Annotated in this window: 189 protein-coding genes, 2 tRNA genes and 6 pseudogenes; 102 read left to right on the forward strand and 95 right to left on the reverse strand. The window is 61.4% G+C overall.

Annotation, left to right across the window (positions count from 1 at the left end):
* Positions 1-139 precede the first annotated feature (139 nt).
* The 5 genes from urtB (at position 140) to NKJ90_RS12360 (ending at position 5,038) form a co-directional block, all read left to right on the forward strand.
* Positions 140-1,753, forward strand: coding sequence for an urea ABC transporter permease subunit UrtB (gene urtB, locus NKJ90_RS12340; protein WP_023759339.1), 1,614 nt, complete (start codon positions 140-142; stop codon positions 1,751-1,753).
* Positions 1,750-2,982: an urea ABC transporter permease subunit UrtC gene (urtC, locus tag NKJ90_RS12345; protein ID WP_023759338.1), complete on the forward strand. Its 1,233-nt coding sequence runs from the start codon at positions 1,750-1,752 to the stop codon at positions 2,980-2,982. The genes urtB and urtC overlap by 4 nt, the downstream gene beginning before the upstream one ends.
* 6 nt (positions 2,983-2,988) lie before the next feature.
* The gene (urtD, locus tag NKJ90_RS12350) at positions 2,989-3,735 is read left to right on the forward strand and encodes an urea ABC transporter ATP-binding protein UrtD (protein ID WP_023759337.1); all 747 of its coding nucleotides are present in this window, start codon (positions 2,989-2,991) and stop codon (positions 3,733-3,735) included.
* 69 nt (positions 3,736-3,804) lie between these two features.
* Complete coding sequence (urtE, locus tag NKJ90_RS12355) at positions 3,805-4,500, forward strand: urea ABC transporter ATP-binding subunit UrtE (RefSeq protein WP_023759336.1); 696 nt, start codon at positions 3,805-3,807, stop codon at positions 4,498-4,500.
* 361 nt (positions 4,501-4,861) lie between these two features.
* Entirely contained in the window at positions 4,862-5,038 is a 177-nt protein-coding gene (locus tag NKJ90_RS12360) for a hypothetical protein (protein ID WP_023759335.1), read from the forward strand.
* Positions 5,039-5,085: 47 nt separating this feature from the next.
* On the opposite strand, the gene NKJ90_RS12365 is transcribed toward NKJ90_RS12360, so the two are convergent.
* The 10 genes from NKJ90_RS12365 to NKJ90_RS12410 all read right to left on the reverse strand — a co-directional run bounded on the left by NKJ90_RS12365 (position 5,086) and on the right by NKJ90_RS12410 (position 14,118).
* A complete protein-coding gene (locus tag NKJ90_RS12365; protein WP_023759334.1) occupies positions 5,086-6,237 on the reverse strand; it encodes a GGDEF domain-containing protein in 1,152 nt (383 codons plus the stop codon).
* Between the two features lie 111 nt (positions 6,238-6,348).
* Positions 6,349-6,489, reverse strand: coding sequence for a hypothetical protein (locus NKJ90_RS12370; RefSeq protein WP_245266605.1), 141 nt, complete (start codon positions 6,487-6,489; stop codon positions 6,349-6,351).
* A gap of 282 nt (positions 6,490-6,771) precedes the next feature.
* On the reverse strand, positions 6,772-7,575 hold the full coding sequence (locus NKJ90_RS12375) for a DUF72 domain-containing protein (protein ID WP_023759332.1): 804 nt from the start codon (positions 7,573-7,575) through the stop codon (positions 6,772-6,774).
* 41 nt (positions 7,576-7,616) lie between these two features.
* Positions 7,617-8,081 carry a GNAT family N-acetyltransferase gene (locus NKJ90_RS12380; RefSeq protein WP_023759331.1) on the reverse strand — a complete coding sequence of 155 codons (465 nt, stop codon included), beginning with the start codon at positions 8,079-8,081 and terminating at the stop codon, positions 7,617-7,619.
* Positions 8,082-8,115: 34 nt separating this feature from the next.
* On the reverse strand, positions 8,116-11,037 hold the full coding sequence (gene uvrA, locus NKJ90_RS12385; protein WP_352486127.1) for an excinuclease ABC subunit UvrA: 2,922 nt from the start codon (positions 11,035-11,037) through the stop codon (positions 8,116-8,118).
* Between the two features lie 713 nt (positions 11,038-11,750).
* Complete coding sequence (locus NKJ90_RS33495) at positions 11,751-11,918, reverse strand: hypothetical protein (RefSeq protein ID WP_502904905.1); 168 nt, start codon at positions 11,916-11,918, stop codon at positions 11,751-11,753.
* Between the two features lie 319 nt (positions 11,919-12,237).
* Positions 12,238-12,843, reverse strand: coding sequence for an ATP-dependent Clp protease proteolytic subunit (locus tag NKJ90_RS12395; RefSeq protein ID WP_023759329.1), 606 nt, complete (start codon positions 12,841-12,843; stop codon positions 12,238-12,240).
* A 22-nt stretch (positions 12,844-12,865) separates the two neighbouring features.
* Positions 12,866-13,372 carry an SRPBCC family protein gene (locus NKJ90_RS12400; RefSeq protein ID WP_031260201.1) on the reverse strand — a complete coding sequence of 169 codons (507 nt, stop codon included), beginning with the start codon at positions 13,370-13,372 and terminating at the stop codon, positions 12,866-12,868.
* A complete protein-coding gene (locus NKJ90_RS12405) occupies positions 13,369-13,683 on the reverse strand; it encodes an ArsR/SmtB family transcription factor (RefSeq protein ID WP_023759327.1) in 315 nt (104 codons plus the stop codon). The genes NKJ90_RS12400 and NKJ90_RS12405 overlap by 4 nt, the downstream gene beginning before the upstream one ends.
* A gap of 45 nt (positions 13,684-13,728) precedes the next feature.
* Positions 13,729-14,118, reverse strand: coding sequence for a cupin domain-containing protein (locus NKJ90_RS12410; protein WP_023759326.1), 390 nt, complete (start codon positions 14,116-14,118; stop codon positions 13,729-13,731).
* A 210-nt stretch (positions 14,119-14,328) separates the two neighbouring features.
* On the opposite strand from NKJ90_RS12410, the gene NKJ90_RS12415 reads away from it, so the two are divergent.
* From NKJ90_RS12415 to NKJ90_RS12425, 3 genes are all read left to right on the forward strand, one after another.
* Positions 14,329-14,850, forward strand: a complete 522-nt coding sequence (locus tag NKJ90_RS12415) for a single-stranded DNA-binding protein (protein ID WP_023759325.1) — start codon at positions 14,329-14,331, stop codon at positions 14,848-14,850.
* Between the two features lie 42 nt (positions 14,851-14,892).
* Positions 14,893-15,162 (forward strand): DUF2306 domain-containing protein, encoded by a 270-nt coding sequence (locus NKJ90_RS12420; RefSeq protein ID WP_348626161.1) that lies wholly within the window; start codon positions 14,893-14,895, stop codon positions 15,160-15,162.
* Between the two features lie 185 nt (positions 15,163-15,347).
* Positions 15,348-15,779 (forward strand): OsmC family protein, encoded by a 432-nt coding sequence (locus NKJ90_RS12425; protein WP_023759324.1) that lies wholly within the window; start codon positions 15,348-15,350, stop codon positions 15,777-15,779.
* Positions 15,780-15,796: 17 nt separating this feature from the next.
* Here NKJ90_RS12425 and NKJ90_RS12430 read toward each other — a convergent pair whose 3' ends face one another.
* Together NKJ90_RS12430 and NKJ90_RS12435 are read right to left on the reverse strand one after the other, a co-directional pair.
* Entirely contained in the window at positions 15,797-16,426 is a 630-nt protein-coding gene (locus NKJ90_RS12430) for a MarC family protein (protein ID WP_023759323.1), read from the reverse strand.
* Positions 16,427-16,573: 147 nt separating this feature from the next.
* Positions 16,574-17,104, reverse strand: a complete 531-nt coding sequence (locus NKJ90_RS12435) for a hypothetical protein (protein WP_023759322.1) — start codon at positions 17,102-17,104, stop codon at positions 16,574-16,576.
* An 84-nt stretch (positions 17,105-17,188) separates the two neighbouring features.
* Between NKJ90_RS12435 and NKJ90_RS12440 the strand changes: the two genes are divergently transcribed.
* Both NKJ90_RS12440 and gyrA read left to right on the forward strand, forming a co-directional pair.
* Positions 17,189-18,043: a helix-turn-helix transcriptional regulator gene (locus NKJ90_RS12440; protein WP_023759321.1), complete on the forward strand. Its 855-nt coding sequence runs from the start codon at positions 17,189-17,191 to the stop codon at positions 18,041-18,043.
* Between the two features lie 263 nt (positions 18,044-18,306).
* Positions 18,307-21,105 (forward strand): DNA gyrase subunit A, encoded by a 2,799-nt coding sequence (gene gyrA / locus NKJ90_RS12445; RefSeq protein WP_023759320.1) that lies wholly within the window; start codon positions 18,307-18,309, stop codon positions 21,103-21,105.
* A 75-nt stretch (positions 21,106-21,180) separates the two neighbouring features.
* On the opposite strand, the gene NKJ90_RS12450 is transcribed toward gyrA, so the two are convergent.
* Positions 21,181-21,333: a hypothetical protein gene (locus NKJ90_RS12450; RefSeq protein ID WP_023759319.1), complete on the reverse strand. Its 153-nt coding sequence runs from the start codon at positions 21,331-21,333 to the stop codon at positions 21,181-21,183.
* Between the two features lie 298 nt (positions 21,334-21,631).
* On the opposite strand from NKJ90_RS12450, the gene coaD reads away from it, so the two are divergent.
* The 7 genes from coaD to tgt are packed head-to-tail and all read left to right on the forward strand — an operon-like array spanning position 21,632 to position 26,209.
* Complete coding sequence (gene coaD / locus NKJ90_RS12455; protein WP_023759318.1) at positions 21,632-22,132, forward strand: pantetheine-phosphate adenylyltransferase; 501 nt, start codon at positions 21,632-21,634, stop codon at positions 22,130-22,132.
* 17 nt (positions 22,133-22,149) lie between these two features.
* Entirely contained in the window at positions 22,150-22,737 is a 588-nt protein-coding gene (locus NKJ90_RS12460) for a peptidylprolyl isomerase (protein ID WP_023759317.1), read from the forward strand.
* A 27-nt stretch (positions 22,738-22,764) separates the two neighbouring features.
* Entirely contained in the window at positions 22,765-23,277 is a 513-nt protein-coding gene (locus NKJ90_RS12465; protein WP_023759316.1) for a peptidylprolyl isomerase, read from the forward strand.
* 12 nt (positions 23,278-23,289) lie between these two features.
* Complete coding sequence (locus NKJ90_RS12470) at positions 23,290-23,739, forward strand: DMT family transporter (RefSeq protein WP_023759315.1); 450 nt, start codon at positions 23,290-23,292, stop codon at positions 23,737-23,739.
* On the forward strand, positions 23,739-24,827 hold the full coding sequence (gene queA, locus NKJ90_RS12475) for a tRNA preQ1(34) S-adenosylmethionine ribosyltransferase-isomerase QueA (protein ID WP_023759314.1): 1,089 nt from the start codon (positions 23,739-23,741) through the stop codon (positions 24,825-24,827). Before NKJ90_RS12470 ends, queA begins: the two co-directional genes overlap by 1 nt.
* Entirely contained in the window at positions 24,817-25,086 is a 270-nt protein-coding gene (locus NKJ90_RS12480) for a hypothetical protein (RefSeq protein WP_023759313.1), read from the forward strand. The genes queA and NKJ90_RS12480 overlap by 11 nt, the downstream gene beginning before the upstream one ends.
* The gene (gene tgt / locus NKJ90_RS12485) at positions 25,079-26,209 is read left to right on the forward strand and encodes a tRNA guanosine(34) transglycosylase Tgt (RefSeq protein WP_023759312.1); all 1,131 of its coding nucleotides are present in this window, start codon (positions 25,079-25,081) and stop codon (positions 26,207-26,209) included. The genes NKJ90_RS12480 and tgt overlap by 8 nt, the downstream gene beginning before the upstream one ends.
* A 4-nt stretch (positions 26,210-26,213) precedes the next feature.
* Here tgt and NKJ90_RS12490 read toward each other — a convergent pair whose 3' ends face one another.
* Complete coding sequence (locus tag NKJ90_RS12490; protein WP_023759311.1) at positions 26,214-26,633, reverse strand: DUF4864 domain-containing protein; 420 nt, start codon at positions 26,631-26,633, stop codon at positions 26,214-26,216.
* A 264-nt stretch (positions 26,634-26,897) separates the two neighbouring features.
* Between NKJ90_RS12490 and NKJ90_RS12495 the strand changes: the two genes are divergently transcribed.
* From NKJ90_RS12495 to NKJ90_RS12520, 6 genes are all read left to right on the forward strand, one after another.
* Entirely contained in the window at positions 26,898-27,134 is a 237-nt protein-coding gene (locus tag NKJ90_RS12495; protein WP_010909609.1) for an Lrp/AsnC family transcriptional regulator, read from the forward strand.
* A 170-nt stretch (positions 27,135-27,304) separates the two neighbouring features.
* Entirely contained in the window at positions 27,305-28,717 is a 1,413-nt protein-coding gene (locus NKJ90_RS12500) for a circularly permuted type 2 ATP-grasp protein (RefSeq protein ID WP_023759310.1), read from the forward strand.
* Positions 28,718-28,771: 54 nt separating this feature from the next.
* Positions 28,772-29,131 carry a four helix bundle protein gene (locus NKJ90_RS12505; protein ID WP_084025415.1) on the forward strand — a complete coding sequence of 120 codons (360 nt, stop codon included), beginning with the start codon at positions 28,772-28,774 and terminating at the stop codon, positions 29,129-29,131.
* Between the two features lie 63 nt (positions 29,132-29,194).
* The gene (locus NKJ90_RS12510; RefSeq protein ID WP_023759308.1) at positions 29,195-30,136 is read left to right on the forward strand and encodes an alpha-E domain-containing protein; all 942 of its coding nucleotides are present in this window, start codon (positions 29,195-29,197) and stop codon (positions 30,134-30,136) included.
* A 52-nt stretch (positions 30,137-30,188) separates the two neighbouring features.
* Entirely contained in the window at positions 30,189-30,983 is a 795-nt protein-coding gene (locus tag NKJ90_RS12515) for a transglutaminase family protein (protein WP_023759307.1), read from the forward strand.
* Positions 30,984-31,116: 133 nt separating this feature from the next.
* A complete protein-coding gene (locus tag NKJ90_RS12520; RefSeq protein ID WP_023759306.1) occupies positions 31,117-31,848 on the forward strand; it encodes a proteasome-type protease in 732 nt (243 codons plus the stop codon).
* A gap of 232 nt (positions 31,849-32,080) precedes the next feature.
* Here the strand turns inward: NKJ90_RS12520 and NKJ90_RS12525 are convergent, their stop codons facing one another.
* Positions 32,081-33,115: a CPBP family intramembrane glutamic endopeptidase gene (locus NKJ90_RS12525; protein WP_352486128.1), complete on the reverse strand. Its 1,035-nt coding sequence runs from the start codon at positions 33,113-33,115 to the stop codon at positions 32,081-32,083.
* A 454-nt stretch (positions 33,116-33,569) separates the two neighbouring features.
* Between NKJ90_RS12525 and NKJ90_RS12530 the strand changes: the two genes are divergently transcribed.
* From NKJ90_RS12530 to NKJ90_RS12580, 11 genes are all read left to right on the forward strand, one after another.
* On the forward strand, positions 33,570-34,982 hold the full coding sequence (locus NKJ90_RS12530) for a pyridoxal phosphate-dependent decarboxylase family protein (RefSeq protein ID WP_023759303.1): 1,413 nt from the start codon (positions 33,570-33,572) through the stop codon (positions 34,980-34,982).
* Between the two features lie 128 nt (positions 34,983-35,110).
* Positions 35,111-35,878 carry a DeoR/GlpR family DNA-binding transcription regulator gene (locus tag NKJ90_RS12535; protein ID WP_023759302.1) on the forward strand — a complete coding sequence of 256 codons (768 nt, stop codon included), beginning with the start codon at positions 35,111-35,113 and terminating at the stop codon, positions 35,876-35,878.
* Between the two features lie 126 nt (positions 35,879-36,004).
* Complete coding sequence (gene glpD / locus NKJ90_RS12540; protein WP_023759301.1) at positions 36,005-37,531, forward strand: glycerol-3-phosphate dehydrogenase; 1,527 nt, start codon at positions 36,005-36,007, stop codon at positions 37,529-37,531.
* A gap of 41 nt (positions 37,532-37,572) precedes the next feature.
* A complete protein-coding gene (locus NKJ90_RS12545) occupies positions 37,573-38,652 on the forward strand; it encodes an ABC transporter ATP-binding protein (protein WP_352486129.1) in 1,080 nt (359 codons plus the stop codon).
* Positions 38,653-38,661: 9 nt separating this feature from the next.
* The gene (locus NKJ90_RS12550) at positions 38,662-39,729 is read left to right on the forward strand and encodes an ABC transporter ATP-binding protein (protein WP_023759299.1); all 1,068 of its coding nucleotides are present in this window, start codon (positions 38,662-38,664) and stop codon (positions 39,727-39,729) included.
* The gene (locus tag NKJ90_RS12555; protein WP_023759298.1) at positions 39,730-40,596 is read left to right on the forward strand and encodes a carbohydrate ABC transporter permease; all 867 of its coding nucleotides are present in this window, start codon (positions 39,730-39,732) and stop codon (positions 40,594-40,596) included.
* Position 40,597: 1 nt separating this feature from the next.
* Complete coding sequence (locus NKJ90_RS12560) at positions 40,598-41,521, forward strand: carbohydrate ABC transporter permease (RefSeq protein WP_023759297.1); 924 nt, start codon at positions 40,598-40,600, stop codon at positions 41,519-41,521.
* Positions 41,522-41,588: 67 nt separating this feature from the next.
* Positions 41,589-41,876 carry a DUF2160 domain-containing protein gene (locus NKJ90_RS12565; protein ID WP_023759296.1) on the forward strand — a complete coding sequence of 96 codons (288 nt, stop codon included), beginning with the start codon at positions 41,589-41,591 and terminating at the stop codon, positions 41,874-41,876.
* Between the two features lie 81 nt (positions 41,877-41,957).
* The gene (locus tag NKJ90_RS12570) at positions 41,958-43,685 is read left to right on the forward strand and encodes an ABC transporter substrate-binding protein (protein WP_023759295.1); all 1,728 of its coding nucleotides are present in this window, start codon (positions 41,958-41,960) and stop codon (positions 43,683-43,685) included.
* Positions 43,686-43,779: 94 nt separating this feature from the next.
* Positions 43,780-45,273, forward strand: coding sequence for a glycerol kinase GlpK (gene glpK / locus NKJ90_RS12575; protein WP_023759294.1), 1,494 nt, complete (start codon positions 43,780-43,782; stop codon positions 45,271-45,273).
* Positions 45,274-45,307: 34 nt separating this feature from the next.
* Positions 45,308-45,784 (forward strand): DUF6882 domain-containing protein, encoded by a 477-nt coding sequence (locus NKJ90_RS12580; protein WP_023759293.1) that lies wholly within the window; start codon positions 45,308-45,310, stop codon positions 45,782-45,784.
* 70 nt (positions 45,785-45,854) lie between these two features.
* Here NKJ90_RS12580 and NKJ90_RS12585 read toward each other — a convergent pair whose 3' ends face one another.
* Positions 45,855-46,322, reverse strand: coding sequence for a BA14K family protein (locus NKJ90_RS12585; RefSeq protein WP_023759292.1), 468 nt, complete (start codon positions 46,320-46,322; stop codon positions 45,855-45,857).
* A 249-nt stretch (positions 46,323-46,571) separates the two neighbouring features.
* Between NKJ90_RS12585 and NKJ90_RS12590 the strand changes: the two genes are divergently transcribed.
* Positions 46,572-46,647 (forward strand) — tRNA-Lys (locus NKJ90_RS12590).
* 120 nt (positions 46,648-46,767) lie between these two features.
* Here the strand turns inward: NKJ90_RS12590 and NKJ90_RS12595 are convergent.
* The 8 genes and pseudogenes from NKJ90_RS12595 to NKJ90_RS12630 all read right to left on the reverse strand — a co-directional run bounded on the left by NKJ90_RS12595 (position 46,768) and on the right by NKJ90_RS12630 (position 54,090).
* The gene (locus NKJ90_RS12595) at positions 46,768-47,238 is read right to left on the reverse strand and encodes a nucleoside deaminase (RefSeq protein ID WP_023759291.1); all 471 of its coding nucleotides are present in this window, start codon (positions 47,236-47,238) and stop codon (positions 46,768-46,770) included.
* A gap of 129 nt (positions 47,239-47,367) precedes the next feature.
* On the reverse strand, positions 47,368-48,426 hold the full coding sequence (locus NKJ90_RS12600; protein WP_352486130.1) for an ABC transporter ATP-binding protein: 1,059 nt from the start codon (positions 48,424-48,426) through the stop codon (positions 47,368-47,370).
* A 37-nt stretch (positions 48,427-48,463) separates the two neighbouring features.
* The gene (locus tag NKJ90_RS12605) at positions 48,464-49,285 is read right to left on the reverse strand and encodes a carbohydrate ABC transporter permease (protein ID WP_023759290.1); all 822 of its coding nucleotides are present in this window, start codon (positions 49,283-49,285) and stop codon (positions 48,464-48,466) included.
* The gene (locus NKJ90_RS12610) at positions 49,286-50,416 is read right to left on the reverse strand and encodes a carbohydrate ABC transporter permease (protein ID WP_502904906.1); all 1,131 of its coding nucleotides are present in this window, start codon (positions 50,414-50,416) and stop codon (positions 49,286-49,288) included.
* A gap of 14 nt (positions 50,417-50,430) precedes the next feature.
* Positions 50,431-51,561: pseudogene (locus NKJ90_RS12615) on the reverse strand (ABC transporter substrate-binding protein); the annotation flags it as partial.
* 62 nt (positions 51,562-51,623) lie between these two features.
* The gene (locus tag NKJ90_RS12620) at positions 51,624-52,283 is read right to left on the reverse strand and encodes a GntR family transcriptional regulator (protein WP_023759287.1); all 660 of its coding nucleotides are present in this window, start codon (positions 52,281-52,283) and stop codon (positions 51,624-51,626) included.
* Between the two features lie 23 nt (positions 52,284-52,306).
* Positions 52,307-53,191, reverse strand: a complete 885-nt coding sequence (locus NKJ90_RS12625) for a dihydrodipicolinate synthase family protein (protein ID WP_023759286.1) — start codon at positions 53,189-53,191, stop codon at positions 52,307-52,309.
* Between the two features lie 149 nt (positions 53,192-53,340).
* A complete protein-coding gene (locus NKJ90_RS12630; RefSeq protein WP_245266604.1) occupies positions 53,341-54,090 on the reverse strand; it encodes a hypothetical protein in 750 nt (249 codons plus the stop codon).
* A 203-nt stretch (positions 54,091-54,293) separates the two neighbouring features.
* Between NKJ90_RS12630 and NKJ90_RS12635 the strand changes: the two genes are divergently transcribed.
* Together NKJ90_RS12635 and NKJ90_RS12640 are read left to right on the forward strand one after the other, a co-directional pair.
* A complete protein-coding gene (locus NKJ90_RS12635) occupies positions 54,294-55,640 on the forward strand; it encodes a glycosyltransferase (protein WP_023759284.1) in 1,347 nt (448 codons plus the stop codon).
* 3 nt (positions 55,641-55,643) lie between these two features.
* Complete coding sequence (locus tag NKJ90_RS12640; RefSeq protein ID WP_084025411.1) at positions 55,644-56,342, forward strand: Stf0 family sulfotransferase; 699 nt, start codon at positions 55,644-55,646, stop codon at positions 56,340-56,342.
* A 56-nt stretch (positions 56,343-56,398) separates the two neighbouring features.
* Here the strand turns inward: NKJ90_RS12640 and dprA are convergent, their stop codons facing one another.
* The 4 genes from dprA to NKJ90_RS12660 are packed head-to-tail and all read right to left on the reverse strand — an operon-like array spanning position 56,399 to position 60,453.
* Positions 56,399-57,532 (reverse strand): DNA-processing protein DprA, encoded by a 1,134-nt coding sequence (gene dprA / locus NKJ90_RS12645; protein WP_023759282.1) that lies wholly within the window; start codon positions 57,530-57,532, stop codon positions 56,399-56,401.
* Entirely contained in the window at positions 57,529-58,116 is a 588-nt protein-coding gene (gene plsY, locus NKJ90_RS12650) for a glycerol-3-phosphate 1-O-acyltransferase PlsY (protein WP_023759281.1), read from the reverse strand. The genes dprA and plsY overlap by 4 nt, the downstream gene beginning before the upstream one ends.
* Positions 58,117-58,174: 58 nt before the next feature.
* Complete coding sequence (locus NKJ90_RS12655; RefSeq protein ID WP_023759280.1) at positions 58,175-59,461, reverse strand: dihydroorotase; 1,287 nt, start codon at positions 59,459-59,461, stop codon at positions 58,175-58,177.
* Positions 59,458-60,453: an aspartate carbamoyltransferase catalytic subunit gene (locus NKJ90_RS12660; protein ID WP_023759279.1), complete on the reverse strand. Its 996-nt coding sequence runs from the start codon at positions 60,451-60,453 to the stop codon at positions 59,458-59,460. The genes NKJ90_RS12655 and NKJ90_RS12660 overlap by 4 nt, the downstream gene beginning before the upstream one ends.
* A 212-nt stretch (positions 60,454-60,665) precedes the next feature.
* Between NKJ90_RS12660 and NKJ90_RS12665 the strand changes: the two genes are divergently transcribed.
* From NKJ90_RS12665 to NKJ90_RS12675, 3 genes are all read left to right on the forward strand, one after another.
* Positions 60,666-62,294: a DNA alkylation response protein gene (locus tag NKJ90_RS12665; RefSeq protein ID WP_023759278.1), complete on the forward strand. Its 1,629-nt coding sequence runs from the start codon at positions 60,666-60,668 to the stop codon at positions 62,292-62,294.
* Between the two features lie 184 nt (positions 62,295-62,478).
* Positions 62,479-63,036: a hypothetical protein gene (locus NKJ90_RS12670; protein ID WP_023759277.1), complete on the forward strand. Its 558-nt coding sequence runs from the start codon at positions 62,479-62,481 to the stop codon at positions 63,034-63,036.
* Positions 63,036-63,377, forward strand: coding sequence for a DUF6105 family protein (locus NKJ90_RS12675; protein WP_084025409.1), 342 nt, complete (start codon positions 63,036-63,038; stop codon positions 63,375-63,377). Before NKJ90_RS12670 ends, NKJ90_RS12675 begins: the two co-directional genes overlap by 1 nt.
* Here NKJ90_RS12675 and ruvX read toward each other — a convergent pair.
* Positions 63,295-63,801 (reverse strand): Holliday junction resolvase RuvX, encoded by a 507-nt coding sequence (gene ruvX / locus NKJ90_RS12680; RefSeq protein WP_023759276.1) that lies wholly within the window; start codon positions 63,799-63,801, stop codon positions 63,295-63,297. The two genes, NKJ90_RS12675 and ruvX, sit on opposite strands and share 83 nt — an antisense overlap.
* A 122-nt stretch (positions 63,802-63,923) precedes the next feature.
* Between ruvX and NKJ90_RS12685 the strand changes: the two genes are divergently transcribed.
* The 6 genes from NKJ90_RS12685 (at position 63,924) to NKJ90_RS12710 (ending at position 68,436) form a co-directional block, all read left to right on the forward strand.
* On the forward strand, positions 63,924-64,631 hold the full coding sequence (locus NKJ90_RS12685; protein WP_023759275.1) for a metal-dependent hydrolase: 708 nt from the start codon (positions 63,924-63,926) through the stop codon (positions 64,629-64,631).
* A gap of 51 nt (positions 64,632-64,682) precedes the next feature.
* Complete coding sequence (locus tag NKJ90_RS12690; protein WP_031260186.1) at positions 64,683-65,069, forward strand: hypothetical protein; 387 nt, start codon at positions 64,683-64,685, stop codon at positions 65,067-65,069.
* Between the two features lie 130 nt (positions 65,070-65,199).
* Positions 65,200-65,487 carry an Asp-tRNA(Asn)/Glu-tRNA(Gln) amidotransferase subunit GatC gene (gene gatC / locus NKJ90_RS12695; protein WP_023759273.1) on the forward strand — a complete coding sequence of 96 codons (288 nt, stop codon included), beginning with the start codon at positions 65,200-65,202 and terminating at the stop codon, positions 65,485-65,487.
* Between the two features lie 7 nt (positions 65,488-65,494).
* Positions 65,495-65,950, forward strand: coding sequence for a GNAT family N-acetyltransferase (locus NKJ90_RS12700; protein ID WP_023759272.1), 456 nt, complete (start codon positions 65,495-65,497; stop codon positions 65,948-65,950).
* Entirely contained in the window at positions 65,950-67,515 is a 1,566-nt protein-coding gene (locus NKJ90_RS12705) for an amidase (RefSeq protein ID WP_023759271.1), read from the forward strand. Before NKJ90_RS12700 ends, NKJ90_RS12705 begins: the two co-directional genes overlap by 1 nt.
* A 129-nt stretch (positions 67,516-67,644) precedes the next feature.
* Positions 67,645-68,436: a YdcF family protein gene (locus NKJ90_RS12710; protein ID WP_023759270.1), complete on the forward strand. Its 792-nt coding sequence runs from the start codon at positions 67,645-67,647 to the stop codon at positions 68,434-68,436.
* Here the strand turns inward: NKJ90_RS12710 and NKJ90_RS12715 are convergent.
* On the reverse strand, positions 68,391-69,128 hold the full coding sequence (locus tag NKJ90_RS12715; RefSeq protein ID WP_023759269.1) for a DUF599 domain-containing protein: 738 nt from the start codon (positions 69,126-69,128) through the stop codon (positions 68,391-68,393). The two genes, NKJ90_RS12710 and NKJ90_RS12715, sit on opposite strands and share 46 nt — an antisense overlap.
* Positions 69,129-69,564: 436 nt before the next feature.
* On the opposite strand from NKJ90_RS12715, the gene NKJ90_RS12720 reads away from it, so the two are divergent.
* The 4 genes from NKJ90_RS12720 (at position 69,565) to NKJ90_RS12735 (ending at position 72,996) form a co-directional block, all read left to right on the forward strand.
* The gene (locus tag NKJ90_RS12720) at positions 69,565-70,968 is read left to right on the forward strand and encodes an L-serine ammonia-lyase (RefSeq protein WP_023759268.1); all 1,404 of its coding nucleotides are present in this window, start codon (positions 69,565-69,567) and stop codon (positions 70,966-70,968) included.
* 77 nt (positions 70,969-71,045) lie between these two features.
* A complete protein-coding gene (locus tag NKJ90_RS12725) occupies positions 71,046-71,483 on the forward strand; it encodes a DUF1489 family protein (protein ID WP_023759267.1) in 438 nt (145 codons plus the stop codon).
* A gap of 83 nt (positions 71,484-71,566) precedes the next feature.
* Positions 71,567-72,298 (forward strand): vWA domain-containing protein, encoded by a 732-nt coding sequence (locus NKJ90_RS12730; RefSeq protein ID WP_023759266.1) that lies wholly within the window; start codon positions 71,567-71,569, stop codon positions 72,296-72,298.
* Positions 72,298-72,996: a DnaJ domain-containing protein gene (locus NKJ90_RS12735; RefSeq protein WP_023759265.1), complete on the forward strand. Its 699-nt coding sequence runs from the start codon at positions 72,298-72,300 to the stop codon at positions 72,994-72,996. Before NKJ90_RS12730 ends, NKJ90_RS12735 begins: the two co-directional genes overlap by 1 nt.
* Positions 72,997-73,042: 46 nt before the next feature.
* Here NKJ90_RS12735 and NKJ90_RS12740 read toward each other — a convergent pair whose 3' ends face one another.
* The gene (locus NKJ90_RS12740) at positions 73,043-74,467 is read right to left on the reverse strand and encodes a D-alanyl-D-alanine carboxypeptidase (protein ID WP_023759264.1); all 1,425 of its coding nucleotides are present in this window, start codon (positions 74,465-74,467) and stop codon (positions 73,043-73,045) included.
* Positions 74,468-74,750: 283 nt separating this feature from the next.
* Between NKJ90_RS12740 and NKJ90_RS12745 the strand changes: the two genes are divergently transcribed.
* The 3 genes from NKJ90_RS12745 (at position 74,751) to clpA (ending at position 78,183) form a co-directional block, all read left to right on the forward strand.
* The gene (locus NKJ90_RS12745; RefSeq protein WP_023759263.1) at positions 74,751-75,080 is read left to right on the forward strand and encodes a phasin family protein; all 330 of its coding nucleotides are present in this window, start codon (positions 74,751-74,753) and stop codon (positions 75,078-75,080) included.
* Between the two features lie 298 nt (positions 75,081-75,378).
* Positions 75,379-75,708: an ATP-dependent Clp protease adapter ClpS gene (clpS, locus tag NKJ90_RS12750; protein WP_010909565.1), complete on the forward strand. Its 330-nt coding sequence runs from the start codon at positions 75,379-75,381 to the stop codon at positions 75,706-75,708.
* Between the two features lie 6 nt (positions 75,709-75,714).
* The gene (gene clpA / locus NKJ90_RS12755) at positions 75,715-78,183 is read left to right on the forward strand and encodes an ATP-dependent Clp protease ATP-binding subunit ClpA (RefSeq protein WP_023759262.1); all 2,469 of its coding nucleotides are present in this window, start codon (positions 75,715-75,717) and stop codon (positions 78,181-78,183) included.
* A 212-nt stretch (positions 78,184-78,395) separates the two neighbouring features.
* Here clpA and NKJ90_RS12760 read toward each other — a convergent pair whose 3' ends face one another.
* The 4 genes from NKJ90_RS12760 to NKJ90_RS12775 form a co-directional block, all read right to left on the reverse strand.
* A complete protein-coding gene (locus NKJ90_RS12760) occupies positions 78,396-78,827 on the reverse strand; it encodes an HIT family protein (protein ID WP_023759261.1) in 432 nt (143 codons plus the stop codon).
* 91 nt (positions 78,828-78,918) lie between these two features.
* Positions 78,919-80,133: a GNAT family N-acetyltransferase gene (locus tag NKJ90_RS12765; protein ID WP_023759260.1), complete on the reverse strand. Its 1,215-nt coding sequence runs from the start codon at positions 80,131-80,133 to the stop codon at positions 78,919-78,921.
* Between the two features lie 50 nt (positions 80,134-80,183).
* The gene (locus tag NKJ90_RS12770) at positions 80,184-80,912 is read right to left on the reverse strand and encodes a glycerophosphodiester phosphodiesterase (protein ID WP_023759259.1); all 729 of its coding nucleotides are present in this window, start codon (positions 80,910-80,912) and stop codon (positions 80,184-80,186) included.
* A 14-nt stretch (positions 80,913-80,926) separates the two neighbouring features.
* A complete protein-coding gene (locus NKJ90_RS12775; protein WP_023759258.1) occupies positions 80,927-81,391 on the reverse strand; it encodes a RidA family protein in 465 nt (154 codons plus the stop codon).
* 138 nt (positions 81,392-81,529) lie between these two features.
* Here NKJ90_RS12775 and NKJ90_RS12780 point away from each other — a divergent pair, with 138 nt between their 5' ends.
* The 6 genes from NKJ90_RS12780 (at position 81,530) to tsf (ending at position 86,699) form a co-directional block, all read left to right on the forward strand.
* Complete coding sequence (locus NKJ90_RS12780; RefSeq protein ID WP_023759257.1) at positions 81,530-82,357, forward strand: cell envelope integrity EipB family protein; 828 nt, start codon at positions 81,530-81,532, stop codon at positions 82,355-82,357.
* 165 nt (positions 82,358-82,522) lie between these two features.
* Complete coding sequence (locus NKJ90_RS12785) at positions 82,523-83,761, forward strand: lysophospholipid acyltransferase family protein (protein WP_352486131.1); 1,239 nt, start codon at positions 82,523-82,525, stop codon at positions 83,759-83,761.
* Between the two features lie 59 nt (positions 83,762-83,820).
* Entirely contained in the window at positions 83,821-84,099 is a 279-nt protein-coding gene (locus tag NKJ90_RS12790) for a DUF4031 domain-containing protein (RefSeq protein WP_023759255.1), read from the forward strand.
* Positions 84,096-84,704: a LysE family translocator gene (locus tag NKJ90_RS12795; RefSeq protein ID WP_023759254.1), complete on the forward strand. Its 609-nt coding sequence runs from the start codon at positions 84,096-84,098 to the stop codon at positions 84,702-84,704. The genes NKJ90_RS12790 and NKJ90_RS12795 overlap by 4 nt, the downstream gene beginning before the upstream one ends.
* Before the next feature lie 175 nt (positions 84,705-84,879).
* Positions 84,880-85,668 (forward strand): 30S ribosomal protein S2, encoded by a 789-nt coding sequence (gene rpsB / locus NKJ90_RS12800; protein WP_023759253.1) that lies wholly within the window; start codon positions 84,880-84,882, stop codon positions 85,666-85,668.
* 110 nt (positions 85,669-85,778) lie between these two features.
* Positions 85,779-86,699 carry a translation elongation factor Ts gene (gene tsf, locus NKJ90_RS12805; RefSeq protein WP_023759252.1) on the forward strand — a complete coding sequence of 307 codons (921 nt, stop codon included), beginning with the start codon at positions 85,779-85,781 and terminating at the stop codon, positions 86,697-86,699.
* Positions 86,700-86,711: 12 nt separating this feature from the next.
* Here tsf and NKJ90_RS12810 read toward each other — a convergent pair whose 3' ends face one another.
* Positions 86,712-87,647: a LysR family transcriptional regulator gene (locus NKJ90_RS12810; RefSeq protein WP_023759251.1), complete on the reverse strand. Its 936-nt coding sequence runs from the start codon at positions 87,645-87,647 to the stop codon at positions 86,712-86,714.
* A 129-nt stretch (positions 87,648-87,776) separates the two neighbouring features.
* Here NKJ90_RS12810 and NKJ90_RS12815 point away from each other — a divergent pair, with 129 nt between their 5' ends.
* From NKJ90_RS12815 to lpxB, 13 genes are all read left to right on the forward strand, one after another.
* Positions 87,777-88,319 carry a nuclear transport factor 2 family protein gene (locus NKJ90_RS12815; protein ID WP_023759250.1) on the forward strand — a complete coding sequence of 181 codons (543 nt, stop codon included), beginning with the start codon at positions 87,777-87,779 and terminating at the stop codon, positions 88,317-88,319.
* Between the two features lie 37 nt (positions 88,320-88,356).
* On the forward strand, positions 88,357-89,466 hold the full coding sequence (locus NKJ90_RS12820; protein ID WP_023759249.1) for an aldo/keto reductase: 1,110 nt from the start codon (positions 88,357-88,359) through the stop codon (positions 89,464-89,466).
* Between the two features lie 201 nt (positions 89,467-89,667).
* Entirely contained in the window at positions 89,668-90,390 is a 723-nt protein-coding gene (pyrH, locus tag NKJ90_RS12825; RefSeq protein WP_023759248.1) for a UMP kinase, read from the forward strand.
* Positions 90,391-90,477: 87 nt separating this feature from the next.
* Complete coding sequence (frr, locus tag NKJ90_RS12830) at positions 90,478-91,032, forward strand: ribosome recycling factor (RefSeq protein WP_352486132.1); 555 nt, start codon at positions 90,478-90,480, stop codon at positions 91,030-91,032.
* Positions 91,033-91,066: 34 nt separating this feature from the next.
* Positions 91,067-91,801 carry an isoprenyl transferase gene (locus NKJ90_RS12835; protein WP_023759246.1) on the forward strand — a complete coding sequence of 245 codons (735 nt, stop codon included), beginning with the start codon at positions 91,067-91,069 and terminating at the stop codon, positions 91,799-91,801.
* Positions 91,798-92,613, forward strand: coding sequence for a phosphatidate cytidylyltransferase (locus tag NKJ90_RS12840; RefSeq protein WP_023759245.1), 816 nt, complete (start codon positions 91,798-91,800; stop codon positions 92,611-92,613). The genes NKJ90_RS12835 and NKJ90_RS12840 overlap by 4 nt, the downstream gene beginning before the upstream one ends.
* Before the next feature lie 103 nt (positions 92,614-92,716).
* Complete coding sequence (gene rseP / locus NKJ90_RS12845; RefSeq protein ID WP_023759244.1) at positions 92,717-93,859, forward strand: RIP metalloprotease RseP; 1,143 nt, start codon at positions 92,717-92,719, stop codon at positions 93,857-93,859.
* 217 nt (positions 93,860-94,076) lie between these two features.
* On the forward strand, positions 94,077-96,428 hold the full coding sequence (bamA, locus tag NKJ90_RS12850; RefSeq protein ID WP_023759242.1) for an outer membrane protein assembly factor BamA: 2,352 nt from the start codon (positions 94,077-94,079) through the stop codon (positions 96,426-96,428).
* Between the two features lie 76 nt (positions 96,429-96,504).
* Positions 96,505-97,563: a UDP-3-O-(3-hydroxymyristoyl)glucosamine N-acyltransferase gene (gene lpxD, locus NKJ90_RS12855; RefSeq protein ID WP_023759241.1), complete on the forward strand. Its 1,059-nt coding sequence runs from the start codon at positions 96,505-96,507 to the stop codon at positions 97,561-97,563.
* Positions 97,556-98,023 (forward strand): 3-hydroxyacyl-ACP dehydratase FabZ, encoded by a 468-nt coding sequence (gene fabZ / locus NKJ90_RS12860; protein ID WP_023759240.1) that lies wholly within the window; start codon positions 97,556-97,558, stop codon positions 98,021-98,023. Before lpxD ends, fabZ begins: the two co-directional genes overlap by 8 nt.
* Before the next feature lie 13 nt (positions 98,024-98,036).
* Positions 98,037-98,870, forward strand: coding sequence for an acyl-ACP--UDP-N-acetylglucosamine O-acyltransferase (lpxA, locus tag NKJ90_RS12865; protein WP_023759239.1), 834 nt, complete (start codon positions 98,037-98,039; stop codon positions 98,868-98,870).
* On the forward strand, positions 98,842-99,759 hold the full coding sequence (locus NKJ90_RS12870; protein WP_023759238.1) for an LpxI family protein: 918 nt from the start codon (positions 98,842-98,844) through the stop codon (positions 99,757-99,759). Before lpxA ends, NKJ90_RS12870 begins: the two co-directional genes overlap by 29 nt.
* Complete coding sequence (lpxB, locus tag NKJ90_RS12875; RefSeq protein ID WP_352486133.1) at positions 99,752-100,930, forward strand: lipid-A-disaccharide synthase; 1,179 nt, start codon at positions 99,752-99,754, stop codon at positions 100,928-100,930. The genes NKJ90_RS12870 and lpxB overlap by 8 nt, the downstream gene beginning before the upstream one ends.
* Positions 100,931-101,183: 253 nt before the next feature.
* On the opposite strand, the gene NKJ90_RS12880 is transcribed toward lpxB, so the two are convergent.
* The 3 genes from NKJ90_RS12880 to gltX all read right to left on the reverse strand — a co-directional run bounded on the left by NKJ90_RS12880 (position 101,184) and on the right by gltX (position 106,777).
* The gene (locus NKJ90_RS12880) at positions 101,184-103,421 is read right to left on the reverse strand and encodes an adenylate/guanylate cyclase domain-containing protein (protein WP_023759236.1); all 2,238 of its coding nucleotides are present in this window, start codon (positions 103,419-103,421) and stop codon (positions 101,184-101,186) included.
* A gap of 417 nt (positions 103,422-103,838) precedes the next feature.
* Positions 103,839-105,167: a citrate synthase gene (gene gltA, locus NKJ90_RS12885; RefSeq protein ID WP_031260182.1), complete on the reverse strand. Its 1,329-nt coding sequence runs from the start codon at positions 105,165-105,167 to the stop codon at positions 103,839-103,841.
* Between the two features lie 185 nt (positions 105,168-105,352).
* A complete protein-coding gene (gene gltX / locus NKJ90_RS12890) occupies positions 105,353-106,777 on the reverse strand; it encodes a glutamate--tRNA ligase (RefSeq protein WP_023759234.1) in 1,425 nt (474 codons plus the stop codon).
* A gap of 100 nt (positions 106,778-106,877) precedes the next feature.
* Between gltX and NKJ90_RS12895 the strand changes: the two are divergent.
* Positions 106,878-109,342: pseudogene (locus NKJ90_RS12895) on the forward strand (ComEC/Rec2 family competence protein).
* Here NKJ90_RS12895 and lexA read toward each other — a convergent pair.
* The 4 genes from lexA to NKJ90_RS12915 form a co-directional block, all read right to left on the reverse strand.
* A complete protein-coding gene (lexA, locus tag NKJ90_RS12900) occupies positions 109,336-110,088 on the reverse strand; it encodes a transcriptional repressor LexA (protein WP_023759233.1) in 753 nt (250 codons plus the stop codon). The pseudogene NKJ90_RS12895 and the gene lexA overlap by 7 nt on opposite strands.
* 442 nt (positions 110,089-110,530) lie before the next feature.
* Entirely contained in the window at positions 110,531-111,778 is a 1,248-nt protein-coding gene (kynU, locus tag NKJ90_RS12905) for a kynureninase (RefSeq protein ID WP_352486134.1), read from the reverse strand.
* Positions 111,779-111,858: 80 nt separating this feature from the next.
* Positions 111,859-112,695, reverse strand: coding sequence for a tryptophan 2,3-dioxygenase (gene kynA / locus NKJ90_RS12910; RefSeq protein WP_031260180.1), 837 nt, complete (start codon positions 112,693-112,695; stop codon positions 111,859-111,861).
* Positions 112,692-114,317, reverse strand: coding sequence for an AMP-binding protein (locus NKJ90_RS12915; RefSeq protein WP_023759230.1), 1,626 nt, complete (start codon positions 114,315-114,317; stop codon positions 112,692-112,694). Before NKJ90_RS12915 ends, kynA begins: the two co-directional genes overlap by 4 nt.
* A 318-nt stretch (positions 114,318-114,635) precedes the next feature.
* On the opposite strand from NKJ90_RS12915, the gene NKJ90_RS12920 reads away from it, so the two are divergent.
* A complete protein-coding gene (locus NKJ90_RS12920) occupies positions 114,636-115,466 on the forward strand; it encodes a hormone-sensitive lipase (protein ID WP_023759229.1) in 831 nt (276 codons plus the stop codon).
* A 46-nt stretch (positions 115,467-115,512) separates the two neighbouring features.
* On the opposite strand, the gene NKJ90_RS12925 is transcribed toward NKJ90_RS12920, so the two are convergent.
* From NKJ90_RS12925 to NKJ90_RS12945, 5 genes are all read right to left on the reverse strand, one after another.
* On the reverse strand, positions 115,513-116,718 hold the full coding sequence (locus NKJ90_RS12925) for a molybdopterin molybdotransferase MoeA (RefSeq protein ID WP_023759228.1): 1,206 nt from the start codon (positions 116,716-116,718) through the stop codon (positions 115,513-115,515).
* Positions 116,718-117,200: a cyclic pyranopterin monophosphate synthase MoaC gene (gene moaC, locus NKJ90_RS12930; protein WP_023759227.1), complete on the reverse strand. Its 483-nt coding sequence runs from the start codon at positions 117,198-117,200 to the stop codon at positions 116,718-116,720. The genes NKJ90_RS12925 and moaC overlap by 1 nt, the downstream gene beginning before the upstream one ends.
* 66 nt (positions 117,201-117,266) lie before the next feature.
* On the reverse strand, positions 117,267-118,115 hold the full coding sequence (trpC, locus tag NKJ90_RS12935) for an indole-3-glycerol phosphate synthase TrpC (RefSeq protein WP_023759226.1): 849 nt from the start codon (positions 118,113-118,115) through the stop codon (positions 117,267-117,269).
* Positions 118,116-118,118: 3 nt separating this feature from the next.
* Positions 118,119-119,129: an anthranilate phosphoribosyltransferase gene (gene trpD, locus NKJ90_RS12940; RefSeq protein ID WP_023759225.1), complete on the reverse strand. Its 1,011-nt coding sequence runs from the start codon at positions 119,127-119,129 to the stop codon at positions 118,119-118,121.
* Positions 119,126-121,018 carry a SurA N-terminal domain-containing protein gene (locus NKJ90_RS12945; RefSeq protein ID WP_023759224.1) on the reverse strand — a complete coding sequence of 631 codons (1,893 nt, stop codon included), beginning with the start codon at positions 121,016-121,018 and terminating at the stop codon, positions 119,126-119,128. The genes trpD and NKJ90_RS12945 overlap by 4 nt, the downstream gene beginning before the upstream one ends.
* Positions 121,019-121,161: 143 nt before the next feature.
* On the opposite strand from NKJ90_RS12945, the gene tpiA reads away from it, so the two are divergent.
* The 5 genes from tpiA to NKJ90_RS12970 all read left to right on the forward strand — a co-directional run bounded on the left by tpiA (position 121,162) and on the right by NKJ90_RS12970 (position 126,216).
* On the forward strand, positions 121,162-121,929 hold the full coding sequence (tpiA, locus tag NKJ90_RS12950) for a triose-phosphate isomerase (protein ID WP_023759223.1): 768 nt from the start codon (positions 121,162-121,164) through the stop codon (positions 121,927-121,929).
* Positions 121,930-122,099: 170 nt separating this feature from the next.
* Positions 122,100-122,552: a preprotein translocase subunit SecG gene (gene secG / locus NKJ90_RS12955; protein WP_023759222.1), complete on the forward strand. Its 453-nt coding sequence runs from the start codon at positions 122,100-122,102 to the stop codon at positions 122,550-122,552.
* Between the two features lie 209 nt (positions 122,553-122,761).
* On the forward strand, positions 122,762-123,877 hold the full coding sequence (locus NKJ90_RS12960; RefSeq protein WP_023759221.1) for a L,D-transpeptidase: 1,116 nt from the start codon (positions 122,762-122,764) through the stop codon (positions 123,875-123,877).
* Positions 123,878-124,013: 136 nt separating this feature from the next.
* Positions 124,014-125,651, forward strand: a complete 1,638-nt coding sequence (pyrG, locus tag NKJ90_RS12965; RefSeq protein ID WP_084025403.1) for a CTP synthase — start codon at positions 124,014-124,016, stop codon at positions 125,649-125,651.
* Positions 125,652-125,670: 19 nt separating this feature from the next.
* Complete coding sequence (locus NKJ90_RS12970; RefSeq protein ID WP_023759219.1) at positions 125,671-126,216, forward strand: DUF1697 domain-containing protein; 546 nt, start codon at positions 125,671-125,673, stop codon at positions 126,214-126,216.
* 54 nt (positions 126,217-126,270) lie between these two features.
* Here the strand turns inward: NKJ90_RS12970 and NKJ90_RS12975 are convergent, their stop codons facing one another.
* Entirely contained in the window at positions 126,271-127,728 is a 1,458-nt protein-coding gene (locus NKJ90_RS12975; protein ID WP_023759218.1) for an NCS1 family nucleobase:cation symporter-1, read from the reverse strand.
* 289 nt (positions 127,729-128,017) lie between these two features.
* On the opposite strand from NKJ90_RS12975, the gene NKJ90_RS12980 reads away from it, so the two are divergent.
* Complete coding sequence (locus NKJ90_RS12980; RefSeq protein WP_023759217.1) at positions 128,018-128,320, forward strand: DUF982 domain-containing protein; 303 nt, start codon at positions 128,018-128,020, stop codon at positions 128,318-128,320.
* Between the two features lie 92 nt (positions 128,321-128,412).
* Here the strand turns inward: NKJ90_RS12980 and NKJ90_RS12985 are convergent, their stop codons facing one another.
* On the reverse strand, positions 128,413-128,859 hold the full coding sequence (locus NKJ90_RS12985; RefSeq protein ID WP_023759216.1) for a pyridoxamine 5'-phosphate oxidase family protein: 447 nt from the start codon (positions 128,857-128,859) through the stop codon (positions 128,413-128,415).
* 179 nt (positions 128,860-129,038) lie between these two features.
* Between NKJ90_RS12985 and NKJ90_RS12990 the strand changes: the two genes are divergently transcribed.
* On the forward strand, positions 129,039-129,263 hold the full coding sequence (locus tag NKJ90_RS12990) for a hypothetical protein (RefSeq protein WP_023759215.1): 225 nt from the start codon (positions 129,039-129,041) through the stop codon (positions 129,261-129,263).
* Here the strand turns inward: NKJ90_RS12990 and fixJ are convergent.
* Both fixJ and NKJ90_RS13000 read right to left on the reverse strand, forming a co-directional pair.
* On the reverse strand, positions 129,260-129,874 hold the full coding sequence (gene fixJ, locus NKJ90_RS12995; protein ID WP_023759214.1) for a response regulator FixJ: 615 nt from the start codon (positions 129,872-129,874) through the stop codon (positions 129,260-129,262). The genes NKJ90_RS12990 and fixJ overlap by 4 nt on opposite strands.
* Positions 129,864-131,417 carry a PAS domain-containing sensor histidine kinase gene (locus tag NKJ90_RS13000; RefSeq protein ID WP_023759213.1) on the reverse strand — a complete coding sequence of 518 codons (1,554 nt, stop codon included), beginning with the start codon at positions 131,415-131,417 and terminating at the stop codon, positions 129,864-129,866. The genes fixJ and NKJ90_RS13000 overlap by 11 nt, the downstream gene beginning before the upstream one ends.
* Before the next feature lie 169 nt (positions 131,418-131,586).
* On the opposite strand from NKJ90_RS13000, the gene NKJ90_RS13005 reads away from it, so the two are divergent.
* Positions 131,587-131,856 carry a DUF6455 family protein gene (locus tag NKJ90_RS13005; RefSeq protein ID WP_023759211.1) on the forward strand — a complete coding sequence of 90 codons (270 nt, stop codon included), beginning with the start codon at positions 131,587-131,589 and terminating at the stop codon, positions 131,854-131,856.
* 67 nt (positions 131,857-131,923) lie between these two features.
* Here the strand turns inward: NKJ90_RS13005 and NKJ90_RS33500 are convergent.
* The 9 genes and pseudogenes from NKJ90_RS33500 to ccoN all read right to left on the reverse strand — a co-directional run bounded on the left by NKJ90_RS33500 (position 131,924) and on the right by ccoN (position 140,796).
* Positions 131,924-132,597, reverse strand: a pseudogene (locus tag NKJ90_RS33500) (CBS domain-containing protein).
* Between the two features lie 105 nt (positions 132,598-132,702).
* Positions 132,703-132,858, reverse strand: coding sequence for a cbb3-type cytochrome oxidase assembly protein CcoS (gene ccoS, locus NKJ90_RS13020; protein WP_023759210.1), 156 nt, complete (start codon positions 132,856-132,858; stop codon positions 132,703-132,705).
* On the reverse strand, positions 132,855-135,146 hold the full coding sequence (locus tag NKJ90_RS13025) for a cation-translocating P-type ATPase (protein ID WP_023759209.1): 2,292 nt from the start codon (positions 135,144-135,146) through the stop codon (positions 132,855-132,857). The genes ccoS and NKJ90_RS13025 overlap by 4 nt, the downstream gene beginning before the upstream one ends.
* Entirely contained in the window at positions 135,143-135,640 is a 498-nt protein-coding gene (locus NKJ90_RS13030; RefSeq protein ID WP_023759208.1) for a FixH family protein, read from the reverse strand. Before NKJ90_RS13030 ends, NKJ90_RS13025 begins: the two co-directional genes overlap by 4 nt.
* A complete protein-coding gene (ccoG, locus tag NKJ90_RS13035; protein WP_352486135.1) occupies positions 135,637-137,196 on the reverse strand; it encodes a cytochrome c oxidase accessory protein CcoG in 1,560 nt (519 codons plus the stop codon). Before ccoG ends, NKJ90_RS13030 begins: the two co-directional genes overlap by 4 nt.
* 218 nt (positions 137,197-137,414) lie before the next feature.
* On the reverse strand, positions 137,415-138,278 hold the full coding sequence (gene ccoP, locus NKJ90_RS13040) for a cytochrome-c oxidase, cbb3-type subunit III (protein ID WP_023759206.1): 864 nt from the start codon (positions 138,276-138,278) through the stop codon (positions 137,415-137,417).
* Between the two features lie 2 nt (positions 138,279-138,280).
* Positions 138,281-138,430: a CcoQ/FixQ family Cbb3-type cytochrome c oxidase assembly chaperone gene (locus NKJ90_RS13045; protein WP_023759205.1), complete on the reverse strand. Its 150-nt coding sequence runs from the start codon at positions 138,428-138,430 to the stop codon at positions 138,281-138,283.
* A 12-nt stretch (positions 138,431-138,442) separates the two neighbouring features.
* Positions 138,443-139,174 (reverse strand): cytochrome-c oxidase, cbb3-type subunit II, encoded by a 732-nt coding sequence (ccoO, locus tag NKJ90_RS13050; RefSeq protein ID WP_352486136.1) that lies wholly within the window; start codon positions 139,172-139,174, stop codon positions 138,443-138,445.
* A gap of 11 nt (positions 139,175-139,185) precedes the next feature.
* On the reverse strand, positions 139,186-140,796 hold the full coding sequence (gene ccoN, locus NKJ90_RS13055) for a cytochrome-c oxidase, cbb3-type subunit I (protein WP_023759204.1): 1,611 nt from the start codon (positions 140,794-140,796) through the stop codon (positions 139,186-139,188).
* 252 nt (positions 140,797-141,048) lie between these two features.
* On the opposite strand from ccoN, the gene NKJ90_RS13060 reads away from it, so the two are divergent.
* Positions 141,049-141,465: a hemerythrin domain-containing protein gene (locus NKJ90_RS13060; RefSeq protein WP_023759203.1), complete on the forward strand. Its 417-nt coding sequence runs from the start codon at positions 141,049-141,051 to the stop codon at positions 141,463-141,465.
* Here NKJ90_RS13060 and NKJ90_RS13065 read toward each other — a convergent pair.
* The gene (locus NKJ90_RS13065; RefSeq protein WP_023759202.1) at positions 141,462-142,190 is read right to left on the reverse strand and encodes a Crp/Fnr family transcriptional regulator; all 729 of its coding nucleotides are present in this window, start codon (positions 142,188-142,190) and stop codon (positions 141,462-141,464) included. The two genes, NKJ90_RS13060 and NKJ90_RS13065, sit on opposite strands and share 4 nt — an antisense overlap.
* A 153-nt stretch (positions 142,191-142,343) precedes the next feature.
* Here NKJ90_RS13065 and hemN point away from each other — a divergent pair, with 153 nt between their 5' ends.
* The gene (gene hemN, locus NKJ90_RS13070; protein ID WP_023759201.1) at positions 142,344-143,693 is read left to right on the forward strand and encodes an oxygen-independent coproporphyrinogen III oxidase; all 1,350 of its coding nucleotides are present in this window, start codon (positions 142,344-142,346) and stop codon (positions 143,691-143,693) included.
* A gap of 14 nt (positions 143,694-143,707) precedes the next feature.
* Here hemN and NKJ90_RS13075 read toward each other — a convergent pair whose 3' ends face one another.
* The 5 genes from NKJ90_RS13075 to NKJ90_RS13095 all read right to left on the reverse strand — a co-directional run bounded on the left by NKJ90_RS13075 (position 143,708) and on the right by NKJ90_RS13095 (position 147,430).
* Positions 143,708-144,139 (reverse strand): potassium channel family protein, encoded by a 432-nt coding sequence (locus NKJ90_RS13075; protein WP_023759200.1) that lies wholly within the window; start codon positions 144,137-144,139, stop codon positions 143,708-143,710.
* Between the two features lie 95 nt (positions 144,140-144,234).
* Complete coding sequence (locus NKJ90_RS13080) at positions 144,235-144,684, reverse strand: group III truncated hemoglobin (RefSeq protein WP_023759199.1); 450 nt, start codon at positions 144,682-144,684, stop codon at positions 144,235-144,237.
* Positions 144,685-144,704: 20 nt separating this feature from the next.
* A complete protein-coding gene (locus NKJ90_RS13085) occupies positions 144,705-145,574 on the reverse strand; it encodes an SUMF1/EgtB/PvdO family nonheme iron enzyme (protein ID WP_023759198.1) in 870 nt (289 codons plus the stop codon).
* Positions 145,575-145,642: 68 nt separating this feature from the next.
* A complete protein-coding gene (gene nirK / locus NKJ90_RS13090; RefSeq protein WP_023759197.1) occupies positions 145,643-146,746 on the reverse strand; it encodes a copper-containing nitrite reductase in 1,104 nt (367 codons plus the stop codon).
* Positions 146,747-146,983: 237 nt separating this feature from the next.
* A complete protein-coding gene (locus NKJ90_RS13095; protein WP_023759196.1) occupies positions 146,984-147,430 on the reverse strand; it encodes a pseudoazurin in 447 nt (148 codons plus the stop codon).
* Positions 147,431-147,672: 242 nt separating this feature from the next.
* Between NKJ90_RS13095 and NKJ90_RS13100 the strand changes: the two genes are divergently transcribed.
* On the forward strand, positions 147,673-148,377 hold the full coding sequence (locus NKJ90_RS13100; protein WP_023759195.1) for a Crp/Fnr family transcriptional regulator: 705 nt from the start codon (positions 147,673-147,675) through the stop codon (positions 148,375-148,377).
* Between the two features lie 2 nt (positions 148,378-148,379).
* Here the strand turns inward: NKJ90_RS13100 and NKJ90_RS13105 are convergent, their stop codons facing one another.
* The 4 genes and pseudogenes from NKJ90_RS13105 to NKJ90_RS13120 form a co-directional block, all read right to left on the reverse strand.
* The gene (locus NKJ90_RS13105) at positions 148,380-148,589 is read right to left on the reverse strand and encodes a DUF1858 domain-containing protein (RefSeq protein WP_023759194.1); all 210 of its coding nucleotides are present in this window, start codon (positions 148,587-148,589) and stop codon (positions 148,380-148,382) included.
* 93 nt (positions 148,590-148,682) lie between these two features.
* Positions 148,683-149,001 (reverse strand): annotated as a pseudogene (locus NKJ90_RS13110) (DUF779 domain-containing protein).
* 29 nt (positions 149,002-149,030) lie between these two features.
* On the reverse strand, positions 149,031-150,548 hold the full coding sequence (gene adh, locus NKJ90_RS13115) for an aldehyde dehydrogenase (RefSeq protein WP_023759193.1): 1,518 nt from the start codon (positions 150,546-150,548) through the stop codon (positions 149,031-149,033).
* Between the two features lie 145 nt (positions 150,549-150,693).
* Positions 150,694-151,662: a helix-turn-helix domain-containing protein gene (locus NKJ90_RS13120; protein WP_023759192.1), complete on the reverse strand. Its 969-nt coding sequence runs from the start codon at positions 151,660-151,662 to the stop codon at positions 150,694-150,696.
* A gap of 557 nt (positions 151,663-152,219) precedes the next feature.
* Here NKJ90_RS13120 and dusA point away from each other — a divergent pair.
* Positions 152,220-153,209: a tRNA dihydrouridine(20/20a) synthase DusA gene (gene dusA / locus NKJ90_RS13125; protein WP_031260175.1), complete on the forward strand. Its 990-nt coding sequence runs from the start codon at positions 152,220-152,222 to the stop codon at positions 153,207-153,209.
* 16 nt (positions 153,210-153,225) lie between these two features.
* On the opposite strand, the gene NKJ90_RS13130 is transcribed toward dusA, so the two are convergent.
* Both NKJ90_RS13130 and NKJ90_RS13135 read right to left on the reverse strand, forming a co-directional pair.
* Positions 153,226-153,930 (reverse strand): TIGR02281 family clan AA aspartic protease, encoded by a 705-nt coding sequence (locus NKJ90_RS13130; protein WP_023759190.1) that lies wholly within the window; start codon positions 153,928-153,930, stop codon positions 153,226-153,228.
* 7 nt (positions 153,931-153,937) lie between these two features.
* Positions 153,938-154,171 carry a DUF1289 domain-containing protein gene (locus NKJ90_RS13135; RefSeq protein WP_031260174.1) on the reverse strand — a complete coding sequence of 78 codons (234 nt, stop codon included), beginning with the start codon at positions 154,169-154,171 and terminating at the stop codon, positions 153,938-153,940.
* A 197-nt stretch (positions 154,172-154,368) separates the two neighbouring features.
* Here NKJ90_RS13135 and NKJ90_RS13140 point away from each other — a divergent pair, with 197 nt between their 5' ends.
* Positions 154,369-155,367: a nicotinate-nucleotide--dimethylbenzimidazole phosphoribosyltransferase gene (locus NKJ90_RS13140; protein WP_023759188.1), complete on the forward strand. Its 999-nt coding sequence runs from the start codon at positions 154,369-154,371 to the stop codon at positions 155,365-155,367.
* Positions 155,368-155,379: 12 nt separating this feature from the next.
* On the opposite strand, the gene NKJ90_RS13145 is transcribed toward NKJ90_RS13140, so the two are convergent.
* Together NKJ90_RS13145 and NKJ90_RS13150 are read right to left on the reverse strand one after the other, a co-directional pair.
* Positions 155,380-155,910, reverse strand: coding sequence for a GNAT family N-acetyltransferase (locus NKJ90_RS13145; RefSeq protein ID WP_031260173.1), 531 nt, complete (start codon positions 155,908-155,910; stop codon positions 155,380-155,382).
* Between the two features lie 48 nt (positions 155,911-155,958).
* Positions 155,959-157,479: a sensor histidine kinase gene (locus NKJ90_RS13150; RefSeq protein ID WP_023759186.1), complete on the reverse strand. Its 1,521-nt coding sequence runs from the start codon at positions 157,477-157,479 to the stop codon at positions 155,959-155,961.
* A gap of 74 nt (positions 157,480-157,553) precedes the next feature.
* Between NKJ90_RS13150 and NKJ90_RS13155 the strand changes: the two genes are divergently transcribed.
* Genes NKJ90_RS13155 through NKJ90_RS13165 form a run of 3 tightly spaced genes read left to right on the forward strand, consistent with a single transcriptional unit; the run spans position 157,554 to position 159,449 of the window.
* On the forward strand, positions 157,554-158,174 hold the full coding sequence (locus tag NKJ90_RS13155; protein ID WP_023759185.1) for a thermonuclease family protein: 621 nt from the start codon (positions 157,554-157,556) through the stop codon (positions 158,172-158,174).
* 43 nt (positions 158,175-158,217) lie between these two features.
* Entirely contained in the window at positions 158,218-158,829 is a 612-nt protein-coding gene (locus NKJ90_RS13160) for a glutathione S-transferase (RefSeq protein ID WP_023759184.1), read from the forward strand.
* Positions 158,769-159,449, forward strand: coding sequence for a uracil-DNA glycosylase family protein (locus NKJ90_RS13165; RefSeq protein WP_032907430.1), 681 nt, complete (start codon positions 158,769-158,771; stop codon positions 159,447-159,449). Before NKJ90_RS13160 ends, NKJ90_RS13165 begins: the two co-directional genes overlap by 61 nt.
* Here NKJ90_RS13165 and NKJ90_RS13170 read toward each other — a convergent pair.
* Positions 159,434-159,598 carry a hypothetical protein gene (locus NKJ90_RS13170; RefSeq protein ID WP_156938537.1) on the reverse strand — a complete coding sequence of 55 codons (165 nt, stop codon included), beginning with the start codon at positions 159,596-159,598 and terminating at the stop codon, positions 159,434-159,436. The genes NKJ90_RS13165 and NKJ90_RS13170 overlap by 16 nt on opposite strands.
* 53 nt (positions 159,599-159,651) lie before the next feature.
* Between NKJ90_RS13170 and NKJ90_RS13175 the strand changes: the two genes are divergently transcribed.
* Positions 159,652-160,143 carry an Lrp/AsnC family transcriptional regulator gene (locus NKJ90_RS13175; protein ID WP_023759182.1) on the forward strand — a complete coding sequence of 164 codons (492 nt, stop codon included), beginning with the start codon at positions 159,652-159,654 and terminating at the stop codon, positions 160,141-160,143.
* A gap of 26 nt (positions 160,144-160,169) precedes the next feature.
* Here the strand turns inward: NKJ90_RS13175 and NKJ90_RS13180 are convergent, their stop codons facing one another.
* The gene (locus tag NKJ90_RS13180; RefSeq protein ID WP_023759181.1) at positions 160,170-160,736 is read right to left on the reverse strand and encodes a DUF3299 domain-containing protein; all 567 of its coding nucleotides are present in this window, start codon (positions 160,734-160,736) and stop codon (positions 160,170-160,172) included.
* Between the two features lie 311 nt (positions 160,737-161,047).
* Here NKJ90_RS13180 and NKJ90_RS13185 point away from each other — a divergent pair, with 311 nt between their 5' ends.
* A complete protein-coding gene (locus tag NKJ90_RS13185) occupies positions 161,048-162,403 on the forward strand; it encodes a DUF7986 domain-containing protein (RefSeq protein WP_023759180.1) in 1,356 nt (451 codons plus the stop codon).
* A gap of 59 nt (positions 162,404-162,462) precedes the next feature.
* On the opposite strand, the gene NKJ90_RS13190 is transcribed toward NKJ90_RS13185, so the two are convergent.
* The 12 genes and pseudogenes from NKJ90_RS13190 to moaA form a co-directional block, all read right to left on the reverse strand.
* Positions 162,463-163,164, reverse strand: coding sequence for a DNA alkylation repair protein (locus NKJ90_RS13190; protein WP_023759179.1), 702 nt, complete (start codon positions 163,162-163,164; stop codon positions 162,463-162,465).
* Between the two features lie 9 nt (positions 163,165-163,173).
* Positions 163,174-164,043, reverse strand: a complete 870-nt coding sequence (locus tag NKJ90_RS13195) for an NAD(P)-dependent oxidoreductase (RefSeq protein ID WP_023759178.1) — start codon at positions 164,041-164,043, stop codon at positions 163,174-163,176.
* Between the two features lie 112 nt (positions 164,044-164,155).
* Positions 164,156-164,977, reverse strand: coding sequence for an ABC transporter permease (locus NKJ90_RS13200; RefSeq protein WP_023759177.1), 822 nt, complete (start codon positions 164,975-164,977; stop codon positions 164,156-164,158).
* Positions 164,974-165,693, reverse strand: a complete 720-nt coding sequence (locus NKJ90_RS13205) for an ABC transporter permease (RefSeq protein ID WP_023759176.1) — start codon at positions 165,691-165,693, stop codon at positions 164,974-164,976. The genes NKJ90_RS13200 and NKJ90_RS13205 overlap by 4 nt, the downstream gene beginning before the upstream one ends.
* Positions 165,694-165,773: 80 nt before the next feature.
* Positions 165,774-166,559 carry an ABC transporter substrate-binding protein gene (locus NKJ90_RS13210; RefSeq protein ID WP_352486137.1) on the reverse strand — a complete coding sequence of 262 codons (786 nt, stop codon included), beginning with the start codon at positions 166,557-166,559 and terminating at the stop codon, positions 165,774-165,776.
* 157 nt (positions 166,560-166,716) lie between these two features.
* Positions 166,717-167,226 (reverse strand): molybdopterin-guanine dinucleotide biosynthesis protein B, encoded by a 510-nt coding sequence (gene mobB / locus NKJ90_RS13215; RefSeq protein ID WP_023759344.1) that lies wholly within the window; start codon positions 167,224-167,226, stop codon positions 166,717-166,719.
* Positions 167,227-167,235: 9 nt separating this feature from the next.
* Positions 167,236-167,853, reverse strand: a pseudogene (gene mobA / locus NKJ90_RS13220) (molybdenum cofactor guanylyltransferase MobA); the annotation flags it as partial.
* A gap of 56 nt (positions 167,854-167,909) precedes the next feature.
* Positions 167,910-168,830 carry a DMT family transporter gene (locus tag NKJ90_RS13225; RefSeq protein ID WP_023759174.1) on the reverse strand — a complete coding sequence of 307 codons (921 nt, stop codon included), beginning with the start codon at positions 168,828-168,830 and terminating at the stop codon, positions 167,910-167,912.
* 121 nt (positions 168,831-168,951) lie between these two features.
* Positions 168,952-169,311, reverse strand: a complete 360-nt coding sequence (locus tag NKJ90_RS13230) for a hypothetical protein (protein ID WP_023759173.1) — start codon at positions 169,309-169,311, stop codon at positions 168,952-168,954.
* 131 nt (positions 169,312-169,442) lie between these two features.
* Positions 169,443-169,673 (reverse strand): hypothetical protein, encoded by a 231-nt coding sequence (locus NKJ90_RS13235; protein ID WP_352486138.1) that lies wholly within the window; start codon positions 169,671-169,673, stop codon positions 169,443-169,445.
* A gap of 68 nt (positions 169,674-169,741) precedes the next feature.
* The gene (locus tag NKJ90_RS13240; RefSeq protein ID WP_352486139.1) at positions 169,742-169,909 is read right to left on the reverse strand and encodes a hypothetical protein; all 168 of its coding nucleotides are present in this window, start codon (positions 169,907-169,909) and stop codon (positions 169,742-169,744) included.
* A gap of 58 nt (positions 169,910-169,967) precedes the next feature.
* Entirely contained in the window at positions 169,968-170,963 is a 996-nt protein-coding gene (moaA, locus tag NKJ90_RS13245; RefSeq protein WP_031260171.1) for a GTP 3',8-cyclase MoaA, read from the reverse strand.
* A gap of 198 nt (positions 170,964-171,161) precedes the next feature.
* Here moaA and NKJ90_RS13250 point away from each other — a divergent pair, with 198 nt between their 5' ends.
* Entirely contained in the window at positions 171,162-171,515 is a 354-nt protein-coding gene (locus NKJ90_RS13250; protein ID WP_023759171.1) for a gamma-butyrobetaine hydroxylase family protein, read from the forward strand.
* Positions 171,516-171,641: 126 nt separating this feature from the next.
* Positions 171,642-172,253, forward strand: a complete 612-nt coding sequence (locus tag NKJ90_RS13255; RefSeq protein WP_352486140.1) for a pyridoxamine 5'-phosphate oxidase family protein — start codon at positions 171,642-171,644, stop codon at positions 172,251-172,253.
* An 18-nt stretch (positions 172,254-172,271) separates the two neighbouring features.
* On the opposite strand, the gene NKJ90_RS13260 is transcribed toward NKJ90_RS13255, so the two are convergent.
* The gene (locus NKJ90_RS13260) at positions 172,272-172,724 is read right to left on the reverse strand and encodes a MarR family winged helix-turn-helix transcriptional regulator (protein ID WP_023759169.1); all 453 of its coding nucleotides are present in this window, start codon (positions 172,722-172,724) and stop codon (positions 172,272-172,274) included.
* A 47-nt stretch (positions 172,725-172,771) separates the two neighbouring features.
* On the opposite strand from NKJ90_RS13260, the gene NKJ90_RS13265 reads away from it, so the two are divergent.
* Complete coding sequence (locus NKJ90_RS13265) at positions 172,772-173,680, forward strand: alpha/beta hydrolase (protein WP_023759168.1); 909 nt, start codon at positions 172,772-172,774, stop codon at positions 173,678-173,680.
* A 13-nt stretch (positions 173,681-173,693) separates the two neighbouring features.
* On the opposite strand, the gene NKJ90_RS13270 is transcribed toward NKJ90_RS13265, so the two are convergent.
* Entirely contained in the window at positions 173,694-174,089 is a 396-nt protein-coding gene (locus NKJ90_RS13270; RefSeq protein WP_023759167.1) for a rhodanese-like domain-containing protein, read from the reverse strand.
* A gap of 195 nt (positions 174,090-174,284) precedes the next feature.
* On the opposite strand from NKJ90_RS13270, the pseudogene NKJ90_RS13275 reads away from it, so the two are divergent.
* Together NKJ90_RS13275 and NKJ90_RS13280 are read left to right on the forward strand one after the other, a co-directional pair.
* A pseudogene (locus NKJ90_RS13275) lies at positions 174,285-174,464 on the forward strand (SDR family oxidoreductase); the annotation flags it as partial.
* A gap of 208 nt (positions 174,465-174,672) precedes the next feature.
* Positions 174,673-176,550, forward strand: coding sequence for a L,D-transpeptidase family protein (locus NKJ90_RS13280; protein ID WP_352486141.1), 1,878 nt, complete (start codon positions 174,673-174,675; stop codon positions 176,548-176,550).
* 3 nt (positions 176,551-176,553) lie between these two features.
* Here NKJ90_RS13280 and NKJ90_RS13285 read toward each other — a convergent pair whose 3' ends face one another.
* Both NKJ90_RS13285 and NKJ90_RS13290 read right to left on the reverse strand, forming a co-directional pair.
* Complete coding sequence (locus NKJ90_RS13285) at positions 176,554-177,036, reverse strand: hypothetical protein (protein WP_031260170.1); 483 nt, start codon at positions 177,034-177,036, stop codon at positions 176,554-176,556.
* A gap of 356 nt (positions 177,037-177,392) precedes the next feature.
* Positions 177,393-177,650: a PepSY domain-containing protein gene (locus NKJ90_RS13290; RefSeq protein ID WP_023759162.1), complete on the reverse strand. Its 258-nt coding sequence runs from the start codon at positions 177,648-177,650 to the stop codon at positions 177,393-177,395.
* 912 nt (positions 177,651-178,562) lie between these two features.
* On the opposite strand from NKJ90_RS13290, the gene NKJ90_RS13300 reads away from it, so the two are divergent.
* A complete protein-coding gene (locus tag NKJ90_RS13300; protein ID WP_023759161.1) occupies positions 178,563-178,916 on the forward strand; it encodes a hypothetical protein in 354 nt (117 codons plus the stop codon).
* A 774-nt stretch (positions 178,917-179,690) separates the two neighbouring features.
* Here the strand turns inward: NKJ90_RS13300 and NKJ90_RS13305 are convergent.
* A complete protein-coding gene (locus tag NKJ90_RS13305; protein ID WP_023759157.1) occupies positions 179,691-181,367 on the reverse strand; it encodes a winged helix-turn-helix domain-containing tetratricopeptide repeat protein in 1,677 nt (558 codons plus the stop codon).
* Between the two features lie 90 nt (positions 181,368-181,457).
* Here NKJ90_RS13305 and NKJ90_RS13310 point away from each other — a divergent pair, with 90 nt between their 5' ends.
* From NKJ90_RS13310 to NKJ90_RS13325, 4 genes are all read left to right on the forward strand, one after another.
* A complete protein-coding gene (locus NKJ90_RS13310; protein WP_023759156.1) occupies positions 181,458-181,880 on the forward strand; it encodes a hypothetical protein in 423 nt (140 codons plus the stop codon).
* Entirely contained in the window at positions 181,877-182,023 is a 147-nt protein-coding gene (locus NKJ90_RS13315) for a hypothetical protein (protein ID WP_156938535.1), read from the forward strand. Before NKJ90_RS13310 ends, NKJ90_RS13315 begins: the two co-directional genes overlap by 4 nt.
* Positions 182,020-182,247 (forward strand): hypothetical protein, encoded by a 228-nt coding sequence (locus NKJ90_RS13320; protein ID WP_031260169.1) that lies wholly within the window; start codon positions 182,020-182,022, stop codon positions 182,245-182,247. The genes NKJ90_RS13315 and NKJ90_RS13320 overlap by 4 nt, the downstream gene beginning before the upstream one ends.
* A gap of 399 nt (positions 182,248-182,646) precedes the next feature.
* Positions 182,647-183,156, forward strand: coding sequence for a cupin domain-containing protein (locus tag NKJ90_RS13325; RefSeq protein WP_023759154.1), 510 nt, complete (start codon positions 182,647-182,649; stop codon positions 183,154-183,156).
* A 116-nt stretch (positions 183,157-183,272) separates the two neighbouring features.
* Here the strand turns inward: NKJ90_RS13325 and NKJ90_RS13330 are convergent.
* Positions 183,273-183,347 (reverse strand) — tRNA-Val (locus NKJ90_RS13330).
* Positions 183,348-183,627: the final 280 nt, after the last annotated feature.

A 183,627-nucleotide genomic window follows, 5' to 3' on the forward strand; every position in this document is an offset into this window, starting at 1 on the left:
AACATCCCCCATCCCACCCCCCGCGGGCGGCCCCGCCGGCCCCCGCCGGGGCCTCATCACGCCCCCGCGCGCGCGCCCGGTGCGCGCCCCCGCCCGGCCGCACGCCCAATTCAAACCTCCAAGGGGCTAACAGAAGCCGATGACCTTGATCCGCGCGGGCCTGACGCTGTTGTTCCTGCTGGCGATGCTGTCGTCATCGGGCGCAGGTGAGGCCGATCTGCGCGGCATCATCGCCAAATTCGCGACGGCCAAGGGCTTTTCGGAGACAGGAGTCGTCGTCCACGAACTGGCGGCTACCGGCGATCCGGCGGTGGAGCGGCCGCTTGCGGCACTCGCCGACGGCAACCTTTATATCCGCAAGAGCGATGCCCTGGTGTTTGCCGGCAAGGAAGCAGGCGAGAGCGTCCAGCTTTTCGATCCGCTGAGCGGCGAAGCGTCGGGCGAAGCGGCCAAGGACGAAATCACCAAGATCAAGGTCAACAACACGCTGCGCCGCGTCATCCGCGATGCGCTGGGCACGCTGACGCTTGGCGCCAATGATCCGACTGTCCGCATTGCCGCCGCCGACACCATGTTCAAGACACCCGATGCCGCAAACATCGAGCCGCTCGACACCGCGATCGCCAGTGAGACCGTGGCCAGCGTCAAGGCTCTGCTCGAACAGGCTCGTGCCGCCTCCATCCTGGTCTCCGACCGGCCAGACGCGGACAAGCTCGCCGCAATTGCACTCATCGGTGCACGGGGCGACCGTGATGCGGTTTCATTGCTGACTTCGGTCGAGGCGAATTCCCCGGATGCGATCAAGCAAGCGGCGACAGCCGCGATCGCCACCATCAACTCGACGCTGGCCTTCTGGGATGCGGGCCAGAACATCTGGTACGGCATTTCGCTTGGCTCGGTGCTGCTGCTGGCGGCAATCGGGCTTGCCATCACCTTTGGCGTCATGGGCGTTATCAACATGGCGCATGGCGAGATGGTCATGCTGGGCGCCTACACGACCTTCGTCGTCCAGCAGTTGATCCGTACGTCTTTTCCGGACCTGTTCGACTGGTCGCTGGTCATTGCACTGCCGCTCGCCTTCCTCGTCTCGGCTCTGGTTGGTCTGATCATCGAGCGCGGCATCATCCGTTTCCTTTATGGGCGGCCGTTGGAGACACTGCTGGCGACTTGGGGCGTCTCGCTGATCCTGCAGCAGGCGGTACGCTCGATCTTCGGGCCGACAAACCAGGAGGTCGGTAGCCCCTCCTGGATGTCGGGCTCGGTCAATCTCGGCCAGCTTGCGATCACCTGGAACCGCCTGTGGATCCTGGTTTTCGCGCTCACCGTTTTCGCGGTGCTGCTCTATGTCATGAAGCGCACGCCCTGGGGCCTGCAGATGCGCGCGGTCACCGCCAACCGGCGCATGGCCGCCTCGATGGGCATCAGGACACCGTGGGTCGACGCGCTGACTTTTGCCTTGGGGTCAGGCATTGCCGGCATCGCCGGTGTGGCGCTCAGCCAGATCGACAATGTCTCGCCCAATCTTGGCCGTGGCTACATCATTGACAGCTTCATGGTCGTCGTCTTCGGCGGCGTCGGCAATCTGTGGGGCACGCTGGTCGGCGCGTTCTCGCTCGGCATCGTCAACAAATTCCTTGAGCCCTATGCCGGCGCCGTGCTCGGCAAGATCGTCGTGCTGGTCCTCATCATCCTGTTCATCCAGAAGCGCCCGCGCGGCCTGTTCGCGCTCAAGGGCAGGGCGGTGGAGGCATGATCTCAGGACGCTTCTTCGCCGCCGGCGCGGATCGCCGCATTGCCATCACGATTCTCATCCTGCTGGCGGTGGCTGTCATCGTGCCGCTGCTTAATCTGGCGGTCTCGCCGACGAGCGCGTTCTACATCCCGTCCTATATCGTGGCGCTGACCGGCAAATATCTCTGCTACGCGCTGCTCGCCTTGGCGCTCGACCTTGTCTGGGGCTATTGCGGCATCCTTTCGCTCGGTCACGGCGCCTTCTTCGCGCTCGGCGGCTACGCGATGGGCATGTATCTGATGCGCCAGATCGGCTCGCGCGGCGTCTATGGCAACCCGATCCTGCCCGATTTCATGGTGTTCCTGAACTACAAGGAATTGCCGTGGTTCTGGACTGGGTTCGATCATTTCTGGTTCGCCGGCCTCATGGTGCTGGCGGTGCCGGGCCTGCTCGCCTTCGTCTTCGGCTGGTTTGCCTTTCGCAGCCGTGTCACCGGCGTCTATCTCTCCATTATCACCCAGGCGATGACCTATGCGCTGCTGCTCGCGTTTTTCCGCAACGACATGGGTTTCGGCGGCAACAACGGGCTGACCGATTTCAAGGATATTCTGGGCTTCAACGTGCAAGCCGACGCGACGCGTTCGGCGCTATTCGCGGCCAGCGCGGTGACGCTCGCACTCGCCGTTTTCGTCACCTGGACGATCGTCGGCTCCAAATACGGCAAGCTCTTGATGGCGGTGCGCGACGCCGAGAGCCGCACGCGCTTCCTCGGCTGGCGGGCGGAGAACGTTAAGCTGTTCGCCTTCACCGTGTCGGCTGTCATGGCCGGCATTGCGGGTGCGCTCTACGTGCCGCAGGTCGGCATCATCAATCCGGGGGAATTCGAGCCGGCCAATTCGATCGAGGTCGTCGTTTGGGCCGCTGTCGGCGGGCGCGGCACCATTGTCGGACCGATCATCGGGGCTTTGCTGGTCAATGCCGGAAAATCCTGGTTCACCGGCGTGCTGCCGGAGTTCTGGCTGTTTGCCTTGGGCGGGCTGTTCGTCGCCGTCACGCTTTTGCTGCCCAAGGGCATCATCGGCATGTGGGATTCCTGGCGTGGCAACGCCAAGGCGCTGCGGGCAGCCTCGATTGCCGAGGAAGCCGGCACCGATGCCGACGTCCCGCTGCCGGCAAAGATTGTTCGTAGCGAAGCGAGAAAGCCCGGTGACTGGTCCGCGACCAGCCCCGAACCGCAGCCGGCGGAGTGAGCGATCATGTCAAAGTCGAACACGATCCTCTATCTCGACGGCGTCTCGGTTTCGTTCGACGGTTTCCGTGCCATCAACAACCTGTCGCTGGTGCTCGACAAGGGCGAGATGCGGGCCATCATCGGCCCCAACGGGGCCGGCAAGACGACGATGATGGACATCGTCACCGGCAAGACGCGGCCCGACGAGGGCGAGGTGTTCTTCGACGGAGAGGTGGATCTCACCAAGCATGACGAGGCCGAGATCGCCATGATGGGCATCGGTCGCAAATTCCAGAAGCCGACTGTCTTCGAAAGCCACACGATCGAGGAAAACCTTATGCTGGCGCTGAAGGGTCCGCGCTCGATCTTCCCGGCGCTGTTCCATCGCCGCTCGGCAGCCGAGACGCGGCAGATCGACGATATCCTCGGCATCGTCCGGCTTGGCGACAAGCGGAACGACCTGGCAGCCAATCTCAGCCATGGACAGAAGCAGTGGCTCGAGATCGGCATGCTGCTGGCGCAGGATCCGAAGCTGCTTTTGGTCGATGAGCCGGTCGCCGGCATGACCGATGCAGAGACCGAGGAGACCGCACGCCTGCTCAAGGATATTGCGCGCGATCATTCGGTCATCGTCGTCGAGCACGACATGCATTTCGTGCGCGAACTCGGCGTCAAGGTCACCTGCCTGCACGAGGGCTCGGTGCTGTCGGAAGGCACTCTCGATTTCGTGTCGGCCGACGAGCGAGTCGTCGAAGTCTATCTGGGGAGATGAGCATGGTTTGGCGGGTTCAATTCCATCGCTTCGATCTGTCGTTTCTCAGGTTCTGGAGAAGGCGCTGACATGCTCGAAGTTTCCAATGCCACGTTGCACTACGGCGCTGCCCAGGCGCTGCGCGGCGTGTCGCTGAAGGCGCGCGCAGGCAAGATCACCTGCGTGCTCGGCCGCAACGGCGTCGGCAAGACCAGTTTGATGAGATCGATCGTCGGCCACCACCGGCTGACGAGCGGAAGCGTTGCCTTCGAGGGGAAGGCGCTCGACCGGAGCGCGGCGTATGACCGCGCCCGGTCGGGCATCGCATTCGTGCCGCAGGGCAGGGAGATCTTTCCGCTGCTCACCGTGCGGGAAAATCTCGAATCGGGCTTCGCGCCCCTGAAGCGGGCCGACCGCAACATTCCCGCGCATGTCTTCGAATTGTTCCCGGTGCTCAAGCAGATGCTCGGCCGGCGTGGCGGCGACCTTTCCGGCGGCCAGCAGCAGCAACTCGCCATCGGCAGGGCGCTGGTGATGCGGCCGAAACTGCTGGTGCTCGATGAGCCGACCGAAGGCATACAGCCGTCGATCATCAAGGATATCGGCCGTGCCATCCGCTATCTGCGCGACCAGGCCGGCATCGCCGTGCTTTTGGTCGAACAATATCTCGATTTCTGCCGCGAACTCGCCGACGAGGTCAACATCATGGACCGTGGCCTGATCGTCCATACCGGCCCGGCGGAAGATTTAGACCGTGCTGATGTACGCAAGTTCCTGACGGTCTAATGCATGTCGCTCAAAAGTGGCCCTCGTTTTGAGACAACGACATGAATGGAAGCGCGGCGCATGAATCCGTTTCGACGCGACGCGCTCTAGAATCGTCGCTGGACTTCAGTTGACGATCCGAAGTCCTTGGCAAGTCCAATATTTCTCCGATCCAGCCATCTGCGTCACTGGTGCACCATATACCGCGTGCTAGTCTTTCACAGGGCTTTTGTGAGTCGGCCGCTTCCGTATCAGTCTGGTTCATCGCAGATCGAGGGCGTGGCTAGCACAGGGCCAGTTTCACGCAAGCAAAGCTTCCTAGCTTCTCTCCTGCGATCTCTGTCGTTCAAACGCGTTTGGGCACACAGGCCAAGGGACAGCCATGGAACGTTATGTCGAGGACTACCAGAAGCGGCGGCTTACCGAGCGCGTCGATATCATCACCGCCATCAACATCTTGAAGTCCCAAGGCTACGGCCATGACGACCTGATCGAGGAGATCACCAAGGTCTTCTATGTCGACCTGGACGCTTTCAATGAAATCGTCATGGCGGCATAAGAGCCGCAATCTCTCCGGGCCGTTGCCATGGCATCGATACGCGTGGTCTAACCCACGCGCCGTAATGCCGAGGCGGTGACGCGGTTGCGGCCGCCGCGCTTAGCGGCGTAGAGCGCCTTGTCGGCGGCGCTGAGCACCTTGTCGAAGCTGACGCCCTCTTTGGTGCCGAAAGCAAATCCGGCACTGACCGTGCATATCAGCGAGCCTGCCTCGGTTTCTATACGACGCGCGGCGAAAGCTGCCCGGATGGTTTCGGCGGTGGCTTCCACCGTTTCGGGCAAGGTCCGCTTCAGCACCAGCGCGAATTCCTCGCCGCCCATGCGCGCAGCGACATCGGCCGGGCGAAGATTGCCGGCGAGATCCCTGGCGAACACCCTCAGCACTTCATCGCCGGCGGCATGGCCGAATTCGTCGTTGATGGCCTTGAAGCCGTCGAGGTCGAACACCACCACGGCCGTGAAGGCGCCGACGGGCGCATCGCCGTGCATGTCGAAAAGGGCTCGGCGATTGAGAAGGCCGGTCAGCGGATCGGTCAGCGCGTTGCGGCGGTGATACTGTGCCAGGCGCCCCTGGTTGAGTGCCAGCGAAAGGGAGCCGATACCGGTCATGCAGGCGATGACGATGACCAGGCTGAGGTCCTCGACCCAGTTGCTCGGCGCATGGCCGAGCACAAGCTTGCCGTCCGATGCCAGAACCATGGCGCACAGCACGAAGGATACGGCGGTGATCGAATAGAGCGCGGTGACCCCGATGATCGGGGCAGGGGATTCGGCACGGCCCTTCCAGTATTCGAGAGCGGTGGCGAAGAGCAGCAGCGCGGCAAAGAAATTCTCCAGCATGAATCCCAGTCCGTCATAGCCGAGCACCATCGGCGGCAGGGCTACGGCCAGCGAGATGTTGGCGCCGAGCGCGATGCGCGGCAGCGGAGAGCGGCCCGTGGTGAACTGGTGGGCGGCGCCGAGCATGGTCGAGAAGCCGAGCAGCAGCAGCGTAAACGAGGCGACGCCGAGCATCGGTCCGGGCTTGTCGATATAGGCTTTGTAGGTGAAGACGTCGCCGACAACCAGCAGCACGCTGGCCGCCCAGGTCAGCAAGAATTTCTCCGAACGCGCTGTAAGCCAGATGCCGAACAACGTCAGGCTGAGGCAGGCGGCGGAAAAGCCGACAGCGAGCAGCAGTGAGTTGTAGTCGAGTGACATGCCCTCTTCCTTGCCCGCGCTGGAGCAACTCTGCGCCCAACTGGATTCATGCAGCAAGGAAGTATCGATAAGGTTACGATATCAGTGAAGATGTCGAGATTCCGCAGAGTATCAGAAGAGCGCCGACAACAACAGCAGCGCCAGGCCAATGCCCATCATCAACAGGCCTGGCCAATTCTGCGACAGGCCGAGGAAACTGAGCCCCCGCCGGCGTGGCTCGAGCGTCGGTCCTGGTGTTGCGAGGTGTGGCATCGGGCGATCCGGAACGACAGGCGCAGGATCGCTAAGCCTCCCGCGCCAAAGGACGGCGCCTGCCATGTACACAACGCCAGCGACAGTAAGCAATGCACCGAGGAGGATGATAGCCATTTGTCGTTGCCCTTTTTCAAGTCCCTGCATCCGATGCAGGAACTTGCGGGATCGTTGCCTAAGCGTTCGCGATGTCGCACGCGTCGCCATCTGCCAGGATAGAACGATCAATGCGCCGGGCAGGTTCCAACAACAATCTAAGGTGCCGGCTGGAGATCCGCCGCTCTAATTCACTCGCTTCATCAATGCCATGGCGCCGAACGGCGCGCGCACTTTGCCCTCGGTGATGAAGTAGACGAACACGTCGCGCGGCTGGACTGGTGCATCGGTACCGGGATCGGCACGGCGAAGGTCGGCCGGCTGCTTGCCCTCCGCCCAGGTCTTTGCCCGCGCGGCCCATTCATCGAGACCCTTCGGCGTGTAGCAATCGGGATTGTCGTCGCTGCCGGTCTGCAGCCGTGCATAGACGAAATCGGCTGTAACGTCGGCGATGTCGGGATACTTGGCATGATCGGCATAAACGATCGCCGCCTTGTGTCTGCGCGCCAGCGCCACGAATTCCGGCACGATGAAGCTATCGTTGCGTACTTCAAGCGCGTGGCGCAGCGCGACGCCATCCTGTTTTTCCGGCAGCAGTTTCAGGAAGGCTTCGAAGTCATCCGGATCGAATTTCTTGGTCGGCGCGAACTGCCACAGGATCGGCCCAAGCTTTTCACCGAGCGCGGTCACGCCTGAGCCGAGGAAGCGCATTATCGATTCGCCGGCCTCGCCGAGCACGCGGCGGTTGGTGACGAAGCGATTGCCCTTCAGCGCATAGACGAAACCGTCGGGCGCCTCGCTGGCCCATTTCACGAAGGTCGGTTCCTTGAAGCTGGAATAGTAGGTGCCATTGACCTCGATGGTCGGCACCTGCCGGCTGGCGTAGTTCAGCTGCTTGGCCTTGGAAAGCTTGTCGGGATAAAAGGACGTATCCCAGGGCTCGAAAGTCCAGCCGCCCATGCCGGCGCGGATTGTTCCCGATGTGCTCATTGTCATCCTCCCAGTGAAGAAATCTGGCCAGTGAAGAAAAATCAGGCCGCTTCATCGACTGGCTTTGCCATGTCGACGAGCACCCAGCCTGGCCGATAGGGATTGGGCCTGCGACCCGTTTCATGGAAACCATAGGCCAGATAGAGCGCGATGTTCCGCTCCATCCTGGCGTTGGTGTAGAGCCGCACCTCGGGCAAGCCCCAGAGGCGCGTCTGTTCGTCGGCGTGTTTGAGCAGGGCGACGCCGAGGCCCTTGCCTTGGAAGGCCGGGGCCACGGCGACGGAAAAGATCATCGCGTGATCGTCATGCCACTCCAGCGTGAGCACTCCGGCAAACTCGCCGCCGCTCTCCAGCAGCCAGACCTCGCCGCGCTCGATGCGCGGAGCGTAGTCCTCGGTGACCGGGATCGGCGGCGCGCCGAACAAGGCGGTGTAGGGGGCATAGGCTGCTTCCGTCAGCGAGACGACTGTCTGGAGATTACCGGCCCGAGCCCTTCTGATTGTCATTCAAAAGCTCCCCCAGGTGCCGCCGGTCCGATCATCACTCCGCGGCTTCGCGCTTGCCTCCGGGGCGTCGCTCCAGCAGCTCCTTGAGGAACTGGCCGGTGTAGCTGCGCTTCTCGCGCACGATTGCTTCCGGCGTGCCGGAGGCGACCAGTTCGCCGCCGCCATCGCCACCTTCGGGGCCGAGGTCGAGCACCCAGTCGGCGGTCTTGATCACCTCGAGATTGTGCTCGATGACGACCACCGTGTTGCCCTGGTCGACCAGTTCGTGCAGCACTTCCAACAGTTTGGCGACGTCGTGGAAGTGCAGGCCGGTGGTCGGTTCGTCAAGGATGTAGAGCGTCTTGCCTGTCGCCTTGCGCGACAGTTCCTTGGCGAGCTTGATTCGCTGCGCCTCGCCGCCGGACAGCGTCGTCGCCTGCTGGCCGATATGGATATAGCCGAGGCCGACCTGCTTCAACGTATCGAGCTTGTCGCGCACGCCCGGCACCGCGGCGAAGAAATCGACGCCTTCCTCGACGGTCATGTCAAGCACGTCGGCGATCGACTTGCCCTTGAACAGGACATCGAGCGTCTCTCTGTTGTAGCGCTTGCCGTGGCAGACGTCGCAGGTGACGTAGACGTCGGGCAGGAAGTGCATCTCGATCTTGATGACGCCGTCGCCCTGGCAGGCTTCGCAGCGCCCGCCCTTGACGTTGAACGAGAAGCGTCCCGGCTGATAGCCGCGCGCCTTGGCTTCTGGAAGGCCGGCGAACCAGTCGCGGATCGGTGTGAAGGCGCCGGTGTAGGTGGCCGGATTGCTGCGCGGGGTCCTGCCAATGGGCGACTGGTCGATGTCGATGACCTTGTCGAGGAATTCCAGGCCCTCAATGCGGTCATGATCGGCCGGGTGTTCGCGCGAGCCCATGATGCGGCGCGAGGCGGCCTTGAACAGCGTCTCGATCAGGAAGGTCGACTTGCCGCCGCCCGAGACGCCGGTGACGGCGGTGAACGTGCCGAGCGGGATTTCGGCGGTGACGTTCTTCAGATTGTTGCCGCGAGCGCCCACGATCTTGAGGCGCCGGTTCTTCTTCGCTTCGCGGCGCACGCCAGGCGTCGCCACTTCGAGCGCGCCCGACAGATATTTGCCGGTGATCGAATTGGGGTTGGCCATGACTTGCTGCGGCGTGCCCTGGGCGATGATCTCGCCGCCATGGATGCCGGCGGCCGGGCCCATATCGACGACGTAGTCGGCATGCAGGATGGCGTCCTCGTCATGCTCGACGACGATCACCGTGTTGCCGATGTCGCGCAGGTGCTTGAGCGTATCGAGCAGGCGGGCATTGTCGCGCTGATGCAGGCCGATCGACGGCTCGTCCAGCACGTAAAGCACGCCGGTGAGGCCGGAGCCGATCTGCGACGCCAGCCGGATGCGCTGGCTCTCGCCGCCCGACAGCGTGCCGGAATTGCGCGACAGGGTCAGATAGTCGAGCCCGACATCGTTGAGGAAACGCAGCCGCTCGCGGATTTCCTTGAGCACACGCACCGCGATCTCGTTCTGCTTGTCGTTCAGCGAGGCGGGCAGGTCGGTGAACCACCGGTCGGCCTTGCGGATGGAAAGCTCGGTGACTTCGCCGATGTGCTTGCCGGCGATCTTCACCGCCAGCGACTCGGGCTTCAGCCGATAGCCTTTGCAAGCCGGGCAGGGTGTGGCCGACATGAAGCGCTCGATCTCCTCGCGCATCCAGGCGGATTCGGTCTCTTTCCAGCGCCGCTCGAGATTGGGAATGACGCCTTCGAAAGTTTTCGTGGTCTTGTAGGAGCGCAGACCGTCGTCGTACTGGAAGGTGATCTCGCGCTCGCCGGTGCCGCGCAGGATGGCTTCCTTTGCCTCTTCGGTCAGGTCTTTGAACTTGTCGCCGAGCTTGAAGCCATAGGCCTTGCCGAGCGCTTCCAGCGTCTGCGCGTAATAGGGCGAGGTCGACTTCGCCCATGGGCTGACGGCGCCGTCGCGCAGCGAGATGTTTTCGTCCGGCACAATCAAATTGCCGTCGATGGCGCGCTGGCTACCGAGACCGTCGCAGGTCGGGCAGGCGCCGAACGGATTGTTGAACGAGAACAGGCGCGGTTCGATTTCCGGGATGGTGAAGCCGGACACGGGACAAGCAAATTTTTCCGAGAACAGGATGCGCTCATGCGTCTCGTTCTTCGACTTGTTGACCGAATCCTCGCCGGTCTGGCTGGCGTCGAGCGGCTTGTCGGCGAATTCGGCGACAGCCAACCCATCGGCCAGCTTCAAAGCGGTTTCGATGGAGTCGGCGAGCCGTGTCGCCAGATCGCCGCGCACGACGATGCGGTCGACGACGACGTCGAGGTCATGCTTGTACTTCTTGTCCAGTGCCGGCACGTCGGCGATTTCATAGAAGACGCCGTCGACCTTGACGCGCTGAAAGCCCTTCTTCTGCAACTCCAGCAATTCCTTGCGGTATTCGCCTTTGCGGCCGCGCACCATCGGCGCCAGGATGAACAGGCGGGTGCCTTCCTCGACCGCCAGCACGCGGTCGACCATCTGCGAAACCGTCTGGCTCTCGATCGGCAGGCCGGTGGCCGGCGAATAGGGGATGCCGACGCGCGCAAACAACAGGCGCATGTAGTCGTAGATCTCGGTGACGGTACCGACCGTCGAACGCGGGTTCTTCGAGGTGGTCTTCTGCTCGATCGAGATGGCAGGCGACAGGCCGTCGATCTGGTCGACGTCCGGCTTCTGCATCATTTCGAGGAATTGCCGGGCATAGGCCGACAGGCTCTCGACATAGCGGCGCTGCCCTTCGGCATAGATGGTGTCGAAAGCAAGCGAGGATTTGCCGGAACCCGACAGGCCGGTCATGACAATCAGGCTGTCACGCGGCAGGTCGAGATCGACATTCTTCAGATTGTGTTCGCGCGCCCCGCGAATGGAAAGATATTTATGGTCGGCCATCGCCGGTCGCCGCCTCAGAATCTGGAATTTCCTGGAATGGCGAGTTTCCCAGCCATCCCCTATGTAGGTAGTTTTGCCGCCGCGTCGAGAGACGCCACAATTCCCAACAAAAGCGTTTAACCGTCTTTCGCGTAAACGGGCAAGCGGAAAGAACAAAGACCGAACACGCTCCTGACAAAGCTGTTCAAAAACTGACCTGTACGTAATCTCCGGGCGATCACATTTTTCGGTATCTGTCTATTGCCGGTTGACGTCCCCGACACACGGGGGCAGAGTCTGGCAGTCAACGAAGCCGGCCGTCTTTCGATGGTCTCGCCGCCCGGAGGCGGCCTGCGAGACGCCGCAGGCATTAGCGATTTGTGCTTCGAGACGAAAACGTTGGAATGGACATAGGAGCGGAGCTATGACGCCACCGGATCGTCCCCCAGGGTTCCAGTTGTTACTGGAGCCGCGGCAGGCATAAGTGCCAGGGTCTAGCGTTTTCGCCACCCGACAAACCGTGACCTGCCATACTCCGTAAAAATCAGAGACTGCAGTCGGATCGTCGGCTGACGCCGCGTTGCATCCGAAATCAAATGCCGGCAGTACGCCCCCGGTAGAAGTTGGATTTGAGATCCAAAAAGGCCCCGTCCGTTTGCGCAAAGCACGGCGGGGCCATTTATGTGCGGATTGTCTTGTTGGCGATATGCCTGCGCGGCACGCCGGCACCACTATCAGTGGCGCGGCTGCCGGATTGAGCCGGCTCCGACATCGACGGTGATGCTGCCTGAAATCCTGACATCCGTGTCACCGATCTTGAACTGGCCGTTGCCGTTGCCGGGAAATGCGTCGTCGGGTTCGGGCTCGGGAGCCGGTTTGGCGATGCGATAATCGCCGGCCACGCCGGGCAGGGCCCTTTTTTGCCCCTGCGCCGAACTATCGTCTGCGAACGCCGACCCGCTCGAGAGACACGCGAGCGCTACAATGGCGATCACACGGTGCAATGTTCTGGGCGGATGAGTGTCGATCATCCCAGGATGATAGTGGCATGCCGTCGACGGGACCAGACCGACATCGTCAATCTTCCAAAGCGTGTCGTGTTTCGAGAACGGATTCAGGCGACGCGTTTTAGCCCTTTGTCTTTATGCATGTCATTCTCCCAAAACCGGGCCACTTTGGGCGACAACTTGAGCGCCGGCGGGAATGCGATCCGGCCCACTTTTATGCCGCCTTTTTTCGCGTGTCGAAGACATGGTCGACGATGCCCCAGGCCCGGGCCTCGCGGGCGGTCATGAAGTGGTCGCGGTCCAGCGTGCGTTCGACCTCTTCATAGGTGCGGCCGCAATGCTGCGCATAGAGTTCGGCCATGTGCCGTTTCGTCTGGACGATGCGCTCGGCATGGCGCTGGATGTCGGAGGCCTGACCCTGGAAGCCGCCAAGCGGCTGATGCAGCAGGATGGTGGCGTTCGGCAGTGAGATACGACGCCCGGCCGTTCCTGCCATCAGCAGGAACGAGGCCATCGAGGCGGCAAAGCCCATGCACACGGTCGAGACCGGGCAACTGATGTATTGCATCGTGTCGTAGATGGCGAAGCCGCTGGTCACCACGCCGCCCGGCGAGTTGATATAGAGCGAGATCTCCTTGTCGGGATTGTCCGATTCCAGCGACAGCAACTGTGCGCAGACCAGCGCAGAGATGTCGTCGTTGATCTCGCCATTGATGAAGACAATGCGTTCGCGCAACAGCCGCGAAAAGATGTCGAAGGCGCGTTCGCCGCGGCTCGATTGCTCGATGACCATCGGCACCAGACTGGCAACACCGCTCATGATCTTCTCTCCATTGTCCTGTTCAGGCTGCACGCAACAAGAGGCGAGGCGTGTTTGCGGCGATTGGCTTGCGTGAATCGGTTGCGTCGAGTGAAAGCCGGCAGTTGGCGCCCGCCATGGCGACCGCGGGCATTGCCTTGCGGGCGAAGCCGTCATGGACAATGCGCAGATGGGTGCCGCCGGAAACTGTAGGGGCAAGTGTGAAGGTGACAATGCTGTCCAATGCGCTGTCGAGGCTATCCTGTCGCGCGGCGTCGCCTGGCTGCTCCCGCCAGGAATAGCGCAGCAGCTTCTCCGGCTCGGCGTCGAGAATATCGCATTCGATCGCTGCGTCCGGCCCGGCGAAGGCAAAACGATTGCCGGTCTGCGGCCTGATGTCGTTCGGCATCATCCAGGCGGCGAGCAACTCCGGCACGGTCAGAGCCCGCCATACCTTTTCCGGCGGCTCGGCAAGGTCATACTCGAATTCGATCGCATCGGGAGAGATCTCGCGATGGCTATCGGCCTTCATCGATCGAACGTTTTTCATTGGTCCATGTCCTTCAAAACCGCCTTCAGTCTTTCGATGCGTTCCGGCCAGAAGGTCCGGTAGCGTTCGATCCAGGAGAGCAAGGGGGCGAGCCCTTGCGGGTCGGCGCGGTAATAGGCGTTGCGGCCGGCGCGGCGCTCGACCACCAGGCCGGCGCCGCGCAGCACCGCCAGATGCTGCGATACCGCCGGTTGCGACACCGTCATGCCGGTGCGCAATTCCGATACCGTCATTTCGCCAGAGGCGAGCCGCTCAAAGACGGCTCGGCGCGTCGGGTCGGCCAGGGCCCGGAAAATCTCTGCTTCGATCATGGCCAAAGCATAAGTCTACACTTATTGATTTGGCAAGTGCTGTTTTCACGAGACCGCCGGAAGCCAGCGCCTCACTGCCCCAACAGGCCCATCAAACGTCGCCTCGAAGATCGGCGATGCGAGCACGGCGTGAATATGAAGCGTTCCGGTGCCGACGTTCTTGAACCCATGTTTCCTGTTTGCGGGAACAACCAAAGACTGGCCCGGTGTCAGGACGCGGTGCTCATCGTCGATCCACATCTCGGCCCTGCCGGCGATGACGGTCAGCACTTCCTCCACGGGATGCCAGTGCGTTGGGGCACCGACCGTGGGTTCGACCCATTGTTCGGATATGCAAAGTTGCGATGCACCGTTGCTGGCTGAGACATGCATACGCGATTCCACACCTGCTCGCCATTGCTCGCGCTGCTGGTCCTCATGTGCCACGAATTTCATTTGATCGTCCCGATCCATTCCCGATTTCGTGGAAAATCTCGGACCGGGACATTACGTCTTGCTGACAAACATTGACAGAACGTCGTACGTACCATAGAACGAAAAGAGAACAAAAACGTTGTGGGAAAAGCCAGCCTTAGCAGGCGGCTGACGTCGGCAGCCTGTAAGGTGCTGCGACAAAAATTGGTTTCGGATGAGCGGAGAAATATCATGGCGGGTAGCGTCAATAAGGTCATTCTGGTCGGCAATCTCGGTGCTGACCCTGAAATCCGCCGGCTGAATTCTGGCGAACCGGTCGTCAACATCCGCATCGCGACGTCGGAAAGCTGGCGCGACAAGAATTCCGGCGAGCGCAAGGAAAAAACCGAGTGGCACAACGTCGTCATCTTCAATGAGGGCATCGCCAAGGTGGCGGAGCAGTATCTGAAGAAGGGCATGAAGGTTTACGTCGAGGGCCAGCTGCAGACGCGCAAATGGCAGGACCAGACCGGCGCCGACAAGTACACGACGGAAGTCGTGCTACAGAAGTTCCGTGGTGAGCTGCAGATGCTCGACGCACGCGGGCAGGGTGAGGGCGGACAGGTCAGCGGCTATGCCGGTGGTGGCAGCAGCCGTGGTTCCGATTTCGGCCAGTCCAGCCCGAGCGAAGGCTTCAATCGCGGCGGCGGCGGTGCCAAGAGCGGCGGCGGTGGCGGTTCGTCGCGCGAACTGGATGACGAAATCCCGTTCTGACGACAAATCGATCGTAAAGAGAGCAACCAACGGAGAGAGGCAATGTCGCTGGACCCGCTGCTTGCCGCGCCATCTCCTATACCCTGGCATGCCTTTGCGGCCTTCGCCGCATTGGCGATAGGGGCCACGCAGCTGATGCTGCCGAAGGGAACCCCGCGCCACCGCATCGCGGGCTATGTCTGGGCCGCGCTGATGCTGGTCATCGCGGTCTCGAGTTTCTGGATTCATCAGATCCGCCTCATCGGCCCTTTCGGTCCTATCCATTTCCTGTCGATCCTGGTGCTGGTCACCGTGCCGCTGGCCGTGCCATAATCAGCGCGTCGCCAAGCATCGCAAGGTCATGATTTCGCTTTACGTCTTCGCGTTGATTGGCGCCGGCATCTTCACCCAGTTGCCGGGCAGGGTCATGCACGACGTCGTCTTTGGCGTCGCGCGAGCCGGCCCGTGATCCGATTTAATTCTTGAGGCGGACGAACTCGAGTGGAAGGAAATGTCAGGTGAAAGCACGCGTAAAATGGGTCGAGGAGCGTACCTTCGTCGGCGAGTCCGGTAGCGGCCACAAGGTCGTACTCGGAACCGCGCCCGGGCCGGAAGGCAGGACGCCGGGCCCGAGCCCGATGGAACTGGTGCTGATCGGGACCGGCGGCTGTTCGGCCTATGATGTCGTCCATATTCTCGAGAAGGGCCGGGAAGCGGTCGAGGATTGCATCGTGGAACTTGACGCCGACCGAGCCGAAACCGAGCCCAGGGTTTTCACCCGCATCCATATGCATTTCGTGGTCAAGGGTCGGGCTCTTTCCACCGACAAGGTCAAGCGGGCGATCGATCTTTCGATCGAGAAATACTGCTCGGCCTCCGCTATGTTGGCCAAGACCGCTACGATCACACACGACTTCGAAGTGATCGATACGGGCGTGAGTAGGCAGTAGGGAAGCAGGGACGCCGCTCAGCCAGCCATCAACGCCTTGATGCCGTCGGCGACGAACTGGACGGCAAGCGCCGCCAGGATGACGCCAAGCAGGCGGGTGAGGATCGAACGCCCGGTCTGGCCGAGGATGCGGTCGATGCGCTCCGACAGCACGAACACAAGGTAGGTGATGGCGAGGCAGACGAAGATTATGCCGACCAGGGCAGCCTGCGCGGCAAATCCCTGAAAGGAACCGGAGAGCAGCACGGTCGCTGAAATCGCGCCTGGGCCGGCGATCAACGGGATCGCCAGCGGGAAGGCGGCGATGTTGTGGATCATGTCCTTGGTGATGGCGACGTCGCCGATCTTCTCCTTGCGGTCCTGCCGTCGCTCGAACACCATTTCGAAAGCGATGAAGAACAGCAGAAAACCGCCGGCGACCCGGAAGGCCGGCAGCGTGATGCCGAACACCGACAGGATGGAGGCGCCGGCAACCGCAAACAGCGCCATCACCAAGAAGCCGATGATCGAGGCGCGGACGGAAACCTGCTGGCGCTCCTCGCGGTTCATGCCGCGTGTCACGGCGAGGAACAGCGGTGCCAGTCCAGGCGGATCGATGGTCACGAGAATGGTCACGAAGGCGTTGAACAGACTGTCGAAATTCGGCATTTCTGACCCCTCCCGCCGGGCCATGCCCGCACCATGACAGTGGTAGAGCAAAGCCCGGTCGGTGGGAACCGTCAGCGAAAAGGTCGTTCGCGTATCAAGAACTTCGATGCCGGCGGGACAGAGGGGGCGTGAACGATCGCGACGCTTTCATTCCATTCGGTGCGCCAGGAACTCGACTTCCAGCCGCCATGTCGCGCCATTGTCGTGCGAGCGCTCGCCAAGCCAGCGGAAGCTGTCTTCGGTGATCCGCGAAAAGCTCCAGCGCACAGAGGATCCGGTGCCATCATCGCCCACTTGCACGATCGTATCGCCCTCGGCGTGGCCGAGCTGGCGGCTATAATACTGGTTGCGCGGGTCGCTCCAGAAAATGTGCCAGGCGTCGGCAGTCGGGTCGTACAGGCGCAACGTCGTGCCATAGAACGTCCATTTGCCGAGCGACGGCGAGGGACCGGCATCACGCGCGGGCAGGATCCAGACATCCTGAATCGCGCGGCCTTCCAGGACCCAGCCGAAGTGCACCTCGCCGCGCCCGGTCAGCACCGTGCCGTCATCAAGATGGCGCGAGGCATCGAACATCCAGGCGCCGACGAAGCGGCCGTAAAGGTTCAGTTTTTCGGCAAGCCCTTCTGCTGGTCCGGGACTGTGCAAGGCTTCGGCAAACGAGGATTGGTCGAACATGGCTCCGGTCTCTTCTTGTCAGGAGACCGCAGGAGTAGGCGGTGACGGGGTTCTGGGCTTGGGAAAAATTGCTATATTTCGGTCATGACAGCGACCACACGCTCACTCGCATCCGGACCTAGCTGGCAGGTATCGGATGTGATTTGCACGGCCAGCGCTGGTGATAGGCCGTTCGAGGAAGCACATCGGGATTTCTGTGTCGCCGCGGTCACCAGCGGCACGTTTCGCTATCGCGCCCAACAAGGCACGGCGATGCTGGCGCCCGGCGCGCTCCTGCTCGGCAATCCCGGCACGTGCTACGAATGCGGGCACGAGCTCGGCAGCGGCGATCGTTGCCTCTCGTTCCATTTCGGACCGGTCTATATGGAACGGATCGTGGCCGGCGTGCCGGGCGCCAGGAAGCTGGCCTTCGAGGCGCCCCGCCTGCCACCTTTGCCGATCTTGGCGCCCTTGCTCGCCGAGGCGGAAACCGCACGCGAGATGGCCGACATCGACGCCTTCGAGGAACTCGGGCTGCGCATTGCCGGTGCCGCCGTGGCAAAAGTCTATGGGCCGACGCCTGTCAGGCGCACGCCAAGTCGCCGCGATCAGAAACGGGTTGCCGAGGCGGTGCGGCGGATCGAACTCGATGCCGACGGGCCGGTCTCGCTTGCAGCGCTTGCCGATGAGACCGCGACCAGCCCCTATCATTTCCTGCGTGTCTTCCGGCAGGTCGCGGGCATGACGCCCTATCAGTTCCTGCTCAAGACCCGGCTGCACAGAGCAGCGATGCGGCTGCGCATGTCGGATGATGCGGTCTCGGCGATCGCCTTCGAGGCCGGCTTCAACGATCTGTCGACGTTCAACCGCCGGTTTCGGCGTATCATGGGCGAAACGCCCGGTCAGTATCGCGCCTGCCGTGGTGCATTTCGCGACATCCGGGTCGCTCCGGTCTCGTGAAATCCGCGCCCACCCGCTCAGTGCTCGCAAAGGCAGCCACGGGTCCAATTCATCGCGCTCGTGGCTTTCGCTCAGGGAAAACGGTCGATTGCGGGCTTTTGCCTCGGTGGTGGAGAAACCGCCTTGGCCATATCGTCGCAATCAGTGGTATCCTTTTGAAATTACCACCAAAAATGACACTGGAAAAGTGCCTGACATGTTGGAGTTTCGGCCTTGCTTCCTATATAAGCACCGAGTGATTCCTGATTAGATTGTGATCCGATTTGACCGACCAGAAGACACCGCGCGGCGCCGACGGCGGCCCCACCGGCATCGAGCCGATATCCATCGTCGAGGAGATGCAGCGCTCCTATCTCGATTACGCCATGAGCGTGATCGTCAGCCGTGCGCTGCCCGACGTGCGCGACGGCCTGAAGCCGGTGCATCGCCGCATTCTCTTCGCCGCCCATGAGAGCGGCTACCACTGGAACCGCAAATATGTGAAGTCGGCGCGTCCCGTCGCCGACGTGATGGGTAAATACCATCCGCATGGCGACGCTTCCATCTACGACGCCTTGGTGCGCATGGCGCAGGACTGGTCGTTGCGCGTGCCGCTGATCGACGGACAGGGCAATTTCGGCTCCATCGACGGCGATCCGCCGGCGGCGATGCGCTACACGGAAGCGCGGCTGACCAAGGTTGCGCACGAGCTCTTGGAGGATATCGACAAGGACACCGTCGATTTCCAGGACACGTACGATGCGTCGGGCAGCGAACCGAAGGTTCTGCCTGCACGGTTTCCCAATCTTCTCGTCAACGGCTCGGGCGGCATAGCCGTCGGCATGGCGACCAACATCCCGCCGCACAACCTCGGCGAGGTCTGCAACGGCGCGATTGCCATCATCGACAATCCGGCGATCGATCTGCCGGCGCTGATGGAGATCATTCCGGGACCGGATTTCCCGACCGGCGGCATCGTGCTTGGCCGTTCCGGCATCTACAGCGCTTATGCGACCGGCCGCGGCTCAATCGTCATGCGTGGCAAGGTCAACATCGAACAGCGCGGCAATGACCGCGAGTCGATCATCATCACCGAAGTTCCCTACCAGGTGAACAAGTCGTCGATGATCGAGAAGATGGCCGAACTGGTGCGCGACAAGCGCATCGAAGGCATTTCCGACATTCGCGACGAGAGCGACCGCCAGGGCTACCGGGTCGTCATTGAGCTGAAGCGCGACGCCGTTGCCGACGTCATCCTCAACCAGCTCTATCGCTTCACGCCGCTGCAGACCTCCTTCGGCGCCAATATGGTGGCGCTGAACGGCGGCAAGCCGGAAGTGATGAACCTGACCGATATGCTGAAGGCGTTCGTCGCCTTCCGCGAGGAGGTGATCACAAGGCGGACGAAATTCCTGCTGCGCAAGGCGCGCGACCGCGCCCATGTGCTGGTCGGTCTCGCCATCGCCGTCGCCAACATCGACGAGGTCATCAAGCTGATCCGCACCGCGCCGGATCCGCAGACGGCGCGCGAGCAGTTGATGGAACGGCGCTGGCCGTCCGGCGACGTCGAATCGCTGATCCTCCTGATCGACGATCCGCGCCATCGCATCAACGAAGACGGCACTTATAATTTGTCCGAGGAGCAGGCGCGCGCCATCCTCGAACTGCGCTTGCAGCGCCTGACGGCGCTCGGCCGCGACGAAATCGCCGACGAGTTGAACACGATCGGCGCCGAAATCATTGATTATCTGGACATTTTGTCTTCCCGAGCGCGTGTCCAGCAGATCGTCAAGGACGAGCTTGCCGCCGTGCGCGACGAGTTCGGCACGCCGCGGCGCACCGAGCTCTCCGAAGGCGGTTCGGACATGGAAGACGAGGACCTGATCCAGCGTGAGGACATGGTCGTGACGGTGAGCCATTCCGGCTATATCAAGCGCGTGCCGCTGTCGCTCTACCGGGCTCAACGCCGCGGCGGCAAGGGCCGCTCCGGCATGTCGACCAAGGAAGAGGATTTCGTCACCCGGCTGTTCGTCGCCAACACCCATACGCCAGTGCTGTTCTTCTCCTCGCGCGGCATCGTCTACAAGGAAAAAGTCTGGCGGCTGCCGATCGGCAACCCGCAGTCGCGTGGCAAGGCGCTGATCAACATGCTGCCCCTGGAGCAGGGGGAACGCATCACAACCATCATGCCGCTGCCCGAGGACGAGACCAGCTGGGGTGAGCTCGACGTGATGTTCGCCACCACGCGCGGCACTGTGCGCCGCAACAAGCTTTCCGACTTCGTCCAGGTCAACCGCAACGGCAAGATCGCCATGAAGCTGGAGGAGGAGGGCGACGAAATCCTCGGCGTCGAGACCTGCACCGACAATGACGACGTGCTTTTGACCGCCAGTTCCGGCCAGTGCATCCGCTTCTCGGTCGGCGACGTGCGCGTCTTCCAGAGCCGCAATTCGGTCGGCGTGCGTGGTATCGCGATGGCTAAAACCGACAGGGTGATTTCCATGGCGGTGATCGAGAACGTCGATGCGCCGCCAGCCGAGCGCGCCGCCTATCTGAAGCGGGCGGCGGCCGAACGGCGGCTTGCCGCCGGCATCGCTGCCGGCGAAGAGGAAGAGATCGCGCTGACCAACGAAGAGGTCGGCGAGGAGACCGAGCTTTCCGACGAGCGCTACGAATTCCTCAAGGCACATGAGAAGTACGTGCTGACGGTGACGGAATATGGCTACGGCAAGCGCTCTTCGTCCTACGATTTCCGGCTGACCGGACGCGGCGGCAAGGGCATTCGCGCCACCGATGTTTCCAAGGTAGCCGAGATCGGCCGGCTGGTGGCGACCTTCCCGGTCGGCAATGACGATCAGATCATGCTGGTATCAGACGGCGGCACCGTCATCCGGGTGCCGGTCAACGGCATCCGTTTCGCCAGCCGCGCCACCAAGGGCGTGACCATCTTCAATACGGCCGAAGGTGAAAGGGTGGTTTCGGTCGAGCGGATCTCTGAGCCGCAATCGGACGAGGAAGAGATCGTTGAAGTCGGTACCGAGGCCACTCCTGCGCCTGATGCCGGTCCCGAAGGTGCGGAGTAAGCACGGCATCCAGAGTTCGATTTTGACATAGCAACGCCGGCCCATCGGCCGGCGTGGCAGCAAGTCTGGACCGACTTAGTGGTGACGATACGGCTTGCGGGGGCCGAAGCCTTCGAAGCGTTTGGTGTTAGCCTTGACGCGGACGCGTTGTGCCTCATGATGCAGCCCAAGTAGGGTGGCGATCAGCATGGCGACGGTCATTGCGATGGCGAGCATGTAGATCAGCATGTGCGTGTTCTCCTGCGCCTTACAACGGATAGGTGGGATTTTGGTTTCATCTTATTAAGGCGCAACCTAGTGAACGCTGCGTGAAGGCTCCGTGATCAGCGTGTTCATCTGTCGTCCATGTGCCGGAAAAGGTTCACGGCCGGCGCGCCAATCGGATTTGCCTTTGCGAGAGAGGCTCGCTAGAGCCTGTTCCATCTTGATGGACGGAAGATGGAACAGGCTCTAGCTTTCATTTGAGCATGATCTTTTCCAAAAACCGGTTTCCACTTTTTGGGATCATGCATTAGAAGCACCAGCCATGACTGAACGCATCGCCCTCTATGCCGGCTCTTTCGACCCGCTGACCAATGGCCATCTCGACGTGCTGAAGGCGTCGCTGGCCGTGGCCGATGTCGTTTATGCGGCGATCGGCATTCATCCGGGCAAGCAGCCGCTGTTTTCCTTCGAGGAACGGGTGAAGCTGATCGAGACGGCGACGAAAGCGGAATTCGGCCGCGACAGCACCCGCATCAAGGTCGTCGCCTTCGACGGTCTGGTCATCGACGCTGCCAGGAAGCAGGGCGCGTCGATCATGATCCGCGGCCTTCGCGACGGTACCGACCTCGACTACGAGATGCAGATGGCCGGCATGAACGAGACCATGGCGCCTCAACTGCAGACGGTTTTTCTGCCCGCCAGCCCCTCCGTGCGCACCATTACCGCCACACTTGTCCGCCAGATTGCCTCGATGGGAGGCGACATTCGCCCCTTCGTGCCGGCGGCGGTTGCCGGTGCGCTCACCGCCAAATTCGCAAAATAAGTTTCTCGGAGAAAACCATGCAGCTGAAGAAGCTCGCCTCGTTCCTCGTCGTGTTTGCCGGCCTCGTGACCGCATCGGTCTCGGCTTTCGCCGCCGACCCGGAAAACACCATGATCATCACGCTGAAGGACGGCGATGTGACCGTTGCTCTTCGGCCCGACCTCGCACCCAAGAACGTTGCCCAAATCAAGACGCTGGTGCGCCAGGGCGCCTATGACAACGTCGCCTTCCACCGCGTCATCGATGGTTTCATGGCGCAGACCGGCGACGTCAAGTTCGGCAACATGACGAAGGGTTTCAGCGCCGAGGCCGTCGGCACCGGCGGTTCCGATCTGGCCGATCTGCCGGCTGAATTCTCGCAGACCGAACGCTTCAAACGCGGCGTGGTCGGCATGGCCCGCTCGCAGGACCCCAACTCCGCCAATTCGCAGTTCTTCATCATGTTCGCACCGGCGCCGCCACTTGATGGCCAGTACACCATCGTCGGCAATGTCGTCAGCGGCATGGAGCTGGTGGACAACATCAAGAAGGGCGACGAAGCGGACAATGGCACGGTCACCGATCCTGACCGGATGATCAAAGTGCGCATCGCCGCCGACAAATAACTATGTTTTTTCAAAAGGATATCTGACATGGCCGAAATCAAAGATCGCGAGAACGCGCTCATCATGGAAACGACGAAGGGCAATGTGGTCATTGAACTTTTCCCCGACCTGGCGCCCGGCCATGTCGCCCGCATCAAAGAACTGGCCCGCGAAGGCGCTTATGATGGGGTGGTCTTCCACCGCGTCATCGAGGGCTTCATGGCGCAGACCGGCGACGTCAAGTTCGGCAATTCGACCAAACCGACATTTGCTCCATCCCGCGCGGGCATGGGTGGCTCGGAGAAGCCGGACCTGAAGGCCGAATTCTCAAACGCCAACCATGGCCGCGGCACCTGCTCGATGGCCCGTTCGCAGAATCCGAACTCGGCCAATTCGCAGTTCTTCATCTGCTTCGACGATGCCGCCTTCCTCAACCGCCAGTACACGGTCTGGGGCCAGGTCATCGAAGGCATGGACAATGTCGACAAAATCAAGCGCGGCGAGCCGGTGCAGGATCCCGACAAGATCGTGTCGCTGAAGGTCGCGGCCGACGTCAAGTAAGGGTAATCGATAATGATGGGCGTCGTATGGTCGCTTCTCGGCATCCTGTCCGGCGCCTTCATTGCCATTCAGGCGCCAATCAATTCGCAACTGGCGCGCGATCTCGGGCTTCCGGTCGCGGCGGCGGCGTTTTCGTTTCTATCGGGCGCGATCGTGCTTGGCGTCATCTCCCTCGCGGTGGTGAAGCTGCAAGGCATCTCGCTCGAATGGAAAGCGCCGGCGCCCTGGCTGTTCGTCGCAGGCGGAATGCTCGGCGGCTTCTATGTGACGCTGTCGACGATCCTGACACCGCGCATCGGCGCCGCCGCGCTGATGGCGTTTCTGGTGGCCGGCCAGTTGCTGGCCGGCATGCTCATCGACCGCGTCGGCTTCCTCGGCGTCGCGGTGCGTGAAATCTCGCTCGGCCGCGTTGCCGGCGCGGTGCTGCTGCTGGCCGGAGCGCTGCTCGTCCGGCTCTATTGATGCGCGTCGACCTCTTTGATTTCGAATTGCCGGAGGAGCGCATCGCGCTTCGTCCGGCAGAGCCGCGCGACAGCGCCAAGATGCTGGTCGTGAAGCCAGGCGAGGGGCTCGACGACCGCACGGTTAGTGACCTGCCATCCTTGCTCAGGGCCGGCGACGTGCTGGTGTTCAACGATACCAAGGTCATTCCGGCGCAGCTCAAAGGCATCAGGCGGCGCGGCGAGGCGGCGGCACAGGTAGAGGCCACGCTGCACATGCGCATGGCACCCGACCGCTGGCTGGCCTTCATGCGGCCGGGCAAGCGCATTGCTGCCGGTGACCGCATTCATTTCGGCCATGACGGCAATTCCTGTTTTCTCGGCCAGCTTGACGCTACGGTGATCGAGAAAGGCGAGGGCGGCGAGGCGCTGCTTGGCTTCGATCTGTCAGGGCCTTTCCTCGATGAGGCGCTGCACGCGGTCGGCCACATTCCGCTGCCGCCCTATATTGCCTCGAAGCGCGATGACGACGAACGCGACCGGGCCGACTACCAGACCATCTATGCCCGCGAGGAAGGTGCCGTCGCGGCACCGACAGCGGGCCTGCATTTCACGCCGGAGCTTTTTGCAGCGCTTGACGCCAAGGGCATCGAACGCCGCTTCGTCACCTTGCATGTCGGCGCCGGTACGTTCCTGCCGGTGAAGGCGGACGATACCGCCGACCACAAGATGCATGCCGAGACGGGTTCAGTCAGCGCAGAAACCGCCGACGCGTTGAACGCAGCGAAGGCGAGGGGCGGACGCATCGTCGCCGTAGGCACAACCTCGCTGCGCCTGCTGGAGAGTGCTGTGCGTGAGAACGGTGCCATGGCTGCCTGGTCCGGCCCAACCGACATCTTCATCACGCCCGGCTATCGTTTTCGCACCGCCGACTTGCTGATGACCAATTTCCATCTGCCGCGCTCGACGCTGTTCATGCTGGTTTCGGCCTTCAGCGGACTTGATACGATGCGTGCGGCCTATGAGCATGCCATCGAGAACCGTTACAGGTTCTATTCCTATGGCGACTCAAGCCTGCTTTATCGAGCGGAGACGAGCGATGGACGATGACCTCAAGAACATGGACCGCGACGCCCTGATCGCGGAGGTGAAGAAACTGCGCGCCGGCATTCGTGCCCACCGCGATGCAACAGGGCATGATCTGTGCTGGCATCACTCCGATTTGTGGTCGCTGTTGCCGGAGAGGATCGAGCCGGCGATCGCCGTGCCGCCCTGGCCCAAATTCATGCGCGGCTGCATCCACTACCGGCAGTCGCTCGACAGGCAGGCACCCGGCGCACCGGTCCATGACAAGGAATTCAATGGCTAAGCCGTTCAGCTTCAAGGTTCTGGCGACTGACGGCAGAGCACGGCGCGGCGTGATCGACATGCCGCGCGGTGAAATCCGCACGCCGGCGTTCATGCCGGTCGGCACCGGCGGCACTGTCAAAACCATGTATATGGACCAGGTGCGCGGTGTCGGTGCCGACATCATCCTGGGCAACACCTATCATCTGATGCTGCGGCCCGGCGCCGAGCGTGTGGCGCGGCTCGGCGGCTTGCACGAGTTCGCGCGCTGGCCACATCCGATCCTGACTGACAGCGGCGGTTTCCAGGTGATGTCGCTGTCGAAGCTGAGAAAACTGACCGAAAAGGGCGTCACCTTCCGCTCGCATATCGATGGCGCCGCCTACGAGATGTCGCCGGAGCGCTCGATCGAGATCCAGGGACTGCTCGATTCGGATATCCAGATGCAGCTCGACGAATGCACGGCGCTGCCGGCCCAGATGAAGGAGATCGAGCGCGCCATGGAGTTGTCGCTGCGCTGGGCCGAACGTTGCAAGACGGCGTTCGGCGACCAGCCGGGCAAGGCGATGTTCGGCATCGTGCAAGGCGGCGATAACGCGGCACTACGGGTGCGGTCGGCGCAGGCGCTGAGCGCGATGGGGCTGAAGGGCTACGCTGTCGGCGGTCTTGCCGTCGGCGAACCGCAAGCGGTGATGCTCGAGATGCTCGACATCACCTGTCCGGAACTGCCTGATGACAAGCCGCGCTATTTGATGGGCGTCGGCACGCCTGACGATATCCTGAAATCCGTGGCGCGAGGTATCGACATGTTCGATTGCGTGATGCCGACACGGGCCGGCCGCCATGGCCTTGCCTATACAAGGCGCGGCAAGGTCAATTTGCGCAATGCCCGCCATGCCGACGACCCGCGTCCATTGGACGAGGAGAGCGATTGCCCTGCCGCCCGGGACTATTCGCGTGCCTATCTGCACCATCTGGTGCGCTCGCAGGAGGCGCTTGGGGCGATGCTTCTGACATGGAATAATCTTTCCTACTATCAGAAGCTGATGCAGGACATTCGCACCTCGATTGGGGCCTGCGCGTTCGAAGCGCGCTCGGCAGAGATCGCAGAAGGCTGGGCAAAGGGCGATATCCCGTTGCTGTGAAGCCTCAGGTGCTGAGTGAATTCGAGGCGCGCAGGCTGCAGCCGGTGATCTGGAAGGTGCCGTCGGGCTGCTGCTGCAAGGTGTAGACAGCCTCGTAGTCCTTGCCGTCGGGTCCGACGATAAGCACCTGCTGGACGATCGAACCCGGAGCCGTCTCCTCGACCTTGCCGAAAGAGTAGGTTTGCGGCTTGCGCACCGGCGGATAGCCGTTGGTCACCATGTTCATGAAGGCGTCGACGGTCGGAAAAATCCGTTTCACGTTCGGTGCGGCGAAACTGTAGGCGGTGGCGCCGTCATTGGCGATGAGAGCCTTCAACTGGCCGTCGATGACGGACTGCGCTGCCTTGATCTCAGCGTCGCCGGCAAACGCCGACGACACCAAGATGAATGGAATGACTGCGAATGCGAAAAAGGCGCGGCGCATGGCCTGTCTCCATTGGCTCGCGAAATATCTTCCCTCAAAACGTGCTGTCCGAAGACGCATCATAACATACGCTTGGCGGTGCATCCCGGTTTCAGCGATTGGTGAATATTCATCTCGCCCGGTTAGACGCGGCATGTCGGTGGCGGAGCTGCGGGAACCGCAGCCCGAGCCCAGGCCGGCTGGATACGGATTCCAGCGCTTGAAAGCCCGCCTCCAGTCTGCCAGAAGGGCCGCTTGGACTTGGATGTTTAGCGGGACGAAGCCATGAAGGCATTTTTCGTGCAGATCAAATGCGAACTGGGCAAATCCTATGAGGTTGCCAGCGCGCTTGCCGATGCCGAGATCGCTTCGGAAATCTACTCCACCGCCGGCAACTACGATCTGCTCGCCAAATTCTATGTCGACGACGAGGAAGACGTCGGTCATTTCGTCAACGAGAAGGTGCAGATTCTCCCCGGCATCAAAGACACATTCACCGTCGTCACGTTCCGCGCTTTCTAGCTGGAAAACCACTTGCCCGGACACGAGGCAAAGCCTGATTACTGTTGTATTTCAGCTGCCTCAATTTTAGGCAGCCGCAACATACTGATCGTGCGTATCTCCCAAATCACCGATTGCGCTTGATTTTCTCCGGCGACGCCAGTGAAATGGTGTCACAGGGGAGTATGCGATTGGCAGCGTTCGATGAAATGCTTCCGGAAGTTTCCGGATTGAGAAGACCGTATTCGGCTTATGATCGCTGGCTGAAGGAGCAGGATCCGGCCAGGCTTACCGAGAAGATGCAGGACGCCGAACGCGTCTTCCGCAAGACCGGCATCACCTTCGCCGTCTATGGCGAGCAGGAAGCCTCCGAACGGCTGATCCCTTTCGACATCGTTCCCCGCATCATTTCGGGCAATGAGTGGCGGCGTCTCACGCAAGGCATCGAGCAGCGCGTGCAGGCGCTGAACGCGTTCCTCGACGACATCTACCATCGCCAGGAAATCCTGCGCGCCGGGCGCGTCCCAAGGGAACTGATCGCCAGGAACGAAGCATTCCTGCCGGAAATGATCGGGGTCAGGCCGCCGGCCGGCGTCTACACTCACATTATCGGCGTCGACATCGTCCGCATCTCAGAGGACGAATTCTATGTGCTGGAGGACAATGCGCGCACGCCGTCGGGCGTCTCCTACATGCTGGAGAACCGCGAGACGATGATGCAGCTGTTCCCCGAGCTGTTCCAGAAAATCAAGGTGCGGCCTGTGGAGAACTACCCGCAGCTTCTGCGCCAGTCGCTGGCGGCAGTGCGGCCGCAGAGCACCAAGGGCGCGCCGACAATTGCGGTGTTGACGCCCGGCAGCTTCAACTCCGCCTATTTCGAACACGCCTTCCTGGCCGACCAGATGGGCGTGCAACTGGTCGAAGGCCAGGATCTGCGGGTCGTCGACGGCCATGTCGCGATGCGCACGACCGAAGGCTACAAGCAGATCGACGTGCTGTACCGCCGCGTCGACGATTCGTTCCTCGACCCGCTGACCTTCCGCCCTGACTCTACACTTGGCATACCTGGCATCATGGATGTCTATCGTGCCGGCAACATCACCATCGCCAATGCGCCGGGCACCGGTATCGCCGACGACAAGGCGATCTATTCCTACATGCCCGAGATCATCGAATTCTATACCGGCCGCAAGGCGATCCTCGGCAACATTCCGACCTGGCGCTGCTCGGAACCCGACAGCCTGAAATATGTGCTCGAACACATCGATGAGCTGGTGATCAAGGAAGTCCATGGGTCCGGCGGCTACGGCATGCTGGTTGGGCCGGCGGCGACCAAGAAAGAATGCGAGACGTTTGCCAAGAAGCTGGCGGCCAAACCCTCCAATTACATCGCCCAACCGACATTGGCGCTGTCGACATGCCCGATCCTGACGGAAAAAGGGCTGGCTCCACGCCACGTCGATCTCAGGCCCTACGTGCTGGTCTCCGACCGCATCCAGATCGTCCCCGGCGGGCTAACCCGCGTCGCGCTGAAGGAAGGCTCGCTGGTCGTCAACTCCTCGCAAGGCGGCGGGACGAAGGATACGTGGGTGCTGGATGATTAGAGCGAATAGCGAATAGTGAATAGCGAATAGGGGAAGGAGGGCAGCAAGACGGCGATCAATTCTTACAGGGACTTAATTGTCTGGAAGGCAGCCGTCGAGTTGGCTGTAGATTGTTATTCCGTAACGAAAGCCTTCCCAACCGGCGAAATCTACGGGATGACCTCTCAGATGCGGCGGTCGTCCGTATCAATTGCCGAGAACATCGCCGAAGGACATGGGCGAGAAAATACAGGATCATTCATTCAGTTTCTGCGCATGGCGCAGGGATCTCTCAAAGAGTTGGAAACACACCTGATCTTGTCTGAAAAAGTAGGGTTAATGGTTGAGGCGGAGGTGGTGCGTTTGCTTAGCAAAGCCGATGAGATCGGGAAAATGCTGCGTTCCATGATCAGGAGTTTGCAACAAAAGTCATGAAGCCGATATTCCGCTATTCGCTACTCGCTATTCGCTATTCGCTCAAAATCGGGGCACGTTGACATGCTTCTCGGCCGCACCGCCAACGGGCTTTACTGGATGAACCGCTACATAGAGCGGGCGGAGAATATGGCGCGGCTGGTCGATGCCGGCCTGCGCATGGCGCTGACCCGCACCCAGAGCGCGTCGGAAGAGTGGAATTCGGTGCTGCTCAGCGCCGGTTCCGACATCACCTTCAGCCAGAAATATTCTGACTATACCGCCGCCAATGTCGCCGACTTTCTTTTGCGCGACACGTCGAATCCCTCGAGCACAATGTCTTCGATCGAAACGGCCCGCAACAATGCCCGCATGGTGCGCACCGCGCTGACGCGCGAGACCTGGGAAAGCATCAACGAAGCCTGGATGGCGCTGAAGCGGATGCTGGCAAGGCCGATCGACGAGCGCGACCTACCCAGCGTGCTCGACGCCATCAAGCGCGAGACGGCGCTGATCCGCGGCTCGTTCTATGGCACCATGCTGCGCAACGAGATCTTCGATTTCTCGCAGCTCGGCACCTATGTCGAGCGCGCCGACAACACGGCGCGCATCCTCGACGTGAAATACTACGTGCTCTTGCCGTCGATCTCCTGGGTCGGCTCGACGCTCGACAACTACCAGTGGGAATCGATCCTGCGTTCGGTGTCGGCGCATCGCTCCTATCGCTGGGTCTATGATGCCGACTACAAACCGACCAACATTGCCGACTATCTGATCCTCAATGTCCGCATGCCGCGTTCTCTGACCTTCTGCTATCGCTTCCTGTCCGAACATCTGAAGTTCCTCGGCGACGACTATGGCGAGCGCCATGCCTGCCACGCGACGGCGGACAAGACGCAGGCCATGCTTAGAGCAGGATCGATCAAGGACATATTCGACGCGGGCCTGCATGAATTCCTGGCCAATTTCATTCGCGACAACACCAGGCTTGGCGACGAGATCGCGCAGGACTACCGGTTCAATTGAGCATGACTCCGAAAAGTGGGACAAGATCATGCTCACAGGCGGGACATAGCGCATGCGGCTGAAGATCACCCACCGGACCGAATACCGCTACGATGCACCGGTGCACTATCTGTTGCAGCGCTTGCGGCTGCTTCCGGTCAGCGGATCGACGCAGACCGTTCTGTCCTGGGCTCTGACCATCGAAGGCGCGCGCGAAGAGGTTCGCTTTGTGGACCATTTCGGCAATGACACAAGGCTGCTGAGCGTCGAGGGTGAGCGCGACTTCATCACGGTGGAAGCATCAGGCGAAGTGGTGACGCGCGACACGGCAGGCGTCTCCGGACCACACCAAGGCTTCACGCCGCTCTGGCTGTACAGCCATGAAACGCCATTGACGGCGATCGGCAGCGGTGTTCGCGAACTCGCCGCATCGATCGGCAAGGGCACTGACATCGAAAGGCTGCACCGGCTGATGGCAGTTATCGGCGAGCGCGTCGCCTACACGTCCGGCACTACCAATGCGACGACGCCCGCGGAGGAAGCCTTGGCGCTCAAAACCGGTGTCTGCCAGGATCACACCCATATCTTTGCCGCCGCGGCGCGCGCCATGGGCTTTCCAGCCCGCTATGTCAGCGGCTATCTGATGCTGGATGCGACGGTCGAGCAGGCCGCAAGCCATGCCTGGGCCGAAGCGCATGTTTCGGGCCTCGGCTGGGTTGCCTTCGATGCCGCCAATGGCATTTCGCCTGACGAGCGTTATGTAAAGGTGGCGACGGGACGCGATTACCGCGACGCTACGCCGGTGTCGGGAATTCGGCTGGGACAGGCGGAAGAACAGCTTGCCGTCACCGTCACGGTGGAGCAGTAATCCTTCGCAAGATTGCCGGTGGGGCGGTTCGTCGTTTCACGAAAACGATGAACCACTCCACTTGTTTTGTTTGGAGCAATTCCGGGCGGAAAACCGCCTTACACTTTTTCTGGAATTGCTCTAGGGAGATTCCATGACTTATTGCGTTGGCCTGAAGATCGATCGCGGGCTCGTGTTCATGTCCGACACGCGCACCAATGCCGGCATGGATTCGATTTCCACCTTCCGAAAGATGCATGTCTGGGAGCAGCCGGGAGAGCGCGTCATCGTGCTGATGTCGGCGGGCAACCTGGCGACGACGCAGGCCGTGGTCAGCCTGCTTGACGAACGCACCAAGGCCGTTGCCGATCGTCACGCCACGCTGCTGGAGACGCCATCAATGTATCAGACGGTGCGGCTGGTCGGCGATACAGTCAAGGAGGTCATCGCCAATTCGTCGCCTGCGGGCGAAAAGGCAGATTCCTACTTTAATGCCTCCTTCATCCTCGGCGGCCAGATCAAGGGCAGCGAACCGCGCCTGTTCATGATCTACCCCGAAGGCAATTTCATTGAATCGACCGATGACACGCCGTTCTTCCAGATCGGCGAGACCAAATACGGCAAGCCCATCATCATCCGCGCCTATGAAAAGTCGATGAGCCTTGCCGAGACGGTGAAGCTGCTGCTGGTGTCGTTCGATTCGACGTTGAAGTCGAACCTGTCGGTCGGCTTGCCGCTCGACCTGCTCTTCCTTGAGAAGGACGCCTTCACGGTCGGGTTGAAGAAGCGGTTCGGTCAGGACGATCAGTACTATCGCACGATCTCGGACGGCTGGTCGAATGCGCTGAAGACGGCTTTTGCCAGCCTGCCGGAATTCCCTGGATAGCGAAGACGCGCCTCTGTTCCTTCCTGCCAGGTACACCTGCGTCGGGCGCGTCTTGCTCGAAGCGATTTAACGCACAGAAATAGGTATGAGTATCGTTTTTGAACCTTTGCGTCTAAACCAGGTTATTGCTTCCGAATCTGAATTAGAGCGCACGATATCGACTTCCAAATAGTAGTCTCCACCCTTCAAGGGCGCGTTCAACGTGATCTCGACGGTCTCGGACTTCCCGGGCTCAATTGGTGTGTCGAAGGGCGTTAAAGGATTGTCTGCTGATATCACATCTCCGTTTTGGTCGATGAGGCGATAACCAACCGACACCAGATAGTCTTTTATCAGTTGAAGACCACGTCTTCGTGCTCTTGTTTGCTACCAAAACCGGGATGATAATTACGCCTCCGGCAGCACTCTGCGCCAGAGGGAGGCTTCCTTTGTACTCCAATTCAGCCAGGTATGCCGGGTATCCTTTAGGAGGCCCTACGCTCAGATCGAATGTAAAATATCCTCTACCGTCGAGGTAAGATCCAGACAAAATGATTGACGCAAGAAATATCCTTAAGGCCTGTTGGACTACACCATGCATGATTCCAATGGTGAAGATATTTCTATTCCTAATGAACAGAAAACTACACGCGGTGCCGAAAATCATGGTGGCGACCATCAGTATTATGTTTGGCGCGTGGATAAGGCAAAATACAAATGATGAGCAAAGAATCGCTGTCGGCTTGTTTCTAAATATTGCTAGCGTTCGTTGCAGAATAAAGCTCTGCAGAAGAAATTGCTGAGCCGTGCCAGACAGGATGGCTACAAAAATGTCTGATAATAAAGTCCTGCCAGTTATTTTCTGTTTTGATAGATATCCATCTATTGATAAATAGTTATTTGATATGGCCATGATGGCGATTGCGCATATACAGATAATGAGAACTAAATATATGCAGTCGCGTCCTGAGATCCAAATGTTTCTAGTAGTAAGACCCATTTCTCGCGGCGAAGTACGTCGTATGTAGATGCTTGCCAGAATAAAGCATACAATTGAAGCGATCAGAAATGATCGTATAAAGTTCTTTTCTAGCCAAATCTCGTAGAAGAATGCCGATACGCTGTCCGGAACCGCGATATTTAGACGATATATGCTCCAAAACCAGAGCGGCACTATCCATAGATAAGTGACGAGCAATCCAATTAAAAACAAAAGTTCAAATAAAGAGGCCCCTCTGGGATATCTCTTATAGATCCATCTCAACCACACCAAATTGAAAGCCCCCATTTACGACAATAGGTCGTAGTTATTTTTTGATCGATTTAAGTTCACGCGCCAGCGCAAGTCAATAACCTCCGGAGAGGCTGGATGTTCTGGTTGGAATCTGCCGGAGGCGAATGGGAAATGACCGTGGGGACAAGCGATCTGACTTAGAAAGTTGAGAATCTGATCTCCAGTTGGCCCAACTGTCGATCTGCCATTTCCTGGTTCTCGACGTAGAATAGGATCAGGTCTTCATTCCGGCCGTTGGTGGGGAACTGCACGACTGTGAAGCGATGCCGCCGCTGCTGGATCGATTTCGACCCTCAAGAAGATCAATGTCCGGGAGCCTGGCGAGCGCGTGCGTCGTCGTGCTGGCGATCTGGCGACGACGCAGTTTGTGATCAGGCCGCTGGACGAACACACCAAGGCAATTCTACCGTCGCGCCGCAGAGGAAATGTCCACTCCAAGGGGGATACGATGAACAGTGATGATTTTCGGCAGTGGTCGCGGCGCGCCGCCGACTGGGGCGCCGACTATCGCAACACGCTGCGCGAGCGGCCGGTGCGGCCACTCGTCGAGCCCGGCGACATCTTTAGAAGCATAGAGGCTTCGCCGCCGGAAGACGCCGAACCGATGGACCGGATCTTCGCCGACTTCGAAGAGAAGATTTTGCCTGGCATGACGCATTGGCAGCATCCGCGCTTCTTCGCATACTTCCCGGCCAATGCGGCGCCTGTTTCGGTGGTGGCGGAATATCTGGTTTCGGCGATGGCCGCGCAATGCATGCTTTGGCAGACGTCGCCAGCGGCAACCGAGCTCGAAACACGCACCGTCGACTGGATGCGCCAGGCGCTCGGCCTGCCGGAAGGGTTTTCCGGGGTGATCCAGGATTCAGCCTCGTCGGCGACGCTGGCCGCGGTGCTGACCATGCGTGAACGGGCGTTGGACTGGCAAGGCAACAAACAAGGGTTGGCCGGGCAGGCGCGGCTGCGCATCTATTCCTCCGACCAGGTGCACACCTCCATCGATCGGGCGATCTGGATTTCCGGCATCGGCGAGGACAATCTCGTGCGCATTCCTGTCGGCGACCGTTTTCTCGCCATGGACACGGCAGCGCTCGAGGCGGCAATCGTCGCCGACCGGGAAGCCGGCATGCTGCCGGCGGGGATCATCGCTTGTGTCGGCGGCACCAGCACCGGCGGCACCGACGACATTGCAGCGGTCGCCGAGGTGGCGCGGCGGCATGGCCTTTATCTCCACGTCGATGCCGCCTGGGCCGGATCTGCGATGATCTGTCCGGAGTATCGACATTTCTGGACGGGCGTTGAAGGTGCCGATTCGGTCGTTTTCAATCCGCACAAATGGCTCGGAGCCCAGTTCGACTGCTCGATCCAGTTCCTGCGCGACCCGGAAAGCCATGTCAGGACGCTGGCCATCAAACCGGATTATCTGAAGACGCATGGCCGCGACGGCATCATCAACTATTCCGAATGGTCGGTGCCGCTCGGCCGGCGCTTCCGCGCGCTGAAATTGTGGTTCCTGTTGCGTGCTCATGGGTTGGAAAGCCTGCGAACGATGATCCGCAACCACGTCGCGTGGAGCGAAGGGCTTGCCGCGCGGCTGGCAAGCGAGCCGGACTTCGAGATCGTCAGCGAACCGATGCTGTCGTTGTTCTCGTTCCGGCACAACGCGGTAACCGACGCAGATACGGACGCGCATAATCTACGGCTTGTGAATGCGATCAACGACGGTGGCCGCATCTACCTGACGCAGACGAAAGTCGATGGGCGGATAGCAATCCGTTTCCAGGTCGGCCAATTCGAAGCGACCGCCGCCGATGTCGATATGGCTTTCACCGTCATCACGGAAATCGCTCGGGGTACGGCCTGATCTGGTCCGGCCGGAATTGCGCTGGCGTTTGCCTTTCCAATCATATGCATTTCATTAGCCGGCTTATACCTTTTCATTGGTTTCGTTTTCGACTATAGACAAGAAAAACGAAAACGGGAGGTTGTCCTATGTATTTGTCGCCACGCCATGCCGAAATCATCCAGATGGCCAAGGATCATGGTCGGGTGCTGGTCGAGGATCTGGCCACACATTTCAATGTGACGCCGCAGACCATACGCAAGGATCTCAACGACCTGTGCGACCAGCGGCTGCTTTCGCGCATCCATGGCGGCGCGTTGTTCCCGTCCGGCATCGAGAACATGGAGTATGAGGCCAGGCGCAAGATCGCCGCCGACGAGAAGGAGGCGATCGGCCGGGCGGCAGCCAGGCTGATTCCCGACAACGCCTCGCTGTTCATCAACATCGGCACCACGACAGAGTCGGTCAGCAAGGCGCTGCTCGATCATACCGGCCTGATGGTGATCACCAATAACATCAATGTTGCCAACAGGATGCGGATATATCCGTCGATTGAGGTTGTGATTGCGGGTGGCGTCGTGCGTGGTTCCGATGGTGGCGTCGTCGGCGAAGCGGCGGTCGACTTCATCAGGCAGTTCAAGGTCGATTATGCGGTGATCGGCGCCTCGGCGATCGACCATGACGGCGCCTTGCTCGACTTCGATTTCCGCGAGGTCAAAGTAGCGCAGGCAATCATCGCCAATGCAAGGCATGTCATCCTGGTTTCCGACCAGACCAAATTCGAGCGAACCGCACCGGTGCGCATCGGCCACCTGTCGCAGGTCAACACCTTCATCACCGACCGTTGCGACATCCCGTCGGTGCGCAAAATCTGCCAGGAGGCCGAGGTTCAACTGATCGAGACTTCGCTCGCCTAGGCGATTTCGGCTTGGCATCACACGCTCGTGATATTTCGTTTGACATTCGTTATGATTTCGAAATAATCCCGACACGGTTTCGTAAAAGGCCAAAAATGGTGCAATGCGAAATCGTTGGAGGAATTTGTGGAAGCATCTCCGATCCGTGACATTTTCGTCATAGGCGGCGGCATCAATGGCTGCGGCATTGCCCGCGATGCTGTCGGGCGTGGCTTTTCCGTCTTCCTCGCCGAGATGAACGACCTCGCCAGCGGAACCTCCTCAGGCTCGACCAAATTGATCCATGGCGGCCTGCGCTACCTCGAATTCTACGAATTCCGCCTGGTGCGCGAGGCGCTGATGGAGCGCGAGGTTCTGTGGAAGAACGCGCCGCACATCATCTGGCCGATGCGCTTCGTGCTGCCCTATGCCAAGGGCCTGCGCCCGGCCTGGCTGATCAGGCTGGGTCTGTTTCTCTACGATCACATTGGCGGGCGCAAATTGCTGCCGGCGACCAGGACGCTTGACATGGCCAGGGATCCGGCCGGCAAGCCTTTGAAACCATTGTTCAAGAAGGCCTTCGAATATTCGGATGGCTGGGTCAATGATGCACGGCTGGTGGCGCTGAACGCGCGTGATGCCGCCGATCGTGGCGCAACGGTCCGCACCCGCACGAAAGTGGTCGGCGCGCGCCGCGAAGGCGGTTTGTGGACGGTTCAGATCGAGGACCTGCAGACCGGCAAGACCGAAGAGATCAAGGCGCGCCTGCTGGTCAACGCCGCTGGCCCCTGGGTCGATCATGTGCTGTCCGGCGTCGTTGGGCTCAACGATGTGCACAATGTCCGCCTCGTGCAAGGCAGCCATATCGTCATCGCCAAGAAATTCGACGATCCGCGGGCCTATTTCTTCCAGAACAGGGATGGTCGCATCATTTTCGCCATTCCTTACGAGGACGAGTTCACCCTGATCGGCACCACGGACCAGGATTACCCCGGCGACCCGCATGACGTGAAGATCAGCGACAAAGAGATCGACTACCTCTGCGCCGCGGCAAGCGAATATTTTGCGCAACCGGTCAAGCGCTCGGACATCGTCTGGACCTATTCGGCCGTGCGTCCGCTCTATGATGATGGCGCCTCCAAGGCCCAGGAAGCGACGCGCGACTATGTGCTCAAGGCAGATGGCGGCGAGGGCGCTGCCCCGATCATCAACGCCTTTGGCGGCAAGATCACCACCTATCGCCGGTTGTCGGAATCGATGCTGGAAAAGATCGAGGGTTTTCTCGGCAAGCGCGGCAAGCCATGGACGGCAAACGCGCCATTGCCGGGCGGCGATTTCCCGGCCACCGGTTTCGATGCCGAAGTGGCGAAGCTGAAAACCGCCTATCCGTTCCTCGACGCGCGCCTGGCCCGGCGACTGACCAGGCTCTACGGCACCCGCGCAAGGATGCTGTTGGGGTTGGCCAAATCGAATGCCGATCTGGGCCGCAACTTCGGCGCCGATCTTTTTGAGGCTGAGGTGCGCTATCTCGTTCAAAACGAATGGGCTGTCACCGCTGAAGATGTATTGTGGCGCCGGACCAAGCGCGGTCTGTATCTCAGCCGCGAGCAGGTAGCGGTGCTCGATGAATTCATGCACGGCATAAGCCGGCGACATGTCGCGGCTGCGGAATGAAGAGGGTTTGAGCTGATGCAGAAAGCCTGGGAGGAGGCGTCATGCTGGAACTAAGGAACGTCACCAAGACGGTTGGTGCGGTCGAGCATATCCGCGACGTGTCGCTGACGCTCCAGCATGGCTCGCTCAACGTACTGCTCGGGCCCACGCTTTCCGGCAAGACCAGCCTGATGCGGCTGATGGCCGGCCTCGATGTGCCGGCCTCCGGTTCGATCTGGTTCGACGGTCAAAATGTCACCGGCGTGCCGGTGCAGCAGCGCAAGATCGCCATGGTCTACCAGCAGTTCATCAACTATCCGGCGATGACCGTCTACGAGAACATCGCCTCGCCGCTCAGGGTGGCTGGCACCGAACAGGCGAAGATTGACAAGGAAGTGCGCAATGCCGCCGCACTTCTCAAGCTGACACCTTATCTCGACCGCACGCCGCTCAGCCTGTCCGGGGGCCAGCAGCAGCGCACCGCACTGGCGCGTGCCATCGTCAAGAATGCCAGCCTGGTGCTGCTTGACGAGCCGCTTGCCAATCTCGACTACAAATTGCGCGAAGAGCTGCGCGCCGAACTGCCGAGGATCTTTGCCGCCACCGGCGCCATCTTCGTCTATGCCACGACCGAGCCGCACGAAGCGCTGCTGCTCGGCGGCAATACGGCGACACTTTCCGAAGGACGTATCACCCAGTTCGGCCCGACAATCGACGTGTTCCGCAAGCCGGTCGACCTGGTGACGGCCAGGACTTTCGCCGACCCGCCGCTCAACACCATCGTGCTGGCCAAGAAGGGTCCGGACTTTTTGCTCGAAGGCGGCGTCAAGCTGCCGGTGCCCGCCGAACTCGTCGGCATTGCCGATGCGAACTATACGGTTGGCTTCCAGCCGCACCATCTTTCACTCGATCGGCCCAATGCGTTGGCCGTGCCGGTGCGTGCGAAGGTCACCATCACCGAGATCACCGGGTCGGAGAGCTTCATTCATCTCGACTTCGCCGATGCGCGCTGGGTCATGCTGAGCCACGGTATCCTCGATTTCGAGATTGACGCCGCGATCGACGTGTTCATCGACCCGCGCCACATCATGGTCTTCGACGGGCAAGGCAGCGCCGTAAGCGCGCCAAAGCTGGCGGCATAGGAGAGCGATATGGCGCGCATCGACGTCAATCACATCCGCCACTCCTACCTACCGAACCCGCGCACGGATGCCGATTTTGCGCTCAAGGAAGTGCATCACATCTTCGAGGATGGTGGCGCCTATGCGCTGCTCGGGCCTTCGGGCTGCGGCAAAACCTCGCTGCTCAACATCATTTCGGGCCTGCTTCATCCCTCGCATGGCCGGTTGCTGTTCGACGGCAAGGACGTGACCAACTTGTCGACGCAAGAGCGCAACATCGCGCAGGTGTTCCAGTTCCCGGTCATCTACGACACGATGACCGTCTACGATAATCTGGCCTTCCCGCTGCGCAATCGCGGCGTGCCGGAAGCCGATGTCGACCGCAAGGTGCGCGAGACGCTGGAGATGATCGATCTTGCGTCCTGGGCGAAGAAGAAGGCGAGGGGGCTGACAGCCGACCAGAAGCAGAAGATATCGCTCGGCCGCGGACTGGTGCGCTCGGATGTCAACGCCATCCTGTTCGATGAGCCGCTGACCGTCATCGATCCGCACATGAAGTGGGTGCTGCGCTCGCAACTAAAGCAGTTGCATCGCCGCTTTGGCTACACCATGGTCTACGTGACGCACGACCAGACCGAGGCGCTGACCTTCGCCGACCAGGTCGTGGTCATGTACGATGGCGGCATCGTGCAGATCGGCACGCCGGCGGAACTGTTCGAGCGACCGCGCCATACGTTTGTCGGTTATTTCATCGGCTCGCCGGGCATGAACGTCATGCCGGTGGCGATCGAGGGCAAGACGGCGATGCTTGGGGCCCAGCGGATCGAACTGCCAGGCGCACCCAAGGCAGCCAGCGGCGCCATAGAGCTTGGCATTCGTCCCGAATATGTCCGGCTTGGCCGTGACGGCATGGCCGTACAGGTCAGCAAGATCGAGGATCTCGGCCGCCACAAGGTGGTGCGCGCGAAGCTTGAAGGCCGCGACATCGCTGCCGTGATCGGCGAGGACGAAACCGTACCCGCCGATCCGAGGGTGCGGTTCGACCCGGCCGGCATCAACATCTATGCGGATTCCTGGCGCGTCGAGATGGGGGCATAGATGGAAAAGACTTGGAACAACAAGGCCTGGTTCCTGGTGCTGCCAGTGCTGGTGCTGGTGGCATTCTCGGCGGTCATCCCGCTGATGACGGTCGTCAACTATTCGGTGCAGGACACTTTCGGCAACAACGTCTTCTTCTGGGCCGGCACCGAGTGGTTCGAGGAACTGCTCTCTTCCAGCCGCTTCTGGGAGGCGATGGTCCGCAACCTGATCTTCTCCTTTATCATCCTCGCCATCGAAGTGCCGCTCGGCATCTTCATAGCCCTCAACATGCCCAAGAAGGGGTGGGGCGTGCCGGTCTGCCTGGTGCTGATGGCACTGCCGCTGTTGATCCCGTGGAACGTCGTCGGCACCATCTGGCAGGTTTTCGGGCGCAACGACATCGGCCTGCTCGGCTATTACGTCAATGCGCTCGGCATCGACTACAACTACGTACAGGATTCGTTCGACGCCTGGGTCACCGTCATCATCATGGATGTCTGGCACTGGACCAGCCTCGTCGTACTGCTCTGCTATGCCGGCCTGGTCTCCATTCCGGATGCCTTCTATCAGGCGGCCAAGATCGACGGTGCCTCGCGCTGGGCGGTGTTCCGCTACATCCAGCTGCCGAAGATGAACCGTGTGCTGCTGATCGCCGTGCTGCTGCGCTTCATGGACAGCTTCATGATCTACACCGAACCTTTCGTGGTGACGGGCGGCGGCCCCGGCAATTCGACGACGTTCCTGTCGATCGACCTCGTCAAGACGGCGCTCGGCCAGTTCGACCTCGGGCCGGCCGCGGCCATGTCGCTGGTCTACTTCCTCATCGTCCTTCTGCTGTCATGGGTGTTTTACACCGTGATGACCAACTACGACGCGGAGCGCTGAGATGGGCGGCGCCAACGAAAGAACGACGAGGCAGGACAGAGTGAGCGAAACGACGGCTTCGGAAGGGCTCGCCAGTGCTATGTCGCAGGACCAGATCGCGCGGCTGATGCGCCGCCGCGGCGAGGAATCGCGCTGGTGGTGGATCGTGCCGACGGTCTACATCATCGTGCTTTTGCTGCCGATCTACTGGCTCATCAATATGAGCTTCAAGACCAATGCCGAGATCGTCTCCTCGCTGACGCTCTATCCGCATGCACCGACGATCGCCAATTACGTCACCATCTTCACCGATGCGTCCTGGTACTCGGGCTACGTCAACTCGATCACCTATGTGGTGATGAACATGGTGATCTCGGTGGCTGCGGCGCTGCCGGCGGCCTACGCCTTCTCGCGCTACCGCTTCCTCGGCGACAAGCACCTGTTTTTCTGGCTGCTGACCAATCGCATGGCGCCGCCGGCGGTGTTCGCGCTGCCGTTCTTCCAACTCTACTCGGCCTTCGGCTTGATCGACACGCACATTGCGGTGGCTTTGGCGCATTGCCTGTTCAACGTGCCATTGGCGGTGTGGATCCTCGAAGGCTTCATGTCAGGCGTGCCGAAGGAAATCGACGAGACGGCCTATATTGACGGCTATTCGTTTCCGCGCTTCTTCGTCAGGATATTCATGCCGCTGATCGCGAGCGGCATCGGCGTCGCCTGCTTCTTCTGCTTCATGTTCTCATGGGTGGAACTGCTGATCGCCCGCACGCTGACCACGACCGACGCCAAGCCGATCGCCGCCACCATGACGCGTACGGTTTCGGCCGCCGGCATGGACTGGGGCCTGCTCGCCGCCGCTGGTGTGCTGACGCTGATTCCCGGCGCGCTGGTCATCTGGTTCGTGCGCAACTACATCGCCAAGGGCTTCGCCCTGGGGAGGGTTTGATGAAACGAACGCAGAAGTTCGCGCGCAACACCATCGCCAAGGGCTTCGCCCCGGGAAGGGGTTGGTCATGAATTTCGACCTGACCTGGATGGCATGGACCTGGCCGACCGCGGCCTTCTTCGGAACCATCCTTTTGCTGCTGTGCAGCATGGCGGCGTGGGAATATGTGTCGCCGGGCGGCAGTCCGCGCGTCGGCGTCCTGCGCTTCGAGACGACGCGTGGCGACCGTCTCTTCCTGTCGCTGCTGGGCAGCGCCTTTATCCATCTCGCTTGGCTGGGTCTTGTCGGACCCAACCTGTGGTGGGCTCTCGCTCTCTCCGTGGTCTACGCCGTCGGCGTGTTCCGCTACGTATAGAGGGGGAAACTGTTGGAGCGACCGCGTGCCGGCGGCCGCTCCAGATCGCACTTGAAACCTTAAAACAGTGGAGGAAACACAATGCGACGGCAATTTCTAACATCAACGACTGCGCTTGTCCTATTGCTCGGGGTTGGCAACGCCTACGCCGGAATGGACGAGGCAAAGGCTTTCCTGGACAAGGAAATCGGACCGCTTTCGACGCTCGACCGCGCCGGCCAGGAAGCCGAAATGCAGTGGTTCATCGATGCCGCAAAGCCTTTCGCCGGCATGGACATCAAGGTCGTTTCGGAAACCATCGCCACGCACCAGTATGAATCGCAGGTCCTGGCGCCGGCCTTTACCGCCATCACCGGCATCAAGGTCACGCATGACGTCATCCAGGAAGGCGACGTCGTCGAGAAGATCCAGACCCAGATGCAGACCGGCCAGAATCTTTATGACGGCTGGGTCAACGATTCCGACCTGATCGGCACCCATTGGCGTTACCAGCAGGTGCGCAACCTGACCGACTGGATGGCGGGCGACGGCAAGGACGTTACCAATCCGAACCTCGACCTGAAGGACTTCATCGGCACCTCGTTCACGACGGCGCCCGACAAGAAGCTCTACCAGCTGCCCGACCAGCAGTTCGCCAACCTCTACTGGTTCCGTTACGACTGGTTCAACGACGAGAAGAACAAGGCCGACTTCAAGGCCAAGTACGGCTACGACCTCGGCGTTCCGGTCAACTGGTCGGCCTATGAGGACATCGCCGAGTTCTTCACCGGCCGTGAGATCGACGGCAAAAAGGTCTATGGCCACATGGACTACGGCAAGAAGGATCCGTCGCTCGGTTGGCGGTTCACCGACGCCTGGCTGTCGATGGCGGGCAACGGCGACAAAGGCCTCCCGAACGGCCTGCCCGTCGACGAATGGGGCATCAAGGTTGACGAGAATTCGCGACCGGTTGGCTCCTGCACGGCGCGCGGCGGCGACACCAATGGCCCGGCGGCCGTCTATTCGATCCAGAAGTACCTCGACTGGCTGAAGGCCTACGCTCCGGCCGAAGCCCAGGGCATGACCTTCTCCGAATCCGGACCAGTTCCGGCTCAGGGTGCGGTCGCGCAGCAGATATTCTGGTACACCGCCTTCACGGCTTCGATGGTTGATGCCGGCGCAAAGGCAGTGCTGAACGACGACGGCACGCCGAAGTGGCGTATGGCACCGTCGCCGCACGGCGTCTACTGGAAGGACGGTATGAAGCTCGGCTACCAGGACGTGGGTTCCTGGACGCTGATGAAGTCGACCCCAACCGACCGCGCCAAGGCCGCCTGGCTTTACGCGCAGTTCGTCACCTCGAAGACCGTCGACGTGAAGAAGAGCCATGTCGGCTTGACCTTCATCCGCGAGAGCACGATCCACGACAAGAGCTTCACCGAGCGCGCTCCGAAGCTCGGCGGCCTGATCGAGTTCTACCGCTCGCCGGCGCGCGTCCAGTGGTCGCCGACCGGCACCAACGTGCCTGACTATCCGAAGCTGGCACAGCTTTGGTGGCAGGCGATCGGCGATGCTTCGTCGGGCGCCAAGACGGCGCAGGAAGCGATGGACTCGCTCTGCGGCGAGCAGGAAAAGGTGATGAGCCGTATCGAGAAGTCGGGCGTCCAGGGCGATATCGGCCCGAAGATGGCCGAAGAGCATGACCTCGCCTACTGGAACGCCGACGCGGTCAAGAAAGGCAATCTCGCTCCTCAGCTCAAGATCGAGAACGAGAAGGAAAAGCCGATCACCATCAACTACGACGAACTGGTGAAGAGCTGGCAGAAGTAGCATTGTCTATGCGGGCGTTCGCGCGTCCGTGTGAAATTGGGGGAGGCGGCTCGTTGCCGTCTCCCCTCTTTGTATCGAGGCGGAGGGCGCTGGAATGAGCGGTTTTGTGCTGGCAATCGACCAGGGAACGACTTCGACACGGGCGATCCTGTTCGATGGCCAGATGAAGGTCGTCGGCAGCGGGCAGAAGGAATTCACGCAGCATTATCCGGCCTCCGGCTGGGTCGAGCATGATCCGGAGGAAATCTGGGCGAGTGTGGTGGCGACGGTGAAGGCGGCGCTGAAGAAGGCCGGCCGGAATGCTTCCGAAGTGGCTGCGCTTGGCATCACCAACCAGCGCGAAACCGTCGTCATCTGGGACAGGGCGACCGGCAAGCCGATCCACAACGCCATCGTCTGGCAGGACCGGCGCACCGCGCCGCTGTGCCAGAAACTCAAGAAGCAGGGGCTGGAGAAAAAGTTCACCCGCAAGACCGGCCTGCTGCTCGATCCCTATTTCTCCGGCACCAAGATCGCCTGGATGCTCGACAAGGTGAAGGGCGCCAGAAAGCGCGCCGAGCAGGGCGAATTGCTGGCCGGCACCATCGACAGTTTTCTGATCTGGCGGCTGACCGGCGGCAAGGTCCACGCCACCGATGCCACCAACGCCTCGCGCACGCTGGTCTACAACATCGCTGAGAATGCCTGGGACGACGAGCTGCTGGCCATTCTCAACATCCCGGCAAAAATGCTTCCCGAGGTAAAAGACTGTGCCGATGATTTTGGAATCACGGAAAAAAACCTCTTTGGCGCCGAGATAAAAATCCTCGGTGTCGCCGGCGACCAGCATGCCGCGACCATCGGCCAAGCCTGTTTCGAGCCGGGCATGATGAAATCCACCTATGGCACCGGCTGTTTTGCGCTGCTCAACACCGGCAGCGACCTGGTGCGCTCGAAAAACCGGCTTTTGACCACCATTGCCTACCGGCTGAACGGCAAGACGACCTATGCGCTGGAAGGCTCGATCTTCATTGCCGGTGCTGCGGTCCAATGGCTGCGCGATGGCATCAAGGTGATCGGCAAGGCCGAGCAGAGCGGCAGACTGGCGGCCGAGGCTGATGCGACGCAAAACGTCTATCTGGTGCCCGCCTTCGTCGGTCTCGGCGCACCGCATTGGGACGCCGGAGCACGTGGCGCCATTTTCGGGCTGACCCGCAATTCCGGTCCGGCAGAGTTCGCTCGCGCCGCGCTGGAAGCCGTGGCCTACCAGACACGCGATTTGCTCGACGCCATGCGCAAGGACTGGAAGGGCGCCTCAGCCAGGACAGTGCTCAGGGTCGATGGCGGCATGGTGGCGTCGGACTGGACCATGCAGCGGTTGGCCGACATCCTCGATGCGCCGGTCGACCGTCCGACCATTCTCGAGACGACCGCGCTGGGCGCCGCATGGCTGGCTGGCTCGAAGGCAGGTGTGTGGCCGGATGCCAAGAAGTTCGCGAAAAGCTGGGCACTGGAGCGACGATTCCAGCCGGACATGGATGGCTCCGTGCGCATAGCCAAGCTTGCTGGCTGGCGCGATGCTGTTCGCAGAACGCTGAGCGTGCAATAAGCACCCGTGAGGTGATGAGTGATGGGGCGAGGGGATGAAGCCAGACTGGTATCCTGCGTGGCGCGACGAGGCTATCGAACAGCTGAATGCCAAGAATGACCGGTTGCAAAAGGAATTCCGCCTCGGCAGTTGGTCGCGCTATGACTATGACATAGCGACCAGAAGGCTTTTGTTTGCCAAAGACGGGGATGTCAAAGTGACCGCAGAGGTCCAGATTGCCGGTTCCACGAGCGCTAAGTCACAGAGTTGGCTCTGGGCTTGGGCAAATTCAAATTGGCCCGACAATGTCATGATCGGTGCAAAGCGGGTTCGATCCTTCGGCGAGACGAACAGCATCGACGAACTGACCCAGACTTACGTTACGGATGTGGATGATGACTTGGAGGTGCTTGGGTGGGAACTGAGCGCAGTAGCGGTTCGAATTTGCGATGCCCTTGGAGCATATCGATCACCGAGCGCGGAAGGCGATGCGCGTTATTACATCATCAAGGGCATCAGTTGGGCGGGCTGACCGAAAAGAAAGGCCCGCGCCACTTCTGGCACGGGTCTTCAATGGAGCGCTATCACTTCCACTCACTCAATCAGTAGGGCGAACGGCACTCACGGCGCGGGCCGTAATTCGGCTGGAACGTGTTGTCCGAAGCGCGGTAGCTGCGATAGTGATCGTAGCACCACTGCACATGCGAATTGCCCTCATAGACGCGATTGCGTTCGTTGTTGATGATGGCGCCGGTGATCAGCGCGCCGGTAGCGAAGGCCGCGAGCGGGAACCAATAATCGCCGTGGCGGCGATAGCCGGGGCGATATTCGCGATAGCCGCGATGGCCGTTCCAATAGATCACGCGATTCCGGGAAAAATTGCGGTCACGCGAAAAGCTGCGATTGTAGCGGTTCTTGCGCCACTCCTGGTACTGGACTGTCTGCACATCCGGCACCGCGACCTGGGATTGCGGCACATAGCTCGGTTGGGCGTTGACGGGCAGCGCCTCCGCCGTAACGAATGTGGCCGAGAGCGTGGCGGCCAGCATACCCACTGTGATTCTGTTCATTGCTCTTCTCCTCAAGGGTTAGCGGACGTCCCCGTGCTGGGAAAACGAGTGGCCTATGCAATTGTTCCGGGGACAGGATGCCGCTGCGGGCAAAACGGCTGAGCTCCTTAGTTGCTCTCTCCGCTGATGCGGCGAGAGAGTGTCGCGACGTGGCGAAGCCATGTTTACGAACCCTCTTTTTCCGGTTGACCGGTCGAGGCACTCTCCCTATGTTCCGCGCAATTTCGAGGGCGGCTTTTGAGCCCGCGGGAGCGCGTAGCTCAGCCGGTAGAGCAACTGACTTTTAATCAGTAGGTCATGGGTTCGAATCCCATCGCGCTCACCAAATCGCAATAAATCCACCATAGCCTGCGGGGAGACTTTCCCACGCGCACGGCAGCAGCATTACGGCTCCGATCGATCCGATGGCTGTTGCCATCGACCGGTTGCCGACTGGCACGAAGCGTCAGCGCTTCCAGAAATCGCGGTGCGGCACGTGCAACTCGTCCTCGATTTCGGGGAAGGGGCCAATGACCTCGATCTTTTTCTGGCCGGAGCCGAACACGGTGCGCGAGGAGAGGCTCATCGTCGGGTTCTCAGGGTGATCCCCGGTCAGCGCAAGGATCTTGGTCTCATCGCACCCGTAGACCAACCGCCCGATATTCGCCCAATACATCGTGCCAGCGCACATCGCGCACGGCTCAAAGGTCGAGACTAGCGTGCATTGCCACAGGAACTCCGGCTCGTAGGCCGCCGCGGCGCGCCGGGCGATCTCGGTCTCGGCATGGCGCACCGTGTCGAGATTGCCCTGCCGCATCAGGATGTGGTCGTCCGGCCCGACCAGGACGGCGCCGAAGGGATGATGCCCATGCGCCGCCGCCTCGCGCGCGACTTCATCGGCGGCGCGGAGGTGGGCGAGCATCTGATCGCGGGTCATGGCAAAATCCTGACGCACCGGCATCCACTCGATGAGCGGCTCTATGAGCCGAGATTGCTGCCAAGGGACGCTCGTGGCAAGAGCTAACCGCCGCTTGAGACCTTTGCGCTGGGATATCGGACCTTTGCTCTATAAACGCCGGCCGGTCTTGGCGTCGAACAGGTGAGCACAGGCGCGGTCGACCTCGATGCGCACCGGCTCGCCCTGCTTCAGCGCAAGCCGTTCGCGGAAAAGGCAGGAGATCTCTTCGCCGCCACAATCCACCTTGGCGAAGATTTCCGACCCCGTCGCTTCCAGGAGCCTGACATTGCCAGGGATGCCTTGGGCAGTCGCCCGAATATGTTCCGGGCGGATGCCATAGACGAGGTCGTTCCCCGAAGCATGCGCCGGGTGGATGCCTTCCGGCAGTGGCAGGGTCAGTCCGCCGGTGCTGCGGAAAACGCCTTCCTCGATACGTCCGGCAATGAAGTTCATGGCGGGCGAGCCGATGAAGCCGGCAACGAAGAGATTGGCCGGACGGTCATAGAGATCGAGCGGTGCGCCGATCTGCTCGACGAGGCCGTCGTGCAGCACGACGATCTTGTCGGCCATGGTCATGGCCTCGATCTGGTCATGCGTGACATAGATCGTCGTGGTGCCCAGTCGCTGGTGCAGCGCCTTGATCTCGCCGCGCATCTGGACGCGCAATTTGGCGTCGAGATTGGAGAGCGGCTCGTCGAACAGGAAGACTTGCGGGTCGCGCACGATCGCGCGGCCCATGGCTACGCGTTGGCGCTGCCCGCCGGAAAGCTGGCGCGGGTAGCGGTCGAGCAGCTTGTCGAGACCGAGAATGCTGGCGGCCCTGCCGACGCGGCTGGCGGTGTCGGTCGGATCGGCTTTCTTGATCTTCAGGGCAAAGCCCATATTGTCTGCCACCGTCATATGCGGATAGAGCGCGTAGTTCTGGAACACCATGGCGATGTTCCTGTCCCGCGCCCGCAGATTGTTGACGGTGCGATCGCCAATGGCGATCCTGCCGCCCGAGATCGTTTCAAGTCCGGCAATCATGCGCAGCAGCGTCGACTTTCCGCAGCCCGACGGACCGACCAGGATGACGAACTCGCCATCGGCGATATCGACGCTGACATCGTGAATGATCTTGGCCGTTCCGAAGGCCTTCTGCACGTTGTTGATTGTCACCGAAGCCATTGGGTTTCCTCGAAAAAAATTGGATGTAGGGTAGCGCTCAGCCGCCCTTGACGGCGCCGGCGGTCAGTCCGGCGACAATCTGCCTTTGTGCGAACATGGTCAGCACCAGCACCGGCAGCGTCACCACAAGTGCGGCGGCGGCGAGCGGTCCCCAGCTCACCTGTTCGTAGGAAAGCATGTTGTAGACGGCGACCGGCAGCGTGCGCGTTTCGCGGCTGGCGAGCACCACGCCGAAAACGAAATTGTTCCATGAGAAGATGACGGACAGGATGAAGGCAACCACGATGCCCGGCTTGGCTATGGGCAAGGCGACCAGGCGGAACACCTGCCAGGAGCTGGCGCCGTCGATGTTGGCCGCTTCCTCCAGCTCCATCGGCGTGGTCTCGAAATAGCCGATCATCACCCAGACGACGATCGGCACCGTCACCACCAGATGGATGATGATCTGCGGCCAGAGCGTGCCGAGTATGCCGACCCATTGGAACAGCAGAAACAGCGGGATGAGATAGGAAAGCCCCGGCGTCATGCGGGCGATCATGATGACGACCGCCGACCGTTCGGCCTTGAGCCGTGCGATGCCATAGCCGGCCGGCACACCGATCAGCAGTGCCAAAAGTGTCGCCGTGCCGGTCACCAGAACCGAATTCCAGAGATAGAGCAGGAAGTTGTTCTCCTCGAACACCTTTGCATAGTTCGACCAGGCGAGATGTTCGGGGATCAGGATCGGCGGATAGGCGCCGTTGTCGATCTCGAATTTCAGCGACAGCGAGATCATCCAGAGGAAGAACAGGATCGCCGGCGAGACGAAGACCAGGGCCGCGAAAAACAGCCCGACCTGATTGAGCAGCCGTGAACTCATCTATTTGCCCTCCACGCCGATCCACTGGGAGCGCTGGCGCAACATCAAGAGGATGAAGGACAAGGCGACGATGACGATGAAGAACACTACGGCCACGGCCGAGCCATAGCCGATGTCGTAGTAGGAGAAGGCGGTGTTGTAGAGATAGATGTTGATGGTCTCCGAGGCCGTACCGGGTCCGCCCTGGGTCATCGCGTAGATGATGTCGAAGCTCTTCAGCGCATCGATGGTGCGGATGATAACCGCGATCATCAGGAACGGCGCGATCATCGGCAAGGTAAGATAACGGAATTGCTGCCAGGCATTGGCGCCATCGATCTCGGCGCTCTCGAATGGCTCGCGCGGCACGGACGCCAGGCCGCCCAGCACGATCAGCATCACCAGCGGTGTCCACTGCCAGGTCTCGACCGCGACCAGCGAGGGGATGACCGTGTTGGCGTTGAAGATCCATTCCTGCGCCGGGATGCCAACCAGCGACAGCAGGTAGTTGAGGACACCGAGCTGAGGATGGAACATCATGGTCCAGACCAGCGCCACGGCGACGGGCGTTGCCATCATCGGCATCACGAAAACGCCGCGCAACAGACCGCGCAGCGGAAACCTGGCGTCGAAGATCAGGGCGGCGACAGTGCCGAACAACATCGGCGCGGCAACCGAGAGGAAGGTGTAGCTCAAGGTGTGGAGCAGCGATTCCCAGAAGCGTTGGTCGACTGCCAGCCGAAAATAGTTTTCCATCCCGGCAAAGCTTCGTGACTGACCGAGCGTCCAGCGGTTGACGCTCATCCACAGCGTAAAGGCCCAGGGAAAGACGATCACTGCGCCGACGACGACGAGCGCCGGAATGACGAAAGGCCAGTAGTTGGGAGCCAGCCGGATCGTCTGGCTCCCTTCGATGGCTTGCGTCGTCACCCCGGTGCGTTCTGGGGCGGTGGCGGACATCAGCCTTGCTCGCTCCTGTCGAGGACCGGCTGGAACTGCTCGGTGGCCCTCTTCAGCTCTTCCGCCGGATCGGCGCCGGCAATCAAATTGGTCAGCGCCACGCCATAGATGTCGCGGAACTCGGTGACCGGGATAATGACCGGCAGCGACAGCCGGCTGACATTGCCGGAGCCGACCACCGCATCGAGCCAACTCGCCGGCATGGTGACGCCTTCGCGCACCTTGGGATCTTCAAGCACCGACTTGCGGAACGGGACACCGGCGCCTGCCTGCAGCAGGCGCGCGCCCATGGCCGGCGACACTGCCCACTGGCAGAACAGATAGGCGGCCTCCTTCTTCTCGCTGGCGGCCGTCACGCCGATGCCGTCGCCGAACGTGCCCGAGGCGTGCGCCTTGGGGCCCTTGGGCATAACACCATAGCCGACCTTGCCGACCACCCGCGATTTTTCAGGATTTTCCATCGGCGGGGCAAAGCCCACACCGTCGAACCACATGCCGATCTTGCCTTGCAGGAAGGCGGACTGCGCTTCGGCCCAGTTGAAGCCGGTGACGCCTGGAGGCGCGGACTTGGTCATCAGCCTCTGGTATAGGCTGGCGGCCTCGATCGCCTCGGGCGACATCGTGCGCAGCTTGCCCTGACCATCGAGTGGCGTCATGTCGTAGCCGAGCATCAGTGACGTCCACACTGGCGTGTTGGCGTTCTTGATGCCTCGGGCGACGAAACCGTAGGTGTTGTTCGACGCGTCGGTCAGCGCCTCGGCGGCGGCCACCAGTTGCTCGAAGGTTTCGGGATATTTGAGGCCCTTGGCCTCGAAAAGCTCCTTGTTCCAGTAGACGATCCAATAGTCGACCGAGAAAGGCAGCGAGCGCAGCACGCCCTGGCTGTCCTTGGCGAACAGCATGCCGGCATCGGCGAAATCTCTTTCGACCAGGCCGGGATCGGTCAGGGCGGGGTCAGTGAGATAGCCCGATATGTCGGCAAGCCAGCCGCCCTTTTCAAACTGCCGCTTCTGCACATGGTAGCTTAGATGCACGACGTCGAAGCTCGGCTTGCCGGAGCTCAGTTCGATCACCGTCTTCTGGCGCTGCTGCTGTTCGGGCGTCGCCTCGGCATTGACCTTGATCCCGGTCAGGTCCTCGAACTCGGCGAGATATTTTATGAGGGTGTCGCTGCGCGGACTTTTGACCAGATTGACGTCGAGCGTCGTGCCGGCAAAGCGCTTCCAGTCGACGGCGGCGGCAAAACTTGGGCGGACGCCCGCAAGCCCGGCGGCAGCGAGTGCCGCGGTTCCTTGCAAGAGTTGCCTCCTGGTTGGGTTGAACAGATTGGACGACATTTCTTCCTCCCGGTTGCTGTCGTTGTCGATTGCGCCGCGACCGCGGCGCGGCTCATGATTCCTCAGATTTGCAGCGCCAGCCGGCGCGCCTTGTCGATGTGCAGGCTGATCGCCTCGACCGCCTTTTGCGGGTCGCGGCTCTCCATGGCTTCGATGACCGCGAGGTGCTCACGCATGACCGGCACGACGCGCCCGTCGATGCGGAAGCGCTCCTGATGGATCAGCCGGATCTTCACCGAGTTGACCAGATAGGCCTTGGCGATGATCTCGTTGCCCAGCGCATCGATGAAAGTGTCGTGCATCGCCCAGTCGATCTTTTGGGCCTTGGCTTCCATTTCCGGCGTCGGGGTCTGCGAAAGGGCTTGCGCCAGCATCTCCTCATGTTCGCGTCGCAGGCGGGCAAGTTCCTCGTCGGGCGCGCTGGTGGTGAACAGCGCCACCGCTTCGCGCTCCATGAACAGTCGGAACTGAAAAGCCTCGCGGATCAGACTGATGTCTATATGGGCGATCTGCATGCCGCGCTGCGGGATCGTCGTCAGAAGCCCTTCGGCCTCGAGACGCGGCACGATTTCGCGGATGGCGCCGAGCGGCAGGCCGGTGAAGGCAACCAGTTCGCGCTGCGACACGAATTGGCCCGGCAGCAAATCGCGAGCCAGCAAATGCCGTGTGAAGCTGGCATAGGCTTTTTCCCTAAGGGTGGTCGGTTCGCTGCCGTCTTCCATTTCAGCGCGCTTTCCTTTGCCGGTCAGGCTGATTCCCTGGCAAACAGACTGTCATAGGCGACGGCAAGCTGTTGGCGCCCCTGCGAAGCGATCGGCTCCAGCGGTGGGCGGACCGCCAGCCAGCGGTCGTCGCCGGTCTTGCGCGCCACCATGACCTTCACCGCCGGCGTGACCGGATATTTGAGCAGTTCGAGCACGAAACGCTCGACGCGGATATCATCGCGCCCGTCCTCGGCCATGGCGCGGATCTCGCCGGTGACGAAATTGGCCATGCCGGAGATGGCGCCTTGAGAGCCAATTCGCACCGCCCGCGCCAGATGCCGCTCGTCACCGATCAGGATGACCAGATCGCCATGGGCGCCGATCAGCGCCTCGCTGTAGGCCCAGTCGCCGCCGGAATCCTTGACCCCCGCGACGACATCCGGAAAGGCGGTGCGCAAGCGGCCGATCAGGCCAAGCGAGAGCTTCACCATCGTGACAGAGGGGATGTTGTAGAGAAGCACGTCACGGGCGAGCGGACCGAGCGCGGCAAAAACAGTGGAAAACCAGCCGAAAAGACCGTCTTCGCCGACATTCTTGAAGTAGCTCGGCGGCGCAAGCAGAATGTTGCGGGCGCCGCGCTGCAAGGCATGCCGTGCCTGTTCGGCGGCGTCTTCGGCCGCATCGACCAGCACGCCGGCAACAAGCTGATGTGGCAAGATGCCGGCAGCCAGCATGGCTTCGGTCACCGACCGCCGCTCCGAGGCGCCCACCGATGCGCCTTCGCCGGTGGTGCCGAAAAGCGTCACGCTGGTGCACCCCTCCGCCAGGCAACGCCCGGCCTGGGCGATCATCGGCGCGATGGCGATCTGCCCGGAGGCATCAAAAGGCGTGGTGAGGGCGGCTGAAAGGCCAAAGCGTGATGTCACCGGGAAGTCTCCGAAAGATGTTCGAAGGCAGTGATAGCCCACTAACATGTCAGTTGTAAATCTGGTTGGTGCGTTTTTTCAAGGGCTGCTGGATGGTGATGGTCGGGCCCTTCACAGATCGTCTGGAAGACGGAGGGCTGGGCTCTCCGCTACTTGTGCCTTGTGGCGTTTCCCGACACGAGTCGCTGGGCAACAGGCTGCACATTTTCCTTGTAGGTAATGCACCTGTCGTAAACCTTGTTCACCACGCGCTCCTTGCCAATTCGCTCCCACTCCGGCGTCCAAGGCGCATCCCAGTCAAAGTGCTGCGAGATGAGAAATTCTCTGTCGAAGCACTGCGGATCCCGATCCAGAATCTGGCGCGCTTCATCCGCCAATGGCGTATAGGCTTTGACCGCAGCCATCTTCCTGGTGCGAGCAGCCGAATCCAGTTGAGTTTCCACTTCGATAACCCCCGGCACATTGGGGACTGCGGCAGTGCAAAGCTGCTTGCGCCCTGGCCGTGTGCTTTGCAGCAGCCTATTGAGGGCATTGCCGAATGCATATGCCAGATCGTGCATCGGATTGTAGCCATCGACCGCGTCCGAGACGATTTGCACGTCCTTCATATCAGACACATCGAGGTTGATTCTCGCCAGCACATCGGCAAAGACTCCACAGTCCCTAGCCAACAGCGCTTTATACCAGGCGGCGTCCGGAATATCGCCAAACACCGCCCCAGCGGTTGCGCCAACAGCTTCCACCACGTCGCGTGAATATTGGGTTCGGGCAGAGTGGCGGCCGCCTGAACCATCCGTCAAAAGGTAGATTCGCGGTTTCTTGAGCTCAAGCCAGTGATGAATCCTAAGCTCATGCCCGGGATGTGCAAGGATCAGCACATATTGCAACTTTTCGGACAAGCTACGGCTCCAATCCGGGTTTCGGCACACATCCGCGCCTTGGATCGCATCAAGGCGACTAGGCATCAAAGGTTCCCAACATCGAGTTGGCGCGGTTCAATTTTGTACAAGCTTGTCGGGTCAATGCCTTCAAACTAAGAACGCTGCCTAGCATCTGTTATCCTCGCAGCCAATGCGCTTGCGAAACAGCTAAGGAGGCGGCATTGCGGGTTCTCATTACCAATCTGTTCGCGTCGCAAAACAGCGGTACCGAAGCCGTTGTCGAATTGCTGGCCGACGGGCTTCGCGGTGCCGGTCATCAAACCATGGTGCTGGCTCCAACCCTTGGCGATATGGCCGACAGAATGCGCCGACGAGGACACCATGTGGTCGACCGGATTGCAGAAATCGTCGAAAAGCCCGACATCATCCATGGCCAACATTTGACGCCTTGCCTGACCGCGCTGGCGCGGTTTCCCGATGTGCCAGCCGTGTTTTCCTGCCACAGCGCTTTCTTCGAAGTCGAAGCTCCCATGCTTCATCCACAGATACGCCGCTGGATCGCGGTCGATGAAGCCTGCAAGGCCAAATGCCTGTCACGCGGCGTACCGGCTGACAAATTGGACCTCATCTACAACGCGGTCGACCTTCAACGTTTCAAGCCCCGCCTGCCGCTGCCTTCCAGACCCGCCAGAGGGCTGCTGCTGACCAAGAATTTCGAACACCAGCAGGCAGTGCGCGAAGCCTGCTCGAAAAGCAACGTTCACCTGGATGAGTTGGGTCCGGCTACAGGACGCTTTTCTCATCAACTCGAAAAGGATTTGCTCGAATACGACATCGTGTTTGCAACCGCCCGTATGGCCATTGAAGCCGCCGCGGTGGGGTGCTCAGTCGCCGTCTGCGACGCGCGTGGCTTCGCCGGCTTGCTGGATACGGCAAACATGAAGGCATGGCGGCAAATGAACCTAGGCGTTGGCCTTTTGACCAAGCCGACCACCGTCACAAATCTGATGGAAGCGATCTCGCGGTTTGATGCCGGCGATGCCGCCAAGGTTTCCGCCTATTTTCGCGAAGTGGCTGATATCTCGCACTTCGTCGATGAGCATCTCAGGGTCTACAATCAGTCCATTGAGGCCGATACGGATACGACCGCTGACGAACGCTCGCTGGCCACCGCGTGCTGGATCGAGGAAATCGGCGTATCGCTTCCGCCGCGCAGATGGGCCGCCATCGTGAAGGAGATGCATGGATGGCAGACTTCGCCAGATCAGGCCGCGCTTGTGGAATTGCTGCGATCAAACACAAAAACGTTGGAGAGCAACATCGCAGCGTTGACGGAGCTTGGAAAACAGGTCGGATCCATTGGACCGGAAATTGGAAAAATTGGCCCGATCCTGGATGTCTCCATTTCGCTCAACAGTGCGGCTCAGGACAACCGGGCTGCATTGCATCGAATTGACAAGGAGCTTTCGAGCCTTTCAAGTTTCGTCAGCGAGACGAAACGGCTCTACAACGGCATGATCCCGCTGCTTATGAGAAAAATGTTTCTTCGGGCTCGCAGGCGAGGTTGAAGGGTGTGTGACGACTTACGCGGCTACGCAATTTGCACATCGCCGAGATCTGGCAGTAATTTCCTGTGCCAGCATCTCAGTGGCACTGGTGTGCTTGGACACCCGCTCGAATATTTCAATTGGCGGGGGCGCCGGTTTTTCGACGATCCAGACTTTCCCGAAAATGTAGTCGGGCAGGTCGAAAAAATTCTCACGATGGGCGCAACTCCCAATCGTATCTACGGTCTGAAAATCTTTGCTCACCAGCATGATTGGATTTCAGGACAGATCGACTGGTTCGATGCGCTTCCGAATCTCCAGTTCATCTTTCTTTCGAGGCGAGACCTTCTCGGGCAGGCTATATCCTGGGCGAGAGCTCTCCAGACCAGTCAGTACCGATCGACTCAGCAATCGAGTCAAACAGCGGTGTTCGATGCTGAGCTGATTCAGAGGCAACTCGACGCGCTGGTCCGGGAAAGGGCGCGCTGGGAGATGTTTTTTGCCCGAACCGGGATTAGCCCTCTCCGGCTCGAATACGAGTCGATAGTCGAAACTCCACCGTATGCCGTCCGTCAGGTCGCGGACATGATGGGCGTGGCGCTTCAACGCAGCCCGGATTCCATCAGCGTTGGGATCCAACAACAGCGAGATTCGATCAGTCTCGAATGGGCAGATCGTTTCAAAGGGGAACGCGGCAATCCAAATAGACTGGACCTTGTATAGACCTGTCTGCATGCAGCGGTGACGAGCGCCGAGCGGATCAGGGGCCAAGCTGCCCTTCAGGAGCTTTCGAACACCAGCGACACATTCCCGCCGGCGTGGCGCTCGAGGCGGCCGGCGAGGTCGAGTTCCAGCAGCACCATGAAGACCTGGGCCGGGTGCAGGGCGGTGTGGCGGATGATCTCGTCGATCGGCACGGGCGTCGGGCCGAGCGCCTCGATGACTCGGGCGCGATCGCTTTCGCCGGGCGGCGGCGTGACCGAGAAGTCGGGCGGCTCTTCGAACGGCGGCACGTCGGGCGCCCGCATGCCGGTCAGCGGGGCAATCGCCCTGGAAATGTCCGATGCCTCGGTGACCAGGGTGGCGCCGTCCTTGAGCAGGCCGTTGGTGCCGGCGGCGCGTGGGTCGAGCGGCGAGCCGGGTACGGCGAAGACCAGCCGGCCCATCTCGCCGGCGAGCCTTGCGCTGATCAATGATCCCGAGCGTTGTGCTGCCTCGACAACCACCAGCCCAAGGGTCGCGCCCGCGACAAGGCGGTTGCGGCGCGGGAAATCCTGTGCGCGCGGCTGCCAGCCGAACGGCATTTCCGATATGACGGCGCCGCGCTCGGCGATTTCCTCGCACAAGCCGGCATTTTCGGGCGGGTAGGGCAGGTCGAGGCCTCCAGCCAGAACTCCGATCGTACCGGTCGCAAGACTGCCCTGATGCGCCGCCGTGTCGATGCCGCGCGCCAGGCCGGAGACGATTGCGTAGCCGTCGCGTCCGAGTTCCGCCGCCAGCATGCGCGCCATCTTGATGCCGGCCAGCGATGCGTTGCGGGCGCCCACGATGGCGACCCCCGGCAGCCGGAACACTGCGGCATTGCCTTTGACCGCCAGCAGCGGTGGCGGATTGTCCATGTTGCGCAAAAGCGGCGGATAGTCTGTCTCACCGATGCCGACAAAGCGCGCGCCAGCCTTTCTGGCCGTTTCCAATTCGGCCTCGGCTTCGGCAATGGAAGGAATGCGGGCGATGCGTTTGGCGCCGCCTGAAATCATCAGCTCCGGCAGTATTTCGAGCGCCACTTCGGCTGAACCGAAGCGGTTGATCAGGTCGCGAAAAGAGGCGGGGCCGACATTCTGGGTGCGGATCAGCCGCAGCCAGCTCAGCCGCTGCCGGTCGCTGAGGCGCGGCCCGGCAGCCGGCTCGCTCACTCCCTGGCTCCGATCTTGCCCTCGTTGCCGGCAAGCAGGCGCGAAATGTTTTCCCGGTGCTTGATAAAGATGACGATGCTCATCACCACGAACAGGGCGGCATTCTGCGGCGTGCTCAACAGATAGAGGGCGATCGGCACGACGATGGCGGCCGTCAGCGCCGCCAGCGAGGAATAACGGAACAGGAATGCCATCACCAGCCAGACGATGGCGAAGATCAGCGCTACCTGCCAGGCAAGGGCGATCAGCACGCCGAGATAGGTGGCGACGCCCTTGCCGCCCTTGAAACCCAGCCATACCGGGAAGAGATGGCCCAGAAAGGCGCCAAGGCCTGCCCAGATCGCCAGTTCAGGCGAAAAATGGCCTGATATCAGCACGGCGGCCGTGCCCTTCAGCGCGTCGAGCAGCAGCGTCGCGGCGGCAAGGGCCTTGTTGCCGGTACGTAGAACATTGGTGGCGCCGATGTTGCCGGAGCCGATCTTGCGCACATCGCCAAGGCCGGCCGCGCGGGTGAGCAGAAGTCCGAAAGGAATCGAACCAAGCAAATAGCCGAACACCAATGCCAGGAGCAGGCTGTAAGTCATTGTTTCCCCCGCATTTCCCCCAGTTTAGCCGGATCAGGCGCGGTGCGCGGTGGCCAGCTCAGAACGAGAACACTGTGCGGCCCGCCACCAACGTTTGCAAGACCCTGCCTTGCATGCGTGCGCCTTCGAAACATGTGTTCTTCGAGCGCGAACGAATGCCGCTCTCGCTGACGATCCAGGGTTCCTCGAGATCGACAAGCGCAAGATCGGCGACAGCGCCCGGCTTCAGCGTGCCGCCGGGCAGTCCGAACAATCTCGCCGGGGCGGTGGACAAGGTTTCGACCAGCCTCAGCAACGGCACGTCGCCATTGTGGTAGAGCCGCAATGCCGCACCCAGCAGCGTTTCGAGTCCGATGGCACCGGCCGCCGCATCGGCGAAGGGCAGGCGCTTGGTGTCGACATCCTGAGGATCATGCGAGGAGACAATGATGTCGATCGTGCCGTCCCTGACTGCCTCGATCATCGCCAGCCGGTCTTCCTCGGCGCGCAAGGGCGGCGTCAGGCGAAAGAAGGTGCGGTATTCGCCGACGTCGTTTTCATTCAGCGACAGATTGTGGATCGCGACACCTGATGTCACGGCAGCACCGTCGGCTTTCGCACGCGTCACGGCGTTTGCCGCCATCGCCGTCGAGATCTTTGCCGCGTGATAGGAGCCGCGCGTCAGCCGCGCAAGGGCAAGATCACGCTCCAGCGGGATGGATTCTGCTTCACGCGGAATGCCGGAGAGGCCGAGCCAACTGGCGTAGAGGCCTTCATTCATCACGCCGGTCGAGCCAAGGTCGGCGTCCTGCGTCTCATGCACGATGGCGGCGCCGAAGTCACGCGCATAGGTCAGCGCACGGCGCATCACCAGCGCGCTCGATATGGTGTGGCGGCCATCGGTGAAGGCGACGGCGCCGGCTTCGCGCAGCAGGCCGAACTCCGTCATTTCGCGCCCGTCGAGGCCCTTGGTGATTGCCGCCGCCGGAAAGACGTTGACGCTTGCCGTCTCCTTGGCGGTGCGCAGCACGAACTCGACCAGCGCCACATTGTCGATCACCGGATCGGTGTCGGGCATCATGACGATAGAGGTGACGCCGCCGGCTGCCGCCGCGACACTTGCCGACGCAATGGTCTCGCGATGCTCGCCACCTGGTTCGCCGATGAAGACGCGGCCGTCGATGAGGCCTGGAATGATCGCCTTGCCGGTGCAGTCGACGACGATAGCGCCCTCGGGCGTGCCCTGGTTCAGCGCCGTCTTGCCGGCGGCAACGATCTTGCGGCCGTCGACGATGACGGTGCCGACTTCGTCCATACCACACGAGGGGTCGACGATGCGGGCGCGCTCAAAGACCGTTGTGCTCATGCGCCACGGCCCTCGTGACTGCGACCCTCTTGATTGCGACCCTCCTGATTGCGACGGGGGTCGAGCAGGGCTTCCATGACGGCCATACGTACAGCAACGCCCATCTCGACCTGTTCCTGGATGACGCTCTGCGGACCGTCGGCGATTTCCGAGGCGATCTCGACGCCGCGGTTCATCGGACCGGGGTGCATCACCAGCGCGTCGTCCTTGGCAGCCTTCAACTTCTCGGCATCGAGGCCGAAATAGCGGAAATATTCGCGCACCGAAGGCACGAAGGCGCCCTCCATGCGCTCGCGCTGCAAGCGCAGCATCATAACCACGTCGGCGCCCCTGAGTCCCTCGGCCATCGAGTGGGTGACGATGACGCCCATCTTCTCGATGCCGGTGGGCAGCAGCGTCGACGGCGCGACGACGCGCACCTGGGCGCCAAGCGCGTTGAGCAGCATGATGTTCGAGCGCGCCACGCGCGAGTGCAGGATGTCCCCGCAGATCGCCACGATCAGCTTCGACAGCGGGCCTTTGGCGCGGCGGATGGTCAGTGCGTCGAGCAGTGCCTGCGTCGGGTGCTCATGCGCGCCGTCTCCGGCATTGACGACGGAGCAACCGACCTTCTGCGCCAGAAGGGCGGCGGCGCCGGCCGACTGGTGGCGAATGATCAGGATGTCGGGGCGCATGGCGTTCAATGTCATCGCCGTGTCGATCAGCGTCTCGCCCTTCTTCACCGAGGAGCTCGCCACCGACATGTTCATGACATCGGCGCCGAGCCGCTTTCCGGCCAGCTCGAACGACGACTGCGTACGCGTCGACGCTTCATAGAACAGGTTGATCTGGGTGCGGCCGCGCAGCGTCGAGGTTTTTTTCTCGGACTGCCGCGAGATCGCGACCGCGCTGTCCGCCCGGTCGAGCAATAGCTCTATGTCGGCGGGGGAAAGATCGCGGATGCCCAGAAGATGGCGGTGAGGGTAGAGTGGCAGGGACGAAGCGTCGGTCATCTCAAGGCGCTGCTATAGGGTGGAGATTTTGTGGCTGCAAGCGCCAGCTTTGGATTGGAGCCGTTCTCCTCAATTTTTTCGTGTAGATGGCCGATTAAATCGGCCGGTATTTTCATCGCGCGCGCCGCATGGCTTGGGCTATATCTAGCCGACGGCTTCGGATTCGTGGCTTTCTGACGACAAGTGCCTTTCTGCCGATAGAAGGATTGGGCGTGACCGACGACGTGACGAACCAGCCGCCGCCGCTTACGGGCGGCAACGCCTGGCGGGGCGATCCGTTGCTGATCCAGCTCGCGGAGCGTTTTTCCGATCCAGTGCGCAAGGATCTCGACGGGCTCGGTCGGTTCGTGCTGACGCAAGAGGCGCAGGAACTGGCCCGGCTCGCCAATGTCGAGACGCCGAAGCTCAGGACGCATGACCGCCAGGGACGGCGCATCGATGTGGTCGAGTTCCATCCCGCCTACCACGCCTTGATGCGCCGCTCGGTGGCCAACGGGCTGCATTCCTCCGTCTGGGAAAACGGCGACGCCGAGATCGGCCGCCGCCATCAGGTCCGTGCCGCCCGGTTCTATCTGACGGCGGAGCTCGAGACCGGGCATCTCTGCCCCATCACCATGACCAACGCTTCGCTGGCGGCCTTGATGGCCAGCCCAAAACTGTTTCGCGAATGGGCGCCGCGCGTGACGACGCGCAAATACGACCACAGCCAAAAGCCGCCGGTCGAGAAGACCGGGCTGACGCTCGGCATGGGCATGACCGAGAAACAGGGCGGCACCGATGTGCGCGCCAATGTGACAAGGGCGGAACGTGCCGGCAGCGGGTTTTATCGCCTGACCGGGCACAAATGGTTCATGTCGGCGCCGATGTCCGACGCGTTCCTGGTGCTGGCGCAGGCGCCGGAGGGATTGTCGTGCTTTCTGGTACCGCGCGTTCTCGGTGACGGGTCGGGCAACGGCTTCCGTTTTCAGCGGCTGAAGGATAAGCTCGGCAACCGTTCCAACGCGTCCTCCGAAGTGGAATTCGTCAACTCCATCGGCGAGATGGTCGGCGAACCGGGTGCCGGCGTGAAGACGATCATGGACATGGTCACCCTGACCCGGCTGGATTGTGCCATCGCATCCTCGGCGATCATGCGTGCGGGCCTCGCCGAGGCCGTTCATCACGCGCGCCACCGACAGGTGTTCGGCTCGACACTGATCGAGCAACCGTTGATGCAGCGCGTGCTGGCCGATATGGCGCTCGATGTGGCGGCAGCCACCGCGCTGTCGTTCCGGCTGGCGCGGTCCTTCGACGAGGCGGCGAGCGATCGCGGTGAAGCGGCCTTTGCCCGCGCCATGACGCCCGTCGTCAAATACTGGGTCTGCAAGATCGCGCCGCCGCTGCTCTACGAGGCGATGGAGTGTCTCGGCGGCAATGGCTATGTCGAGGAGGCGCCGCTCGCCCGCTATTATCGCGAGGCCCCGGTCAACGCGATCTGGGAAGGCTCGGGCAATGTCATGGCGCTCGACGTGCTGCGCGTGCTTGGCCGCGCGCCTGGCCTGTTCGAGGACGTGCTGGCCGGCATCGACCGTGACCTCGGCACTGGCGGACGCGGCACGATCGGCGTGCTGAAGGCGGCGATGCAGGTTGCGTCAACCGATGAGGGCTCGGCCCGTCTGCTCACCGAACAACTGGCGCTGTCGGCAGCGGCAGCGGAGTTGCGCCGTCTTGGGGCAGGGCGGATCGCAGATGCTTTCGTCGAGACGCGTTTGGCAGGCCAATGGCGCAATACCTATGGCATGCTCGATTCTCGCCACGATGCGCGCATGATCATCGATACGCTCTATCCGCCGGTGAATTGAGCGGCGAGCATCGCAAGAACCGGCGTTTGATGCGTCGGTGGGCATCCCCACGCGTACGGCTAATCGCCGTTAACCTTAACAAATGGTTTCCGTTGCGGTGTCGAGCGGCAGGGCCCACTGTCCCGGCGAAAGCAGGGAATGGTTCAAATTTGGCCGCTCCTTGCTTTGCGAAGCGGGAACGGCGATGCGACACGTACTGACCTCTTTTCTGGCCTTGCACTGGGCGATCGTTTTCGCCCTGCTCGCACTTATCTGCATCGACGGAAGCCGTGGTGTGGTGACGGCTCTCGGCGTGTTGGGAGCCACAATCGAGGACAGCCGGCTCATCGACCTCGACAAATTTGTCGTCGTGGCGCCGCTCGCGACCGCATTGCTTGTCGTGGCGGTGCTGTTCTTCTGGGCCTTTGTCGAAACCCTGATCAACGACGCTACCAGCCAGGGCGTCGACAGCGTTGCCCGCATCGCCTTCATCTGCGCGTCCGGTGTGTTGTCGCTGATCGTCGTCGGTGGTGCCGCGCAAGGCATCAACGGGTTGTTCATGGTTGTCGCCGTGCAGTTGGCAGCACTTCTGGCGTCCTATGTCGCCATGCTAGCCGAGCGGCGATCCGCGGTTGCGGTGGTTGCTTCAGGCGAGGGCGAGGTTCGCGCCGTCGCGCATGGCATGGCAAAGGCCGCAGCCCACAATTCGCTGCTTTCACTCATATCGGGCCGAACAGGCTCTAATTCCGGGGGAGACCGCTGATGCGTTACATCTTCGCATCCTGGGCGGCCCCCATGGCGATTTTCTGGGGCTGGTTCTATCTGTCGGCCAATGACATCAATTTTGGCTACACGATGCTCAGCCGACAGATGCACGACTTCTTCTTCCAGCTCTATGGTCAGATGCTCGGCATCGATCCGGCGACCATCCCCGACATGGTGGCAAAGGCCTGCGTCTTCGACGGGTTTCTGCTGATGGCATTGTGGGCGTTCCGCCGCCGTCGCGAGATCACAGGCTGGGTCAGCCGGCGTTGGGCAGGTCCGGGTCCGTTCGACCGGATGCGTGGAGCGATTGAAGCCGGTCCAAAACTCCCTGCAGAATAAACGCGGCTGCCGCCGAATCGATCTTGCCGGCGCGTTTGCGGCGCGAGAAGTCCATCTCGATCAGCGTTCTTTCGGCCGCGACCGTCGATAGCCTTTCATCCCAGAGCACGAAGGGCAGGTCGCTGATCTGCGCCATGTTGCGAACGAAGGCACGCGATTTCTGCGCGCGCGGCCCTTCTGAACCGTCCATGTTGATCGGCAGCCCGATCACCACCGCGCCGGCGTTCTCCTTTTGCAGCAAGGCGAGCAGCACCGCCGCATCGAGCGAGAATTTCCTTCGCATGATGACTGGTCGCGGATGGGCGAAGGAAAACCCCTGGTCCGACACCGCGACGCCAATCGTCTTATCGCCGAGGTCGATCCCGGCCAGCGTCTTGCCTCCGGTTAACCGCGCCGGCAATTCCTCGATCGTGATAATGCCCACCGGCGTCCTTCACCTTCACCGCTATGTGTTCTCTCAAACGCACAACGGACACTGTAACCCTTTGATCTCCGGTCTATCGGCGTTCTATCCTTTGGCAAGCCAAAAATCGAGGAGTGCGTTCCATGAAACTGACCTGGTATGGCCACTCGGCCTTTCGCATTGAAACCGCTGACGCCAAGATCCTCATCGATCCCTACCTGATCGGCAATCCGTCCTGGACGGGCGGCTGGGAAGGGCCCGCCGAGGGCGTCACGCATGTGCTGCTGACGCATGGACACAGCGACCACATCAGCGGCGCGCTGGAAGTGCTTGGCAAAAGCGGTGCCCAACTGGTCGCGAATTTCGAGATCTGCATGTACCTGGTCGGCAAGGGCGTCAGCGACAAGAAGATCAACCCCGGCAACATCGGCGGCACCGTCGATTGCGGCAGCTTCACCACCACGTTCGTCCAGGCGCTGCATTCCTCCTCGTTTGGCGAAGAGGGTGGTAAGAACGTCTATCTCGGCAATCCCGGTGGTCTCGTCCTGCACTTCCCGGAAGACAAAACGCTCTACCACATGGGCGACACCGACATCTTCTCCGACATGGCGCTGATCAACGAATTGCACGAGCCGAAGATCGGCATCGTGCCGATCGGCGACCGCTTCACCATGGGTGGCGCGGTGGCGGCACTTGCCTGCCGCCGGTTCTTCAAGTTCGAGACCGTGGTTCCCTGTCACTTCGGCACATTTCCGATGATCGATCCGACCGCCGATAAGTTCGAGGCCGGCCTGGAAGGATCCGGTGTGACGGTGGCATTGCCTGACATCGGAGAGACGATTACGATTTAGAAGTAGCCAAGGCGGAATAAATCGGTGTTGGGGCGATCTCTTTACGTGTCCATGTTTGTTGCGGCATCGCCCGCGCTCGCCGCGGATGATTTCATAGAGGGCGTCTATCTTCAGTCCGAGGAGCTTTGCAAACAGGCCAAAAAAGACACGCTGCAAACGCTTGTCGACGCAGGGAACATCGTGCTTTCGGCCCGCGGCCTGCAAAGCGTCGAATACAATTGCGAGTTTCTGCAGATCAGCAAGGCGACGGCCTCGCAAAGCTGGGCGGTGACGGCAATCTGCCAGGAGCCGGGCTATGTCTTTCCGGATGTCCTCTCGGTGACGCAAATCAACCCGAAGCAGGTCGATCTCGCGTCGGTTCGGCCCACCGATAGCGAAAGCGAGGCAAGCGGCAACAGCGGCAGCTACTATCTGTGCGAGGGCGTTGCCCTGCCGTAGACAGCACCTTGCCCTTGGACCGATGGCCGAGAGCCGGGCCGCCACCACGGTCCGGTCTGCCGCATGATGCATGTTGCGCACCGCGCGCGGCGCCGCTATAGCCCGAACTGGTTTTCCCCGAGGCAAAAACATGTCCGTCGATCTGCAAACAGTGAAGCGCGTCGCGCATCTCGCCCGCATCGCGGTGAATGAAGAAGATGCCGAGCGCATGACTGGCGAGCTGAACGCCATCCTCGGCTTCGTCGAGCAGCTGAACGAGGTCGATGTTTCCGGCGTCGAGCCGATGACCTCGGTGACCCCGATGGAGATGAAGAAGCGCCAGGACGTTGTCACCGACGGCAGCAAGGCGACCGATATCGTCGCCAACGCGCCGGCGACCGACGAGAATTTCTTCCTCGTTCCGAAGGTCGTGGAGTAGCGGGCCAATGGCAATCGAGATCGCCATCGAGACGCCGCTGCAGGACGATGTGCGCGGCCTGGTCAAGGAACTCAACCAGACCTTGCTCGAATTGACACCGCCGGAGCACTGCTACCACCTGACGGTCGAGCAGATGGCCGGCGACGACACGACCGTCTTCATCGCCCGCGAGGATGGTCTCGCTGTTGGCTGCGGCGCGCTGAAGCGCCATGACGGCGCCATCGGCGAGGTCAAGCGCATGTTCACGCGGCCTTCGCATCGCGGCCGCAAGATCGGCGCCAGGATCGTCGAGCGGGTCGAGGCGCTGGCGCGCAATGAGGGACTGACGCGCCTGGTGCTGGAGACGGGCGATCGCCATCCCGCCGCGTGGACCGTCTACGAACGTGCCGGGTTTTCGCGCTGCGGCCCGGTGCTGGATTATCCCGATTCCAAGTGGTCGGTTTTTTACGAAAAGAGCCTTTGATGAGCGACCTGACCCAGCTGACGATTTCGCAGGCCCGCGCCAAGCTGCGCGGCAAGGAGATCACCGCGACCGAGATCACCGAGGCCTATCTGTCGGCCATCGATCGCGCCAATCCGGCCCTCAATGCCTATGTCGCGGTGACCGGCGACAAGGCGCGCGACATGGCCAAGGCCTCCGACGCAAAACTGGCGAAGGGCGAGGGCGGTGCGCTGGAAGGCATCCCGCTCGGCATCAAGGACCTGTTCGGCACCGAAGGCGTCCATACCCAGGCCTGCAGCCATGTGCTCGACGGTTTCAAGCCGCGTTATGAATCGACCGTCACCGCCAATCTGTGGGCCGACGGCGCGGTCATGTTGGGCAAGCTCAACATGGACGAATTCGCCATGGGCTCGTCGAACGAGACGTCTTATTACGGGCCGGTCATCAACCCGTGGCGGCGGTCGCGCCTCGACACTGTGGTGATGCCGACGACGCATCAGGGCGACGGCGGCTTCGTCTCGGCCGGCGGCACCAGGACCGCGCGCAGCCTGGACAATGCGCAGCTGGTGCCGGGTGGTTCTTCCGGCGGTTCGGCGACCGCGGTTTCGGCTTTCCTGTGCGCCGGCGCCACGGCGACGGATACTGGCGGCTCGATCCGCCAGCCGGCAGCCTTCACCGGCACCGTCGGCATCAAGCCCACCTATGGCCGCTGCTCGCGCTGGGGCATCGTCGCCTTCGCTTCGTCGCTCGACCAGGCCGGCCCGATCGCCCGCGACGTGCGCGATGCCGCGATCCTGTTGAAGTCCATGGCGTCCGTCGATCCGAAGGATACGACCTCGGTCGACCGGCCGGTGCCGGACTATGAGGCGGCGATCGGCAAGCCGATCAAGGGCATGAAGGTCGGCATCCCCAGGGAATACCGCGTCGACGGGATGCCCGAAGAGATCGAGGCGCTTTGGCAGAAGGGCATTGCCTGGCTGAAGGACGCCGGCGCCGAAATCGTCGACATTTCCCTGCCGCATACCAAATATGCCTTGCCGGCCTATTACATCGTAGCCCCGGCTGAAGCTTCGTCCAACCTCGCCCGCTATGACGGCGTCCGTTATGGATTGCGCGTGCCGGGCAAGGATATCGTCGACATGTATGAGAAGACCCGCGCCGCCGGCTTCGGCCGCGAGGTCAAGCGCCGCATCATGATCGGCACCTATGTGCTGTCGGCCGGCTACTACGATGCCTACTATCTGCAGGCGCAGAAGGTGCGCAATCTGATCAAGCGCGACTTCGAGACCGTCTTCGCCGCCGGCGTCGATGTCATCCTGACCCCGGCAACGCCGTCCGCCGCCTTCGGCATCGCCGATGAGGACATGGCTGCCGATCCGGTCAAGATGTATCTCAACGACATTTTTACGGTCACGGTGAACATGGCCGGCCTGCCCGGCATAGCCGTGCCCGCCGGGCTCGACGCCAAGGGCCTGCCGCTTGGGCTGCAGCTGATCGGCCGGCCATTCGACGAGGAAACCCTGTTCCAGACCGCTGCCGTCATCGAGCAGGCGGCCGGCACATTTCAGCCGGAAAAGTGGTGGTAAGCATGCCGCTCGTCTAGCGCATGACCCCGAAAATCGACATCGATTTTCGGAAAGGATCATGCGCAAAATCAAAGTGTTACAGCGTCCTTTGCGCGTCCAAGCACGCGCGGCGCTGTAATGGGGTGAGCGATGTTCTTCTATTTTTCCAAGATATTCTGGTTTTTCATCCAACCGCTCAATTTGGCGATCTTCCTGCTGCTGGCGGGATTGCTCGCGGCGATGATCGGCCGGCGGCGGCTGGCGGTCACCGGCAGCGTGCTGGCCCTCCTGATCCTTGCGCTGTCGGCCTGGACGTCGCTTGGCGCCATGATGCTCAACCCGCTGGAAGAGCGCTTTGCGCGCCCGAAGCTGCCGGAAAAGGTCGACGGCATCGTCGTGCTCGGCGGCGGTTTTGAAGGCGCCATCAATCTGGTGCGCGGCGGCTATGAGCTTAACAGCAGCGGCGATCGGATGGTCGAGGCCGCGATTCTGGCCCGGCGCTTCCCCACTGCCAAGGTGATCGTCTCGGGCGGCACCGGCGAGTTGTTTCCCGACGGCGAGGGCGACGCCGCCACAGCGCCTCGTCTGCTCACCGCGCTTGGTGTGACGGCCGATCGCCTGATCCTGGAGAACAGATCCCGAAACACCTACGAGAATGCCGTCTTCACCAAGGAACTGGTGACGCCGAAGCCCGGCGAGACCTGGCTGCTGGTGACCTCTGCCTTCCATATGCCGCGCGCCAAGGCGCTGTTCGACAAGGCCGGCTTTGCGACCGTTCCCTGGCCGGTCGACTATCGCACCTCGGGGCGGGAAGGCATCGGCCTCTTCCGCGACAATCCCACCGATTCGCTGCAGACCACCAGCATCGCTATTCGCGAATGGGCCGGACTGATCGCCTACTGGCTGTCGGGGCGGATCGATCGACCCTTTCCTGGCGGCTGACCGATCACCGCTTGCCTGGCCGCCGAGAAGAACTGGCGCCGCACCAGCACGGCCAGCAGCAACAGCGTCGACAACACGAAAACCATGGGGTCGACGAACCAGCCGAGATAGCCGATCGAGAAGAACACGCCGCGCAGGCCGGAGTTGAAATGTTTTCCGGCGAGCATGTTCATCTGTGTCGCGCGCCAGACCGCCGTTTCGGTAACCGGATTGCGCGAGGCTTCGCCATGCGGGATCGGCACGGCGCCGATCAGGATCGTGCAGTAGTTGAACAGCCGATAAGCCCAGCCGAATTTAAAGAACGAAAACGCCAGGATCAGCACCAGTCCGAACACCTTTATCTGGAAGGCCGCGCGTGACGGGGCGCCGCCCAGGGGCAGATCGCTGAGCACTTCAAGAACCCGGTCGGACGCGCCCAGCAAGGCAAAGCAGCCGCCGATCGCGATCAGGGAGCTGGACGCGAAGAAGGCGGTGCCTTGCTGCAGACCGCTCATGATGGCGGTGTCGACGATGCGGATCTCGCGCTCGGCCATGGTCCGCATCCAGGCTTGCCGCTGTGCATTCATCGCCGTGGTCAGCGACACCCGGCTGGTCAGCTTGCCGTCGGAAGCGAGCGTGTGCAGCAGCCACGCGACGAGGAAGAAGGCCAGCGCCGCGAGATCGGCTGTCGAAAGATCGATAGAATCGCCCATAGGCTGAATCTATCACATCCGGTGCGGTCGCTTCGATGTCCGCAACCAGCGATCTAGGGCTTCGAATTCAGGTGAACAAAAGACCTGACGACGGCCAGTTCGGCGATGTCGGCAGCTTTTGTGCCGGTAGCTTTTCACGATAGGAATTTTTTCTTGATTTCGTGACCCCAGCTATGGTACATATTCGTTCATGGTGTTGATTTGCGCCAGCGACCCGCCGCGCAGGCGGGTTTTTCGTTTCCGTCAGCCAACGCGCCGGCGAAGGCTCCGAAGGAACCCCTTAACCCGAGTTCGTAGCCTTGACCAGCGATCGGCATCAATGTCGCTGCCGGAGCAAACAAGGTCGGCGGGTGCGGCGCCGCGGTTTCCAAAAGAGCGGAAACATCTGGGAATTCCTATATGTAGTCCTCGACCTGAATCCAGGAGACAACGCCGCGTGTTCCTTTCGGTTTTCGACCTGTTCAAGATCGGCATCGGACCCTCGAGTTCTCATACGATGGGGCCGATGACCGCCGCAGTGCGGTTTCTCGATGAGGTCGCGGGAAATGACTGGCCGCGCCCGGCGGGCGTGAAGGTCGATCAGCTTGGCGCCAGCCTGCACGGATCACTCGCCTATACGGGCATTGGCCATGGCTCGGATCGCGCCGTCGTGCTCGGCCTTGCCGGCCTGACGCCACAGACGGTCGATCCCGACCAGGCCGATGGCATTGCCGGCCGCATCGCCGCCGAAAAGCGCATCTCGCCGCCCGGCCATCCCTCCTATCGCTTCGATCCGGCAACCGATCTGGTGCTGGACCGCAAAACTCCGCTCACCGGACACGCCAACGGCATGGCGTTCTACGCCTATGATTCAGGCGGCCGCCTGCTGCTCAAGCGCATCTACTATTCGATCGGCGGCGGCTTCGTGGTTTCGGAAGAAGAACTGCAGCGGATGAAGGCCAAGGGCTCGGTGACATCAGAAGGCAAGAAGGTGCCTTATCCGTTCAAGAACGCGGTCGAGATGCTGGCCATGGCCGGCAAGAGCGGCCTTTCCATCGCTGACATGAAGCGCGTCAACGAGGAGACGCAGATGTCGCGCGAGGAGCTCGATGCCGGCCTTGACGACATCTGGAGCGCCATGAAGGGCTGCATCGACCGTGGCCTGTCGCAGGACGGCATCATGCCGGGCGGATTGAAGGTGCGCCGCCGCGCGCGCATGCTGCATGACAAGCTGCAGGAGCAGTGGCAGCAGAACAGGCCCAACCCGCTGCTCGCCAATGACTGGCTGTCGATCTACGCCATGGCTGTCAATGAGGAGAATGCCGCCGGCGGTCGCGTCGTCACCGCGCCGACCAACGGTGCTGCCGGCACGCTGCCGGCGGTGTTGCGCTACTGGCTGCATTTCCATCCCGAGGCCGACCAGCCGAGCATCCGCGACTTCCTTCTCACGGCAGCTGCGGTTGGCGGCATCATCAAGACCAACGCCTCGATCTCGGGCGCAGAGGTCGGCTGTCAGGGCGAGGTCGGGTCGGCGTCGGCGATGGCCGCGGCCGGCCTGTGCGCCGTCATGGGCGGCACGCCCGAGCAGGTCGAAAACGCCGCCGAGATAGCGCTCGAACACCATCTCGGCATGACCTGCGATCCGGTCGGCGGGCTGGTGCAGGTGCCGTGTATCGAGCGCAATGCGCTGGGCGCCGTCAAGGCGGTGACGGCCGCGTCGCTGGCCATCAAGGGCGACGGCATCCATTTCGTACCGCTCGATGCAGCGATCGAGACCATGCGCCAGACCGGCCTCGACATGAACGAGAAGTACAAGGAAACCAGCCTTGGCGGGCTAGCCGTCAACGTCGTGGAATGCTGAGGGCTGGCCTAAACTGCTACTGTGGAGAAGTCGGTCAAGCCGTTGACGCGTCCGCGCGGCGGACTAAACCTTAAGCGATGTCTCTCAATCTCATAAAACTGTGTGTAGGCTGCGACAGCGTCGAGGATCTCGAAGAGTGGATTGCTTTCCGTCTCGACGAACGGCGGCGCGCCGGTGAGCCGGTCGAGCAATATCACACCACCCGCATGGTGCCGACGCGCGGTGCCGAAGTTACCGATGGCGGTTCGCTCTACTGGGTGATCAAGGGCAATGTGCAGTGCCGCCAGCTGATCACCGAGATCCGTCCATTCACGGACGGTGAGGGCATCGGCCGTTGCCACCTGATTCTCGACCCCGAGGTTGTTCGAACCGACTGGCAGCCGCGGCGGGCCTTTCAGGGCTGGCGCTATCTGAAGCCGGCGGACGCGCCGGCCGATCTCGGCCAGGGCAAGGCGGGGCTGATCGAGATGCCGCCGAAACTCAGGCGTGAGCTTGCCGATCTCGGTCTGCTCTGACCCCCCGGAATCCGAGCCTCTGGCTCTCAATGTTGCCTTGGGCGGGGCTTGCAAGCGGTGGCACAGCGCCACATCTTGTTTCCATGAACGACAAGAAGCAGCCCGTGCCCGCAAGGGCCAATCCTGCGCCGGTCAAACCTCAATCCAATGCCGGCGAGATCGAAGCCTTTCTTCGGCAGGCAAGGACGCTGGCTGCCTCGGCGAAGGGGTCGGGCAGGCTGATCCTTTCGCTCGACGCGACGATGAGCCGCCAGCCGACCTGGGATCTGGCTTGTGAGCTGCAGGGCCAGATGTTCGATGCCGTCGGCAAGGCCGGAACCCTCAGTGTCCAACTGGTCTATTTTCGCGGCCTGGGCGAGTGCCGTTCTTCTGCTTTCGTGACCGATACCAGTGCCTTGAAACAGTTGATGACGCGAATCCAATGCCGCAGCGGCCACACCCAGATCGGCAAGGTGCTGACGCACGCGCTGAAACAGACCGGTACGGCCAAGGTCAATGCGCTGGTCTATATCGGCGATGCCATGGAAGAAAACATCGACGATCTGGCCGAAAAGGCCGGCAGCCTCGGCCTGCATGGCGTGCCTGTCTTCGTTTTCCAGGAAGGTCATGATTCCGGCGCAGAAAAAGCGTTCAAGGAAATCGCCCGGTTGTCCAAAGGGGCTTGGTTCCGATTTGACAGGCGGGCTGCCGCGACTCTAGCCGAACTGCTTTCGGCGGTTGCGGTGTTTGCAACCGGCGGGCTGGCGGCGCTCGAGGCCAGAGGCAGGCCGGAGGACCGGCTGATGATCGAGCATCTGCGGGGCAGCGGGAACTGATGGGCGCGGTTATCTTATTCGTTGCATTGCTTCTGGTGCTTCTCGGCGCGGTGACCATCTTTCTGCGCGCCGATCCGGGAAAACTGGCGAGCGGAATGCGCACGCTCGGACCGGTTCTCCTGGCGCTGGTCGGCGTCACTTTGCTTGTGGTCGGGCGCGAAGGCATCGCCGGCATCATACTGGCCGCGGCAATTGCCTGGTACAGTTCTGTGCGGATGAAACACCAGACGGCCAGACCGGTGCAGGGCAAGCGTTCGACGGTGCGTACCGCCGCATTGGAAATGGAGCTTGATCACGCTACTGGCGGCCTGGAGGGCCTCGTGCTGGCCGGCCGCCATGAAGGCAAGATGCTTGGTGCGATGGGATTAGCCGAATTGCAGCATCTCTACCGGGAACTCTCCGGCGACCCGGAGAGCCGACAGCTGCTAGAGACGTATCTTGACGGCAGATTTCCCGTCTGGCGCAAAAACACTGATGCGGACGGTGGCGAAGGGTTGGGTGTTGCGCCAGGTTCGGGCGCCATGACTAAGGAGGAGGCCTACAAGGTCCTTGGTCTTGAAGCGGGGGCCGCCGCGGCGGATGTCCGCAAGGCGCACCGCCGCCTGATGCAGCGCCTCCACCCCGATATCGGCGGCACGTCTTTCCTGGCGGCGCGGATTAACGAAGCCAAGGACGTCTTGCTCTCCAACCACAACTAGTCTCCTTCGACGCAGAAATCTTCCGGGAGATGGCTTCCACGCCGTCCTACTGCTGGACGGCGTAGCACTCGATGTTCTTCTTCTTCAAAGCAGTACAGGTCTTCCAGGCGGCGGTCTTCGAACCAAAGCCACCAAAGCGGGCCCGGTAATAGGTGACCCCGTCCTTGTCGAAGGCGACGGTGAAGCCGGACGCGTCGGCCAACACGTTGGGTGCCTTCTTGGCCGCCTTGTCGAGGAAAGCCTGGGCTTCAGACTGTTTCGGCGACGAGGCGACCTGAATGGCCCAGCCCGACGGCACCGACGCCGTGCTGACCGGATCGACAGGCGCAGCCGGCGTCGGCTCGGCAGCCGGCTCGGCGTAAGCAGCGACGACCTGGGCAGTGGCAATTTGAGGGGCCGAGACGATGACGGTCTTGACCTTCCTGGTCTTGATGGCCGGGGCTGCCTCTTCGGCCTGCGCGGTGTCGTCTTCCGCGACGGTGGCGTCCTCGGCAACCGTGGCATCATCTTGTGCCACCATCGGCTTGTCGTCCAGGGTCGGCGCGTCATGCTTGGGCAGGAGGACCTTGGCAAGCGCAGTGACTGGGTTGTTGCCGCTGGCCTTGGCAACCAGATCGCCGCCGCCTCGGGTAGAGGCCCTCGGCAAGTAGGTGTTGATCAACATCGCCATCTGGTTATCGCGGCTGCCGCCGGAGGTGCCGCCCATGACCACGCCGACGAGGCGGCGATTGCCGTCGGAAACCGACGAGACGAGATTGAAGCCGGAGGCGCGGGTGTAGCCCGTCTTGATGCCGTCGACACCCTTGATGCGTCCGAGCAGGCGGTTGTGGCCGTTGATGCGCTGGCGCCCGTAGAGAAAGGAACGCTGCGAGAAGTAACCGTAGTACTGCGGGAAATGCTCCCTCAGCGCGATGCCGAGCGTCGCCATGTCGCGCGCGGTGGTGAACTGGCCGGGGTCGGGCAGGCCATTAGCGTTGCGGAAGACGGTGCCGTTCATGCCCAGCGCCCGTGCCTTGGCGGTCATCATGCGGGCAAAAGTGGGTTCATTGCCGCCGAGCATTTCACCTAGCGCGGTGGCCGAGTCGTTCGCTGACTTGGTGACAATCGACAGGATCGCGGTCTCGACCGTGACAGAACCGCCCGGCTTAACCCCGAGTTTCGTCGGTGCCTCGGCGGATGCATGGGCCGAAAACACGACTGGCGAGTTCCTGCTGATCTTCCCCTTCGCCAGTGCTTCGAAGGTCAGATAGAGCGTCATCATCTTGGTCAGCGATGCCGGATAGCGCCTGCCGTCGGCGTCCGCCGAATACAGCACCTTGCCGGTCTTGGCGTCGATGACGATGGCCGCCGACCTCGCCGCCAGCGACGAGGCAACGTCGCCGCAAACGAATGCCATCGCCATCGCGATGATCATGATCGTTTTGAGAGGGGAGGTGGATTTGGAAACGATGCCCAACAACGCCTTACGCACTGGTACTTCCCTTGGATTCTTCGTTGCGCTGGAGGCGGCAAAGGGTCCTGCCTCGCTTCCGGCCAAGCTACCGGGGCAGCGTTACCAATCCGTTTATGGTAACCGCCGCGTTCACCATTTTCTTCGAGCTTGAAGCTCTCTTTATTCGATTTTTAGCCATTGGCTGCGCAGGCGGGTTCGCGCGCCGGTGGAATATTGACTTTTGTGCGGCGCACAATATATTAAGGTGCACTGCACAAGGGCGCCCCGAAGAAGGACGCCTCAACCGTCAAGGGAATTAGAAATGACCCAGACCTATGAGGATTTCAGCAAATACGGCAAAGAGTTTGCCGACACCGGATTGAAGAGCTTCGCGTCGCTCTCCAAGGGCGCCCAGGCGATCGCCACCGAGGCTGGCGAATACACCAAGAAGAGTTTTGAGTCAGGCAGCGCTACTATAGAGAAGCTGTTTTCGGCCAAGTCGCTGGAAAAGGCGATCGAGATCCAGTCGGATTATGCCAAGCAGTCCTACGAGGCGTTCGTCGCCGAGGCCACCAAGATTGGCGACCTTTATGCCGAACTCGCCAAGGAAGCTTACAAGCCCTTCGAATCGATCGTTGCCAAGGCGAAGTAATTTTCGCCCGGGCGAATTAACTTCGTCCAGACACGACCCTGAGTTGGCCCTTTGGGGCCCGTAAAAAACCCGGCAGCGGAAACGTGGCCGGGTTTTTCATGTCAACTGCCGATCAAAGGCCTCGCGCCCCTTCACGATTGCGAAAATCGTCCAAGTTTGGTCACCTAGCCATATTGTCAGCTAAACAGAAGGGCTTAAAATCGTCCATCGAACACCTACATGTCGAGTTCGCATGGGGATTCGAAAGAGGCAGGAATACGTGACGATCGGTTTGACTGCCACGAGATGCGTGGTGCGGATGCAAAACGGCGGCGGCGACGGCAATGAGGCCGGCCGCGGGACGGCCGTCATCACGCGCACGAAAACCAAAACCAAGAAGCCCAGCCTTTATCGGGTCCTCATCCTCAACGACGACTACACGCCCATGGAGTTCGTGGTTCACGTGCTGGAGCGTTTTTTCCAGAAGGACCGCGAAGCCGCCACACGCATCATGCTTCATGTTCACAATCATGGAGTGGGCGAGTGCGGGGTCTATACATTCGAGGTGGCCGAGACCAAAGTGTCCCAGGTCATGGATTTCGCCCGACAGAATCAGCATCCGCTGCAATGCGTGATGGAGAAGAAGTGAGGTAACATGCCGGCTTTCTCCCAAGGCCTGGAAAAGGCGCTTCACCAAGCGCTGACGCTCGCCAATGAGCGGCACCATGAATACGCAACCCTTGAACATCTGTTGCTCGCGCTCATCGACGACACCGAAGCGGCTGCCGTCATGCGCGCCTGCAATGTCGATCTCGATGAGCTCAAGCATACGGTTCTCACCTATATCGACACCGAACTCGACAATCTCGTCACCGGCTACGACGAGGACTCCAAGCCGACGGCCGGTTTCCAGCGCGTCATACAGCGCGCGGTGATCCATGTGCAGTCATCGGGCCGCGAGGAAGTGTCGGGCGCCAATGTGCTCGTCGCCATCTTCGCCGAACGCGAGAGCCATGCCGCCTATTTCCTGCAAGAACAGCAGATGACCCGCTACGACGCGGTCAACTACATCTCGCACGGCATTGCCAAGCGTCCGGGCGCGTCGGAAACACGCTCGCCGCGCGGCGCCGAAGACGAGCAGGGTGGCCAGAACGGCGCCGAGCCGCAGGAGGAAGGCGGCAAGAAGAAGCAGCAGCAGGACGCGCTGACCGCTTATTGCATCAACCTCAACAACAAGGCCAAGGCCGGCAAGATCGACCCGCTGATCGGCCGCGAGTCCGAGATCAACCGCACCATCCAGGTGCTGTGCCGCCGCTCCAAGAACAACCCGCTCTATGTCGGCGATCCCGGCGTCGGCAAGACGGCGATAGCCGAGGGCCTGGCCAAGCGTATCGTCGAAGGCGACGTTCCCGAAGTGCTGCACAACGCCACCATCTTTGCGCTCGACATGGGCACGTTGCTGGCAGGCACGCGCTATCGCGGTGACTTCGAGGAACGGCTGAAGCAGGTCGTCAAGGAGCTCGAGGACTATCCAGGTGCTGTGCTGTTCATCGACGAGATCCACACGGTGATCGGGGCTGGGGCCACATCAGGCGGCGCCATGGACGCGTCCAACCTGTTGAAGCCGGCCTTGTCGTCGGGTGCGATCCGCTGCATCGGTTCGACCACCTACAAGGAATTCCGCCAGTTCTTCGAGAAGGACCGCGCCCTGGTGCGACGCTTCCAGAAGATAGACGTTAACGAGCCGACCATCGAGGACGCCATCGCGATCATGAAGGGCCTGAAGCCCTATTACGAGGAATTCCACAAGGTGAAGTTCACCAACGAGGCGATCAAGGCCTCGGTGGAGCTGTCGGCGCGCTACATCAACGACCGCAAGTTGCCGGACAAGGCGATCGACGTGATCGACGAGACCGGCGCCTCGCAAATGCTGGTGCCGGAAGCCAAGCGCAAGAAGACCATCGGCATCAAGGAGATCGAAGCCACGATCGCCACCATGGCGCGCATCCCTCCGAAGACGGTTTCGGCCGATGACGAGAAGGTGCTGCAGGGCCTCGACATCGAGCTGAAGCGCGTCGTCTATGGCCAGGACACCGCGATCACCGCGTTGACCTCGGCCATCAAGCTGGCGCGTGCGGGCCTGCGTGAACCGGAAAAGCCAATCGGTTCCTACTTGTTCTCCGGCCCGACCGGCGTCGGCAAGACCGAAGTGGCCAAGCAGTTGGCCGCCTCTCTCGGCGTCGAGCTGATCCGCTTCGACATGTCGGAGTACATGGAACGTCACACCGTATCGCGGCTGATCGGTGCGCCTCCCGGCTATGTCGGCTTCGACCAGGGCGGCCTTTTGACCGACGGCGTCGACCAGCATCCGCATTGCGTGCTGTTGCTGGACGAAGTCGAGAAGGCGCATCCGGACCTGTTCAACATCCTGTTGCAGGTGATGGACCATGGCAAGCTGACGGACCACAACGGCAAGCAGATCGACTTCCGCAATGTGATCTTGATCATGACCACCAATGCGGGTGCGTCGGATGCGCAGCGCGCGGCGATCGGCTTCGGCTCGACCAAGCGCGAAGGCGACGATGTCGAGGCGATCAACCGGCTGTTCACGCCGGAGTTCCGCAATCGTCTCGATGCGATCATCCCGTTCGGCTCGCTGCCGGTACCGGTTATCCATCAGGTGGTGCAGAAGTTCGTCATGCAGCTCGAGGCCCAGCTTTCCGAGCGTGGCGTCACCTTCGACCTGTCGCCGGATGCGATCGCCTGGCTCGCCGACAAGGGTTATGACGAGCGCATGGGAGCGCGGCCGCTCGGCCGGGTGATCCAGGAGCACATCAAGAAGCCGCTGGCCGACGAGGTGCTGTTCGGCAAGCTCAAGAAGGGCGGTACGGTGCGCGTCACCGTCGAGAAGAAGGAAACCGGCGAAACCGGTCTGAAGCTCGAATCGCTCGCCGACGAGGCGCCGGTGAAGCCGAAGAAGGAAGAGCCGGAAGAAACGCCGAAGCCCAGAAAGGCCGTGGCGAAAAAGCCCGCGGCCAAGAAGCTGGTGGCTCAGAAGCCCGAAGCCAAAGGCAAGGACGGCGGCAAGCGCAGCCTCGTGCCGCAACTGCCCAGAAAGAACTGACCTTGATGGAAGTCGAAAAAGCCCCGGAGACGGGGCTTTTTCATTGGAGCGAGAGCTGCTTGTCGGTGTTCGCTGCCCGGTCGAAATCATCACGAAGAGGTGTGCGGCCAGAGCGCTGCCAGCGGCTGGAGCAAGGCATCGCACGGCCGAGTCCGATCGAGCGATGGGCTCAGCCCGACTAAGACTGTTCCAGTTTGCCGGCGATTGCGGTGTCAGCTTTGCAGTGCCGCCCGTATCTTTTCGGCGTTTTCGGCCAACACCTCCGACTTTTCCATCGCGCCCGTGTGTGGCTTCAGCGGGATGCCGTCGAAGCGCGGGATGACATGCACATGGAGATGATAAACGGTCTGGCCCGAGGCCGGCTCATTGAACTGCATGACGGTGACGCCGTCGGCGCCGAAGGCCTTTTTCACCGCCTGCGCCACTTTCTGAACGACCGTGAAAAGCGGGCCGAAAATTGACGGATCGGCGTCGAGCAGGTTGCGCGACGGCACCTTCGGCACCACGAGCGTATGGCCCGGCCCCTGCGGCATCACATCCATGAAGGCTATGAACGCATCGTCCTGGTAGACGCGGTGCGAGGGAATTTCGCCGCGCAGGATCTTCGCGAAGATGTTGTCGGTGTCATAGGCGGTTTCAGCCATGGCAAATGCTCCCGATTGTGACTTTGGTGTAGCGAAGCGGTCGAAAATCGGCAAGACGATCGTCGATCCTGCCCCTCCGGGCAGCGGGTCGCTACTCCTCCAAATCCTTGCGGAACGGGGTATGCTCTTCGAGATATTCGCTCATCCGCTCCACCTCATGGCGTTCGCGCCTGAGATAGTCGGCAACGGCGTTGCGCAGGCCGGGATGGGCGATGTAGTGCGCGGAATGCATGGTCACCGGCCGGTAGCCGCGCGCCAGTTTGTGCTCGCCTTGCGCGCCTGCCTCGACCACTTTCAGCTTGCGCTCGATGGCGAAGTCGATCGCCTGATGGTAGCAGACCTCGAAATGCAGGAAGGGATGATCCTCGATGCAGCCCCAGTTGCGGCCATAGAGTGCGTCGGAGCCGATGAAATTGATGGCGCCGGCAATGTAGCGCCCGTTGCGCCTGGCCATTACCAGAAGGATGTCGTCGGCCATGCGCTCGCCGATCAACGAAAAGAACTGACGGTTGAGATAGGGGCGGCCCCATTTGCGGCTGCCGGTGTCCATGTAGAAGGCGTAAAAATCGTCCCAGGCCTTCTCGGTGATATCCTTGCCGGTCAGCCGGTCGATCGAAATGCCATCTGCAAGCGCCTCGCGCCTTTCCTTCTTCATCGCCTTTCGCTTGCGCGAGGCAAGGGTGGCGAGGAAATCGTCGTAGGTTGAAAAGTCTTCATTGAAGAAATGGAATTGCTGATCGGTGCGGCGCAGGAAACCTGCCGCTTCCAGCACCTTCACGTCGCTATCTTGCGCGAAGGTGACATGCGCGGAAGAGACGCCGAGTTTTTGCGTGACCGCTTTCAGACCCGCCGCGAGACCGGCCTTCACCGTGGCGCTGTCCTCGCCCTTGCTGACCAGCAGGCGAGGGCCGGTGACCGGCGTGAACGGCACAGCACTTTGCAGTTTGGGATAGTAGCGGCCGCCGGCCCGCTCGAAGGCATCCGACCAGCCATGATCGAAGACATATTCGCCCTGGCTGTGCGACTTGAGATAGCAGGGAACCGCACCGAGCAACGTGCCTTGCCCATCCTCCAGCCTGAGATGGTGGCCCTGCCAGCCGGTGCGCCGCACGGCGCAGCCGGACTCCTCAAGCGCGCTCAGGAAAGCGAATGAAACGAGTGGGTTGTAGCCGTTTTCTGCGTCGTCGCGCGTGGTCCCACGGAGGCTGTTCCATTCATCGCAGGTGAAAGCGCCGACGCCGGCGGCGACGCGGATCGAATAGTCCGCATTTGCTGTTTGGCCATCGCCCTCGTCGCCTTGATCCATGAGGCTTATTTAAGCTCCGTCCGGCTCGGTACAAGTCACGTTTCAGGCACTCAGGCGACTTTGACCAGATCGGGTTCGAACCCTTCGAATGTCATCTGGTCGGCGTATCTGAAGGTCAGGTCGACAGCCGGCTGGTCATGCACGGTCCAGGTGATGACAGGCATTTTCAGCTTTTCACGCACGAAGCTGACGAACCGGTTCGGCAGGTCGCCGGCCGCATAGGAGGTGAAGGCGATCTCGTGCGCAAGCATGGAGAAATGCGCTTCGATCAACTTGACGTCGTTGCCGTACGCGGTGAGTCCCCCCGGGATACCCGGCGCGTCCTTCGGGAAATCGCGGATCAACCAGTGGTCGAACGACATGATCGCGGCTTTGCCCTTGTAGCGCTTGAGCATCTTGCCGACGCTTGCCACCAGGCCTTCGTCATAGCCTGGCACGCCCTTCAGTTCGACCACCAGTGGTACGCGGCCATCGATCAGGTCGAGCACTTCCCGCAGCGTCGGCACATGGTCCGCCGTGCCACCGATCTTGAGCGCCGCCAGTTCCGCCGCGCTGCGCTGCCAGACGAAGCCGTCCTGGCCGGTCAGGCGCTTGAGATCGCCATCATGGATGATGACGGGAACGCGGTCAGACGACAGGTGCACGTCGCATTCGATGGCATAGCCACGCTCGGCCGCGGCCGCAAAGGCGGAAAGCGTGTTTTCCCAGCGCTTCTTGTTCATGTCGTGAAAGCCGCGATGGGCGACGGGCCGGGCGGTCAGCCAGGATAGGTCGGTCATATCTGTCCTCTGGCTCATTCGACTTCGAAGACGGCTTCGATTTCCACTGCGGCATTAAGCGGCAGGCAGGCGGTGCCGGCAGCCGAGCGTGAATGCTTACCGCGTTCGCCGAGGGCCGCAACCAGGAAATCCGAGGCGCCGTTGGCAACCAGATGCTGTTCGACAAACTCAGGTGTCGAAGCCACGAAAACGGTGATCTTCACCAGCCGGCGGATCTTCTCGAGGTCGCCGAGCGCTGCCTTGGCCTGCGCCAGGATGTTGATCGCGCAGTGCTTTGCCGCGTCCTTGCCGCCTGCCGTGTCGACATCGCGGCCAAGCAATCCGCTCGCCTGCAGCTTGCCATCCTTGAGCGGCAACTGCCCGGCGGTGAACAGCAAATTGCCGGTCCTGCAATAGGGCACGTAATTGGCGGCGGGCGCGGCGGCGACAGGAAGCGTCACGCCCAGATCGCTTAGCCGCTTTTCGATTGTTTCACTCATGGTATTTCCCTATTGCTTGGTGACGCCGCGCTGGCCGGGCCGAAATTGCTATTTTTGCCTCGCTTCCGCCATGACTTTTTTTAAGCTGGACCATCTTTCCCTGCGGCATACCATCAGCCGCGACGATCGGAGTACCTTATGCGCGCAGCGCGCCTTGCATTCCATGCCGTCCTGTTGTCGGGGATCTTCTCGATCGGCCCGGCCTTTGCCGCGCCGGCGCTGCAAGCCCACCGCGCCGTCTACGACCTTACCCTGAAAAAGGCGTCCGATCAGTCCGGCATCACAGGCATATCCGGTCGCATGGTCTATGAGTTCAACGGCTCTGCCTGTGAAGGCTATACGGTGAAATTCCGTTTCGTGACCCAGATCGTGACCGCCGACAACACCAGGCTGACCGACCAGCAGACAACCACTTTCGAGGATGCCGAAGGCAAAACATTCTCGTTTGTGACGAAGTCCTTCGTCGATCAGAACCTCGACAAGGAGGTCAAGGGCATCGCCACGAAGGAGACCAAGGGCCTGAAGGTCGATATCGACAAGCCGGAAAAGAACAGCGTCGAGCTGTCGACCACCCAGTTCCCGACCCAGCATCTGGTCGAACTGATCGGCAAGGCCGAAAAGGGCGAGAATTTCTACGAAACCAATCTGTTCGACGGTTCCGAAGATGCCAACAAGGTGATGACCACCACCGTCGTCGTCGGCAAGAAAACCGATGCCGACAAGGCCGATCCGGAGGCTCCGGCACTGGCGAAGCTCGCCACCGAAAAGTATTGGCCGGTCGACATCGCCTATTTCGACGACACCGGCAAGACTGGCGAAGAGGTGCCGGAATACCGCATCAGCTTCAAACTGCATGAGAACGGCATCACCCGTGACCTCACCATGGACTATGGCGACTTCTCGATGACGGGCAAGCTGGTCAATCTGTCGCTGTTCGACCAGACGAAAGCCTGCCCGACGAAATAAGGCTTCGATCCGGACCGGTTAAGCATGCCACGCCGTGGCGAACGACTTGAACGTGCCGCAATTTTCTCTCAACCTCTCCCCAGCGTCCAGGCGCAAGGGGGGAGCAGCTTGAGCAAGATCGATGTCTTCGTTGCGCCGAGACCTAGCCGGTTACTGATCAGGGCCATGACATCCGTTAACCGGATCGTCATGCTGCGCGGCATTCCCGGATTTCGCGATCTGTTGCCGTTCAACCGCCTAGCCGGTTTGCGCGGCGTCTCCAATGTCCGCCACATCGACTTGCCCGACGCCGACCTTGAGCAGCTGAAGGCCAGTTGCGGGGCGGGGAAGGCGACCTTCATCACGCCCAATCACCCCGAGTTCTTCACCGACTGGATGATCGACAAGGAGATCGTCTCGCAGGTCAGCCCGCTCACTGCGTCATGGGCGACGAATGGCGTCGTCAACGGTCTCGGCAGAATGATGCAGAAATTCTGGCTGGCCAACAACCTGATCGCCCAGATTCCGGGCAACAGCGGGGCAGCTAAGGAACACTCCATCGCCTGGGCCTTGAAGGGCCATGGCGTGCTGCTGCATCCCGAAGGCGGCGTCGGCTGGCATGCCAATGTCGTCGCGCCGCTGCTGCCGGGTGCCGTGGAGATGGGGCTTGAGGCTCTCCGGCGCGGCCGGGCCACGGATCCGGATTTCAAGGTCTGGATCGCGCCGGTCGTCTGGAAGCTTGCCTTCACCGGGAATGTCGAAGCGGCGCTGGCAAAGGAATGCGCCTATGTCGAGAAAAGCCTGAAGATAGAACGCCAGGCGACCGACACACTGCCGCAGCGCATCCACCATGTCTATTCGACGCTGCTGACCCGCGATGAAGCCGCCTGCGGCATACAATCCGACGAAGGCGCGACATATACCGAGCGCCGGAAAGCGTTGGTCATCGAGCTCGGCCGCCGGCTCGGCGAGAGCATCTCGGCCGACACTGCCATCGATACCGCCGAGCTTCTGCGTCGGGCGCGTCGCTGGCAGCGCGAAAACACCGGCGATGCGGAACGGCAAAAGGAGGTTCGCACGCTTGCCGACACCATTCAGAGGCTACAACGCGTCGGGCCCTGGGCCTCGGCCAACCCGCGCATCACCCAGGAGGAGATCGCCGAACATCTGAAGCGGATCCGCAACGATTATTGCCAGAACGGACTACGTGACACGATGAACCGGTTCATTCCGCAGCCGGCCGGGCCGCGTTGCGCCCACATCCGGGTGCCGGAGGCGCTGGGCCTGCATGCGTATGCGGGCTCGATCGATGATGCGGTTGCCGAACTGCACCGTCGCATGCAGGAAGCCGTCACCAGCACGGTGACCGAGCTTGCGGCCAAAGGCAGCTTCATTTTCTATCCGAATCCATTCTATCGTCACTGACATCCGGACGGGCCATGTGGCCGACTGTCGTGAAAGATGGAAGGCAGACAGCAAGCTTCATGGCAGTCTATGTCGACGCAGCGATCTGGAAATGGGCTGGCCATCGCTGGTGCCATCTGTTGGCCGACGACACCGACGAACTGCATCGCTTTGCCGCGGAGCTGGCGATCAAGCGTTCATCCTACCAGGGGCCGCCCAAGACATCGGCGCCGCATTATGACATAACCGGCTTCGAGCGCGACCGTGCGGTGCGGCTCGGCGCCATCGAATGCAGCCGCGAGGAGATCGTCGCGATCTTTCGGCGGGTGCGGGTGCCGAAGGGAAAGGTCCGATCGTGACGCTCACAGCATTTCTGACTTATTGCGCTGCGATCACTCTTGCCGCCGCGACGCCGGGACCGGCGATGTTCGCGGTCATCACCAACGGCGTGTCGCGCGGGTTCCTTCGCGCGTTCATGGCCGGAGTCGGTGTTGCCGCCGGCGATGCCGTGCTGGTCACCCTGGCATTGCTCGGACTGGTGGCGCTGGCCCAGACGTTCGAATGGATTTTCCTCTTGCTGAAATATGCGGGTGCTGCCTATCTGATCTTTCTCGGCGTCAGGATGTGGCGCGCTGCCGCGCAATCGAATGAGCCGCAGGCGACGCAGGCAAGATTGTCGCGGTCATTCTTCCTCGGTGCGTCCATTGCGCTCGGCAATCCGAAGGCCATCCTGTTCCATGCCTCGATCATGCCGCTGATCCTGAACCTCGACACCATGACCCTTGCCGACGGCCTGCTGGTGATCCTGGTCGTGATCAGCGTCAACATCCTCACTATGGGTTTCTATGCTGCGCTCGCGGGCCGGGCTTCGGGTTGGTTCAGGACGCCGAGGCGCATGCGGCTGATGAACCGGTTTGCCGGCAGTGCCATGATCGGCACCGGGGCGCTGATTGCCGCACGCTGAGCGTGAAGCGCCACACGGCTTGCGTTTGTCGCGTATCCCCTCTATATGCGCGCTCATTCCACACACGGACTTTGGTGTCTGCCCGGGAGAAATCCGGCTGAAACCTCCGGTGGCGTTCGAGGACAAAGTCCAAAAATGCCTGTGTCCGTGGAGGCTAACCGGAAAGGAACTTTGAATGGCACTGCCTGATTTCAGCATGCGCCAGCTTTTGGAAGCTGGCATTCACTTCGGCCACCAGACCCATCGCTGGAACCCGAAGATGGCGCCCTATATCTACGGCGCACGCAATAACATCCACATCATCGACCTCTCGCAGACGGTGCCTTTGCTGCACCAGGCGCTGAAGCAGGTTTCCGACACTGTCGCCAAGGGCGGCCGCGTGTTGTTCGTCGGCACCAAGCGCCAGGCGTCCGACATTGTCGCCGATGCGGCACAGCGTTCGGCTCAGTACTATGTCAACTCGCGTTGGCTCGGCGGCATGCTGACCAACTGGAAGACGATCTCGAATTCGATCCAGCGCCTGCGCAAGCTCGACGAAATGCTGGCCGGCGAGGCCCAGGGCCTGACCAAGAAGGAACGCCTCAACCTCGATCGCGAGCGCGAGAAGCTCGACAAGGCGCTGGGCGGCATCAAGGACATGGGCTCGACGCCCGACCTGATGTTCGTCATCGACACCAACAAGGAAGCGATCGCCATCCTCGAGGCCAAGCGTCTCGGCATCCCGGTCGTCGCCATCATCGATTCGAACTGCGATCCGGACAAGATCGACTTCCCGATCCCCGGCAATGACGACGCGGCCCGCGCCATTCAGCTCTATTGCGACCTGATCGCCAAGGCTGCCATCGACGGCATCGCCCGCCAGCAAGGCGCGCTCGGTATCGACATCGGCGCTTCGGTCGAAGCCCCGGTCGAGCCGGCGCTCGAGCCGGCCCCGGCCCCGGCGTCGGAAGCCCCCGAAGCTTGACAAGCGAAGGCCGGTTGCGGCCTTCATCTTTCTCATATTTTGGCACGCTAAACAGACGCATCATCGAATATCGATGGTGCGTCGGTGCATTTAAAACCAAAGAGGCGACAATGAGCATTTCGGCTGCACAGGTCAAAGAACTCCGCGACTTGACCGGCGCGGGCATGATGGATTGCAAGGCGGCGTTGACCGAGACCAACGGCAACATGGAAGAAGCCGTGGACTGGCTGCGCAAGAAGGGTATTTCCAAGGCCGACAAGAAGGCTGGACGTACTGCAGCGGAGGGCCTGATCGGCGTCGATTCCGGCGTTCGCGAGGCTGCCGTGGTAGAAGTCAATTCGGAGACCGACTTCGTTGCCCGCAATGCCGCGTTCCAGGAAATCGTCGCCAAAATTGCCAAGGTTGCTCTGGCCTATGGCACGACAGAAGCCGTGGCTGCCGCGAAGTATCCGGGTTCTGACAAGTCGGTAGCCGATACCATCAAGGACGCTGTCGGCACCATTGGCGAAAACATGGGCTTCCGCCGCTCGGCCAAGCTGACCGTTCCGCATGGCGCCGTCGCCACCTACGTCCACAACGCGGTTGCCGATGGTCTCGGCAAGCTCGGCGTTCTGGTTGCCATCGAGACCACCGGCAACGAGCATGCGGCGCATGCTTTCGCTCGTCAGGTCGCCATGCATGTTGCCGCCACCAATCCGATGGCGCTGACCGCTGAGCAGATCGATCCGGCCGCGGTCGAACGCGAGAAGGCGATCTTCTCCGACCAGGCACGCCAGTCCGGCAAGCCGGAAGCGATCATCGAGAAGATGGTCGAAGGCCGTCTGCGCAAGTTCTACGAGGAGGTCGTGCTCCTGAAGCAGGCCTTCGTGCTCAATCCCGACATCACCGTCGAGAAGGCGCTGACGGATGCCGAGAAGGACATCGGCGCGCCGGCCAAGATCACGGCTTACCTGCGCTTTGCGCTGGGCGAGGGCATCGAGAAGGAAGAGACCGACTTCGCGGCGGAAGTCGCGGCCGCGGTCAAGAAGTAACTTCCTACCGCTTTATTCCGAAAGCGTTTTTCGGCCGGATGTCCGCAGGGATGTCCGGCCGATTTCTTGTGCGGTGTCGATAAAGGCCCGCAGTTTCGGCGCCATCGCCGCCCGGCGCGGGAAATAGAGGAAAAGGCCGGGTTCCTCGATTGCCGACTGCGGCAGAACCTGCACCAGGCGGCCGGCCGCAAGATCGGCGCGCGCCAGCGGCTCGAACATATAGGCAAGGCCCACTCCGGCAAGCGCCAGGGCAATCGCCGCGAGCGAATCCGTGACGATGGTCGTACCGCCGGTCTCCATGACGACATCCTTGCCATCTTCGGTCAAATCCCAGCGATAGAGGGCACCGGAGCGGACAAGCCGGTAGCCGATGCAATTGTGGTTGGCGAGATCGGCGACGCAACGCGGACGGCCGCGGCGTCCGATATAGTCGGGAGAGGCGACGATGACGGCTTTGAACGGAGGCGTGAGCCGCACGGCCACCATGTCCTGCGCGATCATCTCGCCCAGCCGGATGCCCGCATCAAAGCCTTCGCCGACGATGTCGACCAGCCCCTGGTCGGCGAAAATCTCCACCGTAACGTCCGGATAGCGCTCGGCCATCGCCGCGACGACAGGCGTCACCGCCAATGGAATCGCGATGGTGGAGGCGTTGATCCTGAGCAGGCCGGAGGGCCTGCCCTTGACGCTGCGGATTCGGTCGATCCGTTCACCAATATCCTGAAGGGCAGGGGCCGCGGTCTCCACCAACGCCTTTCCGGCTTCGGTCAGCGAAACGCTGCGCGTCGTGCGTGCGAACAAGGGCTGGCCGATACGCTCCTCGACCAGCCGCACGGCATGGCTGACCGCTGACGGGCTCATGCCGAGTTCGGCCGCCGCAAGCGCGAACCCGCCGCGCCGGGCAACGGCAACGATCACAGGCAAATGTATGAGGAGATCGCGGTCCATTCATGAGCAATATCGCATTGTCTTTGCGAACTATGCAATCTTATCGACGCCGATTCAGTGGTCTACATTGTCGCCAACACATCGGCGCCCACACTTTGCCGATCGACTGATGGCATCAGGAGGAGAGACATGTATGCGTTGAAGCACGTAACGTTCGCGGCAGGCATGGCGCTGGCGCCCATTGATACCGGCGGGGCGGAACCTTCCGGCTGGCAGGCGCTAGCGGACGAACGCGCGGTCATCCGGATAGCCGATGGCATCGACCGCGCCGTCGACGCGCAGGACTGGAAACTGGCGCGCAGCTATTTCGCGGATCGGGTCACCGCCGATTTCAGCAGCCTGTCCGGGCAGCCGGCGGCCAACATCGCCTCCGACGACCTGATCGGCGCCTGGGCCGGCAACCTCAAGGGTAGCAAGACAAGCCTGCATCTGCGCACCAACCATCAGGTCGCTCTCCAGGCGAACACGGCGACGGTCCGTTCGAACGGCTATGCCTGGAACCGGATGGAGGGCAATGGCGACCCGCTTTGGGAAGTCTGGGGCACCTATGAGCATCACTTGACGCGCTCCGCCGCCGGCTGGAAGGTCGACGGCTTCGCGTTCCACATGACGCATGAGCGCGGCAACCCGTGGGTCAAGGCAACCCCGGGCAATGACACGGCGGGCCAGTGACGCCACGGCATTCACCAGCAAGCATTGGAAGACGATCATGACCATGACCTATTACACGCTCGGCAACAGCGGCCTCAGGGTCAGCCGGCTGGCGCTCGGCACGATGACTTTCGGCAAGGAATGGGGGTGGGGAGCAGACAGGGACACGGCCCGCGCCATGTTCGACGCCTATGTCGAGGCGGGCGGAAATTTCTTGGATACGGCGGACCTCTACACTGGCGGCACGGCCGAAGCCTGGCTTGGCGAATTCATCGCCGAGCGAGGCTTGCGCGACACCGCGGTGATCGCCAGCAAGTTCACCATGAACATGCAGCCGGGCAATCCGAATGCCGGCGGCAATGGCCGCAAGAACATTATGCGGGCGGTTGATGCCTCACTGAAGCGGTTGGGCACTGACTATATCGATCTCTATCTCATGCATGTGTGGGACAGGCTGACGCCGGCCGAAGAGGTCATGCGTACGCTGGATGACCTGGTGCGGATGGGCAAGGTGCGCCATGTCGGCCTGTCCGATGTGCCGGCCTGGTATGCGGGGCGCGCGCAGACGATTGCCGAACTGCGCGGATATGAGCCGGTTTCGGCCCTGCAACTCGAATATTCCCTGGCCGAACGCGCGATCGAGAACGAGTTCGTGCCTTTCGGCACGCGCCATGGCGCCGGCATCATGGTCTGGAGCCCGCTCGCCAGCGGGCTGCTCAGCGGCAAGTATCGGCCGGCCCGGGCCGGAAATGTGGGCCGGCTCGACGGGTTCCGCAATTCGACGCATCCGGGCTTCCAGAAATTCACTGAGCGTAACTGGGCCATCGTGGCCGAACTCAAGAAGGTTGCATCCGAGCTCGGCCGCAGCATGCCACAGGTCGCGCTCAACTGGGTGGCGACGCAGCCGGGGATCGCCACCGTCATCATTGGTGCGACCACGCTGGCCCAGATACAGGACAATCTTGGCGCGCTGGACTTCGAGATTCCGCCAGGGCTTCGCGACCGGCTGGATTCGGTCAGCAGAACGCCCGCGTCGTTCCCCTATTCCTATTTCGGGCCGCAGATACAGGCGCGCGTCACAGGCGGTGCCGCAACCGGCGACAAGCCCTCCGGCTACGCATCGCCGGTGCTTGTCGAGGGCGAGCCAGCCAGCGTGTCCGCCGACTGATCGATCCGGCAGGTTACCACCAATTTGCCGGTCGGGGGGGGGGGGGGGGGGGGGGGGCGGGGGGGGGGGGGGGAGGGGGGATGTGGGGGGGCGGGGGGGCGGGGGGGGGCGCCCTTCGTGTATCGGAACGCGATTGTTCGGGGCGGTGACTGCGCGGGGGTTGCCGCCCGGAGCGCGCCACACGCAAATGACGAGGACCAGATGACGGTGAAGCCCCTCTACCGACGTGTCTTGCTGAAAGCGTCGGGCGAAGCATTGATGGGCGAACAGCATTTCGGCATCGACGTTTCGGTCGTCGATCGCATCGCCGGCGACATCGCCGAGGCGCGTGCACTGGGCATCGAGGTCGGCGTCGTCATCGGCGGCGGCAATATCTTTCGTGGCGTGGCCGTTGCTTCCAAGGGCGGCGACCGTGTCACCGGCGACCACATGGGCATGCTTGCGACGGTCATCAATTCGCTGGCGCTGCGCACGTCATTGAACAAGATCGGTGTCGACGCCGTGGTGCTTTCGGCTATCGCCATGCCTGAGCTTTGCGAGAGTTTTTCGCAGCGCCAGGCGACCAGCTACATGAATCAGGGCAAGGTGGTGATCTTTGCCGGCGGCACCGGCAATCCGTTCTTCACCACTGATTCGGCCGCTGCACTTCGCGCGGCTGAAATCGGCGCCGACGCGCTGTTCAAGGGCACCCAGGTCGACGGGGTCTACTCGGCGGACCCGAAGAAGGACCCAAATGCGACACGTTTCGAGCGCATCAGCCATGGCGAAGTCATAAATCGCGGCCTTTCCATCATGGATACGGCAGCGATTGCACTTGCGCGCGAAAACAACATTCCGATAATCGTCTATTCGATCCACGAAAAAGGTGGTTTCGGCGATATTCTAAGGGGCGGCGGCCGCTGCACGGTCGTCACAGACGATTGACCCGGGCCTGATCCCGAAGAAAGGGAAGCAGGCTCGAACACGGCCCCGAAGCAGTGAACCCGCGTCAGACGGGTCGAGGAGATTAAGATGAGTGGTGAGTACGACGATCTCAAGCGGCGCATGGATGGAGCAATCGCAGCGTTCAAGCATGATCTGGCTTCGCTGCGGACCGGTCGCGCCTCCAGCAATCTGCTCGATGCGATCCAGGTGCAGGCCTATGGCACCACGATGCCGATCAATCAGGTCGCCAACGTCTCGGTGCCGGAGCCTCGTATGATCTCGGTATCGGTCTGGGACAAGTCGATGGTCGGCGCGGGCGACCGCGCCATCCGCGAATCCAATCTGGGTTTTAACCCGATCGTCGACGGCACCAACCTCAGGATTCCACTGCCCGAACTCAACGAACAGCGTCGCAAGGAACTGGTGAAAATCTCGCACACCTATGCCGAGAATGCCCGGGTCGCCGCGCGCCATGTGCGCCGCGACGGCATGGACTTCCTGAAGAAAGCGGAGAAGGACGGCGAGATCAGCGAAGACGATCAGCGCAAGCGCTCGGACCAGGTCCAGAAACTTACCGACGAGACGATCAGCACCATTGACCACCTGCTTTCCGATAAGGAAGCTGAAATCATGCAGGTTTAGGGTCGTGGCCATAGGCTGACCCGAAAGCGAGAACATGGCAACGCCCGCGCATGTCGCGATCATCATGGACGGAAACGGACGCTGGGCCAAGGCGCGCGGCATGCCTCGTCTTGCGGGCCATCGTGCCGGCGTCGAGGCGCTGCGCAAGACGGTTCGCGCCGCACCCGGGCTCGGCATCTCCTACCTGACCGTCTATGCGTTCTCGTCGGAGAACTGGTCGCGTCCGAAGTCCGAGGTCAGCGACCTGATGGGCCTCTTGAAAATGTTCATCCGCCGGGACCTGGCCGAACTGCACCAGAGTGGCGTGCGGATCAGAATCATCGGCGACAGGGCAGGGCTGCAGCCCGATATCAGGGGGCTGCTCGACGAGGCCGAATCGCTTACATCAGCCAATGAATCGCTGACGCTGGTGATCGCCTTCAACTACGGCGGACGCGACGAGATCGTGCGCACGGCGCGCAAGCTTGCTTCGGCGGTGGCGCGTGGCGAACTCGAGAGCGACGCGATATCAGCCGAAAGCTTTGCCGGCGCCCTCGACACGCATGGCATTCCCGACCCCGAGCTGGTCATCCGCACCAGCGGCGAGCTCCGGCTGTCGAACTTCCTTTTGTGGCAGGCCGCCTATAGCGAGCTCGTCTTCCTGCCTTGCTATTGGCCCGACTTCAGCCGCGAGCATCTTGCCGAAGCGTTGCGTGAGTTTGCCGGCCGCGAACGCCGATTCGGCGGACTTGGAGCCCAGGACGTCGCTTCGCGACCGGCCGCGGGATGAGCAATCTCCGGCTGCGCGTCATTTCGGCGATCGTGCTTGCCATCATCACCCTTGGCTTGACCTGGCTCGGCGGTATGCCGTTCCGCTTGCTGTGCGCCGTGATCGCTGCGGTCATTTTCTATGAATGGACCCGCATGTCGCGCCGGGCCGGGGCCACGGGTCTGGGTTTCCTGCCGGAAGCGCTGCTGGTTGTCTTCATTGGCGCCTTGATTGGCGGCCTTGGCGCGTCCTGGCTGTTGCCATATGTCGTGGTCATGGTTGCCACAACGGCGATTGCCGCGTCGGTTCGCAAGGCCGGGCAATGGGACGCGAGCGGTCTTGCCTATGCTGCCGTTTCAGGCCTGTCGCTGGCCTTGCTGCGCGACGGTGACCGTTCGGGCCTTGTCGCCATCCTGTTCCTGTTCGCGGTCGTCTGGGCCACCGATATTTTTGCGTATTTCGTTGGCCGTGCGGTTGGAGGCCCGAAGCTGGCGCCGGCGATCTCACCTGGCAAGACACGCAGCGGCGCGCTCGGCGGCGCTGTCGGAGGCGTTGTCGCGGGGTTGATCCTCGGCGCCGCTGCCGGCGTCGGCAACCTGGCGTTGCTCAGCCTGGTGGCGCTCGTGTTGTCAATTGTCTCACAGGCCGGGGACCTGTTTGAATCCTGGGTCAAACGCCGCCACGGCCGCAAGGATTCGGGTACGCTGATCCCAGGCCATGGTGGCGTGATGGATCGCGTCGATGGGCTTGTCGCGGCGGCTTTCGCCCTATACGTCATTGGCTGGATTTCGGCGACCGCCGATCATCCGGCGCAGGGTCTGTTCCCCGTTTGAGTGGTGTCATTTCAGGTCCGATGCGCGATGCGCCTTGGATTCGCCCGGATTGGTGTCACAGTCACGGCGCAATCCGCGCTGTGGAAGAATTTGAGGGTTTGTCTTGAACGAGATTCTTCACGCGCTTTTCAGCACAGAAGGCTTTGTCCTCGGCACGCTGGTGCCGTTCCTCTTTGTGCTGACCGTGGTCGTATTCGTCCATGAGATGGGCCATTACCTTGTCGGGCGCTGGTGCGGCATCGGCGTCAAGGCCTTCTCGATCGGCTTCGGTCCCGAACTCTTCGGCTTCAACGACAGCCACGGCACGCGCTGGAAACTCTGCGCGATACCGCTTGGCGGCTATGTCAAATTCGTCGGCGACATGAGCGCCACCTCGAGCCAGCCCTCGACGGAAGAACTCAAGACGCTGACGGAGGAGGAGCGCAAGGTCGCCTTTCACACGCAGCCGATCTGGAAGCGCGCGGCAACAGTGGTGGCCGGGCCAGTGTTCAATTTCCTGCTGACGATCGTCGTCTTTGCCGTGCTGTTCACTGCCTATGGCCGTTATGTCGCGGAGCCGATGGTGGCCGAGGTGACGGCCGACAGCCCGGCGGCGAAGGCCGGCATCCTGCCCGGCGATCGATTCGTCAGCGTCGACGGCAACAAGGTCGAAACCTTTGGCGACGTCCAGCGCCTGGTCTCGGGCCGCGCCGACGACATTATTACCTTCGTCATGCTGCGCGGCGGCAAGGAGGTCACGGTGACCGCGGCGCCGCGGCTAATGGAACAGGAAGACGCGCTCGGCAACAAGGTCAAGGTCGCCGTGATCGGCGTTGTCAACAACAAGGAACTCGGCCAGCCGCGACTCGTCACCTACACACCCGTCGGGGCGGTTGCAGCGGCCGTCCAGGAAACCGGGCATGTCATCCAGCGCACCGGCCAGTTCCTGCAGCGCTTTGTCGTTGGGCGCGAGGACAAATGTCAGCTGGGCGGCCCCGTGAAGATCGCGGACATGGCCGGCAAGGCGGCGAAACTGGGATTCGAATGGCTCGTGCAGCTGGTTGCAATGCTGTCGGTTGGCATCGGGTTTCTCAACCTTTTGCCGATTCCCCCCCTCGACGGCGGCCATCTCCTGTTCTACGGGGTGGAGGCCGTCATTCGCCGTCCGGTGTCGGAACGGATGATGGAAATGGCCTATCGGGCCGGGTTGCTTCTGGTGCTGTGCTTCATGGGGTTCGTTTTCTGGAACGATCTGTTTGGATGCTGAAATCATGAAGAAATTCGGCTTCTGCATGGCCGATGTTGAGACGCCGTTTACCATGCACGGGGATATGAGTGACGCGAAAGCCACGCCGCAAGGCTAAGTAAATACAAATTAACCAGAAGCCTTGCGTGTAGGGAAAATCCGGTTAATACGGTAGGGGAAATTACCGCACGTCCGGTTTTCTCGCCGTGGGGACTACGAGAAAAGGTTATTAAGCCCGATGAAGGCAGCATCCAAGTTTCTGAGCGCCGCTTCCGCGGTGACCCTGTCCGCGGCTCTTGTCGTGTCAGGCGCTCTCGCAGTGCAGTTCGTTGCCACATCGGCGGCCGAAGCCGCTGTCGTCAGCAGAGTCGAAGTGAGCGGCAACCAGCGTATCGACGCTGAGACAATCCGCAATTACATCACCATCAAGCCGGGCAAGGCGTTCTCCAGTTCCGATATCGACAGCGCCATCAAGGCGCTGTTCGGCACCGGCCTGTTCTCGGATGTGCAGATCAACCAGGTCGGATCGACCCTGGTGGTCAAGGTTGCCGAGTACCAGGTCGTCAACCAGGTGCTGTTCCAGAACAACAAGAAGCTCAAGGACAATGCGCTTGCGGCGGCGGTGCAGCTGAAGCCGCGCGGGACGTTCTCGCAGGCAACGCTCGATGCCGACGTCGAATCGATCAAGGCTGCCTACAAACGTATCGGCCGGGACGATGTGACGGTGACCACGCAGGTCATGCAGCTCGGCGACAACCGCGTGAACGTGGTCTTCAACATCACCGAAGGCGAACGTACGCAGATCGCGGCGATCAATTTCGTCGGCAACAGCGCCTATTCGAGCCGCCGCCTGTCGGATGTGATCAATACCAAGCGTTCGTCGTGGGTATCGTTCATCCTGCGCGACGACGTCTATGACGAGGATAAGCTGCGCGCCGACCAGGAGCTGCTGCGCCGTTTCTACTACAATCACGGCTATGCCGACTTCCAGGTCGTGTCCGCAGTCGGCGAGCTCGACAGCGCGACGAACAAGTACACGGTCACCATCACCGTCCAGGAAGGCGACCGCTACACATTCGGTGACGTCAGCGTCGAAAGCACGATCCCGGAAGTAGACGGCAAGGCACTGGAATCGGTGATCGAGACCCGCAAGGGCGACGTCTACAACGCCAAGGACGTCGAGGATTCCATCATTGCCCTGACCGAGAAGGTGGCCGGTTCCGGCTATGCCTTCGCGCAGGTGACGCCACGCGGCGACCGCAATTTCGAAAACCACACCATTTCGGTGGTCTACACGATCGACCAAGGCACCAAAGCCTATATCGAGCGCATCGAGATCCGTGGCAACGACCGCACGCGCGATTATGTCATCCGTCGCGAGTTTGACGTCAGTGAGGGCGACGCCTTCAACCAGGTGCTCATCCAGCGCGCGAAGAAGCGTCTGGAAAACCTTAATTACTTTGACAAAGTCGATATCTCGACCGTTCCGGGCTCGCAGCCTGACCAGGTCGTTCTGGTGGTCGACGTGGTCGAGAAGTCGACCGGTGAATTCTCGGTTGGTGCTGGCTATTCGACCGGTGGCGATACGGCTGGCCCATCCGTCGAAGGGTCGATCACCGAGCGCAACTTCCTTGGTCGTGGCCAGTTCATCAAGGTGTCGGCAGGCGGCGGCAAGAATTCGCGCGATTACAGCCTGTCCTTCACCGAGCCCTATTTCCTCGGACGGCGTATCGCTGCCGGCTTCGACATCTTTAAGCAGACCCGGAACTACGATCACTACGACAGCGACACCACGGGTGCGACCGTTCGCTTCGGTCTGCCGATCACGGACAGCATCTCGACCCAGTTGGCCTACAACATCTCGCAAGAGAAATATAAGCTGGATGATGATTGCGATCCCAACGCCGGCTGCGACGTTTCCACGGCTATCCTAGACGGCATCGAACAAAGCCCTTGGATCAAGTCGTCGGTCAGCCTCGGGCTGGTCTACAACACCATCGACGATATGAAGAGCCCGCACGAGGGTATCTACGCCACCACGACGGTGGAAGTCGCAGGCCTCGGCGGTGATGCCAAGTTCGTGAAGGTCACGGGGCGCGGCAGTATCTACCAGACGCTGTCGGAGCAGTACGACCTGGTCGGGCTCATTTCAGGTGGCGCTGGCCATGTTGTAGGATACGGCAGCGATGGTTTGCGGATCTTCGATCAGTTCCAAAGCTCCGACCGCATGATCCGTGGCTTCGCCTATGGCGGCATCGGTCCTGTAGACGTCAACACGGGTGACCATCTCGGCGGCACGACCTATTTCAATGCCTCCGCAGAAGCCCAGTTTCCGTTGCCGGTCGTGCCGGAAAGCTTCGGCTTGCGTGGCGCGGTATTCGCCGACGCGGCAACGCTCTATGGAAGCAAGGTCGACACCGCTGGAGTCACTCAGGACTCGGTCGGTATGAAGTTGCGTGCCTCGGTCGGCCTCGGCCTGATGTGGGCGTCGCCGTTCGGTCCGATCCGTATCGACTATGCGATCCCGGTCAAGAAGGAAGCGCGCGACGATGTGCAGGAATTCAACTTCGGCATATCGACCCGCTTCTGATCGGTGGCCAACGATGCTCCCGGGTCTTTAAGGTCCGGGAGAAAATGTTCCGATCTAGCTGGATATAGCTTCTGGAATGACCGATCCGGTGTTCTTCGCGCCATCACGCCGGTATACGGCGGGCGAAGTCGCGAATCTGACCGGCTCGGTGCTTGTCGATTCCGGCCAATCCGATATTTTCATCGATGCGCTCGCGCCGGCCAGCGAGGGCGGCGAGAATGCGCTCGTATTTGTCGACGGCAGGCGTAATTCCGCGCTGATGCCGTCGCTGCGGGCGGCCGCGGTGCTGTGTCCGGCGGAATTTGCGGGCAAGGCGCCGGCCGGCATGGCCGTTCTGGTTCATGCCCGTCCGCAGCAGGCCTTCGCGCTGGTCGGACGCCTTCTGTTTCCTAGGGCGGCGACGCCAGGACCGATGACCAGTGAAACCGGTGTCTCGCCGCATGCTCATGTCGATGTCACCGCGCATGTCGAAGCAGGTGCCATCGTCGAGGCCGGAGCGGTCATCGGGCCGGGAGCGTCGATCGGCAGCGGTACCGTCATCGCGCCCAATGCGGTCATCGGACAATCCTGCCAGATCGGCCGCGACGGTTATGTCGGTCCGGGCGCCAGCATCCAGTATGCCTTGATCGGCAACCGCGTCATCATCCATGGCGGTGCCAGGATCGGCCAGGATGGTTTTGGCTTCGTCGGTGGCGCCAAGGGCCCGGAACGCGTGCCGCAGATCGGCCGTGTCGTCATTCAGGACGACGTCGAGATCGGCTCCAACACCACCGTCGATCGCGGCGCCATGTCCGATACGATCATCGGCCAGGGTACCAAAATCGACAATCTCGTGCAGATCGCCCATAACGTTCGCATCGGCCGCAATTGCATAATCGCCGGGCTTTCGGGTATTTCTGGGTCCGTGGTCGTGGGTGACAACGTCACTATGGGCGGTGGCGTCGGGCTTGCGGATCACCTAACCATCGGGACAGGGGCCAAACTTGCCGCCAGAAGTGGATTTATGAGCAATGTCCCTGCAGGCGAGATCTGGGGCGGTTATCCGGCACAGCCGATGGCGGAAGCCATGCGGGAGATAGCCATGCTGCGCAAGCTCGCCAGGAGCCGCAAAAAGGGCGAGGGAGGCAATGGCTGACATGATCGCGTCGACGACGCTGGAAGCGGTCGACATTATGGGGCTGATAAAGCTCTTGCCGCACCGCTATCCGTTCCTGATGATCGATCGCATCGTCGACATCGATGGCGACGAGTCCGCCGTTGGCATCAAGAACGTGACCATAAACGAGCCACATTTTCAGGGGCATTTTCCAGAGCAGCCTGTGATGCCAGGTGTGCTTATCGTCGAAGCGATGGCGCAGACGGCTGGTGCCATCTGCATCCGTAGCCTCGGGACTGAAAAGCCGTCGCTGGTCTATTTCCTGACCATCGACAACGCCAAATTCCGCAAACCGGTCGTCCCCGGCGACCAGTTGAAGATCTATGTCAAGAAAATCAAGAAACGCGGCAATCTGCTCAAATTCGCTTGTGAAGCCATGGTCGACGGCGCCAAGGCGGCCGAGGCCGAGATTTCAGCCATGATGGTCACCAGCGACTGACGATCGAATGCTTATGAAAATCAAGACATCCATCCATGTTTCTTCCGTTGTGGAGGAAGGCGCCCAAATCGGCGACGGTGTGCGCATCGGACCGTTCTGCCACGTCGGCGCCGATGTCGTGATCGGCGACGGCGTCGAACTGGTCAGTCATATCTCGGTAATGGGCGCGACTTCAATCGGTGCTTCGACCAAGGTCTACCCAATGGCGACATTGGGCGCCCCACCACAGAACACCAAGCACAGGGGCGGCCGCACCACCCTGGTCATCGGCCAGAACTGCACGATCCGCGAAGGCGTGACCATGCATCTCGGCACCGATTCCAGCCGCGGCGAGACGACGGTCGGCGACAATGGCAATTTCCTTGCCTACGCCCACATCGCCCATGATTGCGTGGTGGGCAACAACGCGACGTTCGCCAACGGCGCGACGCTGGGCGGCCACTGCGAGGTCGGCAACAATGTCTATATCGGTGGGCTGACCGCCGTGCATCAGTTTGTCCGCATCGGCGACAACGCCTTTCTGGGCGGCTGCTCGGCGATCGTCGGCGACGTCATTCCCTATGCCATCGCGGTCGGCAACCGTGCCAGCCTGCGCGGCCTCAACATCATAGGCCTGAAGCGCTCCGGCCTGCCGAGGTCCGAGATCCATGTGCTGCGCAAGGCCTACAGGATGATCTTCGACCGTTCCCGCACAGTTGGCGAGAACATCGAATTCGCCAAGGCGGAGTTCGCGTCTTCGCCGACCGCCATGAAAATCATCGATTTCATCTCCAGTCGCGGCAAGCGGCACTACGCTGTGCCGTCGCTCAAGGGCGGCGATGGCGACGATGTCGATGACGAAGACTGAGACAGCGGCAGCGCGTCTTGATCTCCCGCCAGGCGCCAGGGTCGGCATTATCGCCGGCGGTGGCAGTCTGCCCGTAGAGGTCGCGGCCGGTTCGGCTGAACAAGGCTATCCGCCCTTTGTCATCCTGATGGACGGCGAGGTCGACCGCACGGCGGAGCTCTCCCGGTATGAGCATGAAAGCCTCGCTCTGGAAGGCATCGGCTCGCTGATATCGTTGCTGCGGCGGCACCGGATCACCCATCTGGTGCTTGCCGGGGAGATCAAGCGCCGGCCAAGACTGACACAGCTGCGTCCAAGTCTCGGTCTGCTCGCAGTGATACCGGTCGTTGTCGCGGCGCTGGCGCGTGGCGATGATGGCCTGCTGAAGGTCTTGGCGCGAGGCCTCGAAGCGCGGGGAATAAAGGTCGTCGGCGCCCATGAGATCGTGCCGAACCTTGTCGCTGCCGAAGGCGTGCTGACGAAAGCCTCGCCAAGGAAATCCGACTGGCGCGACATCGAGGCCGGCCTTGCGGCGGCAAAGGCCATAGGGGCGCTCGATATTGGCCAGGCGGCGATCGCCGTCGGCGGCCGGACCATCGCGTTGGAAGGTATCGAGGGAACAGCAGGACTGCTCGACCGTGCGAAGCTGCTGCGTGGCCACGGCCGTATTGCCGGCAAGACCCGCGGTGTCCTGGTCAAGTGCGCCAAGCCTGGTCAGGAACTGCGCGCGGATCTTCCCTCCATCGGCCCGCAAACGGTCGAAGCCGTGCATGCGGCCGGGCTTGCCGGCATTGCCGTGGAAGCGGGACGTTCGCTGGTTCTCGAAGGCCCGGAAACCATCGCGCGCGCCAACGCGCTTGGTCTGTTCGTCATTGGTCTGCCTGCCGCGACGGAGCCACGCAATGGTTGACAGGGCATTGAAGATCGCAATCGTTGCCGGCGAGGAGTCCGGCGATCTGCTCGGTGCCGACATCGTGCGTTCGCTCAAGCAGGCTACCGGGCGCGACGTGCGACTCGTCGGCCTCGGCGGTCGCCATTTGCAGGCACAGGGACTGGTCCCGCCATTCGATGCCGGTGAGATCGCCCTCATGGGCTTCAGCGCCATCCTGCGCGACCTGCCGCGGCTGATGCGGCGGATCAACGAGCTGGCCAGGAGCGTTGCGGACGAGAAGCCTGATTGCCTCATCACCATCGACAGCCCGGACTTTTCGTTGCGCGTCGCCAAAAAGGTCCGTGCGGCCAATCCATCGATCCCGATCATCCACTATGTCTGCCCGAGCGTCTGGGCGTGGCGGCCGGGCAGGGCGGCGGCGATGAAGCCCTATGTCGACCATATCCTCTGCATCCTGCCGTTCGAGGTGAAGGAGCTTGAGCGGCTGGGCGGCCCCCTGGGCACCTATGTCGGGCATCGCCTCATGCATGATGCGGGCGTGCTCAGCGCGGCCAAGGCACAGGACCTGCCGCGCGACCTTGCTGCGGACCGCGTGAAGACGCTGCTCGTTCTGCCCGGCTCGCGGCGCGGCGAGGTGCGTCGGCTGCTCGATCCGTTTGGCGAAACCGGGTCGATGCTGCGCGCGCGCGGGCACCGCCTGCGGCTGTTGCTGCCGACAGTTCCGCATGTCGCCGACCTGGTCAAATCCTCGGTAAACCGTTGGGATGAAAAGCCTGAGATCATCATCGATCCGCAGCGCAAATGGCAAGCGTTCGGCAAAGCCGATGCCGCACTCATCGCGTCCGGGACGGTGTCCCTGGAACTGGCGCTGGCCGGTGTGCCGATGATCTCCTGCTATCGGCTCGATCCTGTCGCGCGCGTCGTCGCGCCGTATATGGTTTCGGTCTGGTCGGCACTGCTGCCCAATCTGATCTCGGATCGAGCGTTGATCCCTGAATTCTACAATGAGTACGTCAAGCCGAACAATTTGGCTCGGCAATTGGAGGCGCTGTTTGCCGACAGCGGCATGCGGGCCTGGCAGAAGCAAGGCTTCGCCGAGATCACGCGGCGCATGGCGACCGAGAAGCCATCCGGAGAGATCGCTGCGCAGGTCGTGATGCGGTACATTAAGAGAGCGAATAGCGAATAGGAAGAAGGCCGTTCTCACCGCCTCGGTCTATATGAGGGCATAGCGTTGGTTTCCCGCTAAACAACGCCAAGGGAGATCAAATCGCGAACACGAACCGGATGGTGTGCTGAACTTCTCTGTGGGTGGAACGTTGCCCTTCTCTCGTCGGTGGGAACGAGCAAGCAGCGCCACTTCCGGTCATTTGCGGTTATGGCGAACAAGGTCGCATGTATATCCGCAAGCAGACTTTCGGGCTTTTGCGGCATTTTGGAGTTCACTTGACGACCGAAAACTCGAACTGGTCCCCGCGGTAAACGGCCTTGTATTCGTCGTCGCGCCCTGGCGTCCTGAACACATTGCGAAAAATCGCCCCACAGCTTGTCAGTTCTATGGGAAAGGCGTTGCACAAGAAATCGCCTTGCACCCACGAGGTTCCTACGCGGCTCCTCTGGCCAACGGTCTCGCTGACGGCGCCGTCGACCGAGGTTGTGCGCTGCATCGGCAGGAACGTGGGCATTACCAATTTTCCGCGCGTTTCGTGCCCGAACATGAGAGACTTTATTTCCGCCCCTGTGAGCCGGTCCTTCGGATTCATGCCTGCCTTTGCCAATGCCGACAGCTCTGGCACACCTGCCTTGGTCAGCCCGGCCAAAAGGCGTTCGATATCGGCTGTATTCTTGAACACCATGTAATCCTGGGTCATCAACTGGCTCGGCTCCCATTCCATTCTCTGCGCAACAACCTTCCTAAGCGTTTCCAAAGCCGCCGCGGCCTGGTCTGTGCGCCCAAGATGCCCATAGGCCGAAATAAGGACCTGCAGGGCATAAAATTTCGCCCGTGGATCGGCCGATATAAGGTCCATCTTCTCGATAGAGCGAACCGCGTCCTCAAACTTCTCCTGGCCGAACTCGGCCAGTCCGGCTTGGTAGCGCCTGTAGTCCATCCACGAGTTTGGGTCGACGCGCGCAGCCGCATCGAGATAGCTAAGCACTTCCTTCGGCCTGCCGTTGAAATTCAGAGCATTGGCCAGCGAGAGATAATTCCAAGTATCGCTGGGATCTAGCGCCACCGACTTCAGAAGAACGGTAACTGCGTCGTCCGAGTCGTGCTCGCGGACCATCAACTCGGCGACGAGCTGATAGTAGCCCGGCGAAGGATACCTGGCCGCCGCTTCCAGGGTTTCATAGATCTTGCCCTGGGCCACGTCGGTCGTAAGCCCCATTACTACGACCCGACCGACATCCGCGTCCCAGTAGGCCCAGGCGAGCTGGGCGTACGCCGCGCCGAAATCGGGGTCGAGTTGCACGGCTTGCTGGAAATACTTCACAGCCTGCGCAAACTCCTCGGGCGTGTTGATACGGTTGTAGATGTCCATCCCCTTGAGATAGGCCTCATAGGCCTCGGGATTACTGGTGCCTCCGGCCCGGGTAGCCGGCGCGCCGCTCACCAGGCGGAGCTGGAGCGCACCCGCGATGCTGCTGACAACGCTGTCCTGCAGCGCGAATACGTCTGCCCACCGGCCGTCGAAACGCTCCGCCCAGAGATGTCTGGAAGTCGAGCCATCGATCAGCTGCGCATTGATGCGCATGTCGTCGCCGACGCGGCGAATCGAGCCTTTCAGCAGGTACCGGACGCCCAATGCCGCCGCAATCTCCGCCGGCTTTGGGTCCTTGTCCTTGTAAGCGGAGGCCGCGTTGGGGGAGAAGACGAAAAGACCCGGCACACGCGCCAGTGCGGTCGTCAGATCCTCGGTGAAGCCGTTGGCGAGATATTCTTGTTCCTTGTCGTCGCTGAGATTGTCGAAGGGCAGGACGACTAGCGAGGCCCGGGTGTCGGCTGCCTCGCTGACGGTCGGAACGGCAAGCTGTGCAGGCCTCTCCCACGGCTGCCACCATGCTACTGCAAGGCCGAGAGCCAGGACGAGAACACCCGCCGTGACTGGAAGACGCCAGGCGCGCGGCTGGCGGCGAGCATGGAGGGTCTTGCCCGCTGCCGCTGGATCAAGCAGTACGCGATACGCCCGAACTGGTTCGGTGATGTTCTTAACCCTCTGTTCGCCCATTGACGCAAATGTGAACGCTAGCTTCCTCTCGACCTCCTTGGCCACTTTTCCCGAGACGCAGATGCCGCCCGGTTCCGCTAACTGCTGAAGTCTGGCCGCGATGTTGACCCCATCGCCATACCGGTCGTCGCCGTCAACGATCACCTCGCCGAGGTTGATACCGATCCGCACCAGGATCTGTTCCGACTCGGGAAGCGAGGCGTTGCGCTCGGACAGGCCGCGCTGCAGCGACACTGCACATTCGACGGCATCGACGACACTGCCGAATTCGGCCAGCATCCCATCGCCCATCAGCTTGAAGATATGGCCGTGGTGGCGAGCGATTTCGGGTTCGAACAGCTCTTTGCGTCCGGCACGAAGGCGCTCGAATGTACCGGCCTCGTCGCGCTCCATCAGAGACGAATAGCCCACTACATCTGCGGCTAGAATCGCGGAAAGCTTGCGGTCCATTGTTGGCCTGGCCCCGGCGGAACATAGCATTGGTTGTTCCGATAAGAAACTGACCTCACCAGCACTCAGCAAATCCCTATTTTCCGCGCGTTCATTGATGGCTGATGCGGCGACGGTTGACCAATATCGTATTCTACCACATTCAAGACATTCGAGCTTACCTGTCGGAATGGCTCGTTTGGGTCATGGATGTGAATTCGGCCGAGCGGGTGGGAGCATATTGCCTTCTCCGGCGACTTCCTTTGGGATCGAGCAGCCAAAGCAGCCGGCCGGAAAGCTCTCAATCTGTCCGCGAAACAGCGGGCAGCATGACGATGTTCAAGCTTCGTTCCCCCTTAGCGTTGTTTAGCGGGAAACCAACGCTATGCCCTATATAAAAGTCCCTATTCGCTACTGGCTATTCGCTATTCGCTCCCATCACCGCTTGGCGATCGGCACGTAGTCGCGCTCCGGCGCGCCGGTGTAGAGCTGGCGCGGGCGGCCGATCTTCTGGCGCGGATCCTCGATCATCTCTTTCCACTGCGCGATCCAGCCTACGGTGCGGGCGACCGCGAACAGCACGGTGAACATCGTGGTGGGGAAGCCCAGCGCCTTCAGCGTGATTCCGGAATAGAAGTCGACATTCGGGTAGAGCTTCTTCTCGATGAAATAGGGATCGGTCAGCGCGATCTTCTCCAGTTCCATAGCGATGTCGAGCAGCGGATCGTCCTTGATGCCGAGCTCGCCCAGAACCTCGTGCGCCGTCTTCTGCATGATCTTGGCGCGCGGATCGTAGTTCTTGTAGACGCGGTGGCCGAAGCCCATCAACCGGAACGGGTCGTTCTTGTCCTTGGCGCGGGCGATGAACTCCGGGATATTATCGACATGGCCGATCTCGCCCAGCATGTTGAGCGCCGCTTCATTGGCGCCGCCATGGGCCGGCCCCCACAGGCAAGCAATGCCGGCGGCGATGCACGCGAACGGGTTGGCGCCAGAAGAGCCGGCGAGCCGAACGGTCGAGGTCGAGGCATTCTGCTCGTGATCGGCATGCAGGATGAAGATGCGCTCCATGGCGCGCGCCAGCACCGGGTTGATCTTGTATTCCTCGCATGGCACGGCAAAGCACATATGCAGGAAATTGGCGGCGAAATTCAGCTCGTTCTTCGGGTAAATGAAGGGCTGGCCGATGTGGTATTTGTAGGCCATCGCGGCGATCGTCGGCATCTTGGCGATTAGCCGCATCGACGCCACCATGCGCTGATACGGGTCGGAGATGTCGGTGGAATCGTGATAGAAAGCCGACAGCGCGCCGACCACGCCGCACATCACGGCCATCGGGTGCGCGTCGCGGCGGAAGCCGGTGAAGAAGCGCGACATCTGTTCGTGCACCATGGTGTGGCGCGTCACGCGGTAATCGAAATCGTCCTTCTGCGCCTTGGTCGGCAATTCACCGTAGAGCAGGAGATAGCAGACCTCGAGGAAGTCGCCGTGTTCGGCCAACTGGTCGATCGGGTAGCCGCGATGCAGCAGTATGCCGGCGTCGCCGTCGATGAAGGTGATTTCGGATTCGCAGCTTGCGGTCGAGGTGAAGCCGGGATCGTAGGTGAAGGCCCCGGTGGTGGTGTAGAGCGAAGCGATGTCGATGACGTCAGGCCCGACAGAACCGCTTCTCACCTTGAATTCATGGGTCTTGCCGGCGAATGCAAGCGTTGCCGTGGCCTCCTGGCCCTTGCCGCCCAAGTCCAGTTTTTTAGCAGCGTCGGTCATTGCAAACTCCTTCTTGTTTCCTCATGCCGGCAAAGGCAAAAATTCCGCAGAGCGACACGTTGAGATCACCGCAATGCGCGTATTCGCCACCGCATTTCAGGAGGTGCGTGCCAGATTGGGCCAAGGCCTAATGTTGCACTGCGAAACCCGCCTTTCAATGCCAATCTTCTTGGGCCAGTTTGCTCCTAATCGATTTGGTCTTCTATGCGCGCCAGGCTTTCCTCGCGGCCGAGCACGGCAAGCACATCGAACACGCCCGGCGAGGTGCTTTTGCCGGTCAAAGCGGCGCGCAGAGGTTGGGCCACGGCGCCGAGCTTGTGGCCACCAGCCATGGCAACCTCGCGGATCGCGGCCTCCGCCGAGGCGGCCGTCCAATCACTTGTAAGCCCATTCAAAGCTTCGTGAGCGCCGCGCAGGATCTTGCGGGCATCGTCATTGAGCAGAAGGGCCGCCTTGTCGTCGATCGGTAGTGGCCGGGTGGCAAACAGGAAGGCAGCACCATCGACGAGTTCGACCAGCGTCTTGGCTCGCTCCTTAAGGCCCGGCAACGCGGCCAGCAGCTGCGCCTTGTTGCTGTCGTTCAGGCGCGCGGCCATCGCCGGGCCGCCTTCGAGATAGGGCAGGGTGGCGATGAAGATATCGAACAGCTCGGCATCGCTCATGCGGCGCATATGCGCGCCGTTGATCGCCTCCAGCTTGGCGAAGTCGAATCGGGCCGCGCTTTTGTTGACGTCACCGATGTCGAACCAGGAGATCATATCGTCGATCGACATGATCTCGTCGTCGCCGTGGCTCCAGCCCAAGCGCGCCAGGTAGTTCAGCAATGCCTCCGGCAGATAACCCATGGCACGATAGGCTTCGACGCCGAGCGCGCCATGCCGCTTCGACAGCTTGGCGCCATCGGCACCGTGGATCAACGGGATGTGCGACATCGAGGGCACGGCCCAGCCCATGGCGTTGTAGATCACAGTCTGGCGCGCGGCGTTGGTCAGATGATCGTCGCCGCGGATGATATGGGTGACGCCCATGTCATGATCGTCGACGACGACTGCATGCATGTAGGTCGGATTGCCGTCCGAACGCAGGATGATGAAATCGTCGAGATCCTTGTTGGGGAAGCGTACCTCGCCCTGGACACGGTCATGGACAATCGTCTCGCCCTCGGTCGGCGCCTTGATGCGGATGGCACCCTTGTCGCCTGCAGGCGCCTCTGAGGGGGCGCGGTCGCGCCAGCGGCCATCATAGCGGGGCGGCAGGCCTTTGGCTCTGGCGGCCTCGCGCATCGCCTCCAGTTCGGCCGGCGTGGCATAGCAATAATAAGCCTTGCCCAGGCGCACGAGTTCCTCGGCCACCTCGCGGTGGCGCGGCGCGCGCTCGAACTGCGACACCGGCTCGCCGTCCCAGGTCAGGCCGAGCCAGGAAAGTCCGTCGAGAATGGCAGCCGTCGCCGCGTCGTTGGAGCGTTCGCGATCGGTATCTTCGATGCGCAGCAGCATCGTGCCGCCGGTGTGCCTTGCATACAGCCAGTTGAACAGCGCCGTGCGCGCGCCGCCTATATGCAGGTAGCCGGTGGGCGAGGGAGCAAAACGGGTGACGACCTTGTCGGACATGTAACTCTCGGAAACCATCTGAAGCGGGTGCGGTGCGCGGACTTTCGCGCGCCCGGCGTTCATGTAGCATAGGGTGTCGAGGGCGCAAGGGGCAGACCCGATGGCTGGACGAGGCTGGGGCTCGGATCAGGACGAGGACGCTGTCATTGGCGTCAGCGAGCGGTCCCTGTTTGCAGCGCCACTGCCAGCTTCATTGCCGCCGCCATCGCCCCTTGTGCCGGCACCCGACAAGGCGCCTTTGCAAGCCGGTGTCTCCGCCCCTGTTCCAACTGCCGAAGCCAGCAGGATCGTGCGCTTGCGCCGGCAGATTGGCCTGATATCACCGCCGCGCCTGCGCAATAGCTGGCCATGGCGGCGGGCCTGGAACTCGACCGAGGCGTGGCCTTCCTGCTGGTGCCGGTCTGCCTGGCAAGCGGGGCGATCGGCTATTTTTCGCTTGTGGCGGAGCCGGACTTCGCAAAGCCTGTCGCAGTTGTCATCTTGGCGGGGCTCTGTGCGCTGGTCTCGCGTTCCTGGCCGAAAACCCATATGTCCTTCATGGCGGCGCTTTTGTGTACACTCGGCCTGCTCGCCGCGAAGGTCGAGACATGGCGAGCCGGAACGCAGATGCTGGGCTCGGAAATCTCGACGCAAGTGACCGGCCGGGTCGTCTCGCTCGAACGGATGGAGAGCGGTCGCATCCGGCTGACAATCGACGTGGCATCGACTGCAAGGCCGAAACTGCGCTATGCGCCGGAGCGGGTGCGGCTTTCGGCACGCAATATCCCGGCGGACATGACCGCCGGTTCCCTGATCACTGGGTATGCCAAGCTGTTGCCACCGACCGGGCCGGTGCGGCCGGACAGCTACGACTTCTCCTTCGACAGCTATTTCGCCGGCATCGGCGGCAGCGGTTTCTTTCTCGGCAATCCAAAACTTGTCGTCACCGAGGACGATAGCATGCCGCTGGCGGCCCGGCTTTCCTCGGGGATCGAAAAAGCCCGTGAAGCCATTGCCGATCACATTAGGGGCAGCGTCGGTGGCGCCGAAGGCGAGATCGCCGCGGCGCTGATCGTCGGCGTTCGCGCCGGCATTCCCGATGACGTGAACGAGGCGATGCGGCGTACCGGCATCTATCACATCATCTCCATTTCCGGACTGCACATGGCGCTGGTCGCTGGCACCATCATGGGTTTGCTGCGTGGCGCCTTCGCCCTGTTTCCGGATTTTTCCGCGCGTCGCCCGGTCAAGAAGTATGCTGCGGCTGCCGCACTGTTCTCGATCGCCGCCTATCTTATCATCTCAGGCGTCGTCGTTGCCGCCGAGCGCAGTTTCATCATGCTGGCGGTGATGCTGATTGCCGTTCTTTTTGATCGGGCAGCACTGACGATGCGCAATCTGGCGATCTCGGCGATCGCGGTCATCATGGTGTCGCCGCATGAAGTGGTCGGCCCGAGTTTTCAAATGTCGTTTGCCGCGACGGCCGCGCTGGTCGGTGCCTATGCCGGCTGGGCGGATCATCGTGCGGGGAAGGCGAGGCCACCGCCGCCAAAGCGATCCTTGCCCGGCTTCCTGACGCGAAAATTCCTGCTGGCGGCAGGCGGCCTTGCCATGACCTCCATCATCGCCGGCAGCGCCACGGCGCTGTTTGCCATCTGGCATTTTCAGCGTGTGTCGCCGCTCAGCCTGTTCGCCAACCTGGCCATCATGCCTATCGTAACAGTCGTGATGTTCCTGGCTGTCGCCAGCGCGCTGCTGATGCCATTCGGGTTGGACTGGCCGGCCCTCTATCTGATGGGCAAAGGCCTGACGGTGATGATCGCGATGTCCGGATGGATTTCCGAGCGTTCGCCAGTCGACGCAATCGGTTTGATTTCGCAGCAATCCGTCGTGCTGGTGACGATTGCCTTGGTCATCGCGACGATGGCGACCACATGGTTGCGGCTCGCAGCGCTTCCCTTCGCGCTTGCCGGCCTGTTGACCGTCTCGGATACGCGCGTACCTGACGTGCTGGTCTCGGAGGATGCGAGGCTGGTGGCGCTGCCGATTGGCGGCGGCGAACTCGCGGTCAGCCGGGCCAGGCCGAACGAATTCACCGTCGACAACTGGAAGCGTGCGCTGACATCCGAAAGCATTATCGCGCCGGAGGTGTTCGACGAAGGCGACGGGCAATTCGACGTCGAGGATGCGGCTGAAATGCCGCCGGGAGCGCCATTCTATTGCACATCAGGCGTTTGTCTCGCCAGGCATCCGTCCGGAGCTATCATTGCCTATGTCGAGGACCGAAAGGACACCTGGAAAGCCTGCGGCTTCGCCGACCTGATCGTCATCAACGACGCGACGGCCTATGACGCTTGTCACAACCCGCTGGTTCTCGTCATCACCAAACGGCAACTGGCTCGCAATGGCAGTGCTGCCGTCTTCTTCGATCGCCAGTCGGCGACCACGCCGGCAACGGTCAGCTTTGCGGTGGGTAGGCCCTACCGGCCTTGGCACGTGCAACGCAAGTTTTCGCGTGAGGCGAGGGGCCTGCCGCCCTTCAAGAGACCGGACAAGCCCGTCGTTAAACCGCAGCTGCCTCAGTAACGGCGGATCAGGCCGACAAGCTTGCCCTGCACCTTGACCCGGTCTGGTCCGAAAATCCGTGTCTCATAGGCCGGATTGGCGGCTTCGAGAGCAATCGAGGCACCCTTGCGGCGGAACCGCTTCAGCGTCGCTTCCTCTTCATCCACCAGCGCCACGATGATCTCGCCAGGGCTCGCCGTATCGGCGTTGCGGATGATGACGGTGTCGCCGTCGAAGATGCCGGCCTCGATCATCGAGTCGCCCTTGACCTCCAGCGCATAGTGCTCGCCTCCCATGATCATGTCCGGCGGCACCGAGATCGAATGGGTCTGGTGCTGGATGGCATCGATCGGCACACCGGCGGCGATGCGCCCCATCACAGGGATCGACACGGCGGAGACCACGTCGTCGTCATTGCCGGCTGAAGGCATCCGTGAAGACGCCGGCTTGATCTGCCGGCCAAGGCCGCCCTGGCCGAGACTGGCCTGACCAAGACTGCCCTGGATGACGCTAGGCGAGAACTTTTTCGCCGCGTTGAGGCCGGGCGCGATCGAATCCGGCAGCCGCAGCACTTCCAACGCGCGCGCCCGGTTGGGCAGCCGGCGAATGAAGCCGCGCTCTTCCAGTGCCGTGATCAAACGATGAATCCCGGATTTGGAGGCAAGGTCGAGCGCCTCCTTCATCTCGTCGAAGGATGGCGGAATGCCGCTTTCCTTCAGGCGTTCATGAATGAACATCAGCAGTTCGTGTTGCTTGCGTGTCAGCATGGCGGCCCCCAGGGTACCTAAAACCAGAATCAGAAAACAAACCCAGAACAAACACTATATGTTCCAGTTGTGTTCTGCAACCGTTTAAAGTTTAATGAATCTGTTAAGGCCGCTGAAATTATTTGGCGCGCGCCAGCGCGCTTGGGTGATCACGGCATGCCGTCACAAGGCGCTTTCCGGCATTGAAATTGTTATGGTTAATGGGCTGCCGCCCATCGTTGGCCCAAGCTTTGGCATGAGCTGCCCATGGATCCGCGACGGGGCATTTCCAGCCTTCCATGCGTTCGTCTGCCGTGAACGAAACGAAGCCAAAATGCCAACCTTGGTTAATTTGTTGATGCCAGTGTTGGCCAGCAGCGGCAACCGGATTTGTGCACTGGAAATTCGTCCCTCCATCATCCGACCAAGAGGCAACGATGCGACAACAGTTGGGACGACTGCGTCAGGTCACGGCCTCCTTGACGGCGAAACGCTGGTCCTTCCATGCATCCGTTCGCAGAATGTCTTCCAGCACCTCGACCGCCAGCCACACGTCCTTGTAGCCGACATAGAGCGGCGTAAATCCGAAACGGATGGTTGACGGCGCGCGGAAGTCACCGATCACTCCGCGCTCGATCAGCGCCCGCACGATTTGATAGCCATGATCGTGAACGAACGACACCTGGCTGCCGCGCCTGGTCGCGTCGCGGGTGCTCTCCAGCGTGAGGCCATAGGCACCGCACTTCGCTTCGACGAGCTGGATGAACAGTTCGGTCAGCGCGACGCTTTTCTTTCGCAATGCCGCCACGTCGACGTCGTTCCAGATTGCGAGCGCACCTTTGAGCGCCCGCATCGACAGGACCGGCTGCGTGCCGCACAGAAAGCGGCGGATACCGGTGCCGGCAACATAGCCTCGTTCGAAGGCAAAGGGCCGTGCATGCCCCCACCAGCCGCTGAGCGGCTGGCTGATCGCGCCGTGGTGGCGTTGCGCGGCATAGATGAAGGCTGGCGCGCCTGGACCGCCGTTGAGGTACTTGTAGGTGCAGCCGACAGCGAAATCGGCTTTTGCATGATCGAGCTCGACTGGCAGAGCGCCAGCGGTGTGGCATAGATCCCAGACGATCAGCACTCCGGCCGCATGAGCTATGCGCGTCAGCGCCGCCATGTCGCGCAGTTCACCCGATTTGTAATTGACGTGGTTGACCAGCACCACCGCGACGCTTTCGTCGATCAGCTCTTCGATGGTTGGCGCGTCGACGCCCGCGAGGCGCAGAAGGACCCCATCGCGGGTCGAGGCAACGCCTTCGGCGATGTAGAGGTCGGTGGGAAAACTGTCAGCCTCGGCGACGATCGCCGATCGGCCGGGCCGCATCTCCATCGCGGCATGTAGCACCTTGTAGATGTTGATCGACGTCGTGTCGCAGACAACAGTCTGTCCGGCTGCGGCCCCGATCAAGCGTCCGAGCTGGTCGCCAAGTTCGATCGGCATCTCGAACCATCCGGCTGTATTCCAGGCCCGAATGAGATCCTTGGCCCATTCCTCGGTGGCCGCCTGCTGCAGCTCGCCGAAAACGGCATGCGACGCTGCCCCAAGCGAATTGCCGTCGAGATAGATCACCCCCTCCGGCAGAATGAAACGATCGCGCATGGCGCGGAGCGGATCCGTGGCATCCATCGCTTCGATTGCAGCGAGATCAGGAATTCCACTCATGGTCAGTCAGTCCTCGGTTGTTCGCGAAGGTTTTCCGCTGCAAGCGCGCCCTCGATGTGCCTGTTCTCATTTCGATTGTGTCAAAGCCGGGTACGGACTGCCCACAGCTCCGGAAACAGCACGACCTCGAGCATCTTCTTGAGATACGAAGCACCCGACGTGCCGCCGGTGCCGCGTTTCAGGCCGATGATGCGCTCGACCGTGGTGACGTGGTTGAAGCGCCAGCGGCGGAAATAGTCCTCGAAGTCGACCAGCTTCTCGGCCAGTTCGTAGAACATCCAGTAGCGCTGCGGGTCGCGGTAGATGGTCTGCCAGGCGACCAGAACCTCTTCATTCTCGGTTCGCGTCTCACGCCAATCCGTGCGCCTGGCATCGGTGCCGATGTCGAATCCGTTGCGCGCCAGAAGCAGCAGCGCTTCGTCGTAGAGCGACGGCTCCGCCAGGATCGCCTCCAGCTTGCCGCTGAGGTCCGGCCGGTGCTTGTGAGGGCCCAGCATGGCGAGGTTGCGGTTGCCGGCCATGAACTCTATGGCGCGATACTGCCAGGACTGGAAACCCGAGGACTGGCCGAGTGCATCGCGGAACTCGGTATATTCGCTGGGCGTCATCGTGCGCAGCACATCCCAGGCGTTGTTGAGCTGTTCGAAAATGCGGGCGACGCGCGACAGCATCTTGAAGCTTGGCTCGAGGCGATCGGCGCGGATCGAGCGGATCGCAGCGCCAATCTCGTGCAGGGCGAGCTTCATCCACAGTTCGGAGGTCTGGTGCTGGATGATGAACAGCATCTCGTCATGCGCCGAAGACAGCGGCGTCTGGGCCTCCAGCACTTTCTCCAGGTGCAGATAGTCGCTGTAGGACATGCTCTCCTTGAACGACATCTGTGCGCCTTCGGACGCCGGATCGTAGGGTTCGCTCAATTGATCTTCTCCGTGCGCAGCCGAAAACGCTGGATCTTGCCGGTCTGGGTCTTGGGCAGCGCGGCGATAAATTTCACCGATCGCGGATATTTATAGGGCGCGATCGTTGCCTTGACGTGGTCCTGCAGGCGCTTGGTCGTCAATGCGTCCGGCGCTACGCCCTGCACCAGCACGACGTGCGCTTCGACGATCTGGCCGCGTTCGGCATCTTCCGTGCCGATCACCGCGCATTCGGCAACATCCGGGTGCGACAGGAGTGCCGCCTCGACCTCGGGTCCGGCAATGTTGTAGCCGGCGCTGACGATCATGTCGTCGGAGCGCGCGGCGAAATGGAAGAAGCCGTCTTCGTCCTGCGTGAAGGTGTCGCCGGTGAGGTTCCAGCCGTCGCGGACGTAGTCCTTCTGCCTGTTATCGGCCATGTAGCGGCAGCCGGTCGGTCCGCGCACCGCCAGCCTGCCGGTCGCGCCGCGCGGCAGCTCGCGCATCTCCTCGTCGACGATGCGCGCCTCGTAGCCGCCCACCGGCTTGCCGGTCGACGCCGGCTTCATGTCGTCAAAGCGGTTGGAGATGAAGATGTGCAGCATCTCGGTGGCGCCGATGCCGTCGAGGATAGGCTTGCCGGTCTTTTGCGTCCACTCTTCGAAAACCGGAGCGGGCAAGGTTTCGCCAGCCGAAACGGCGACACGCAGCGATGACAGATCGGCCCCTTCATCCATGGCCTTCAGCATGGCGCGGTAGGCGGTCGGCGCGGTGAAGGAGACGGTCGCCTTATAGGTCTCGATGATGTGTATCATGTTGGGCGGCGTCGCCTGTTCCAACAGTGTCGCTGCCGCACCGAAGCGGAGCGGGAAGATGGCGAGCCCGCCAAGGCCGAAGGTGAAGGCCAGCGGCGGCGAGCCGACAAAGATATCGTCCGGTGTCACCCGAAGGATTTCGCGTGCGTACGCATCGGCGATGATCAGGAGGTCGCGGTGGAAATGCATCGTCGCCTTCGGCACGCCAGTCGTGCCCGAGGTGAAGCCGAGCAGCGCGACATCGTCGCGGCCGGTGTCGACGGCGGTGAACGTCACCGGCTTATCGAGAGCGGCACGGTCGAGTTCAGCATCATGGTTGGCGGTGCCGTCGAAGCCGATGACCTGTTTGAGGAACGCGCTGTCCTTGGCGCAGGCTGTCATCTCGTCCATCAGCCTGGTGTCACACAACGCGATGGTGATTTCCGCCTTGTCGACGATCTTGGCAAGCTCACCGGCGCGCAGCATCGGCATGGTGTTGACGACCACGGCGCCGACCTTGGTGGCGGCCAGCCAGCAGGCGACCATGGCGGGGTTGTTGGCGGAGCGGACCAGCACCCGGTTGCCCGGCTTGACGCCGTAGTTCTCGACCAGCGCGTGGGCTAGCCTGTTCGTCCAGTCGGACAGTTCCTTGTAGGTGCGGCGGCGGCCATTGCCGATCAGCGCGGTGTGGTCACCGAGGCCCCTCTCGACCAGCCTGTCCGTCAGTTCGACGCCGGCATTGAGACGTTCGGGATAATCAAAGCCGTCGAGCAGGAAATCCGGCCACTGCTCCGGAGGCGGCAGGTGATCGCGCGTGAACGTGTCGATATGCGCTGAAGGCCCAAGCATGTCGCCGCTATCCCGTCTGCTGCCTGGCCAGTGCGCGATGTGCCTGACCTGTGTGGTGGATTTGAAGTTCCTGTCTTTCGCGGGAGGTTTTCGTACCGCCAATCGTGCCAGCTCGACTATGCCACCGGGAAAGGACGAGCATCTACGGGGTCAGGGCAGCACAGCAGACCTCCCATTTCGTCGGCTGATCGTCTTGTCAGGATCGCACCAGTCGAAATTTGTTTCAAGCCTAAAATGTTTTGGCCTTGAAGCATTGACGCATGGCGTGCCGGTGGCCATTGCTAGCTCACAAGCGATGCCGTTTTGGGGGAGGCGCAGATGTTCGAACGTCACATTGTCGATTGGGATGATGCCTATGCCAACGGCGCGAACATCGCCGGCAGTGACCGCTGGCCGGCTGCGTGGGCGGAGCCAGCGCAAGCATTTCGTGATGCGCTCTCAATGGAGGGCCGGGCACGGCTCGACATCGCCTATGGTGACGGACCGCGCAATCGGCTCGATCTTTTCCTTCCCAATGTCGCGCCCAAGGGGTTGGTGGTAGTCCTCCACGGCGGTTACTGGCTGGAGACCGACAAGAACATGTGGTCGCACCTCGCCAATGGCGCGGTCAGCAGCGGCTTTGCCGTGGCGATGCCGTCCTACACGCTGTGCCCGGACATACGCATTGCCGGTATAGTCGGGGAAATCGGCGCGGCTATCGGCAAGGCAGCGGCAATGATCGACGGGCCGCTGATGCTGACGGGACATTCGGCCGGCGGCCATCTCGCAACTCGAATGGTGACGATATCAACGCCTCTGGCGGCCGATGTGGCGCGGCGCATACGCCATGTCGTTTCGATTTCAGGCCTCCACGACCTGCGTCCGCTTATGCGCACCGGGATGAACAAGGCACTGGCAATCGACGAAGGGGAGGCGCTGGCTGAAAGCCCGGCGCTGCTGCGACCCATGGACGGCGCCCGCATCACCTGCTGGGCTGGTGGTGGTGAGCGCGCCGAATTCCTGCGCCAGAACGCGCTGCTTGCCAACATCTGGACCGGCCTCGGCGCCACCACCAGCACCGTGGTCGAGCCCGACCGTCATCATTACAACATTGTCGATGGCCTTGCAGATCCGGCGCATCCGCTGACACAAGCCTTGATCTCGGAATAGCCGAGCACAATTTTCACAACTCTATTAAAGGTTTGCCGGAGCTTCTTCAGCGCAGCATCAGCACGCTACAGGCCTCGCCCGCAGCGGCTGCGGGGGCAAACGGCGCACGCACGATCAGCCCGTTGGCGTCGGCCAGCATTCTCAGCATCGAGGAATCTTGGATGCCGAACGGCGTCGCCACCAGCGCGCCATTGTCTTCCCTGACCACCGCCCGCACATAGTCCTGGCGCAGATCATTGGCCGGCATTGCGGCACCCAATCGCGCCGGACGAATGTCCTGGCGATAGTCGCGGCCACCGAGCCGCGCCAGCAGCGGCTTCAGGAACAGCTGCGAGCAGACCAGGCTTGCGACCGGGTTGCCGGGTAGGCCGATGCATCTAATGTCGCCAAGGCGGCCGAACATCAGCGGCTTGCCGGGACGCATGGCGATTTTCCAGAAGCCGAGCGTCATGCCTTCGCCGGTCAGCACGTCATGGATTAGGTCGTGATCGCCGACCGAGGCGCCTCCAAGCGTGACGATGACATCCGCGCCGGCACTGACCGCCTCTTTCACCAAGGCTGCAATCGCGTCCTTGCGGTCGGCGGCAATGCCGAGATCGAGCGCGTGGGCGCCGACGGATTGCGCTGTCGCGGCAACGCCATAGGCATTGGATGAGATGATCTGGTCCGGCCCAAGTTCGCTGCCGGGCGGCAACAATTCGTCGCCGGTGGCGATGATGGCGACCAGCGGCCGTTTTACCACGCTGACCCGGGAATGGTTTGCCGAAGCCGCCAGCGACAGCGCCGCCGGATCCAGCACGCGGCCTTTTTCCAGCAGCACGTCGCCTTTTGAAAAGTCGAGGCCGATGCGGCGGATGTTTCGCCCTTGGGCGGTTGGTTCGATCACTTCGACGTCGCTGCCACCGAGATCCCTGACATTTTCCTGGACGACAATGGTGTCGGCGCCTTCGGGCAGCGGCGCACCCGTGAAGATGCGCACGGCCTGAGCGTGGCTGACGGTGCCGTCAAAGCCGCGTCCGGCCGGCGCCATGCCGATCACCGAAAGTCGCGACGGCACCGACGCCACATCGATAGCGCGGACTGCGTAGCCATCCATGGCGGAAGCGTTGAAGGGCGGCTGGGTACGCAGCGCAACAAGCGGTTCCGCCAGCACGCGATCCGCCGCCTCGAACAGGGGAACGTTTTCGCCGGCCAAAGGTGCTGCACCCTCGAGCAGGCGCTCGAGCGCTTCGGCGATTGGAACCAGCGCCATCAGGCGCCTGCCTTGTACGCGCCCGACTTGCCGCCGGTCTTTTCGACCAGCCGAACGCCGGAGATGACCATGGCGCGGTCCACCGCCTTGGCCATGTCATATATCGTCAGACAAGCCACCGAAGCGGCGGTCAGCGCTTCCATCTCGACGCCCGTCTTGCCAGTGACGCGCGCCAGTGCCGTGACCTTTAGGCCGGGCAGGGCATGGTCCGGCTCGATGTCGACGGAAACCTTGGTCAGAAGCAGCGGATGGCAGAGAGGGATCAGTTCATGTGTCTTCTTCGCCGCCATGATGCCGGCGATACGCGCGGTGCCGAGCACGTCGCCCTTCTTGGCGTTGCCGGCGAGAATCGTCTTCAGGGTCTCGGGCTGCATCGCGACAAAGCCCTCGGCGATCGCCGTACGTGTCGTCTCCACCTTGTCGCCGACATCGACCATGTTGGCCTCGCCCTGCGCGCCGAGATGGGTGAGGCCTGATGTCATCGTCAGATCGCCATAGAGCGACGTGCGTCCGTTCGGACGCACAAAGTACGCTCTATCATTTTGAATCTATGCATCGTGCTCTCCGAAAATCGATTCCGATTTTCGGGCCGATGCATCTGGCGCCTTGCCCGTCAGAAGCAGGCGTGTCGCCGTGACGACGTCCTGTTGCCGCATCAGGCTCTCGCCGACCAGAAAGGTGCCGATGTCGCTCTTTCGAAGCCTGAGGCAATCGTCATGCGAGAAAATTCCGCTCTCGCTGACCAGCAAGCGGTCCGCCGGCACCATCGTCGCCAGCCGCACTGAGGTCTCGAGGCTAGTCTCGAACGTGCGCAGATTGCGGTTGTTGATGCCGATCAGCCGCGACGACAGCTTTAGCGCGCGCTGCGTCTCGGCCTCGTCATGCACTTCGACCAGTGCATCCATGCCAAGTTCGAACGCCGTGGATTCGAGGTCGCTGGCCAGGGTGTCGTCGACGCTGGCCATGATGATGAGGATGGCGTCCGCACCCCAGGCGCGGGCTTCGTAGACCTGATACGGGTCGAATAGGAAATCCTTGCGCAGCGCGGGCAGGGCGACGGCGGCTCGCGCCCTGGTGAGAAATTCAGGCGCACCCTGGAACGACGGCGCATCGGTCAGCACCGAAAGACAGGCAGCGCCGCCTTTCGCATAGGCCTGTGCCAGCGCTGGCGGGTCGAAATCGGCGCGGATCAGGCCCTTGGATGGGCTCGCTTTCTTGATCTCGGCGATCAGCGCAAAAGCGCCGGATTTGCGCTTCGCTTCGAGCGCGGCAAGAAAGCCGCGCGGTGCATCGGCATCCTTCGCGCGCGCCTTGATTTCGGCGAGCGGCACATGTGCCTTTGCCGCTGCGATCTCGTCGCGCTTGTAGGCCTCGATCTTGCGAAGAATGTCAGACACGTTCTATCCGTTCGAAATCTCGACCAGCCTGTCGAGCACTTGCAGCGCCCGGCCGCTGTCGATGGCTTGCGCCGCCGTCGCGATGCCGTCGCCAAGCGTCGTCACTTTGCCTGCCACGACCAGTCCGGCGCCGGCATTGATCAGCACGGTGTCGCGATAAGCGCCGGCAGCGCCACCCAGCATATCGCGCAATGCCTTGGCGTTGTAGTCCGCGTCGCCACCGCGCAACTCATCCTTGGTATGGCGCGCCAACCCGACCGCTTCAGGGGTTAGCGTGAAGCTGCGGATCTCGCCGCCGATCAGTTCGGCGACCTGCGTCTCGCCGGTGGTGGTGATCTCGTCATAGCCGTCGCCATGGGCAACCCAGACATGCTCGGCGCCCAGCGCCTTCAGCGTCTCGGCTACCGGCAGGATCCATTCCGGCAGGAACACGCCGACCATCTGCCGCTTGACGCCGGCCGGATTAGAGAGGGGCCCCAGCAGGTTGAAGATGGTGCGGGTGCCGAGCTCGACGCGGGTCGGGCCGACATGCTTCATCGCCGGATGGTGCGCGGGCGCGAACATGAAGCCGACGCCCGCCTCGTGGATGCAACGGCCGATAAACTCGGGCGGTATGTCGATCTTGACGCCGAGTGCAACCAGCACGTCGGCGGCTCCTGTCAGCGACGACAGGCCGCGATTGCCATGCTTGGCAACCGGCACACCGCTTCCGGCAATGACAAAGGCCGATGCCGTCGAAATGTTGACGCTGTGGGAATTGTCGCCACCCGTGCCGGCGATATCGATGGCGCCGTCAGGCGCTTCGACGCGCAACATTTTGGCCCGCATGGTGGCGACGGCGCCGGAAATCTCGCTCACCGTTTCGCCGCGCACGCGCAGCGCCATCAGGAAGCCGCCTATCTGGCCGGGCGTGGCGTCACCCGACATGATGATGTCGAAGGCCTCGCGCGCCTCCTCGAAGGAAAGCGCGCTTCCGGTCGCGACCTTGGCGATATAAGTTTTCAGCGCGCTCATCTTGTCGAGGCTTGGGCGACTGCGGCCTGGTCGACGCGAACGTCGTACTGCGTCTGCAACTGCGCCACCAACTGGTCGAGCAGGTCGTCAGACATGCCGGAAGTGAAGGACTTCTGCGCATCGTCTGGCACCGAGCTGGCATCGGCCCCTGCAGGCTCGAACACTTCGGCGACCTTGTACAGGATCTGCCCGTCTCCGGTAGGCGAGGGGATCAGGCCGGTGCCGCCTTCGCCGACTCCGAACATCGCCGCGGCGCCCTCCTTGCCGAAATCGACATCGTCGGCCTCACGTTTGACGCCGCGCTTGGTCTGCTTTTCCAACTTCAGTTCGCCCGCGATGACGTCGAGCGTGGTGCTAGCCTTGAGCCGCTTTTCAAGCTCATCTGCCTTGGCGGCCAACCGCTTGGTTGTCTCCGCCGCCGTCCAGTCGGCGACGACTTTCTGACGAACCTCGTCCAACGTGCGGTCCCGAGCCGGCGTGACCGAAGCCAGTTCATAAAAGACAAAGCCGTTGTCGGCGGTGGTCAAAGCGTCATTCTCCGTACCGGGCTCGGCATCGAAGACAGCCTTGATCAGCTCTGGCGATTGCGGCAGGTCCTTGACGATGCTTCCGTCGGGCCGCAGCCCGCTGCGGTCGATGGCATCGATGGTGACGACCTTCAGCTTCAGCTTGGCGGCGGCATCGGCAAGCGAACCGCCGGCGGCGCGGGTGTCTTCGTAATTGTCACGCACGTCGAGGAGGATGCGGCTTGCCTCGCCCAGCGCCAGGTCCTTGCGGATCTGGTCGGACACTTCTGCCAGTGGCTTCACCACCTCGGGTTTGATCTCGGTGACGCGCAGCAACACCGGACCAAAGGCGCCTTGCACGACTTGGCTGACTTCATTGGTATTGAGCGCGAAGGCCGCATCGGCGACGGCCTTGTCGGCGATCTTGTCCTTGGCCAACGTGCCGAGCAGCGTGTCGGCCGGGGTTTTGCCTTCCGCCGTGACGAGCTTGTCGAACGTCACACCGGTCTTAAGCGAATCGAGCGCGGCCTTGGCCGCATCAGGCGTCTTGAACACAAGCTGCTCGATGGTGCGCATTTCCGGCGTGGTGTAGCGCGCCTTGTTCTTGTTGTAATCGTCTCTGACCTGTTGGTCGGTGACGGCGGTCGTATCCATGATGTCGACCGGTTCAAGCCTGACATAGGAGAATTTGCGGTATTCGGGCGCCGCATACTTCTTCTTGTTCGCCTCGAAATAGGCGGAAAGCACGCTGTCGGACGGCGCCTCGATCGGCTCGACCAGTGCTTTGGGCAGCGTCAGATAGTCGATCGTGCGGTCTTCGCCGCGATACAGCGCGACGGCCTTGAAGAAGGTGTCCGGGGCTTTCAGACCATCCGAGACCGCTTCGACGATCTGCTGGCGAACCGCCACCTGGGCACGGTTCTTCAGATAGTCCTCCGGCCGCATGCCAATCTGCCGCAGCATATATTCGAAGGTTCTGCGGTCGAACTGGCCGCCCGGGCCCTTGAAGGCCGGATCTTCGCGCGTCAGTTCGGCCAGCCGGTCCTTGGAGAGGCCGAGGCCAAGCTTGCGGGCCTGTTCGTCGAGAACGGCGCCCGAGACGAGCTGGGCAAGAACCTGGTTATCGACGCCGAGCGCCTTTGCCTGTTCGTGGCTGAGACGCTGGCCAAACTGTTGCGACATGACCGCAAGCTGGCGATCATAAGCGAGCCGGTATTCCTTGATCGACACCTTGGTGCCGCCAGCGGTTATGACCGAATCATGGCCGGCGAAACCGCCCATCAGCCGTCCAGAAATGCCCCAGGCGGCGAAACTGACCACCAACAGCGAAAGCAGCGTCTTCGCGACCCAGGTACCTGCCGCGCTTCTCAATACACCAAGCATCGTTACTTCCGATTTATGCGCAATTTCGCATGCGCCGAGTCTGAACCAAGCGCAATAGCGCCCTTCCGGTCCACTGTCGATTGCTTTGTGGGCTGATTTTGGTAGTGAGGGCCAGAGCCCGATATCGCCCGGAGAAGCAAACCATGACGCCAGGAATTCGCCCGCTTGTCGCCGGCAACTGGAAAATGAACGGCACCAGTGCCTCGCTCAACGAACTCAGGATGATCGGCAACGGTTTCCTGAGTGGGCTCGATGCGGAGACCGAAGCGCTGGTCTGCGTTCCCGCGACATTGCTAGCCCATGCCGCGGAGATCTTGTCGCGCACGCCGGTGCATGCCGGCGGTGAAGATTGCCACAGCAGGGAGAGCGGCGCCTACACCGGCTGCATTTCGGCGGAAATGCTCAAGGATGCGGGCGCCAGCCATGTCATCGTCGGCCATTCCGAGTGCCGTGAGCAGCGCGGCGAGGATGACGCGACGGTACAAGCCAAGGCCTCCGCCGCCTGGCGTGCCGGGCTCGTGGCCATCATCTGCATTGGCGAGACCCAGCAGCAGCGTGAAGCGGGCGCGACTCTCGACGTGCTGTCGCGTCAGGTCGACGGATCGGTGCCGCCAAGCGCCACCCCGTCCAACACCATCATTGCTTATGAGCCCGTATGGGCGATCGGTACCGGCCTGACGCCGACCGCGGCCGATGTGGCCGAAGCACACGCACATATCCGCGAAAAGCTGGCGGAAAAACTCGGCGGCGTTGCGGCAAAGGTGCGCATCCTCTATGGCGGCTCGGTCAAGCCCTCAAATGCAGTCGAACTGCTCGGCGTCAGGAATGTCGACGGCGCGCTGGTCGGTGGCGCCAGCCTGAAGGCCGCGGATTTTCTTGCCATCGCCGAGGCTTATCGCAACATCGCTTGAACATGTTCGCCGCGCCGGACGGGGCTCCCGGCGCTGGAAATCGTTGCAAAGAAGGCGTTGCTTCCCATATTCCGGCCACGGGCTTGGAAATGCCATCAAAGCATTGTATTGAGCCGCCTCCAATTCACCGGTCGTGTCCGCGACCGGGCAAGGCTTTGCCAGGATAAACTATGGAAACCGTACTGATCGTCATCCATCTCATGGTCGTGCTCGCCCTCGTCGGGGTGGTGCTGCTGCAGCGTTCCGAAGGCGGCGGCCTTGGCATCGGTGGCGGATCCGGCTTCATGACCGCGCGCGGTGCCGCCAATGCGCTGACGCGTGCGACGGCGATCCTGGCGGCGGCCTTCTTTGCCACGTCGCTGACACTGTCGATCGTCGCCCGCTATGGCGAGAAGCCGATCGACATCCTCGACCGCGTGCCCGCGACATCGGATGGTGCCGGCAAGGGTGTCCTCAACCAATTGCCAGGCACGACCACACCGGCGCCCGCCGGCAACGCCACGCCGACGCCGCCGTCCGGCAACGACGCCGCAGCTCCGGCGGGCACGGCGCCTGCCGCCGGCTCGAAACCGTCTTCGACCAATGGCACCGCTCCGGCGGCCCCGCAGGTTCCGAACCAGTAATCTCCAGGCTCTGCAGCCGCGGCCTGTTGTCGATTGAACACAGTCGCGGCAAATGCAGCACAATCACGAAGATTCGACGTGGTGAGGCGCGGCCTCGCGCTTGAGGCGTTCGCGTTTATTCGACTATAGATTGCGCGCGGCATTTCCGGCGCCTTGGGGGCGCTGGGCGACGCCGTGGGCAACAAGCATAGAACGATCGGATCTTCGCCATGCAGCTTCGCAGCTTCATTTTCCTGGGACTTTGCGCCGCACTCGGCATGAGTTCCCCAGCCTTCGCCGGCGCGCCGGCAAATATGGCCGCACCTTCCGTTGAGAAAACCGGCGCCATCAATGTCGCCGTCAAGAGTGACGCGTCGCAGTTGAAGCTTCTCAAGAAGAAGAAAAATCCGACGCCGGACGATCTCGCCCAGATCAAGAAGATCGAGGCCAAGATCGTTGCCGACAAGGAAGCCGCCAAAGCCAAGGCTCTCGAAGCCAGGAAGCTGGCGATGCGCGAGGCGGCCAAGGCCAGGGCCGACGCTGAACGGCAGGCGTTCCTGGCCAAGAAGGGCAAGAGCGCGCCGGCTACCGAAGTGGCTGACGCCAAGCCGGCCAAGACGCAGGCTGTAAAGATCATCGAACCGATCGCGCCGATCCAGTCGGCCGAGTCGCTCCCGGCTGAGGCGATGAATGTCGCCTTGACCGGCAACAATGGCGAGCTGCGCAGCGAGGTCGTCGGCCAGAAGCGGCCAAGCGGCGGCGGTCTGTTCGCCGGTCTTTTCGGCGGTACTTCATCCGGCTCGTCGGTGAGCTATCTTCCCGAGACGCGGGCTCTCGATCAGGCTCTCGCCAAGAAGGAAGCCAAGAAGCAGTTCAAGGTGAAGCCGGAATTCGTGCCGCAGGACGTGGAATTCACCGGCTATGACGCCGGCACCATCGTCATCGACACCAGCGCGCGGCGGCTCTACCTCGTCGAATCATCTTCGACCGCTCGCCGCTACGCCATTGCGGTCGGCCGCGAAGGCCTGCAGTACAAAGGCACGGTGGCGGTCGGCGACAAGCAGGAATGGCCGCGCTGGATCCCGACGCTGGACATGCAGAAGCGCGAGCCGAAGCATTACGGCCAGTACAAGGACGGCATGCCGGGCGGTGGCCAAAACCCGCTCGGTGCCCGCGCCATCTATCTCTATGACGGCAAGAAGGACACGCATCTGCGCATCCACGGCACCATCGCGCCGCAGTCGATCGGAACCAGCGCCTCGAATGGCTGCTTCCGCATGATCAACGAGCACGTGATGGACCTCTACAGCCGCGTCAGGGTAGGCACCAAGGTCGTCATCATCTGACGTTTTCGTCATCCTGCCAAAGGGCCGGCTCAGCCGGCCCTTTTCTTTTGCCTTGCCTATGGTCCAAGCGCCTTCTTGGGAAAAAACCTTCGCGGTGGTTTTTTCTCTGGCGGAATCAATCCGGCCGCGTTAAGCGATGACTCCCATGGCGCGATATGTATTCATCACAGGCGGCGTGGTTTCCTCACTTGGAAAAGGCATTGCCGCAGCGGCCCTTGGGGCTCTCTTGCAGGCGCGAGGCTATCGCGCACGCATCAAAAAACTCGATCCCTACCTCAATGTCGATCCGGGCACGATGTCGCCGTACCAGCATGGCGAGGTTTTCGTTACCGATGATGGCGCCGAGACCGATCTCGATCTCGGCCATTACGAGCGCTTCACGGGGCGTTCCGCCAATCAGCAGGACAACATCACCACCGGCCGCATCTACAAGAACATCATTGAGCGCGAGCGCCGCGGCGATTATCTCGGCGCCACCGTGCAGGTCATCCCGCACGTTACCGACGAGATCAAGAATTTCGTCCTCAATGGCAATGACGACTATGATTTCGTGTTGTGCGAGATAGGTGGCACAGTCGGCGACATCGAGGCGATGCCATTTCTGGAAGCTATACGCCAGCTCGGCAACGACCTGCCGCGCAACAATGCCGTCTACGTTCATCTGACGCTGATGCCCTACATCCCGACGGCCGGTGAGCTGAAGACCAAGCCGACCCAGCATTCGGTCAAGGAACTGCGCGGCATCGGCATCGCGCCCGACATCCTTCTGGTCCGCGCCGACCGCGCCATTCCCAAGGAAGAGCGCAGAAAACTGTCGCTGTTTTGTAATGTGCGCGAGAGTGCGGTGATCCAGGCGCTCGACGTGCCGCATATCTACGACGTGCCAATGGCCTACCACAAGGAAGGGCTCGATTCGGAAGTGTTGGCCGCCTTCGGCATCGATCCGGCGCCGAAGCCGCGCATGGAGCCGTGGCAAGCGGTGTCCAACCGCATCCACAATCCGGAAGGCGAAGTCACCATTGCCGTGGTCGGCAAATATACCGGGCTCAAGGATGCCTACAAATCGCTGATCGAGGCGCTGTCGCATGGCGGCCTGGCCAACCACGTCAAGGTCAAGCTCGACTGGATCGAATCGGAGATCTTCGAAAAGGAGGATCCGACGCCTTGGCTGGAAAAGGTTCATGGCATCCTGGTTCCCGGTGGCTTTGGCGAACGCGGTGCTGAAGGGAAGATCCTGGCGGCGAAGTTCGCGCGTGAGCGAAAAGTGCCGTATTTCGGCATCTGCTTCGGCATGCAGATGGCCTGCATCGAGGCAGCGCGGTCGCTGGCCGGTGTCGAGCATGCGTCATCGACCGAGTTTGGCCCGACCAAGGAGCCGGTCGTCGGCCTGATGACCGAATGGCTGAAAGGCAACATGCTGGAGAAGCGCCGCGAGACCGGTGACCTCGGCGGCACGATGCGGCTCGGAGCCTATCAGGCAGAGCTCGCCAAGGGCTCGAAGATCGCCGAGATCTATGGCGACACACAGATTTCCGAGCGCCACCGCCACCGCTACGAGGTCAATGTCGACTACAAGGAGCGGCTCGAGGATTGCGGCCTGGTCTTCGCCGGCATGTCGCCCGACGGCGTGCTGCCGGAAACGGTCGAGTACCCCGATCATCCGTGGTTCATCGGCGTGCAGTATCACCCGGAACTGAAAAGCCGGCCGCTCGACCCGCATCCGCTGTTCGCCAGTTTCATCGAGGCGGCGGTGGAGCAGAGCCGGCTGGTGTAGTTGCACAGGCCGGCAGATGATGCGGACTTATGTCGCGCTGCTCTACAGCATCATTCTGGGTGAGGGGCGACGGGTCGTCATGGCCGACCTCAAGGCGATGGCCGAAGAACTCGGGCTGAAGAACCCGCGCACGCTGGTAGCGACCGGCAACCTGGTCTTCGAGGCGCCGGCAACGAACGTCGCCGATCTGGAACAACGGCTGGAAGCTGCCTTCGAAAAAACCTTCGGCCGCCATGTCGACATCATCGTGCGTTGTGCCGAGGACTGGCTGAAGCTTGCCGCCGGCAATCCGTTCCCGGACGAATCTGCCAAGGCAGGCGACCAGGTGGCCGTAAGGGTGATGCGCAAGCCTGCACCCAAAGGTGCCGAAGCGGCGCTCCAAGCCTATGCCGCCAAGGACGAGAAGGTGTTTTCGGTCGGCGGTGACATCTGGGTCCTCTTTTCTCGCGAGAGGCCAAGCTCGCGGCTGCTTGCGGCGACCAGCCACAAGCGCCTGGGTGTCGGCACCTCGCGCAACTGGAACACGGTGCGCAAACTGGCCGAGATGGTAGGCGGTAGGCAGTAGGCAGTAGGCAAGCGGTTCTCTACGCGCTAGCACCTACTGCCTACTGCCTCATTTTCAAGCCTTTGCCGTCTTGGCGCCAGCGCCCAAAGCGGCGGTGCGCAGCACGTAGTAGATGATGCCGGCGATCGCCACGCCGAAGAACCAGCCATAGACGCCCCACCACGACGGCAGCCAGTTGGTGAAGTTCGGCAGGATCGACGAGAAGATGGCACCGATACCGGCGGCGATGAAGGCATTGACATGCCAGCCGCCCTGGAATCGGAACTCGCCGTCCTCGCGATAGAGTGCCTCGACATCGACCTCACCCTTCCGGATCAGATAGTAGTCGACCATCATCACGCCGAAGATCGGCCCCATCGTCGCGCCAATGACGTTGACAAAGGAAGCGGCACTGCCTTCCCACGGTGCGAAGGGATAGAGCACGAGCGCGATGACGGCCGCGATATAGCCGCCCTTTTTGAAGTCGATCTGCCTGGGAAAGACGTTGGAGAAGTCGAAGGCCGGCGAGACGAAGTTTGCCACCACGTTGATGCCGAGGGTTGCCACGGCAAAGGTCAAGGCCGCGAGCGCTGCCAGGAACCAGCTGTCGAACTTCGCCGAGATCTGGTCGGGATGCAGCAGCACTTCGCCATAGACGTCAAAGGCGGCAATGGTGGTGACACCGGCGACCAGGGAAAACAGGATCAGGTTGATCGGCAGGCCCCAGATGTTGCCCTTGCGCAGCGATGCCTTGTCCGGCGCGTAACGGGCGAAATCGCAGAAATTGAGATAGAGCGCGGAAAAGTAGGTGACCCAGATCGCCGCCACCGCAAACAGCGACGTCCATGTTCCTGGCGTGCCCGGTACGCCCGCGTCCTTGGTCTTGTCCAGCAGCACGTCCATAGGGATATCGCTGGTGAAGGCAAATCTCCCGGATTTGACGCAGAGGTAGATCGCCAGGATCAGCATCATCACCCACACTGCCGGTCCTGCCCAATCCTGGAAGCGGCGCACCGTTTCCATGCCGTTCTGGATGATCAGCAATTGCAGCGCCCAGATGACCACGAAGCAGATCACCTCCAGGCCGGTATGGCCGAGGAAATGCGTGTTGGCGTTGAAATCGGCAAACCATTGCGAGCGGATCAAAAGTGCCACGATCGCGCCTGAGGCGGCGGCGGTCTGTGCGCCATACCAGAAGCAGGCGACGACGGCGCGCACCAGCGCCGGTATGTTGGCGCCCCAGATGCCGAAAGAGGCGCGCGCAAGCACGGGGTAGGGCACGCCTGTCTTCACGCCGGCGTAGCCGACCATGTTCATCAGCGCGTAGATGATCAGTGAACCGATGCCGATGGCGATGAGGAAATTGACGAACCCGCCACAGAACAGAAAAAGGCTGGCGGCGAGATAGTAGCCCCAGAGGCTGTGAACGTCCGACGTCCAGACGTTGAAGATCGAGAATGGTCCCCAGTTTCGAGTTTTGGCTGGCGCCAGGTCCTCGTTGTACAGATCAGGTGAAGCACCCTGTATTGTCATTGCAATGGTCCCCTTTTGCAGCACGCGCCCTCACGCGTTGGCGGTGCAGGGTAAGCCTGACGCAGGGGAACCGACAAGCAATCTATTTGTCGGCTTTGGCCTTAAAGATATTCAATGAGAACTGCGATTATCGACGGCACTCCATGGTGGGCCGCCTCTGGATCTGCCGGGCCGATGATTCGAAATTCCGATCTCCTAAAAAGAAATCTCGGATTGCGTGGAACCGGCTGTCGAATGGCGCGTTTCATTGGGTTCGATTGAGCGCATCGCGATCGACGGGGAGGAAACGATGAACGACCTGCATTTCATTTCGCCCGTGCGGATCTCGCGCGGGCAGGGGCATCCTACTGAAGAAATTGATAGTGTTGCCGAGGCCATGGCGTTCTTGCGGAAATGGCCGACGGGACGGCGCGGTCCGGTTTATCAGTGCGCGCTGAATTGCTGCTCGGCCGCCCTGTCGGGCCAGATGACGGCCGAGGAAGCTCGGAAAGCGTTCACAGGCTTTGCCCGCATAACACGTCTTCTCGATGATGACATGGCATTGCCGGCGGCCGGCGAGGACAAGGCAAGCGTGCACGCGCTGCGGCGGTAGGTGGCTCGCATCATCATCCTTACGGGGAAGTACCTACGACAACGGGTTCCGTCGGCCCAGCCGTCCCATCTGTGGTCGGGGTGGTCGTTCAGCTATTCACTTGCCTCGCGACCCGACACCTGCTCGACCAGGATGCGAAAAAACACATGTGGGCTGCTGTCCGACACAGGAGGCACGACCGGCTTGAGCGCACCAGGCTCCCACCAGTCGGCGTGTTTGCTCAGCACTGACCATGCATGGTCGCGCTCGATCTTGTGGCCAACCCGGTCCGGCAATTCCTCATAGCGGCCATCGACTACGACGCTTCTCCATCCACGCCCTTTGCCGCGCTCGTCGACCTGGACGGATACCAGCGGATTGCCTCGCATCCATTCGATCTTCTTGCCCGGCATTGAAAATGCGTAGAGGTGATTATCCGCATGTGCGTAGTAGAGAGGCACGACGTAAGGCTGCCCGTTCTTTGAGCATGCTAGCCGTCCGACCCGATTGGCAGTCAGCAATCTCGTACTTTCCAGGGCGGAAAGGGTTTGAATCAGCATCGGTGCCGTCTCCTATTTCGCGGCTATCCCAAAGTGTTGTTTGCGCCGCTTTGAACCATCACCATTCGGGTGCTTCCGCCCGGCTCATGGCTGGCAAAGTCCACATTCGCGCATTTGGCAATTGCGGAAAATGATTCAGATCAAGGCGCGGGCTGGGGCTTCTGGAGAATCATCTGGAGATGTGGAAACCGATCCTCACCGCTCCGTTTGGGCGCAACCTCACACTGGCCGTCTTCGACGAGGATGGCGAGCATGCGTTAGTGTTTCCCTGCATGAAGGAGCGGGAAGGCTGGAGGAACGCCGCCACCGGCGCATGGGTAGACATCCGCCCGACACACTGGTGCGATTGGGGGTCTCACGGTGTGCCGGCTCTCGACGACAACTCCTTTGACGATGGTTCCTAGGATTTGGATTCTACGATCAGTGCCATGCGCACGAGGTGCGACAGGCTGCTCGCGCTCATCTTGCTCATGACATTGGCGCGATGGATCTCGACCGTACGTGGGCTGATTCCGAGGTCATAAGCGATCGTCTTGTTTGGTAGACCTGAGACAAGTCCATCGAGCACTTGTCGCTCTCTCTCCGACAGCGTCGATAAACGGCCGTTGATTTCGGTGGATTGTGGGTGCGTCGTATTCGCCTGATTGCGCTTATCCAAAGCGGAACGGATCGCACTTATCAGAATATCGTCGTCGAAAGGTTTTTCGATGAAATCGGACGCCCCCTCCTTCATTGCCTGAACGGCGAGCGCCACATCAGCATGGCCCGTCATCACGATGACCGGAACCAAATGTCCGCGGGTTCGGAGCTGCCGCAGGAACTCGATCCCGTCGATGCCCGGCATGCGCACGTCGGTGACGATGCAACCGTCGGGATTGCCCGTCGCGGTATCCAGAAAAGCTGTCGCCGATTCGTGCAGCCGCACGGCAAAGTCGGCTGTTGCCAGAAGAAAGCCAAGCGATTTGCGCACGTCCACATCGTCGTCAACCACGTGCACCAGATCACTAACCGACATTTGTGACCTCTTCCTTCTCCACAATGCGCAACGTGAACCGGAAAGCGGTTCCTCCGGCCGGCATTGGCTCGGTCCAGATGTGACCTCCGTGCGATTCGACGATGGTACGGCAAATCGAGAGGCCGACGCCCATGCCCTGCTTCTTTGTGGTGACAAATGGCTGGAAAAGCTGTGCGGAGACTTCCGGCGCGAGGCCGGGGCCGGTGTCGATCACGCTTACCTCCGCCATGCCATCGTCCCGGGCGACAGTTGTGACTTTCAACTCGCGGCGCGGCGCGCCTTGCATGGCCTCCACGGCGTTGCGTATCAAGTTTAGCAGCACCTGCTGAATTTGGATGCGATCAGTCAAAACCAGTTCGGCCTCCGGATCAAGCTGGTAGCTGACGAGCACGTCTATTTCCCTCGCGCCCACCAAAGCCAGTGAGGAGGCTTCCTCGATCAGCATCGGCAAGCGTTCGACCTGACGCTCGCTTTCGCCCCTGGCGACGAAATCGCGAAGATGACGAATGACCTCTCCAGCCCGCAAAGCTTGCTCAGCCGCGTTCTCGACGGCCTCTCTCAGCATCGGTGCGTCCACTTCCGTGCTCTTCTCGAGAAGCCGGCGGCTGCCTTTGAGGTAGTTTGTGATCGCCGTGAGCGGCTGGTTTATCTCATGGGCAAGCGTCGAGGCCATTTCGCCGAGCGCGGTGAACCTGGCCATGTGGAGCAGTTCCAGCTGCTGGTCCTGTATTCGCGCTTCCGCCCTGTGGCGCTCGGTCAGGTCTCGGCAGAAGCCGGTAAAGAAGCGCCCGGTTCCAGGATGCATTTCGCCAACGGAAAGCTCCATTGGAAAGGTCGAACCGTCTTTCCGCATTCCGGTGACCGTGCGGCCTAGCCCGATGATCCGGCGCTCGCCGGTCGTCAGATAGCGAAGCAGATAGGCGTCGTGCTCGTCGCGGTAGGGCGACGGCATCAGTATGCTGACGTTTCGCCCAATGGCTTCGCTGGCCTGATAACCGAACAGCGCTTCGGCAGCTGTGCTGAACGATTGAATGCTGCCCAGTTCATCGATAACCACCATTGCATCGGGCACCGTCGCCAGGATCGAACGCAAATGATCTTCGCGCAGCTGAAGGGCTGCATTCGCGAAGGAAAGCTCACTGACATCAGTGCCTTGGACAAAGATGGCCGTGATGCGGCCATCGTCGGCCTTGATCGGCTGGTAGACGAAATCGAGGATACGCTCTTCAAGCGGCTGGTCGTTCCTGTTGCGAAGACCGACCTTGATGCCTTGGCCCCTGTATGGCTCGCCAGTCCTGTAGACATGGTCCAGCTGTTCCAAGAACCCTTGGCCTTCGAGTTCGGGAAGGGCTTCGCGCAGCGATTTCCCAATCACTTGCCTGTCGCCGATGAGCCGTTGATAGGCGGTATTCGTCAGTTCAAAGACATGATCCGGCTCGCGCATGATAGCCATGAAGCCCGGGGCCTGTTCGAACATTTGGGACAAGACCGACTTCAGCATCGTCCCGCCGGCCGACAAAATAGGCGCTTCGTCTTGGCTCACCTGAAATCCTTGGATTCGACACGCCCGCGAGAAAGGCTAACTACCACTTCTCGCCGCGCACGCAAAACGGATCGGGGCCGATGCTTTGGCAGCGGCTCCGCCTGTTGACCGAGATCAATGTCGTCTGCCGCCAGCATGCGATGATCGCAAAGAAGGAGGAGCAACCGACATGAACTTTCTCGACTACCTAGTCTCGGTTGACGCAAGGACCGCGTTGATGGATCGCATGATGCGCAAGCTTGGCGTCGACAGGCAATTGAAAATCGTGTCGGACCATGAAGCCGTCGTCCACCGAGCGGCGGACCGCTGCCGCTCCTGCGGCCACCAGGACGAATGCGCAATTTGGCTCGACGAACACCAGCAAGCCGATGATCCACCCGACTATTGCCGCAACCGGGATTTGATCGCACGTCTGCAACATGCGGCCGGCCAACGCTAGTCGTAGTCTAGTGCTTCGAGCTCTGAGGGCGACCGTCCCTGCCTTCTCAGCTTCTGTGGCCAAATGCCTACGAAACCAGGACGACCGACAGCGGTCCGGCGCAGAAGAGGTTGTCCCTGACGGCCTTGACGCCGGCGACATTTTCGGCGGCGACGATGGCTGCCTGGCGCTCGCGTTCGTCGAAGATGGCGCCGCTCAGTTGCACCGCCCCTGCGTTCACGGTCACGTCGATCATGTCCTTGCCGGTCCATTTCTGCTTCGCAAGTTCGGCAAGGACGTCCTGACGGATTTGTTCGTCGTCTATCGGTGCCGCAACGCGCGCAGCATGTCGGAGCGGGTCACGATGCCGACCACCTTGCCACCGTCGACGACCGGAATGCGTTTGACGTGATGGCGTGTCATGAGCTCGACCGTCCTGGACAGCGATGTGCCAGGTGATACCGTAACGACATCCGCCGTCATCACCTCTTCGATACGCCTTCCGTTGGCTTGAACATATTCGTCGGCGGCCCTTCCTGGGCTGACCAGAGTCTCCAGCCAACGCGGACGCGTGCGTCGCGTGCCCAGTTCTTCCCGGCGCAGAAAATCGCCCTCGCTAACGATCCCCACCAGCGTGCCGTCGCTGCGAATGACAGGCAGGCCGCTGATCCCTTTCGAAAGCATTAACCGTGCCGCATCGGCAATCGAAGCGTCAGGGTCTATTTCGACGACGGGCGTGGTCATTATCGCTTCTGCTCGCATGCCTGCCTCCTCGGATGTTTATCCCTGACTATCCAGATTTATGGGCTGTGCGCTTTGATCTGGGTCACCGGTCCCAGCGGTGTTTGAGCGACCCCGGCGCCCGAGTCAGCCTTGCGGCTTGTCGTCGCCATCGATCAGGATCCGTTCTGCGGCTCCATCGAGATCTTCATATTGACCGCTTCTCAAGGCCCACAGAAAGCCCCCAAGTCCAAGGGCGCCAAGGAAGAGGGCCACGGGTATGAGGTAGGAAAGAGTCGTCATCGGGGTTGTGCCAATTGGCTGCTGATACCGTGGCGCCCGTCCTGTCGAGAGCTTTGCGCCTGTCCGTTCGACACGAAGCCTTGCAGACGCAGCGCATTTCCGATGACAAGCAGCGATGAGGCCGACATGGCGATCGCAGCGATCAGAGGCGTGACGTGTCCCAGAATGGCGATCGGAACGGCGACCGCATTGTATACGATGGCGATCGCGATGTTCTGGCGGATCAGGCTCCCTGCCTTGCGCGAGACGTCCAGCGCGAGAGGCACTGCCGCGAGGCTTTCACGCAGGAATACGAAATCGGCGGCATTGCGGCCGATGTCGGCCGCGGTGGCCGGCGCGATCGACACATGCGCGACGCTCAGTGCAGGCGTGTCGTTGAGGCCGTCGCCAACCATCAGAACCCGCTGTCCCTCTCTTGCCAGGGTCTCGATGCATTCGACCTTGCCGGATGGCAGCAAGCACGGAATGAAGTCGTCGATACCCAGCATTTTCGAGACTTCGCCGCAGGCGGCGGCCGTATCCCCCGACAGCATCCGCACCGACACCCCGGCATCGTTCAATCGCTCGATCGCTGCCCTGGCGTCGGCACGCGGCGCATCCTCGAAATCGAAGGTCGCGACGATGATCCCGTCTTTTGTCAGAACCGTCCCGCCATAGCCGTGTCGGCCTTCGCCGCCGGTGCGGGCTTTCCATCCAGCCCATCCGCGTCGACCCAGCCGCCAGATGTTTCCGGCGGCAGCGGCCTCGATGCCGAATCCCGGGTGCTCGGTGACGGCATCGAATTTGCGCTGCCCGCCAGGCGCGGCAAAGCCGGCTATGGCTCTTGAAAACGGGTGGCGCGAATGCGCTGCCATGTCGGCTGCAATGGCCAGCATGGCCGGATCGATCGACGATGCATTGACGAGCCGGGGCTTTCCGAGCGTGAGCGTTCCGGTCTTGTCGAACACCGCGGCATCGATCGTCGCCAGGCGCTCCATGGCCGAACCGTCCTTGACCATGATGCCGTTCTCGAACAGGCGCCGCGCGGCGACCACCTGAACGATCGGCACGGCGAGGCCGAGCGCGCATGGGCATGTGATGATGAGAACGGCAATGGCGATGGTCATCGCCCGATGCCAGTCGCCAGTCGCCGCCATCCAGCCGAGGAACGTCACGAAGGCGGTAAGATGAACCACCGGGGCATAAAGCGCTGAAACGCGATCGGCGATCCGGCGATAATGTGCCCGGCCGCCCTCGGCAGCTTCCATCATCCGAACCATTTCCGCCAGGAACGAATCCTTCGCGGCGGCTGTCGCCTTGATCGTCAGCGAGCCGGTAAAGTTGAGCACGCCAGCCTGCACGGGTTCGCCTGGCGTTACGCTTCGGGGGTTGCTCTCGCCGGAAACCAGCGAGCAGTCGAGATCCGACGCCCCTTGGATGATCTCGCCGTCGACGGGTATCCTATCGCCTGCCGCGATCAGCAGGAGCATTTCCGGTTCGATCTCGCCAACCGGCAGGTAGTCGCGCGCGCCGTCGGCGCGCAGCACCATGGCCCCACGCGCGGCCAGCTGCGACAGGCCCTTCACGGCGGTGCGGGCGCGCTCCCGCATGACGTGATCCAGCGTCCTGCCGATCAACAGGAAGAACAGCAGCGACACCGACGCGTCGAAATAGGCGTGATCGCCATGGTTGATCGTCTCATAGAGGCTCATTGCGTAAGCGAGCGAGACCCCCACCGCGATCGGCACGTCCATGTTCATGCGACCGTGGCGCAACGCATTCCAGGCCGAGCGGAAGAAGATGCCGCCGGCGAAGGCGAGTGCGGGGATGGCAATCAGCGCTGAGACCCAGTGGAACAGGTCGCGTGTCGCGCCTTCGGCACCGGACCAGACCGAGACCGAAAGCAGCATGATGTTACCCGCCGCGAAGCCCGCAACAGCGACGGCGCGGATAAGCTCCGAGAGCGTCTTGTCCTTTGCATCGATCTCGGTCTCGAACAGGTGAGCTTGATAACCTAGCCTCTCAAGCACGGTGACGAACGGTGGAACCTCGTCCCCGCGCCACCGGACCGAAACCCGCTTCGTTGACAGGTTGACGCGAGCGGCCTCGACGTGATCGAGTTTCCCCAACGCCGTCTCTATGGTCTGGATGCAGGCGCCGCAGTGAACAGTCGGTACGGAAAGGTCGGTCTGACGAAGATCATCGCCAAGAGATCGGCTTGCCAGCCTGATTTCCTGGCTGGATGGCAGGACCGAGGTGGCGCCGACCAGATCCAGCGCCATTTCGGCGCCCGGCGCACAGCAGCTCATTTCAGCGCTCCATGGGAAATCATGATCCTGCGCACGTCGCGAAAAGGTTCCTTCAGGCCGGCATCGGCGTCGACTTCGACGATCCAGACACCATCCTTAGGCGTGTGCAGGGCGGCGAATTCCTGATCCGAGGCGAGGGCGAGCTTGATGGACTCATCCTCTTTTTCGTAAGCGGGATGGCGGAACAGCACCTTGACGCCATGCAAGGGGACCGGCTTGCCGGCGGCGTCGGTGAGGCTGTAGCGGACTTCGCCCCATGCGATGGTCAGCTTGCCGGTCCAGCCGAGGGCTGCCTGCGCGCGCCCTTCCTCGGCCTTCCTGTTGAATTCCTGGCTCGCCACATAGGTGTTTTCGACGACCAGGCCGGTCCAGCTCGTGTTGGCAAGCGTCGCCATCGCCAGATTGACCGCGATGACCACCCCGAAGAAGGCAAGGATAATCGCCAACATGTTCCTGCCGGTGAATTCGCGGGATCTTCGCGTGGTGGCGTTCATCTGGCTTTCTCCGGCGCGTTGAAGGTGGCGGTGTATTCGCTCGACTCGAAACTCGCTTTGTCTTCGACCTGAAGAGTGAAGGTCTGCGCTTCGCCATGGATCTGCTCGGCAGGCAGGCGCACAAAAACCTTCAACATCCTGAGCCGGTCGGGTTCGACCTGGATCGCAAAAGAGCGACCGGCGGGAAGGTCGACACCGACGATGCTCATCTCTGCGCCTGGCAAGCCTGCTATGGTGACGATGACCGTTCTTGGTTCGGGGATCATGTTCAGCAGCTTGACGGTATAGCCATTGCGGATGGAGCCGTCGGACAGCGTCACGAATTGCGGATTGCGATCGTGCAGGACATTGATCTCGAGGCGGTCGCGCGTCAGCAGCGAATAGAGCAGGCCCAGGCCAATCAACGACCACATAGCCATGTAGACGTAGGTGCGCGGGCGAAAGATCTTGCGGATATGGAAATGAGCCACCCTGTCTGAAAACAGGCCGTTGTCTGTTCTGACCAGCGACGGATTGACTGAACCGGAGCCGCCCGCAGTCGCCAACATCATGTTGGCGTTGTAGTCGGAGAGGGTCGCGTAGGAGATCAGCCCACGCTCCTTGCCAAGCTTGTCCATGACACCATCGCAGGCGTCGATGCAGAGCGCACAGGTGATGCATTCGAGCTGCTGGCCATCGCGAATGTCGATCCCCATCGGGCAGACAGCGACGCAGGCATTGCAGTCGACGCAATCCCCGACCGGCTGTCCGGCGGCCTGGACCTTCTTGGCATGACGCGTGCGCGGTTCGCCGCGCCAGTCATTGTAGGTGACGGTGAGCGAACTTTCGTCGAGCATGGCTGCCTGGATGCGCGGCCACGGGCACATATACGTGCAGACCTGCTCGCGCATCAGCCCGCCGAACGTGTAGGTCGTCGCCGTCAGCACGGCGACGGTGGTGTAGGCGACAGGAGCCGCCGTGCAAGTGAAGAGTTCGCCGAGCAGGGTCGGCGCATCGGCGAAATAGAAGATCCAGGCGCCGCCGGTCGCCGCACCTATGATCAGCCAGATGGCGTGTTTCGATACCCGCAGTGCGAGCTTGCGGGGGCTCCAGGAAGCGGCATCGAGCTTGATGCGTGCATTCCGATCGCCCTCGATGGCCCGCTCGACCACCAGAAACAGATCGACCCATACTGTCTGCGGGCATGCGTAGCCGCACCAGGCACGACCGACAGTCGACGTGATCAGGAAAAGACCGACGCCAGCCATGACCAGAAGGCCTGCCACATAGTAGAATTCTTGCGGCCATATCTCGATGAAGAAGAAGTAGAAACGCCTGTTGGCGACATCGAGCAGCACTGCCTGGTCGGGGGCAAACGGGCCACGGTCCCAGCGCAGCCACGGCGTTAGATAATAAATACCAAGCGTGACCGCCATCACCAGCCATTTGAACTGGCGAAAATTCCCCGTGGCCCGCTTCGGAAATATCTTCTTGCGCGCGGCATACATCGGCTGTCGCACTTTGGCGGAGTTGACCGCCTCCGCTTCGAGCCGTTCTACCTGCGTATTGTCCAGCACTGGTTTCTCCCGTCGCGCGGCTCGTGATTTCGCCGGGCAACTGTCCTGACTGGGCGCAGGCAGATGCGCGAAATACATCGTCGACCGTATTGTGCCGCCCACCGGATTGCGCCGCGTTGATGCAGGTCAATCGCCGGGGCAGACGAAAACAAATCGAGGCCCGGCAGAGCCGGGCCTCGTCGCTTGGGCGGTGAGGGCCGGAGAATAGACCCCCGTTCCTATTCTCCACCGCCGAGCGAATGCACGTAGACCGCCAGTTCCTTGACCCTGGTTTCGCCCAGGCGCGCGCCCCAGGCCGGCATCACGCCTTGTTTCGGCGTTGTGACCTGGGCGGCGATGGCCGCTTCGCCCGATCCGTAGAGCCAGATGGCATCGGTCAGATCCGGGGCGCCGAGCTCCTTGTTGCCCTTTGCATTGTCACCGTGACAGGCCACGCAGTTTTCCGCAAAAACCTTGGCGCCAGGCGCCAACATCGATTGATCGCCAACGGTTTCGGACAGGCTGGCCACATAGGCGCTGACCTGTTTGATCTGGTCGGCGGTGATGATGTCGCCAAAGGCCGGCATTTCCGAAAGGCGCGTATCCGGATCGGAAGCGAAGCGGATGCCATGCGTGACCGTCTGTTGGATCTGATCCGCCTTACCGCCCCACAGCCAGTCGTCGTCATTGAGGTTGGGGAAGCCCTTGGAGCCCTGGGCGCCGGAACCATGGCACTGGACGCAATTGACCCTGAACGCGGCGCCACCTGCGGCGACGGCGAATTCGCGTAGCGTATCGTCTGCCGCGATCTCCGAAACACTCTTCGATTCTATCGCGGCGACATATTTTCCCTTCGCCGCGTCAGCCGCCGACAGCTCGTTCTTGACTTCGTTGCGGCTCGAATAGCCGAGAACGCCCTTCGTTGCCGAATGCAGCAAAGGCCATGCCGGATAGGCGACGGTGTATCCAATCGCCCAGACAATCGTGATGTAGAACGTTATCACCCACCAGCGCGGAAGCGGGTTGTTCAACTCACGGATGCCATCCCATTCGTGGCCGGTGGTCGAAACGCCAGAGATTTCATCGATGTGCTCGTCGCTCATGATCACTCGTCCTCAAGGGGAATCCGGGCAGCTTCGTCGGCAAGCTTGCGGCTGCCGGGGCGTAGGGCAAAGGCGATCGCGCCGACAAAGAAAAGGGCCATGGCGACCAGCCCCCAGCTGTCGGCGAACTCTCGCATCAAATTGTAATCCATGGATAAAACTCCTCAGCGGTAGCCGGCGGCTTCGTCATAATTCTTGAAATCGACCAGCGTGCCGAGCATCTGCAGGTAGGCGACCAGCGCGTCCATCTCCGTCACCTGTTGCGGGTTGCCGTCGAAGTCGCCGGTCTTGGCTTTTGGGTAGCGGGCCTCGAGGCCGGAGGTGTCGGCGTTGGGATCGGACTGCGCCATCAAATCGGCGTTCGCGTGTGCGACCATGTCATCGCTGTAGGGGACGCCGACATACCTGTTGGCGACCAGGTGCGTCGAGAAGTCCTTCACCTTGATCGGCGTGTCTTTCAGGAACGCATAGCTCGGCATGATCGATTCAGGCACCACGGAACGAGGGTCCGTGAGGTGCTCGACATGCCAAAGATTGGAGTAGCGGTCGCCAACCCGGGCGAGGTCCGGACCGGTACGCTTCGATCCCCACTGGAAGGGATGGTCATACATCGACTCGGCCGCCAGGCTGTAATGCCCATAGCGCTCGACCTCGTCACGGAACGGGCGGATCATCTGGCTATGGCAGAGATAGCATCCCTCACGCACATAGATGTTGCGCCCGACGAGCTCGAGCGGCGAGTAGGGCCGCATGCCTTCGACCTTCTCGATCGTATTGTCGAGGTAGAAGAGAGGTGCGATCTCGACGATGCCACCCACGGTGACGACGAGAAGTGAACCTACGAGAAGAAGCGTGGCGTTCTTCTCGATCAGCGCGTGTTTGTCCATCAAGCCCATTTTCTGGCTCCTTATTCGGCAGGCTGAAGGGCGGGAACGGAGCCGGGCATCGGCTCTTCCTCGCGCTGGTATCCAAGGATGGTCATGGCGATATTCCAGGCCATGATCAGGGCGCCGGAGAGGTACATGGCTCCACCGATTGCGCGCATCACATAGTAGGGGTGCATGGCGGCGACCGTTTCGGCGAAGGAGTAGACCAGGAAGCCCTGCTCGTCGTATTCGCGCCACATCAGGCCCTGCATGATGCCCGACACCCACATGACCGAGGCGTAGACGACGATCCCGAGTGTCGCCAGCCAGAAGTGCCAGGTGACCAGCCGCAGCGAATAGAGACGGTTACGGTTCCAGAGCTTCGGCACCATGTAATAGAGCGCGCCGAACGAGATCATGCCGACCCAGCCGAGTGCGCCCGAATGGACGTGTCCGATTGTCCAGTCGGTATAATGCGACAGCGAGTTGACCGCCTTGATCGACATCATCGGACCTTCGAAGGTCGACATTCCGTAGAAGGCAATGGCCATCACCATCATGCGGATGATCGGATCGGTGCGTAGCTTGTCCCAGGCGCCCGACAGCGTCATCAGGCCGTTGATCATGCCGCCCCATGACGGCATCCACAGCATGATCGAAAACACCATGCCGAGCGTCTGCGCCCAATCGGGCAGGGCGGTGTAGTGCAGGTGATGCGGTCCGGCCCAGATGTAGAGAAAGATGATTGCCCAGAAATGGACGATCGACAGGCGGTAGGAATAGACCGGCCTGTTTGCCTGCTTGGGCACGAAATAATACATCATGCCTAGGAAGCCGGCGGTCAGGAAGAAGCCAACGGCATTGTGGCCGTACCACCATTGCGTCAGGGCGTCCTGGACCCCGGAAAAGGCGGAGTAGCTCTTGGATCCCAGGAATGAGGCCGGCATCGACAGGTTGTTGACCACATGCAGCATCGCGATGGTGACGATGAAGGAGAGGTAAAACCAGTTGGCGACGTAGATATGCGGCTCCTTGCGTTTCAGGATCGTGCCCAGGAACAGGATCAGATAGGCGACCCAGACGATGGTCAGCCAGATATCCACATACCATTCGGGCTCGGCGTATTCGCGGCTCTCGGTGATGCCGAGCAGGTAGCCGGTCGCGGCCATAACGATGAAGAGCTGGTAGCCCCAAAACACGAACCAACCGAGATCGCCGCCGAATAGGCGGGCGCGGCAGGTGCGCTGGACGACATAGAGGGACGTGCAGAGCAGCGCATTGCCGCCGAAGGCGAAGACGACGCCCGACGTATGCAATGGCCGCAGACGGCCGAAGTTGAACCAGGGCTGAATGTTGAGATCGGGGTAGGCAAGCTGCAACGCAATGACGACGCCGACCAGCATACCGACGACACCCCAAAACATGGTGGCGATGGCGCCATAGCGGATTGGCCCATCCATATAGGCGGACGGGTCGATCGGAGCGGCGACCTTGAAATTCGTGTTGCGGATGAGGATGGCGACAAAGCCGAGCAGCACAAAAAACAGCACCCACATATGCTGCCGGAATGGCTCGTCCGCACCGAACCCGGCTGCCACAAGAGCCCCGAATGTGAACAGGCCCAAAGCGAAGATTTGCGTGCCGAACTTCATGACCTGTCCCCGACCTCCGATACCGATGCGCGGACGCCAATCCGCTTGACACCAATTCAGCAGTCGCGTTGTCGCCGCCTTGATCCATGTCAAAGCCATTTGTTTTTGGATTGGGCAGCGTTGCTCGCGCAAACGATCAGGAGACTGTTATTGAACAGGGAGAGGGAGCCGGGATCGACGCTGTTCGAAACGAGCCGCGACGGCTCGATACTGACAGTTCGATCTGACAGAGAAGCGGTCCCGGCGACGCTGATGAAACGTGCGCATCAGGAAAAGCTGCAGCTCTGCGATGCCTTGGAAAGAATAGCCGACACCCTGCCCAGGGTCGACTGCCTGTCATGTCTGGCTGCAGCCAATGCGATCGTTCCGCTATTACGCAACGTTCACCAATACGAAGAGACGGTCATCTTTCCGGTCTACGAGGCTGCTTCGACCAGCAGCGATGCCAACCGTGCTTCAATTCGTCGATTGCGTGCCGAACATGTCGAGGACGAATGCTTTGCCGGCGAGGTGACTGAAATCCTGCTGGCCATCGGCCATGGCGAGACAGTCGAGAATGCCGAGGCTATCGGCTTCATGTTGCGTGGCTTCTTCGAAGGCTTGCGCCGGCATATCGCCTTCGAACGCGAGCACGTCCTGCCGCTGATCGGGGTCGTCGATGCCGGTTAGGCGCCGGAGCGGCGTTCCAGCCGGCTCATGTTCTCCACAGTCACGTGCCGGTTGTTGTCGATCCGAATTACGCTGTCTGTTCGCAGCCTGGTCAGTTGGCGGCTGACCGTCTCGATCGTCAAGCCGAGGAAATCGGCGATGTCGGCGCGTGTCAGCGGCAGGTCAAAGCTTGTCGACTCGGCCGCCGCGTCAACTGCGGGATCGATATTTTTGGCGATCATCAGGAGAAAGCTCGCCACCTTTTCCGATGCACTCTTGCGCCCCAGCGTCACCATCCAGTCGCGTGCTTCGTCCAGTTCATTGAGCGTCTGCTTGAAGAGACGATGCTCGAGCTCTGGCGATTCCTTCATCATGCGCTCGATGGCGGCCTTCGGAAACGAACACAAGGAAACGGTGGTTGCGGCCTCGGCGTTGATCGCACTTTCCGCCTTGAAGGGCCTGCCCAGGAAATCGGGAGCGAACTGCAGGCCAACAATCTGCTGGCGTCCATCCGAAAGGCTCTTGGTGAGCTTCACCACGCCGGAAAGCACATTGGAATAGCAGTCGACGGTCTCTGCGTCACCGATCAACTCCATGCCCGGTTTGACCTGTTGTTTGGACGAGGTCTTGGCGAGCCCCACCAATTGCTCGGGATCGAGTGCGCCGCAAACGCCGCGATGCCGTGCCTCGCACGACTGGCAAAGCACTGGAATGCCGGCACTGTGAACGTCCTGGCGCACCGTCATCTTGATCGTCCAATGGGTTCCATGTGCCGGCAACGTAGCATCGGCGGAGAAAAAAGCCTTGCGGCAGTTTGTCTGCGAGGCCTTGACCGAAATCAAGGCCGCCGGCGACCAAAGTGACCAGTGTCGCGCATGCAAAGAGGATCGGATAGCGACATGCGGCCAGAATTCGTTGCCAGGCTCGGTGAGAACGTTCCACGCTATACCAGCTACCCGACCGCGCCGCATTTCCATCCAGGCGTTGATGCCGCCGTTTGTCGTGGCTGGATGCAGGCACTCGACAGCGGTGACGAGATCTCGCTCTATTTGCACATTCCCTACTGCGATAAGCTTTGCTGGTTCTGTGCCTGCCATACGAAGCAGACCCGCCACTATGAACCGGTGAGGATCTATCTCCGCTCACTGCATGCCGAGATCGTCACAGTCGCCAGTCTTGTCGCAGGCAAAGGTCGCGTGCGGGCAGTTCATTTCGGCGGTGGTTCGCCGACGATGCTCAAGCCAGACGACATGGTTGCGCTGGCAACCGTCTTGCGTAACAGCTTCGATTTTCTTCCCGACGCCAAGATCAGCGTCGAAATCGAACCCAATGATATGGACGAAGCACGCCTTGATGCGCTCGCCGAAATAGGCATGACGCGAGCGAGTCTCGGCGTGCAGGATTTCGAACCGAAAGTGCAGAAAGCGATCAACCGCGAGCAAAGCTTCCTGCAGACCAAGGCGGTCGTCGACGGCGTTCGTTCGCGCGGCGTCGAATCGGTCAATCTGGACCTGCTTTACGGGTTGCCGCATCAGACCAGGGAGAGTGTCTGTTCCACCGTGGCGCAGGCGCTGACTCTGGAACCGGACAGAATGGCACTCTTCGGCTACGCGCATGTGCCCTGGTTCAAGAAACACCAAACGATGATCGACGAGGCGTGGCTGCCCGGTCCCGCGGAGCGGTTTGCTCAATCGCAGCTGGCGGCACGGGTGATCGTGGACCGGGGATACGAAGCAATCGGCCTCGACCATTTCGCCAAACCGGGCGATGCCCTGGCGCTTGCAGCCCGCGCAGGAACTCTGCGCCGGAACTTTCAGGGCTACACGGAGGATCGCTGCGAAACATTGATCGGGCTCGGGCCGTCATCAATCAGCCAGTTTCGGCAGGGCTATGCACAGAACATGCCTTCGACCAGCGAATATGCACGCCTGGTTGAAGCGGGAGGGCTGTCCGCTGTGCGGGGTATCGAGCTTTCCGACGACGACCGCGTACGCGGCTGGGTAATCGAGCGGCTGATGTGTGACTTCGCCTTCTCGGCGATCGAGTTGGTTGAGCGCTTCGGCCAAGCCGGCCAAAGCCTTCTCAGCAAGGCAAGTACAACAGCCCTCCATGATCCTGCGCGGTTGCTCGAGCTTGATGGCGACAGTTTCGTCGTGCCGGCGGAAAGTCGCCCCTTTGTCAGAAGCATCGCGGCGAAGTTCGATAAATATTTCGAAGCCGGCAAAGCCAAGCATTCGGCCGCGGTCTGAATTATCGCCTTGGGTCAGAAATGCTCGCCGGCCTTGAACGGACCGATGCGGGTGCCTGCCGCAATAAGATAGGCGGTCGACCAGCCGATAAGCAGGAATCCGTTCACGCCCTCGAGCGCCGCCAGGACACGCCACTCGTGAGCGGGCACGATGTCGCCATAACCGACGGTCGAAAAGGTAATGGTCGAAAAATACAGTGCGGTTTCGAAATCGGCGAAGATATCAAGCAGCCTGTATAACCCCGCCCAGAGCCAGACCTCCGCGGTCATGACGGCAAAGAGCCCCATCACCACGCTGATCATTGCGACGATACGGCTGCGGCGTCCGTGCATACGAAATCTGGCGACCAGGTGCCCCATCGCATGGGTAACGGCCATCAGGCCAAAAGTGTGAACCAGGACCGTCAGGCTTATGACGATCGTGCCGACGAAGAGATTGAGAGCCATGCAAGGAAATTACGAATTCCGAGGACAATTTCCTTGCGCAAAATCAAACCCGGCACTGGCCTTTGAAGTGCCGGCCCTGTTTCGCCAAAACCAGCCTATTGGCTGCCGTCGGTCGCGGCGGGGGTGAGGCGAAAGAACATCGCGAGCTTCAAGCTTGTCGCTATCCGTTCGGCGCGATCGACAAACACCGCCGCCGTTTCGGGGGCAAAGAGGTCGGCTGCCGTCCGGCCGAACAGGGCCAGCCAGATCTCGAAGTCGTCCTCGGTAACATCCTTGAGCTTGAGGTGCGCCGGCACCGGCCGTCCGTGATAGTCGCCGCTTTTCAGGATGACCGAACTCCAGAAGTCCGTCATTTTCTCCAGGTGGGGCTCCCAGTCGCCGGTGATCTCGCGTGCGAAAATCGGCCCGAGCCGCTCGTTGCTCCTGATCTTGGCATAGAACTCGCGGACTAGTTTTCCAATTGACCCCCGATCGACGCCAGCATGGTCCAAAGGCTGTTCCGCGACGGGGCGCGCCCGATCTGTCAAAGCTGATTTCGATGTCATCATGACTCTTGTCTATGTTGTCAGGATAATCCGAGGCGCCGAAGGGTAGCTTGCACAAGACTGGGCCGATCGCGGACCAGCCGGAAACCCAGATTGTCGGGCGGGGTTCCAACCGCGCAGCCGCCGCTCTTGCCGTCGCGGATGAAGTTCGACATGTAAGTGCGGTGGAAGCCTTCCACAACATGCACTCCGCAATTGTCTATCGAACTCACAACGCCCACGCCGTCGCTGGCCATGGTTGCATGGATGTAGCACGTCGACGTCCATTCCCAGATGTTGCCGGCAACGTCCGCCACTCCCTTGGAGTTGATACCAAAGTCCCCCTGGACCCTTGGTTCAGGATCCGGCTTGCGTCCGAGCGCCGTTTCGATGCGGTATTGAGCGAGCCAGCGCAGCGCCGGGTTGTTCGGGTCGCTTTCATCACTCTCTATGTCGCCCCGGAACCGTTCGCCGGCGGCATACGCCCACTCGACGTCCGTCGGCAGCCGCCATGTCTCGCCCGTGCGGGCTGAAAGCCACGTCGCATAGGCTTCGGCATCGATGTGGCTGACGCCTGTGACCGGAACGTTGCCGATCTTGCGCGGGTCGGCCAGCTTGCAGGCGCCGTCCGCCACGCAGTGCTCATAGTCGGACAGGCTCACCTGGTATTTCATGATCTCCAGTGGAGCATTGATGGACTCCCGCGCGACAGGCGCCGCGACGGAGTGGTTCTTCTGGAGGAATTCGCCCGGCTGTGGATGATCGAAACTGCCGGGCCCGAGGACCACCACGTCGCTCATGGCTACCGGTGGCGGGACCTCCAAGGAATTGTCGAGCGCATGGTTCATGCCGAGACCTATCAGCGCGGCAGCTCCAATTGTTCCGAAGGTGAAGACAGGATCGAAGGACATGGCATCAAGTCCGCCGCGAGTGCAACCCTTCGGCTTTGCCGGGGTTGCACCGAGGATCGGATCTCCGTCTACGAGGCAATTGCCTTGGGCGCTTCGACCTGCATCATCAGATCGTCGTCCCAGGTTCCTTCGACCGTGAAGTGCGCGGTCGCTCCGAGTTCGACTGCCTCGATCAGATTGTGGTTTACATAGGCATAGATGCCCGGCTGCAGGAAGGTGTAGAGTGCCGAACCTGCCGACCCGCCACGGATGAACCATGTTTCCAGATCCTTGGACGGCGGGTTCGCGAATTTGCCCTGTTCCCAGACATAATCGCCATGACCGCCGATCAGGTGAGGTCGGGTATCGCGATTGGCCTGGGAATGGACGATCAGAACGGTTTCGCCGACCTTGGCCTTCATGGCGTTCGCGCCGGTCAGCGATCCTGCCTTGCCGTTGAACACGACATGGGTCGGGATCAGCCCGCGCATGACCTTGACGGTGTCGTCGTAATTGTCGCCGGCCGAGTCGTACTTCTTGAATTTCCCCTGCTCGTCGCGCGGGATGTAGAAGTCGTTTTCGCCGATGTAGTAGATGTGGTCATAGCGGATAGGGTCGCCCTTGTCGTTCTTGAGGCCGTCCCGAGGCAATATCATCACCGCACCGCTCATCCCCGACACGACGTGCCACGGGATCATCGCGCCGCCGGGCGCGCAATGGTAGACGAACGTGCCGGTGCGGGTGGCCTTGAAGCGCAGCGTGACTTGCTCGCCGGGATTGATCAGCGTCAGCCCGCCGCCGCCGAGAGCCCCGGTAGCTGCGTGAAAGTCGATGTTGTGGGCAAGCGTGTTCGTGTCGGGGTTGATTAGCGTGAGCTCGATATAGTCGTCTTGATGCACAACCATCAGAGGGCCGGGAATTGAGCCATTATAGGTCATGGCATTGAGCTGCGTTCCATCGGCATCGATGACGATCGGCTTTTCTTCGATCGTCATGGTGAATTCGACGACTTTTGGACCGCCCTTGGCCACCTGCTCGTGAGCGTGGACAAATGGCGGCGCCACCAGGGTGACCTTTTCGCGCGGCAATCCCGCGACTTCCTTCGAGCTCGCCACTGCCGGCATTGCGACAACGGCCGCGGCAGCGGCGGCGGTAAGGACAGATCCTAACAAAGCTTCGCGTCTCGTGAGCATTTCCATCTCCTTGGCTATCGCTACTTGATGGGCTCAGAATAAACTGCGCACTGGTCAAGTCTTTGCGTTAGCGCAAATCCAATGTCTTTCGCAGGTCTCTGGTTTAGGGATGCTGTGCAGCGAAGCGACGCCGCGGCGCGCAGTGCCAAATAAAACAGGCCGAACAGACCCTCCCCGATCCGTCCGGCCTCTGGCTCCGGAACATTGCGAACCGGAGCGGCATCCATGAAGAACGGGTCAGTTAGCAGTGACCTTGGTTGCTTCGGCGAACAGGTCGGCGAATACAGGTTTGGCTTTTCCGATCTGCTTGACGGCTTCCGCCGCTTCAAGATTGATGGGCTTGCCGACGACGATCAGCGCAACCATGCCCATGCCGTAGTGCGGGGCGCATTTGACACCGTAGACCCCTTCCTTGGTAAGGGTGACCGTTATTTCCTCACTGGCTTTCCCCTTGAACGGTTCAGCACCGTCCGGGATCATTCCCTTAATGATCTCGGCATTGTGGGACTTGTCGGTCGGCACGAACTTGATCGTGTCTCCAGGTACCGCCCGGATAAAGGCAGGCTGGAACACCATCGAGCCTTTCTCTCCCTTGTTCAGCATTTGGACCACGTGTTCTTCGGCATTTGCGGAGCCGGCTATGGTAAGCAGGGCGATGGCCGCGGCAATCAGAGGCAGTTTCATAGGGAAGTCCTTTCTTGAGTTCGTCACGGCGTCGACCGTGCTCCTTTCTAAGCCGCCGGACGATTTGGCGATTTGCGCTGGCGCAAACTCTTGAGCAAAAAAAGCGCTTGGGTTCCCATGCGGCGTCGCCCATGCACGTCACAATGCACGTGCCCCCTTGCCGCCCGCCTGTCGGCATGGGAACACTCTCTACCAGACCGGTTGGGTGCCTTGCAGATAGTCGGATTCGGGAGGGGACAGAGTTGGCTAACCTCGATCGCTCGCTGATTGCCGGGCTTTTTGCCTTTGAGGGCGTGGCCGTCACGGATCTCGACCGCATAGTCGGACAGGCCAGATCGCTCCGGATTGCCAAGGACCAACCTGTATTCGAGCAGGAGCAGGAAGCACATTCCTTTTTCCTGCTGCTCGACGGACATGTGCGCGTCGTGAGATCGATGCCTGACGGCCGGGAGGTAATTGTGCGCTACATCAGTCCGGGTGAGTTGATGGGTATCGCCCATGCGCTGGGCCGCACCACCTATCCGGCAAATGCGATCGCTGCCGTCGATTGCGTGGCTCTTGCCTGGCCAAGCCAGCTATGGCCGACATTCGCAATGGATTTCCCGAGCTTCAGCGCCAACACTTACAAGACCGTCGGCAGCAGGTTGCAGGACGCTCATACCCGGGTCATCGAGATGTCGACCGAGCAGGTGGATCAGCGCGTCGCCCACGCCCTGCTCAAGCTGGTCAAGCAGACGGGCAGGAAGACCGAGGAAGGGATTCTGATCGACTTCCCGATCTCACGCCAGGACATCGCCGAGATGACGGGAACGACGCTCCATACGGTGAGCCGGCTGCTCTCGGCATGGGAAGAGCAGGGATTGGTCAAAAGCGGGCGCCAGAAGGTGACCGTGGTCGAACCTCACCGGCTCCTGCTGATCGCGGAAGGCCGCGTAGAGAAAAGCTAGCCTCAGTCGGTGTTTTCGATCGCGGCCTGCAAATCGCTGCTGAGTTGCTCCTCGTTCAGATGATGCTCCCGTGCCGCGTCGGAAACGGTGTGGAATGAAGCGATCGGGCAGCCGACGCAAAGCATGCCGTGCTGGAGCACGACGCGGATGGCCGCTGGAAAATCGTGCATTATTTCGTCCATAGTGGCGTCGTCGGTGAGTTTGCGTTTCATGACGCTTTGCCCGCGTTTGCAAGCGGACATGTTGCATCGGCTTTGCGAGATGCTCGTTGCGCCAGGACAAACAGCAAGCAGCCCGATGCACAATCACATCGGAACGGCGCAGATAGTCGACCGCGTCAGGAACCGCTTCTCCCGTCCATTGTCGAGCGAGAACATGCCGCCGCGGCCAGGCACAACGTCGATGATGAGATGCTTCCAGGCCGCGAATTGCGGCGAGCCGATATAGAAGGGCGCATTGCCGATCGCACATAGGCGAAGAGCCGTCACAGCAGCCGCCGGATTGATGAAACAGCACCGGGCCGTGGTCGGCGACGATTTCGGCGATCAGTTCAAGGGTTGCCGGTGTCGCGGTGGACCTTCGCTCGCATGTTGATTTCCGATTTCCTTTGGCGCGGCCCGTCACGGAGCCGCGCCAGTGAGTCAAAGCGGCGATCAGAAGAAGCCGAGCTTTTTCGGGCTATAGCTAACCAGCATGTTCTTGGTCTGCTGGTAGTGATCGAGCATCATCTTGTGCGTCTCGCGACCGATGCCGGACTGCTTGTAGCCGCCAAAGGCCGCATGCGCGGGATAGGCGTGGTAGCAGTTGGTCCAGACCCGGCCGGCCTGGATCGCGCGGCCGAACCGGTAGGCGCGGTTGCTGTCACGGGTCCAGACACCGGCGCCGAGGCCGTAGAGCGTGTCGTTGGCAATTGCCAGCGCTTCGTCGTCATCCTTGAAGGTGGTGACCGAAACCACCGGCCCGAATATCTCTTCCTGGAAGATGCGCATCTTGTTGTGACCTTTGAACACCGTCGGCTTGACGTAGTAGCCGCCGGCCAGATCACCAGGCAGAACATTGCGCTCGCCGCCGGTCAGTAGTTCGGCGCCTTCTTGGCGGCCGATGTCGATGTAGGACAGGATCTTTTCCAACTGCTCGGACGAGGCCTGGGCACCGATCATCGTTGCCGGATCGAGCGGATCGCCCTGCACGATCGCCTCGACGCGCTTGAGGGCACGTTCCATGAAGATATCGTAGATCGATTCATGGATGAGCGCGCGGCTTGGACAGGTGCAGACTTCGCCCTGGTTCAGCGCGAACATGACGAAGCCTTCGATCGCCTTGTCGAAGAAGTCGTCATCTTCGGCGACAACGTCCTTGAAGAAGATGTTGGGCGACTTGCCACCCAGTTCGAGCGTGACGGGGATCAGGTTCTGGCTGGCATATTGCATGATCAGCCGGCCCGTCGTGGTCTCGCCGGTAAAGGCGATCTTGGCAATACGCGGCGAGGACGCGAGCGGCTTGCCGGCCTCGAGGCCGAAGCCGTTGACGATGTTGAGCACGCCCGGAGGCAGCAGGTCGCCGACAAGATCGGCCCACAGCAAGATGGCGGCCGGTGTCTGCTCGGCAGGCTTCAGGATCACGCAGTTTCCGGCGGCAAGTGCAGGAGCAAGCTTCCAGCATGCCATCAGCAGCGGGAAGTTCCAGGGGATGATCTGGCCGACCACGCCGAGCGGCTCGTGGAAATGATAGGCAACTGTGTCGTCGTCGATCTGCGAAAGGCTGCCTTCTTGTCCGCGCACGGCGCCGGCGAAATAGCGGAAATGATCAATGGCGAGCGGCAGGTCGGCGGCAGTCGTTTCGCGGATCGGCTTGCCGTTGTCCCAGGTTTCGGCGCATGCGAGGAGATCGAGGTTCTCTTCCATACGGTCGGCGATGCGGTTGAGGATAAGCGAGCGCTCCGCCACACTGGTGCGCCCCCAGGCGTCCTTGGCGGCATGGGCCGCGTCCAGGGCCGCCTCGATGTCGTGGGCATCTGATCGCGCCACCTCGCACAGCAGCTGACCGTTCACCGGTGAGAAGTTCTCGAAGTAGCGACCGGAGTGCGGCTCGGCCCATTTGCCGCCGATGAAATTGCCGTAGCGCCTGTCGAAGGGCGCCTTTACGGGACGTGAAAATTCAACCTTGTTCATGTGTCTTCCTCCCGAAGCTGACGTCGCGGGTTGCGACGCTTGGAAAGAGACTTGCGATCTCCCATCGCCATTGTCACTGCGTCGGGGACGGTGCGCGGACGGGATGTGTCGCAGAATTGCGACACTCACGCGAGGATTCGAATGGTCAGTGAGACCTGTGGACGTCCAGGCGGTTGAGCTTGCGGTGAAGCGTCGCGCGGCTGATGCCGAGCGCCTGGGCCGCGGCCGAGACATTTCCGTCCGCCCGCGCCAGCGCCCGCTGCAGGACGCCACGCTCCGCCTCGGCGAGGACTTCGGGGCCGTCCTCGGCCCAGCCGAGCAGATCGGCTGCGGGCATTGGCTTGTCGAAACACCGTTGCGTAATTCCAAGCGCCAGGCGAGCCGAACGTGTCGCACCGACCACGAGGCCGTCGGCGTCAACGGCGATCAACGCGCCGGAACCCTTGTCGGGCACCGGCGCCAGAAGGATTCGTGCCTTGGGGAATGCCATCTTGAAGGTCTCCGCCTCGATCCGACGCGCGGCATCGACCACGGCCATCGAAATAAGATTGGCAAAGGCTTCAGTGAGGTCGGCCCGGCAGGAGGACACATCAAGCGCGGCTGCAAGCTCTCCCTGGTGATCGTAGATTGGAGCGGTGGTGCAACTCAGCCCGGTGTTGCGCGTATGAAAATGTTGGTCGCGGTGGATCGTCAGCGCACGCTGTTCAACCAGGCAAGTGCCGATACCATTGGTGCCTTGGCTTTCCTCGTTCCAGACTGAACCAGTCCACAGACCCCAGGAATGAAACGTCTCGTCATCCACGGGCGCGCCGCGCCGTTCGACCGGAACGCCGTCGCGATGGGCGAGCAGAACGCAGCATCCAACGCCGCCCACCGCAAGATAGAGCCGGTCCAGACTTGATTGAGCAGCCCGGACGAGTGGCTCGATATGTTGCCGGACCTCTCCCAATTCCGCCTCCGTCAGATAGCGTGGGGGGCTGCAATCGGTCGGATTGAGCCGATGCAAGCTGGAAGACCGTCGCCAGGAGGCGACCAGCGCGGACCTCGCCGCCGTGTCGGACGCGATCGCGGCCTGAATGCGGTCGGCATGATGACCGGATAGATCCTCGCCCATGCTTATCCTCCCAAAACCCCGACTGCTCCGTCACATCCCAAACCAGTGTCGCGCCAGGTTCCGCTTTCAATCAGCGCACTGTCAATTCGACGGAAGGAGCAGACAGGGGGAAGAACATCCTTCCATGTTCCCCTGTCTGTCAGCGACATTTAGCCAATCGACAGTCGTCTTCGCCGAAGCATTCTCTCGCATGCACCCCTCGGTCGATGCTCCCAAAGCCTAGCGACATGCACTGAGCATTCTTTGATCGAAAGCAAAGTCCGCGCGGATTTTACCGGCTCGTGGCCGGAGTAAGCTGAGCAGCACTTGTCGGCGCGATATTAAAAGCTGCCGCCTGCGGAAAGCCTTTCGGTGGCCCCGTGGGCGGATGGCTCTCGAGATCTCGCAAGCGGGCATGCAGCCACCCGTGCCCTATGTGCGCAGTGGAAACTTCGTGATAACCAGTGGCTTTCAGTTCCGGCGATGCAATCGTAAAATGCCCGACGTTTGGACGGGTGCCTTTTCCCACCCGATCGGGAATTGGACTGCACAAGATCAAAAAAGACAATGACTTTAGTATGATATACAGCAAACTTGCCATAGCCCCTATGATGGACTGGACGGACAGGCATTGCCGGTTCTTCCACCGCCAGCTGACGCGCCGTGCGCTGCTCTACACCGAGATGGTGGTGGCCGACGCAGTCATCCATGGTGCGCGTGAGCGACTTCTCGGCTTCGATGAGACGGAACATCCGGTTGCGTTGCAGCTCGGCGGCTCCGATCCGCAAAAGCTTGCCGAGGCGGCGCGCATCGGCGAAGCTTTTGGGTACGACGAGATCAACCTCAATGTCGGCTGCCCATCGGACCGTGTTCAGTCGGGTACGTTCGGCGCCTGCCTGATGAAAGTGCCTGACCTCGTCGCCGACTGCGTCGCTGCGATGAAAGCAGCGGTGACAATTCCCGTCACCGTCAAATGTCGCATTGGCGTCGACGAGCAGGACCCGGAGCCGGCACTCGACGCGCTGGCGGACGGCGTTTTCGATGCTGGCGCCGACGCGCTGTGGGTGCATGCGCGCAAGGCATGGCTCGAAGGGCTGAGCCCCAAGGAAAACCGCGACGTTCCGCCGCTCGACTATGACAGGGTCTATCGACTGAAGGCCAGAAACCAGAACAAATTCATTGGCATCAATGGCGGAATTCAGTCGATTGATGAGGCGCAGGCGCATCTCCGTCATGTCGACGGCGCTATGCTTGGCCGCGCCGCCTACCACTCGCCCGGCATTCTGGTCGGCGTGGACGCCGCCTTCTACGGCGCCAAGCCCGACACGTTCGATTTCGCCGCGCTGATCGACGTCATGGCCGACTATGCGGCACGTCATATCGAGCAGGGCGGGCGGCTTGGCCATGTCACACGTCACATGGTCGGGCTGTTCCACGGATTGCCGGGGGCGCGCCGCTACCGCCAGATCCTGTCCACCGAGGCGAACCGGCCCGGAGCCGGACCGGACGTGCTGAAGACGGCCTTTGCCGCTGTCGAGCTCAGTGGAGTGGAAGCCGAAGCGGCCTGAGTTTGAGAGCCGGAGCTCAATCCCTGAGGATCATGCGGTCGCCGCGCACATCGAAGCCCGACAGCGAGCCGATGAAATTCATGCCAAGCAGGCTCTGGCTCAGCATGCCGGGTGCGGCGATCATCACCGGCATGTCCTTGCGCGTGATGCCGCCGATCGCAATCTGATCGGTTCTCACGGCCGCGGCGCGTGCTACGCCGTTGGCGGTCGAAACTGAAATGGTGTAGTTGAGCGCCGCTGGATTGAATCCGGCGGCTTGCGCGTCTTCCGACGTCAGCACGGTGCTGGTCGCGCCGGTATCGACTATCGCTCGAACCGGGTTGCCGTTGACCAGGATACGCGCTTCGAAATGGCCGTTGTCCGCCTTGTCGAGCGTCACCGTGGCGTGACCGTCTTCGACGCCGAGCGCCAGCGGGCTGCCGGGGACCAGGCCTGCCGTCACGCGGCTGGCGACATCCTGCAGTTCATAGCGGTATTGATAGCCGGCGATCAGCGCGAGCACGATGGCCGCCCAGGCGCCGAGGTTGCGGGCCATGGCGCCCAACGGCCGGCCCGAGCGAAGCAGGCCGGCGCCGATCAGGACGCCGAAAGCGCCAAGCCAGATCAGCCGGCTGAAATCGTAGTTCTCGACGCCGAGCGTACTGCCGGCAGAATCGTTGAGCATGAGCAGGACTGCTCCCACCCCGATCGCTGCCATCAGGATCCAGAAAAGCCGGCTCATTAGCACCTCACGAAAGCGCGTCGCGTTCGCGCGCCATGCGGCTGCGGCGCGTTTCCCGGCGCGGTCGGCGCTCGATCGTTTCCAGCCGGGCCGGCAATTCGGCCATGACGCTGCGGCGCGTTTCCGGAGTCATCCCGATCCAGGCACCGATTTCCTCACGCGTGCGACCGCACCCGAAACAGAAGCCGGTTTTCATGTCGATCGAACAGACCAGGATGCACGGGGATTCGATGGCCGTCATGACTTTCTCTTGAGGTTTCCATCCGGAATCCTCGTTCCATCTCCACATGGTGCAACCGCAGAGCCAATGCAAGCCCTTGCGATGGCGCCCTTGGCGGCCAGCTTTGCGACAAATTCAGGACCATGATCCAGGAGGTTGTGCCGACGACGCAAGGCGGCTATGCCGCTCTCCTACTCCAGGGAATGATCGCCAACGAGATGACCAGCGCGCTGCCTTTCGACGATTTTCGCAACCTGTTGGCCAATCTGCCGGCGGCCGACACGACAGCCGGGGCCCGCGTGCGCACGCTGTTCGCCAAGGCCGACAAACCAGGCAATTCGCTCGGCCGAATCGAGGACATCGCCGCGTGGCTGGCCGCCTGGAGCGGGCGGGCTCCGCCAGCCGTCACAAGACCGCTGATGGCGGTCTTTGCCGGCAATCACGGCGCCACACGCCACGGCATTTCGCCACGCCCGGTGGCGGCGACCGCCAACGCGGTCGAACTTTGCGCGGCCGGAGGTGCTGCGATCAACCAGATCTGCATTGCCAACGATCTCGGGCTGAAGGTCTTCGATCTTGCCCTGCACATTCCGACCGCAGATATCACCTGTCACGCCGCGCTCGACGAGCGCGGCTGCGCCGCCACCATGGCTTTCGGCATGGAAGCGATCGCCGGCGGTACCGATCTTCTGTGCCTAGGTGATCTCGGCGTCGGCAACTCCACGGTCGCTGCTGCTCTGTTTGCGGCGCTGTTCGGGGGCAGGGGGATCGACTGGGCCGGCCCGGGGTCGGGCGCCGATGCGACAATGCAGGCGCGCAAGGCAGACGTGGTCGATGCGGCGCTGGCCTTTCACAGTGGCCATCTCGTCGACCCGCTCGAGGTGCTGCGCCGGGTCGGCGGCCGTGAGTTTGCTGCGATTGCCGGCGCCATCCTTGCCGCGCGCATGCAGAAGATCCCAGTGCTGCTCGAAGGGCTTGCCGCAACGGCCGCCGCAGCGGTGTTGCAAGCCGCCAATTCCGCCGCGCTCGACCATTGCCTGCTTGCCAGCCTGTCGCCAGAACCCGCACACGCCCGGGCTGCTCAACGCCTCGGCCTGCGCCCGTTGCTTGATCTTGGCATCAGTCATGGCGAAGGGGCAGGGGCCGCCCTTGCCGCGGGTCTGGTCAAAGCCGCCGCGCTGACCAGTTCGGGTATGGCTGCAGCGGTACGCGGCTAGAGACTTGACCTATTAGCGCCGAAAAGTGGGGATGCGGTAGACGACTGCCGCATATTTTGGGTTGGAGCGGCTGCCGATTATTACGCCGCCAAGGCGTTCCGCGACCTTTCTGCTGGCCACGTTGCTTTCGGCAACTGGATATTCGAAGCAATCCGGACCGAGTATCTCGGAGGCCCACCCGGCAACAGCAGCAATTGCCTCTCTGCCAATGCCGTTTCCTTGAGCGTCTTCTCTAATCCAGATGCCGAGCTCTGGACATGCGGTCTTCGCCGCATGAAGACCGACAAGTCCCAGACAGCGATTGTTTGCCAATGCCCGCACAACGAAGTGCAAGTCCGATCCGTCATGGATTGGCGCCAGCCAGGATTGCCATACCTCGGCAAAGGCCACGAGTGATTGAGGTGGCTCCCACTGCATAAAACGGGTGATGGCAGCGGTGATGGCGGCAAAGAGGTCCTCGGCATCGTCGGCTGTAAACAGCTTCAAGCGAAGGCGCTCAGAGTTGATCTCGATGCCTCCGGCATGCCAGTCACCTGCTGCCATTGTGGAGTGCCATCCTTCTTCTGACCGTCGGCCGAGGTCGACGGTTGCTTATCGCCGCCGAGCTGCTACCGCCGCAGTCGGCAGCGCCGGCAATTCTTCCATTACCCGGCTCAGCGGGAAGATGGCTATCGCCTCTGTCCCTTCGCGCAGCCTGGAATGAAGTTCGAACTCGCCACCATGCATGGCGAGCAGCCCTTGCACGATCGGAAGGCCAAGGCCGGTTCCCTGTTCGGCGCTCTTGATGGCGATCGAGCCCTGGCCGAACGCGGAAAGCACAATCGGAATCTCGTCTTCCGGTATGCCTGGCCCATTGTCCTTGATCGAAATGTACTGCCCGCCGCCCGCCGTCCAGCCGACGCGGACACGAATCTCGCCTCCGGTGCCGGTGAACTTGATGGCATTCGACAGAAGGTTGAGCGCGATCTGCCTCACCGCCCGCTCATCGGCGAACAAGCGTGGCAATTCATGCTCGAAATCCTGGACGATGCGTATATCCTTATTGCGCGCCCTCAGCTCCATCATGTGGCAGCAATCCTCGACGATACCGAGCAGCATCACGGGCTCTTCATTGAGCTGGTAGCGGCCAGCCTCGATGCGCGACAGGTCGAGGATCTCATTGATCAGGTCGAGCAGATGCTGGCCGGATTCGTGCACGTCGTGGGCGTAGTCGCGATAGGTGGGGTTGCTCATCGGTCCCAGCACCTCGTTCGACATCACCTCGGAAAAACCGAGAATGGCATTGAGCGGTGTGCGCAGTTCATGGCTCATCGAGGCGAGGAACCGTGATTTCGCCAGATTGGCATCTTCGGCCCGCCGCCGCGCCTCGTCCGACATCGATTTCGCCGTCTCCAGTTCGGCGATCAGCGCGTCCTTTTCGGAGCGGAACGACAACAACATCAGGGACGAGCGGTTGAGGTGACGGGCGACATAGGCGAAGAAGGGCAGTGACACGACCAGCAGCCCGGCCATGATTACCTCGATCGGGATCCATAGCTTGACGCCGCCATAGGCGTAGAGCGCCACCGGGACGGCAAACGTCGCCAACAGCGCTCCGCCCAGGGACGAGGTCATCACCGCGGTCGCCGCCATGGCGAACAACAGCACCACGGCCTTGACGACGTGGAACGGGTCGACCGCGCAGACGCTGCAGCCAAGCCGGACGAACCATGCCCAGCCGAGGCCGCACAGGAAATGGCCGATCAGGAATTCCCGTCGTGTTTGCAAAGGGTTGAGCTCGGAAGCTTCAGTGCGCTCGATGCGCCGCGCCATGAAGGCGACGATGGTGTAGCAGGTCAGCATGAACAGGGCCCAGAGGCCGATCTCGTTGCCGACGCCGGCCAGCCGGCTACCCGCCGCGATCACCAGAACGAGAAGCGGGACGGCGATTGCGCCGCTGGTCATCGCCCGGGCGTGGAGTTTCAGAAGTTCGCGATCGAAATCGGGATTGCCCGCCTGCTGCGAAAGACGGTCACGCGTCTTGCGCACCGCGCGTGCCACATCGCTGTTGCGATGAGGTTTCCTGCGGTCCACAATGAACTTGTCCGCTGTGTTCGAGCGTTGCAAGGGCATCAAAACTTCAATTATGCGAGCAGCGGTTTCAAAGTGTTAAGCTACGTTCGAATGATTAACCAACCGTTTGCCATATGAGCCGTTCATGGTCGCCAAGGCGGCGCCGACCATACTTTGCGCGACCCCGAAGCCTGTGGCGCCGGCTGGTCGATTACGGGCTTACCGCCATCATTCTCGGGCTGTTGATCCTGCTGGCGGCCCGCCTCGACCGCGTGGAGACCCGCAAGACGGAAGGTGCGGCTATCGTCAATGACGGCGATTCGATCACGCTCGGTGTCGAGCGCATCCGTATGCGCGGCATCGATGCTCCGGAATATACGCAGACCTGCCGCAGGAACGGCTCCGACTATCCCTGCGGCACGCTTGCGCGCCAGTCGCTGGTGCGCCTGATCGGCGGCCAGCCCGTCTCCTGTACCGGCTGGCAGCGTGACCGCTATGGCCGGCTTCTCGGCAACTGCAACGCCGGCGGCAAGGACCTCAACCGGGCGCAGGTCGAGGCGGGTTGGGCGGTTGCCTATGGCGACTTCGAGAGCGAGGAAGCCACGGCCCGTGCGGGAAAGGCCGGCATCTGGGCCGGAACGTTCGAACAGCCGCAGGACTGGCGCGATAGCCATCACGGCCAAGTCGTCGAGAGAAAGCATGGCGCACTGGCATCGATTGGCGACGCCGCGCGCGAGATTTTTCGTTTCTGGTGATCCGCATCGTGTAATTGGACCGCGAACGAATGGGAGGATGGAGATGAAGCTCTTCGACGGTGGCCGGGCGCCCAATCCACGACGGGTCCGCGTTTTCCTCGCCGAGAAAGGCATCACGGTTCCGAAGGTAGCCGTCGACATGGGTGCTCTCGAGCACAGACAACAGGCGATCAGCTCTCGCAACCCTTTGCAACGCCTGCCGGTGCTGGAGCTCGACGACGGCACCATCATCACCGAATCCGTCGCCATCTGCCGCTATTTCGAGGAACTGCATCCCGAACCAGCCCTGTTCGGCCGTGGCGCACTCGGCAAGGCGCTGGTCGAGATGTGGCAGCGACGGATGGAGTTCAACTTGCTCAGCTGCGTCACGCAGGCGTTTCGCCACATCCATCCGGCGATGAAGGAATGGGAAATCCCGCAGATCCCGGAATGGGGCGAGGCCAACAAGCCGAAGGCCGTGCAGTTCCTCAAACTGTTGGATATTGAATTGGGCAATCGAGAATTCATCGCCGGTGACAGCTATTCGATCGCCGATATCACCGGCCTGATCGCCGTCGATTTCATGAAGCCGGCACGCATCAAGGTACCGGATGAATGCACAAATGTGCTGCGTTGGCACCAAGCCGTCTCCAGTCGTCCGAGCGCATCAGCCTGAAAATGACTGTCGAACTCGACAGCCTCACTGCCAAGATTCGCGCCTGCCGCATCTGCGCGGAAAACCCTGTCGGCAAGCCGTTGCCGCACGAACCGCGTCCGGTGCTGCGACCCTCGTCCAGCGCCCGCATCCTGATCGCCAGCCAGGCGCCGGGGACCAAGGTGCATCTGTCGGGCATGCCGTTCACCGATGCTTCCGGCGACCGCCTGCGCAGCTGGCTGGGCGTGACAAGCGATGAATTCTACGACATCGAAAAGTTCGCCATCGTGCCGATGGGCTTCTGCTTTCCCGGCCAGGATGCCAAGGGCGGAGACCTGCCGCCACGGCGTGAATGCGCACCGGCCTGGCGCACGCCCTTGATGGCTCTGATGCCACGGATCGACCTGGTGCTGACGATCGGCATCTATGCACAGTCCTGGCACATGAGTGCCGAGCGCCGGCCCTCATTGACGCAAACAGTGATGGACTGGCGCGCGCTCTGGGAGAATTCCGTCGGCCCGAAAGTGCTGCCGCTGCCCCATCCGTCGTGGCGAAACACCGGCTGGCTCAAGAGGAATCCCTGGTTTGAAATGGATTTGCTGCCTTTCCTGCGGTCGGAAATCCGCTATCGCCTTGGTTGACCTTTCAGCAAGAAATCACTCGCTTTTTGCCCGATCGGCAGAATTTCTTTCTTGTGAAAGGTCGAAATAAGGGGGAGTATAGCCAAACTATTCCCAAAGCGCGTCGCGCCGGAGGGCACGCGACGCGCTTTGAGTTTTTGTTTACGCATGTCGCTATCCCAAACCGCTACCACTTTGGGCGACACGCACCAGGGAGCACGCAATGGATCGCCTCGATAGAAAAATTCTCCGCCTGTTGCAGGAGGACGCGACACTCGCGGTCGCCGATGTCGCCAAGAAAGTCGGGCTGTCGACGACGCCTTGCTGGCGGCGCATCCAGAAGCTCGAGGAAGAGGGCGTCATCAAGCGGCGCGTCGCCATTCTCGACCATGAAAAGATCAATGTGCGCGTCACCGTCTTCGTGTCGATCCGCACCAATTCGCATAGCCATGAGTGGCTGAGGCGCTTCTCGGAAGTCATCCAGGAGTTTCCCGAAGTGGTCGAGTTCTACCGGATGAGCGGCGACGTCGATTATCTCTTGCGCGTCGTGGTTCCGGACATCGCTGCCTATGACGCGTTCTACAAACGGCTGATCGCCAAGATCGAGATTCGCGACGTGTCGTCGTCCTTCGCCATGGAGCAGATCAAGTACACCACGGAAATCCCGCTTGACTACATGGTGCTGGACAAGGAGTCGGGCGCCAACGCTGCCTGAGCTGACCTTGCGCAAGGTTTTCCCGCTTAGTCTTTCTTTTTGTTGAGGAAACTCCAGGGAGAATTTACTGGCAGCGTGACTGTGTCCGGCACGCTGTCGGCAGCGGCGACCTCTGCCTTGCGGACGCTGTAGCCCGACTGGATGACGCTGACGCCGTCGAGAATGAACAGCTGGCTCTTCTCCATCTCCGGCTTCAGCGCACCGGTGACAGCGACCGGCTGATAAGCTTCCGACATCTTGTAGGGGTGAGCAGGTGTGACCAGTACGATCTGGTTGGGCGGTGGCGTCGGCATGTGGCTGCATGCGCCAGCCCACGGCACCAGCAGGAACTGATAGACAAGGTCGCCGTCGCGATCGACGGGCAATGCATAGCCGGCCAACTGAATGCTTTTGTCCTGCAGATCGAGGGATAGCGTCTCGCCGTGGTCCGGCAATTTTGCCGCGATCATCGGCAACCCGACGTTTTCAGCGGCCGCTTGCGCAGCAGGGCGCAGATCCTTCCAGAATATGTGCGCGGTCTCCGCCGAGGCATCGCCGATGGAAACAGCAAATGCCGCAGCCAGGACCGCAACTGATTTGAGGCGATTGTTCATGGACTCCATTCTTCGCCAAGCTGCTGCCCGCATCGAGTCAAACCGTCGTGATTCGAGCGCATTTTTGCAGATCCCGGATCGCGCTGCGCCATCAATCCACATTCTCGCTCGCAATTCGATCGCCTTTGTGGGGTAGCGCTATCGGGGCCTTGCCAGCGACCTCGCGGGAAACGGGACACGAATAAATTGCTTGGGAAAGAGCCGAAAATGGCTTGCCCGGTCGCGACTGCGGAGCAGAAAATAGATCGGCCATAGGATGCGAACCGTGCGCGTCCGTGTCCACCGACCTCGCCAGAACATGGAGAAGTACCATGCCAGCCAGCGATGATCTCAAGGGGCTGATGAAATTCCTTACCCGTGAGCAATGGCGCGAATGTTTCGAAGAGGTGCTCGACGACCATTTCGGCCCAGTTCTCGAAGCCTACGACATGGATTTCGAAGACCTCACCGAAATCCTCGGCGAGGTTTGGGCAATGACCGTTTGGGGCTGCGCCTTCGAGGACTTTCTGAGCCTGGACTTCGAGGGTGAACCCGGCAACATCGTCGATGACTATGTCAAGCGTCGAGGCTGGAAGGAAAATGCGCAATCCAAGGCTTATATGATGGCGTTACGGACCTCCGTCATGAGCCTGTATGAAGTAAGCAACGTCGTGCCTGGACAATCTCTTGCGGCGCGTGACCTTATCCGCGGAGGTGAACCTATCAGCGTTAGCGAGGGCACCGCCACGAAGATGTTGAAACAGTGGGATAAGATCGCTGCACGGGTCGTGCCTGTCATGGGCAAAAACGTCCTTGCGGGCGGTCTCTTGCCGTTCACGCCGCAGGCTACGGAAGCATTGTTCGACGGACTGCGCGGCGCGTTCGGGAAAAGAAATGCAAAGAAGCTGCCCGCGTTGAGGAATGAAGAGCTGCAGGCGGCGGCATCCATGTTCACGCTGTCATGGTTGTTTGATACCCTCAATAGGATGATGGAGAGGCCGACGTTGCGAAATAGCGACGGCGACGACATCGTATTCCATGATGTCCGCTTTCCCTTGGCATCGGGCGTGGCGCCGGAAGAGATTGCTTCCCGATTGAACACTATTCGGGGCATGTCACAGGAAAACGCGAAATTCTGGAACTGGGTGGAAGAGACACCACAAGGTAGAGACAAGCCAAAAGCGGCGAAGGCACCTACAATCGACACCACGTCGGATAGCGGTTCGTGTGTGCTGGGCAATGCTGAACTGAAGGGGCCCTTCCTCCATCTGTCCACCAATTCCGCAGAGCGAGCTGCAAGAGGGACGGCCTTGGTTCGCCAGGCCCTCGGCGATCTAGCGCGGACCCCCCTCACTGAAATCCGCACTGTCGAGCAGATGTTGGCCGAACGATCTGGCAAGCATGTCGATACGCCGTCATCGAGTTCGCCACCAGAAATCGCCGAACAGGGTGTTCACGAGTTCTTGGATCGGCATTATCTGGAAACTCTTGATCAGCCCGTCGCAATGTTGGGGAACAAAACACCGCGTCAGGCCGCCAAAACCCCGGCCGGCCGCCGAAAGGTCGCCGATTGGCTGAAGTATCTCGAAAACCAGACAGCCAAACAACCAGATCCTGTCAATCCGATGGCCACCTATAGTTTTGAATGGATTTGGAAAGAGCTCGGCCTTCGGGACCTGCGTCAATAGTGCGCTGCCATATGCTCATCCATAGATGCACCGTCGGCGCGAGTCGATCGCGTCACGCGTCAGCCTTTCTTGGCGATCCGCTCGAGCGTCTTGGCATTGGAAAGTTCGTTGACAGCGTCCTTGCCGATCCAGCGCGCGGTCCTATCGGTCGACTGCGCCAGTCGTTCGGCGACGGCAAGCGCGGCGCCGTGCATAGCCATCGATCGTTTGCCGATCGATCGAAGCGCCCAGTTCACGGCTTTCTTCACGAAATTGCGGCTGTCGGTGGCATGCGCTTCGATGATCGGCAGGAAGGCGAGGAAGCTTGTCTCCGGTTCTTTCTTCCGGTGAACGGCAGACCATGCCATCATCGCAAAGGCCGTGCGCCGAACGAATTCCCGTTCGTCGGCCGCGAACTCGCCGATCAGTTCTTTCCAGGCGTCCGTATCGACAAAGAGATCCGAGACGCCATCGACGATGTCCCATGAGTCGAAACTGGCCGCCCATCTTCTTGCATCTCCAGCAGAAAACCGTTTCGGATCAGCCGTGACGGAAGCGATGAACTGCGCCTCCACGATACCCGTCTCCCACAGCTCGAAGGCGCGCTCGTGGTTGCGTTTGATCTTCCTGGCGATCTGCCGCTGCACGCCATGCGTGATGCCAAGGGCGCGGTCGATCCTGATGCCGTAGCGCAACATGCCGAGGCGGTTCTCCTCCGAGCCAATGGCGCGCAGATGGGCGACAATTTCCGCGGCACCGGATTGAGGCGAGAGTTCCGCCATCGCAGAAACCTATTTTTCCAGCCGCGCCAGCAGCGAGGACGTATCCCAGCGCTTGCCGCCCATTGCCTGCACATCCTTGTAGAACTGATCGACAAGCGCGGTCACCGGCAATTTGGCACCGTTGCGGTCGGCTTCCGCCAGGCAAATGCCAAGGTCCTTGCGCATCCAATCGACGGCGAAGCCGAAATCATACTTGCCGGCATTCATCGTCTTATGGCGGTTCTCCATCTGCCAGGAACCGGCCGCGCCCTTGGAGATGACCTCGATCACCTTCTCGATGTCGAGCCCGGCCTTCTTGCCGAAATGGATGCCTTCGGCCAGGCCCTGCACAAGGCCGGCAATGGCGATCTGGTTGATCATCTTGGTGAGCTGACCAGCACCGGCCGACCCCATCAAGCCAACCATGCGGGCAAAGGCATCTATGACGGGCCTGGCCCTGTCGAAAGCGTCCTGCTCACCGCCGACCATGACGGTCAGGAGGCCATTCTCGGCGCCGGCCTGGCCACCGGAGACCGGCGCATCGAGGAACGAAAAACCGCGCGCTTGCGCTGCCGCCGCCAGCTCGCGTGCGACCTCGGCCGAGGCAGTGGTGTTGTCGATGAAGACCGAACCCTTCTTCATCGTCTGGAAGGCTCCGTTCGCGCCCGTCGTCACCGAACGCAAATCGTCGTCGTTTCCGACGCAGGAAAAGACAAAATCCTTGCCCTCGGCGGCCTGCGCCGGCGTCGCCGCAAGGCTGCCGCCATGCTGGCCAACCCATTGCTCGGCCTTGGCCTTGGTGCGGTTGTAGACGGTGACGTCGTGGCCACCCTTGTTCCTCAGGTGCCCGGCCATTGGATAGCCCATCACGCCAAGACCGAGAAATGCAACGGATGCCATGAGCCTGCCCTTCAGAATGGAAACGGAATTTGCTGCGAAAGCTCTAGGCCCTGCGCCCAATTCGTCAAGACGCGTGTGACCAGATCGACTGGTGCAGCCAATTTGAAAATGGTCAGCGTTTCAGGTGAACGGTGATCCGGCGCTCGATCCATTCAACGCCATGGCGCAAGATCTCGACCATCACCAGATAGACGAGAGCGACCCAGATATAGGCCTGAATGTCGAACGAATTGGCGAAGGCGAGCTTTGCATTGCCCATCAGATCATAGACCGTGATGATGGCGACGATGGCAGACGCCTTGACCATCAGGATCAGTTCATTGCCATAGGGCCGCAAAGCGACGATCAAGGCTTGGGGCAGGATGATCTTGCGCAATGTCTGCAGTTTGTGCAGGCCGAGCGATGCTGCCCCTTCCCATTGCCCACGAGGCACGCTCTCGATGGCGCCGCGTAGAATCTCGGCCTGGTAGGCGGCGGTGTTGAGCGAAAAGGCAAAGACGCCGCAATTGAACGCGTCCTTGAAAAAATCCCAGAGGCCAACCGACTGGAGTTCGACCCTGAACGAGCCTAATCCATAATAGACTAGATAGGTCTGAACCAGCAGCGGCGTGCCACGGAAGAAATAGACATAGCAATAGGCGAGGCCGGACAGTATCCGATTGCTGGACATGCGCCCATAAGCGACAGGCACCGAAAGCATCGCGCCGAGCACCATCGATATGGAAACCAGCGCGAGCGTAACCCCAAGCCCTCGCAAATAGGCAGGCGCATATTTGGCGAAGAAATCGGCATTCCAGGCAATGACCAGATAGCTGACGATGCCAGCGCCGAATAGGATCCACAGGCAGACCAGCGCATAACCGGCGATACGCCTGCGCGGCCAACCCCGCGCCTGGGGCGGCGGCCGTTCAACCATGGTGGCTGTGGCGCTCATCGTTGCGCCTCCCACCGGCCAAGCGAACGCAGAATTGCGCCGGTGGCGAAGGACGACAGGACGGCGAGGCCAAGAAACACCAGGGAGGCCACGCCGAAGAACAGGAACGCGTGTTTGGTGACGCGGGCGGCAATGCTGGCATTGCGCAGCGTTTCGGCCAAGCCGACGACTGATACCAGGGACGTGTCCTTGAGCAGGCTTAGCCAGCAGTTCTCCAGTCCGGGAAACGCGATGCGCAGCAACTGCGGCACGATCACCTTGCGCATGGTCAGCCAGTTGGAAAGCCCGATGGCGTAGCCGCCCTCATATTGGCCCTTCGGTATGGCGCGGAAGGCCGAGAGGAAAACCTCGCTGGCATAGGACGAGAAGATCAGCGCGAGCACGATCATGCCGGCGACGAAGCTGTTGACGTCGATGGTGGCGTCCGGCCGGAAATACCTGACGAGATGCTGCAGCAGGATCGGCATGCCGAAGAAGAACAGGAAAAGCGTCACCAGTTCCGGCAGGCCGCGAAAGACCGTGGTGTAGATGTTGGCGGCAAGGCGCAGCGATGATTCTTCGGACTGCTTGGCAAGAGCAATGAAAAAGCCGATCGTCAATCCGATTGGCAACGTGGCAAGGGCAAGCGCAACGGTGATCAGTGCGCCATAGGCGATATCGTCAAGCCAGCCATCGGGTCCCCAACTGAGAAGTGTCCATATGCTCTGGGCTGGCATCGACAGGTCTTATCTCCACGGCGTTCCCGAACGAATAGAAAGACGGCGGAGAAGTTCCCCGCCGTCTTCACCCTAGTTTATCAGGACTCGGCGCCGTAGACGTCGAACTTGAAGTACTTGTCGTTGATTTCCTTGTATTTTCCATTGGCGCGGATGGCGTCGATGGCCGTGTTGAGCTTGTGGACCAGGTCGGTCTCGCCCTTGCGCACGGCAATGCCGGCGCCTGGCCCGAAGATCTCGACTGGTTGCGGCGACGGCTGGCCAAGGATCTTGCAGCATGCGCCATCGGGCGAATCCAGCCACTGCTGCAGCACGACGATATCGTCCTCGATTGCGTCGAGACGACCATTGGCAAGATCTGCCTGCTCCTCGGGGCTGCTCGGATAGCCCTTGACGGTGCTGTCGGTGTAGGTCTTCGAGGCATAGTTGAAGTGCGTGGTGGTGGTGGCCACGCCGATGGTCTTGCCGGCGAGATCTTCCTTGGTCACGCCCTTCAGCGTGCTGTCCTTCGGCACGGCGAGCGCCGACGGCGTGTTGTAGTATTTGTGCGAGAAGTCGACCTTCTCCAACCGCTCCGGCGTGATCGACATCGAAGCGACGATGGCGTCGAACTTGCCGGCCTGAAGAGCGGGAATGATGCCGTCCCAATCCTGGGCGACGAAGGTGCATTTGACCTTCATCTCGTCACAAAGCGCCTTGGCGATGTCGATGTCGAAGCCGACGAGCTGGCCATCGGCGGTGAGGTTGTTGAATGGCGGGTAGGCGCCTTCGGTGCCGATCCTCAGGGTCTTTTCCTGGGCCTGGGCTACGCCGAGCGTCAACAGCGCGGCCGAAGCGGCGAGCGCGATACGCAGTGCAATACGCATGATAATCCTCTCTTTATGGTCCCGGCCGTCGTTCCAAACGGCTCTGTGGGGCGGTGCTTTTGGCCGCCCGCTGGCGCGATACTCCCACTCTTTCCAAGAAAAAAGCAACTGCAAAACCGCAAAAACGGGGAAGGCTATTCTGCCGCTGCGTCAGCGCTCAAGCAACGAGCCCAGTGGTGCGCTCGATGAAGTCGGCTATCGACTTTGCATCGTCGAGATCGAACACCGGCAGGGGACCGCCTTCAGCCGCAAAATCGGCGGCGACGGCGACGATGTTGGGATCACTTGCCGAAAGCGGCGTGCGGTCTTTCGCATCCAGCCGGCGGGCTTCGATCTTGCGGTGGGCCTCGCGCTTGTAGCCCTCGACCAGCACCAGGTCGCAAGGCGCGAGCCGTGATAGAATCACCTCCAAAGTCGGCTCATCCTCACCGCGCAGTTCGTGCATCAGGGCCCAGCGGGTTCCCGACACGATCGCGACTTCCGTGGCGCCCGCCTGCCTATGACGGTAGCTGTCGGCACCCGGCTTGTCGATGTCGAAATCGTGGTGAGCGTGTTTCACCGTCGATACTTTCCAGCCGCGCCGAACGAGTTCGGTGACCAGCTTTTCGGTCAATGTAGTCTTGCCGGAGTTTTTCCAACCGGTGATGCCGAAGACGCGTCTGCTCATGATTTCATGCTGCAACAGACCTTCGGCAGCGACAAGATCATCAGGCTGGTTGATGTTGAAGAAAGGGTCGACCGGGTGGCCCGCCGATTGAATAAGCGGGAATTCCACCTCGACGAAGCCGTGCCGGTCGATGAAAGCCGAAACCCGCCTGATATCTTCATCGACCAGAAAGTGCCGCAGGGCGACGCGACAATCCGTCGGCCAGAGCGCGAAGGTCGGGTGCCGCTTGCCGCCCGAGCAAGCGACGGCAATCGAAGCTGGACTTTGATCGGTGGCGACGGCCAGTCGCTCGACGAGATCCAGCGGCAGGAAGGGCGTGTCGCCGGCAGCGGTGACGATCGCCTTGCAAGCCGTGTTGGCCGCGGTCCATTCGAGGCCGGTCAGGATTCCGGCAAGCGGCCCGGCAAAGCCGGTCACCGTGTCGGCAAGCACCGGCAGTCCAAAGCGCGAGAACCGCGCCGGATCGCCGTTGGCGCTAAGCGCGAGAGGCCCGATCTGCGGGCCAAAGCGCGAGATGACCTGGTCGAGCACGCGGCCGCTGCCAAGCGGCAACAGGGTCTTGTCGCCACCGCCCATCCGTCTCGAACGGCCGCCGACCAGAATGATCCCCGCAACATCTCGCTTCATGCCATCGAGCCTGTACGCCTGCCGCCGAAAATCACAAGAACCTTCAAATGGCTTGGCTAGATTCCGTCGGGAACCATGGCCGGTCCGGTGCTTTCGGCGACGATCTTTCGCCTGCCGACCACTCGTTCGCGGTAAAGCGCATAGAGGCCGGAGCCGATGATGATGGTGGCGCCGACGATCATCGGCAGATCTGGAATATCGGCGAAGATGAACAGGCCAAGCAGGATCGACCAGATCAGGGCCGTATAGCGGAACGGCGCGATGAAGGAGATGTCGCCCGAGCGCATCGCCATGATGATGAACTGGTAACCGATGAGCACCAGCACGGCAGCCAGGGCCAACAGGGCGGTGCTGTTGCCCGTCATCGGTGTCCAGCCCCCCATCGGCAGCAACAGCGCCGCGCCGACGACAGTCATGGCAAGCGCGGTCGCGGTCGACACCAGCAGGGTGGGAATAGCCTTGGGAATCCGCTTGGTGCTGAGATCGCGTACCGCACAACAAGCGACGCTGGCCAGTGCCGACAGCGAGTAGATGCTGAAGCCTTCGAAGCCAGGCCGCACGATGATCAGCACGCCACCAAATCCGATGGCGATGGCCAGCCAGCGCCGCCAGCCGACAGCCTCGCCGAAGACGAGTGCCGCGCCCATCGTCACCGCCAGCGGCAGCGCCTGGAGCACTGCCGAAACATTGGCGATCGGCAAATGGGCGAGAGCGACGAGAAAACTCACCGTTGCGCCGGCTTCGCTGATCACGCGCATGGCCACCAGCGGCTGCAGCATCGAACCCGGGCGGGCAAGCGCGCCGCGCTGCGAGGCGAGCAAGCCGACGAAAAGCGAAGCGAAAGCACCGCGGATCAACATGACCTGCGCCATGTTCATCGATTGCGACGAGTATTTGGTGATGGCGTCGTTGAGGGTGAAGCCGGCCATCGCCACCACCATGAACAACGCGCCGCGAAGATTTGGAGACAGGGGCAAGACGACTACCGGTTCTGTTTTGCAGCAAGGCTGTAACAGCCGGGCATGAAACAGCAATAACAAAGGGCTGGGCCACAGCCTTGTTTGTCGCCCGGGAGATCGCCTGCAATGGCGGCAAAACCTACTTCTTCGGCGTCAGCACCTCGGTGCCATTGCCTTCCTTGCCGGCGATCGTCCACAGGCCGTGCAAGGAGCCGTCGTCCATCACCTTGTAGACGACAAGGCCGATATCCTTGTCCATGACATAGCCGGCGGAGAAGGCGTCATCGTTGCGCATGCAGATGCCGTCGGAAGATGAGCCGCCCGTCTCCCAGTGGATCGTACAGGTCGTTCCGCTGGTCAGCGCGATGGTTGCCTCGCCGCCATAGGCCGAGCCGTCGAAGTTGGTGCCGGCGACCGTATAGGTGCCGCCCATCGACTGGGCGGCCGCTGGCACGGAAGCGAGGCCAAACAATGCAAGAGAAAAAAGGAGTTTGCGCATGATATTCCCCCGTTGAATGAAACCGTCCCAAGCGGAAGGCTAGGCCGGAACGGATCAACGGTAAATCAGCAGAGCATTCGCGGATAAGATTTGTTCGCGGTGTGGCCGAAATGCTCACGGTCCCGAAACGCTCATGGCCCCTTGAGACTGCCGGCGATGGCACCCACCAGCGGGTCGTATTTCGACTTGAGGGCCGGCGGGTAGTCGATCCAGACCGTGCGGATGATGCCATCCCTGCCGAATAGGCGCGGCTCGTAAAAGATCTTTCCGTTCTTCATCCCAGACAGCACCGCCCAGTCCTTGCCGGACTTGCTGTAGGTGACCTTGTAGCCGGCTTCATCGCTGGCCTTCTCGGCAGCCACAAAATCCTTCGGCGTATCGTCGTCGATGTTGCGGATGCCCGAGCAGATCAGGCTGGCGCCATCCGTGCTCAGCCATGCCTGTCCGTCGCCATTGTCCGGCTCGGGCTGGCGATCGGTGAAAATCTCGTCAGGAAAGTGCAGACGGTGCCGAAGCGCTCGTTCACATAGGTGGACGGTGCGGCGACCGCACTGGTCGCCGCAACTGCCACGACAAACGCCGGGAATAAAGAACGCATGTCGCGCCTCGAAGCAAATGACCTCGGAAGCGATCTTTACCTGAATTTCACGAAAAGATCAGCCGCCGGTGACGCTCATATGGCGTGACACCGATGGGCGGCTGGTGCGACGGTCGATGATGAAGTCATGGCCTTTCGGCTTACGGCCGATCGCTTCGTCGATGGCCTCGGCGACCAGTTCGTTGCCTTCGGAGGCCCGCAAGGGCGCGCGCAGGTCAGCCGCGTCCTCCTGGCCGAGGCACATATAGAGCGTGCCGGTGCAGGTCAGCCGGACCCGGTTGCAACTCTCGCAGAAATTATGCGTCATCGGCGTGATGAAGCCGAGGCGTCCGCCGGTCTCGGCGACATGGACGTAACGCGCCGGCCCGCCGGTCTTGAAGGGGATGTCGGTCAGCGTGAACTGGCGTTCCAGCGACGCGCGCAGCAGCGACAGCGGCAGGTATTGGTCCGTGCGGTCGGCGTCGATCTCGCCCATCGGCATGGTTTCGATGACCGTCAGGTCCATGCCGCGGCCATGCGCCCAGCGCATCATCCCGGGCAGCTCTGCGTCGTTGAAATCCTTCAGCGCCACCGCGTTGAGCTTGACCTTCAGCCCGGCCGCCTGCGCGGCGTCGATGCCTTGCATGACCTTGTCGAAATGGCCCCAGCGGGTGATCTTGTGGAACTTGTCGGCGTCGAGCGTATCGAGCGAGACGTTGATGCGCTTGACGCCGCAATCGGCGAGTTCGGCGGCAAAGCGCGACAGTTGCGAGCCGTTGGTGGTCAGCGTCAGTTCTTCCAGCGCGCCGCTTTCGAGATGCCGCGACAGCTGGCGCACCAGATGCATGATGTTCTTGCGCACCAGCGGCTCACCGCCCGTGAGGCGCAATCTCCTGACGCCCTTTTCGATGAAGACGCTGCACAGCCGGTCGAGTTCTTCCAACGACAGCAGGTCCTTCTTCGGCAGGAAGGCCATGTCCTCGGCCATGCAATAGGTACAGCGGAAATCGCAGCGGTCGGTGACCGACACCCTGAGATAGCTGATCGTGCGACCGAATGGGTCGATCATGTCCATGCTTCGAGCGCTTCCCGTGGCCGTGAGCGGCATCGTTATATACCGCTATGTGATACGATCCAGCCTGTCATTCAAGATAGCGGTTGTTGATCTTTCGCAACATCCCTGCGCCGACATAGCATGTCGGTCGGCGTCAAACAGCCTTTTCCCGTTCGACGAAGCGGCGTAGGGAAGGGTGGATAATACGGATCGAACAGCATGACCGCACCGAAAGAACTCCGGGTCTCGAAGGACCGCAAAGTGCTGTCCGTCACCTTTCCCGATCATCGGCCGTTCGAACTGCCGGCGGAATTGTTGCGCGTCGCCTCGCCATCGGCCGAGGTGCAGGGTCACTCGCCCGAACAGCGTGTGACGGTTCCCGGCAAGCGCAATGTCAAGATCCTCAAGATCGAGCCGGTCGGCAACTACGCCGTGCGCATCACCTTCGACGATTTCCACGACACCGGTATCTTCACCTGGAACTACCTGCACACGCTCGGCCACGAGAAGGATGCGCGCTGGGAAGCCTATCTGGCAGAGCTTGCGGAAAAGGGCTTGAGCCGGGACCGCTAGAGGCGAAGAGATCGAGCAAGATGTCGTCCGAAAACCGCTCACACTTTTCGGAACCGTGCTGCTGTCGTTGTCGTCAAGGCGTCATCGAAGTGGAGTAACGCCGACGAAGGTTTGGAGGCGAAAAAGATGTCCGTCATCACCACAGTCGAGCAGCTCGAAGCGCTCTATGGCGTTCCGGGCGAGGCCTCCCTGGTCAAGGAACTCGACCGTGTCATTCCAGAATACGCCGCTTTCATCGAGTCCTCACCGTTTGTCGCATTGGCGACGAGCGGGCCGGAGGGGCTTGACTGCTCGCCGCGCGGCGATCTCGCTGGCTTCGTGCGCATCCACGATCCGAAAACCCTGATGATGCCGGACCGTCGCGGCAACAACCGCGCCGATTCGCTTCGAAACATCATCCGCGACCCGCGCGTCGGCCTGCTGTTCCTGGTGCCGGGCTCCGGCACGACGTTGCGCGTTAATGGTCGCGCTCATATCACCACGAACACAACGCTATGCGCGTCGTTCGCGGTTGAAGGCAAGGCGGCGCGATCGGTAACCGTTGTCGACATCGATTCGGTCTACTTCCAATGCGCCCGCGCCATCGTCCGCTCCGAACTCTGGAATCCGGCGAGGCATGTCGACCCGAAGTCGTTGCCGACGCCCGGACAGATCCTGGAAATCACCAGCCGCAAGAACATCGATGGCGACACCTACGACAAGGAATGGCCGGAGCGGGCGAAGAAGACGATGTGGTAAGTTTGGGCTGAGGGGCGGTCACGCCTCCTTCAGCACCTCATAAATCTTGCGCATCTGCTCGCCGATCATGTCGCATTGTTCCGGCGTCGACTGGCTCATCGCCTTCTCGATCAGCGCCATGTGCACTTTCAGCGCCTGCATCAGCAGCGCCTCGCCGGCCTCGGTGAGCGCGAGCCGCAGGATGCGCTTGTCCTTGTCGTCGCCTTCGCGGCGCAGCAGGCCACGCGCCTCCAGCTGCGGCAGAAGCATGGTGATGTTGGAGCGACCGACGAGCAGCTTGCGGGCAAGGTCGTGCTGCGACATGCCGGGATGGCGGTAGAGGTTCATCAGCACATCGAGCTGCGCCGGCTTCAGGTCGAGCGGCCCCAGCTTCACCGCCAGCGTGCGCTCAAGCACATGGCAGGCGCGCGCTACCGCGACCCAGTTGCGAAAGCGCGGGTTGTCCCAAGGTAGCTCTTGTTTATTGTTCATCTTTGAACTATTATGTTCATGCTTGAACGTATGGATGGATTCTCACTATGGCATCATTCGGGCTGAAGGTCATCCGGGGCGTGTTTGGTGCGGCCGAGCGTGTCGCGCCGCGCCTGACCGGGCGCGCGGCGTTCGAATTGTTCTGCCGCACACCGAACGTCAAGGCGCTCAGCGATGGCGAACGGCGCGCAGTCGATCGCGCTGCCGAGTTCATGACCGAGGCGCGCCATCACCGGCTCAAGACCGCGACCGGCTGCGTCATGGTGCACGAGTTCCGGCCGGAGCCGGGCAGGGTAGCCGTCGGCAGGGTGCTTGTCGTACATGGCTGGCGCTCGCGCACCGAATATATGCGCGCGCTGATCGAAGGCTATCGCGCCGCCGGTTACAGGGTGGTTTCCATTGATCTGCCGGGCCACGGCCAGTCGCAGGGCAGGCGGCTGAACATGGTCAATGCCGTTGATGCGGTGCGGGTTGCCGGTGAGTGGTTCGGCCCGTTCGTGGCAGCGGTCGGTCACTCCTTCGGCGGTGCCGTCGCCGCCAATGCCGTCGCCGGTTCGGTCAAGAACATCCCGCCGCTGGCGGCCGGACGCCTGGTGCTGATCGCGGCGCCAAGTTCCCTGCCGGCGATCTTCGCCGACTTCAGCCGCATGCTCAATGTCGGTCCGCGCTCGCAAGCCGCAATGGCGGATCGTGTCCAACATCTTTCCGGTCGGCCGCTGCACGAATTCACCGGCGACCGTCAGCTCGCCCAGGCGCCGGTCCCGACCCTGGTCATCCACGCACCGGACGACCGTGAGGTTTCGGCCGATCACGCAAGGCGCTATGCCGGCGCCGGCGGTCATGTGCGGCTCTACTGGGCAGACGGGCTCGGCCATCGCCGCATTCTTGCGGACAAGGGTGTGATCGAACGCGCGGTCGGCTTCGTGGCGCATCGCGAGCCGTCGCTGCTGCATTGACCGGCGATCGAAATTATTTCTTCTTCTCGCCGGGTTCGACCGGCAGTCCGGCCGCCTTCCAGGCGGTGTAGCCGCCAAGGATATGCTTTACCGGCGCAAGCCCCATGTCCTGCGCCGTCTTGGTGGCCAGCGCCGAGCGCCAGCCGCCTGCGCAGAAGAAGACGAAGCTCTTTCCCGAGGCGAAGAACGGCTTGTGGTAGGGGCTTTCGGGATCGACCCAGAATTCCAGCATGCCGCGGGTGACATGCTTGGCGCCGGGAATCCGGCCGTCGCGCTCCACTTCGCGCGGATCGCGCAGATCGACGAAGATGGTGTCTTCATCGTCGAGCAGCCCGGCTGCTTCCTCGGGCGAAACCACCTCGATCTCGGCGTTCGCCTCGTCCAGCAGTTCGCGATAGCCCTTTTTCACGCTTTCATCCCTCCCGGCTTGCTGGCGAATTTCGAGCACACCAGCCGGCGTTTGTCACGCCGCATTGGTTGCGGCCATCGTCTTCCAGGGCGCCATGGCCCCGGCCACCGTGGCCAGCAGGGCGGCGTGCGATGCACCGTCACGCGCCTGGATCGACATGCCGTGCTGAACCGGCGGCGCAGTCGAAATCCGCCGACCGACACCGACATGAACCCGGCCGATGGTCCGCATGCCGAGCACCAGCGCCAGAAGATGGCGACGCCGCGATTCGGCAGGGCCGAGGACATCGCCGGCATGGTTGCCTGGCTGGCGGGCCCGGAGGGCCGATTCGTCACCGGCGCCGCGCTGACCATCGATGGCGGCGCCAACGCCTGATCTGCAATGGATTTCCCGGCTGGACGCAAACACCCCGCTCCAGCCGTCACGATGTTGTGAAACCGTTCTGCAACAGACGTTCCAAAATTTATGAAAGCTTAACGAAATCGGTATGAATCAGCATAGTCGCGCCTTACATCCGCCATGCGGTGAGCGAGACGATCTAGCGTGCGGAACGGGAACCGGTTGCGGCCGGAGCGGGTGATCCATGAAATTCCTCGGAAACAAGGCAGCTGCGGTGCCGCTGATGGCGATCACGGCAACGCTCGCTTTCGGTATCCCGCAAGCAGGTGCGCAGGGGCTGTTCGACATGCTTTTCGGCGGCGGCGTCAAGCACGCGCCGCAAGACGAGTTTCCGCAGCCGCCGAAGAACAAGCCGAAAGTGCCGGGCGGCGGTGGCAGCGTGAGAATCAGCGGCCCGTCCTATTACACCTACAAGGCCGATCGGCTGGTCCGCGTCGACTTCTCGGCGCTGGCGGCGAAGCCAGGGCCGGCGGTGCCGCAGGATGCGGCTTTCGTGCCGTCAGTGACCGTTGCTGCGTTTCGCGATGCCGTTGCCAGCTTGAATGATTACGAACTTTATGCCGAGCCCGATATCGCCAAGGCGCTGATCGCCTATTACTCGGCCAATCCGGATTTCATCTGGGTAACAGGGACCAGCCTCAACAGCCGAGCACAGGATGCTGTTCGGGTGCTTGGCGAAGCTTCAAGCTACGGCCTCACGCCGGCCGACTATACGGTCGAAGTGCCCGCCGTAGCTACGTCGACGGCCGACCCCAATGCCCAATTGAAAGAACTCGTCCGTTTCGAGATGGCGCTGTCGGCGCGCGTGCTTCGCTATGCTCATGACGCCCAGGACGGCCGCGTCGAGCCCAACCGCATGACCGGCTACTATGATTTCCCGGCCAAGCCCCTCGACTTGCAAGGTGTGCTGAAAACGCTGGCGCATACCCAGGAAGTGCGCACCTATCTCGAATCGCGGCATCCGCAGAATGCGGAATACCAGGCGCTGCGCGTCGAACTGGAATCCCTGCAGGCAAGTGCGGAAAACGACATCGTCGTCGACCCCAAGCTGTTGCTGAAGCCGGGCGAAACCAGCCCCGAACTGCCGAAGCTGCTGACTTTGATCGCGCGCGATCTCGATGACGAGACGGGCGGCGCCTATGGCGAGATCCTGTCCAGGCTGGCCACCAGCGAAGTCTATGACCCGGAACTCATTCCAATCATCAAGGCCGTGCAGCAAAAGGCCGGCATGAAGGGCGATGGTGTCATCGGCCCGCGCACCGTTGCGTCGCTCGCGGGGACATCCAAGGCCGACAAGCTGCTGAAAGTGGAAGTGGCGCTGGAGGAACTGCGCTGGCTGCCTTCCGATCTCGGCAGCCCGCGTGTCTTCATCAACCAGCCGGCCTTCACGGCGAGCTATATCGACAATGGCGAGGAAAAGCTGAAGACGCGCGTGGTCGTCGGCCGGACCACCAACCAGACCGCCTTCTTCTACGACCAGATCAAGCAGGTCGACTTCCATCCCTATTGGGGCGTGCCGCAGTCGATCATCGTCAACGAAATGCTGCCCAGGTTGCGCAACGATCCCGGCTATCTCGACCGGGCCGGCTACGAAGTGACGGATTCGCAGGGCAATCGTATTCCTTCGTCGGCGGTCGACTGGGGCGCCTATGGCGCGAACATCCCCTACAGCGTGCGCCAGCAGCCGAGCGAGGCCAATGCGCTGGGCGAACTGAAGATCCTGTTCCCCAACAAGCACGCCATCTACATGCACGACACGCCGCAGAAATCCTTCTTCGAGCGTGACATGCGCGCGCTCAGCCATGGCTGTGTGCGGTTGCAGGACCCGCGTGGCATGGCGGCGGCGGTGCTCGGCACGTCGGTGGACTATATCGCCGAGAAGTTGAAGCACGGCCACGCGACCGAAAACGTGACCCGCAATATCCCGGTCTATGTCGCCTATTTCACCGCATGGCCTGACCTGTCCGGCAAGGTCGAATATTTCGACGACGTCTATGACCGCGACTCGCGGCTGAAGCAGGCCCTGGACGCCACCGAGGCGGTGCGCTCACCGTCGAGTTAGTTTTTAGCGCTCCAGCAGCGGCCGCCGGAAGCCGGCGTCCCGCCCGGCGATCAGCCAATAGAGCAACCCGGCGACAAGGCCGGCAGCGGCGATGATGCCGATGTCGACCCAGCGTTGCGTATCCATGTCCTCCGGTACGCTTGGCCAGATCAGGGCGAAGCCGGCGACCGCGGCACCGGCGCCGAAAACCATGTGCAGCAGGACATTGCGCAACGAGAAGAACTCGGCGACCAGCGCGAAGATCAGCGTCTGTAGCGCAGTCACCACAATCGTCAGGAAATAAACGAACATGCCGAGCGGCGGCACCACCAGAACCGCAATCGGCGAGACGCCAATGACGTCGAAATAGTTTGGCGAGTTGGGCAAGGAACTGAGCACGGCATAGATCGCCGCGATTGAGATCAGGCCGACCAGCACCGCCACGAGATAGCCGGCCAGCATCATCAATATGCGCTTCATCACGTGCTTCGCCGTCGCCATGCCCATCCCCCGGCGCAGTCAACGGCCATAATCAGCCATCAAAGACGATCTGGCGCAAGGGCAGGCAGGGCAATCGCCTCATACCAGCGACCGTTTCCAACCCGTGGCGGATGTCAATTGTCGAAGCCGGCGCCGCCCCTCATTGTCCTGCCAGACATTTAGTGCGGGGAGAAAGGGGCTGGCCGCAATGCCCGTACCATCGTTGCAACGTTGGTGATTGGCGAAATCGTCTGCGAGCGTCCCTCTCCCCGTCACTATACGGGGAGAGGATGCCGGCAGGCAGGTGAGGGGCTGCGCCAGCATGGAAAGGCCGATGGGAACGGCCAATGAATTCGCGTCCGAACGGCCTTCGACGACAGCCGTTACTTCGGCTCGGCCGTCACGGGATCATAGTTGATCTCGACCTTCGCCTTATCCGCCGTGTAGTAGGTGACGGTGTAGGCGCCGCTGTCCCAGTCGACCTCCTTCACATAGAGAAAGCCGTCGCGCTTTTCGACCTTGGCGAGAATCTCCGACAGTTTCTTGGCATTGGGTGGCGGCAGCGGCGTATCGTCCGCGGCAAAGGCCGGCCCGCCGGCAAGAAGAACGGCGACGCTTGTCATCAGAAGTAATCTGGACATGGCTTTCCCTCAATTTTCCTCGCAAGAAACTCGCTGGCGTGCCGGTTTGTTCCGCTGCCGGAATGCATGACCATCTAGTCCGCTGATTTGCAGTTAACCGGAAGAAAAAAGCCATGCGCCAAAAAACTACGATGCGCCACTTCACAGTTCGTGGCCATAGGATGTTGGCGGTTCATTGGGGGGGCTATATGCGCACGCGTCATGTCGTTGCCCCCGACGATGTCCCAACTGATGTGGAGCGCATCACGCTGAGCCCTTGCTACCTGTTCGAGGCGCCGCCGCCCGCTTGACTTAAGCGGCGCGTCGTTGAGCGGGGTGGAGACCTGAACGGGTTCGACGAGGGTCGACGGCGGTCACGATGCCGTGGTGGTGATTGCAATAGACGCGATCCTGCGAAGTTGGCCCGGCACAAAAACGATAACCGCCGGGTACTGACGCGTCTTCGCTCACCGGGAAGCGGCACTGATAGACGCCTAGCTGAATGAGGGGGACGTCTCTCGAAGTTGGTCTGATATTTTCAGGCATGGTTTTTCAGGTTCCTAGTTCATAGCCATTTTCGGCTGACGGCCGCAGTGCGACCGCGTCAGGGCGAGCTTCTCTCGTTTTGGAGGGCTGTGGATCACCATATGGTGTTGGTCGCAGCGTCAATGAAGCCCGACGTCCTGCTTTGGGAAGCCAGTTATTGCGACTTAAGGCCACACATGCCGCTGGGGTGCGGGTCGCTTGCGGGCCCCCACGCGCTACGCGCTTTTCGGTTTTCAGGGCCCTCAACCGGCCAGCCCCAGGATGGCGAGCTGCGGGAGCGAAGACTTTTTGTCAGCAGACAGTGTGGTCGCGTCCCAGAGCATCTCTCCGAACTGTTGCGCCGGTGCTATGGTGTGCCTGCATGATCAGACAGCAGGGATATGAGGCATGCCCGAAGTCACCCGCCGTACACTTCTTGCGTTCACCGCCGTGGCCTCGGTCGTTGAACCGACGTTTGCTGAAGGGGAAGGTGCCTCACCCGAATTGCGGGCGCTGATCGGAGCCCATGAAGCCACCTATGTCGGGCTTCACAGGGTTGTTCATCAAGCGGGCAGTAGCAGCCACGAACGCAAGACGGCAGACCGAATTGAACAGGAATCATTGCTGGCCATCTGCTCCTATCCTGCGATCAGCCGAGGCGATCGCCGGGCCAAGGCCGATTACCTGTTGACCATTGAGGCACGGGGTGAACTCGACCTGGAAGAGCACATGCAGGCCATCCTGCACTCGATGAAGCACTGATCGCGGCTCGACCGGCGCAGTGCAGAGCTTGGACCCATCGACAGGAGTTCGTGCGCGAACTCTCCGGCCACCTTCCATTACTGCGACTACGCATCAGTGGCTAACGTACGAAGCAGTCAGCGACCTGTCGGGCAAATGGCAGGTGAGCCGACTGTTCGATGAAGCCCCGTCCCGTGCAGCCAGGGCGCTGGAACCCTGAACGCTACGCTACACGGTCTATTGCGCCAACGACCACATCGAGGTTTCGTTCTGGGATCTCGAACAGATGAAGGTGCGGCGCGGCTCCGACGTCTGTCAGTTCCAGAGCTACACGAGCTACAGCAGCGCCTTGAATTTCGCCCAGAAGAATTTTGGTGGGGAAGGGGCGGGGTGTAGCTTCTGACGCTGGTTTGGAGTGCGGCATTCAGGAAAATCGATGGTGGGCGATGCAAGGGCACCCGCTAGGGTCAAAACTCAATCAGCATGCGGTCGCCAATGGCAGAAGAGCCCGGTTCGGCTGGAGTGTAGCCATTCGTCTCGTCGATCCGAACGAGCAACTAGCGCCATCTGCGGAAGTTCGAGGCATCGCCGATGAACGGCAGCCGTCGGGCCCGTTCCAGAAGTTGGGGTGCGAGCGCACCATGGCGCAGGTCGGCCCCATTGCCGACTTTCCGCACCCACCATTTCCTTTCGAACGATGATCCTGCTTTGAGGGCGACCACCGCCGCAACACAAAGGCTTCAACGGTTCTATGCGGCCAATCGGACTTCTGCCGGGCCGCAAACGGACAGCCGTTCACTCCGGCAACCCCGCGAACCGCATCTGCTTGATCCAGCGGTCGAGGCTTCCGGGTGCGGTCCAAATCTTGTCCCACTCCCTGCGTTCTTTACTGATGGATTCACTGGGAGTGTTCTGGAGGAACACCGCAAGCGCTTCCTTTGCCTCTCGCTTGTTTCCTAGACAAGCGTGGATCCCCGCAAGCATGCGCTGTGCGCCGCTCGGGATTCTGGACATTTTCCGCATCGCCGCCAGCGCCGCCCCGCAATCATTCTTTTCCCAGAGCGCCCAGCCCATCTGCCAGTGGAACCAGTCAGGGTGGAAGGGATCGATGCCCTTGGCCTGCTCGATCCGATCGATCGCTTCGTCGGCGCGGCCAACATACAGCAGCACGTTCGTACTCATGACGAGGATATGCGAGTCGCTGGGGTTCAAGGCGATCGCCTGATTGTACTGGGCAAGGGCCTGCTCGACCTCTCCGGCTTCGGTATGGATTTCGGCGCGGACCTCATGCGCTCCAGCGTTATCAGGAGCGAGCAGGATGGCCTTGTCGGCGTATTCGGCAGCGAGTTTCAACGCCTCGTCCCGGTTGTGTTCCTGCGCGTGCCACCCGAATACCGCGTCATTGCGATAGGACCAGGCCAGCCCGATATAGCCGAACTGGGAGTTCGGATCCGCTTCCATCGCCTTGAGGCTGAACTGCCTTAACAGCTCGGTCCCCTCGGCTGAGATATCCTCTCCGATCTTGGCCCTCCCTATCAGGTAATAGCGGAGCGCGCTGACCTGCGCGGCATCGCTCTGTGGCAAGGGTCGCTCGATCCTTACTCCGACCCGATCCGCAAGCGTGCGGATGATTTCCTCCTGGACGACGAAAAGATCGCCAATCTCCCGGTTGTAGGAGTTGGCCCAGACATGTGATCCGTCATGCGCATTCAGCAACTGGGCGGACACTTTCAGCCGGTCTCCGATCTTCTGCTGGCTGCCTTCGAGCACGTAATCGACGCTGAGTTCATCGCCGATCTGTCTAATGTCAACCGGCTGGCCGCGGTACCTGAAGCTCGAGTTCCGGGCGATGACGGCATAAGTCTTGCTCCGCGCCAGCTCGGTGATGATCCCCTCGGCAACGGCATCGCTGAGATATCCCTTGTCCGCACCGGCACTCATGTCGTCGAAGGGAAGGATCGCAATCCTGGGCATGTCGCTCGAACGAACGGGAGCGGCTTGCCATGCTTCCGCGCCGTAGTAGGCGCCGATCGCTGCCGCGACGAGAACGAGTGCAGCAAGAATGAAGCCGCGTTGCGAGAATCGCGTCTTGGCACGTTCCGTGCCGGCTGCGGCGTTTGTGTACGCCGCGTTCGACGGATCGGCGTTCAGTCGGTAGCCTCTTCGAGGGACGGTTTCCACGATCACGTGCGCGTCGTCCGCCAATGCGCGGCGAATATCGGCAATGCATTGAGTGAGGCTGTCTTCGGTCACGAAGGTATCGGGCCAAACCGCCTGCATAATCGCATCCTTGGACACGATTTCGCCCGGTCGCGCCGCGAGGACGGAGAGCACCTCGACGGACTGACTGCGAAGATTGACCGCTTTGCCTTCCATGGTTCGGAGTTCGTTGCTGTTCGCAAGAAAAACAAAACCGCGGAACGTGACCGTTTCAGCAGATTTCAGGTCAATTTCAGGGGCCGTTCGGGACATTTCACCCTCTTGGCGCGCTTCCTAGCATAGCCCAATCGGCCGTCGCTTCCAAGCGATCCCCCGGCAGCACCGGATGAAACGGAGGACGACATGAATCGCACCAAGCTCATCGTCGCTCTCGCTTTTCTTCTGGCAGCGCAAACGGCTGCAAAAGCGGATTCCCGCATCGCCAGATTCTGTGGCCCCGACCATGCCAACGAGGTTGACTCAGGCGACGTCCGTCCCAACCCCGGCGGTTATTGTGTCGCCAGCCTTAAGTCGATGGATGACCGGGCCATGTTCACCGCCATCGCTGTCACAATCTTTCTGACCAAACAGGGGGAGCTAATCAAGCTCCCCCAGGTGAAATCCATGACCTCCATGGCCGAGTGCAGAGCTTGGACCCATCAACAGGAGTTCATGCCCGGACTCCCCGACTATCTCGCCACCTTCCATTACTGCGACTACGCATCAGTGGCAAACGTACGAAGCAGTCAGCGACCTGTCGGGCAAATGGCAGGTGAGGCTCGATGAAGTCCCGTCCCGTGAAGCAAGCCAGGGCGCTGGAACCGGAGCGCAACACGGTCTACTGCGCCAATGACCACATCGAGGTTTCGTTCTGGGAACTCGAGCAGATGAAGGTCCGAAGCGGCTCCGAAGTGTGCCAGTTCCTATGAGCAAAGATTTGACGGTTGAAGAAGCAATGCGACAGAGGGAGCAAAGAGAGGTCGCCGCCGCCATGCAGAAGCAGTGCGAGGATCGGAGCGGCAGCAAAGGCCGGCCCGCCGGCAAGAAGAACGGCGACGCTGGTCGCCAGCAGAAGTCTGGACATGGCTTTCCCTCAAAGGTTGCGACGGAAGGAAACTCGCTGGTGCCTTGGTTTGTTCCCCGGCGGGAATAAATGACGATCCAGCCTGCCGATTAACAGCTGCCCAACTGGTGGTCCGAAACTGCGCAGGTGCTTTGCAAACAGTGACATTTTAGAAATATAGATGGCACTTTACTTCATCCCGGATTGCCCGTCGTAGTCCTTTCGGACATCGGGCAGTGGAAAACCTGGCAACGCACCGGTCCGTGCTTCCATCACGCCGAACAAATTCCGGGGAGAGCGCTTGAGTTTCTGTCGGAACCGTCACGCATTGCGCCGCAATGGCAAATTGGAGGCCGCTAACACCGTGATCGAAGAGCATCCACACAGATGACACAATGGATGTGCATAGTTGCTGCTCGGAAGACGACGCTTTGTTGTTGGCCGACCGCGTCTTCGTGCCGTCCCGGTGGACATTCCATGGAGGCATCAATGCAGTTGAATATCAGTACTCCAGGTGAATTGAGTTTCGATCGCGCCGTTCAATGCGCTGACGTTTCGATCAGCCCGTTCGGCGAGCGCTGTCACGTCCGAGCCAGCGGCTCGGGAGGCACTTATTCAATCTTCGACTATCGGGCGCCGCCCGGGTTCGGTCCCGCCAAGCATCTGCATCATCGGGAAGACGAATTCATTGAAGTGCTGGACGGCAGGATTGCGGTGTGGACCCCGGAACGGACTTTCTCTTTGGCCGCCGGAGACACGGTTCTACTGCCGAAATCCATTCCGCATACCTGGCGCGGCTTTGGGCCCGATGCCGTGCATCTCACTATCAGCGTGGTGCCAGGGGGGTTCGAACGGTTCTTTTCGATGGTCGAGGAACGCCAGCTCACGACCGACGACCATGACGGTCTCGGCGCCGTTGCGCGGGAACTTGGGCTCGATGTACTGGGGCCGCCATTGTCCGACGAAGAGGTGGCGGCAATCGTCGGCCCGACGGATTGAGGCGGATGCAGGTGGTTGCCGCTCCGATCATCTTCAGCGACGGCCTTGCGGGCACAGCCTTGCGGTGACGGTGTGGACGGCTCGCTTTTGTTGACAGCAATTTCAGTAAGGAAAAATGGTGGGCGATGCAGGGATTGAACCTGCGACCCCACCCGTGTGAAGGGTGTGCTCTCCCGCTGAGCTAATCGCCCGCTCGTTGCCCGAAGGCCAAGCGAGCCGCGATATAAGGGAGGCGGGTGCGGTAAGTCAAGGCGGTGTCCGGCATTCCGGTGAGGATCGATTTATGGCCCCTCGGCCTGTTTTCGACAAGACGCCGGCCGCTTCCCCGAGGGGATCGCATATGGATTCTTGCGAAGAAGAACCCCCACTCTAGCCCTCCCCACAAGGGCAGGGGAATCGCATATGAGTAAGAGTAAGTCTTGCGTTGAGTGGAAAGGTTGATTCTTTAGGGGCCTTCTCTTTGAAGAGGAG

It is taken from the genome of Mesorhizobium sp. M0051 (assembly GCF_040323235.1).
In the GTDB taxonomy this organism is placed as follows: Bacteria; Pseudomonadota; Alphaproteobacteria; order Rhizobiales; family Rhizobiaceae; genus Mesorhizobium.

Bases quoted from the DNA above. Each gene is read 5' to 3' on its own strand.
- urtB (WP_023759339.1), top strand. From the start codon at position 140: ATGACCTTGATCCGCGCGGGCCTGACGCTGTTGTTCCTGCTGGCGATG.
- urtC (WP_023759338.1), top strand. From the start codon at position 1,750: ATGATCTCAGGACGCTTCTTCGCCGCCGGCGCGGATCGCCGCATTGCC.
- urtD (WP_023759337.1), top strand. From the start codon at position 2,989: ATGTCAAAGTCGAACACGATCCTCTATCTCGACGGCGTCTCGGTTTCG.
- urtE (WP_023759336.1), top strand. From the start codon at position 3,805: ATGCTCGAAGTTTCCAATGCCACGTTGCACTACGGCGCTGCCCAGGCG.
- NKJ90_RS12360 (WP_023759335.1), top strand. From the start codon at position 4,862: ATGGAACGTTATGTCGAGGACTACCAGAAGCGGCGGCTTACCGAGCGC.
- NKJ90_RS12365 (WP_023759334.1), bottom strand. From the start codon at position 6,237: ATGTCACTCGACTACAACTCACTGCTGCTCGCTGTCGGCTTTTCCGCC.
- NKJ90_RS12370 (WP_245266605.1), bottom strand. From the start codon at position 6,489: ATGCCACACCTCGCAACACCAGGACCGACGCTCGAGCCACGCCGGCGG.
- NKJ90_RS12375 (WP_023759332.1), bottom strand. From the start codon at position 7,575: ATGAGCACATCGGGAACAATCCGCGCCGGCATGGGCGGCTGGACTTTC.
- NKJ90_RS12380 (WP_023759331.1), bottom strand. From the start codon at position 8,081: ATGACAATCAGAAGGGCTCGGGCCGGTAATCTCCAGACAGTCGTCTCG.
- uvrA (WP_352486127.1), bottom strand. From the start codon at position 11,037: ATGGCCGACCATAAATATCTTTCCATTCGCGGGGCGCGCGAACACAAT.
- NKJ90_RS12395 (WP_023759329.1), bottom strand. From the start codon at position 12,843: ATGAGCGGTGTTGCCAGTCTGGTGCCGATGGTCATCGAGCAATCGAGC.
- NKJ90_RS12400 (WP_031260201.1), bottom strand. From the start codon at position 13,372: ATGAAAAACGTTCGATCGATGAAGGCCGATAGCCATCGCGAGATCTCT.
- NKJ90_RS12405 (WP_023759327.1), bottom strand. From the start codon at position 13,683: ATGATCGAAGCAGAGATTTTCCGGGCCCTGGCCGACCCGACGCGCCGA.
- NKJ90_RS12410 (WP_023759326.1), bottom strand. From the start codon at position 14,118: ATGAAATTCGTGGCACATGAGGACCAGCAGCGCGAGCAATGGCGAGCA.
- NKJ90_RS12415 (WP_023759325.1), top strand. From the start codon at position 14,329: ATGGCGGGTAGCGTCAATAAGGTCATTCTGGTCGGCAATCTCGGTGCT.
- NKJ90_RS12420 (WP_348626161.1), top strand. From the start codon at position 14,893: ATGTCGCTGGACCCGCTGCTTGCCGCGCCATCTCCTATACCCTGGCAT.
- NKJ90_RS12430 (WP_023759323.1), bottom strand. From the start codon at position 16,426: ATGCCGAATTTCGACAGTCTGTTCAACGCCTTCGTGACCATTCTCGTG.
- NKJ90_RS12435 (WP_023759322.1), bottom strand. From the start codon at position 17,104: ATGTTCGACCAATCCTCGTTTGCCGAAGCCTTGCACAGTCCCGGACCA.
- NKJ90_RS12440 (WP_023759321.1), top strand. From the start codon at position 17,189: ATGACAGCGACCACACGCTCACTCGCATCCGGACCTAGCTGGCAGGTA.
- NKJ90_RS12450 (WP_023759319.1), bottom strand. From the start codon at position 21,333: ATGCTGATCTACATGCTCGCCATCGCAATGACCGTCGCCATGCTGATC.
- coaD (WP_023759318.1), top strand. From the start codon at position 21,632: ATGACTGAACGCATCGCCCTCTATGCCGGCTCTTTCGACCCGCTGACC.
- NKJ90_RS12460 (WP_023759317.1), top strand. From the start codon at position 22,150: ATGCAGCTGAAGAAGCTCGCCTCGTTCCTCGTCGTGTTTGCCGGCCTC.
- NKJ90_RS12465 (WP_023759316.1), top strand. From the start codon at position 22,765: ATGGCCGAAATCAAAGATCGCGAGAACGCGCTCATCATGGAAACGACG.
- NKJ90_RS12470 (WP_023759315.1), top strand. From the start codon at position 23,290: ATGATGGGCGTCGTATGGTCGCTTCTCGGCATCCTGTCCGGCGCCTTC.
- queA (WP_023759314.1), top strand. From the start codon at position 23,739: ATGCGCGTCGACCTCTTTGATTTCGAATTGCCGGAGGAGCGCATCGCG.
- NKJ90_RS12480 (WP_023759313.1), top strand. From the start codon at position 24,817: ATGGACGATGACCTCAAGAACATGGACCGCGACGCCCTGATCGCGGAG.
- tgt (WP_023759312.1), top strand. From the start codon at position 25,079: ATGGCTAAGCCGTTCAGCTTCAAGGTTCTGGCGACTGACGGCAGAGCA.
- NKJ90_RS12490 (WP_023759311.1), bottom strand. From the start codon at position 26,633: ATGCGCCGCGCCTTTTTCGCATTCGCAGTCATTCCATTCATCTTGGTG.
- NKJ90_RS12495 (WP_010909609.1), top strand. From the start codon at position 26,898: ATGAAGGCATTTTTCGTGCAGATCAAATGCGAACTGGGCAAATCCTAT.
- NKJ90_RS12510 (WP_023759308.1), top strand. From the start codon at position 29,195: ATGCTTCTCGGCCGCACCGCCAACGGGCTTTACTGGATGAACCGCTAC.
- NKJ90_RS12515 (WP_023759307.1), top strand. From the start codon at position 30,189: ATGCGGCTGAAGATCACCCACCGGACCGAATACCGCTACGATGCACCG.
- NKJ90_RS12520 (WP_023759306.1), top strand. From the start codon at position 31,117: ATGACTTATTGCGTTGGCCTGAAGATCGATCGCGGGCTCGTGTTCATG.
- NKJ90_RS12525 (WP_352486128.1), bottom strand. From the start codon at position 33,115: ATGGGGGCTTTCAATTTGGTGTGGTTGAGATGGATCTATAAGAGATAT.
- NKJ90_RS12530 (WP_023759303.1), top strand. From the start codon at position 33,570: ATGAACAGTGATGATTTTCGGCAGTGGTCGCGGCGCGCCGCCGACTGG.
- NKJ90_RS12535 (WP_023759302.1), top strand. From the start codon at position 35,111: ATGTATTTGTCGCCACGCCATGCCGAAATCATCCAGATGGCCAAGGAT.
- NKJ90_RS12545 (WP_352486129.1), top strand. From the start codon at position 37,573: ATGCTGGAACTAAGGAACGTCACCAAGACGGTTGGTGCGGTCGAGCAT.
- NKJ90_RS12550 (WP_023759299.1), top strand. From the start codon at position 38,662: ATGGCGCGCATCGACGTCAATCACATCCGCCACTCCTACCTACCGAAC.
- NKJ90_RS12555 (WP_023759298.1), top strand. From the start codon at position 39,730: ATGGAAAAGACTTGGAACAACAAGGCCTGGTTCCTGGTGCTGCCAGTG.
- NKJ90_RS12560 (WP_023759297.1), top strand. From the start codon at position 40,598: ATGGGCGGCGCCAACGAAAGAACGACGAGGCAGGACAGAGTGAGCGAA.
- NKJ90_RS12565 (WP_023759296.1), top strand. From the start codon at position 41,589: ATGAATTTCGACCTGACCTGGATGGCATGGACCTGGCCGACCGCGGCC.
- NKJ90_RS12570 (WP_023759295.1), top strand. From the start codon at position 41,958: ATGCGACGGCAATTTCTAACATCAACGACTGCGCTTGTCCTATTGCTC.
- glpK (WP_023759294.1), top strand. From the start codon at position 43,780: ATGAGCGGTTTTGTGCTGGCAATCGACCAGGGAACGACTTCGACACGG.
- NKJ90_RS12580 (WP_023759293.1), top strand. From the start codon at position 45,308: ATGAAGCCAGACTGGTATCCTGCGTGGCGCGACGAGGCTATCGAACAG.
- NKJ90_RS12585 (WP_023759292.1), bottom strand. From the start codon at position 46,322: ATGAACAGAATCACAGTGGGTATGCTGGCCGCCACGCTCTCGGCCACA.
- NKJ90_RS12595 (WP_023759291.1), bottom strand. From the start codon at position 47,238: ATGACCCGCGATCAGATGCTCGCCCACCTCCGCGCCGCCGATGAAGTC.
- NKJ90_RS12600 (WP_352486130.1), bottom strand. From the start codon at position 48,426: ATGGCTTCGGTGACAATCAACAACGTGCAGAAGGCCTTCGGAACGGCC.
- NKJ90_RS12605 (WP_023759290.1), bottom strand. From the start codon at position 49,285: ATGAGTTCACGGCTGCTCAATCAGGTCGGGCTGTTTTTCGCGGCCCTG.
- NKJ90_RS12620 (WP_023759287.1), bottom strand. From the start codon at position 52,283: ATGGAAGACGGCAGCGAACCGACCACCCTTAGGGAAAAAGCCTATGCC.
- plsY (WP_023759281.1), bottom strand. From the start codon at position 58,116: ATGACTTACAGCCTGCTCCTGGCATTGGTGTTCGGCTATTTGCTTGGT.
- NKJ90_RS12655 (WP_023759280.1), bottom strand. From the start codon at position 59,461: ATGAGCACAACGGTCTTTGAGCGCGCCCGCATCGTCGACCCCTCGTGT.
- NKJ90_RS12660 (WP_023759279.1), bottom strand. From the start codon at position 60,453: ATGACCGACGCTTCGTCCCTGCCACTCTACCCTCACCGCCATCTTCTG.
- NKJ90_RS12670 (WP_023759277.1), top strand. From the start codon at position 62,479: ATGCGACACGTACTGACCTCTTTTCTGGCCTTGCACTGGGCGATCGTT.
- NKJ90_RS12675 (WP_084025409.1), top strand. From the start codon at position 63,036: ATGCGTTACATCTTCGCATCCTGGGCGGCCCCCATGGCGATTTTCTGG.
- NKJ90_RS12685 (WP_023759275.1), top strand. From the start codon at position 63,924: ATGAAACTGACCTGGTATGGCCACTCGGCCTTTCGCATTGAAACCGCT.
- NKJ90_RS12690 (WP_031260186.1), top strand. From the start codon at position 64,683: ATGTTTGTTGCGGCATCGCCCGCGCTCGCCGCGGATGATTTCATAGAG.
- gatC (WP_023759273.1), top strand. From the start codon at position 65,200: ATGTCCGTCGATCTGCAAACAGTGAAGCGCGTCGCGCATCTCGCCCGC.
- NKJ90_RS12700 (WP_023759272.1), top strand. From the start codon at position 65,495: ATGGCAATCGAGATCGCCATCGAGACGCCGCTGCAGGACGATGTGCGC.
- NKJ90_RS12705 (WP_023759271.1), top strand. From the start codon at position 65,950: ATGAGCGACCTGACCCAGCTGACGATTTCGCAGGCCCGCGCCAAGCTG.
- NKJ90_RS12710 (WP_023759270.1), top strand. From the start codon at position 67,645: ATGTTCTTCTATTTTTCCAAGATATTCTGGTTTTTCATCCAACCGCTC.
- NKJ90_RS12715 (WP_023759269.1), bottom strand. From the start codon at position 69,128: ATGGGCGATTCTATCGATCTTTCGACAGCCGATCTCGCGGCGCTGGCC.
- NKJ90_RS12725 (WP_023759267.1), top strand. From the start codon at position 71,046: ATGTCTCTCAATCTCATAAAACTGTGTGTAGGCTGCGACAGCGTCGAG.
- NKJ90_RS12730 (WP_023759266.1), top strand. From the start codon at position 71,567: ATGAACGACAAGAAGCAGCCCGTGCCCGCAAGGGCCAATCCTGCGCCG.
- NKJ90_RS12735 (WP_023759265.1), top strand. From the start codon at position 72,298: ATGGGCGCGGTTATCTTATTCGTTGCATTGCTTCTGGTGCTTCTCGGC.
- NKJ90_RS12745 (WP_023759263.1), top strand. From the start codon at position 74,751: ATGACCCAGACCTATGAGGATTTCAGCAAATACGGCAAAGAGTTTGCC.
- clpS (WP_010909565.1), top strand. From the start codon at position 75,379: ATGCAAAACGGCGGCGGCGACGGCAATGAGGCCGGCCGCGGGACGGCC.
- clpA (WP_023759262.1), top strand. From the start codon at position 75,715: ATGCCGGCTTTCTCCCAAGGCCTGGAAAAGGCGCTTCACCAAGCGCTG.
- NKJ90_RS12760 (WP_023759261.1), bottom strand. From the start codon at position 78,827: ATGGCTGAAACCGCCTATGACACCGACAACATCTTCGCGAAGATCCTG.
- NKJ90_RS12765 (WP_023759260.1), bottom strand. From the start codon at position 80,133: ATGGATCAAGGCGACGAGGGCGATGGCCAAACAGCAAATGCGGACTAT.
- NKJ90_RS12770 (WP_023759259.1), bottom strand. From the start codon at position 80,912: ATGACCGACCTATCCTGGCTGACCGCCCGGCCCGTCGCCCATCGCGGC.
- NKJ90_RS12775 (WP_023759258.1), bottom strand. From the start codon at position 81,391: ATGAGTGAAACAATCGAAAAGCGGCTAAGCGATCTGGGCGTGACGCTT.
- NKJ90_RS12780 (WP_023759257.1), top strand. From the start codon at position 81,530: ATGCGCGCAGCGCGCCTTGCATTCCATGCCGTCCTGTTGTCGGGGATC.
- NKJ90_RS12785 (WP_352486131.1), top strand. From the start codon at position 82,523: ATGACATCCGTTAACCGGATCGTCATGCTGCGCGGCATTCCCGGATTT.
- NKJ90_RS12790 (WP_023759255.1), top strand. From the start codon at position 83,821: ATGGCAGTCTATGTCGACGCAGCGATCTGGAAATGGGCTGGCCATCGC.
- rpsB (WP_023759253.1), top strand. From the start codon at position 84,880: ATGGCACTGCCTGATTTCAGCATGCGCCAGCTTTTGGAAGCTGGCATT.
- tsf (WP_023759252.1), top strand. From the start codon at position 85,779: ATGAGCATTTCGGCTGCACAGGTCAAAGAACTCCGCGACTTGACCGGC.
- NKJ90_RS12810 (WP_023759251.1), bottom strand. From the start codon at position 87,647: ATGGACCGCGATCTCCTCATACATTTGCCTGTGATCGTTGCCGTTGCC.
- NKJ90_RS12815 (WP_023759250.1), top strand. From the start codon at position 87,777: ATGTATGCGTTGAAGCACGTAACGTTCGCGGCAGGCATGGCGCTGGCG.
- NKJ90_RS12820 (WP_023759249.1), top strand. From the start codon at position 88,357: ATGACCATGACCTATTACACGCTCGGCAACAGCGGCCTCAGGGTCAGC.
- pyrH (WP_023759248.1), top strand. From the start codon at position 89,668: ATGACGGTGAAGCCCCTCTACCGACGTGTCTTGCTGAAAGCGTCGGGC.
- frr (WP_352486132.1), top strand. From the start codon at position 90,478: ATGAGTGGTGAGTACGACGATCTCAAGCGGCGCATGGATGGAGCAATC.
- NKJ90_RS12835 (WP_023759246.1), top strand. From the start codon at position 91,067: ATGGCAACGCCCGCGCATGTCGCGATCATCATGGACGGAAACGGACGC.
- NKJ90_RS12840 (WP_023759245.1), top strand. From the start codon at position 91,798: ATGAGCAATCTCCGGCTGCGCGTCATTTCGGCGATCGTGCTTGCCATC.
- bamA (WP_023759242.1), top strand. From the start codon at position 94,077: ATGAAGGCAGCATCCAAGTTTCTGAGCGCCGCTTCCGCGGTGACCCTG.
- lpxD (WP_023759241.1), top strand. From the start codon at position 96,505: ATGACCGATCCGGTGTTCTTCGCGCCATCACGCCGGTATACGGCGGGC.
- fabZ (WP_023759240.1), top strand. From the start codon at position 97,556: ATGGCTGACATGATCGCGTCGACGACGCTGGAAGCGGTCGACATTATG.
- lpxA (WP_023759239.1), top strand. From the start codon at position 98,037: ATGAAAATCAAGACATCCATCCATGTTTCTTCCGTTGTGGAGGAAGGC.
- NKJ90_RS12870 (WP_023759238.1), top strand. From the start codon at position 98,842: ATGGCGACGATGTCGATGACGAAGACTGAGACAGCGGCAGCGCGTCTT.
- lpxB (WP_352486133.1), top strand. From the start codon at position 99,752: ATGGTTGACAGGGCATTGAAGATCGCAATCGTTGCCGGCGAGGAGTCC.
- NKJ90_RS12880 (WP_023759236.1), bottom strand. From the start codon at position 103,421: ATGGACCGCAAGCTTTCCGCGATTCTAGCCGCAGATGTAGTGGGCTAT.
- gltA (WP_031260182.1), bottom strand. From the start codon at position 105,167: ATGACCGACGCTGCTAAAAAACTGGACTTGGGCGGCAAGGGCCAGGAG.
- gltX (WP_023759234.1), bottom strand. From the start codon at position 106,777: ATGTCCGACAAGGTCGTCACCCGTTTTGCTCCCTCGCCCACCGGCTAC.
- lexA (WP_023759233.1), bottom strand. From the start codon at position 110,088: ATGCTGACACGCAAGCAACACGAACTGCTGATGTTCATTCATGAACGC.
- kynU (WP_352486134.1), bottom strand. From the start codon at position 111,778: ATGAGTGGAATTCCTGATCTCGCTGCAATCGAAGCGATGGATGCCACG.
- NKJ90_RS12915 (WP_023759230.1), bottom strand. From the start codon at position 114,317: ATGCTTGGGCCTTCAGCGCATATCGACACGTTCACGCGCGATCACCTG.
- NKJ90_RS12920 (WP_023759229.1), top strand. From the start codon at position 114,636: ATGTTCGAACGTCACATTGTCGATTGGGATGATGCCTATGCCAACGGC.
- NKJ90_RS12925 (WP_023759228.1), bottom strand. From the start codon at position 116,718: ATGGCGCTGGTTCCAATCGCCGAAGCGCTCGAGCGCCTGCTCGAGGGT.
- moaC (WP_023759227.1), bottom strand. From the start codon at position 117,200: ATGACATCAGGCCTCACCCATCTCGGCGCGCAGGGCGAGGCCAACATG.
- trpD (WP_023759225.1), bottom strand. From the start codon at position 119,129: ATGAGCGCGCTGAAAACTTATATCGCCAAGGTCGCGACCGGAAGCGCG.
- NKJ90_RS12945 (WP_023759224.1), bottom strand. From the start codon at position 121,018: ATGCTTGGTGTATTGAGAAGCGCGGCAGGTACCTGGGTCGCGAAGACG.
- tpiA (WP_023759223.1), top strand. From the start codon at position 121,162: ATGACGCCAGGAATTCGCCCGCTTGTCGCCGGCAACTGGAAAATGAAC.
- secG (WP_023759222.1), top strand. From the start codon at position 122,100: ATGGAAACCGTACTGATCGTCATCCATCTCATGGTCGTGCTCGCCCTC.
- NKJ90_RS12960 (WP_023759221.1), top strand. From the start codon at position 122,762: ATGCAGCTTCGCAGCTTCATTTTCCTGGGACTTTGCGCCGCACTCGGC.
- pyrG (WP_084025403.1), top strand. From the start codon at position 124,014: ATGACTCCCATGGCGCGATATGTATTCATCACAGGCGGCGTGGTTTCC.
- NKJ90_RS12970 (WP_023759219.1), top strand. From the start codon at position 125,671: ATGCGGACTTATGTCGCGCTGCTCTACAGCATCATTCTGGGTGAGGGG.
- NKJ90_RS12975 (WP_023759218.1), bottom strand. From the start codon at position 127,728: ATGACAATACAGGGTGCTTCACCTGATCTGTACAACGAGGACCTGGCG.
- NKJ90_RS12980 (WP_023759217.1), top strand. From the start codon at position 128,018: ATGAACGACCTGCATTTCATTTCGCCCGTGCGGATCTCGCGCGGGCAG.
- NKJ90_RS12985 (WP_023759216.1), bottom strand. From the start codon at position 128,859: ATGCTGATTCAAACCCTTTCCGCCCTGGAAAGTACGAGATTGCTGACT.
- NKJ90_RS12990 (WP_023759215.1), top strand. From the start codon at position 129,039: ATGTGGAAACCGATCCTCACCGCTCCGTTTGGGCGCAACCTCACACTG.
- fixJ (WP_023759214.1), bottom strand. From the start codon at position 129,874: ATGTCGGTTAGTGATCTGGTGCACGTGGTTGACGACGATGTGGACGTG.
- NKJ90_RS13005 (WP_023759211.1), top strand. From the start codon at position 131,587: ATGAACTTTCTCGACTACCTAGTCTCGGTTGACGCAAGGACCGCGTTG.
- ccoS (WP_023759210.1), bottom strand. From the start codon at position 132,858: ATGACGACTCTTTCCTACCTCATACCCGTGGCCCTCTTCCTTGGCGCC.
- NKJ90_RS13025 (WP_023759209.1), bottom strand. From the start codon at position 135,146: ATGAGCTGCTGTGCGCCGGGCGCCGAAATGGCGCTGGATCTGGTCGGC.
- NKJ90_RS13030 (WP_023759208.1), bottom strand. From the start codon at position 135,640: ATGAACGCCACCACGCGAAGATCCCGCGAATTCACCGGCAGGAACATG.
- ccoP (WP_023759206.1), bottom strand. From the start codon at position 138,278: ATGAGCGACGAGCACATCGATGAAATCTCTGGCGTTTCGACCACCGGC.
- NKJ90_RS13045 (WP_023759205.1), bottom strand. From the start codon at position 138,430: ATGGATTACAATTTGATGCGAGAGTTCGCCGACAGCTGGGGGCTGGTC.
- ccoO (WP_352486136.1), bottom strand. From the start codon at position 139,174: ATGGGCTTGATGGACAAACACGCGCTGATCGAGAAGAACGCCACGCTT.
- ccoN (WP_023759204.1), bottom strand. From the start codon at position 140,796: ATGAAGTTCGGCACGCAAATCTTCGCTTTGGGCCTGTTCACATTCGGG.
- NKJ90_RS13060 (WP_023759203.1), top strand. From the start codon at position 141,049: ATGAAACGTGCGCATCAGGAAAAGCTGCAGCTCTGCGATGCCTTGGAA.
- NKJ90_RS13065 (WP_023759202.1), bottom strand. From the start codon at position 142,190: ATGACGGTGCGCCAGGACGTTCACAGTGCCGGCATTCCAGTGCTTTGC.
- hemN (WP_023759201.1), top strand. From the start codon at position 142,344: ATGCGGCCAGAATTCGTTGCCAGGCTCGGTGAGAACGTTCCACGCTAT.
- NKJ90_RS13075 (WP_023759200.1), bottom strand. From the start codon at position 144,139: ATGGCTCTCAATCTCTTCGTCGGCACGATCGTCATAAGCCTGACGGTC.
- NKJ90_RS13080 (WP_023759199.1), bottom strand. From the start codon at position 144,684: ATGACATCGAAATCAGCTTTGACAGATCGGGCGCGCCCCGTCGCGGAA.
- NKJ90_RS13085 (WP_023759198.1), bottom strand. From the start codon at position 145,574: ATGTCCTTCGATCCTGTCTTCACCTTCGGAACAATTGGAGCTGCCGCG.
- nirK (WP_023759197.1), bottom strand. From the start codon at position 146,746: ATGCTCACGAGACGCGAAGCTTTGTTAGGATCTGTCCTTACCGCCGCC.
- NKJ90_RS13095 (WP_023759196.1), bottom strand. From the start codon at position 147,430: ATGAAACTGCCTCTGATTGCCGCGGCCATCGCCCTGCTTACCATAGCC.
- NKJ90_RS13105 (WP_023759194.1), bottom strand. From the start codon at position 148,589: ATGAAACGCAAACTCACCGACGACGCCACTATGGACGAAATAATGCAC.
- adh (WP_023759193.1), bottom strand. From the start codon at position 150,548: ATGAACAAGGTTGAATTTTCACGTCCCGTAAAGGCGCCCTTCGACAGG.
- NKJ90_RS13120 (WP_023759192.1), bottom strand. From the start codon at position 151,662: ATGGGCGAGGATCTATCCGGTCATCATGCCGACCGCATTCAGGCCGCG.
- dusA (WP_031260175.1), top strand. From the start codon at position 152,220: ATGATATACAGCAAACTTGCCATAGCCCCTATGATGGACTGGACGGAC.
- NKJ90_RS13130 (WP_023759190.1), bottom strand. From the start codon at position 153,930: ATGAGCCGGCTTTTCTGGATCCTGATGGCAGCGATCGGGGTGGGAGCA.
- NKJ90_RS13135 (WP_031260174.1), bottom strand. From the start codon at position 154,171: ATGACGGCCATCGAATCCCCGTGCATCCTGGTCTGTTCGATCGACATG.
- NKJ90_RS13140 (WP_023759188.1), top strand. From the start codon at position 154,369: ATGACCAGCGCGCTGCCTTTCGACGATTTTCGCAACCTGTTGGCCAAT.
- NKJ90_RS13145 (WP_031260173.1), bottom strand. From the start codon at position 155,910: ATGGCAGCAGGTGACTGGCATGCCGGAGGCATCGAGATCAACTCTGAG.
- NKJ90_RS13150 (WP_023759186.1), bottom strand. From the start codon at position 157,479: ATGCCCTTGCAACGCTCGAACACAGCGGACAAGTTCATTGTGGACCGC.
- NKJ90_RS13155 (WP_023759185.1), top strand. From the start codon at position 157,554: ATGAGCCGTTCATGGTCGCCAAGGCGGCGCCGACCATACTTTGCGCGA.
- NKJ90_RS13160 (WP_023759184.1), top strand. From the start codon at position 158,218: ATGAAGCTCTTCGACGGTGGCCGGGCGCCCAATCCACGACGGGTCCGC.
- NKJ90_RS13165 (WP_032907430.1), top strand. From the start codon at position 158,769: ATGCACAAATGTGCTGCGTTGGCACCAAGCCGTCTCCAGTCGTCCGAG.
- NKJ90_RS13170 (WP_156938537.1), bottom strand. From the start codon at position 159,598: ATGCGTAAACAAAAACTCAAAGCGCGTCGCGTGCCCTCCGGCGCGACG.
- NKJ90_RS13175 (WP_023759182.1), top strand. From the start codon at position 159,652: ATGGATCGCCTCGATAGAAAAATTCTCCGCCTGTTGCAGGAGGACGCG.
- NKJ90_RS13180 (WP_023759181.1), bottom strand. From the start codon at position 160,736: ATGAACAATCGCCTCAAATCAGTTGCGGTCCTGGCTGCGGCATTTGCT.
- NKJ90_RS13185 (WP_023759180.1), top strand. From the start codon at position 161,048: ATGCCAGCCAGCGATGATCTCAAGGGGCTGATGAAATTCCTTACCCGT.
- NKJ90_RS13190 (WP_023759179.1), bottom strand. From the start codon at position 163,164: ATGGCGGAACTCTCGCCTCAATCCGGTGCCGCGGAAATTGTCGCCCAT.
- NKJ90_RS13195 (WP_023759178.1), bottom strand. From the start codon at position 164,043: ATGGCATCCGTTGCATTTCTCGGTCTTGGCGTGATGGGCTATCCAATG.
- NKJ90_RS13200 (WP_023759177.1), bottom strand. From the start codon at position 164,977: ATGAGCGCCACAGCCACCATGGTTGAACGGCCGCCGCCCCAGGCGCGG.
- NKJ90_RS13205 (WP_023759176.1), bottom strand. From the start codon at position 165,693: ATGCCAGCCCAGAGCATATGGACACTTCTCAGTTGGGGACCCGATGGC.
- NKJ90_RS13210 (WP_352486137.1), bottom strand. From the start codon at position 166,559: ATGCGTATTGCACTGCGTATCGCGCTCGCCGCTTCGGCCGCGCTGTTG.
- mobB (WP_023759344.1), bottom strand. From the start codon at position 167,226: ATGAGCAGACGCGTCTTCGGCATCACCGGTTGGAAAAACTCCGGCAAG.
- NKJ90_RS13230 (WP_023759173.1), bottom strand. From the start codon at position 169,311: ATGCGCAAACTCCTTTTTTCTCTTGCATTGTTTGGCCTCGCTTCCGTG.
- NKJ90_RS13240 (WP_352486139.1), bottom strand. From the start codon at position 169,909: ATGCGTTCTTTATTCCCGGCGTTTGTCGTGGCAGTTGCGGCGACCAGT.
- moaA (WP_031260171.1), bottom strand. From the start codon at position 170,963: ATGGACATGATCGACCCATTCGGTCGCACGATCAGCTATCTCAGGGTG.
- NKJ90_RS13250 (WP_023759171.1), top strand. From the start codon at position 171,162: ATGACCGCACCGAAAGAACTCCGGGTCTCGAAGGACCGCAAAGTGCTG.
- NKJ90_RS13255 (WP_352486140.1), top strand. From the start codon at position 171,642: ATGTCCGTCATCACCACAGTCGAGCAGCTCGAAGCGCTCTATGGCGTT.
- NKJ90_RS13260 (WP_023759169.1), bottom strand. From the start codon at position 172,724: ATGAACAATAAACAAGAGCTACCTTGGGACAACCCGCGCTTTCGCAAC.
- NKJ90_RS13265 (WP_023759168.1), top strand. From the start codon at position 172,772: ATGGCATCATTCGGGCTGAAGGTCATCCGGGGCGTGTTTGGTGCGGCC.
- NKJ90_RS13280 (WP_352486141.1), top strand. From the start codon at position 174,673: ATGAAATTCCTCGGAAACAAGGCAGCTGCGGTGCCGCTGATGGCGATC.
- NKJ90_RS13285 (WP_031260170.1), bottom strand. From the start codon at position 177,036: ATGGGCATGGCGACGGCGAAGCACGTGATGAAGCGCATATTGATGATG.
- NKJ90_RS13290 (WP_023759162.1), bottom strand. From the start codon at position 177,650: ATGTCCAGATTACTTCTGATGACAAGCGTCGCCGTTCTTCTTGCCGGC.
- NKJ90_RS13300 (WP_023759161.1), top strand. From the start codon at position 178,563: ATGCCCGAAGTCACCCGCCGTACACTTCTTGCGTTCACCGCCGTGGCC.
- NKJ90_RS13305 (WP_023759157.1), bottom strand. From the start codon at position 181,367: ATGTCCCGAACGGCCCCTGAAATTGACCTGAAATCTGCTGAAACGGTC.
- NKJ90_RS13310 (WP_023759156.1), top strand. From the start codon at position 181,458: ATGAATCGCACCAAGCTCATCGTCGCTCTCGCTTTTCTTCTGGCAGCG.
- NKJ90_RS13315 (WP_156938535.1), top strand. From the start codon at position 181,877: ATGAAGTCCCGTCCCGTGAAGCAAGCCAGGGCGCTGGAACCGGAGCGC.
- NKJ90_RS13320 (WP_031260169.1), top strand. From the start codon at position 182,020: ATGAGCAAAGATTTGACGGTTGAAGAAGCAATGCGACAGAGGGAGCAA.
- NKJ90_RS13325 (WP_023759154.1), top strand. From the start codon at position 182,647: ATGCAGTTGAATATCAGTACTCCAGGTGAATTGAGTTTCGATCGCGCC.